The sequence below is a fragment of the Roseivirga sp. genome, assembly GCF_049099775.1.
In the GTDB taxonomy this organism is placed as follows: domain Bacteria; phylum Bacteroidota; class Bacteroidia; order Cytophagales; family Cyclobacteriaceae; genus Roseivirga.
In genome coordinates this window covers 172,451-403,136 of record NZ_JAGDZM010000002.1, presented here as the reverse complement: position 1 = coordinate 403,136, position 230,686 = coordinate 172,451, and the positions used below count along the sequence as shown (strand labels likewise).

177 protein-coding genes and 2 tRNA genes (2 of these 179 cut by a window edge) are annotated in these 230,686 nt (G+C 39.9%); 95 read left to right on the top strand and 84 right to left on the bottom strand.

What is annotated here, in order from left to right; all coding sequences use genetic code 11:
* A protein-coding gene (locus JXQ92_RS03980; protein WP_421985289.1) for an amino acid adenylation domain-containing protein crosses the window boundary here: on the top strand, positions 1–4,046 show its 3' portion. 1,573 nt of this gene lie to the left of the window's left edge; only the last 4,046 of its 5,619 coding nucleotides appear in the window; the start codon falls outside the window, past its left edge; its stop codon occupies positions 4,044–4,046.
* Entirely contained in the window at positions 4,046–4,777 is a 732-nt protein-coding gene (locus tag JXQ92_RS03975) for a 4'-phosphopantetheinyl transferase family protein (RefSeq protein ID WP_421985288.1), read from the top strand. Before JXQ92_RS03980 ends, JXQ92_RS03975 begins: the two co-directional genes overlap by 1 nt.
* A 15-nt stretch (positions 4,778–4,792) precedes the next feature.
* Here the strand turns inward: JXQ92_RS03975 and JXQ92_RS03970 are convergent, their stop codons facing one another.
* Positions 4,793–5,701: a sulfotransferase gene (locus JXQ92_RS03970; RefSeq protein ID WP_421985287.1), complete on the bottom strand. Its 909-nt coding sequence runs from the start codon at positions 5,699–5,701 to the stop codon at positions 4,793–4,795.
* A 24-nt stretch (positions 5,702–5,725) separates the two neighbouring features.
* Positions 5,726–6,811: a hypothetical protein gene (locus tag JXQ92_RS03965; protein ID WP_421985286.1), complete on the bottom strand. Its 1,086-nt coding sequence runs from the start codon at positions 6,809–6,811 to the stop codon at positions 5,726–5,728.
* Positions 6,812–7,082: 271 nt separating this feature from the next.
* Between JXQ92_RS03965 and JXQ92_RS03960 the strand changes: the two genes are divergently transcribed.
* The 3 genes from JXQ92_RS03960 to JXQ92_RS03950 all read left to right on the top strand — a co-directional run bounded on the left by JXQ92_RS03960 (position 7,083) and on the right by JXQ92_RS03950 (position 9,591).
* The gene (locus tag JXQ92_RS03960) at positions 7,083–8,945 is read left to right on the top strand and encodes a carbamoyltransferase (protein WP_421985285.1); all 1,863 of its coding nucleotides are present in this window, start codon (positions 7,083–7,085) and stop codon (positions 8,943–8,945) included.
* A 121-nt stretch (positions 8,946–9,066) separates the two neighbouring features.
* On the top strand, positions 9,067–9,216 hold the full coding sequence (locus JXQ92_RS03955; RefSeq protein WP_421985284.1) for a DUF5989 family protein: 150 nt from the start codon (positions 9,067–9,069) through the stop codon (positions 9,214–9,216).
* Between the two features lie 9 nt (positions 9,217–9,225).
* A complete protein-coding gene (locus JXQ92_RS03950; protein ID WP_421985283.1) occupies positions 9,226–9,591 on the top strand; it encodes a hypothetical protein in 366 nt (121 codons plus the stop codon).
* A gap of 73 nt (positions 9,592–9,664) precedes the next feature.
* Here JXQ92_RS03950 and wecB read toward each other — a convergent pair whose 3' ends face one another.
* Entirely contained in the window at positions 9,665–10,828 is a 1,164-nt protein-coding gene (gene wecB / locus JXQ92_RS03945) for a non-hydrolyzing UDP-N-acetylglucosamine 2-epimerase (RefSeq protein ID WP_421985282.1), read from the bottom strand.
* Between the two features lie 435 nt (positions 10,829–11,263).
* On the opposite strand from wecB, the gene JXQ92_RS03940 reads away from it, so the two are divergent.
* A complete protein-coding gene (locus tag JXQ92_RS03940) occupies positions 11,264–11,770 on the top strand; it encodes a glycosyltransferase (RefSeq protein ID WP_421985281.1) in 507 nt (168 codons plus the stop codon).
* Between the two features lie 304 nt (positions 11,771–12,074).
* Here JXQ92_RS03940 and JXQ92_RS03935 read toward each other — a convergent pair whose 3' ends face one another.
* The 8 genes from JXQ92_RS03935 to mutS form a co-directional block, all read right to left on the bottom strand.
* A complete protein-coding gene (locus JXQ92_RS03935) occupies positions 12,075–12,503 on the bottom strand; it encodes a hypothetical protein (protein ID WP_421985280.1) in 429 nt (142 codons plus the stop codon).
* A gap of 33 nt (positions 12,504–12,536) precedes the next feature.
* On the bottom strand, positions 12,537–25,631 hold the full coding sequence (locus JXQ92_RS03930; RefSeq protein WP_421985279.1) for an Ig-like domain-containing protein: 13,095 nt from the start codon (positions 25,629–25,631) through the stop codon (positions 12,537–12,539).
* Positions 25,632–25,800: 169 nt separating this feature from the next.
* The gene (locus JXQ92_RS03925) at positions 25,801–26,685 is read right to left on the bottom strand and encodes a hypothetical protein (RefSeq protein WP_421985278.1); all 885 of its coding nucleotides are present in this window, start codon (positions 26,683–26,685) and stop codon (positions 25,801–25,803) included.
* A gap of 20 nt (positions 26,686–26,705) precedes the next feature.
* The gene (locus JXQ92_RS03920) at positions 26,706–27,467 is read right to left on the bottom strand and encodes a LytR/AlgR family response regulator transcription factor (RefSeq protein WP_421985277.1); all 762 of its coding nucleotides are present in this window, start codon (positions 27,465–27,467) and stop codon (positions 26,706–26,708) included.
* A gap of 94 nt (positions 27,468–27,561) precedes the next feature.
* Positions 27,562–29,079 carry a 7TM diverse intracellular signaling domain-containing protein gene (locus JXQ92_RS03915; protein WP_421985276.1) on the bottom strand — a complete coding sequence of 506 codons (1,518 nt, stop codon included), beginning with the start codon at positions 29,077–29,079 and terminating at the stop codon, positions 27,562–27,564.
* Positions 29,080–29,344: 265 nt separating this feature from the next.
* Positions 29,345–29,428, bottom strand: a tRNA-Leu gene (locus JXQ92_RS03910).
* A gap of 80 nt (positions 29,429–29,508) precedes the next feature.
* Positions 29,509–29,581: transfer RNA gene (locus tag JXQ92_RS03905), tRNA-Gly, on the bottom strand.
* Positions 29,582–29,705: 124 nt separating this feature from the next.
* On the bottom strand, positions 29,706–32,312 hold the full coding sequence (mutS, locus tag JXQ92_RS03900) for a DNA mismatch repair protein MutS (RefSeq protein WP_421985275.1): 2,607 nt from the start codon (positions 32,310–32,312) through the stop codon (positions 29,706–29,708).
* 227 nt (positions 32,313–32,539) lie between these two features.
* On the opposite strand from mutS, the gene JXQ92_RS03895 reads away from it, so the two are divergent.
* The 6 genes from JXQ92_RS03895 (at position 32,540) to JXQ92_RS03870 (ending at position 37,495) form a co-directional block, all read left to right on the top strand.
* Positions 32,540–33,175: a DNA-binding response regulator gene (locus JXQ92_RS03895; protein ID WP_421985274.1), complete on the top strand. Its 636-nt coding sequence runs from the start codon at positions 32,540–32,542 to the stop codon at positions 33,173–33,175.
* A gap of 291 nt (positions 33,176–33,466) precedes the next feature.
* Positions 33,467–34,390, top strand: a complete 924-nt coding sequence (locus JXQ92_RS03890) for a hypothetical protein (protein WP_421985273.1) — start codon at positions 33,467–33,469, stop codon at positions 34,388–34,390.
* A 130-nt stretch (positions 34,391–34,520) separates the two neighbouring features.
* Positions 34,521–35,054 (top strand): RNA methyltransferase, encoded by a 534-nt coding sequence (locus JXQ92_RS03885; RefSeq protein ID WP_421985272.1) that lies wholly within the window; start codon positions 34,521–34,523, stop codon positions 35,052–35,054.
* A gap of 41 nt (positions 35,055–35,095) precedes the next feature.
* Positions 35,096–35,545: a hypothetical protein gene (locus tag JXQ92_RS03880; RefSeq protein WP_421985271.1), complete on the top strand. Its 450-nt coding sequence runs from the start codon at positions 35,096–35,098 to the stop codon at positions 35,543–35,545.
* A 79-nt stretch (positions 35,546–35,624) separates the two neighbouring features.
* A complete protein-coding gene (locus JXQ92_RS03875) occupies positions 35,625–36,428 on the top strand; it encodes a DUF6503 family protein (RefSeq protein ID WP_421985270.1) in 804 nt (267 codons plus the stop codon).
* Complete coding sequence (locus JXQ92_RS03870) at positions 36,425–37,495, top strand: WD40/YVTN/BNR-like repeat-containing protein (protein ID WP_421985269.1); 1,071 nt, start codon at positions 36,425–36,427, stop codon at positions 37,493–37,495. The genes JXQ92_RS03875 and JXQ92_RS03870 overlap by 4 nt, the downstream gene beginning before the upstream one ends.
* Before the next feature lie 10 nt (positions 37,496–37,505).
* Here JXQ92_RS03870 and acs read toward each other — a convergent pair whose 3' ends face one another.
* Positions 37,506–39,440 (bottom strand): acetate--CoA ligase, encoded by a 1,935-nt coding sequence (gene acs / locus JXQ92_RS03865; protein ID WP_421985268.1) that lies wholly within the window; start codon positions 39,438–39,440, stop codon positions 37,506–37,508.
* 555 nt (positions 39,441–39,995) lie between these two features.
* On the opposite strand from acs, the gene JXQ92_RS03860 reads away from it, so the two are divergent.
* The gene (locus tag JXQ92_RS03860; RefSeq protein ID WP_421985267.1) at positions 39,996–42,200 is read left to right on the top strand and encodes a peptidase domain-containing ABC transporter; all 2,205 of its coding nucleotides are present in this window, start codon (positions 39,996–39,998) and stop codon (positions 42,198–42,200) included.
* A gap of 14 nt (positions 42,201–42,214) precedes the next feature.
* On the opposite strand, the gene JXQ92_RS03855 is transcribed toward JXQ92_RS03860, so the two are convergent.
* The 7 genes from JXQ92_RS03855 to JXQ92_RS03825 form a co-directional block, all read right to left on the bottom strand.
* The gene (locus JXQ92_RS03855) at positions 42,215–44,797 is read right to left on the bottom strand and encodes an ABC transporter permease (protein ID WP_421985266.1); all 2,583 of its coding nucleotides are present in this window, start codon (positions 44,795–44,797) and stop codon (positions 42,215–42,217) included.
* A gap of 69 nt (positions 44,798–44,866) precedes the next feature.
* The gene (locus JXQ92_RS03850) at positions 44,867–47,449 is read right to left on the bottom strand and encodes an ABC transporter permease (protein WP_421985265.1); all 2,583 of its coding nucleotides are present in this window, start codon (positions 47,447–47,449) and stop codon (positions 44,867–44,869) included.
* Complete coding sequence (locus JXQ92_RS03845) at positions 47,443–47,781, bottom strand: PadR family transcriptional regulator (protein WP_421985264.1); 339 nt, start codon at positions 47,779–47,781, stop codon at positions 47,443–47,445. The genes JXQ92_RS03850 and JXQ92_RS03845 overlap by 7 nt, the downstream gene beginning before the upstream one ends.
* Positions 47,782–47,951: 170 nt before the next feature.
* Positions 47,952–48,107 (bottom strand): permease prefix domain 2-containing transporter, encoded by a 156-nt coding sequence (locus tag JXQ92_RS03840; protein ID WP_421985263.1) that lies wholly within the window; start codon positions 48,105–48,107, stop codon positions 47,952–47,954.
* Complete coding sequence (locus JXQ92_RS03835; RefSeq protein WP_421985262.1) at positions 48,107–50,755, bottom strand: FtsX-like permease family protein; 2,649 nt, start codon at positions 50,753–50,755, stop codon at positions 48,107–48,109. The genes JXQ92_RS03840 and JXQ92_RS03835 overlap by 1 nt, the downstream gene beginning before the upstream one ends.
* The gene (locus tag JXQ92_RS03830) at positions 50,745–51,092 is read right to left on the bottom strand and encodes a PadR family transcriptional regulator (RefSeq protein ID WP_421985261.1); all 348 of its coding nucleotides are present in this window, start codon (positions 51,090–51,092) and stop codon (positions 50,745–50,747) included. Before JXQ92_RS03830 ends, JXQ92_RS03835 begins: the two co-directional genes overlap by 11 nt.
* A gap of 138 nt (positions 51,093–51,230) precedes the next feature.
* On the bottom strand, positions 51,231–51,731 hold the full coding sequence (locus JXQ92_RS03825) for a DinB family protein (RefSeq protein WP_421985260.1): 501 nt from the start codon (positions 51,729–51,731) through the stop codon (positions 51,231–51,233).
* Positions 51,732–51,936: 205 nt separating this feature from the next.
* On the opposite strand from JXQ92_RS03825, the gene JXQ92_RS03820 reads away from it, so the two are divergent.
* Positions 51,937–58,164 (top strand): alpha-2-macroglobulin family protein, encoded by a 6,228-nt coding sequence (locus JXQ92_RS03820; RefSeq protein WP_421985259.1) that lies wholly within the window; start codon positions 51,937–51,939, stop codon positions 58,162–58,164.
* Between the two features lie 15 nt (positions 58,165–58,179).
* Here JXQ92_RS03820 and recF read toward each other — a convergent pair whose 3' ends face one another.
* Positions 58,180–59,280, bottom strand: coding sequence for a DNA replication/repair protein RecF (recF, locus tag JXQ92_RS03815; RefSeq protein WP_421985258.1), 1,101 nt, complete (start codon positions 59,278–59,280; stop codon positions 58,180–58,182).
* A gap of 89 nt (positions 59,281–59,369) precedes the next feature.
* Here recF and pdhA point away from each other — a divergent pair, with 89 nt between their 5' ends.
* The 4 genes from pdhA (at position 59,370) to JXQ92_RS03795 (ending at position 63,069) form a co-directional block, all read left to right on the top strand.
* Positions 59,370–60,401 carry a pyruvate dehydrogenase (acetyl-transferring) E1 component subunit alpha gene (gene pdhA / locus JXQ92_RS03810; protein WP_421985257.1) on the top strand — a complete coding sequence of 344 codons (1,032 nt, stop codon included), beginning with the start codon at positions 59,370–59,372 and terminating at the stop codon, positions 60,399–60,401.
* Between the two features lie 57 nt (positions 60,402–60,458).
* Complete coding sequence (locus tag JXQ92_RS03805) at positions 60,459–61,148, top strand: tetratricopeptide repeat protein (protein ID WP_421985256.1); 690 nt, start codon at positions 60,459–60,461, stop codon at positions 61,146–61,148.
* Positions 61,149–61,262: 114 nt separating this feature from the next.
* Positions 61,263–61,739 carry a 6,7-dimethyl-8-ribityllumazine synthase gene (gene ribH / locus JXQ92_RS03800; protein ID WP_421985255.1) on the top strand — a complete coding sequence of 159 codons (477 nt, stop codon included), beginning with the start codon at positions 61,263–61,265 and terminating at the stop codon, positions 61,737–61,739.
* Between the two features lie 10 nt (positions 61,740–61,749).
* On the top strand, positions 61,750–63,069 hold the full coding sequence (locus tag JXQ92_RS03795; protein ID WP_421985254.1) for an aspartate kinase: 1,320 nt from the start codon (positions 61,750–61,752) through the stop codon (positions 63,067–63,069).
* 75 nt (positions 63,070–63,144) lie between these two features.
* Here JXQ92_RS03795 and JXQ92_RS03790 read toward each other — a convergent pair whose 3' ends face one another.
* Positions 63,145–64,047: an MBL fold metallo-hydrolase gene (locus JXQ92_RS03790; RefSeq protein ID WP_421985253.1), complete on the bottom strand. Its 903-nt coding sequence runs from the start codon at positions 64,045–64,047 to the stop codon at positions 63,145–63,147.
* Positions 64,048–64,171: 124 nt separating this feature from the next.
* Between JXQ92_RS03790 and JXQ92_RS03785 the strand changes: the two genes are divergently transcribed.
* Together JXQ92_RS03785 and JXQ92_RS03780 are read left to right on the top strand one after the other, a co-directional pair.
* Positions 64,172–65,800 carry a M14 family metallopeptidase gene (locus JXQ92_RS03785; protein ID WP_421985252.1) on the top strand — a complete coding sequence of 543 codons (1,629 nt, stop codon included), beginning with the start codon at positions 64,172–64,174 and terminating at the stop codon, positions 65,798–65,800.
* Position 65,801: 1 nt separating this feature from the next.
* Entirely contained in the window at positions 65,802–67,292 is a 1,491-nt protein-coding gene (locus tag JXQ92_RS03780; RefSeq protein ID WP_421985251.1) for a M28 family peptidase, read from the top strand.
* Positions 67,293–67,303: 11 nt separating this feature from the next.
* Here JXQ92_RS03780 and JXQ92_RS03775 read toward each other — a convergent pair whose 3' ends face one another.
* Positions 67,304–67,525 (bottom strand): hypothetical protein, encoded by a 222-nt coding sequence (locus JXQ92_RS03775; RefSeq protein ID WP_421985250.1) that lies wholly within the window; start codon positions 67,523–67,525, stop codon positions 67,304–67,306.
* Between the two features lie 2 nt (positions 67,526–67,527).
* Positions 67,528–68,295, bottom strand: coding sequence for a type III pantothenate kinase (locus JXQ92_RS03770; protein WP_421985249.1), 768 nt, complete (start codon positions 68,293–68,295; stop codon positions 67,528–67,530).
* A 127-nt stretch (positions 68,296–68,422) separates the two neighbouring features.
* On the opposite strand from JXQ92_RS03770, the gene JXQ92_RS03765 reads away from it, so the two are divergent.
* Positions 68,423–68,869: a hypothetical protein gene (locus tag JXQ92_RS03765; protein ID WP_421985248.1), complete on the top strand. Its 447-nt coding sequence runs from the start codon at positions 68,423–68,425 to the stop codon at positions 68,867–68,869.
* Between the two features lies 1 nt (position 68,870).
* On the opposite strand, the gene JXQ92_RS03760 is transcribed toward JXQ92_RS03765, so the two are convergent.
* The gene (locus JXQ92_RS03760; protein ID WP_421985247.1) at positions 68,871–70,244 is read right to left on the bottom strand and encodes a DUF5723 family protein; all 1,374 of its coding nucleotides are present in this window, start codon (positions 70,242–70,244) and stop codon (positions 68,871–68,873) included.
* A gap of 647 nt (positions 70,245–70,891) precedes the next feature.
* Between JXQ92_RS03760 and JXQ92_RS03755 the strand changes: the two genes are divergently transcribed.
* The 7 genes from JXQ92_RS03755 to JXQ92_RS03725 all read left to right on the top strand — a co-directional run bounded on the left by JXQ92_RS03755 (position 70,892) and on the right by JXQ92_RS03725 (position 80,942).
* On the top strand, positions 70,892–72,418 hold the full coding sequence (locus JXQ92_RS03755) for a S41 family peptidase (protein ID WP_421985246.1): 1,527 nt from the start codon (positions 70,892–70,894) through the stop codon (positions 72,416–72,418).
* A gap of 45 nt (positions 72,419–72,463) precedes the next feature.
* A complete protein-coding gene (gene polA, locus JXQ92_RS03750) occupies positions 72,464–75,274 on the top strand; it encodes a DNA polymerase I (RefSeq protein WP_421985245.1) in 2,811 nt (936 codons plus the stop codon).
* The gene (locus tag JXQ92_RS03745) at positions 75,274–76,224 is read left to right on the top strand and encodes a pyridoxal-phosphate dependent enzyme (protein ID WP_421985244.1); all 951 of its coding nucleotides are present in this window, start codon (positions 75,274–75,276) and stop codon (positions 76,222–76,224) included. The genes polA and JXQ92_RS03745 overlap by 1 nt, the downstream gene beginning before the upstream one ends.
* 223 nt (positions 76,225–76,447) lie before the next feature.
* Positions 76,448–78,007 carry a hypothetical protein gene (locus tag JXQ92_RS03740; RefSeq protein WP_421985243.1) on the top strand — a complete coding sequence of 520 codons (1,560 nt, stop codon included), beginning with the start codon at positions 76,448–76,450 and terminating at the stop codon, positions 78,005–78,007.
* A 75-nt stretch (positions 78,008–78,082) separates the two neighbouring features.
* On the top strand, positions 78,083–79,111 hold the full coding sequence (locus tag JXQ92_RS03735) for a sensor histidine kinase (RefSeq protein ID WP_421985242.1): 1,029 nt from the start codon (positions 78,083–78,085) through the stop codon (positions 79,109–79,111).
* Positions 79,108–80,166, top strand: coding sequence for a histidine kinase (locus JXQ92_RS03730; RefSeq protein WP_421985241.1), 1,059 nt, complete (start codon positions 79,108–79,110; stop codon positions 80,164–80,166). The genes JXQ92_RS03735 and JXQ92_RS03730 overlap by 4 nt, the downstream gene beginning before the upstream one ends.
* Positions 80,163–80,942 carry a LytR/AlgR family response regulator transcription factor gene (locus JXQ92_RS03725; protein ID WP_421985240.1) on the top strand — a complete coding sequence of 260 codons (780 nt, stop codon included), beginning with the start codon at positions 80,163–80,165 and terminating at the stop codon, positions 80,940–80,942. Before JXQ92_RS03730 ends, JXQ92_RS03725 begins: the two co-directional genes overlap by 4 nt.
* Positions 80,943–80,956: 14 nt before the next feature.
* Here the strand turns inward: JXQ92_RS03725 and JXQ92_RS03720 are convergent, their stop codons facing one another.
* Positions 80,957–81,754 carry an MBL fold metallo-hydrolase gene (locus JXQ92_RS03720; protein ID WP_421985239.1) on the bottom strand — a complete coding sequence of 266 codons (798 nt, stop codon included), beginning with the start codon at positions 81,752–81,754 and terminating at the stop codon, positions 80,957–80,959.
* 164 nt (positions 81,755–81,918) lie between these two features.
* Between JXQ92_RS03720 and JXQ92_RS03715 the strand changes: the two genes are divergently transcribed.
* Complete coding sequence (locus tag JXQ92_RS03715) at positions 81,919–84,042, top strand: DUF5916 domain-containing protein (protein WP_421985238.1); 2,124 nt, start codon at positions 81,919–81,921, stop codon at positions 84,040–84,042.
* A gap of 7 nt (positions 84,043–84,049) precedes the next feature.
* Here the strand turns inward: JXQ92_RS03715 and recG are convergent, their stop codons facing one another.
* The 5 genes from recG to mutY all read right to left on the bottom strand — a co-directional run bounded on the left by recG (position 84,050) and on the right by mutY (position 89,702).
* Positions 84,050–86,143, bottom strand: coding sequence for an ATP-dependent DNA helicase RecG (recG, locus tag JXQ92_RS03710; RefSeq protein WP_421985237.1), 2,094 nt, complete (start codon positions 86,141–86,143; stop codon positions 84,050–84,052).
* 75 nt (positions 86,144–86,218) lie between these two features.
* Entirely contained in the window at positions 86,219–86,812 is a 594-nt protein-coding gene (locus tag JXQ92_RS03705) for a gliding motility lipoprotein GldD (protein WP_421985236.1), read from the bottom strand.
* Position 86,813: 1 nt separating this feature from the next.
* Positions 86,814–88,148, bottom strand: coding sequence for a gliding motility-associated protein GldE (gene gldE, locus JXQ92_RS03700; protein ID WP_421985235.1), 1,335 nt, complete (start codon positions 88,146–88,148; stop codon positions 86,814–86,816).
* A 21-nt stretch (positions 88,149–88,169) separates the two neighbouring features.
* Positions 88,170–88,604 (bottom strand): single-stranded DNA-binding protein, encoded by a 435-nt coding sequence (locus JXQ92_RS03695; protein WP_421985234.1) that lies wholly within the window; start codon positions 88,602–88,604, stop codon positions 88,170–88,172.
* A 39-nt stretch (positions 88,605–88,643) separates the two neighbouring features.
* Positions 88,644–89,702 carry an A/G-specific adenine glycosylase gene (gene mutY / locus JXQ92_RS03690; protein WP_421985233.1) on the bottom strand — a complete coding sequence of 353 codons (1,059 nt, stop codon included), beginning with the start codon at positions 89,700–89,702 and terminating at the stop codon, positions 88,644–88,646.
* Positions 89,703–89,859: 157 nt separating this feature from the next.
* Between mutY and JXQ92_RS03685 the strand changes: the two genes are divergently transcribed.
* The 6 genes from JXQ92_RS03685 to yjjX all read left to right on the top strand — a co-directional run bounded on the left by JXQ92_RS03685 (position 89,860) and on the right by yjjX (position 98,195).
* Entirely contained in the window at positions 89,860–90,162 is a 303-nt protein-coding gene (locus JXQ92_RS03685) for an HU family DNA-binding protein (RefSeq protein ID WP_421985232.1), read from the top strand.
* Between the two features lie 20 nt (positions 90,163–90,182).
* The gene (locus JXQ92_RS03680; protein ID WP_421985231.1) at positions 90,183–90,998 is read left to right on the top strand and encodes a tetratricopeptide repeat protein; all 816 of its coding nucleotides are present in this window, start codon (positions 90,183–90,185) and stop codon (positions 90,996–90,998) included.
* Between the two features lie 174 nt (positions 90,999–91,172).
* On the top strand, positions 91,173–92,729 hold the full coding sequence (locus JXQ92_RS03675; protein WP_421985230.1) for an Rne/Rng family ribonuclease: 1,557 nt from the start codon (positions 91,173–91,175) through the stop codon (positions 92,727–92,729).
* A gap of 203 nt (positions 92,730–92,932) precedes the next feature.
* Positions 92,933–96,241 (top strand): WD40/YVTN/BNR-like repeat-containing protein, encoded by a 3,309-nt coding sequence (locus JXQ92_RS03670; protein ID WP_421985229.1) that lies wholly within the window; start codon positions 92,933–92,935, stop codon positions 96,239–96,241.
* A 261-nt stretch (positions 96,242–96,502) separates the two neighbouring features.
* A complete protein-coding gene (locus JXQ92_RS03665; RefSeq protein ID WP_421985228.1) occupies positions 96,503–97,675 on the top strand; it encodes a tetratricopeptide repeat protein in 1,173 nt (390 codons plus the stop codon).
* Positions 97,644–98,195, top strand: coding sequence for an inosine/xanthosine triphosphatase (gene yjjX / locus JXQ92_RS03660; RefSeq protein ID WP_421985227.1), 552 nt, complete (start codon positions 97,644–97,646; stop codon positions 98,193–98,195). Before JXQ92_RS03665 ends, yjjX begins: the two co-directional genes overlap by 32 nt.
* Before the next feature lie 48 nt (positions 98,196–98,243).
* Here the strand turns inward: yjjX and JXQ92_RS03655 are convergent, their stop codons facing one another.
* Positions 98,244–99,788: a M20/M25/M40 family metallo-hydrolase gene (locus JXQ92_RS03655; RefSeq protein WP_421985226.1), complete on the bottom strand. Its 1,545-nt coding sequence runs from the start codon at positions 99,786–99,788 to the stop codon at positions 98,244–98,246.
* Between the two features lie 82 nt (positions 99,789–99,870).
* Positions 99,871–100,848 carry a hypothetical protein gene (locus JXQ92_RS03650; RefSeq protein ID WP_421985225.1) on the bottom strand — a complete coding sequence of 326 codons (978 nt, stop codon included), beginning with the start codon at positions 100,846–100,848 and terminating at the stop codon, positions 99,871–99,873.
* 163 nt (positions 100,849–101,011) lie between these two features.
* On the opposite strand from JXQ92_RS03650, the gene JXQ92_RS03645 reads away from it, so the two are divergent.
* Genes JXQ92_RS03645 through JXQ92_RS03635 form a run of 3 tightly spaced genes read left to right on the top strand, consistent with a single transcriptional unit; the run spans position 101,012 to position 104,107 of the window.
* Complete coding sequence (locus JXQ92_RS03645) at positions 101,012–101,917, top strand: M28 family peptidase (RefSeq protein ID WP_421985224.1); 906 nt, start codon at positions 101,012–101,014, stop codon at positions 101,915–101,917.
* 4 nt (positions 101,918–101,921) lie between these two features.
* Positions 101,922–103,397, top strand: coding sequence for a DUF5687 family protein (locus JXQ92_RS03640; RefSeq protein WP_421985223.1), 1,476 nt, complete (start codon positions 101,922–101,924; stop codon positions 103,395–103,397).
* An 11-nt stretch (positions 103,398–103,408) separates the two neighbouring features.
* Positions 103,409–104,107 carry an ABC transporter ATP-binding protein gene (locus JXQ92_RS03635; RefSeq protein ID WP_421985222.1) on the top strand — a complete coding sequence of 233 codons (699 nt, stop codon included), beginning with the start codon at positions 103,409–103,411 and terminating at the stop codon, positions 104,105–104,107.
* Here the strand turns inward: JXQ92_RS03635 and JXQ92_RS03630 are convergent.
* Genes JXQ92_RS03630 through JXQ92_RS03615 form a run of 4 tightly spaced genes read right to left on the bottom strand, consistent with a single transcriptional unit; the run spans position 104,104 to position 107,553 of the window.
* On the bottom strand, positions 104,104–105,147 hold the full coding sequence (locus tag JXQ92_RS03630) for a 50S ribosomal protein L11 methyltransferase (RefSeq protein WP_421985221.1): 1,044 nt from the start codon (positions 105,145–105,147) through the stop codon (positions 104,104–104,106). The genes JXQ92_RS03635 and JXQ92_RS03630 overlap by 4 nt on opposite strands.
* Positions 105,148–105,158: 11 nt before the next feature.
* Entirely contained in the window at positions 105,159–105,887 is a 729-nt protein-coding gene (locus JXQ92_RS03625) for a DJ-1/PfpI family protein (RefSeq protein WP_421985220.1), read from the bottom strand.
* Positions 105,884–107,140 carry an amidohydrolase family protein gene (locus JXQ92_RS03620; protein ID WP_421985219.1) on the bottom strand — a complete coding sequence of 419 codons (1,257 nt, stop codon included), beginning with the start codon at positions 107,138–107,140 and terminating at the stop codon, positions 105,884–105,886. The genes JXQ92_RS03625 and JXQ92_RS03620 overlap by 4 nt, the downstream gene beginning before the upstream one ends.
* Positions 107,137–107,553 carry a VOC family protein gene (locus JXQ92_RS03615; protein WP_421985218.1) on the bottom strand — a complete coding sequence of 139 codons (417 nt, stop codon included), beginning with the start codon at positions 107,551–107,553 and terminating at the stop codon, positions 107,137–107,139. Before JXQ92_RS03615 ends, JXQ92_RS03620 begins: the two co-directional genes overlap by 4 nt.
* A 95-nt stretch (positions 107,554–107,648) precedes the next feature.
* Here JXQ92_RS03615 and JXQ92_RS03610 point away from each other — a divergent pair, with 95 nt between their 5' ends.
* From JXQ92_RS03610 to JXQ92_RS03600, 3 genes are all read left to right on the top strand, one after another.
* The gene (locus tag JXQ92_RS03610; protein WP_421985217.1) at positions 107,649–108,080 is read left to right on the top strand and encodes a LytR/AlgR family response regulator transcription factor; all 432 of its coding nucleotides are present in this window, start codon (positions 107,649–107,651) and stop codon (positions 108,078–108,080) included.
* Between the two features lie 87 nt (positions 108,081–108,167).
* On the top strand, positions 108,168–109,583 hold the full coding sequence (locus tag JXQ92_RS03605; protein WP_421985216.1) for a pyridoxal phosphate-dependent decarboxylase family protein: 1,416 nt from the start codon (positions 108,168–108,170) through the stop codon (positions 109,581–109,583).
* A gap of 17 nt (positions 109,584–109,600) precedes the next feature.
* Complete coding sequence (locus JXQ92_RS03600) at positions 109,601–110,152, top strand: hypothetical protein (protein WP_421985215.1); 552 nt, start codon at positions 109,601–109,603, stop codon at positions 110,150–110,152.
* Here the strand turns inward: JXQ92_RS03600 and JXQ92_RS03595 are convergent, their stop codons facing one another.
* Entirely contained in the window at positions 110,153–110,287 is a 135-nt protein-coding gene (locus JXQ92_RS03595; RefSeq protein ID WP_421985214.1) for a hypothetical protein, read from the bottom strand.
* A gap of 190 nt (positions 110,288–110,477) precedes the next feature.
* Between JXQ92_RS03595 and JXQ92_RS03590 the strand changes: the two genes are divergently transcribed.
* Positions 110,478–110,687: a helix-turn-helix transcriptional regulator gene (locus tag JXQ92_RS03590; RefSeq protein ID WP_421985213.1), complete on the top strand. Its 210-nt coding sequence runs from the start codon at positions 110,478–110,480 to the stop codon at positions 110,685–110,687.
* Positions 110,688–110,692: 5 nt separating this feature from the next.
* Here JXQ92_RS03590 and JXQ92_RS03585 read toward each other — a convergent pair whose 3' ends face one another.
* On the bottom strand, positions 110,693–111,115 hold the full coding sequence (locus tag JXQ92_RS03585; RefSeq protein ID WP_421985212.1) for a secondary thiamine-phosphate synthase enzyme YjbQ: 423 nt from the start codon (positions 111,113–111,115) through the stop codon (positions 110,693–110,695).
* Positions 111,116–111,117: 2 nt separating this feature from the next.
* On the bottom strand, positions 111,118–112,185 hold the full coding sequence (prfA, locus tag JXQ92_RS03580; RefSeq protein ID WP_421985211.1) for a peptide chain release factor 1: 1,068 nt from the start codon (positions 112,183–112,185) through the stop codon (positions 111,118–111,120).
* An 81-nt stretch (positions 112,186–112,266) separates the two neighbouring features.
* On the opposite strand from prfA, the gene JXQ92_RS03575 reads away from it, so the two are divergent.
* The gene (locus JXQ92_RS03575) at positions 112,267–112,758 is read left to right on the top strand and encodes a hypothetical protein (RefSeq protein WP_421985210.1); all 492 of its coding nucleotides are present in this window, start codon (positions 112,267–112,269) and stop codon (positions 112,756–112,758) included.
* On the opposite strand, the gene JXQ92_RS03570 is transcribed toward JXQ92_RS03575, so the two are convergent.
* Together JXQ92_RS03570 and JXQ92_RS03565 are read right to left on the bottom strand one after the other, a co-directional pair.
* The gene (locus JXQ92_RS03570; RefSeq protein ID WP_421985209.1) at positions 112,755–113,315 is read right to left on the bottom strand and encodes a DNA-3-methyladenine glycosylase I; all 561 of its coding nucleotides are present in this window, start codon (positions 113,313–113,315) and stop codon (positions 112,755–112,757) included. The genes JXQ92_RS03575 and JXQ92_RS03570 overlap by 4 nt on opposite strands.
* Positions 113,316–113,345: 30 nt before the next feature.
* Positions 113,346–114,104 (bottom strand): SDR family NAD(P)-dependent oxidoreductase, encoded by a 759-nt coding sequence (locus JXQ92_RS03565; protein WP_421985208.1) that lies wholly within the window; start codon positions 114,102–114,104, stop codon positions 113,346–113,348.
* A 95-nt stretch (positions 114,105–114,199) separates the two neighbouring features.
* Here JXQ92_RS03565 and JXQ92_RS03560 point away from each other — a divergent pair, with 95 nt between their 5' ends.
* From JXQ92_RS03560 to JXQ92_RS03530, 7 genes are all read left to right on the top strand, one after another.
* Entirely contained in the window at positions 114,200–115,285 is a 1,086-nt protein-coding gene (locus tag JXQ92_RS03560; RefSeq protein ID WP_421985207.1) for an amidohydrolase family protein, read from the top strand.
* A 129-nt stretch (positions 115,286–115,414) separates the two neighbouring features.
* A complete protein-coding gene (locus tag JXQ92_RS03555; RefSeq protein WP_421985206.1) occupies positions 115,415–116,683 on the top strand; it encodes a hypothetical protein in 1,269 nt (422 codons plus the stop codon).
* Positions 116,684–116,692: 9 nt separating this feature from the next.
* Positions 116,693–117,712, top strand: coding sequence for a sensor histidine kinase (locus JXQ92_RS03550; protein WP_421985205.1), 1,020 nt, complete (start codon positions 116,693–116,695; stop codon positions 117,710–117,712).
* Positions 117,713–117,715: 3 nt separating this feature from the next.
* Positions 117,716–118,477 (top strand): LytR/AlgR family response regulator transcription factor, encoded by a 762-nt coding sequence (locus JXQ92_RS03545; RefSeq protein ID WP_421985204.1) that lies wholly within the window; start codon positions 117,716–117,718, stop codon positions 118,475–118,477.
* Between the two features lie 148 nt (positions 118,478–118,625).
* Positions 118,626–119,849, top strand: a complete 1,224-nt coding sequence (locus JXQ92_RS03540; RefSeq protein WP_421985203.1) for a hypothetical protein — start codon at positions 118,626–118,628, stop codon at positions 119,847–119,849.
* A gap of 174 nt (positions 119,850–120,023) precedes the next feature.
* Positions 120,024–120,698 (top strand): hypothetical protein, encoded by a 675-nt coding sequence (locus JXQ92_RS03535; protein ID WP_421985202.1) that lies wholly within the window; start codon positions 120,024–120,026, stop codon positions 120,696–120,698.
* Between the two features lie 5 nt (positions 120,699–120,703).
* On the top strand, positions 120,704–120,955 hold the full coding sequence (locus JXQ92_RS03530) for a hypothetical protein (RefSeq protein ID WP_421985201.1): 252 nt from the start codon (positions 120,704–120,706) through the stop codon (positions 120,953–120,955).
* Here JXQ92_RS03530 and JXQ92_RS03525 read toward each other — a convergent pair.
* Positions 120,945–121,571 carry a cytochrome c oxidase subunit 3 gene (locus tag JXQ92_RS03525; protein ID WP_421985200.1) on the bottom strand — a complete coding sequence of 209 codons (627 nt, stop codon included), beginning with the start codon at positions 121,569–121,571 and terminating at the stop codon, positions 120,945–120,947. The two genes, JXQ92_RS03530 and JXQ92_RS03525, sit on opposite strands and share 11 nt — an antisense overlap.
* A 132-nt stretch (positions 121,572–121,703) precedes the next feature.
* Between JXQ92_RS03525 and mfd the strand changes: the two genes are divergently transcribed.
* Positions 121,704–125,057, top strand: coding sequence for a transcription-repair coupling factor (gene mfd, locus JXQ92_RS03520; RefSeq protein WP_421985199.1), 3,354 nt, complete (start codon positions 121,704–121,706; stop codon positions 125,055–125,057).
* A 25-nt stretch (positions 125,058–125,082) separates the two neighbouring features.
* On the opposite strand, the gene JXQ92_RS03515 is transcribed toward mfd, so the two are convergent.
* Together JXQ92_RS03515 and JXQ92_RS03510 are read right to left on the bottom strand one after the other, a co-directional pair.
* The gene (locus tag JXQ92_RS03515) at positions 125,083–125,808 is read right to left on the bottom strand and encodes a LytR/AlgR family response regulator transcription factor (protein WP_421985198.1); all 726 of its coding nucleotides are present in this window, start codon (positions 125,806–125,808) and stop codon (positions 125,083–125,085) included.
* Between the two features lie 14 nt (positions 125,809–125,822).
* Positions 125,823–126,974 carry a sensor histidine kinase gene (locus JXQ92_RS03510; RefSeq protein ID WP_421985197.1) on the bottom strand — a complete coding sequence of 384 codons (1,152 nt, stop codon included), beginning with the start codon at positions 126,972–126,974 and terminating at the stop codon, positions 125,823–125,825.
* A gap of 309 nt (positions 126,975–127,283) precedes the next feature.
* Between JXQ92_RS03510 and JXQ92_RS03505 the strand changes: the two genes are divergently transcribed.
* The gene (locus JXQ92_RS03505; protein ID WP_421985196.1) at positions 127,284–128,813 is read left to right on the top strand and encodes an SUMF1/EgtB/PvdO family nonheme iron enzyme; all 1,530 of its coding nucleotides are present in this window, start codon (positions 127,284–127,286) and stop codon (positions 128,811–128,813) included.
* 51 nt (positions 128,814–128,864) lie between these two features.
* Here the strand turns inward: JXQ92_RS03505 and JXQ92_RS03500 are convergent, their stop codons facing one another.
* Positions 128,865–129,329, bottom strand: a complete 465-nt coding sequence (locus JXQ92_RS03500) for a ComF family protein (protein WP_421985195.1) — start codon at positions 129,327–129,329, stop codon at positions 128,865–128,867.
* A 269-nt stretch (positions 129,330–129,598) separates the two neighbouring features.
* Here JXQ92_RS03500 and JXQ92_RS03495 point away from each other — a divergent pair, with 269 nt between their 5' ends.
* The 17 genes from JXQ92_RS03495 (at position 129,599) to JXQ92_RS03415 (ending at position 151,796) form a co-directional block, all read left to right on the top strand.
* Entirely contained in the window at positions 129,599–129,943 is a 345-nt protein-coding gene (locus JXQ92_RS03495; protein ID WP_421985194.1) for a carboxymuconolactone decarboxylase family protein, read from the top strand.
* Positions 129,944–130,309, top strand: coding sequence for a hypothetical protein (locus JXQ92_RS03490; protein WP_421985193.1), 366 nt, complete (start codon positions 129,944–129,946; stop codon positions 130,307–130,309).
* Complete coding sequence (locus JXQ92_RS03485; protein ID WP_421985192.1) at positions 130,306–131,064, top strand: exodeoxyribonuclease III; 759 nt, start codon at positions 130,306–130,308, stop codon at positions 131,062–131,064. Before JXQ92_RS03490 ends, JXQ92_RS03485 begins: the two co-directional genes overlap by 4 nt.
* 91 nt (positions 131,065–131,155) lie before the next feature.
* Positions 131,156–134,536, top strand: coding sequence for a DUF4175 family protein (locus tag JXQ92_RS03480; RefSeq protein ID WP_421985191.1), 3,381 nt, complete (start codon positions 131,156–131,158; stop codon positions 134,534–134,536).
* 9 nt (positions 134,537–134,545) lie between these two features.
* Positions 134,546–134,947 carry an ATP-binding protein gene (locus JXQ92_RS03475; RefSeq protein ID WP_421985190.1) on the top strand — a complete coding sequence of 134 codons (402 nt, stop codon included), beginning with the start codon at positions 134,546–134,548 and terminating at the stop codon, positions 134,945–134,947.
* Positions 134,947–135,375 carry an rRNA maturation RNase YbeY gene (gene ybeY, locus JXQ92_RS03470; protein WP_421985189.1) on the top strand — a complete coding sequence of 143 codons (429 nt, stop codon included), beginning with the start codon at positions 134,947–134,949 and terminating at the stop codon, positions 135,373–135,375. Before JXQ92_RS03475 ends, ybeY begins: the two co-directional genes overlap by 1 nt.
* A 73-nt stretch (positions 135,376–135,448) precedes the next feature.
* A complete protein-coding gene (gene mnmG, locus JXQ92_RS03465; RefSeq protein ID WP_421985188.1) occupies positions 135,449–137,314 on the top strand; it encodes a tRNA uridine-5-carboxymethylaminomethyl(34) synthesis enzyme MnmG in 1,866 nt (621 codons plus the stop codon).
* A gap of 41 nt (positions 137,315–137,355) precedes the next feature.
* Positions 137,356–138,189 (top strand): class I SAM-dependent methyltransferase, encoded by an 834-nt coding sequence (locus JXQ92_RS03460; RefSeq protein WP_421985187.1) that lies wholly within the window; start codon positions 137,356–137,358, stop codon positions 138,187–138,189.
* Entirely contained in the window at positions 138,186–139,811 is a 1,626-nt protein-coding gene (locus JXQ92_RS03455) for an Ig-like domain-containing protein (protein WP_421985186.1), read from the top strand. Before JXQ92_RS03460 ends, JXQ92_RS03455 begins: the two co-directional genes overlap by 4 nt.
* Positions 139,812–140,176: 365 nt before the next feature.
* A complete protein-coding gene (locus JXQ92_RS03450; RefSeq protein ID WP_421985185.1) occupies positions 140,177–142,030 on the top strand; it encodes a tetratricopeptide repeat protein in 1,854 nt (617 codons plus the stop codon).
* Between the two features lie 3 nt (positions 142,031–142,033).
* On the top strand, positions 142,034–142,234 hold the full coding sequence (locus JXQ92_RS03445) for a hypothetical protein (protein ID WP_421985184.1): 201 nt from the start codon (positions 142,034–142,036) through the stop codon (positions 142,232–142,234).
* A 120-nt stretch (positions 142,235–142,354) separates the two neighbouring features.
* Positions 142,355–145,063, top strand: a complete 2,709-nt coding sequence (locus JXQ92_RS03440; RefSeq protein WP_421985183.1) for an SLBB domain-containing protein — start codon at positions 142,355–142,357, stop codon at positions 145,061–145,063.
* 98 nt (positions 145,064–145,161) lie between these two features.
* Positions 145,162–145,596: a MarR family winged helix-turn-helix transcriptional regulator gene (locus JXQ92_RS03435; protein WP_421985182.1), complete on the top strand. Its 435-nt coding sequence runs from the start codon at positions 145,162–145,164 to the stop codon at positions 145,594–145,596.
* Between the two features lie 4 nt (positions 145,597–145,600).
* Entirely contained in the window at positions 145,601–147,985 is a 2,385-nt protein-coding gene (locus JXQ92_RS03430) for a 3-hydroxyacyl-CoA dehydrogenase NAD-binding domain-containing protein (RefSeq protein WP_421985181.1), read from the top strand.
* A gap of 32 nt (positions 147,986–148,017) precedes the next feature.
* A complete protein-coding gene (locus JXQ92_RS03425; protein WP_421985180.1) occupies positions 148,018–149,196 on the top strand; it encodes an acetyl-CoA C-acyltransferase in 1,179 nt (392 codons plus the stop codon).
* A 51-nt stretch (positions 149,197–149,247) separates the two neighbouring features.
* A complete protein-coding gene (locus JXQ92_RS03420) occupies positions 149,248–151,053 on the top strand; it encodes an acyl-CoA dehydrogenase family protein (RefSeq protein WP_421985179.1) in 1,806 nt (601 codons plus the stop codon).
* Positions 151,054–151,586: 533 nt separating this feature from the next.
* Complete coding sequence (locus JXQ92_RS03415; RefSeq protein WP_421985178.1) at positions 151,587–151,796, top strand: helix-turn-helix transcriptional regulator; 210 nt, start codon at positions 151,587–151,589, stop codon at positions 151,794–151,796.
* A 20-nt stretch (positions 151,797–151,816) separates the two neighbouring features.
* Here the strand turns inward: JXQ92_RS03415 and JXQ92_RS03410 are convergent, their stop codons facing one another.
* The 5 genes from JXQ92_RS03410 to JXQ92_RS03390 all read right to left on the bottom strand — a co-directional run bounded on the left by JXQ92_RS03410 (position 151,817) and on the right by JXQ92_RS03390 (position 156,924).
* Positions 151,817–152,182, bottom strand: a complete 366-nt coding sequence (locus JXQ92_RS03410) for a YccF domain-containing protein (RefSeq protein WP_421985177.1) — start codon at positions 152,180–152,182, stop codon at positions 151,817–151,819.
* On the bottom strand, positions 152,179–153,330 hold the full coding sequence (locus JXQ92_RS03405) for a hypothetical protein (RefSeq protein ID WP_421985176.1): 1,152 nt from the start codon (positions 153,328–153,330) through the stop codon (positions 152,179–152,181). The genes JXQ92_RS03410 and JXQ92_RS03405 overlap by 4 nt, the downstream gene beginning before the upstream one ends.
* A 64-nt stretch (positions 153,331–153,394) precedes the next feature.
* Positions 153,395–154,015, bottom strand: coding sequence for a hypothetical protein (locus JXQ92_RS03400; RefSeq protein ID WP_421985175.1), 621 nt, complete (start codon positions 154,013–154,015; stop codon positions 153,395–153,397).
* 48 nt (positions 154,016–154,063) lie between these two features.
* Entirely contained in the window at positions 154,064–155,230 is a 1,167-nt protein-coding gene (locus JXQ92_RS03395) for an aspartyl protease family protein (RefSeq protein WP_421985174.1), read from the bottom strand.
* Positions 155,231–155,319: 89 nt separating this feature from the next.
* On the bottom strand, positions 155,320–156,924 hold the full coding sequence (locus JXQ92_RS03390) for a beta-N-acetylhexosaminidase (protein ID WP_421985173.1): 1,605 nt from the start codon (positions 156,922–156,924) through the stop codon (positions 155,320–155,322).
* 95 nt (positions 156,925–157,019) lie between these two features.
* On the opposite strand from JXQ92_RS03390, the gene JXQ92_RS03385 reads away from it, so the two are divergent.
* Positions 157,020–158,003 (top strand): isoaspartyl peptidase/L-asparaginase family protein, encoded by a 984-nt coding sequence (locus JXQ92_RS03385; RefSeq protein ID WP_421985172.1) that lies wholly within the window; start codon positions 157,020–157,022, stop codon positions 158,001–158,003.
* Here JXQ92_RS03385 and JXQ92_RS03380 read toward each other — a convergent pair.
* Positions 158,000–159,238: a DUF418 domain-containing protein gene (locus tag JXQ92_RS03380; RefSeq protein WP_421985171.1), complete on the bottom strand. Its 1,239-nt coding sequence runs from the start codon at positions 159,236–159,238 to the stop codon at positions 158,000–158,002. The two genes, JXQ92_RS03385 and JXQ92_RS03380, sit on opposite strands and share 4 nt — an antisense overlap.
* Positions 159,239–159,278: 40 nt before the next feature.
* Entirely contained in the window at positions 159,279–159,614 is a 336-nt protein-coding gene (locus tag JXQ92_RS03375) for a Rieske (2Fe-2S) protein (protein ID WP_421985170.1), read from the bottom strand.
* An 82-nt stretch (positions 159,615–159,696) separates the two neighbouring features.
* Here JXQ92_RS03375 and JXQ92_RS03370 point away from each other — a divergent pair, with 82 nt between their 5' ends.
* Positions 159,697–161,955, top strand: a complete 2,259-nt coding sequence (locus JXQ92_RS03370) for a TonB-dependent receptor (protein ID WP_421985169.1) — start codon at positions 159,697–159,699, stop codon at positions 161,953–161,955.
* A 3-nt stretch (positions 161,956–161,958) separates the two neighbouring features.
* The gene (locus JXQ92_RS03365; RefSeq protein WP_421985168.1) at positions 161,959–162,555 is read left to right on the top strand and encodes a nitroreductase family protein; all 597 of its coding nucleotides are present in this window, start codon (positions 161,959–161,961) and stop codon (positions 162,553–162,555) included.
* Here JXQ92_RS03365 and JXQ92_RS03360 read toward each other — a convergent pair.
* Complete coding sequence (locus JXQ92_RS03360) at positions 162,552–163,247, bottom strand: methyltransferase domain-containing protein (protein ID WP_421985167.1); 696 nt, start codon at positions 163,245–163,247, stop codon at positions 162,552–162,554. The two genes, JXQ92_RS03365 and JXQ92_RS03360, sit on opposite strands and share 4 nt — an antisense overlap.
* A 30-nt stretch (positions 163,248–163,277) precedes the next feature.
* Between JXQ92_RS03360 and JXQ92_RS03355 the strand changes: the two genes are divergently transcribed.
* Positions 163,278–163,733 carry a hypothetical protein gene (locus JXQ92_RS03355; protein WP_421985166.1) on the top strand — a complete coding sequence of 152 codons (456 nt, stop codon included), beginning with the start codon at positions 163,278–163,280 and terminating at the stop codon, positions 163,731–163,733.
* Here JXQ92_RS03355 and JXQ92_RS03350 read toward each other — a convergent pair.
* Complete coding sequence (locus JXQ92_RS03350) at positions 163,730–164,833, bottom strand: type III polyketide synthase (protein WP_421985165.1); 1,104 nt, start codon at positions 164,831–164,833, stop codon at positions 163,730–163,732. The two genes, JXQ92_RS03355 and JXQ92_RS03350, sit on opposite strands and share 4 nt — an antisense overlap.
* Positions 164,834–164,883: 50 nt before the next feature.
* On the opposite strand from JXQ92_RS03350, the gene JXQ92_RS03345 reads away from it, so the two are divergent.
* Positions 164,884–165,789, top strand: coding sequence for a UbiA family prenyltransferase (locus JXQ92_RS03345; protein WP_421985164.1), 906 nt, complete (start codon positions 164,884–164,886; stop codon positions 165,787–165,789).
* Here JXQ92_RS03345 and JXQ92_RS03340 read toward each other — a convergent pair.
* Entirely contained in the window at positions 165,786–166,898 is a 1,113-nt protein-coding gene (locus tag JXQ92_RS03340; protein ID WP_421985163.1) for an NAD(P)/FAD-dependent oxidoreductase, read from the bottom strand. The genes JXQ92_RS03345 and JXQ92_RS03340 overlap by 4 nt on opposite strands.
* Positions 166,899–167,012: 114 nt before the next feature.
* Between JXQ92_RS03340 and JXQ92_RS03335 the strand changes: the two genes are divergently transcribed.
* On the top strand, positions 167,013–169,532 hold the full coding sequence (locus tag JXQ92_RS03335; protein ID WP_421985162.1) for a zinc-dependent metalloprotease: 2,520 nt from the start codon (positions 167,013–167,015) through the stop codon (positions 169,530–169,532).
* Between the two features lie 53 nt (positions 169,533–169,585).
* Here JXQ92_RS03335 and JXQ92_RS03330 read toward each other — a convergent pair whose 3' ends face one another.
* Both JXQ92_RS03330 and JXQ92_RS03325 read right to left on the bottom strand, forming a co-directional pair.
* On the bottom strand, positions 169,586–170,824 hold the full coding sequence (locus JXQ92_RS03330; RefSeq protein ID WP_421985161.1) for an aspartyl protease family protein: 1,239 nt from the start codon (positions 170,822–170,824) through the stop codon (positions 169,586–169,588).
* A 74-nt stretch (positions 170,825–170,898) separates the two neighbouring features.
* Positions 170,899–171,333, bottom strand: coding sequence for an SRPBCC family protein (locus JXQ92_RS03325; protein ID WP_421985160.1), 435 nt, complete (start codon positions 171,331–171,333; stop codon positions 170,899–170,901).
* Positions 171,334–171,453: 120 nt separating this feature from the next.
* Between JXQ92_RS03325 and JXQ92_RS03320 the strand changes: the two genes are divergently transcribed.
* Complete coding sequence (locus JXQ92_RS03320) at positions 171,454–174,483, top strand: CHAT domain-containing protein (RefSeq protein ID WP_421985159.1); 3,030 nt, start codon at positions 171,454–171,456, stop codon at positions 174,481–174,483.
* 45 nt (positions 174,484–174,528) lie between these two features.
* Here the strand turns inward: JXQ92_RS03320 and JXQ92_RS03315 are convergent, their stop codons facing one another.
* Together JXQ92_RS03315 and JXQ92_RS03310 are read right to left on the bottom strand one after the other, a co-directional pair.
* Complete coding sequence (locus tag JXQ92_RS03315; RefSeq protein ID WP_421985158.1) at positions 174,529–175,533, bottom strand: hypothetical protein; 1,005 nt, start codon at positions 175,531–175,533, stop codon at positions 174,529–174,531.
* A gap of 12 nt (positions 175,534–175,545) precedes the next feature.
* Positions 175,546–176,085, bottom strand: a complete 540-nt coding sequence (locus tag JXQ92_RS03310) for an RNA polymerase sigma factor (protein WP_421985157.1) — start codon at positions 176,083–176,085, stop codon at positions 175,546–175,548.
* A gap of 231 nt (positions 176,086–176,316) precedes the next feature.
* On the opposite strand from JXQ92_RS03310, the gene JXQ92_RS03305 reads away from it, so the two are divergent.
* The 4 genes from JXQ92_RS03305 (at position 176,317) to rpiB (ending at position 179,453) form a co-directional block, all read left to right on the top strand.
* Positions 176,317–176,817: a response regulator gene (locus tag JXQ92_RS03305; RefSeq protein WP_421985156.1), complete on the top strand. Its 501-nt coding sequence runs from the start codon at positions 176,317–176,319 to the stop codon at positions 176,815–176,817.
* 89 nt (positions 176,818–176,906) lie between these two features.
* On the top strand, positions 176,907–178,181 hold the full coding sequence (gene glyA / locus JXQ92_RS03300; RefSeq protein WP_421985155.1) for a serine hydroxymethyltransferase: 1,275 nt from the start codon (positions 176,907–176,909) through the stop codon (positions 178,179–178,181).
* A gap of 1 nt (position 178,182) precedes the next feature.
* Entirely contained in the window at positions 178,183–179,022 is an 840-nt protein-coding gene (gene tatC, locus JXQ92_RS03295) for a twin-arginine translocase subunit TatC (protein WP_421985154.1), read from the top strand.
* Positions 179,019–179,453 (top strand): ribose 5-phosphate isomerase B, encoded by a 435-nt coding sequence (rpiB, locus tag JXQ92_RS03290; protein ID WP_421985153.1) that lies wholly within the window; start codon positions 179,019–179,021, stop codon positions 179,451–179,453. Before tatC ends, rpiB begins: the two co-directional genes overlap by 4 nt.
* On the opposite strand, the gene JXQ92_RS03285 is transcribed toward rpiB, so the two are convergent.
* Entirely contained in the window at positions 179,447–180,490 is a 1,044-nt protein-coding gene (locus JXQ92_RS03285; RefSeq protein ID WP_421985152.1) for a hypothetical protein, read from the bottom strand. The genes rpiB and JXQ92_RS03285 overlap by 7 nt on opposite strands.
* Positions 180,491–180,570: 80 nt before the next feature.
* Between JXQ92_RS03285 and rbfA the strand changes: the two genes are divergently transcribed.
* The 5 genes from rbfA to JXQ92_RS03260 all read left to right on the top strand — a co-directional run bounded on the left by rbfA (position 180,571) and on the right by JXQ92_RS03260 (position 187,059).
* Entirely contained in the window at positions 180,571–180,948 is a 378-nt protein-coding gene (gene rbfA, locus JXQ92_RS03280; RefSeq protein ID WP_421985151.1) for a 30S ribosome-binding factor RbfA, read from the top strand.
* Positions 180,945–182,171 (top strand): ABC transporter permease, encoded by a 1,227-nt coding sequence (locus JXQ92_RS03275; RefSeq protein ID WP_421985150.1) that lies wholly within the window; start codon positions 180,945–180,947, stop codon positions 182,169–182,171. The genes rbfA and JXQ92_RS03275 overlap by 4 nt, the downstream gene beginning before the upstream one ends.
* A gap of 72 nt (positions 182,172–182,243) precedes the next feature.
* Positions 182,244–185,177, top strand: coding sequence for a DEAD/DEAH box helicase (locus JXQ92_RS03270; protein WP_421985149.1), 2,934 nt, complete (start codon positions 182,244–182,246; stop codon positions 185,175–185,177).
* A 34-nt stretch (positions 185,178–185,211) separates the two neighbouring features.
* Positions 185,212–186,585: a DNA repair protein RadA gene (gene radA / locus JXQ92_RS03265; RefSeq protein WP_421985148.1), complete on the top strand. Its 1,374-nt coding sequence runs from the start codon at positions 185,212–185,214 to the stop codon at positions 186,583–186,585.
* A gap of 69 nt (positions 186,586–186,654) precedes the next feature.
* Positions 186,655–187,059: a DM13 domain-containing protein gene (locus JXQ92_RS03260; RefSeq protein ID WP_421985147.1), complete on the top strand. Its 405-nt coding sequence runs from the start codon at positions 186,655–186,657 to the stop codon at positions 187,057–187,059.
* Here JXQ92_RS03260 and JXQ92_RS03255 read toward each other — a convergent pair whose 3' ends face one another.
* Positions 187,060–187,947, bottom strand: coding sequence for a 1-aminocyclopropane-1-carboxylate deaminase/D-cysteine desulfhydrase (locus JXQ92_RS03255; RefSeq protein ID WP_421985146.1), 888 nt, complete (start codon positions 187,945–187,947; stop codon positions 187,060–187,062).
* Positions 187,948–187,990: 43 nt separating this feature from the next.
* Here JXQ92_RS03255 and JXQ92_RS03250 point away from each other — a divergent pair, with 43 nt between their 5' ends.
* Positions 187,991–189,007 carry an RluA family pseudouridine synthase gene (locus JXQ92_RS03250; protein WP_421985145.1) on the top strand — a complete coding sequence of 339 codons (1,017 nt, stop codon included), beginning with the start codon at positions 187,991–187,993 and terminating at the stop codon, positions 189,005–189,007.
* Here JXQ92_RS03250 and trhA read toward each other — a convergent pair.
* From trhA to JXQ92_RS03220, 6 genes are all read right to left on the bottom strand, one after another.
* The gene (gene trhA / locus JXQ92_RS03245) at positions 188,994–189,647 is read right to left on the bottom strand and encodes a PAQR family membrane homeostasis protein TrhA (protein ID WP_421985144.1); all 654 of its coding nucleotides are present in this window, start codon (positions 189,645–189,647) and stop codon (positions 188,994–188,996) included. The two genes, JXQ92_RS03250 and trhA, sit on opposite strands and share 14 nt — an antisense overlap.
* Positions 189,631–190,449 carry an ion transporter gene (locus JXQ92_RS03240; RefSeq protein WP_421985143.1) on the bottom strand — a complete coding sequence of 273 codons (819 nt, stop codon included), beginning with the start codon at positions 190,447–190,449 and terminating at the stop codon, positions 189,631–189,633. Before JXQ92_RS03240 ends, trhA begins: the two co-directional genes overlap by 17 nt.
* A 47-nt stretch (positions 190,450–190,496) precedes the next feature.
* The gene (locus JXQ92_RS03235; protein WP_421985142.1) at positions 190,497–192,149 is read right to left on the bottom strand and encodes a mechanosensitive ion channel family protein; all 1,653 of its coding nucleotides are present in this window, start codon (positions 192,147–192,149) and stop codon (positions 190,497–190,499) included.
* A 154-nt stretch (positions 192,150–192,303) separates the two neighbouring features.
* A complete protein-coding gene (locus JXQ92_RS03230) occupies positions 192,304–193,026 on the bottom strand; it encodes a LytR/AlgR family response regulator transcription factor (RefSeq protein WP_421985141.1) in 723 nt (240 codons plus the stop codon).
* A 15-nt stretch (positions 193,027–193,041) separates the two neighbouring features.
* Positions 193,042–194,097: a sensor histidine kinase gene (locus JXQ92_RS03225; protein WP_421985140.1), complete on the bottom strand. Its 1,056-nt coding sequence runs from the start codon at positions 194,095–194,097 to the stop codon at positions 193,042–193,044.
* A gap of 80 nt (positions 194,098–194,177) precedes the next feature.
* On the bottom strand, positions 194,178–195,497 hold the full coding sequence (locus tag JXQ92_RS03220; protein WP_421985139.1) for an NAD(P)/FAD-dependent oxidoreductase: 1,320 nt from the start codon (positions 195,495–195,497) through the stop codon (positions 194,178–194,180).
* 200 nt (positions 195,498–195,697) lie between these two features.
* Here JXQ92_RS03220 and JXQ92_RS03215 point away from each other — a divergent pair, with 200 nt between their 5' ends.
* Positions 195,698–195,820: a hypothetical protein gene (locus JXQ92_RS03215; protein ID WP_421985138.1), complete on the top strand. Its 123-nt coding sequence runs from the start codon at positions 195,698–195,700 to the stop codon at positions 195,818–195,820.
* Positions 195,821–195,832: 12 nt separating this feature from the next.
* Here the strand turns inward: JXQ92_RS03215 and uvrA are convergent, their stop codons facing one another.
* The 6 genes from uvrA to JXQ92_RS03185 all read right to left on the bottom strand — a co-directional run bounded on the left by uvrA (position 195,833) and on the right by JXQ92_RS03185 (position 202,787).
* Positions 195,833–198,697: an excinuclease ABC subunit UvrA gene (gene uvrA, locus JXQ92_RS03210; protein WP_421985137.1), complete on the bottom strand. Its 2,865-nt coding sequence runs from the start codon at positions 198,695–198,697 to the stop codon at positions 195,833–195,835.
* 209 nt (positions 198,698–198,906) lie between these two features.
* Complete coding sequence (locus JXQ92_RS03205; protein ID WP_421985136.1) at positions 198,907–199,422, bottom strand: hypothetical protein; 516 nt, start codon at positions 199,420–199,422, stop codon at positions 198,907–198,909.
* Positions 199,419–200,414, bottom strand: a complete 996-nt coding sequence (locus tag JXQ92_RS03200; protein ID WP_421985135.1) for an endonuclease/exonuclease/phosphatase family protein — start codon at positions 200,412–200,414, stop codon at positions 199,419–199,421. The genes JXQ92_RS03205 and JXQ92_RS03200 overlap by 4 nt, the downstream gene beginning before the upstream one ends.
* Complete coding sequence (gene creD, locus JXQ92_RS03195) at positions 200,401–201,810, bottom strand: cell envelope integrity protein CreD (protein ID WP_421985134.1); 1,410 nt, start codon at positions 201,808–201,810, stop codon at positions 200,401–200,403. Before creD ends, JXQ92_RS03200 begins: the two co-directional genes overlap by 14 nt.
* A 54-nt stretch (positions 201,811–201,864) precedes the next feature.
* Positions 201,865–202,173, bottom strand: a complete 309-nt coding sequence (locus tag JXQ92_RS03190; protein ID WP_421985133.1) for a winged helix-turn-helix domain-containing protein — start codon at positions 202,171–202,173, stop codon at positions 201,865–201,867.
* Positions 202,170–202,787 carry a hypothetical protein gene (locus JXQ92_RS03185; RefSeq protein WP_421985132.1) on the bottom strand — a complete coding sequence of 206 codons (618 nt, stop codon included), beginning with the start codon at positions 202,785–202,787 and terminating at the stop codon, positions 202,170–202,172. The genes JXQ92_RS03190 and JXQ92_RS03185 overlap by 4 nt, the downstream gene beginning before the upstream one ends.
* Before the next feature lie 88 nt (positions 202,788–202,875).
* On the opposite strand from JXQ92_RS03185, the gene JXQ92_RS03180 reads away from it, so the two are divergent.
* The 3 genes from JXQ92_RS03180 to JXQ92_RS03170 all read left to right on the top strand — a co-directional run bounded on the left by JXQ92_RS03180 (position 202,876) and on the right by JXQ92_RS03170 (position 205,051).
* Positions 202,876–203,457, top strand: a complete 582-nt coding sequence (locus JXQ92_RS03180; RefSeq protein WP_421985131.1) for an RNA polymerase sigma-70 factor — start codon at positions 202,876–202,878, stop codon at positions 203,455–203,457.
* A 59-nt stretch (positions 203,458–203,516) separates the two neighbouring features.
* Positions 203,517–204,485: a FecR family protein gene (locus JXQ92_RS03175; protein ID WP_421985130.1), complete on the top strand. Its 969-nt coding sequence runs from the start codon at positions 203,517–203,519 to the stop codon at positions 204,483–204,485.
* A 227-nt stretch (positions 204,486–204,712) separates the two neighbouring features.
* On the top strand, positions 204,713–205,051 hold the full coding sequence (locus JXQ92_RS03170; RefSeq protein ID WP_421985129.1) for an STN domain-containing protein: 339 nt from the start codon (positions 204,713–204,715) through the stop codon (positions 205,049–205,051).
* A 2-nt stretch (positions 205,052–205,053) separates the two neighbouring features.
* Here the strand turns inward: JXQ92_RS03170 and JXQ92_RS03165 are convergent, their stop codons facing one another.
* From JXQ92_RS03165 to JXQ92_RS03140, 6 genes are all read right to left on the bottom strand, one after another.
* Positions 205,054–205,707, bottom strand: a complete 654-nt coding sequence (locus JXQ92_RS03165) for an HAD family hydrolase (protein WP_421985128.1) — start codon at positions 205,705–205,707, stop codon at positions 205,054–205,056.
* Complete coding sequence (locus tag JXQ92_RS03160) at positions 205,707–206,411, bottom strand: TIGR00730 family Rossman fold protein (protein ID WP_421985127.1); 705 nt, start codon at positions 206,409–206,411, stop codon at positions 205,707–205,709. Before JXQ92_RS03160 ends, JXQ92_RS03165 begins: the two co-directional genes overlap by 1 nt.
* A gap of 109 nt (positions 206,412–206,520) precedes the next feature.
* Positions 206,521–207,420 carry a TIGR01777 family oxidoreductase gene (locus tag JXQ92_RS03155; protein ID WP_421985126.1) on the bottom strand — a complete coding sequence of 300 codons (900 nt, stop codon included), beginning with the start codon at positions 207,418–207,420 and terminating at the stop codon, positions 206,521–206,523.
* A 120-nt stretch (positions 207,421–207,540) separates the two neighbouring features.
* Positions 207,541–210,387, bottom strand: a complete 2,847-nt coding sequence (locus JXQ92_RS03150) for a TonB-dependent receptor domain-containing protein (RefSeq protein WP_421985125.1) — start codon at positions 210,385–210,387, stop codon at positions 207,541–207,543.
* A 94-nt stretch (positions 210,388–210,481) separates the two neighbouring features.
* Positions 210,482–212,167, bottom strand: a complete 1,686-nt coding sequence (locus tag JXQ92_RS03145; RefSeq protein WP_421985124.1) for a hypothetical protein — start codon at positions 212,165–212,167, stop codon at positions 210,482–210,484.
* 267 nt (positions 212,168–212,434) lie between these two features.
* The gene (locus JXQ92_RS03140) at positions 212,435–213,424 is read right to left on the bottom strand and encodes an AAA family ATPase (protein WP_421985123.1); all 990 of its coding nucleotides are present in this window, start codon (positions 213,422–213,424) and stop codon (positions 212,435–212,437) included.
* Positions 213,425–213,873: 449 nt separating this feature from the next.
* On the opposite strand from JXQ92_RS03140, the gene JXQ92_RS03135 reads away from it, so the two are divergent.
* The 4 genes from JXQ92_RS03135 to JXQ92_RS03120 are packed head-to-tail and all read left to right on the top strand — an operon-like array spanning position 213,874 to position 225,284.
* Positions 213,874–222,081, top strand: a complete 8,208-nt coding sequence (locus JXQ92_RS03135) for a PKD domain-containing protein (protein ID WP_421985122.1) — start codon at positions 213,874–213,876, stop codon at positions 222,079–222,081.
* Position 222,082: 1 nt separating this feature from the next.
* Positions 222,083–223,108, top strand: coding sequence for a type IX secretion system membrane protein PorP/SprF (locus JXQ92_RS03130; protein WP_421985121.1), 1,026 nt, complete (start codon positions 222,083–222,085; stop codon positions 223,106–223,108).
* A gap of 57 nt (positions 223,109–223,165) precedes the next feature.
* Positions 223,166–223,654 (top strand): asparaginase domain-containing protein, encoded by a 489-nt coding sequence (locus JXQ92_RS03125; protein ID WP_421985120.1) that lies wholly within the window; start codon positions 223,166–223,168, stop codon positions 223,652–223,654.
* Between the two features lies 1 nt (position 223,655).
* Positions 223,656–225,284, top strand: coding sequence for a S8 family peptidase (locus JXQ92_RS03120; RefSeq protein WP_421985119.1), 1,629 nt, complete (start codon positions 223,656–223,658; stop codon positions 225,282–225,284).
* 32 nt (positions 225,285–225,316) lie between these two features.
* Here the strand turns inward: JXQ92_RS03120 and JXQ92_RS03115 are convergent, their stop codons facing one another.
* Both JXQ92_RS03115 and JXQ92_RS03110 read right to left on the bottom strand, forming a co-directional pair.
* Complete coding sequence (locus JXQ92_RS03115) at positions 225,317–227,704, bottom strand: ABC transporter permease (protein WP_421985118.1); 2,388 nt, start codon at positions 227,702–227,704, stop codon at positions 225,317–225,319.
* Positions 227,705–228,018: 314 nt separating this feature from the next.
* Positions 228,019–228,516: a hypothetical protein gene (locus JXQ92_RS03110; RefSeq protein WP_421985117.1), complete on the bottom strand. Its 498-nt coding sequence runs from the start codon at positions 228,514–228,516 to the stop codon at positions 228,019–228,021.
* Positions 228,517–228,631: 115 nt separating this feature from the next.
* Here JXQ92_RS03110 and JXQ92_RS03105 point away from each other — a divergent pair, with 115 nt between their 5' ends.
* Positions 228,632–229,000 (top strand): SnoaL-like domain-containing protein, encoded by a 369-nt coding sequence (locus JXQ92_RS03105; protein WP_421985116.1) that lies wholly within the window; start codon positions 228,632–228,634, stop codon positions 228,998–229,000.
* Positions 229,001–229,044: 44 nt separating this feature from the next.
* Here JXQ92_RS03105 and JXQ92_RS03100 read toward each other — a convergent pair whose 3' ends face one another.
* The 3 genes from JXQ92_RS03100 to JXQ92_RS03090 form a co-directional block, all read right to left on the bottom strand.
* Complete coding sequence (locus tag JXQ92_RS03100) at positions 229,045–229,500, bottom strand: hypothetical protein (protein ID WP_421985115.1); 456 nt, start codon at positions 229,498–229,500, stop codon at positions 229,045–229,047.
* A gap of 95 nt (positions 229,501–229,595) precedes the next feature.
* Positions 229,596–230,417, bottom strand: coding sequence for a class D beta-lactamase (blaOXA, locus tag JXQ92_RS03095; protein WP_421985114.1), 822 nt, complete (start codon positions 230,415–230,417; stop codon positions 229,596–229,598).
* Between the two features lie 79 nt (positions 230,418–230,496).
* Positions 230,497–230,686: the 3' portion of a nuclear transport factor 2 family protein gene (locus JXQ92_RS03090; RefSeq protein WP_421985113.1), read on the bottom strand. 227 nt of this gene lie beyond the right edge of the window; only the last 190 of its 417 coding nucleotides appear in the window; the start codon falls outside the window, past its right edge; the stop codon is at positions 230,497–230,499.

Genomic DNA, 230,686 nt, shown 5'->3' with positions numbered 1-230,686 from the left:
GGGCCGACCAAATTGCCTATAAGCTCAAAATAGCTGGTCTAGAGAACAATGAGTTCGTTGGGCTATATACTCCCCGGTCATTAGAAATGGTGGCTGGCATTTTAGGCATCTTAAGAGCTGGGTTTGCATATCTACCCTTAGATCCAGGTTATCCACAACAACGGCTGGATTTTATGCTGCAAGATAGTGCGGCTAGTGTGGTACTCTTCCACCCAAATATCCAGACGGATTTTAGAAGTGGAAACCAAAAACTTATTTCATTAGCCTTTGATCCAAATAATGAACCACAACCTAATATTGAAGTCAGAAACGAACTGGATGATTTTGCTTATATAATCTATACATCGGGCAGTACAGGCAAACCAAAAGGTGTACCTGTTACTCACCAAAATTTGCTCCATTCTACCACTGCCCGCTTCAATTTTTTTGAGGATGAAATGCAACGCTTTCTTCTACTAAGCTCTTTTTCATTCGACAGTTCCATAGTAGGAATTTTTTGGGCGCTTTGTTCAGGAGGAACACTCGTTTTACCTCCAAATAGAATTGAACAAGACATCGAAGGCCTTTGTAAGATCATATTGAGCAATAAAGTAAGCCATACGCTTATGCTACCAAGCCTCTATCAGGTTTTATTAAATTATGCCCAAACTGATGAATTGACTTCCCTTAAAGCGGTAATAGTAGCAGGAGAGGCTTGCCCTACATCTTTAAAGCAAACTCATTTTGAAAAACTACCGGAGACAAAACTTTACAATGAGTATGGCCCAACCGAAGCCAGTGTCTGGTGCATTGCTCATGAAATAACTCCTGAAGACGAAATTATTCCAATAGGAAAGCCTATACAAAATAGTGCGGCTTATATTCTCGATTCACAACTCAACCTAGTACCTGCTGGAATAAATGGAGAGCTGTACATAGGAGGAAGGGGCGTGACTAAAGGGTATCTCAATCGCCCGGAGCTCACTAAAGAACGATTTCTACCTGACCACATTTCAAGAAACGGACAACTCTATAAAACCGGTGACCTAGCACGTTTCGGACAAGACGGAAAGATATACTTTCTAGGCAGGGCCGACAGTCAGGTAAAAATCAGAGGCTTTAGAGTAGAACCTGAGGAAATCCGGAATAAAATTCTCCTTCAACCTTCTGTTTCAGAAGCGATAGTAAAAGTGGTGGAAGATGATTCTAGTCACAAGCAGCTTGTAGCCTGGGTACAAAGTGATGATCCGGAAATCTCTAGTCACCTTTATAAAAAACTTAAAGAATCACTTCCGGCATACATGGTTCCTAGCCAAATAGATGTCGTTGCTACTCTACCGAAACTCCCAAATGGTAAAATAAACATAAATAAGCTAGTCCTCCGGAAAAAGGACCCTTTGAGGCATAATACCATTCTTTCGCCTAACAATAAAAATGAAGCGCTAATGCTGAACATCTGGAAAGATATTCTGAACCTTGAACAGATCAGCACAGAAGACAACTTTTTCGATTTGGGCGGAGACTCCATTCTGAGTATTCAAATTGTTGGTAGGGCCAGAAAGGAGGGATTGAAAATTGGCCCAATAGATATTTTCAAATATCAGACAATAAAAGAACTAGCCAGAATGGTCAAACTTGATGATAAATTTGATCAGGGGGCACACACCTCTGGAAAAGATTATCCGATCAGGTTTTCATTGAGTTACCAACAGAAGGCATTTCTACTACACCACTTGCAAGCCCAGCACGATGAGGGTTTTCTCCAGCTGGAATTTGGAATGAGTGGACCCGTCGATGAACTTTTAATGAAAAAGGCGTGGCAGAAGATAACACAAATACACCATGTGTTAAGGACTTCAATTCATTGGGAAGGAGTTGAGTCGCCTTATCAGGTTATTCATCAAACCTCTGAAATATCTTGGAATTTTCTAGATCTGAATGGCAAAAAAGCTGAGGAACAAAAGCACGAAATCTCAGACTTTAAAGCAAATGATAAAGCCAAGGGTCTTGATTTAACTCAAGTAGGAAGTGGTAGGTTTACTCTTATCAAAGTAGCTGATAAACGTTTTCTGCTTTGTTGGTCTAGTCATCATATACTGATCGATGGGTGGTCTGCCGCTATCGTTTTCAAGGACGCTCTAAAAATCTATCAGGACTTTAAAAACGGGGTGGCACCAACCTTGGCAAGAACACTCGATTATAAAGATTTTCTAGATTGGAAATCTGAATCAGATACTAATGCTCAACGGGAATTTTGGAAAGAACTTTTGCAGGGAAAACCTGCTCCTTTGTTTTCAGATTTTAAAACTGGCCGTAATAATATTTCCCAATCTAAAGATCTTAATAAAAATATATCGCCGAAGGTTGTTGAAGCACTGACCCTCAAAGCTAAAGAGGAAAGGGTTACTATCAGCACATTACTGCAAGGCACCTGGCTGCTAACTCTTAGGAGCTATTTTAATAAGCAAGAAGTGAGTACTGGATTGACAGTAACTGGTAGATCAGTTGAACTATCTGGCATTGACCAGTTAGCCGGATTACTGATGAATGTCTTACCTTTTAAAACCAAGATTTCAGGTATAACTTCTTTATCAGATTGGTTTGGTGAAATCCAGTCCAAGTTGAATGAACTTAAGAATTACGAACATACAAACCCAGACCAGATTCAGGTACAGCGTTCTTCTGAGAATCACCTACTTTTTGACAATTTATTCGTTTTCGGAAATTTCATGGGCCAACGACTGCAAATTGGAGAAGTAGAAATAGATGCCTTTAAAGGAGACTTTTCTGCTACCTATCCACTTACAATACGTGTCAACCCGAGTTCTAATTTTGAAATCAACTGCCGCTACAATCCGGCCATTGTTTCGACCGATACTGCTACATGGCTTATAGAGTCTTATGTAGCACTTAACAAGAGGTTAGCAACACTTGATCTTAGCACCAGTACAGTGCAGTCCATTATTCCTGTGCACCCTTCCCATCTTTTGTCAAAAAGCATCGAGACTACGGAATCAAACAAAGAAATCGATAGTAAATTTTCAGGAACTCAAAATAGTATACAGTTGTCACTTTTGAAGATATGGGAAAATATACTCGATACACAGTTGATTGGTATACACGATAACTATTTTGATTTAGGAGGTGACTCACTAGGAGCAATTCAACTTTTCAGTAAGATAGAAGCGCATCTCGGGAAAAAGCTGTCGCCAACAGTACTCATCAACCACCCGACCATTGCCAAATTAGCTTCATTGCTTGATCAGGAAAGTAGCAAAGAAAAATGGTCATCTATTATTCCTATGAAAACAAGTGGAAATCAACCTCCATTGTTTTGTTTACACTCGGGAGGAGCTCATGTACTCTTTTACCAAGGACTGGCTAAACATATAACTACCGAAAGACCCGTTTACGCTATTCAACCAGCCGGCATAGATGGCCAGGAAGAAAAACACGAAAGCATTGCCGAAATGGCAACTCACTACATAAGTGAAATGAAAAAAGTGCAAGCACAAGGACCATATCACCTAATTGGGACTTGTTTTGGGAATGCAGTTGGTATTGAAATGGCTCATCAACTCAAAGCCATGAATGATGACCTTGCAGTACTTATAGTAGTAGACTCGGCGCCGGCTTATCTGGTTCCCCCCTCTCCCAATGGTGAAAGAAAACCAGTAAGCCGCATGATGGCTATGGTGAAACAAGGCAATTGGCGAGGCATCTACAAAAAATTTAAGAACCGGTACTTGAGATTAAACAAAAAGCTAACAGCAAACACTCGCACCGAGCAAGAAAAAGAACTCGATGAAATTGTTGAATCATTAAATGACGTTTATGTGAATTACAATTGGAAACCTATTGATAGCCCAGTTGTTTTCGTAAGAAGTAGTGAATTTAGTGCCAGAAAAGACAAAAAATTTCACCTTGAAAGATGGAAAACTCTGGCTCAAGGATCATTGAAAGTAAGTAATATTGAAGGGACTCATTTAACTTTATTTGATGAACCAGAGGTAAAAGGTTTGGTGAAGCAAATAGAGAGGCACCTTTCGGAAGATATCCGCGCGTGATGATTAGTTGGCAATCAGTTTCAGAGCCTCCACCGCTCATTAAGAACTATGTGCACCTCTGGAAATTTAAGCAAGATTCCTTCCGAAACACTTTAGCTCCGCTTTCCAGTTTGCTATCTGAAGATGAATTGAAAAGAGCATCAAAATTTAGGTTCGATAAAGACAGACTCACCTATATAGTTGCCCGAGGAAACCTTCGAAAATTATTATCAAAGTACCTCAACATACCAGGCCACGCTATCAATTTCAAATATAATAGTCAATCAAAGCCTTTTATCGACTCTAAAACCAACTTAAAGTTCAATGTGTCACACTCTGGTGGAATCATTCTGGTCGGCTTTGTGCTTGAGCATGACATTGGTGTGGATATAGAATTTGATAAGAAACAGGTTGAGACAGCTCAGGTTGCACAATCATTTTTTTCCAGAAATGAAACAAGTAAACTTCTGTCTTTACCTGAAAAGGAGCAACTTCAAGCATTTTATAACTGCTGGACCAGGAAAGAGGCATTTATTAAGGCCAAGGGAGGTGGCCTTTCCATACCTTTAGACCAATTTGAGGTGAGTTTGCTTCCAGACGAAAGTCCTGAACTAAAAATTATACGTTGGGATCCAGCAGACGTGTCTAACTGGCAACTAAAAAGCTTTAAAATAGATAAGGATTATACTGCTGCCACAATTGTGAGTAATTCGGTTCTCCAATACAAATGCTTCGAGGGAACGGCTTCCTGAAGTGTGATTAAATACCTAAACCGTTTTTGAGTAATAAGCTTTGTAGTCTTTTGTCATTGACTCAATCGTTCTTATTTGTTCTTGACTCAACGTTTCTAGCCACTCTTTCCGTTCTACAATTTTTGAATCGCTTCCAAGCCGCATATTGTAATTGCCCATAATATGTTGAGTTTGCTCACGAAAATCGAGTGAAAAATCCTCGGGATTCAGTTCAAGAAAGTTTAAAAGACGATTCATTTCAACTGTTGGGTCATGACATAAAGCTTCATAGTTCAGTGAGACATAGTTTATCTTAAGCTTTTTCAACCAAAATTGATTTTCCTGCATCTCTATTTTCCAACGTTCAGTAGCATCGGCTACAGACCATTTATTATATTTCAAAGCAGAGTTCACCTGTGCCCTTGGGTCTCTCGTAAGCCATACTACTTTAATGTCAAAGGCTTCTATCATGGATAAAAATATAAGGTGATCAATGACTTTGGAAGAGTCCAAAAAAACATCTGCTCCATCTAGTTTAAGGCTCTCTTCGACCAACACCCGATTGAATTGTGAAAAAGACTTTAGCTTAGACTGAAGAGGGATTCGGAGAAGTGGGGAGTTGTATTTCAATGAGAGCTTAAGTAACTCGAAAAGCCCTTTTCTGATGTATTTATTATCTGATAAACGAAATTCTGTTGGGTTCGTATTAATCGTTTTTATATTAATTCTGTCAGAAACACCTTCTTTAAGAGATTTCCAATGTTCACAATCGGGAAAAAACTGGCCACATGAGCACCTCAGGGTATCGCTACCTTTTTTTTCAAATGAATGGATATAAAACTTTCTTCGCTCACCAATGGTGGCGACATCAGAATGAGTACCCAATAAAAAGCTTAATAAAGTAGAGCCTGAGTACCTTTGGGATAGAATATAGACAAGCTTCACTTTAGTCACCATTAATTAAAAAGCCTATGGCCGATTTCCTTTAATTTCCTGTGTAGATTTAAAATATAACTCTTCCTTTTGTTCTTGGATCACTTCCTGAAACTTAGGGAAGTTTAGCAGGTTATCCGCATATATCTTATGAGCTTTCGCATTTGGGTGATGATCGAGTTTACTGATGACATATGATGATAACTTTTTGGGTGGAATCTCACCAAGTGAATTGGTAATAGGAATATGATATTGATCTGCAATTTCCTGCACAATCTCCATATTTCCATTATCAGGTAGTACCGACAAAACCGAAATCACTACTGGGATATCGTTCACCTGGCTAAACGTCTGAAATTGTCTAAACATATCTTGCATAAATACTTTTTGTTCCGGACCCAACTCAAACATTCTTGATTTGTTCCTAGAACTTGCAAACGTACGTTCTATCATCCCTCCTAAATAAAAAGAGAAAAATGGCTTACGGCCTTTTTTCTTTACTTTCACACTAAAATCACCTTCATAGTGTTGTTGTGCAGGCAAAAAGTAATCGTTAAACGCACAATAACCGATGATGATAAAATCAGGGTTGTAACGCAGCACTTTGTCCTCTAAAAGCCCTAGATAATTCAAGAGGTTGTAACCGCCAACACCCATATTAATGAGCTCGAACTGGACATCTCCATCTGTTTCATTTAGCGATTTTTCCACTACACTATGATAAGCATCTTCAATGTCCACACCACTGGCCATTGTAAAAGAGTCTCCGAGCACTATGCCACGAATCGTTTTTTCTGGTTTTATTAAACTATATTCTTTATCTCGCTGGCCGTGTCTATTTGTCGTAAACTTCTTGAGTTTAAAATAAGCGTCTATGTTAGGCTTAAGTTCATAAAGCACTTTACCATTATTTGCCTTGGTCAGGAAACCAGAAACACCAATTGAGACAAACGAATTTACCTTTGTATAAGATAATGCGTCAATGCCAAAGTAATTAAGTCTAGCCACTAATTCACCTACGAAAAGGGCGAAAAACAAACCGAAACCTAAAGAAAGGAACTTAAAATACTTTAAACGTTTCGGACTTATCTTGGCCGGATTTGAAGAAGTTGATTTTTCCATTTAAACGGGGAATTCAAAGATGGACTTGTTAGAAAAACTTGTACCACCCTATTGAATAAGTTTTGGCTCGTTTTGTTACACACACCAACACTCAATATATAAAATCTCATGTTGAAATAATCAACTTTACATCAAACTTTAGAGTGTGCCTGAATCAACTTTCTACTAAATTGCTAATATTAAATCTCGATAGTCTATCTTCGGTAAGAGAAGCCCAATCAATCTGAATCGCAGGAAATTGGTTGCTAAGTATGTCAGCCAAAATTATCAAATGAGTAAAGTTCTTGGAATATCCGCTTTTTATCACGATTCAGCAGCAGCTCTTGTAATTGATGGAAAAATTATTGCCGCAGTACAAGAAGAACGGTTCACCAGAGAAAAGCATACTGCTGATTTCCCAATCAACTCTATAAAATATTGTCTTGAAGAGGCTGGGCTAGCGGTCGATGAATTAGATGCCATAGTCTTTTATGACAAACCTCTTCTAAAGTTTGAGAGACTGTTAGAAACGTATTATGCTTTTTCTCCTAAAGGCCTTTTTTCATTTGTAAAGGCAATACCTGTTTGGCTCAAAGAAAAAATGTTTCTGAAGAAGCAGATATTTGATGGCTTGAAAGAAGTTGGGCCATATACAAAAAAGCAAGTGAGACTTCTTTTTCAAGAGCATCATTTATCACATGCTGCCAGTGCCTTTTTTGCGTCGCCATTTGAAAAGGCGGCTATCCTCACAATTGATGGTGTAGGTGAGTGGAGTACTGCGTCTATCGGAATTGGAGAAGGAAACAATATCTCTTTCCTTAAGGAAATGCATTTTCCACATTCTGTGGGTCTACTCTATAGTGCATTTACCTATTTTCTTGGTTTTAAAGTAAATTCAGGAGAGTACAAGTTAATGGGACTTGCTCCTTATGGGGTTTCAGGTTCTGAAGAGACAGAGGGTTTTAAGAAAACCATAAAATCAACACTTGTAGACATTAAAGAGGACGGATCAATTTGGCTAGACCAATCTTATTTTAATTATGCTACAGGGCTGAAGATGGCCAAAGATACTAAGTGGGAAAAGTTATTTGGTTTTCCTGTAAGAAGAGATGAGAGTAAATTAGAGCAACATCATTGTAACTTAGCATTAGCTATACAGGAAGTTACTGAGGAAATAGTGCTAAAGCTGGCAAAACACGCTAAGGAAGTTACTAATACTACTAACCTATGTATGGCAGGAGGCGTGGCTCTTAATTGTGTGGCTAATGGCAAATTAATCCGGTCGGATATTTTTGAGAATATTTATATTCAACCTGCTGCCGGTGACGCTGGTGGAGCTTTGGGTGCTGCATTAGGTGCTTATCATATATACTTTGAAAAAGACAGAGCCTTCACAAAGATGGACATCATGGAAGGGGCTTACCTTGGGCCTAATTTCTCTGAAAAAGAAATTTCTACCATGAGTAAAAAGGCAAAGGCAGTTTACACCAAACACGAGTCTTTTGATACACTAGTAAAAGAGGTAGCCAGTAAGATTGCGGACGGACAGGTGGTAGGTTGGTTTCAAGATCGAATGGAGTTTGGGCCGAGAGCATTAGGAAATCGTAGTATTCTAGCAGACGCCCGGGATCCAAAAATGCAAAAGAAACTAAACCTTCAAATTAAATACAGAGAAGGGTTTCGTCCATTTGCCCCTTCAGTTCTGCAAGAAGACAAAAATGAGTTCTTTGACTTGAATATCGACTCTCCTTATATGTTAATGGTGGCTCCAGTTAATAAGAGCAGGCGCAAACCACTTCCTAAGGGTTATGAAACTGGTACACTTTGGGAAAGACTTTACTCGGAACGGAGTGACGTTCAATCTATCACACATTTAGACTTTTCTGCACGCATACAGACTGTGCATAAAAACACCAACTACAAGTATTGGGCGCTAATTAATGCGTTCAAAAAACAAACGGGTTATGGCCTTTTGGTCAATACGAGTTTTAATGTACGAGGAGAACCAATAGTTTGCACTCCTTATGATGCTTATCGATGTTTTATGAGTACAGAAATGGACTACCTAGTGATTAATGATTTTGTTTATTTTAAAAAAGACCAGCCTGATTGGGAAAAGCCAGAGAAATGGAGAGTCAAATTTAAACAAGACTAATAGCCCATTTTTTAAAGGTGGTTTAATGGTATATATTTAAAAGAATTAAAGAAATGAGGTTATTGCTAAATATTTACGTCAAAATATTTGATCTCACCTCAAGTTAGTATAAAATGGATTCATGGATTTTTTAAAAGACCTTTGGCTGTTTATGAAAGAACGCAAAAAGTTCTGGCTTGCTCCTATAATTATTGTTTTACTATTGTTAGGGGTATTAATTGTCTTGGGAGGAGGTAGCACATTTGCGCCCTTTATATACACCCTTTTCTAATGACATGCTATGGCAGTAAGTAAAATTGACCCAATTAAAACAGCGTTAACTATAACCGTAGGCTTTTTAATTATTTTTTTACTCACCGAAAAAGAGTGGGCAATTTATGTGGCTACATTAATAGGCTTGGCAGCACTTTTATCTGACTACCTAAGTATAAAAATCAATTGGCTATGGACGAAATTAACATGGGTTCTAAGCTTGATAGTCCCAAATATTCTGATGAGTATCGTTTTTTATCTCGTACTCTTCCCTATTGCCACACTTTCGAGAATTAGTAAAAAGAATCCGCTGTCACTAAAAAACAAATCGGATAGCCTATTTATTAATACTAAAAAATCATTTACTAAAAAATCATTCGAAAACCCTTGGTGAACCTTTATTGAAAAAGACGTCTTTTTTTTCGGTATAATTTTGGGTTTAGATCACTGCCCAAGAACAGGAGATCCTAGCCGAAAGATGAATCATAGTCTTGAATTGCCTTCAAACACCTTCCTGCCGTTCTTCCGTCCCAATATTGAGGTTTTTGAGGTTGCCTTTCCTTATTTAGAAACTCCTCAAAAGACGTCTCAAGCAAACATATGTTAGTTCCAACAAGCACTGACACGCCTCCGTGTTCTTTTAAAGTAATCGGTCTTTCAGTGGAATCTCTCAAGGTAATACATGGAGTACCTAAATAGGTACATTCTTCCTGAATGCCTCCACTATCAGATATAAATAGTTTAGCTATGGTATTCAACTTTAGTAATTCAAGATATCCTATCGGTTTAAGTAAAATAAGGTTTTCGATAGCATTAAACTTATCCCATAAGTCAAAAGTCTTTAGCTGTTTTTCAGTTCTTGGATGTAAGGGTAACACTATCGGTAATTTTGGACAAATCGTTTGATCCAATGTCTTGATAAAATCGCTTAACACTTCATAGTGATCAACATTAGACGGCCGATGTAAAGTCATTAGACCAAAACTGCCTTCTTCTACCTTAAATGTTCTTTTCTTATCGTTTTTGAATCGATTATTTTCAATTATGTCATTGGTATTAAAAAGCCGAGCCTCTTCCACATTGTTCACCAAAGTGTCGATCATAATATTGCCCACAAACTGTATGTTTTTTTCCGACTTTCCTTCCTTTCTCAAGTTATCTGATGATATGTTATCAGGCGTAAGTAATAAATCAGAAATACTATCAGTCACCATCCGATTAATCTCCTCCGGCATTCTCTTGTCAAAGGAGCGCAACCCCGATTCAATATGACACACTTTAATATGATGTCTTTTGGCAATTACTGAACAGCTTAACGTAGCATTAACATCACCAATAACTACAACCCAGTCCGGATGGACATTCTGCAAAAGGTTGTCAAATTCAATCATTGTGCTGCCCAATTGCTCACCATGGCCTCCAGAACCAATTCCAAGGTTAAAGTCCGGTCTCGGAATTTTTAATCGATCAAAGAAGATATCAGACATCGAAGGATCATAGTGCTGGCCAGTATGAACAAGAATGTGTTCTATTACTTTATCATTTTCGCGGTTATATCGTTGAATTTCGTGGATAAAGGGTGCTACCTTCATAAAGTTAGGCCTTGCACCAACTACTGATAAAATCTTCATGGATTAAGTTTCTTAGGCAATCTTTCAATTAGGTACTCAATTCGTCAAAATTATAAAGTTTCAATGTTTCTAGATGGAGAAGAATTGCCTTCCTCTTCTTTTAAATGAAAAACGAAACTTCAATCACTTTTTTAAGTTGAAACGAATAATCTAAGTTAAAATATTTATTACCAAGAGGTGTGAAACAAGTTAACATTTATGGCAGCAACAAGAAAAATGGGTTTACAGCTTGCACCTTTATTCCAATTATGTATTTCTAGAAATATTGAAACCATAAAATCAGAAGAACACAAGTTCAAGATGAGCCCTCAACAGATCCGATATATTCCGAATCTCATTAGCTTCAAAAGAAGTTTTTGATCACAGCTCTACTACAACAGAGAATTTCATATTGTTCATGTAGCAAATTACGGACGCGCCTAAAATCACATCCTTTTGCTACATGCCTTCGCCGAATTACAAGCAGCGGCATGCGAACTTTGGTTGATTGTAGAAGATACCAACAACCATTTCTTGAAAAACCTTATCTATGAATTAGGCATAAAAGATAAGGTTCGAGTATTTGGTTCGGTAAATAACCCAATTCCTTTCCTGCTCAAAGCCAATTGCTTGGTACTCTGTTCTGATTATGAAGGCTCACCCAATGTTATAGCGGAGGCACTTGCCTGTAAACTCCCTGTAATTGCCACAGATTGTGATTATGGCCCACGAGAGCTTCTTTCTCCTCGAACAACGACTGTACCCCATAAAAGATTAGGAGATATTGAGATTGTAAAACATGGTATTCTGGTGCCCGTCGGTAAAACCTATTCCTTTAGCAAGGCCATGAGGCTCTGCATTGACAGCCCACAACTTTTAGACTCCTTTACAAAGTTGGCTTTAGACAGGGTGCTTCCTCTAGACATAGAAAAAAATATCGAGACGTATGTTGACCTATTTTAAGTTAAAGGAAAAACCATTCTTTCTCTCGAGGAATGAGCAATGAAAGTTATAAAGACATGCCAAAATTGTAGTACACAAGAATTGTAAACCAAAAAAGCCCCTTAAAAAGGGGCTTTTTATGTACCAGAGATGGGACTTGAACCCATACGCTCAGAAGAGCACAAAAACTTAAGACTATTAATTAAATCTTCGTAAGGATTAATTAATAGTACCAATATCAAAGGTAGGCCTGTTTGCAATGGAGCTAACATGACTTCAAGTTAAACCCGTAAACAATTTTCATTGTTAAAAAGATCTTTAAGGATCACTTATTTACTGTTACAGTATAGTTCCCGTTAATCCCTGACCTTGTTGCACCAGATAAGCTAAAACCAAACACAAACTTGTTGTCAGTCAGAGTTTGTATGTTAATTTCCTTACCATCATTCAATCTTAGGGATCTTGCCTGTTCATCGGTCCATTCCCATGTGCCAGTGGCATCAAAGAGATCTGCGCCATTGGTAGTTGCATAAGTACCATCGGAAAAGGATAATGCAAAGCCTGGGTAATTAGCACTCACATCTGTACCATCTACCGCAATACTACCATCAATACCAAAACCCCACTGGCCCGATAACCTTTGGAAGGCTTCTTCCTGACTGATATTCACCATTGGGTCGTCATTACTACATCCCGTGGCAGCTGTCATAACAAACCCAAACAATACGATCATATATATATTTATCTTCTTCATCTTTCTCTTTCTTTATGATTTATCTGCCTCTCATTATCTCCTGATCAGTAATTTCTTCCTGACCACTGATTTACCACTACTAAAGCTTAGAACATATACCCCTTGCTCATAGCTCGACACATTCAAAATCAAGCGCTGTTTCGTATAATCATTTAAGTTGAACATGCGTGTGCCTGAAGCATTAACTACTTCTATATTCAATTTACCAACCCCTGCCTCTGATAAGTCTATCGTCAGTCGATCAGTCGCTGGATTTGGATAAATCCCTATCCTTTCTTCAACTATACTTCCATTGTCAATACTGGTGACAATCACTCCTTCTCCTGTCACTGAGGCTGAAACATCTCTTCCTTCATAATTGAAAGTGATTGTACCTGAGTACTGTCTGGCTTCTTGCGGAGTGAAATTGATGCTGATATTAGTCGTAGCTCCAACTGCCAGGATTACTGAGGCTGGAGTAACACTAAAACCAGCTGGCAAGCTCGTAGCCCTTATTTCTACTGACTTTTCTCCATTGTTCTCTATTGTCCAGATCTTTGTTTCGGTAAAGCCTAGTATCGTTTGATCAAAAGCATTGTCTGTTGCCGTCAGAATAATCGAAGCTTCTAACACATTGCCAATAGTAATTGCTAATACTTGCTCAAAGCTACCTCCATTACTATCTTCTGTTCTTATTCTAATGCTGTAACTATCCCTTGTTTCAAAGTCGAAGGATTCTGCTGCTAGTAATTGATCATTATTGATCGTAAATGCACCATTGTCTGTATCTCCTGTACCGGATACTAATGCGTAAGTATGGGTATCAGCATTATCGGCATCAGTGCTAGTGAGCATACCCACTGCATCACCTACTTCATTGTTTTCGCTAATGCTACTTAAAGAGGTGTTGATTGCTGTCGGGGCAAAATTGGTCGTATACACTGCTCCTGTATTGAAAATTGCTCCCAATGGGTTAGTAGCTCTATCTTCTATACTATCATCATTCTTCACTTTCAGGCCAATCGTTCCTTCTCCTGAGATACCATTAACATTTACATCATAAGTACTACCATCTACTTGAGTTACTGAATTGGCCGCAGCCGTAGCTGTGCCTGTAGTGCTGACTTCAAAGTCTGTGATATCTACACCTTTCACATCTTCTGAGAATACTACCCTGAAGCTGGCCTCAGTTGTTGCCGTATTCAGTCCATCTCCGTCCAGTCTTGTTACACTGCTTACTGTCGGGGCTGTACCATCGAAAGTTCTCGACAATGTATTACTAGCATTGTTACCATTACCTGGAATGTCATTAGCCGTATTGATCGCCAAGCTAACAGATGTAGTCCCATCTGTCGTTGGGGTAATATCTACTGTCCAAACCCTACCTGCTGTAACGCTTTGTAGGTTACTGGCTGTACCATTGATGACAGTTACATCTGATAGTTCGAAGTTCTCAACTCCCTCATCATAAGTGACTGTAGTATTGAAGCTAGTGTTGACAATATCCACTGCGGCCGAGTTTAAGGTAGCTGTTGGATTACTTGTGTCAATGGTAACTGGTAATGCCGACCCTTGACTACTGGTATTCCCTGCAATATCTGTTGTCCTTGCAGTTATTGCTAGTGTGCCGTCATTTAAGCTTGTTCCGGTATGATCAAGACTCCAAGTTCCCGCATTATTTGCCGTAGTAGTACCAATACTACTATTATCGATAAATACTTCCACAGTAGAATTAGCCTCTGCAATACCGTTAATGCCTAAAGTATTATCGCTTGTAACACCATCTGAACTATTGGTTCCAGTATCATCACTAATTGAAACTGTACTAGGCATAGCTGGTGCAGAAGTATCTACTGTAATCATCAGCACAGAACTCGCCTCACTTAAATTCTGTGCAGCATCTGTGGCTGTAGCAGTGATCGATCTATTCCCCTCAGATAGTGATGTAGTCAGTGTTAAACTCCAATTGCCTGAATTGTCAGCTTCTGTTGTCTCTATACTACTTTCATCCACGAACACTTCTACTTTAGCGTTAGCCTCTGCTGTACCTTCTATAGTTGGCGTATCATCACTGGTTACATTATCAGTTTCACTGACTCCAGAATCTGAAGCAGCTGATAAACCAATCGTTGGTGCATTAGGTGGTGTGATATCGAAAGCCAGGTTTAGTGTGTTTGAAACCATGTTTGCATTACCTGCAGCATCCGTTGCCACATTTGTCATAAGACTCACAGTGACAGAAGCACCTACTGAGCCTACTGAGAACGTGTATGTATCTCCATCGACAGCCGTAAAGTCTGAGATCACCCCATCCGATGTGATGTCCTGTGCATCAAAACCTGACACAGGCTCATTAAACTGTGCAGTAATCATAAAAACACCATTCACTGGACTGGTTGTTGCCGATGATAATGTCACCGTAGGTGAAGTTTCATCATTGGTTACACTCAATTGAGTCGCAGCCGTGTTGTTATTGCCTGCGGCATCTTGCGCTTTATCGGCTGCCACATCAATAGTTACCGCACCGTCTGCTACTGGAGTAATAGTTGCCGTATAAACATTTGCACTAGTCGTATTAAAGTTACTGGCAGCTCCATTTCCAACTGAAATATCATCTGATGTAAAGCCAGTTACAACTTCTGAAAAAGTAAAGGTGGCTGTAAATACTCCACTCTGAGGATTACTGGCATCACTGGTCACTGTCACCGTAGGCTTCGTTTCGTCATTGGTCACGCTCAACTGAGTAGCAGCCGTGTTATTATTGCCGGCAGCATCTTGCGCTTTATCGGCTGCCACATCAATAGTTACCGCACCGTCAACCGTTGGGGTAATGGTTGCAGTATAGACACTAGCACTAGTCGTATTAAAGTTACTGGCAGCTCCATTTCCAACTGAAATATCATCTGATGTAAAGCCAGTTACAGCTTCTGAGAATGTGAATGTGGCAGTAAATGCTCCACTCTGAGGGTCATTGGCATCACTGGTAATCGTAACCGTTGGCTTCGTTTCGTCATTGGTCACGCTCAACTGAGTAGCAGCCGTGTTGTTATTGCCGGCAGCATCTTGCGCTTTATCGGCAGCTACATCTACGGTCACATTTCCATCAGCAGTCGGTGTAACGGTAGCCGTATAGACACTAGCACTAGTCGTATTAAAGTTACTGGCAGCTCCATTTCCAACTGAAATATCATCCGATGTGAATCCAGTCACATCCTCTGAGAATGTGAATGTGGCAGTATATGCTCCACTCTGAGGGTCAGTGGCATCACTGGTCACTGTCACCGTAGGTGAGGTTTCATCATTGGTCACACTCAATTGAGTCGCAGCCGTGTTGTTATTGCCTGCGGCATCTTGCGCTTTATCGGCTGCCACATCAATAGTTACCGCACCGTCTGCTACTGGAGTAATAGTTGCCGTATAAACATTTGCACTAGTCGTATTAAAGTTACTGGCAGCTCCATTTCCAACTGAAATATCATCTGATGTAAAGCCAGTCACATCCTCTGAGAGAGTGAAAGTTGCCGTGAAAGCTCCACTCTGAGGGTCATCGGAAGCCGTAATTGTTACAGCCGGCTTAGTCTCATCATTGGTAACACTCAATTGAGTCGCAGCCGTGTTGTTATTGCCGGCAGCATCTTGCGCTTTATCGGCAGCCACATCAATAGTTACCGCACCGTCTGCTACTGGAGTAATAGTTGCCGTATAAACATTTGCACTAGTCGTATTAAAGTTACTGGCAGCTCCATTTCCAACTGAAATATCATCTGATGTAAAGCCAGTTACAGCTTCTGAGAATGTGAATGTGGCAGTAAATGCTCCACTCTGAGGGTCATTGGCATCACTGGTCACTGTCACCGTAGGTGAGGTTTCATCATTGGTCACACTCAATTGAGTCGCAGCCGTGTTGTTATTGCCGGCGGCATCTTGAGCTCTGTCAGCAGCCACATCAATAGTTACCCCACCGTCTGCTACTGGAGTAATAGTTGCCGTATAAACATTTGCACTAGTCGTATTAAAGTTACTGGCTGAGCCATTGCCTACTGAGATATCTCCGATCACAAAGCCAGTTACAGCTTCTGTGAATGTGAATGTGGCAGTAAATGCTCCACTCTGAGGATTACTGGCATCACTGGTAATCGTAACCGTTGGCTTCGTTTCGTCATTGGTCACGCTCAACTGAGTAGCAGCCGTGTTATTATTACCGGCAGCATCTTGCGCTTTATCGGCAGCCACATCGATAGTGACAGCACCGTCTGCTACTGGAGTAATAGTTGCCGTATAAACATTTGCACTAGTCGTATTAAAGTTACTGGCAGCTCCATTTCCAACTGAAATATCATCCGATGTGAATCCAGTCACATCCTCTGAGAGAGTGAAAGTTGCCGTGAAAGCTCCACTCTGAGGGTCATCGGAAGCCGTAATTGTTACAGCCGGCTTAGTCTCATCATTGGTAACACTCAGTTGGGTAGCAACGATATTTTCGTTTCCTGCTGCATCGTTGGCCTTATCAGCTGCTACATCTACGGTCACATTTCCATCAGCAGTCGGTGTAACGGTAGCCGTATAAACTTTAGCACTTGTCCTTTGGAAATTGCTGGCTGTCCCATTGCCGACAACAATGTCTCCTACTTCAAAACCTCTGACATCTTCTGAGAAGGTAAAAGTTCCTGTAAAGGCACCACTCGTTGGATCAGCAGAAGCGGTAATTACAACGGTAGGTGCGGTATTATCATATTCCACCGTGAGCGTTTTGTTCGTTGCAATACCCGTACCTGCCCTGTCAACAGCATCAAAGTTGCTGAATGTGATCGTCATATCTCCCTCATTAATTGGGATCACTGTATAGGTATAAACACTTCCATCATTGTTGACCTGTTCATTGGAAACATTGGCGTTAGTGATAGTTGAGGAACTTCCACCATCATCCAATGAGACAAAGTCTCTCATGGGCTCACTAAAAGTCATGGTCAGTGTAAATGGGGCGTTGGTTGGATCTGCATCACTTGTCATCGTCAAGGTAGGCGCCACCGTATCAAAAGTTCCGGAAACAGAAGCAGCTACATTGCCATTGTTTGCAAAATCGAAGGTCTCGTCTGCCGCTACACTGATACTCCATGGCCCCTGAGCGGTTGGGGTAAAAGTGAAGGTAAAGGTATCATCCCCTGTACTCGATCCCGTCCAATTACTCAATGTGCCGTTGGTCAAACTCACATTCGACTCATCGAAAGGTAAAATATCTTCAGAGAACTGAATCACTACGTCAAATGAAGTGGCGGCCGTAAAGTTATCGGCAAGCATCTCACTGGCATCCGGGGTAATGATCAACGTTGGTTTTGTCTCATCATTATCTCCTGCGAGTTGTACAGCAGCATTATTAAAGTTCCCTGCTATATCAGTGGCTGCCAACACCGGTACGTCAACGGTTACTTCACCATCGACTATAGGTGCAATGGTAGCGGTATATACCTTTGCATTGGTGGTACTAAAATTACTTGCAGCCCCATTACTCAAAGAAATATCGTCTATGGTAAAACCTGTCACGTCTTCATCGAAAGTAAAGGTGGCTGTAAACGGACCATTTATTAGAAAGCTCCCATCTCTGGAAATCGTTACATTCGGTGAGATTACATCATTTTCAATGCTGAACTGTGTGGCTGCAGTATTGCCGTTTCCTGCTGCATCATTGGCTTTATCAGTCTCTACATCCACAGTAACCGTTCCATGGTTTGTTCCTTCAATAGTAGCTATATAAGTAGTTCCCGAGCCAGAGAAAGTACCGGTTTTCACTATTCCATTGGATAACGTGATGTCCCCTTCTACAAAACCGGTTACACTTTCACTAAACGTAATGGTGATAGGAAATTCTCCCAAGGCAAATCCAGTGATATTCGTACTGGTAATAGTTACTATAGGTCTTGTTTCATCATTGGTTATACTTAGTTGCGTTGCCGCAGTATTGGTATTAAGTGCAGCATCTTGTGCTATATCTGCAGCCACGTCTACTGTCACTGCTCCATCTGCAGTAGGTGTAATAGAAGCAGTATATACTTTAGCGCTGGTCGCATTAAAATTACTTGCTGCGCCATTGCCTACTGAGATATCTTCTACTGTAAAACCCGTTACGTCTTCATCAAAAGTAAAGGTGGCGGTAAAGGCTCCACTGGTCGGGTCGGCAGATGCCGTTATTGTCAGCGTTGGTTTGGTTTGATCATTGGTCACACTTAGCTGAGTAGCGGCAGTATTGTTGTTACCGACTAAATCCTGCGCCTTGTCAGCGGCTACATCTATAGTGACTTCATCTGTGGCTGTCGGGGTAATGGTAGCCGTATAGACTTTAGCACTCGTAGTTTGAAAATTGCCTGCGGCTCCATTTACAACTGTAATGTCATCTGCTGCGAAACCCGTAACATCTTCTGAAAAAGTAAAAGTGGCTGTAAAAAAACCATTCTGAGGATTACTAGCATTACTGGTAATGGTTACCGTTGGCTTCACCAGGTCTTCTTCAACAATATAGGCTTCATCGGTTGTTGGTGCCTGATCAAAGAGGTTTTTGACCACCTTGGGATTTTCAAAAATATCGATCATAAAATCGAAGCCTGCATGACCATTGTGAGAGCCGGTAAAGAAAGCTCTGCCTCCCGCCAAGCTACCTGCGGTATGGGCAAAATAGGCCCTATCACCGCTACCTGTGAATAGATCCAACACAAGACTATAAGCCATACCAGAAGTCAACTGTGGTGGATTAGTGATAATGAACGCCTGTCCTGCTGCATCCGTACCGCTGGAAATGTTTACTGTTTCCTCTGTTAGCACGGCATTAGCGTCATTCAACACGGTGGAGTTGGAAGCATCTCCCTCGATAATTCTCAATCGGGCGGTTCCTGAAAAAGTATGTGTTCCAGGTTTAGCAAAAAGCGTAAACCCTGTGAAATAATTATTGCTAGCGGCAGTAAAGGACTGGCCAATTCTGGCTTGATTTAGGAAATCATTTTCTGTGGTCTGCTGATGAGTGGCCGCACCATTCACAAACTCTGATGCACTAACATCATTGGTGCCTGCAGCTCCGTCTATCCCTTTCACTTTCAGTCCTAAGGCGCCATCTACATTGTTCAGACTGTTGACAGTCAGATCATAGGTTTTTCCATCTACTGCATTGAATGAGCTGACAGTACCCCCTGCTGTTGAGTTCAGGACAAAATCATCGACTGTCACATTATCTGCGTCCTCTGAGAAAATGACTCTGAAAACAGGGTCAATGTCTGCGGTGATATTGGCAGTAGTTGGCGTGTGTCTGGCAATGGATTGAATGCTCAGCGGAAGCTGAACTTGCTCGGCAACGCTTTCGGTCGGATCACCTGTTTTGGTTCCATCCGAAGCAGTCACCTCAAAAACGAGGAATTTACCCGCATCAGCCGCTTGTACTGTATAGGTTGTCGTTGTGGCACTGCTAATGGCCGTTTTGCCTGTTCCATTAGCATCATCAGCCATGAACCACCTGAACGTAGTACCACTCTCTGCATTGGATTGAGGGTCGCTATAGCTGTATGAACCAGTTAATTGCTGACCAATCGCGGCAGTGCCCGAAATGGCCACATTATTGGCCATTGGTGGGTTCACAATGGTGTAAGTCTCATCTGTTGTTGGTACAGGAGATCCTAAGTCTTCGATGGCACCGGTGATCGTTTGTGTGATAAAATACCAGTCCAGCGAAGTAGCAGCAGGGAACTGTTCCGACAGACCTCTACCACTACCATAGGAGTTACCAGTCTGTCCAGAGAAACCTGTAGCTCCTGTACCAGTACCAGCTTGCCAAAACCAGGTATATTGAGTCCCTTGAAAGATGCTAGCAGGCAATTCAAAATAATAAGTCTCGTCTCCACTTGATTGGCTTGTGAATATCTGCTGAGAGGCCAATTCAGTTCCTCCTGTCCCCTCTCCGATATACAATTTCAAAGTGGCAGTACCTTCATAAGTATGACTAAACTCAGATTTCCTCAAGGTCACGCTATGGAACAAGCCGGTTTGTTCGGCTACAAATGATTGCCAAAAGAAAGTATCCCCACCAGAGTCCTGCATCAGGTTACCATTATTGGTGGCATCCCGGACTTCGTTTGCTTTGATGATGTTATTGGTTCCTGCAGCATCTGCTCCTTTCAAATCCAGGTTGATGGTACCTTCTGAAATGTCTATGCCTGTTACTTTTACATCATAAGTACTCCCGTTTATCCTGGTAATAGATGATACGGTTCCATCGCCAGCGACTGTTCCACTCAATATAAAGTCATCGGCTGATACCCTAGCTACACCGGCACTAAAGATCACTCTGAAAGTCACTTCATCTGCATTGGTGGTGGCACCACTTGGAGTTTGGCGGGCGATGGAGGTAATGAATACATTGGCTACCAAAGTTCTTGTAGTCTCTACTGGAGTTCCTGCAGTGGTGCCATCATTGGGAGTCACTTCAAAACTGATAAACTTATTGATGTCATCATTGGTCAGTGTGTAGTTTACGGTGGTAGCACCGGTAATTTCAGTTTTACCTGTACCTGCAGCATCATCAGAGCGGTACCATTTAAAGGTCGATCCACTTTCTGGATCATTATCGGCATCGGTAAAAGTATAAGCACCGGTCAGTTGCTGACCTATTTGGAAGATACCGGTAAAGGTCACATTTGTGGCTGTTGGGGCAACATTGTTGGAAATCGTAAAGGTTTCATCGGTAGCTGGAGCAAGCGAAGATAAAGGAATGGCTGTGCCCTGCGTAATAAAGGTTTGGAACCTTAGATCAAGTGGGTCCAAATCTAAATTTATAAAATCACCAAATAAGCGCATAGATCCATTATTATACCCCCCAGCGCCATTAATGTCCAGAAAGATTCTAGGACTGACTCCCGCAAGAAAAAATGTATATGTTTGTCCACTCGTGAGTATAGGCGGATTAGCAATGTCAAAGACATGCTCGCCAGCTGTACCGGTAATATTGACTGTTGTTGTAGATATAACTGAACCTGCGCCCCCGGCACCATTCAAGATTGTAAGTGTTGTTGTGCCTACATAAGTATTGGATGCATGTGTCCAAACACTTAGTCTAGTTAAACCTCCGGATTTACCTGCTATAAATGATTGTCCTATAGCATTATTAGAGCTTTGAGGACCACTCACATTATTCTGACTTTGATCAAGAACAACGGGATCGTTTGTTATGTCGTTGCTGCCACTTGTAGTAGCATTGCCTTTGATATCCAGGTTAACTGTCCCATTTGAGTTTGTTAAACCAGTGACAGTCACATCATAAATGGATCCACTCACGGGAGTTACTGTTGACACGGTGCCATCACCTGCCGCAGTTCCGCTTAATGAAAAATCACTTATATCAACATTCTTAGCGGCTCCATCAAATGTGACCCTAAATACGACTTGATCAGCGTTGGTTATTGCATCGGTTGGCGTTTGTCTCGCGATTGTCGTAATGGCTACCACAGGTATGGGGCCCTGCAACGCGCTTTCTACGGGTGTACCCGCAGTGATACCGTCATTAGGCGTTACTTCAAAACTGATAAAACTACCTAAGTCATCGGCAGTAAGCGTATACGTTTGACTGGTGGCTCCTGTAATCGCTACTTGATTAGTGCCTTGTGCATCATCGGCTCGTAACCAGCGAAAGGTGGTACCGCTTTCTATATCATTCTCTGCATCTGAGTAGTCGTAAGACCCAGTAAGTATTTCATCTGCTACTAAAGTTCCCGAAAAGTTAACATTGGATGCTGTTGGGGGTAAATTAACACTTGTAACAGTATAAGTTTCATCGGTTGTTGGAGCTTGGTCGAAAAGCGCATCACCGTCTACTTCTGTTCCCTCAAAGATGTCAATCATAAAATCAAAAGCAGCATGACTGGTATTATTTGCATTCGTAAAAAAAGCTCTACCACCAGATAAACTTCCAGCGGTATGAGCAAAAAATGCTCGATCTCCTGAACCTGTAAAATTATCGAGAACAATACTATATATGGTTCCTGAAGTCAGTTGAGGCGGTGTGGTTAAGGTAAAAGTTTGACCAGCTGCACTTGTCTCTGTAGTAATATTCACGGTTTCATCAGAAATTACGGCAATCGCATCATTCATAACGGAAGACTGAGAAGCATCACCCTGAAAAATTCTTAGCCTGGCTGTTCCTGAAAAAGTGTGGTTATCAGGTCTTGCAAAAAGTGTAAATGCAGTCAAAAAATTATTACTCGCTGCGGTAAATGACTGACCAATCAATGACTGATTCAAAAAGTCATTCTCGGTAGTTTGTTGGTGCGCAGCTGTGCCATTGTTAAAGCCTGCAACGAAAACAATGTCATTGGTTCCTGTGGCGCCATCAATTCCTTTGATTTGCAGGGCTAAGGTACCATTGGTGTTGGTTAAGTTGTTGATAGCCACATCATAGGTTTTGGCATCTACAGCATTCACATTATTGATGGTGCCACCAACTGTTGAGTTGACTAGAAAATCGTCCGTACTTACATTCCTCGCTTCTCTAGAAAAAGTAACTCGAAATACAGGATTGGTGGTGGATGGTATGCTAGCCGTGGTCGGTGTTTGTCTAACGATGGAATTAACCGTTAATGGACTTACCACTTCTTGTAAACTACTTTCTACAGGAGTGCCAGCCGTGGTACCGTCATTTGGTGTTACCTCAAAACTGATAAACTTATTGATATCATCATTGGTCAGTGTGTAATTTACCGTTGTAGCCCCAGCAATTTCAGTTTTACCAATACCAGCATCGTCATTTGATCGATACCATTTAAAGGTCGATCCACCTTCTGTATCACCATTGTCAGTATCTGCCCAAGTATAGGTACCTGTGAGTTGCTCTCCCGATTTCAAAGTGCCGGTGATATTAACATTTGTGGCCGTAGGTGCTGTATTGGTCACAGGTGCTTCTAAGATAATGTTGTTTAAAATAGTCCCATCCATACCTGGAACTCCTGAGTCATAGTACCCAGTTGTTTTTTGTCGGATGCGAATTTCATCTACATTTTGAAAATCCATCTCAGTTAAAGTTTCAACTGTATTCGTAGAGCTTGGAGTTACGGTAACGCTCTCACTAACCACTTGAACTCCGTCCCTGAAACCCAATACTTCGTATGTGGTAAAAACCCCCGAAATTTCTTGTAAGTCAAAGCCTTTAAGCTTGAATTCACTTCCATTGTCAGTGGCAAAAACAAACCAAAACCCATTTGCTCCATCACCAGCATTTGAGGTGTATCCCAAACCATCATCTGAAGCGATCGTAGAAATAAAACTCGCATGAACTAAACCTCTGTTGAGCGATCCAGCAATCCCTGCAAGTGAGGCAAAGGCGGTACTTGTACCATCATCAGTGGCTTTAAAGGTTACATTGCCGAAATCGGCAGTAGCCATCTTTACTATGCCATCTGTATCATAGCCACCACCAAAATTATCTTCAGGGAAACTGATTGTATTGTCAAGAGGTGTTGTACTCCAATTTGAAAGCCCATTTTCAGTCCCTGTTCCACCATAATAGATCTCGGTAGCGGTGGCATTCACAAACTGCCCAGCTGTCCAAATGCCTTTGGCCACGGCTACATTTTCTCTCCCATTACCACCGGAGCCCCACTGTGTAAAATCTACCATAGCCGCTGATGCGCCAAAGGAAGGGCTTGAGTAGAAACTTAAATCTGATCCTGCATTGTTTAGGGCTTGTGATAAGGTGAGTTCAACTTGTGCACCTGCGGCCAGGTTGGTTGAACCATTTACAACAGTACCATCACTTACCTGGTGATAAGCAAAGCTATGACAGAACCAGTAACCACTGATGTCAAGAGCAGTTCCACCAAAGTTCTTGATGATTACCCGATTATTGGGGACATCAACTTTAGTCAATCTGATTTGTGGGCCAGAAGCTAAGGCATTTCCTTTCACCTTAAAGGTATATTCTGCCTCATCCGAATCATTTGAATTTACGGTAACCGTGGCATTTTTATTACCAATTGAAGAAGGGTCGAACTTCACCACAAAGTCGCTTGATTCACCACTAGCTATGGTAGCAGAAGGTTGTGTTGTGACTGTAAAATCCGCTGCATCCGTACCTGAAATAGAGACATTGGAGACTCCTGTGATATTTAAATCTGTTTTACCGGTATTCGAAATGGTATAGGTCTGTGATGAAGGAGTGCCAACATTAACATCCCCGAAGTTAGTTGTTGTTCCGCCTATCGCTATTTCTGGAAGTGATGCATCCTCTAATATAAAAACACAACTGCCCAAACAATTAACAGAGCCTGCCAAATGTAGGTTTTCACCAACATCCGGAGTAACATTCGTAAAGGCGTCTCCCAATGCAGTGAAGCTACCGGAACTTGGCTTCCGTTCATAAGAAAGCGTTTGATTGGTCGCGTTATAAACAACTCTCAACCTATCCGTCACTATAATACTGCTTGAATAGCTAGAAGTGCTGCCTTCTCCTATTTTGTCTCCATCAACAACCAGACCCCATTCTTTGCTCAAAGTTCCCAAATCATGTGTGCGATCAGCCAGAGGAGCGCTTGCTAGTCCGAATGTAGGCACCTTACGACCTGGAAAAGTATGGAAATTTTCTAAAAAGATTTCAAAAGTATATACGCCTCGCTCGTCTGAAATCTCTGGACCTACGAAAGTGAAAGGATTGAAATCTACAGTTCTCTGGACGGAGGCTACTCCAAAGTCATTAAGCGTTCCATTGTCCCATAGAAACCCAGATTCATAAGCATTAAAAGGTTTTTCCAAATCACCAATACTACCGAACACAAAGCCTGATTTGGTAGCAGTACCTGAAGGGGTAGTCACTGAAACTGAACCCGAGGTAGTGCTGGCTATTGTCGCTTTTATTTCAGAAGCCGAAACCACTTCAAAATAAGTGACATTTACACCACCAAAACTAACAACAGAAGTTGCAGTGAAGTTTTCTCCTTTTATCAACACTTCCATACCTGCTATTGCAGGAGTGGTAAATGAATGGATTACAGGAGCGCTTAAGATTTTAATAGGGTCACCATTCTCAATAGCTACTGCTGAGGCTTGTTGAATTCCGAAACTGACAATTAGTAAACAAATGACAACTGGTTTAAAGAATTGCTTGAGGGAAAAGGGATACACACACATGATTTTAAGAGTTTAAATCATGGTGAAAGTGCTTGTTTAAAGCATATTGAAGAGGGCAATGTGCGTGAACGACAGTTTTTTGGGTGCGAAAGCAGGGCTCAAAGGAATGGCATAAAAAAAGCCGATTCAACGTGCGTTGAACCAGTCTTTAGAAACGTTTCTTTCTTAATTATATCTCTCCGAAATATCCCAAATTAAAAGTGTCGGGAGATTCCAAGAGCTGTCTTGGAGTAACCAACGTGTCAGGAATTGGGATGTCAGGAAAGGCAGAATATCCAGCAATTTTAGACTCCATTTCTTGTATACGGTTTGGCAGGTCTGAAGGCAAGTTGAGTAACAAACTAGAACCTAGATTCCCTCCACTTTCAAAATCGAGAACTTTCAAAGGACAGTCAGCATTCACATAAGCCATACTCACCAAGGTAGAGCACACCACCATTGAATCCTGATGACGAGACATATACTCATTCACCAGATACAAGGCCAGCCCATAAAAGAAGGGTATCCAAGCTGAATCTTTACCTAACTGTTGTTCCAGTAGTTCTCTTAGCGTCCCATCTTTATAGCGAAGGGTGCACAGTATCGCTAATAGATACGCACTATCGTAGGCATAAGGTATATGCTTCCGATTGTTGTAAAACTCTTGAAGCGCATCGTTCAGTTTGAATGGGTCAAATTCAGGCTTATTGCATCTAACCACTCTGATTGATTTGGTCATATGGACCCCAGCCCCTGCATGAATCCCCCCTCCAACGCTGATTCCTGATCGACCAATGCCCACAACGCCAGTGGTTAAGCTATTGTCCTTTTCTCCTCTGATTGTCCCCCAAACAGCCGCATGATAGTAATTTTTATAATTCAAACGATCTTTTCCCGGGTCGAACCAGGCAATCATGTATAGCAGTACATAGAAAGCAGCATTATTGTAGCTTTTATCCAGTTCCTTATTAAAGTCATCAAAATTAAAATCCTGATTTTCATAAATCAGAATATCGCCCGGTTGTAGCTTGGAAATATCTATTGGTTTCCAATCGGAATTTTCTGTATTGCTCATGTTGTTTGTTTTGTTGAGTTTTAAAGCATTTGTAATCTTTTGACTAGTTCATCTTTATGTGCGCGACCTAAGGGTACTTCAGCACCATTAATGCGCACAATGAATAAGCTCATATCTATGTCTTGAATCTCTGAAGCATTTACAATAAATGATCGATGAGTCTGCACAAAGATTGACGGATCTAATTTTTCTGCTAAGTCTTTTAAGGATTGTCGGAGTGTGAATTTCCTATCCTTCGTGTGAAGCATACAATATTTGTCTTCCACCTCTACCCAAAGGATTTCTTCCAATTTGATTTTGATCAGCTTGTTTCTATCCTTCACGAAAAAGCATGACTTGGCTAAGACAACTTCTTCGTTATTTTCAAACACCTGTTCGCCATCGGCATAGGCATGCTGGAGCGCCAATTCAATACTCCTCTGCAGCGTTTCTGGTTCAAAGGGTTTGATTAGGTAAGCATAAGGCCCGGTTTGTTTGGCCTTGCCAAAGGTTTCCTTATCGTCAAAAGAAGTGATAAAAATGATTGGCGTGGCTCTTTGACCTTGAAAAATCCTGGCCAGGTCTATTCCGCTTAATTCACCGTCCAGATTTATATCCATCAATACCAGATCAGGCCCGTGCTCATTGAACAAATCGATGGCCTTCTTACCATTGCTGGCAATACCAACTACCTCATAGCCAAGATTATCAACAAACATCTCAAGCGTGTCTGCATAGTTCACTTCATCTTCAACAATTAAGACTTTCATTTGTCTCTGGTCTTCTTGGTTGGTTTCAGTCATGGTAAGATAGTTTGAATAGAAATTACACTATTGCAGATGGGCGTAAAAAGGCAATGATTGTCCATGAAAGCACAATATTATGGTGTGAATAGCATCAGGCAACATCAATTGATCTTAATATTCCTTTTGCTTCCTTCGGCAGACATATGGTGAAGGTAGTACCACTTCCCTCTAGGCTACTCACTGTAATTGTACCACTGTTCATGTCAACAAACTCCTTACATAACTTCAGCCCCAAGCCAAAACCTCTCTCACCTCTAGCTCCCAGCTTACTTTGCAGGTTCTCGTCAAAGAGTTTGGAAATGGTTTCTTGATTCATGCCTTTACCTTCATCCCGAATTGTCACTTGCCCCAAGGCATCAACTTCATCAGTTGATATGGTGACCTTTCCTCCTTCAGGTGAAAACTTGATAGCATTGCTCAAAATATTTCTGATGATGGTTGAAGTAGTATTGGAGTCAACATAAACATGTAATGACCTCGCTTCATTGATCAACTTGACTTCTTTGGACTCAGCCAAAGATTTATAAAGCTCAATATTCTCTTCAATTAACTCGGTGATATTTATTGAATCAGGGTTATGCGGTACTCCTCCAGTTTGTGATGTGGCCCAATTGAGCAAGTTGTTGAGTAGGTGATTCAATTGATCTAAAGATTGATCAATTTGCCCGCCCATTTCCAGCAATTTTTCTTGTTTATTCTTTTTAATGAAGTACTCCAATTTTTGCCCTACTCCCTGTAACCCTATCATAGGACTCCTTAAATCGTGGGCAATAATTGAAAAGAATTTATCCTTTGTAGCATTAGCTTCAGAGAGTTCTTTCGTACGCTCATCAACTTTCTGCTCCAAAACTACCTTCTGTTCTTCCAGTAGTTTTGTCCTGAACTGCTCTTTTTCCAATTCTTTTTCAGCAATCTCTCTTCGCATGCCACGGATACGGTCCGCCAAAGCAAACGATAGCAAGATAATCTCCAAGGCACCACCAATTTCAATCGAAGTGATTGTAAAGAAGTTGGTTGGTAGCCAACCTGCACCATGTAAGGTCCGGATTACAATACCAAGGATATAAGGTATCCATGCTACTAAATAGAAAAGAGCTGGTTTAAACCCTTTTCTATAGACAATAAAACCGACCAGTATGTAGGATGGGAAAGAGAATAGCACTAGCCAGCGAGCAAACCCAATTATCTCATTGACGGTAAAAAAAAGTGTAAGGAGGGTCATGAACAAACTCAACCCTGCAACCGACCACATGAACCTATCCAGGCGTTTATGCTTCTCTTTCAATTGTAGAAAAACAGCCGCAAAACGGCTAGAAAAGGCCATACTTATACCTGCAAAAGTCACGTAGATATTGGCATCTAACCCAGGTCGGCCAGGCCATAGGTATTCCTCTCCTAAACCATTGGTAGCTAGCGTAGTGAGTATATTGAATACCACTACTCCTACATAGAGTAAATAGGCTTTATCTTTTAAAGAGAAATACAGCAAAAGGTTATAAAGTGCCATAACCAACATCAAACCAAAGAAAAGCCCTAGGAGTAGACTCCGGAGTTCCGTTGGAGGGTTCTCAAAGACGTTTGGTGCCTGATGGAGCAAGAAAAGAATCATTTGCGCTTTGGTGATTACGGGAAGTAACTCGCTTTGAAGATAAAGAAGATAGGAGAAATGAAAAACTATATTCGCACCAGAGAAAAATTAAACCGGAATTGCTCAACAATATTATGTATAAGTTCTGTTGGTAGTTTCTTTAAAATAGCTCTCATGTTCAATGGAAAACTAACCAAAATACCATTTCCAAGGTCAAAATCGATGTACCTAGATTATACCCAGAATCTAGAAACCAAAAAAGCCCCTTAAAAAGGGGCTTTTTATGTACCAGAGATGGGACTTGAACCCATACGCTCAGAAGAGCACAAGATTTTAAGTCTTGCGTGTCTACCAATTCCACCACTCCGGCATCGACTACTAGGTAGTCGTAAAATTGTTAATGACTCTAAATTAAAAAAGCGTGATTAAATCGCGCTTCTCTAATTATTGAGCGGGAGACGGGATTCGAACCCGCGACCCCGACCTTGGCAAGGTCGTGCTCTACCAGCTGAGCTACTCTCGCTTATTTCAATACTCAAATTTCGCACTTGCTGCGAAACGGAATGCAAATTTAGTGAAGGGCTTTTAATATGCAACGACTATGCTAAAAAAAATCCATCAGGCAATAGTATTCCGTTTAGCCCTTGTCAGTCTTTAAGCTTTCCTTTAATCTCGTTGAGCTTTAATAGTGCCTCAACGGGGGAAATCGTATTGATATCCGTCTTTTCTAATAACTCTTTGATCTCGTTGAAAGTAGGATCGGCTTCGAACATACTGAGTTGATAATTATTCTTCGGAATGCTCTTTACCTTATCATCTGACTGATTACGAATTTTATCTTGTTCTAAGTGGCCCATAATCTCGGCGGCACGAATCACGACTGGGTTCGGCATACCAGCCATTTGCGCCACATGGATACCAAAACTATGCTCGCTACCTCCCTCTTTGAGTTTTCTCATGAAGATGACCTTGTTGTCGACTTCTTTTACCGAAACGTTGAAGTTTTTAATCGCAGGAAAATCTTCTTCAAGCTGGTTTAATTCATGATAGTGCGTGGCAAAGAGCGTTTTTGCTTTGAATTTGTTATGATTATGGAGATACTCAACAATAGACCAAGCTATGGAGATACCATCATAAGTACTGGTACCTCGGCCTATTTCGTCCATTAACACTAAACTGCGCTCAGAGAGGTTATTTAATATGCTGGCGGTTTCGGTCATTTCTACCATAAACGTGGATTCTCCTTTGGATAAGTTATCAGAGGCGCCAACTCTGGTAAAAACTTTATCTGTGATACCCAAAGAGGCCCTAGACGCGGGAACATAACTACCCATTTGCGCCATTAATACAATCAATGCCGTTTGACGGAGCAATGCTGATTTACCCGCCATGTTTGGCCCTGTAATAATCAAGATTTGATGCGTATGATCGTCTAGTAACACATCATTCGGCACATAGGATTCTCCAACGGGAAGTTGCTGTTCTATCACAGGATGCCTACCATCTTGAATATCAATCAGCATTTTATCGTCTAATTCTGGTCGACAGTAATTATTAGTTTTCGCAATCACTGAGAAAGAAATCAAGCAGTCTAAAGTAGCAATGACTTTAGCGTTCTTCTGGATTTTAATAGTATAGTCTGCGGCAAAGGCGATAAGTTCTTGAAAGAGCCTTTGCTCGATTACTTTGTAGAGGTCTTCAGCATTTATAATCTTCTCCTCATACGTTTTAAGTTCCTCTGTTATATATCGCTCCGCATTAACCAGTGTTTGCTTTCGAATCCATTCTTCTGGCACTTTGTCTTTATGCGCATTGCTTACTTCTAGGTAGTAGCCGAAAACTTTATTGTAGGCGATTTTTAGAGAGGTAATGCCTGTTGCCTCGCTTTCACGTTGTTGAATTTGAACTAAATAATCTTTTCCGCTAAAAGCGATGCCCCTCAATTCATCTAATTCAGCATCGACACCTTCGGCAATAATTCCGCCTTGATGTACTAGCATAGGTGCATCTGGCTGAAGTTCTTGTTCTATTTTTTCTAGTAGTGGCTCACAGGTATCAAGTTGGGCTGCCAGTGCCTGAAGAGATTTATTCTTAGCGGCTGCCAAAGAAGCTTTCATTGGGCCTATACTCAGTAGTGCTTTTCTGAGTTGGTTTAACTCCCGCGGGTTTATTCGGCCTACGGCTACTTTAGAAATCAACCTTTCCAAATCGCCGATATCCTTCATGGATTCAGCAATTTCTTCACTTAAAGCGCCATTCTCATGGAATGCATCTACTATAGAAAGCCGTTCTTGAATCTTATCAATCTCTTTCAAAGGCAAAACCATCCAGCGCTTCATCATTCTAGCGCCCATCGGGGTTTGCGTTCTATCTAATATTTGAATGAGTGGGATTCCGCCTTCATGTTGCGGATAAACGAGTTCTAGGTTTCTGATCGTGAACTTGTCGAGCCAAACGTACTTATCTTCTTCAATTCGGCTTATTGCAGCAATATGACCGATTTCCTTGTGTTCTGTATGTTCTAAATAGTAAAGAACAGCCCCTGCAGCGGTAATGGCCAGATTCATATCTTCTATTCCAAAGCCTTTTAAAGAACTTGTAGAAAAATGATTGGTTAGTTTCTCATAGCCATAATCGAAGGCATACACCCAATCATCGATTTGGTAGGTATTAAAATCGTCGTTGTAATGGGATTCAAAAGCCTCTCGCTGTGTTCTAGAGTAAATGAATTCTGAAGGGTTCAAGCCCTGAATCAGTTTATCGATATAACTAGGCTTTCCTTGTGCGGTAAGGAATTCTCCGGTCGAAAGGTCTAAAAATGCAGCACCGATCTCATCCTTTCCAAAGCTGAGCGATGCTAAATAGTTATTTCTCTTCTGGTCGAGAACATTATCATTGAAAGAAAGTCCGGGCGTTACTAATTCAGTGACACCCCGCTTTACAATTCCCTTTACACTTTTCGGATCTTCTAGCTGATCACAAATAGCCACTCGATTTCCAGCTCGTACTAGCTTTGGTAAATACGTATCAAGGGAATGATGGGGGAAACCGGCAAGTTCTATATGACTTGCGGCCCCATTGGCACGTTTAGTTAATACAATATTTAGCACTTTGCTGGCAGCAATAGCGTCTTCTCCGAAAGTCTCGTAAAAGTCACCAACTCTAAAAAGTAAAAGTGCACCAGGATGATTGGCCTTGATAGCATTGTACTGCTTCATCAACGGGGTTTCCTTCGCCTCTTTTTTCTTAGCCATACTAAATATTGATAGGTATTAGTTTAATTCTAAAGATCAAAAATAAAGATTATTGGTTCGAAAATATCGTGCTGTTGTAAGTTTTAGAATTCAATGAATCTGCTTCTTGACGTTCCGTAAACCGTCACCCAACATTCTAAGCTTAAAAGCTCTGTCAATTTATTGCTGGCCTTTCAAATAAGAATAGTAATTTTGTCTTAATTTTAATCAGTCTAAATAAGAATAGCTTGAAAAAAGCGGCCATTTATGACCCACAGTTTCTCTCCAGTACCGGAATTAAGATTATTCTGGAAAACTATGGTGAAATAAATGAGGTGGTCGTTTTCAATACCGACAGGAATTTGGCTGATCAAGTTCAAAGGCATCAACCAGAGCTGCTTATTCTTGAATATTTAGGCGATTTTATACTTCAAGATACCGTCACAAGACAAATTAAAGAGAGTTATCCCGATTTAAGAATACTCATCGTTTCTGAAGATGATGATGCTGTTTCAATAAATAAACATTTGAAGGCTGGTGTTGATGGCTTTTTAACCAAAAACTGCTCTGTAGAAGAAATAAATACGGCACTAGATGTAATTCATAAAGGAGGAAGCTTTTTCTGTCAGAAGGTGACTAATTTGGTAAACAATCTAGAGCTAGGGGTTGACAGCGAATTGTCGGAACGCGAAATGCAAATTATCAAATCGATCGGCAGGGGATTACCTTCTTCAGAAATTGCGAACAATCTTGGCATTAGTATTCATACGGTTAATTCTCACCGGAAAAATATCCTCAAAAAGTTAGGCCTCAAATCACCTACTGAGCTGATTATATATGCCGTAGATCGTGGTTGGTTAAAACCTAAAAAAACGGGCTTGTAACCATCGATAATAGACTTGAACCCTCTCTATTTTTAAGTCTTTTGAATGCCTGATATTTTGTCGCTTATACAAGCGAAACTCTTTTCAACTAATTTATTCGTTCATTCACACAATATCAACTAAAGTTCTCGTTATACTAGTGAGAATCATCACAAACCTATTCTCAAGGCCCACCAACCCAACCCCTACAGTGCATCACAGCCAACAGGCTATACGAGTCTGATTTTCTGCTTCTCATGAAGCATTTACACAATTATTTAATCCATCATTTAACAATTAAAACCTAAGAAGATGAAACAAACGATGAAGATCGGCATGGTATTGCTGGGTGCACTTACCATCGCTATGTGGTTAACTGTATCCGCTACCTCCAAAAAAAAAGAAGTCATAGAAAATCGCTACGCGAATCTAGAAAAGGAGATCCTGAAGAAGGAATCGGCTTTTGAAGAAGTCATGTCTTTGATCATAGACGTAGAAGAAGAGATTACAAGTATTGTTGAAAAGGAAAACCTAGTCTACAGTCAAAGCCAAGAACCATTTAATCAGGGCAAAAAAGAGAGCATTATGCGTGAAATTGCCATGATAGACGATCTGATTATTCGCTCAAATGAAAACGTAAAAACACTCTCGGATAAAATAAAGAGTTCGGAAATAAAACAAGGTGTTTTCCAAAAACGACTCAATGCTCTACAGGCCGATTTAAAAGTGAGACAAACCACTATAATCGACCTAAAAACAGCGCTGGTGGCCAAGGAAGAAGCTATTACATTCTTAAACTCTCAAAAAGACTCCTTAAATGTTACTGTTTTAGCACAAGTTGACGCCATAGAGGAAAAAACACTTGAGGTATCTCAGTTAACTGCGCTCAATGACGAATTGAACAAAGGTTATCTCGCTATAGGTACATTTCAGGACTTAAAAGCAAAAGGGGTCGTTGATAAAGAAGGTGGTTTTTTAGGCTTAATTGGTAGAAAAGTAACCCTTCAAGAGGACGCTGATATGGCTCAATTCCTAGAGCTTGATAAAAGAAATATCAATCAGCTAAAAATAGAAGCTGCTTCATTATCGCTTGTAAGCAATCACCCGAGTAGCTCCTATTCCATCTTACCTGGTGAGTCAGAAGGGGTGAAAATTCTCGAGATCACGGACCCTGAGTCTTTTTGGCAAATCTCTAAGTACTTAGTTATTTCTAAAAATAGCAGAGCTGCTCGTTAGACAAAATCTGAGCCTAAACGCAATAAAAGATAGTTTTTGATTGGTGTTGTTAAAGTGCCTGTCCGGATGGGATGGGTACTTTCTTTTTGAGAACCTTGTATAATCCATTTAGGGTTCTAAAATTGCAGCGATGCGAAAACTGAAAAACGAGGAGCTCAACCGGCCAGATATTGAAGCATTTAAGGCTACTGATAAATTACCTGTCGTGGTGGTGATGGACAATGTTCGAAGCATGCATAATGTAGGGTCTGCCTTTAGAACAGCTGATGCTTTTGGTATCACAAGCATTGCTCTTTGTGGTATTACAGCCCAGCCGCCACACCGAGAAATTCATAAAACTGCACTTGGCGCCACAGAATCGGTGAAATGGAAATACTATGAAGATACGCGATCGGCATGTGAGGCTCTAAAGAGTGACGGCTATACAATTATGGCCATTGAACAAGTAGAAGGTTCCATTCCCCTCCAACACTTTCAACCCGATAAAGATCAAAAAGTGGCTATCGTACTAGGAAACGAAGTTTTCGGCGTAGAAGATGAGATTGTTCAATTGGCAGATGGGTGCCTAGAAATCCCCCAATTTGGTACTAAGCACTCCCTAAATGTATCAGTAACTACGGGGATTGTGTTGTGGGACTTAGTCTCTAAAATGAAGCTCGCTTAATTCCTACAAATCCATTAAATTCACCACACAAACCTGGTCAAATGAAAGATATTAACAACAAAGGCAAAGTCAATAGATTTAAGTTCTTACTCTTCTTTTACGGATTATTCATTGTATTCATATTCGTTTACAAATTCATTATCGCACCAGAGTTACCGAGTATAATCTTGTTAGCTGCATTCGCACCGATATTCGGTTTTATGTCTTCTTTCATTAACTGGCCACTTTATATTCATGCTTCAGAAGCAGAAGGCGGCATGGTGATCAATTCGCAAAAGCTATTTTCTAAAAAACAGACTTCTCTATTAGTCACTAAATACAACTTCGACAGTTACTTCGAAACTGATCATTTACATATTGGCTTAAATATTCTAGATGCGGATGATAAAATGCAACAGCATAAAGTCAAAGTGAGTTGGATGAGATTGAAAGACTTGAGAGCGTTGGAAGAAAAGTTAAGGGATATAAACCCTTACGCACCCGTAAAATAGTGGCTTCATTTGCGGCTTTGTGACCAATGGATTGAACCATAAACCGGAACTCGCTAAATTGGAGGAAATTATACCAACTATGAAAGCCAAGCACCTCCTCTTATCACTCACTTTAATCGTTTTAGGTTTTGCCGCATGCAGCCCACAAACCGAAAAGAAAGATGAGCCTTATGGAAACCCTCATTCAGAGGGATTTAATTTAGCAGGTTCTGATGCCAAGGCCATTGCCATAGCTGACGAAGTAATGGAAGCCATGGGCGGCCGCGAAGCATGGGATAACACAAGACATATTTGCTGGAATTTCTTCGGACGAAGAGAGCTTATTTGGGACAAATGGACCGGTGATGTTCGAATTGACATGGGCAACAGCACCTACTTGCTCAACATTAATGATGACACCGGAAGAGTGTTCGAAGATGGTAACGAGCTAGCTTTACAGGGTGACTCTCTTCAAACCATTGTAAACAGGGGCAAAAGTATTTGGATCAATGATTCATATTGGTTGGTAATGCCTTATAAGTTAAAAGACTCTGGTGTAACACTCACGTATGCCGGCGAAGAGGCCACCCAAGACGGAAGAATGGCGGATAAGCTAAACATGACTTTTGAAGGGGTAGGAAGAACGCCTCAAAACATGTACTACGTTTGGGTAGACAAAGAATCTAGCTTAGTAACGCAGTGGGCATATTACCCCACTACTGATACTGAGGAACCTCGCTTCATAAACCCTTGGAAAGACTATAAAAAGCAAGGCGATATTATGCTTTCTGGTGAAAGAGAAATGGCACAACTTTCTAACATTATGGTATTTGAAGAGCTTCCTGAAAGCGTTTATAATTCGCCAGAAAAGCCTTCTTTAAAACCCCTTGCCGATTCAGAATGAGACAATTCTTAAGTCTAGCATTTGCGGTCTTACTATTTGGTTGTGGACCATCAAAAGAAACAGAAACAACCAAAGTAAAGCTTCCCGAACCTATTTGGGTACCTCAAAATACGGGCAGCACAGCCAGTTTACGTGGGGTTTCTGCTGTTTCTGACCAAGTGGCATGGGCAAGTGGTAGCGGTGGCACTGTACTGAAAACAACTGACGGCGGAACAACTTGGGAAGATGTAAGCGTTCCTAACAACGCGAAAATTGACTTTAGAGATGTTGAAGGTTTTGATGCCAATACCGCCATTGTATTAAGTGCCGGTTTGCCTGCCTTAATCTATAAAACTGTAGATGGCGGCAATACTTGGGATAGAAAATATTTTAGCGATGCGGAAGGGACTTTTTACGATGCTATGGACTTTTGGAATGACAAAGAGGGTATAGCATTTGGCGACGCTATCAACGGTAGGTTATTAATTCTTAGAACCTCTGATGGTGGTGAAACTTGGAATGAACTTCCTTTTGAACAAAGACCACAGGCCAAAGATGGCCAAGGTGGTTTTGCAGCTAGTGGTACTTGCCTTCGGGTAAATGGTGATAATCATGTTTATATTGGTCTTGGCGGTGAAGAAGCTAGCCTTTTCTACTCTTCTGATAAAGGAGAAACCTGGAATAAAACCGTCACTCCGCTACAATCAGGTGAGGCTACTCAAGGAATTTTCTCAATCGATTTCAAGAATGATTTAGAGGGCTTAATGGTCGGTGGAGACTACCGTGGTGATTCGTTGACAAGAATAAATGCAGCCTATACCACTGATGGTGGTGCCAGCTGGTTTCCGATGATGGCTGGGATGAACCCAGGCGGCTACCGTTCTGGCGTTGCAGTTTTCAATCAGGATTTAATACTAGCAGTAGGCCGAGAAAGCTGCGATTATTACCGCACTGGTGACGATGCGTATACCCCGATGGAAGGTCAATATTATGCCGTTTCCGTTTCCAAAACTGGAAAATCCGCATGGGCATCGGGTTCTCAAGGTAGAGTTGCCACATTGGCCTTTAAAAAAGAAAGCCCTCAATAATTGAAGGCGCTTATAGTCCCGCGCCCTTAATAATATCATCAACTACTTCTGGATTCAATAAAGTAGATGTGTCTCCTAGGTTAGAGATGTCCTTACTCGCCACTTTTCTAAGAATCCTTCGCATTATTTTTCCAGATCTTGTCTTCGGTAAACCCGGTACGATTTGCACCATATCTGGCTTCGCGATCGGTCCGATAATCTTTCTTACGGTGTCTTTTATTTCAGCTTTGAGACTGTCTTCCGTTCTTCCGGTCATGTCGCAAATTACATAGGCATAAATCCCTTGTCCTTTTACATCATGCGGATAACCAACCACTGCAGATTCTACCACTTTTGGATGTTCGTTGATGGCGTTTTCTACTTCAGCGGTACCCATTCTATGCCCTGAAACATTAATGACATCATCCACGCGCCCTAAGATTCTCAAATATCCATCGTGATCCCTTTTAGCACCATCTCCTGTAAAGTACATGTTCTTATAAGCTGAAAAGTATACGTTTTTGCACTTTTCATGATCGCCATATGTAGTCCTAATCATGGAAGGCCATGGGAACTTGATACAGAGGTTTCCTTGAACATTATTGCCTTCCAACTCTTTACCTTCTGCATCTACAATGACGGGCTGAACACCGGGAAGCGGAAGAGAAGCATGGGCAGGCTTATTGGGTGTGATTCCTGCCAAAGCAGAGATCATGATGCCTCCCGTTTCAGTTTGCCACCAAGTATCCACCAAAGGGCAATTGCCCTTACCGATATGGTCGTGATACCAGTGCCATGCTTCTTCGTTAATGGGTTCTCCTACAGAGCCAATGACTTTGAGCGACGATAAAGTATAGGGTTCTATCGGCTCCAATCCATGCACTTGCAATGCTCGAATAGCTGTTGGTGCGGTATAGAATTGATTAACCTGATACTTGTCAACGATTTCCCAAAATCTACCTGCATGCGGAAAGGTCGGAACGCCTTCAAACATCAAAGTAGTTCCTCCGGCCAGTAGCGGACCATAAACGATATAGGAATGTCCCGTAATCCAGCCAATATCTGCAGTGCACCAGTAAATATCCCCAGGCTTATATTGAAAAACATTAGAAAATGAATATTCAGCATATACCATATAGCCGCCAGTGGTATGAACTACTCCCTTCGGTTTTCCGGTAGATCCTGAGGTATATAGAATAAAAAGTAGGTCTTCGGAATCCATTTCGGTTGCCGTAAAGTTAGTCGACTCATTAGCGATGGCATCGTGCCACCAAACATCTCTTCCTTCCTTCATCGTCACCTCATCACCAGTTCGTTTCAGTACAATTACCTTTTCAATACTTGGTGTGTTTTCAACCGCTTCATCAACTACAGCCTTGACTGGGATTTGTTTTGTTCCACGATAGTTTCCATCAGAAGTAAGCACCATTTTCGCTTCACAATCATTGATTCGATCGGCTAGAGCAGACGACGAAAATCCAGCAAAAACGACAGAATGTACGGCTCCCAAACGTGCACATGCCAGCATGGCTACGGCCGCTTCTGGTACCATCGGCATATAGATTATCACACGGTCGCCCTTTTCAATTCCTTGTGCCATTAATGCATTACAGAACTGATTTGTCATTTCAAAAAGCTCCCGATAAGTAACTATTCTGTTTGCTTCATTCGGGTCGTTGGGTTCCCAAATGATCGCCGGGGTATTGGCCTTTTCCGCTAAATGCCGCTCGAAAATGTTATCGGTCAGGTTCAACTTGCCATTTAGGAACCATTTTACCGCTGGTTTTTCAAAGTCAGACGCTAGAACCTTGTCCCATGGTTTTCGCCAGTCAAAAGCCTTCGCAATATTCTCCCAAAATGCTTCAGGGTTGTCTACGCTTTTTTCATATGCTTTAAAATACTCGGAAAGAGAACTAATCTGATGGCTCATATTTTCTTCTTCAGTCGTGATGAACTTTGAAGTCATAAATTCAGAAAAAAAAACAGTAATTAAAACGTCCGCTCCACCTATCTGATAGTTGGTAGATAATTGTAACGTGAAAAGGAGAATTGACAATTTGAGCAGGAAGAGTCAAAACTCTTAACCGCTTTTCAGTTGTTCATTTCAAAGAAATTGTTGTTCACCCAAAGGCTTCGTAAAAGCAAATTTTATTGATTAGGTTGAGATTCTATTTCACGTATTTACTAAACAAAATTGATCATGACAAAGCTTACAAAAATCGAATCGAGTCAGATAATTGGTGGCGATAGATGCTCAAGACTACACAGAAGAAGAAGGCGTTTGAACCCGCTTTCTAAACGTTATTTTCGCATTTTAGCGAAGTGTAGAAACCTCTGTTAATTTACATTGAAAAGAAGACTGCTAACCTCCGTACAACCATCTATTAAAGCACAACGCCTTCGCTAAAAGTACCTTCGCCCAAGAGGTACCTATTTCATTTTCGACCTATTTCTTAAAAACAAAGTAAGCGGCATTTGACCTACCGCTGTTTTAGCAAAATTGAGCTCTAGCCCAAGGCACTTGAAAAAGATAGGACGACTTAAAAAATCTTTGAAGAAACAACACGATGAGAAAGATTGTGGTGCAGCTTGTCTATTGACTTTAGTCCAATATCTAGGGTATCATACTTCGCTAGAACACCTCAGAATTATTAGCGGAACGACTAAAGAAGGAACCTCTCTTTTAGGCTTACAACATGCCGGCTTAGAACTGGGTTTTGAAGTTGATGCGTTTAAAATGTCCTGCTCCGAATTTGGCTTAATTAAAGAATTTTCAATTCTTCATGTTATTAAAGAAGGGAACCAAAACCACTTTGTGCTGTGCGTAGGAAAAGCAAATAATAGATGGCTGATTGCAGACCCCGCTGAAGGAGTTCTAGAACTCTCCGACCAAGAACTAGCGCGTTTTTGGACCACTGAGACATGTATGACAATTAAGCATTCGAGTGCATTAAAGCTTCCTTCTAAAAAAGACTCTTTCGTTAAAAGTTGGTTGATTCCAGCCCTTCAGGCTCATCGGAAAAGGTTAACTGCGATTGTATTGCTCGGGATTATTCATTCCATATTAATTTTCTGTACTACAATTTTTACCGAAAAACTGGTTGACGAGCTTTTGCCTTCTGGCAATCGACAATTGGTACTTATAAGCCTCGTAATTTGGTCAGTTATACTCATGCTTTCTATTGGTTTGGCCTATATAAGAAACCATAGTATGGCCATTTTTAGCAGAGACTTTAATAATACGTTGACACAGCGATTTATCAGCAAACTTTTACTACAACCCAAGCGGTTTTTCGATAGCAAAAAGATAGGTGATCTACTCACGCGTCTTGAAGACACAGAAGGTATTGAAGAACATACAACCAAATGGATTGAAGATGGCTTAATTAGTGTCTTTACAATAATCGTCGCCTTTGTGCTCTTATTCCTTTATGATGTCAACTTGGGCTTAGTCAATTTATTACTCACGCCCATTGTCTTCTTTTTAGTAGTCCGGCTAAAAAGTGGTGTGTTGAAAGCGCAAAAAGTATCTATGAACCAACATGCTGAAAACAATGCGAACTACGCGGACACTTTTTCTGGAATTGATGAGATAAAACGGGGGCAGCTAGATCAAAAATTTAGCGCATATGCCATGAAATTCTATCATACATTTCGGGCAAAAGTATATTCTGCAGATAAAGCGACCATTCGCTTCGGTCTGGCTATTCAACTTAGCACCGTATTCACCACTATTGTAATTATTACTATATCCTCTCTTAAAGTGACCAGCGGTGTTCTAGAAATAGGTAATATGTTGGCCATTATTTCAATTACAACCATCACTTCGAATTGTATTTCAAATTTGGCACTCACATTTGTCGATTTTCAGGAATCTAAAATTGCTTTCGAACGAATGCATGATCTGCTCAGCCAGGATGAAGAACAAGAAGTTCATAAGTCTTCGATTGAAATGGCCGAAACAAATGTTCTATCAATCCAAAACCTGACCTTTTCATACCCGGGTCAACTCGATTTACTCACTAATATTTCTTTAGTCGTACCTCAGGGAAAATTGACAACACTACTAGGCGAAAGCGGTAGTGGAAAGTCAACTTTTCTTGACATTATAAGCACATTATACACCCCCAACTCTGGAAGAGTTCTTTTTAATAATCATAGTATTTATAAAGACAAATTGGAGTGGCGACGTAGGATTGGAGTGGTTCCTCAAGACATAAAAATTTTCAATGCTAGTCTATGGGAAAACATACATTTAGAGTCAATTGGTTCTTCTGAAAAGGCGGCAAAAACAAAAGTGGAGCAACTTATTCATCAGTATGGCTTAGCCTTAATATTGCAAAACTTACCCCATGGTGTTGATACCATTTTAGGCGAAAATGGGGTAAAGTTGTCCGGCGGACAAAGGAAAATACTTGGTCTATTAAGAGCCCTCATTAATGGTCCTGTAATCCTACTACTGGATGAAATCACGTCATCCTTGGATCAAAAACATGTTCATAAGATCCATGCCATACTGAATGACTTAAAGAAAGAGATGCCCATCCTTCAAATTACACATTTGCCAATTTCCACTACACAGTCTGACCAAGTCTATATGCTCAAGGCAGGTAAAATTACTTCAGGAGGTAGCCCAAATAAGTTTTTGAAAGATGAAAATGATTCTAGACGAAAGACCGTAAAAAAGAACGCGCTTAGGAAACTATCCAAAGAGCGTTCTTATTAATAGCGTTCAGTTAATTACTCGTATTTCAGGCTTTTTGCCGGGTTAGCATGAACTGCCTTCAAAGAATGGTAGCTCACAGTAAGCACGGTAATTACTAGCGAAGCTAATCCTGCCAACAAAAATACCGATGGCCCAATATCTACTCTATATTCGAAAGCATTCAGCCAATTATCCATGAAATAGTAACCAATAGGAGCAGCAATTATAAACCCTACGCCAACTAGAATCATGAACCCTTTTGTCATCAGCACTAAAAGGTTGATAATGCTAGCGCCTAAAACTTTTCTAACGCCAATTTCTTTAATGCGCTGTTCAGCGGCGAAACTAGCTAAACCAAATAAGCCTAGTAGGGAAATGAATATGGCTATAACAGAAAAGTAGTCTGCTAGTATCCCAATTGTAGACTCGCTTTTGTATAGTTGCTCGAAGCTTTCATCCACAAAACGATACTCAAAGGGATAATTCGGATTAATTTCCTTTACCGTCTTTTCTAAATAAGCCAAGTTCTCTTTTACATTTTGCCCTGTCATTTTTACACTAAAGACTTGACTATCCTCTGGCCTTAGGCCTATAATTAAAGGCTCTATACCTTCGTGCAGCGAACTAAAGTGGAAGTCTTTAACAATTCCTACTACACGACCCGTTCTATTCCAAAAAGTAATTGGAACACCCATAGGGTCGTCTACATTCATCATTTTAGCCGTCTGCTCATTGATGATCACATTCATAGTATCTGTGGCCAAAGCTTTGTCAAAAGACCGTCCTTGAATAATATCTAAACCATAAGTTTCTACGAAATCGTGACCGGCACGAATAATGTAAAAGTTGGTCTGATTTTGATCTATTTTTCCCTCCCAAGAAAAGCCACCAGAGGTTGAAGAACCAACACTCAACGGGGAACCATTTGAAAAGGTAGCTTCTACAAAATTTGGATTCTCTAGAATCCTCTGCTTTAGTAATTCGCGCGTATTTAAATCTTCAAGTTCGCCTTCAACGCCAAAATAGACCACGTTGTCTTTATTATAGCCAAGATTCTTATTCTTAATAAAGCTCATCTGATCGTGGATTACGAGGGTAGAAATGATAAGCACTGTAGAAATGATAAACTGAAATACGACAAGCCCTTTTCTAAGCCCATTTGACCATCCAGAAGTTTTAAAGGTTCCTTTAAGTACGCTCAAGGCTTTAAAACCTGAAAGTACAAATGATGGATAAAGGCCAGATAGAAAACCAACCCCTACACCAATGCCTAGCAATAAACCAACTTGGTTAAGTTCAGTAAAAGAAAAAGTCATTGCCTTATCCACGAGTGTATTGAGTGGAGGTAGAATCAACATGATTAAAAAGCCAGCCACTATTGTTGAGAAGGTTGCCAGAATAATTGACTCTGACATAAACTGGAGTAGTAAATAAAACTTTGAGGAACCTACTACCTTCTTAATCCCTACTTCCTTAGCGCGCTTTGTAGAACGTGCTGTGGCCAAATTCATGAAGTTAATTGCCGCAATCATCAGAATAAAAATCGCGACAACCGTAAAGAGCTTAACATAAGCTATCCTTCCGCCAGCGAGCTTTCCGTCATCATAATTATTGTACAAGTAACGATCGCCGAAAGGCTGTAAAAATAATGTTACAACAGATTCTTCTCCGTCTTGTTTGTCATTAACGTAGTTCAGAATTTTCGTATTAAAAGCCTCAACATCAACGCCGGGCTGCAATTTGGCAATTCCTCTTATTCCATTATTCCCCCAGTTATCGAGCCAGCCATTGCGAGCTTTCCACGGGGCATATGGCATCACAAAATCAAAATTAATAGTCGATTCTTTCGGTATATCTTCGAAGACGCCAGCCACTTGGTAGTCGCCCCAACCATCAACTTGTAGGGTTTTAGATAGCGCTGGCTGATCACCAAATATTCGTTCTTTGGTGCTTCTTGATAAATAGAGTTTGGTAGGGTCTGTTAAAGACTCCTCTTTTGATCCTTCAATGAACTTCACATCAAAGATTTGGAAAAAGTCTTCGCTAGCAACGCGTCCTTGCTCCTTAAAACTCTGTCCGTTAATTCTAAAAAGGCGTTCCTCCATCCAGGTAAAAGCAGCCATATATTCCACCTCTGCCATATCCTGCTTAAAATAGTCGCTAAGCGGGCCTGGATTTGACTCATATGTGTAGCTGTAATTAGAGTATGTTTGGTGTTCCATCACCTGATATATATTATCTATATCGGAATGAAACTGGTTGACCGACCTTTCTGACTCAACAAAAAGTAGCAGTAGCATACTGGCCGTAATGCCAATAGTAAGCCCTAAAATGTTAAGTGATGCGTATCCTTTTTCTTTCCAGAATACGCGAAATGCTGTTTTAAATATGTTTCTGACCATGGGTGTATTAATTAATTGTTGACTAAACCATTTGTCTTTGAGGAGAGAGAGCCTAAAAAGCAACAGTGCGTCCAAAAAGAACTTTCTGTTGGCATAGCGCACTCCTTTCGACTTACTATGTGCTTCATAGTATTCTTCTAGATCTCCAATAATATCTTCTTGGAAATCAGGGTGACAGTAAAAGCTTATAAGTTTTTGACCTACTTTTTTTAGCATAAACCGGTTTCAAGTGATTTCTGCTGACTAATTATTGCTGATGACAAATGTTGAATCTCTCTCTGCATACTATTCAGTCCTTAAATTTGTTATTGGATTGGTATAAGCCGCTTTTAATGCATGATAGCTGACCGCTAAAAGCGTAATGAACATTGATATACCGGCGGAAAGTATAAAAACAGTGACTCCAATTTCCGTCCTATATTCGAAGGTCTGCAGCCAATTATTCATAAATCCATACCCTAAAGGAGCGGCCAACACAAAACCTACGCCGACCAAGATTAAAAAGCCTTTGGATACATGAAATGTAAGTTGGGACACTCTTGCTCCTAATATTTTTCTAATACCAATCTCTTTTATACGCTGATCAGCAGAAAAACTGGAAAGACCAAATAGCCCGAGTAGGGAAATAAAAATGGCGATAGCAGAAAAGTAATTGGCCAAAACACCAATGGTGGCTTCGCCTTGATATAGCTGCTCATATGCCACATCCACAAAACTGTAATCAAACGGATAGCTTGGGTTGAGTTCAGCTGTCACATTTTCTAAAAAAGTGATACTTTCAACTACATTTTGGCCTGTCATTTTTATAGTAAGGTCGGTCGGGTAGTTTGGGCGGTAAGGCATCACTAAGGGACCAATTTTTTCGTGTAAAGAGCTATAGTGAAAGTCTTTAACCACTCCTACGATACGTCCAGGACTACCCCAAAGGGATACTGATAATGAAATAGGATTTTCCACATTCATGGCTGCTGCCGCTTGCTCATTTATTATGTAATTCAGGGTATCTGTAGCCAGTTCTGGATCAAAACCTCTTCCTTCTATAATTTCCATCCCGTAGGTCTCGAAGAAGTCAGTATCTGTATTAATAATGCGGAATTTATTGCTCAAATCACCAACCTTACCTTCCCATGAAAAACCGGCATCGGTTGAAGAGAAAAAGCTTAGTGGTGTTCCTCCAGAAAAGCTTACATTTTTGAAATTGCTATTTGAAAGCACTGTGGACTTGAATTGCTCTTGAACTACTTTATCGCGAAGTGCTCCTTCAACAGGAATGGTCACTAAGTGCTCTTTGTCATAACCCAAATTCTTACTCTTGATGAAATCCATCTGATTACGAACTACCAGTGTGGCAATTATCAGAACAGTAGAAATAGTGAATTGAAATACAACAAGTCCTTTCCTGATACCATTAGACCAGCCAGAAGTTTTAAAAGACCCTTTTACCACACTTAGTGGCTTAAAACTTGACAAGACAAGAGCAGGGTATATACCCGCTAAGAGCCCCACACCCAGTCCTATTATTAAAAGCTTTGACCCTTGATCGACTGAGGCAAAAGAAAAAGTCATACTCTTGCCTACCAACATATTCAGCGGTGATACCACACTCATGATAACCACTCCTGCCAAAACGGTGGAAATTAAGGCAAGGAGTATAGACTCAACCATAAATTGAGCCCGAAGCAACCCTCTTGTTGAACCGACTATCTTCTTTACGCCTACCTCCTTGGCCCGTTTAGTAGACCTTGCTGTCGCCAGGTTTACAAAGTTGATGATCGCAATTAATAAGATAAAGTAGGCTACTGCTGTGAGTAGTTTAGCATAAGTAATTCTACCGCCGGCAATAACTCCGTTTTCATAATTGTTGTATAAATATCTGTCCTTGAGGGGCTGAACAAATATGCTCACGTTGTGGTCTTTATCCGGAATTTTTTGATTTATGTATCCAGCTATCTTTTTGTTAAAAGCGCCGACATCCGTACCTGGAGATAGTTTTGCAATACCTCTTACACCACTATTTTCCCATAATTCTACCCAAGTAAATACCTCGCGCCAGCCTTGGTATGGTAAAACAAAGTCGAAATCGATGGTCGTTGCGTTCGGAACATCTTCAAATACACCACCAACTTGGAAATCGCCCCAGCCATCAAAATTTATAGATTTAGTAAGGGCGGGTTCCGACCCAAAAATTCGTTCTTTCACGCGTTTTGAAATATAAACAGTCGATGGTTCTGTGAGAGAACTTTCCTTCTGACCCTCGATGAAATCCACATCAAATATTTGAAAGAAGTCTTCGCTTGCCCACATGCCAGTTTCCTTGTGACCTTCATTGTCTACGCTTAGAAGAATTTTATATGGCCTTGTAAAAGCGGCCATGTAGTCCACCTCAGGCATTTCGTCACGAAAAACGGTGACTAAAGGTCCTGGATTGTCTTCAAATGTACGCACACCACCTGGGTAGGTCTGGTGTTCCATCACTTGATAAATGTTATCGATGTCTTTGTGGAATTGGTTGACTGACTTTTCCGATTCCACATAAAGTAATAGAAGCATACTAGCGGCAATACCAACGGTAAGCCCTAGTATATTCATAAGTGAGTATCCGCTTTCTTTCCAGAACACTCGAAATGCGGTTTTAAAAATATTTCTGACCATGGGTGTATTAATTAATTGTTGACTAAACCACTTGTCTCTTAGGAGAGAGAGCCTAAACAGTAAAAGTGCATCGATAAGGAATTTTCTATCGGCATAGCGCGCTCCTTTATCCTCAAAATGCAATTCATGATATTCCTCTAAGTCCCCGAGAATATCTTCTTGGAAATCGGGATGACAATAGAATTTAATAAGTTTTTGACCGACTTTTTTTAGCATAATTTAAATTGAAAAGCTACATCTGGAATTTGATTCCACAGTTCTAGCCTTGTCTGAATATTATGATCTAGCGCATTTTTACCATGTGCCGTAATTTTGAAATAGCGTTTTCTCTTTCCGCCGCGAGCCTTGGTGGCTTCGCCAAATTCCGATTCCAAGAAACCTTTCTCTTCCATTCTGCGCAACGCAGACTGAAGCGCTCCAACAGAAACTTTTCTGTCATGACGTTTTTCGATTTCCTCCTTGATAGCAACACCATACGCTTCTCCATATAGAACACCTACCGTGAGTAGCACTAGTTCCTCAAACTCTCCTAGCTGATATTTCTTCATACAAATAAGATTTAATTCCTAAATGTAGTTTTTAATAATTGAATGTCAAATTAAAAATTCCTAAATGTAGTTTTTATCTGACTCAGAGGAGACGAATGTTTGGTGAATTCATTACACTGAGGGTGGAAATGTTTAGATAAGCCCCTCTATGTAGAGGGGCTTAGAAGAATTTACTCGCTTCTTAAAACACTTGCAGGATTGCTTCTGGCTGGATAGAACTCATAGAGATCGCCAGCTATTTCCTCCAATAAATCGCCCTTACAAAACCAGGTCAATAGGCAATCAGCGTACTTCGGTGTTTCATATGTCGAGTGGTGCCCCTTCACTATTCAATTCTTAAGGAATCGGCGGGGTTACTCTTCACGGTTTTCAATGAAATGGCACTTATCGTCATAAATATTATAAAGATGGCGCACAGCCCAGTAAGAATGAAAATCATTGGGTTTATCACATTCTGATAAGTAAAGTTTTCCATCCATTTATTCATTGATAAATAGGATACAGGAAGTGCAAGCACCAAGGCTGCTAGTGTGATGATAACGTACCTTCCATTGATTAATACGAGTATTTCCTTTACTGAAGCTCCCAAAATTTTTCTTATTCCGATCTCTTTTACACGCTGTTTAATAGCGATAGAAACAATACCTACTAATCCTGCAATGGCTAAGAATATGGATATACCTGATAGAATGGATGTCAGTAAAAGGGTTCTAGATTCTTCCTGATATAATTCCGCAATCTGCTCATCTAAAAAAGTCAGCCTAAAATCGTCCTCGGGATAAATCTCCTTAAATGCATTTTCCATTTGAGGCACGAGTGACGATAAGTTTTTGGTATCTGCCTGTGCTATTAAGTAATTCAATCGGCGAGGCTGAACCATTAAAATGATTGGCCTGATGGGCACATGCAAGGACTTGTAATGGAAGTCTTTTACAAGGCCTACTATTCTACCTTTGACCAAATTTTCATTGTCTTCCCAAAAAATGGTTTCTCCCACTGGGTTAGTCAAGTTCAGCTGCTTAGCTCCCGTTTCATTAATCAGGAAGGAGGTCCCAGAAGAATCTGACGCGATTGTCTCGTCGAACATTCTACCCGCGATTAACTCAATGCCTAAAACTGAAATGGCATCGTCGTCTATAAAAGCTTCCGCCGCATCCGTTTTAAGCGAAGGATCTTTTTCAGCATAAATGCTATGTTGGTTGAATTGACCGCCCGGAACATTGGAAACTGATGCTACAGATTCAATACCCGAAATTTTACTGAATGCAGATTTAATTAATTCAGACTTGTCCACGTAGTTGCTGAGTTCAACAACCATCATATTATCCCGTTTAAAGCCTAAGTCCTTATTCTTTAGAAATGAAATCTGCCCGCTGATAATTAAGCTTCCTGTTACCATTAGTATAGCTGCAATCAACTGAACGGACAAGAGCGTATTCCTCACGAAAGCGCCACCAATCTTCTTTTTTGTAGTGCCTTTTAAAATTTGACCTGGATTAAGCGCATTCAAATAAAGTGCTGGATAGGCTGCTGCAAGTATTGCCGTAACAATGGTTACGCCCAACATGAAAATGACAGCATTCGTTTGCCAGATATCATTAGCCAAAATCTGCCCATTAACGAGTTGATTAAAGGCGTCTTCTAAAGCATACATTGCAAAAATCCCTAATGCCAAAGCGATGAATGAAGAAAACAATGACTCAAAGATGAATTGAGACAATAGTTGACTCCGATAGGCACCCAAAGTCTTTTTTACACCAACTTCTTTCAATCGCTCTGCTGATCTTGCAGTACTTAGGTTGACAAAATTGATGACCGAAATCAATAAAATAAACAGCCCCGAAACCCCATAAATAATCAGGTAAGAGAAACTAGAATTTGCCTCTAATTCCCATCTAATATTAGAGTGCAAATGGATATCCTCTATAGGTTGAAGTTCAAATTTGTATTCCCCTGCTAAAAGTGAGGCTACGCCTTCATCTGACCAGCCTAAATATTCTTTGACCCATTCTGGAATTTTATTTTCCAGCACTTCTGGGTCGGTACCAGGCTTTAGTTTTACATAGTTAAAGTGACCAAAATCACCCCAAGACATCCAAGGATCATTGAAACTTAATGACTTCAAAGACACATACGAAATAAGAAAGCTATAGTGAAAATGAGAGTTCTTAGGAGCATCCTCTATAACACCAACAACTTCCAACATATCCGTATTAACATCCATGGAAAGTCGGTTGCCTACAGCAGGCTTATCTCCGAAGTAACGCTCGGCAGTAGATTTTGAAAGTAGTACGCCAAAATTACTTTTTAGTGCAGTTTCAGGATTCCCTTCTAAAAATTTAAAATCGAAGACATCGAAAAAAGTACTGTCTACGAAATAGCCGTCGGGTTCGGCAAAACTAATGTTCTCCTTCTCGAGTGTTAGCATCACGGACTGCTTGGTAAGGCCTGCACCATAAATGGGAGAAAGGCTCACCGCCGCTTCCACTTCTGGCAGGTCGTTGACCATGGCCTGCGCTAGAGGGTGTGGTGTTCGTGTTTGCGGGTTGTCGTTCATCCATGCTACCCGATACATGTCTTCTGAGTTCTCATGAAACTTGTCATAAGACAACTCTTGTTGCAAATGGAGGTAAATAAAGCCACAAACCATAAAGGCCAAAACAAGGCCTAATAGGTTGAAACCTGTACTCAATTTTTTACGCCACATGTGACGAAGAGCGAATTTAAAATAGCTTCTATACATAATTATTGTTGATGAGTTTTGACCGATTTTTTTTAGCGCAAAGGGTCTCAGAAAATTGACCATATGAACCCAATAGGCTAAATCCGCACGCCATTTTGGGTGCGTTTCGCGGATGATTTGATAGTGCTCAAATAGGTCACCTTCAATCTCTTCTAACAAGTTGCCTTTGCATACCTGTTTTAAGAACCATTCCGCAGGTTTTGGGGGGATATGTAATTCTTTAAGTGCCACTAAAACTTAATCCTTTTAGTGCGATTTCAGGGATTTGATTATAGAGACCATTGCGCAATTCGTGGTTTCTTTCTAAGGCTCGTTTACCACTTGCTGTAATGGTGAAAAGTCGCTTTCTACGGCCACCTCTTTCATGCGTAGCTTCGGCTAATTCAGATTTTAAAAATCCTTTTTCTTGTAATCTGCTGAGAGAAGAATGTACTGCGCCAATGGCCACCTTTCGTTTGGTTTGCCCAATAATTTCTTCGCGAATGCTAAGACCATAGGCTTCTGGAAAGAGTACACCGACAATTAACAATACGAGTTCTTCAAACTCTCCTAACTGTGTTCCTTTCATATAAATGCTAATCAATTTTCGTAAATGTAGAATAAATATAAACACAAAATCTACATTTATGAAATTTGTATAAAAAAAACGTCACGCAGGTGCCCAAAAGACTCCAACGTGACGTTGCATTTTAGTTAATCGCTATTCCTACTTATAGACCGGCGGCTTGATGCCTTTCATTCTCAAATAAGTAACAACTTGTCCTCTATGATGTGAATTATGATCTAAGTAATAAAGTATTCCTGCAGTAAGCTGGTCATTAGCATCTGAAGCCAAAATAAAGGCATGCATTTCATCAAATTTTGCCTCCGCCCATTTTAGCAGCTCTTCTTTAGATTTAGAGTTCTCATCGCCTGGTTGCCAAGCGGCATTTGGTTGACTAAATGCCTTGTGAAAATATTCTACACTGTACGCGATGTGATAGGCCTGAGCAGCAAACGTTCTTTGATCGTCATTTGGTTTGTAATCATAGTCATCTTCTGGCATGGCTTTCAATACCTCGATGGTGAAAGACTTTGCCGCATCTAACCTGCCCTTCATCCAATCATATCCACCCTTCTCCTCAACAGGTTTCATGGAAGTTAAAAGCACCGTAGTTGTTAAAAGCAAAACAACCGTTAGTGCTGAAAATTTTGTGTTAGTTTTCATGTAAGTAGTTTTTTGTTTGACAGAGTCTCTTACGTCAACAATTTTGATAAGTTGTCCCCTAGCGGTACCGTTAAGCACAATTTATGTTAAAAATTAGTGGACTTATTATTGCTATATTCTATGCAATCTCACAAAAATTTGATCCTCACGACTAGTGGTTAAAGACAAGTTCATGTGTTTAATATATAGAACCTTCGACTAAAATATGATTTCAACTAAACCAATTTATCTTCTAATTCTAGCACTATTTATCCCCTTGAGTAGTTTTGCTCAGGCCGATAAAAGGCAAGCAAATTGGCAAGAGGTCTATCGGTTAGAAAAGGAAGGTTTAACCAAATCTGCTCAAAACAACGTAGAAGAAATTCTAGTGTGGGCCGCGCAAGAATCGAACGCTGAAGAGTTACTCAAAGCGACGATATACCAAAGTAAGTTTTGGCTTTTATTGGAGGAAAATGCTCAGTTAAAAGTAATAGACAACCTCCAGCGCAGAATAGAGAAAGCCAGTTTCCCACATAAAAGTATTTACCAACTGATCGCTGGAAAATCGCTTTTCAGCTACTATCAGAGCTATAGCTACGATATTGACCAAAGAGACGATGCTAAAGTCGATACCGTTGATTTCAACTTCTGGAACAAAGCTCGGTTTCAGTCTGAAATTCATAGTTACTATAACAATGCCCTTCGTGAATTTGAAAAAAACGATACCCTGAGGCTAGATCAGTATAGATCGGTTTTTAGAAGAATCGGAATAGAGGAACCGCAAACAGAATATGTTTCGGATTTCATTGTAGAGCAGGCCTTAAATTTTTACTTCTATGGCCTTCAAATAACAGATTTCAAATCTCGAAAATGGCTTCCTTCCTTAGATACTTATTGGAACCCAAATGCATTTCTAAACTTACAAATTGAACCACAACTTGAAGGATCGTCCTTCGACCTTGGCTTCAGGTTAATTCAAAAAACACTGATGCGTCAAAAAGCCAGTGGAAATACAAAAAGGTATGTTTACTGGGAGTTATTCAGATTAAAACTCCTAAAAAATAGAACAGACAATGAGCTTGATGCCTATTTAAAAGCTTTGGATGAATTAGCTGAATCGCTAGACACAGATAACAAAGTGACTGTACTTTTTGAAAAAGCTCAGACATTGAACACCCTCGGCGCTAGGTTCAATTATAAAAAGAAAGAAGATGCCTTTCGATGGATGCGAAAAGAAGCTTATGAGATTTGCGAAGAGGTTATTCGATTAGCCCCCAACTCATTCGAAGCCAAACAGGCTCAAGTTCTTAAAAGCTCAATTGAACAATACAGCTTAAATATCACTCAAGAAGATTTTATTCAATTATCGCACTATTCAAGGGTATTAGTAGAATACAACAACCTCAAATCCCTAGAATTCACCATTTACAAGGGTAGCATGAACAGGTTGAAACAGATCATTGTACCAAACAAAAAACCCTTTTCGGAAAAATTTAAAGCACTTGACTTAGTTCGTACGTGGGAAGTAGACCTTCCTCAGGCCTCAGACTATCAAAGACATGCTACAGAGGTGTTAATTGACCCTTTGGCGGAGCTGGGACAATACCTTTTAGTAGTAAAAGAAAAGGATACTGAAGAGCCATTACAATTCGGCATTTTCCAAGTGAGTAATCTCACATTTATAAGGTTGCCCACAACTACGTTTAATGAATTTCTCGTTTCCGACCGAAATACTGGTAAACCGATATCCAAAGCCAAAGTTAGGCTATTGTCTAATGGCAATTATGGAAAAGCATTCTACAAGAACCTTAAATCAGACATGAATGGTCGTATTCAGTATAAATCAACGAACTATTACTCCGGTATAAATGCCAAGGTCATGACGGCCACCGATACTGCGTTTTTCGATAATATCCGAATCTCTAGAAACGCCAAGTCAGCATCAAATGACAACATTTTTGTAACCAATACTATTTTCACTGATCGCGCAATCTATAAGCCGGGTCAAATGATGTATTTCAAGGGCATTCTCTTCAAAACGCAAAAAGAAAAACGAGAAGTAGTACCAAATGAGGAAGTCTTAGTGACTGTTTATGATGAAAATGACGATGAGATTTATGAAGAGACCTTGAAATCAAATGAATTTGGTTCGTTTACCGATTCTTTGAAAATCCCTAAATCAGTGCTACCAGGGGAATTCTATATAGAGGTCGACGAAAGCGAGAATGAAAGTAAGTTCTTTGATAAACCTGAGGTTTATTTTAACATGTCGGACAAATACTTCAGGGTCGAAAACTACAAACGACCAAAATTCGAACTAGAGACTGACCCGATCAAAAAAGCGTATGTCCTTGGCGACTCTGTAACGTTCAGCGGAAAAGCCACCGCATTGGCCGGGAGCAAAGTTTCCGATGCCGCTGTAAAATATACCGTCACTAGAACTGGTTATCTCTACGGCGCCAATACAGATTTTTATTCCTATCCGATTAGAGAAGAATTCCTAATCGCTGAAGGGGAAACTGCCACTGACAACGATGGAAAGTTTAAAGTAACATTTATGGCCAGTGGTGATGCTAAAGAGAGCAAAGAAAAACTACCAATTTTCTCCTACGAAATAGAAATAAGTGTCACCGATATTAATGGTGAAACAAGAACTACTGAAAAAACGATTTATGTAGGCTATCACAAAGGTACTTCCAGCATATCTGCACCGGTTGAAGTAGAAATCGGTGAGCCAATCAGCCTTACAGTATCAGAAAGAAACCTTAATAATCAAGCTATCTCCGAAGTGGGAACACTCTCTGTCTATAAACTCGCGAAGCAGCGAAAGTATCTAAAAAAACGGCTATGGACGGCTCCTGATTCACCCATTATAAGTCCAGAGGAATTCGCCAGCGCATTTCCTTACGAGCCATATGGAGAGGTAAATGCGGAGGATGAAAAGGTGCTCATTTTTGAAGCTCTTTTGTCAAGTATTAATGACATTTATATGATTCCTGAGAGCAAGTACTGGGAAAAGGGTGAGTATAAAGTCAGTTTTAAATCTGGCACTACTATCATACAAAAATCATCATTAAACATCAAAATAAAGAATTCAAGTAAGATTAAGGATCATAAGTCATTCATAAATATTGTCAATGATAAAAACACTTATCAACATAAGGATAAGTTAGAGCTTAATATGTATACAAGCATGCCCAGCCTTTCATTAACTCTTCTTCTTGATAAAGCAGGACAGATTAGCAAAGAGTACATTTTTAATCTTTCAAAAGGAGAAAAAACGTTACGACTCCCAATCAAAAGAAAAGATATTGGCGGATATTCTATTCACTATTTGGCCCAGTCTGAAGGAATGGTGGAGACGGGTAAGCTCAATATCAATATTCCGTTTGAAGAGCAAAGGATTGAATTAGAAACTACCTCCTTCCGCAGTAAACTAGAACCGGGCCAAAACGAAACATGGAGTTTTAAAGTAAAAGGAGATCAAAAAGGGAAAGCGGAAGCCGAATTATTGGCCTCAATGTATGATGCCTCGCTTGATCAATTTGTGCGCAATGACTGGTATCTATCTTCTATCAGCAAAAGACCCACTTACAGTAATGGGAATTTCAGTATGAATGGGAGTTTTTCGCAAAAATCTCTTTTCTCATTGACTTCTAATCGCTATAGCTCTTTTCAAATTCCAATAAAATCTTTTTACACACTTGAGCTTTTTGGGTACAGTTTCGTAAACCCAAGACAAGGTCAAAATAACTACGAGAATATTTCATTTAGTCCAGAAAACAAAGTATTAATCAGTATTGCCGATGACGAAGAGTTTGAAACACTGATGGAAGTCCCAATAACTAACCAAGCTTTAGCGGGTAAAGTTGCAGGAGTTCGTGTGCAACCCGGTGCCGCCAGCAATGGGGTTCAAATAAGAGGGGCTTCTTCCTTGTCAGGAGGAAACGGCCCATTAATCATATTAGATGGAAAGATTATGGAGGGCAATCTTTCTGATTTTAATCTTCAAGAAATAGCAAGTTACGAGGTGCTCAAAGGAACCTCTGCGGCTACGCTTTATGGTTCAAGAGCTGCAAATGGCGTAATTATTCTAAGTTCAAAAGGAGGTAGCGCTAGCATTTCAGATCAAAAACAAGAGGCCCTTTTTAGCGAAGTAAAACGGAGAACAAACTTTAAAGAAACGGCTTTCTTTTATCCTCAACTAAGAACAAATAAAGCGGGCGAAATCAACTTCAGTTTTACAACTCCTGAATCCCTTACCAAATGGAAGTTTCAATTGCTTGCTCATACTAAATCCATGCTGACAGACCAGTTGGTTAGCACTGTACAAACACAGAAAAAGCTAATGGTGTTACCAAATTTCCCTCGTTTTGTAAGGGAAAAAGATCAGTTGATTATATCAGTAAAAGTTGCCAGTCTACTTTCTAAAGAAATGAAGGGGAAGGCCAGAATAGAATGGCTTAATCCTGAAAATGACGAACCTATTGATCTTTTAGTCAAGGAAGATAAAAAAGACAAATCTTTCGAGCTAAAGGCAAACGGTAATACAGCGCTGGATTGGAAAATCAGAATTCCTGAAGGGCTGAGCGGGATTAAATATCGCGTTTTGGCCACTGCGAATGGCTTCAGCGATGGCGAAGAGAGTTTTCTTCCTGTTCTTTCAAACAAGGTGATGGTTACAGAAAGCCTTCCGATGTGGGTGAAGGCAAATGAGGAGAAAGAATTTAAATTCGATGCCCTTTCACAGGCCTCCAATACAAAAGAGAATTTCAATCTGAACATCGAATTCACGAATAACCCTTTATGGAATGTGGCACAGTCACTCCCTTACCTTATTGAGTTTCCTTATGAATGCAGTGAGCAGACTTTCTCTCGAATTTTTGCCAACGCACTCGGTATGGATATCGCTAAACAACACCCGAGTATTGCCCAATTGATCACGAAATGGTCGGGAGAAGAAAATCAAGGACCATTGTTCGCTAACGAAAAACTTAAATCAATCGCCCTAAAAGAAACACCATGGCTTTTAGAAGCTAAAAACAATGAAGAAAGACTGAAAAACCTTTCCAAAATACTGAATCCCGATGCTGTTGAAGCAGGACTGAATTCGTCTATTGATAAGCTGAACCAAATGCAAATGGGCAGCGGCGCATTTCCATGGTTTAGTGGCGGTAGTTACGCCAATAGAACCATAACAAGTCACATTGTAAGCGGGTTTGGCCAGTTGAAAAAGCTCGGGATTATCATCAGTAATAACAAGGTAGATAACATAGTAAGTTCGGCTTTTAAGTACCTAGATAACCAAATTATAAGCGACTATAATCGCATTGCCAAAGACACTAGCTCAGGAAGAGAACTTCAAGCAGCTCAAATCCACTATCTATATGCCAGGAGTTTTTACGATAGTCTTTTTACCAATGAAAAAATTGAAACGGCTAGCTCGTTCTTCTTAAAACTTGGTGAAGAACAGTGGCTTAAGCAAGGCCTACAATCTAAGGCCATGCTGGCATTGATTTATCATAGAGCTGGAAAGAAAGTCATGGCGAACAAAATCATGAAGTCTTTGGAAGAAAATGCCACCTTAAACGAAAGGGGAATGTATTGGCTTGAAAATGAATCAAGTTTCAACTGGTACCACATGCCGATAGAAACACATGCCAGAATTATGGAAGCATTTGCTGAAATAATACCTAATGAAGAAAGGCATCAGCAACTGATGCAATGGCTTATTCAAAACAAAAGAGCCAACGCTTGGCCAAGTACTAAAGCCACGACTGATGCCATTTATACGATGCTGAATACAGAAAAAGTTAACCTAAACGAGCAAAACGGATTGACGATTCGAGTTGGTGATGTTGACCTCAGTAATTCCGCGAGCAAAGCATCAGAATTGTTCCTTCGAAAAGATTGGGCGCCCGCTGAAATTAAACCGAGCCTGAGCGAAATCTCAATCAAAAATGAGGGGGCAAATCCATCTTGGGGAGCTATTCACTATCAATATTTTGAAGCACTTGAAAACGTCGTTCAAAGTGGTGGATCACTACAAATAAGAAAAGAAGTCTTTAAGGTTGGCGATAAGAAAGAGCAGACAACTGAAAAGGGTCACGTTTTCAAAATTGGCGATCGTGTAAAAGTCAGGCTGTCTTTATCTACCGACCAAGACATGGAGTTCTTGCACCTAAAAGACCTAAGAGCGGCAGGTTTTGAGCCAAAAGAGGTGCTCTCTGGCTATAAAAGCTTTGGAAATGCTTATGCCTATCAAGCGATTGATGACACCAGCATCCACTTCTTTTTCGACCGATTGAAGAAGGGTAAATATGTAGTAGAATATGAACTTATCGTGAACAATGCAGGAAGCTTTTCAACAGGAATTGCGACTATAGAAAGTATGTATGCACCAGAATTTAATGCTAAGGCAAAATCAATTCCAGTTGAACTGATAAAGAACTAGGTTTTGTGCTTTTAATTAGAGCTCGTCTACCTGACCAGCCTCAATGGAAAACATCTTAACATCTTGGTTCATGCTTTCAAAAATGCCCAATGTCCTTTCAGGACGAGCATCGGTTACGAAAATCTGTCCGAAGGTTTCTGAAGCTACCATTTCCACTAATTTGGTAATTCTGAAATCATCTAACTTATCGAAAATATCGTCCAACAAAAGAAGTGGCTTCACTCCCTTTTGTTGAAAGAGAAAGTCAAAATTGGCCAGTTTCAGAGCAATCAAATAAGACTTCTGCTGACCTTGGGAACCAAACTTTTTAATAGCCTTTCTTTCCATTAAAAATGGAAACTCATCTTTATGAATCCCGACATTGGTCCTTTTCAGAATCAGATCTTTTCGTTCACTTTCCTGGAAAGCCGATCTGATATCACCATCAAAATGAGATTCATATTGTAAATCAACCTCCTCGCTAGCTTCGGAAAGGTTTTTATAATGATCGTTTACTAAGACGCTAAACGTTTTCAGGAATTTTTGTCGCACTTCGAAAATTTGCCCCCCAAGATCGATCAGTTTATCAGTAAAAGCATCCAATAAGTCCCTGTCAAAGAAATCTCTTTCTGCGAATTGCTTTAAAAGACTATTTCGCTGTTTCAGGGTATGGTTATACTGAATTAGATTCTGCAGGTAAACCTGATCTACTTGTGCGATAATAGCGTCGAAGAACTTTCGCCGGTCTTCGCTCGAACCACGAATCACGTCGGTATCATTGGGGGCAATCATTACTATGGGAAACTTCCCAACATGCTCACTCGCTTTTTTGTAGGGCTTATCGTCCAATTTTACCAACTTCTTTTTACCTGCCTGAAGACCACAAAGCACAATTCGTTGCTTTTCTTCTTGCCTAAAAGCCCCTTTTATAGAGAAAAACTGCTCTTCGTGACGAATACACTGACCGTCTAGCGATGGGCCTGCACTTTTAGTAAAAGAGAGGTAGAAAATAGCATCTAACAGATTGGTTTTACCCGATCCATTCTTACCTAAAAGGCAATTGATTTCCTGAGAAAACTCAAGGTTTGCCTCAGGGTAGTTTTTGAAATTGGCTAGTCGGATAGATTCGAGGTGCATTAATTTCAAAGTTGAGGGTTTTTGTCTTATTTTCGCAGTCCTGATTTAATAAATGAATATTAAGGGTTTTCCCTTTCAAATTATAGGCTATGGCTGCAACAAAAACAACGCGCAAAACTAAGGCTACCAAGAAACCTAAATTCAGTAAAGACGACTACATGTTCTGGTTTGAGAATATGTTGTTGCAAAGAAGGTTTGAAGAAAAAGCTGGGCAACTCTATGGTCAGCAAAAAATCAAAGGTTTTTGCCATTTATACATCGGACAAGAAGCTTGTTCAAGCGGTTCGGTAAGTGCTCTGAAAGAAGGTGACAAATGGATCACCGCTTATCGTGATCACGGTCAACCTTTAGCATTGGGTACTGATCCTAATAAAGTAATGGCCGAACTAATGGCTAAAGCAACGGGTGTTTCTAAAGGAAAAGGCGGTTCAATGCACATGTTCGATAAGGAAAAAGGTTTCTTTGGTGGGCACGGTATTGTAGGTGGTCAAGTTCCTTTGGGTGCTGGAATTGCTTTTGCAGAAAAATTTAATAAAACCGACAACCTATGCATTTGTATGATGGGAGACGGTGCCGTAAGACAAGGTGCTTTTCACGAAGCACTCAACATGGCCATGACATGGAAACTCCCGGTAATCTTTGTGATTGAAAACAACGGTTATGCCATGGGTACTTCGGTAGAAAGAACTTCGAACGTAAGAGAGCTCCATACTTTAGCGGAAGCCTTCGATATGCCTTCTGCTCCTGTAGATGCGATGCACCCTGAAAATGTGCATGTTGCGGTAGAAGAGGCTGCTGACAGAGCTAGAAGAGGCGATGGCCCAACACTTTTAGAGTTTAGAACCTACAGGTTTAAAGGACACTCAATGTCTGACCCTGCGAAGTATAGAAGTAAGGAAGAAGTTGCTGAATACAAAGGGAAAGATCCAATTGAGCAGGTAAGAGAGAAAATCTTAAGCAGCAAATGGGCTACAGAAGACGAGTTAAAAGCAATTGATACCCGTTTGAAAAAGGAAGTGGAAGCAACCGTTAAGTTTGCCGAAGAGTCTCCATATCCAGATCCATCAGAGGCTTTCAAAGATGTATACGTTCAAGAAGACTATCCTTATATAACAGAATAGGTTTTAACGCATTGTTTTTCAACATTTTCCTTATATTTGCGACCTAATTTTCAAGAGATGACGAAGAACACTTCTTCAGAGGAAACAAAATCAAGTAATTCTGAACCAAACACTATAGAGCGGTTCAAAAGTGAAGCTGGCCCGGTTGGCTTTATTGGCGCTATCATTGGTGTTTTAATATTGCTAGGTACTAGCTTATATTTTTACCTAGATATTCAGAAACAAAAGAAGAACGCTACTGCTCAAAACGAGATTTTCCAAGCACAGTACTATTATGAGAAAGACAGCATCGACGCTGGCCTTTTAGGTGATGGTCGTAACCTTGGTTTCATTGATATCATTGATATCTACAGTGGAACGGAAGTAGCTAACCTAGCGCACTTTTACGCAGGTGCTTCTTATTTAAAGAAAAGAGAATACCAAAGCGCTATTGATTACTTAAAGAAGTTTAGTACTTCTGAAGAAATTGTAATGGCACGCGCTGAAAAACTCTTAGGCGATGCTTACATGGAACTTGGCAACTTTACAGATGCTTCAAAGAGCTACATGAAAGCCGCTGAAACAGTGGATGATCAGTTCTTCTCACCAACTTATTTAATGAAAGCTGCTTTAGCTTTCGAAAAAGCCTCTGATATGAAGGCTGCCATTAGCGCAATCGATCAGATTTTAAATAAGTACGAAGATGCTGCCGAGTATAACGATGCTCGAAAACATAAAGCAAGGCTAGATGCCCTTGCCGGAAATTAAATTTTGAAAAAATTAATTTTAAAAGGTAAGGCGTTAGTCTTACCTTTTTTTGTTTAAACCGAGTCAGGATTAATTAAACTGGCTTAATTACTATAGAAACCGAATACTAGACATATGGCTTCAAGCATTAAAAACCTAAGTGATTACAGTAGCAAGAATGTAAAAGATATAAAAGATAGCACTTTTGCAATTGTGGTTTCCGAATGGAATGAAGAAGTAACCGAATCACTCTATGAAGGCGCTATGGAGACACTATTGAGCCACGGTGCTGATAAAAAGAACATTGTAAGGAAAAACGTACCGGGCAGTTTTGAGCTTTCTATAGCTGCTCAATGGATGGCGCAAGAAGAAAGTGTCGATGCGGTGATTTGTATTGGGTGTGTAGTACAAGGAGAAACAAAACACTTCGATTTCATCTGTGATGCTGTTGCCCATGGTATTACAAACGTATCCTTAAAATACAATAAGCCAGTTATTTTTGGAGTACTCACACCAAACACTCAAAAGCAAGCACTAGACAGAGCAGGTGGAAAACACGGCAACAAAGGAGACGAAGCTGCTATCACGGCCATCAAAATGTTAGGCTTCTAAGAACAAAACCATGCAAGTATTAAAATTTGGCGGCACTTCGGTTGGGAAACCGGAACGCATGAAAGCTGTTGCAGAAATCATTACTCGAAATGATGAACCTAAAATTGTAGTCCTTTCTGCACTATCAGGAACAACAAATGCCCTTGTTAGCATAGGTCAAGCGCTCGCAAGTGATAAAAAAGAAGAAGCTACGCGTCAAATTGCTGAGTTAAAAGCGCATTATGAGGTATTTATAAAGGCTCTTCTTGCTACTGATGAGAAAAGATCCGAAGCTTTTGAAATCATAAAAGAACATTTCGAATTTTTCAGTATAACGCTAAAAATCTCTTTCAATGAGGCGCTAAATAGAGATATTCTCGCTCAAGGAGAATTGATGTCTACCAAATTGTTTACCCTGTATTTACAAGAAGCAGGAATTAATGCAGCCTTATTACCGGCGTTAGACTTTATGCGCACTAATGAAGAAGGAGAACCTAACCTTGAACGCATATCGGCAGACCTGACCAAAAAACTCAAAGATTTCAAAGGAGCGTCACTACTAATTACGCAAGGCTTTATTTGTAAGAACTATAGAGGCGAAATTGACAATTTACAAAGAGGAGGCAGCGACTATACCGCTTCCCTTATTGGTGCGGCAATCAATGCTTCGGAGATCCAAATCTGGACGGATATTGACGGTATGCACAACAACGATCCTCGCGTAGTTGATAAGACTTTCCCAATTGCAGAACTTTCATTCGATGAAGCTGCTGAGTTAGCCTATTTCGGAGCAAAAATACTACACCCAGCCTCTATCTGGCCTGCGCAGAAATACAGCATTCCTGTAAAACTGCTTAATACCATGCAGCCAGATGCTAAAGGCACGGTAATTAGCAAGTCTACCAATTCTGATGATGTAAAAGCCCTCGCGGCGAAAGATGGCATTACGGCCATTAAAGTAAAATCTTCGCGTATGCTCTTGGCTTATGGTTTCTTAAGAAAGATCTTCGAGATTTTCGAGAAGTATAAAACACCGATCGATATGATTACCACCTCAGAGGTAGCCGTTTCTGTAACAATCGATGAAGATGAACATCTAGAGAAAATTATTGCTGAGTTAAGTCAGTTAGGACAAGTAGAAGTAGACAATGGTCAAACGATTATTTGTGTTGTCGGCAATTTTGTGGCCGAAAGAAAGGGTATTGTGAATAAGATATTTGACGCTTTAGAAGAAGTACCGATCCGAATGATTTCTTATGGCGGAAGTCGGCATAATATCTCTTTACTCACTGATAGGGTAAACAAAGAGAACTCTTTAAAGAAACTAAACGAACACCTTTTCGGTCTTTAGATTAATTTGATAGCATAAAAAAAGGCGTATTGAAAGCATTTACTGCTCAATACGCCTTTTTGTTTTTTAGGCAAGTTACTTCTCGTCGAAAAGCTCAGTCCAAGCAGCGTTAACAGGTCTTGTTTGTCTTCCTTTCCATTCAGGGGCTCCTGGAATTTCAGTAGCATTGGCTAACGCTTCTTTCGTTTTTCCAGCTGCTGCACCTTTTTTCACAAACTCCATCACTTTGGCCAAGTAGTTTTGAAATGCCCTTAGATCCTCACGCGTTCCAGTCACTTCGTATCCGCTGCCTGAATGCCCAAATACAAAGAGCGTGTCTTTATCGAAAGCTTTATAGCCTCTTTCCATTACGCGCTGCCAGTTTTCCATATTTGCCCCAGCTGATTTATCAACAAAAGGTGCTCTTCTGTTAAAAACTAAGTCTCCACAATGAACAATATTGGCGTTTTCGAAGTGCACAAATGAGTCACCATCGGTATGTGCTGCACCAAAATAGTGCATCACCACTTTTTCCTTACCTACCTTCTGGCTGAATTTTCCTTTTTTATAAGTTGTATCAGGAAAAAGCTGTTTATCGACAGAATTCGCTCGTTCTGCGTTGGCTTTTTGGTTTTTTAAGGAGTTCTCATGCGCCATTACTGTACCCACAATGCCTTTAAATGCGATGTTACCCGCACTATGATCGCCATGGTGGTGTGTGTTCACCAATAAATCTATTTTACGATCCGATTTCTTTCTAATTTCTTCCACCATATGCTCCGCTTGAGGCGGAAATTGTGAGTCTACAACGACCAAACCATCGTTAGAAATCATCCACCCAATGGTGCCTCCTCTTTCACTAAAAATACCCACATCGTTTCTTAAGGCCTGCATTTTATAGCCATTCTGAAAAAGTGAGTCATAAAGAAAAGACGACGGTAATAACGAGAGCGCACTTAGTGCGGTGCTTTGTTTAATAAAAGATCTTCGGTTAGTCATGCTGTTAAATTTTAATGAAAGGTAAGTGGCTCTTTAAAAAACTACTAACCATTGATGTAATTGAAAGTTCATTCCACCTCGTTTATATTGGCTTTTTGTAATTTGGTCGACAAAGTTTTACTACATGAAAAGATATAGCTTCTTAGCAGTCTTCTGTTTTCTCTCAGTTCAAATATTCGGTCAGGCAGTAGACCGAGCACTATTGATTACGCCAGAAAAGACTAATTACACGCAAACATCTACCTACCAAGACGTAATTGATTTTACAACGCTAGTGACGAAAAACAGTCCATATGTGACCAAAATCAGTATGGGAACGAGTTTGGAAGGGCGAGACATTCCTGTTTTCGTTTTAGCAAATCCAAAAATTGAAACCGCAGCGGAAGCTAAAGCCAGCGGTAAGCCAATCATTTACGTGCAAGGCAATATTCATTCTGGTGAAGTGGAAGGCAAAGAAGCTGTGCAGATTTTAATGCGCGATATCTTGACTGGTGACAAAAAGCATTTAATCGATAATCAAATCATACTGTTTGTACCGATCTATAATACCGATAGTAATGATAAGATGGATGAAGAAGTAAGAAGATCACAAGAAGGAAGTCCTCTGAAAACCGGTAAAAGATCGAATAGCCAAGGCTGGGATTTGAATCGTGATGGGATGAAAATGGAAACATTGGAGAGCAATGCGCTTATCCAAAACATTATAGTGCCTTGGGACCCAACACTGTTTGTCGATTTACACACAACCAACGGAACATGGCATGGTTACTCGCTTACATGGGCACCGAGTTACCACACCGCTGGTGAAAAAGCTCCTTACGACTTTACTTGGGACAGAATTCTTCCAGAAGTGAGTAAAAATGTGCTTGAAAAAAACAACGTGCATTTAGGCCCCTACGGATACTATTACACAAGACAAGAAGGCTGGCCAATCAAGTCAATTTCAACGTATAATCACCACCCAAGATACCTTGTAAACCAGTTTGGCCTTAGAAATAGAATGGCCATTTTGAGTGAAGCATTTGCACATGAAAGACTCTATCAAAGAATAAACGCTACCCACTCTTTCGTAGCTGAAATCTTAGAGTTTACCAATAAAAATGGTCAGGAAATGCTGAAGATCAATGCTAAAGCGGAAGCCGATGCAATAGCACTAGTTGAAAATGAAGGAGGAAAAGTACAAAAAGGCGTGAGGTTTAAAAAAGTGCCTTTGGATAAGCCTATTGCATCGTATAGGACTTATAACCACATGGAAACGACCAATGAAAGAGGTCAGAAAACATACCTCAGAAAACCTGAAATTGTAGAATTAAAGAATATCGTTAACTATAGCGGTTTTGAAGCTACTAAAACGGCAACGCTACCCAAAGGCTATATTATTCCGAAGGAATTCGCTGATATTGCTCAGCATTTAATGAACCATGGTGTTGAAGTAGTTGAACTTAAAAAGAACACAAGAGCCAAAGGGGAGGTTTTCACAGCCACTAAATTGACTAGAGCTGCACGACCGTTTGAAAAGCACAACATCGCTACCATTGAAGGAACTTATAAAGCGGCCAATAAAAAGTTTGGTAAAGGTGATTTCTGGGTTGATTTAGCCCAGCCATTGGCCAACCTTATCTTTTACCTGCTAGAACCAGAATCTGACGATGGTTTAGTAACTTGGAATTTCTTTGACAAGTACTTCGATGATGCTGGTATTGCCAGCAAAACCGTGGAATATCCTGTTTTTAAATACTTTGAGGTTAAATAAGATGAAAAATCATATCAAAACGCTTTGCATTACCGCACTCGTAATCATTTCAGCATGTTCGGAAAAAACGGACATGGAAAAAATGTTGGATACAGTAAACCAACAAACCATTAAGGACCATATCTACTATATCGCCTCTGATGATTTGAAAGGAAGAGATACCGGTTCTCCAGAAATACTCAAAGCAGCAGATTATATCGCCAATGAACTAAAGACTTATGGGGCAAAACCCGTGAAAGGTGCCGACGGTTATTTTCAATCCGTACCACTACGAAAGAAAACTCCGGCAACTTCCGGAAGCTTCTCTTATGCTGGTAAAAACTTCAATTTGAATGATGATTTTCTCGTTGTTGACGGCAAAAGTGGTACTTATGAGGGTGAGGTTGTCTATTTAGAGTATGGGCAAGCAGAAGATTATGAAGGAGCTGATGTAAAAGGAAAAATCGTTTTCGCAAAAGCTGGAGATGGGAATACTTCCGACCGAAGAGGAATTCTTCAGTTGAGCAGAGCCAAATATGAATTGGCAAGAGAAAATGGAGCTGCTGGTTTAGTGGAGTTCTATAATTCTCCGGCTACACCTTGGGCGCAATTAGGCTTTACTTTCAATAGGGTAAATATTACCCTTGATCCTAATGGCGATGATGAAGAAATTATCCCTCATTTATGGTTGAAAGATCTTAAAAATGAGAATCAGCGCTTTATGATGACTAGAAGCATTAAACGCGCAAGTCTTACCATAGAAGGCATGGTCAACGAAATGACCAAAGACAAAAACATCTTGGCCATGGTAGAAGGGACTGATCCTGAATTGAAAAAGGAAATTATCATGTTTTCAGCCCACTATGACCACATTGGAATTGGCAGACCAAATGCGGAAGGCGATTCTATCTACAATGGTACAAGAGACAATGCCATCGGAACTGTAACCGTTCTATCTGCGGCAGAAAACATTGCCAAGTACCCAATGAAAAGGTCAGCGTTATTTGTGCTTTTTACGGGTGAAGAAAAAGGCCTTTTGGGGAGTAGGTATTTAGCCGACAACCCAATTATTCCGAATAATGAGATCGTTTTTTGCTGGAATAGCGACAATGGCGGATATAATGACACTACTATTTCTACCATTATAGGTCTAGAAAGAACTACAGCGGCTCAATTCATCAAAGATGCCAATATCGCTGTGGGCTTAGAAGCCATTGACGATCCTGCGGGAGAACAAGGACTATTCGATAGATCGGATAATGTGAGTTTTGCCAGAAAAGGAATTCCAGCCCCTACTTACAGTTTAGGTTTCCGTGCTTTCGATGCAGAAATAGGAAAATACTATCATCAAGCGGGCGATAACCCTGAAACAGTCGATTATGACTACTTGGAGAAATTCTTCAAGAGTTATGTGTTGGCCTCTCGTATGATTGGAAATGCACCAGACAGACCATTTTGGCTTGAAGGAGATAAGTATTACGAAACCGGTAAAAAGCTTTATGGGATGGATTAAATCATCCCTTTTTACTCTTTATCAGACTTATTCTTATTCATTCTTTTCGGCAACACTTTAAAGCGGTAATAACCCCAAAGAATACCCGCGGGGAAAGCAAATAGCAATTCTACTAAATGCTTTTCTGGCTCTACTACTTCGCCTTCACTAAAGCGAGGAAAAATCACATATACCATTACCCACATTAATAGACCAAATACTAGTCCCTTGATTAACCATCCGTAGTTCTTCATACTTATTTGATTACTGCTTTATGAATAAATCGTAACCCCTCTAGGGTAAGATGCCGGTTCACTTGATCGAACCTTTTATGCAAAGGGTGCAAGATAGCTGAAAGTCCACCTGTGGCGATCACTTTTATCTCCTTTTTCATTTCTGCTTGAATCCTATCAAGCATACCCTCCACCATGGCTACATAACCCCATAAAACTCCATTTTGGATGGCGGTTGTCGTATTCGTGCCTATCACAGACTCTGGTAGTTCAAGAGGCACATCTGGTAACTGCGCTGTATTCCCCACTAGTGCCTTAATGGCTGTTTTCAATCCTGGAGCAATGTTTACCCCTTTAATATTTCCTTCACTGTCTACCACGGTAAACGTTAGTGCCGTACCAAAATCTACGATCACAATATCTTGCTGATAAAGCGTATAACCAGCCATGGCGTTGGCGATTAGATCAGTACCTATTTCATATGGATTTTGAGTACTTATAGGCAGTTTATCGTAAATTTTGGGCCCTACAAATACAGGCTCTTCGCTAATTAAAGTGAGTGTAAATTGAGACAGAATATCGTTCAATTCGGGCACTACAGAAGAAATAACAACGCGGTTGACCTGTTCGATTTTCAGGTTGTATTCTAGAAAATTCAACCGCAAGAACATTTCATATTCAATTTGATTTTTGACTGGCAACGTATCAAATCGCCATTCGTGAATCCAGGAATTTCCATCATGAATACCAAAAACTATATTGGTATTTCCGGCATCAATGGCTAAAAGCATAGGCTTTAGAGTAAAAATTTTGGGTGTAGTAACTCAAATTCAGTTCAGTTTGAAAATTAAGGTCGATAAGTTTTTCATAGATTTGAAAGTCGAAAAACTTTTCGTCGATCATTTAGTCTTTTAAGTTATGAATTCCCTACAGACACCGCAAACCATATTTCCCAATTGGATACGTGGTTTACTGCTTGCCGCTACGGCCTATAATATTTTATGGGGGATTCTGATCGGTTGGTTCCCTGAAACCTTCTATCAGTGGGTAACTGAAAGCAAAAATGCCGTTCCTTCCATTATAGAATGGCAGGGAAAGGCGGTATTGGCCATGGCTGCAGCGTATTTAGCCTGTGCCATTCACCCAGGTAAATTTTGGTACTTGGCCTTTTTTGGTGCTTTAACAAAACTAGGTGGAGGAATTTGGTTCTATTATATAATCTTAGAACAAGAAGTAGGCAAAAAAGGCATATTTCATTTATTGATGAATGATGCCATTTGGATTCCTTTCTTCGTTTTTATCGGGTTTAGGGCTTTAGCCTATAAAAAAGCTAAACAAGAAGGTATCTTTGACACTGAGCCCTGACTTAGAAAAAGAGGAATTTTTTTCTCTTATATAGTGGCGTTCTCTTCGTTCTAGTAAATCCGCTACCTGTTGTTGACCTGCCAAAACAATATGGTTTTTTCGAGTTTGCCTTGAGCTGGTTTAAGCTAAGGCTAAAGAAAACACTTCCAGATTTCTTTTGCTTAGAAAAAAGCGAACCGAAACTTGCTGAACCAAGGGTAAAAGCACCATATCTTATCGCTAAACCAAGGTCAGTATCGCCAGCGAAGTTGTAAAATAGTGGCATATATAAACCATACTGACCTGTTTCATACCTAGGGTTGAGCGTGATACTATTTGGGTAGCTCACCCGATAATCTGTGGGCATAAAACTGGTTAAGTCAAACCGACCAGAGGCTCCTACAAAAAAGTTATTCCCGAAATTATAATCGTAGCTTATATTCAAAGAAGTTGGCAAACTCACCGTATAGCTCCCGCTTACATCTTCAATCTGCAAAAAGGTATCAAGAGAATCTCGCAAAGCAGGAAAACTATTCAAGTTGTCCAGAATATCTCCCGGGTTAGTAATGCCTGAGTTTACGCCTAGTGTGGCGAAAGCGGCGCTCCCATTTTCAAAGTTCATTATCCCAAAATCGGTGATAGATGCCGCGACTTTAAACTCATAAGTGATATCAGGTTCCAGTGCCGTCTGGTTTTCAGCCCTAGGGTCTCGCCTATAGGCCACCCGTTCATAAACAACTCCAAAATCTAAAGCTGGTTTAAATCCAGTCCCCTTAGGCAACGAATTAAATGCTTCAGTTCCACCAAAATCTTCATATCGATCCAATGTAGATGAATAACCAACTTGACTTTCGAAATCTGTGAAGTTAACCAAACCTACATTATCAACACTATAGCCAATGTTCTCCATATTTACCCAAACACTTGCCATAGGGTTCACAAACTTTAAAGTTCCCCCAACCTTCCACCGATGAAAACCATCATCTTTCTTGACAAATGCGTAAGTAAGGGCAACTTCTTGCCAAGTGGCAAATGTAAAATCACCTGTCTGATTGCTCACGTTACTGTCGATAAACCTTTGATCGCTGAATCGATTGATTTGTGTAATAAAGTCAGACGTTAAATCATTTGTTGAGCCCATCGCTCGAACTTGAAACTGAACTGCTAAACCTTGATTCCGAGGTAATGAAAGAAGTACGGACATTCCGCCTAATCCAATATTAGTTTGAAGAAACCGTGGATCCTGATCTACAAACCGGATCAATTCCGTTCCTTCGGCTCCTTTTCTTGTAAAACCTATATTATTTGTGAGGTAGTAATTCCCGTTCAACACATTGAAATCAAACTTAAAGGGTGAATCTGCAATGGCTGCGGGTTGAACTCTGCTGCTGAGCACACCAGAAAAATCAGAATCAATAAAACCATTGAACTGTTGTCCATAAGAAACAGTACTTATGGTGAATACTAAAATGAAGGTTAAAATGCGATTGTAAATGGCTCGAATCCGTTAATTCTCATTAAAAATACGCCCAGAAATCAATTATATTTCAAATTCACCAATCATTTCCTCTTACTAAAGATTGACGGCTCAAAGCAAGCACGGACCTACCCTTATACAGTACTTTCGAAGGCAAAACCTCCTATTCACAGAATATTATTTTATCTACAGTATTGTGAATCGGGTGTAAGCAGCATAAAATTGTATGTCAAATGACAAATAAATTGTGATCAACGACTTTTTTTTGTATGTTTGTATCACTTTCCCACGAACACCTACAGTTTCTTTTCTATTTATTACTCCGCTCAGGTACTTAAGCCAAACAACCTGTATCGAACTTAACTAATACGTTTTTAACGTACTCGTAATTCCTATGCCCTGATTTCAGGGTGAGATGAAGTGATTTGCCGATCGAACTACGCGAATTACCAATATCCAAAACTAGGTATTGAACCAATTTATGGCCAATTCTTAGGAGGAAATTGCCGCTACTTTTTTTAAACAAGCGGACTGACTCATCACCCTGATTACCAATCAACAGGGTTATGATAACGGAATTAAAAAGTACAATCAATAAGATAGTAATCGTTAGTGTTTTAGCACTAATGGCGACTGTCTCCCTTTTTGCTAGCAACAGCAATCGAACTATTACACGTCAAGAAGCGGTCAATGATCTAGAAGTTTACTTCAAAATCATTGACCAGCAGCATGGCAACCCATACCAGTACATTAGCCGGGAAGCGTTTCAACAATTTGTCAACGACAAAATTGAAGCGCTTCCCGCTGCTATATCTTTAAAGCAATTCGAAGTAGTGCTGTCTGAACTTAATAATCAGTTGCTCTGCGGCCATACAGTGGTCAAAATGGAGTCAAAGCTTTTAAAGTCTACCATTTCACAAACGCAGTTTTTCCCACTTCCAATTAAAATTATAGAAGGCAATATTTTTGTCGACTTCGAACAGTCCGACATACCTCACGGTGCTCAGCTAATGACTATCAATGGTGTAAACACAGATAACCTCATTTCAGAATTAATCAAAATTACGGTGACTGATGGTTTCAGTTCTACAAAACCTCTTAGAGAAATTGAAAGCAAGTTCGGATACTACTTCTTCCTAAAACATGGTGCTTCAGATATGTTCGAGGTTAGTTATCAGGCACCGAACGGAGAACAAAAAGACATTCAAATACAGGCCGTTTCTGGTAACAACATGCTGGCCAACAATTATTACCGACCAATAAATCTATCACACGAAAGATATAACCGTTTTACACATCTTGATGCGATTGACTCTCTTCAGACTCTCATTTTGACTTTGAATACATTCCAGGCAAACCCTGACTGGTTTCATGAAAAAGTAACGTCACGTTATAATGAGGATGACAAAGAGTTCGACTTTGAAAATCTTATTATTGATTTGAGGATCAATGAAGGGGGCGATCGCAGATTATTAAATATTCTCTATCAGTTTTTGACAGGGGATAAACTTAACGACCCATCCGCAACATATACTAGGTCTCAAAACATCCTAATGGAAGAATATGTGTCTTCTATTAATGGACGTTTGAAATCGGATGAGGCTTTTGAACACGCCAACAACTACCTTCAGAAGTATTTCAAAACTGAAAGCGAAGATCATTTTGAAGCACCTGTTCTTAACTGGTACGACGAATTTGAGGGTGGTGAAGCCAAAGACTGGGAGGGTTCTCGTTTCGACGGCAAAATCTATGTCTTAATCTCTGGCAAAACATTTTCAGCAGCAGCAGACTTAGCCAGAATTCTTGGTCAGATGGACAATGTCGTCCTCATTGGAGAAGAAACTGGTGGAGCTCATGTTGGACGTGCCGCAAATATGATTGTAAAGTATAGCTTGCCGAATACGCAAACCATGCTTCAAGTACCTGTTATATATGAAGAGTTCCTGAACGTAACTGAAGGAAATAAAGGAAGAGGTACATTTCCAGATTACCTTATTCAACCAAACCTTACTGATTTATTATCCAAAAAGGACATTGTTCTAAACCATGCCCTCAACTTAATTAGCATTGATAATCCTTACGGTTCTAATTAAATAAATTCCTCTTTCTCAATTTTCCGGAATACTTACCTTTATAGTATGAGCAAACCGGAAAAATCCCTTTTTCTTCTCGACGCAATGGCGCTTATCTACAGAGCCCACTTTGCCTTTAGTAAAAACCCAAGAATAAATTCGAAAGGACTTAATACTGGTGCCCCTTTTGGGTTTACCAATAGCCTTTACGAAATCATTGATAAAAAGAAACCTACGCACATTGCTGTGGCCTTCGATACAAGCGCCCCTACTTTTAGGCATGTGCAGTACGAACCCTATAAGGCCAACCGAGAAGAAACACCGGAGGATATTAAAATAGGTACCCCAATTATAAAAGATATTGTAAGGGCTTTTAACATACCAGTGCTAGAGCTAGATGGCTACGAAGCAGATGATGTTATAGGCACTTTTGCTAAAAAAGCAGCTCGACAGGGTTTCGAAGTATTTATGATGACTCCGGACAAAGACTATGGCCAACTCGTAGAGGAGCACATTTACCTTTATAAGCCAGCATTTATGGGTAATTCTGTCGATGTAATGGGCGTTCCAGAAATTCTAGCCAAATGGGATATTCAAAGAATCGATCAAGTAGTAGACATGCTCGGTTTACAAGGTGATGCTGTTGATAATATTCCAGGTATACCGAGTGTAGGGCCCAAAACAGCAGCCAAACTGCTGAAGCAATACGATACTGTAGAGAACATAGTCGCCCATGCCCATGAATTAAAAGGCAAAATGGGCGAGAAGGTTGCTGAGTTTGGTGCACAAGGCATACTCTCAAAAGAACTTGCGCGCATAGAAATTAATGTCCCGCTAGAATTTGTAGAAGAGGACATGAAATACACGGGCCCAGATGTTGAAAAACTGACGGCCATCTTTGAAGACCTTGAGTTTAGAACTACGCTAAAACGAATATTAGGTCAGCCAACTAGCACGCCAAAAACAACCAAGCCTAAACCAGCCGCTTCCGAACAAATGGGTCTTTTTGGAGAAAACGCCCCAACAATAAATCCCAATGAAGCGGAAGAAGTAGAAGAGAAAAAGACTATCAAGAATACTGAGCATAATTATCACCTCACAGATTCACCTGCGCTCAGAAAAAGACTCATAAAGTTTCTTTTAAGACAAGATGAAATCTGTTTTGATACTGAAACAGATAGTCTTGAGCCGATTGAAGCTAACCTAGTCGGGCTTTCATTTTCCTATCAAAATGGGGAGGCGTATTACGTACCAACCCCTCCGGATGACAAGGCCGAAGCAACCCGCATTGTTGAAGAGTTTAGAGAAGTATTCGAAAGTGAGACCATCACTAAAATTGCTCAGAACGCTAAGTATGATATTCAGATACTGAAGAATTACAACGTAGCGGTCAAAGGACCAATTTTCGATACTATGCTTGCCCATTATCTTATCGACCCCGATACACGGCATAACATGGACGTATTAGCGGAAAATTACTTGAATTACAGTCCCGTTTCAATCACAGAATTGATCGGCAAGAAAGGGAGTAAACAAGGCAACATGCGCGATGTACCGGTTCATCAAGTGGTAGAATATGCCGGCGAAGACGCTGATATCACTTTACAGCTCAAACAAAGTCTATCGCCATTATTAGCAGACGGTGATCTTAAAAAACTCTTCAATGAAGTAGAAATTCCATTAATGCATGTGCTTGCTGATGTTGAGTATAACGGCGTTAAAATAGACACCAGCGTTTTAGCAGCTATGTCGAAAGAACTTGAAGAAGAAAGTCGTATTGCGAGAGATGAGATTTTTGCCATGGCCGGCGAAGAGTTTAATGTTGCTTCGCCAAAGCAACTAGGTGTCATTCTTTTTGATAAGCTTAAGCTGGTAGACAAACCAAAGAAGACGAAAACTGGTCAGTATGCTACAGGAGAAGAAATTCTATCTAAACTCGCCGTTGAACATGATATCGCACGAAGAATATTAGAGTTTAGAGAGTATCAAAAGTTGAAGTCCACTTACGTTGACGCATTGCCAACAATGATCAGCCCGGTGGACGGTTTAGTACATACCGACTACCGCCAAGCTGTTGCTGCCACAGGTAGGTTAAGTTCTAACAACCCCAACTTACAGAACATCCCGATTAGAACGACTAAAGGTAGAGAGATTCGAAAGGCCTTTATTCCTCGTTCCGAAGATCACGTGCTCATGGCGGCAGATTACTCTCAAATAGAGCTCAGAATAGTGGCCGCCTTAGCGGAAGATGAAAGCATGATGGAAGCTTTTAGGTCTGGTAGAGACATTCACTCAACAACCGCATCAAAGGTATTTGGGGTATCCTTAGAAGAAGTGGATAGAGATATGCGTAGAAAAGCTAAAGAGGTAAACTTTGGTTTAATATATGGCATATCAGCATTTGGCTTAGCCCAGAATATCGGTATTTCTAGAACGGAAGCACAGCAAATGATAACCGCTTACTTCAATGAGTTTCCTGGCGTAAAACGCTATATGGACAGCCAAGTAAACAAAGCAAGAGAATTTACTTATGTAGAAACCATTTTAGGAAGGCGACGCTATTTAAGAGATATCCATTCCAAAAACATGACCGTTCGTGGCCACGCCGAAAGAAATGCCATTAACGCCCCTATTCAAGGAAGTGCTGCCGACATGATAAAAGTGGCCATGATCAATATTCATAACTGGATGAATGCTGAAGGCTTAAAATCTAAAATGATCATGCAGGTTCATGATGAACTCGTTTTCGACGTTCATAAAACTGAGCTAGACATCATGAAATCAAAAATTCCTGATTTAATGAGAAACGCCATCCCGATGGATATTCCTATGGATGTAGAAGTAGGTATTGGTGAAAACTGGTTAATCGCACATTAATGATAGAACTACCTATTTCATATCAAGAGATTCAGAAAGCACACGAACTAATATCTCCCTATATTCATAAAACACCCATTCTTACTTCTGAAAGTGTTAATGAAATAGCAGGCTGCGAACTTTACTTTAAATGTGAGAATTTCCAGAAGATAGGTGCGTTTAAAGCCCGCGGTGGCGTAAATGCAGTAATGTCTTTACCCGAAGCACAGCGGCAGAATGGAGTAGTAACGCATAGTTCCGGAAACCATGCACAAGCAATAGCCCTTGCAGCAAAAATGGCCGGAGTACCCGCCTATATAGTTATGCCTAAAACAGCACCTGAAGTAAAAAAGAAAGCTGTCGCTGGTTATGGTGCACAAATAACCTTCTGCGAACCTACGCAGCAATCGAGAGAAGAGAATGCCACCAGAATTCAAGAAGAAACAGGAGCAACATTCATTTCACCTTATAACGATTACTCCGTCATCACGGGGCAAGCTACTTGCGCTAAAGAGCTCTTAGCCGAGCAGCAAGATTTGGATATTGTAATAGCTCCCGTTGGTGGCGGTGGCTTGCTAGCCGGAACGGCCTTAACCTGCCACTATACCCAGCCCAAGATTGAAGTATACGCTGGAGAACCCGAAGGAGCGCAGGACACTTACCTTTCAATGCAGAAGGGAGAAATAACCAAAGTAGAAAAGCCCTCTTCCATTGCCGATGGCTTGCTGGCCAGCATGGGCGATAAAAACTTCGGCATCATAAAACATCTCGTCAAAGACATTCTAGTTGTTACAGATGAGGAAATTGTAGAAGCCATGCGATTGATCTGGGAACGGATGAAGATCATCATAGAACCCTCATGCGCCGTACCAGTAGCAGCCTTATTAAAGTATAAGGCCCCTTTTCAAGGAAAAAAGGTTGGTGTTATCTTAACCGGTGGCAACGTAGACCTAGCAAAATTGCCCTTCTAAAACTTCTATAAAAACAGAAGTTAACACGCTTTCGACAGTTCAGTTCAGAAACCTGACAGTTCATTTCATATTGGTTTTTTGTTGTTTGTAATCTTATGATCATTGTATTGTAGATCTGTCAATAACAACAAGATGGATTTGTCAAAGGTCAAAAACTCAAGTTCTCCTGTAGTGGGTTGGTCGCCCACTAAGCAGGAAAACACTAAACAAAAAAGGTTAAAAGATGAAAGCTCAGAAATTAAAGAACAGAAGTATCGTCATGGGAATTGCCATAGCATTTTTGGCGTTATTCATGATTGCCAAAGACGCGCAAGCCCAACGTACTAGTACAACCGTTTCGGTCAAAAACGGATCTTCTAGATACACCCACAAATCAGGGTCGCAAAGCCTTAATGTAGAGTACGAAGGTGACATTGAATTCACCGAAGACGATAAATCCATTAAGTCAATTTCTAAAAGAGGATACATCTTCTTTAGAAAAACCTCTTTTGGAAAAAGAAAAGAGATTTTAGCTGAGCCAAATTCAGATGGCACCATTTCGTATGAATACCGCGTAGGTCGACGCGTTCAAGAGTGGGGCAAGGAAGCTGAAGAATTTTTAGCCGATGTTTTGATTCAAGTAATCAGAACCACTGCCATTGGTGCCGAGTCTAGAGTAGACCGGTTCTATAAAAAAGGTGGCTTAGATGGCGTTTTAGACGAAGTTAGTGAGATTCGAAACGATCATATCAGTCATGTTTATCTGAAGTTATTGCTCGGAAACTATGATTTAAACGATAAAGAACTTGAAAAAGTAGCCGCTTTCGTGCCTAGAGCGTTGGACAATGATCATTACATCTCAGAGGTTTTCAAAGACCACAGCGAGAAATTCCTAAAGACTGAAAAGTCTACGGAAGCTTTCCTAGCGGCAACTTCCAGAATGAAAAATGATCACTACGTCTCTATGATTCTAAAAGAAGCAATGAGAGAAGATCTTAGCGAAAAGGCTACGATTAGAGTACTACAGGCTGCTGATAAAATGGGCAATGACCATTATAAAGTTAATGTGTACAAAGACCTATTAGACAGAAGAGATTTGAACGATAACTTGATTAACGAAATCGTAAAGTCGGCAGCTGATATTAACAATGATCATTATGCAACTACTGTTTTAAAAGAAGCACTAGATCGTCCCAATTTATCTGACAAAGCTTTTGAAAACTTAATGGGTGCAGTTTCTAACATTGGAAATGATCACTACGTTACTGAAACTTTCCGCTCTATGTTAAATAATAGAGAGGTTTCGGACAAAGTAGTTGAAGCCATTATGGAGAAGCTGAAATACATGAAAAACGATCATTACAAGAATATGATCGTGAAAGACTTGTTCGAAAATCAAGACGTTTCAGAAAAGTATTTCGATTCGATATTAGGTACAGTTGAAGACATGAAGTCTGACAACTATGCAAGCCAAATCTTAACTGAAATATTAAAAGAACAAGAATTAACGGACTCTGATTACGCTAAAGTGCTCGATCGTGTGGCAGACATTGATTCAGATCACTACAAAGTGAACATCCTGAAAAAAGTACTCGATCAAAGAGACTTGAAAAAAGTGCATCTTTTAAATGCGTTAAAAACAACAGCATCGATAGGCTCTGACTACTATAAGTCTGAAGTATTAAAGCGTGCATGTGATGCTGTTTCTGAGGGAGACGCAGAAGTTCAGAAAGAATTCAAAAGAGTCGCTAGACAAATCAAGAATGACACGTACTACGGAAGAGTAGCGCGTTGCATAGACTAGTGTTTTCTATCCAGAAGTGATGCCTTTGTCCAAGAGCATCACTTTTTTATTATCTTCATAAAAACTCACTGATCAATGTCGAAGCTGTTGAGGCTACCACTATTTATAATTGTGGGCCTGCTTTTTCTATTCTATCTGTTTTACGCGGAATTTGAAACGCTTCCCAACGTTATTGAAGACTTCAATCTTTATGCGTTCACTATCATCATATCGATTACTTCAGGTTTCGGTATCTACAAAATCAACCATTGGCTTAATCAAAAGTTGCCATGGCGAAAAAGTATCCTCAGTCGATTTTCTGCCGGATTATTTTTAGACTTTTTCTTCCTTGGTAGTCTGCTCATTTTATTAGGCTGGCTAGCAAACGTAACAAGCATTATAAGCTATGAGATGTTCCCTGAAGATATGTTCATCAGGCAAATAGAGATTAAGCTTATTGTGCTCTCTTTTCTAACCATGTTCGTGCTCACATTGATTGAATTTAACACGTTTAGCTATAATGAATATTCCGTAGGCCAGATTAGAAAACTACGATCTGAAAGAAAACAGCTTGAACTACAATTCGAAGCATTAAAGAGCCAATTAAGCCCTCATTACTTGTTCAATAGTATGAACACCATTTCCTCTTTAGTCTATCGCGATCCTCATGTAGCGGAAAACTTTATAAGGAATCTAGCCGATACGTTTAACTATGTGCTTTACACAAAGGAAACCACTGTCGTAACAATTAGCGATGAAATTGAGGCACTAAAGGATTACGGATACCTACTGAATATTCGCTATGCCACAGCGGTAGAATTGAAAATTGAGATTGCTCAGGAGTACTATGACAAGAGCATTCCGCCGCTTACGCTTCAGTTACTTGTTGAAAACGCTGTTAAACACAATATTGTAAGTAATGACAACCCATTAAAAATCAATATCCGAGCAACGGATGAAGAAATTATTATCCTCAATAATAAAACTGGAACACCATCAAAAACAGCGAGCCATAGAGTAGGCTTAGACAACATAAGAAAGCGTTATTCATTCTTCACACCGCTTGAAGTTCAGCTTCTTGACACTGATTATTTCGAAGTAAAACTCCCAATGATCTCGGCATGAAGAAGAACCTCCTCAACCAACCATTATTTAGGGCTTTAGTACCATCCGTTTACGGACTCATGATGTATTTCCTCATCCTATTGATCAACAATAGTTTGGGCCAACTGAGTGAAACTGTATTAACTGATGAGCTTTTGCTTTGTATTGTACTTGCTTATACCGTCGCAGAGTCTGTACGCTTGCTTATTGTACTTTTTGAAAGGCGCGTACAAGAAGATCTTCGCAAAACGATCAACATTGTATACTTATTTCTAGGCAGTTTAATCATCGGATCAGTTGTTACTTGCCTAATAGTTTATGGATATTATCGCTATATAGAAGAGTCTGAATACTTTTCCACATTCTCTTCCATACTTTACAAAATCACAACAATCTATGGCATCAACGCCATGTTCTATACCCTCTTTTTCCTCAGTATTCATCTGCTTTCAATCAAGAATGAGTCTGAGCTAAAGAAGGAAGATTTAAAGCGTCAGAACTTAGAGCATCAGCTCGAAATTTTTAATAATGAAATCAATCCCGATCTTCTTTTTCAGAGTCTCGAAACGCTGATTTCATTGGTTCATCATAACCTAAACTCAGCAGAAGATTTTGTAGACAGGCTAGCCCTTGTTTACCGATACATTTTAGACAACCGGAAGAAAGAAGTTGTTGTACTTGAAGATGAACTTAGGGCAGCTAAAAACTTGGTTTACCTGTTCAAAGAAAAGTTTCCAGATCAGGTTTCGCTAACCATTAAAAATGACGTTCATCTATCGAGCAAATACTTAGTGCCGAACACCATTCCAATGGTTTTAGACTGTATGATCAATGGAAGCATTATATCACCTTGGCAGCCCATAAATATCATCATAGACTGTGCCGGAGAGGACGATTATTTAGTCATTCAACACAAAGGAAATGACAAACTGAGCAATAATAAGTACATTAAAAATCGCTTTCAGAACCTACATGAAACCTTCGCCTTCTTTACAGATAAACCTGTAATACAAATTAAGGCCTATGGTGATGTATTTATAAAGGTGCCAATACTAGAGATTAACGATAAAATATGAGAGTCTTTATCATAGAAGATGAAATACCTGCCGCAGAGAAAATCGAGCGGTTTTTACATCGTTACGATGAAAGCATTACCATTGTAGGTCGTGCCATGAGCGTAAAAGAAACGGTGCATTGGGTGCAGTCTGACGGCGACGCTGACCTCCTTCTAATGGATATTCAGCTTACAGATGGACTTAGCTTCGACATCTTCAAGGAAGTTTCTCTCGATATTCCTGTAATCTTCACCACCGCTTTTAATGAATATGCTATTGAGGCTTTCAAGGCCAATGGCATTGATTACCTCTTAAAACCAATCACTTTTGAAGCGTTAACCGATAGCTTAGACAAGTTTAAGAACTTAAAGACCAAACTATCTGAGCCTGGTAAATCCGAAGCAAATTCGGTAATCGACTTGCAAAGCGCCTTGCAAATGCTGAGTAAGCGCGAATATAAAACGCGCTTCATGGTGAAAATTGGAGAGCATATTAAATCCGTTACTACCGATCAGATAGAGCTTTTCTATGCCGAGGGCCGTAATGCCTACATCGTTACCAATGAGAAAAGAAGGTTAATCATTGACTATAAACTTGAAACGCTAGAGGAAATGCTAGACCCGAAGAAGTTCTTTCGGGTAAACAGAACCTTCATTATTGAGATTAACGCTATTAAAGACGTACTCGTTTATTCCAATAGCCGCTTGAAAATTATCCTACATCAAGATTTTGATAGGGAGATTATTGTAAGCCGCGAAAAGGTAAACGCCTTTAAGCAGTGGTTTGACGGGGAGTAGAAATTCTGCCAACTTTATTTCATAGAAAAAGACTCCATCGCCTCTTTAAAAACTCTGGCTTTAGGATAGTTCTTCATTATCTCGTCAAGCGCAGTTTTAGATGGTGCTTTAGGATAATGAACCCCAATCAGTTGTTTAGGCTTAATGCTATTATTGATGATATCAATTCCGGCATCGCTTGTCATATACCAATAGGGAACTAACGCGATATCAATTTCATATTTTGCTAAATCTACTTCCCTAAAGCGCTCTGGGTTCATATCAGAGTCTCCTAAGTGCAATATTTTCTTATCACCAACCTCCACTATAAATCCCATATTCTCTATACTTTTGGTTCGTTCACCTCCTGCATGATACATGAAAAAAGAGTAGACTGTCACTCCGTTTATTTCCTCTTTTAAAGTGCTTACTCCCCTAGCATGTGCCTTTACTCTTTTTTCAATGCTCGAGTAATCAACATATTTTGATTGGAGTTCGTCTTTGATCTGATTAGAACTCAATAGCGCAGATTCTTGATGTTCTTTTAGAAAATTACCGGTAATGTTGGCCTCAAAATGGTCTCTATGAAAATGAGTCGTCAGTACCACATCAACCCCATCGAAAGGGTTTTCTGAAGCCATCATTTTGGACAATGCCTCCGCACTTGGACTTAAATATTGTTTATAGAAATCATCGAAAAGAGCATCTATCAACACTTTTTTGTTTTGATTGGCGATCAGCACGCCTTCATTGGCTATATAGGTGATTTTTAAATCTTGCCCTAAAAGATGGAAAGGCATTATAATTATCAAAATGGTCACTAAACGCTTCATTCGGGTAGTAATTTATATAGAAGTTGAAGATAAGGACATTTCTTGGCAAGACGGGCAAGTTTAGCACAAACGAAATGTATAAGTGGTTACCTATTTTCATTTCATAAGCGTAATTTTATACAAATTTTTTAGGGTTGAAGCACTACTCAAGATTTCTCCTTACGGTGTCCTTACTACTTTTTACACTGTCTGGAATTGCGCAAGTCACATCTATAAATACCGAAACGGCTCCCGTTATTGACGGTATACTTGACGATGACATTTGGAAGAAAAGTCCTACTGTAAGCGGTTTTAAGACTTTTGTGCCCGACTTCAGTCAAGACATCCCCTTTAAAACCGTAGCCTACGTGGCTCATGATGAGGAGAACCTCTATTTCGCTATTAAATGCTTTGATGAACCCGATAAAATCAAAACTTCTATCGCGGCACGTGACAGAATAAGAGCGGATGACTGGATCTGTATCAACCTTGATACTTTTAATGGTGGCCAGTCGCTACTTGGCCTTTACGTAAATCCAAGTGGTATTCAAATGGATACGCAGTTCGCCGCTGGTGCGGAAGATATTGGCGTAGACTTAATATGGTATAGCGCTGCCAAAATTGACGATGAAGGATATAGCGTAGAAATTAAGATTCCTTTTAAAAGTATTCGTTATAGCGATGATGAGGGCGATGTTGAGATGGGTGTAATTTTCGAACGCCGTATTTCTAGGCTTTCTACACAGGTTTCTTACCCTGCTTTAGACCCTGAAAAGGGCTTTGCATTCTTAACCCAGATGATGCCCTTAAAATATTCGGGCGTGAGGAAATACACTCTTCTAGAGTTATTACCAGCCATTACTTACAGCAATAGTACGATTCAAGAAGGTGGACGAAGTGTAACAAGCGATAACTTTGAACCTAGCTTAACAGCCAAAGTGGGCATTACTTCAGAGCTGGTGCTAGATGCCACCATAAATCCGGATTTCAGTCAGGTGGAATCTGACGCTCAGCAGGTGGAGGTGAACCAGCGATTTGCGATAAACTACCCTGAAAGACGACCTTTTTTCTTAGAGGGTAGCCAGAACTTCAATTTTGCGGGTACCTCTATGTTTTCGCCGATTCGGCAAGTCGTAAATACGAGAACCATTGTATCGCCAAGAACGGCCACTAAGTTGACGGGGAAAATTGGTGATAAAAATATCATCTCTACAATTTACGCGCTGGATCGGGCCGACCAATCTTTGGCTGATTTCTCAGAAGATGAAACAGCAGATGTGGGTATTCTAAGGTATATGCGTTCTTTTAAACAAGATAGTTATTTAGGCCTAATAGGAACACACAGGGCAAGAAATGGCGGGTTTAATACGGTTCTCGGCCTCGATGGACAATATAGGTTCAATGAAGCGAATGTAATCAGTGGTAACTTTTTAAATTCTGTGACACAGGCCGATAGAAATAGTGCCTCAAACAGTAATAATTCTACCTCACTAAGAGTCTCTCGAAACACCAGAACATTTAATGGCAATTTTACTATCGAAGACATCGCCCAAGATTTTCAGTCTCAAGTAGGTTTTGTTACAAGAACAGGCATTTCTAGGATTTCTGGATCAGTGAGCCCAAAACTTTTCCCAGAGAAGGATAAGTTGGTTCAAAGATGGGATTTTACCCTTTATGGATCGTTGACGAAAGACAAACCCAGTGGGCTAAACGAGAGTGTTCTCTATGGGTCTATCGCAGCAAACTTGCCCAAGAATACCAGGTTTAGCGTTTCAGCCGATCGCTCTACAGAGATTTTTCAGGGCGTAGAATTTAAAGACGGTTCGATCAGCCTTTCTGCTAGCTCTCAACTAAACAAAAGACTAAGAATTAGCACGAATTACGATTGGGACAATGGTATTTTTTATCAATCGGCTGAACAGGGCTATGGCAAACGAATTAGAAATTCTGTGGACTATCAGGCTTCGGATAAATTGAATTTTCAGCTAGCGCATAACTTTGTTTCTCTGTTCAGCGAGGCTACGGATGCCAAATATTACGACCTACACATCGTACGCGGTCGTTTAGTATATCAGGCTAACCAATACCTATTCTTTCGGGCAATTGGTCAGTACAATAGCCTTTCAAAAGTGTGGAGCCCTAACTTTTTAGCATCCTTCACCTACATACCGGGTACCGTGGTGCACTTGGGCTATAGTACGGTTTTAGAAAGAACCGAATGGGATGGGCAATCTTACGTACCGTCAGACAACTATTTACAGACCTTTAGTGGTTTCTTCTTTAAGGCGTCCTATTTATGGCGATTTTAAGGGGGGCTTAAGAAATTCTACCCCAGTTTACGGTAGTTTTACTTAAAGACTGAATATGTCTTTGAATGTTGCTGTTCTCCGGACTTGCCAGTTCAGGGTCTTCTTCTAAAAGATCACTCGCTGCATTTCTAGCTATTTGCAGAATCTTACTATCTGTTGCTATATCCGCAATCAATAAGTCCAAAACGCCACTTTGTTGTGTGCCCGTAATATCGCCCGGGCCCCTTAACTTTAAATCTACATCTGCAATCTCGAAGCCATTATTGGTTTTCACCATGGTTTCTATTCTCGTCTTCGCTTCCTTACTTAGCTTATAATCTGTCATAAGAATGCAATAAGATTGATCCGCTCCTCTACCCACTCTCCCTCTAAGTTGGTGAAGCTGCGCTAGACCAAAGCGTTCGGCATTTTCAATAACCATGACGGATGCATTGGGCACATTTACGCCCACTTCAATAACCGTAGTGGCCACCATAAGCTGCGTTTCATGGTTGACGAAGCGTTGCATTTCAAAGTCTTTGTCTTTGGGTTTCATTTTACCATGAACTATACTGATATGGTTTTCTGGAAAGGCTCTTGCAATACTTTCATAGCCATCCATTAAGTCCTTCAAATCTAGTTTTGAAGATTCTTCAATCAGCGGATATACTACATAAATCTGGCGCCCTTTGGCAATTTCCTTCTTCATAAAACCAAAAACCTCTAGTCTTTTGGCATCATACTGATGTATTGTTTTAATAGGCTTTCTGCCCGCCGGCATTTCATCGATAACCGAAACATCTAAGTCGCCATAAAGGGTCATGGCCAAAGTTCTTGGAATAGGCGTGGCCGTCATTACAAGAATGTGGGGGTAAACGGATTTATTCTTGTTCCAGAGTTTAGCCCGTTGGGCTACGCCAAACCGGTGCTGTTCATCTATTATAGCAAGCCCTAGGTTCTTAAATTGGACAGTATCTTCTATTAGGGCGTGGGTACCTACCAAAATTTTGATTTCACCCGATAATAGACCTTCATGAATCACCCTCCGCTCTTTAGTTTTTGAAGATCCTGTGAGTTTAGCAATGCCTAAGCCTAGTTTGTCAGCATATTCCTTAAGTCCTTCATAATGCTGTGCAGCAAGAATTTCGGTTGGTGCCATCATAGAGGCTTGGCTGCCTGAACTCACCACCAGGAGCATGCATATAAAACCGACAATTGTTTTTCCAGAGCCTACATCACCCTGAAGCAAACGATTCATTTGCTTACCTGATTTCATGTCGAAATAAATCTCTTTAATTACTCGCTTTTGAGCGTTAGTGAGGTCAAATGGTAAGTGGTCATTGTAAAAAGAGGTAAGCAGCGCCGAATCGCGAAATATTTGACCCCGAAACTTATCAATTCTCGAAATTTTAAGCTTAAGCAGCCTCAGCTGGATAAAGAAAAGCTCTTCAAACTTTAGTCTGAATTGTGCTTTTTGAAGCAACTCTGTATTGGAAGGAAAGTGAATATGCCATAGGGCGAATTTCTTTTCTATTAGACTAAACTGTTCTGTAAGCTTTTGAGGCAGCGTTTCCCTGATGTGCTGTTCTGAAAGTACCATTACTTGCCTAATGAGCTTAGACATGGCTCGACTATCCAAAAACTTAGCTTTCATCTTTTCAGATGTATGATAAACCGGCTGAAGGAACGCTGCTTTATCATTTTGGGTTGTTAGCACCTCTATTTCCGGGTGCGCTATGTTTACCTTTCTACCGTAAGCAGCAGGCTTACCATATACCACATAGTCTACCCCAAGCTTGAGCTTCTTACTTACCCATGGAATCCCTTTAAACCAAACAAGTTCTATATGGCCTGTATCGTCTGAAAACCTAGCCACTAAACGTTTTTTTCGTAGCTCCCCGACGGTATCTAATTTAGTAATGCGTCCTTTGACCTGTACAAAAGGCAAGTTTCCTGTAATTTCAGACGCTTTGTAAAACTTAGTCCTGTCCTCATACCTAAAAGGGTAATGTTGTACCAAGTCACCATAAGTGAATAAGGATAGTTCAGCACCAATTAGTGCCGCTTTTTGCGGTCCAACGCCTTTCAGAAACTCAATACTTGTGTTAAAGAATGAGGGCATGCTTAAAACTAATTGAAAAAAGAGAAAATTGGGGTTTTACCGTGTGTTATCTAACCGAAAACAAAACAGCGAGACCTACTCATACCTCCACTCAAAGGAGTTGAGCATATGCAGCACATCTTTTGTAATAAAATCGATAACGGGTTTTAAAGAATCGTTTTTTGTGGCCGTATTAAAGTACAACGCGCCTCTGAAAAAATGTCTGACAGAATCGGAGGTGAAAAATTGTAGCTGTGTCGGGACTTCTCCTTCTAAACGCGTAACACTCGCTATTTGCCCATTCGGTATTGGCACTAGCTTTTCTTCAATGCCATAGGCCCGCCGATCGTGTTTCATCGTTAAAGCAAAAGACTCATTCAAAAGGGTCGAAACACTGTTGTCTCCTTCCGTTAAATCCTTGTATGTGATTTGAACCAAGGCATCGAATTGAGGGTAATATAAATTCGACCAATATCGGTCTGCAAGTTTATTAGAGTCGCCTAATAACTCGGCATATCTAGAGTAATCAAATTGGTAGGGAAATGTATCTGGCAGTGACTGATAGGTATGGTCTGGTAAATCTATCCTATTGTAACCACTGGGTTTAGGTAAGTAAACCTCCTCGCATGAAGAAACTACAATAAGCACTAAAATCAATAATTGCAGAAAGTATGTTCTCCTTTTAGTCAAATCAGTTTGTAGGTTTTATCAGTACCCTAATCCGTTTTATTCGCCTTGGGTCTACGGCTACAATAGTAAATAAGAAGTTTTCAAATGATATTTTTTCACCAGCTCTCGGTAGTTTTTCGTTAATCTCTAACAACAAACCACCTAGGGATTCACTTTCACCTTTTACTTCATCGAAAAAGGTTTGTTCTGCTCCTACTATTTTGCAGAAGTCGTTTAAGGAAGTTTTGCCTTCGAATATATACGTGGAGTTGTCAAGTTTATTATAGGCTACATCTTCATCGTCGAATTCATCGTTGATCTCGCCGACAATTTCCTCAATTATATCCTCCATTGTAATCAGTCCAGAGGTTCCTCCATATTCATCAACCACAATGGCCATATGCACTCTTTGGGCTTGGAAGTCCTTCAGCAAAGAATCCGCTTTCTTGTTTTCTGGCACATATAGCCCAGGCCTTACCAATTCTTGCCAAGCAAAATCTTCATTTTGCTCTATATGAGAAATTAGGTCTTTGATGTACAGGATGCCGTCAATTTTATCTATGGTTTCATTATAAACGGGAATCCGAGAGAAACCACACTTGTTAATTTTATCCATCAACTCATGGAAATCAAGGGTGTTTTCTACCGCGGTTATATCCATTCTCGATTTCATGACTTGTTTTACCGTAAGCGTACTAAAGTTTACAATACCTTTTAGGATTCCTTTCTCTTCTTCCGATGTATTTTCATCGGTAGTCATTTCAAGAGCCTGATTTAAGCCATCCACGGTAATTTCATGCCCTTTCTTTTCCACGTTTTTCTCAATGACATTCGTTACCGCGATCAGAAAAAAGGAGAAGGGTCTTAAAAGTCTTTCTAGTAAAAGGAGGCCTTTAGCTGTTGCCTTAGCGAATTTTACATTATGCTGATTTGCGAAGTTTTTGGGAACAACCTCTCCGAAAAATAGAATGATGAATGTGACAATGATAGATAGGGTAATAATGACCTTGCCTTCAGTTGTTTTGGTACCCACTAAGCTCCAAGTGAAAAATGTCGAGAGTGTTACTATCGCAATATTAATCAGGTTATTCATGATTAATATTGTCGCCAAAAGATGCCTTCTCCTGTTTAATAACTTCATAATGGCATTGCCTGAAGGAGAATCTCCTTTCTCAAAATCCTTTAACTGTTCACGGCTTAAGGAGAAAAATGCCACTTCAGAACCAGATATAAGGGCAGAGGCAAGTATTAGCACTGCAAAAGCAATACTGTTTACTAACCAATATGAAAAAGGTAATTCTACGAATTGAGAAAGGAGCGCTAAACTAGGCTCGGGGTCGTCTGAGGGTAAGTCCAAATTATACGCGTTAGTCCAACATTAGAATGGTAGGTCGTCTGTATCGTCTTCCGGTATTGTTGATACGGGACTTTCAGCTGGAGTGTTTACCGCTCCGGCATTCTGTGGAGCTCCTCCACCACCTTCGGCTCTACCAAGCAAGGTCAGTTCACGACCAACTACTTCAGTAGTATATCTCTTATTTCCTTCTTGATCGTCCCAAGAACGGGTAGTGAGTTTACCTTCTATGTATACTTGACCGCCTTTCTTCAAGAATCTTTCAGCAATTTCAGCTAAAGGTGTCCAAAGCACTACATTATGCCATTCCGTATTTGTAACACGTTCGCCTGCTTTGTTTTTGTATGTTTCACTAGTCGCTAGAGAAAAATTTGCTACTGCTCTACCATTGTCTAAGTGACGTACTTCAGGGTCTTTTCCTAAATTACCCACTAAGATCACTTTATTTACTCCTGCCATATTTTATGCTTAAATGTCGATTCTGTCTACTGAATCTAATTAAAAAAACGCTTGCTTCAAATAGTTTTGAATGAGAATGGGCTTTGGTAATTCCTGCACTTCTTCCATTCTATAAGGTGTCAGATTTTTATCCGCCGCTAAAGACTCAAATTTACCTAAATCATTCACCTGTAGCCTAATGAATTTTGTGAAAATTCGCTGATGGGTCAATATATGTTTTACTTCTTCAGAAAAATCTTGAAGTGAGAAAATAGCTTTATCGGCTGCAGGTAAAAGCACCGCCTCATCATCTTTAGAAACTGGTGATTCTTCTAAATGGAAGTCGTAAAGCCCTTGCCATATGTCTTTGGGCCCGCGTTCCTTCATCAGTATTTGTTCGCCATATTCATATATATAATAGTAGAAATATCGGTTCCTCACTTTTACTTTCTTCGTTTTAACTGGTAAAGTATCTTGTTTACCTTGATTAAAAGCAAAGCAAAAACTACTCATTGGGCAAATCGCACATGAAGGGCTTTTTGGTGTGCATTGAATAGCCCCAAAATCCATAATGGCCTGGTTGAACTCTCCAGGGCTTTGATCAACGATCAACACATTGGCCTTTTTTTCGAAAATTTTCAGCGTTTTCGAATCTGATATATCATCTGATATACCAAAAATGCGACTAAGGACTCGGTATACATTACCGTCAACCACGGCATTTGAGCGATCAAAAGCTATTGATGCTATTGCAGCAGCCGTATATCGGCCTATTCCTTTCAGTTTTAATAGCTCCTCAAAAGTATCCGGAAACTTTCCATCGTATACTGTAGATACCGTTTTAGCACAAGCGTGCAGGTTTCTAGCCCTTGAATAATAGCCCAACCCTTGCCATAAACGCAATACCTCAGCCTCAGAGGCCTCGGCCAAATCATCTACAGTTGGGTATTGCTCCACAAATCGTAGATAATAGGGCATACCTTGATTGACACGTGTCTGCTGAAGAATAATTTCAGAAAGCCAAATCTTATATGGATCCTTAGAATGACGCCATGGTAAATCACGTTTTTGATGACGATACCAGCTAATTAATTGATTTACAAATATTTCGCTTTCCAATGAGTTTTGGTTGAATATTGAAGTTATTGAAAGCCTGCCACTTAACTTTTTTATTGAATACGTTTTTTAATTAGGGCCGAACGCTTAATTTTGCAGGCCAAAATAACTGGGAATTAGTTTTTTACACAATATTATCAACCTAAAAATATAAGATACAGTGACTAAAGCAGATGTTATCAATCAGATAGCCGATAAAACAGGCATTGACAGGTCTGATGTTACTACAACTGTTGAGACTCTTTTTGCAGTAGTGAAAGACTCAATGGCAGAAGGAGAAAACATTTACGTGAGAGGATTTGGAAGCTTCGTTAACAAGAAGAGAGCTAAAAAAATTGCTAGAAACATATCTAAGAACACCGCTATCGTTATCGATGAGCACTATGTTCCTAGCTTTAAACCGTCAAAGGTTTTCATTGAACAAGTAAAAAGCAGCGATAAAGTTAAGTCTGCTAATAGTTAAACTTAAGCCAATAAGGCTTTATGAATAAACCTCAGGTAATACTCACAGTAGTTGCCATTCTCCTAGTGGTTGGGCTTTATAGCCTACCGAAAGTGGTGATTGATGGTGGTACACCAGAGGAAGCAACGTTCATCGACGATAGTGTTCCAGGAGGAGTCATGGATCACAGTACTGAAATTCCGGAAGAATTTCTTCCGAGAATTAACTCATGGAAGAGTCAGTTAATCGTAAATGATCAGATACAGCTAAAACCAGAATCTCTTGATTCTTTAATGGCTGTATTTATAGAAATTAATAAATACGACAGCGCTGCATACTATGCAGAATTATTCGCTGAAAGATTTAATGAAATTGATCACTGGCAGAAGGCTGGTGATGCTTATTACAACGCATTTACTTATGCGCTAGATAAGTCTAAAATCAATATGCTGGTCCAAAAGACACGTCGAGCATACGACAAGGTGTTAGCGCAAGAGCCAAACAACCTCGATGTAAAGCACAATGTTGCGATGACGTATCTTGCTTCAACTAGCCCAATGCAAGGAATAATGATGTTAAGAGAAATTTTGGATATTGATCCGAAAAATCTAAAGACGCTATTCAGTATGGGTATCATGTCAATTGACACCAATCAGTATGCAAATGCTATTGAAAGGTTTGAAACACTAGTTGAACATTACCCTGATCATGTAGAAGGAAATTTCTTTTTGGGAATTTCTTATTACGAAACAGGCCAAATGGTGAAAGCACGGACACAGTTTAACAAAGTAAAAGAATTAGGTGCCAACGAGCAGACCATAACTGCTGCTGACGAGTACCTCGAAAGAATTAGTTAGAACATTAAAAAATTACAATTATGCCTTGCGGTAAAAAAAGAAAAAGACATAAGATCTCTACTCATAAGAGAAAGAAAAGACTAAGAAAAAACAGACATAAGAAGAAGTAATTTCAACTTCTTCTTATGTGCTATACTTATTTTTAGATCTTTTTTCACATAAAATACTATCCCATTGAGTAATGAATTAATTATCAATTCAACTCAAAGTGGATGTCGTATAGCCCTTCTCAAAAACAAGAACTTAGTAGAATTTCATCACGACAATGATGAAAGTAAGTTCAAAGTCGGTGACATATATCTAGGAACGGTTAAAAAAATCGTTCCAGGCTTAAATGCCGCGTTCGTTGATATTGGATACGAAAAAGATGCTTTTCTGCACTATTTAGACTTAGGTCCGCAGATAAAGTCTCTTAACAAGTATACCAAACAGGCCCTTACCAATAAACACAATACAGGTGGCCTGGGTAAGTTCAAGAACGAAAATGACATCAATAAACTTGGCAAAATGAGCCAAGTCTTAACAAAGGGACAAAAAATTCTTGTTCAAGTTGTTAAAGAACCGATTTCAACAAAAGGGCCGCGACTCACTTGTGAGTTATCAATAGCGGGGCGCTACATGGTTTTAGTGCCTTTTTCAAACGCTATTAACGTTTCGAAAAAAATAACGGATGGTGAAGAGCGCAAAAGATTATTGCGTCTTATATCGTCTATTAAGCCAGAGAATTTTGGCGTAATTATCAGAACGGTTGCGAAAACAAAAAACGTAGGCGAACTCGATAAAGACCTCAGAAACCTTCACGATACTTGGTTAGATGGAATGAAAAAACTCCATCAAGTAAACCCAAGAGATAAAGTGATAGGCGAGGTAAGCAGAGCTTCATCCCTCTTAAGGGATATCTTGAATGAATCATTTGATAGTGTTGTTTCTGACGACAAAGAGATTCATGAAGAGATTAAAAGCTTTATCCAGAAAATAGCTCCAGAGAAAGAAAAGATTGCCAAGCTGTACAACGGTAAGGCTAAGGTTTTCGAATCCTTTGGTATAGAAAAACAGATGAAGTCATTATTTGGCAAGTCTGTAAGTTTGCCAAAAGGAGGCTATCTCATCATTGAGCATACTGAGGCTCTTCATGTAATCGACGTCAACAGTGGCAATAAGTCCAATGCTGGTGAAGATCAGGAGGCAACAGCTATGATGGTGAACATGGAGGCTGCCAAAGAAGTAGCGCGTCAACTCAGGTTACGCGATATGGGTGGTATTATCGTGATTGACTTCATAGACATGAGGAAAGCTGAAAATAAAAAGCAGCTTTATCAGTTTATGCGAGAGATCATGTCAGATGATCGTGCTAAAAACACCATTTTACCACTTACTAAGTTTGGGTTAATGCAAATTACACGTCAGCGTGTAAGGCCTGAGTTAAGTATTACTACAAGAGAGGTTTGTCCTACCTGTGGTGGAACTGGTAAAGTGAGTGCTACTATTCTTGTTTCTGATCAAATTGAAAAGAACATGGAATACATTTTAAGCACTCAGAACGAAAAAGGTGTTACGATTGCAGTACATCCTTTCCTTCAAGCATACTTCACTCAAGGTGTCTTCTCTAAAAGATGGCAATGGTATAGAAAATTCCATACTTGGGTAAAAATTGAAAAAGACAGTTCCCTCGGACTATCGGATTATACATTCTATAATAAACAGGGCGAGGAAATAGAACTGAAAGCATAAAGAAAAAGGGCTGTCTCAGCCGTATGTTTCGTAATTGCCGAAAGGTGATTTTAGGTTTATAAAAAAACCTATTCTACTCAACCAATGAGTTGGAGCGATTTTATACAAAAGCGAGATTAGCCCTTTTTTTATGGTCTTTGATGGAAGACGACTACACAATCTGTAGTATTTAATTTATATTCCTTCGTCAAACTTAAAACGCCATGAAAAAACACTATTCCTTACTCCTATCCTTGCTAATCATTTTCACTTTGTCTGGCCACGAAGGCCTCGCCCAGCGAAAGAAAAACAAGAAGCAAGATAAATCAGCTGTTGAAGACCCTCTTAAAGGGATCTCCCTTGGCAGTCTAAAATTTAGGAGCATTGGACCCGCCTTAACTTCGGGTAGAATTGCCGACATAGCCGTTAACCCAAATAACTCAAGTGAATTTTACGTAGCAGCAGCAGCGGGTGGTGTTTGGAAGACAACTAATGCTGGAACAACTTTCTCTCCCATTTTCGAAAATTATGGGAGCTATTCTATTGGTTCTATCACGATGGACCCTAATAACTCCAATGTCATTTGGGTAGGAACGGGTGAAAACAACAACCAAAGATCTGTCTCTTATGGAGATGGCTTATACAAGTCTGTTAATGGTGGCGCCTCTTTCAAAAAGGTAGGGTTAAGTAAATCAGAACACATCGGAATGATTAAAGTAGACCCGAGAAACTCTGATGTAGTATATGTTGCTGCAACTGGGCCGCTCTGGAGTGCCGGAGGCGATCGCGGCCTTTACAAAACTACCGATGGTGGCGAGAATTGGAATAAAGTATTAGAAATTAGTGAGCATACAGGTGTCAATGAGGTTCACATAGACCCAAGAAACCCCGATGTTTTATATGCTACGGCGCACCAAAGAAGAAGAAGACAATGGACTTACCTTGGCGGTGGTCCCGAGTCTGGTGTTTATAAATCGAAAGATGCAGGCGCAACTTGGGAAAAAGCAAATAGCGGACTGCCTGGTGTTGATAAAGGACGTATTGGAATGACAATTTCTCCGGCAAATCCAGAAATTATCTACGCTGTCGTTGAGGCTCAAAATGGACAAGGTGGTTTTTATAAAAGCACCAACCGCGCAGCTTCTTGGAGTAAAATGAGTGGTACATCATCAAGCGGAAATTATTATCAGGAAATAGTAGCTGACCCCGTTGACGAAGACAGGGTTTACCTCCTCAATACATTCACTTCTTTTACTGAAGATGGCGGAAAGACTTTTAACAATCTAGGTGAACAGAGTAAACACTGGGATAACCATGCCATGTGGATTGACCCTAACAACAACCATCACCTATTACAAGGCTGTGATGGCGGCGTTTATGAGTCATTCGATCAAGGTAAAACTTGGAAGTTCTTTACAAACTTGCCGGTAACACAATTCTACAAAGTCTCAGTAGATAACGCCGAGCCTTTCTACAATGTAATGGGCGGAACACAAGATAACTATAGTCTTCACGGACCATCACAAACCGTTAGTCAGCATGGAATAGTCAGCAGCGACTGGATTGTTACGCAAGGTGGAGATGGTTTTGAATCAGTACCAGACCCAGTGGATGACAACATCGTATATGCCCAATATCAAAATGGCGGTCTAACAAGGTTCGATAGAAAAAGTGGAGAAGGCGTAGCGATTATTCCAAGACCAAGAAAAGGCGAAAAAGCCTATAATTTCAACTGGGATGCTCCTTTAATGGTGAGCCCTCATAATCATAAAACATTGTATTACGCTGCCAACAAGCTTTTCAAAAGCACCGATAGGGGTGACTCTTGGGAAGTGATCAGCGGAGAATTAGACCAAGATATTGATAGAAACCTCTTACCAATCATGGGTAAAATTTGGCCGATGGATGCTGTAGCGAAGAACGCTTCCACATCTAGATATGGTGCTGCGGTTTCATTAGACGAGTCAAGGCTTTCCGCCGGTTTGATCTACGTGGGATCTGATGATGGCCAAATCAGCATAACCGAAGACGATGGCAAAAACTGGAAACAAGTCAATAAATTTCCGGGTGTTCCGGCAAACACGTATGTCTACGATTTAATTGCGTCAAAGCATGATGTAAACACTGTTTACGCCGTTTTCAATAACCACAAAAGTGGAGATTTTACCCCTTACGTCTATATAAGCAACGATAAAGGCAATAACTGGAAAAATATTAGCAGCAACCTTCCTACTGGTGCTGTTTATGCGCTTGAGCAGGATCACAAAAACCCAAATATTCTATTTGCAGGGACCGAATATGGTGTCCATGTATCCATCAACAATGGAGATAGCTGGTCTGCCTTAAAATCAGGCATACCTACAATCAATGTCAGAGATTTAGCCATTCAAGAAAGAGAGAATGATCTCGCTGTTGCCACTTTTGGAAGGGGTTTCTACATTTTAGACAACTATAGTGCACTACGTGAACTGGCTGATAAGGTAACCGAGAAAAACGCGCATATTTTTGAAATTAAACCATCCAAAATGTTCAATACTTGGACTCCACTAGGTAGTTTAGGTTCGCCTCAAAAAGGGTTTCAAGGAGAAATGTTTCATACATCTCCTAATCCACAGCGAGGAGCAGTAATTAAGTATTGGTTAAAAGAAGGAACATCTTCTCTAAAGGGAGAAAGACAAAAAAGGGAAAAAGAGGCCTTCAAGAACAATGAAGCTATTCCTTATCCGACAGTAGAAGAATACAAAGCTGAAGGAGATGAGTTGCCGTCCTATTTACTGTTTACCATTAAAGACAAGACTGGCGATATCGTTAGTGAGTTGAGAAAAGGGCTTTCAAAAGGCATGAATCAAGTAGTATGGGACCTTACTTATATGAGCTTCGGCCAGGTAAACCAACGACAAGCTAGCCAAAACCAAAGCCTATCATCTTCAAACATTTTCGTTGTTCCCGGAACATACACCGTTACAATGAGTCAAAATATTAAAGGTGAACTCAGTCAAATACATCCTCCCGTTGAATTCGAAGTTTCCGAACTGGAAAACAGAAGTATTCCAGCAGCTGATTGGGCTGCGATGGCAGCTTTCAAGAAAAAGGCGATCAAACTGGTTAATGCAATTAATGCCACACAAACTGTACTTAGAAATTTGAATACCAAAGTTCAAGAATATAAGGCCGCTACTAAGACTTACCCTGCTGAAACTGCAAACCAACTTTATAAAGAAGTATTGGCCTTAGAGAAAGAGTTAAAAGCTGTACAAATGTCTATTAATGGGGACCCAACTTTAAGTAGATTAGATATTGATGCGGAATACAGTACTGCTCAAAGAGCGCAAAATGCCATATTCGATATTTTTGGTTCTACATCTAACGTACCTGGTACATCAATGAGAAATTACAATATTGCTGCAGATGAATTCGCCCCTATCCTTATAAATGTAAAGTCTATTAGACAATCGTTTGAAGCAATGGATGCGAAATTTGAAGGAAACATGGCACTACAAATGCCTGGAAAGCTCCCAAATTGGAAAAAATAACACTTCTGGCTTAGGCGGCTCAAATGAGCCGCCTAAGATTTATCCACACTCATCAAGTGTCTCTAAATTGACCGAATTGGCAAAAAACGAACACTACATGTACAAACATGCAGTATGATCTACAAGTTTTTTGTGCTGTAATGCAAAAAAATGTATGTAAAAGCTCGTTTTTGTGTGGTATATTTAAGTTAATTCTGTGCTGGACTGTATAAAATAGAATTGCAAAAAGACTACCTTTGCTAATTACTGGCTGCTGGATCATTGAAACACGTACTCACTATATTCATCTATTTCCTTTCCGCGAATAGCTATTCTCAGGATTTGATATCTGTGGCTACAACACATTTGAATGACAAGAATTATGTCGAGGCCAAAACAGCAATAGATCAGGCCTTTGAAGAACCCGGTATCAGCGACAACCCAAGGGCCTGGTTCATGAAGGCTCGTGTTTATCATGAAATCTTCGAATCTAAAGATCCAAAGCTTAAGCCATTCAAAACGAACCTCACGGTCTTAATCAACACTGTTGTTGACTCTTACAACAATACACTTTCGCTAACAACAAGGAAGAGTAACCTGCAAGTCTTGGCTAAAAACCAGATCGAGATATTATGGGCCAATGGCATTAATGAAGGCACTCGACTTTTTCAAGCACAAAAGTTTGACGAAGCAATTGACGCTTTTCTCGTTTCCAAAATCTCAAAACCAACAGAAACAAGAGCTTTCATTTTCACGGCATTATGTGCCGTATATGCCGGTAAGTACCAATTGGCCGTCGAAAATTATATGGCAGCAAAAGATCTTGACGTTCTGAGCAAGCAAGCTTATGACGGCCTAATCATTGCAAAAAGAAATTTACGCGTTAGTGCTGCCGACCTGCTAGACGTGGTTGAAGATGCACGTTTTAATTACCCAGATCACATTCCATATATAATTGAAGAAGTTAGAACCTTAATTAGGTTACAAAAGCTAGAAGAGGCAGAGTCTGTATTGAATACTTCAGTGAATAGAAACCCTGGGAACATGGAGCTTATTCTAAGACAGGCGGATTTATTTGATATTATTTTCAAATCTGCCTACGCGGATGGCATGCCAGAACGATCCGAAAGTTATTTCGAACAAGCTTCGATGAACTATGAGCGCTTTCTAAAAGATTCTCCTGATAACTTCACGGCTAACTATAACTATGCGGTAATGATTAATGAACAGGCCAACAGAATTTACACCCGAATAAACCTTATGAGCAATGAGGAATATGAAATTGTAGGAAAAGAAACGGAAGAAATCGGGCACGATTGGACCCGTAAAGCTTTGCCTTATATGGAAAAAGCTTGGGAAGTAAAGCCTGGTGATAAAAAAGTAATGGAAGCGCTGAGTGTTTTCTATAGCAGACTTAAAATGGATGAAAAACTCACCGCGCTCAACCGAAATTAATGTCATAGTGGGTTCCCGAAACCCTGTCAAAATAAAGTGTACTCAAGACGCTTTTCAAAAAGTATTTCCAAATTCAAAAATTAGTGTTCAGGGTGTATCTGTACCTTCAGGTGTTAGCGATCAGCCGATGACCGATATGGAAACATGGAAAGGGGCTAAAAACAGAAGTACGAATGCTAAAGCAAAATTTCCTGATTGCAATTATTGGGTAGGAATTGAAGGTGGTATTGCTGATAGTAATGAAAAAATGGAAGCTTTTGCATGGGTTTATATCCAATCTAATACCCTTTCTGGCGATGCACGAACCTCTACCTTTCAGCTACCAGCAAAGATTCAAAAACTAGTGCGAGATGGCATTGAACTTGGCGTAGCCGACGATATGGTTTTTAACCGAAGCAACTCAAAACAGTCTAATGGGGCGGTTGGAATCTTGACCAAAGACCTTATCAATAGGGCAGATTATTATCAACCGGCAGTCGTTTTAGCACTTATCCCTTTCATCAACCCTGACCTATATTAAAAAAGGCCGCTATAAATAGCAGCCTTTCTTATAAGCAAGTAGATAGTACTATCTACTTCTATTTAAGCTTTCAAATACTTTAGGTTTTCTTGGCATTTTCTGATCCATATTAGCCGTTTGCATTACCATAGTGGCAATAATTACGGCATTCTTTCTTAAATCAGCAGCCTGAAGCCTTTCAAAAACATCCATGTTAGAATGGTGAGTTCTAGTACCATAGTCAATCGGATCTTGGATAAACTGGAAGCCCGGTAATCCAATACCATCGAATGCTTGGTGATCAGTACCTCCAGTATTTCTTATCGTTACAGTGCTTGCGCCCATGTCATCGAAGGCCTTAAACCATTCTTGAAAAATTGGTCTCACCGCTTCATTACTTTGTAGGTAAATCCCTCTTACTGCACCTGTTCCATTGTCCATGTTGTAGTAAGCAGAAAACTTCTCGTGTTCGCCATTAGGCTGTCCATTTTTCATAAACGTATTCTGAACATAATTTCTAGAACCATATAAGCCTTGTTCTTCTCCACTCCATAAAGCAATTCTTACTGTTCTTTTCAACGGAATTTTAGAATCTTTCAGAATTCTCATTACTTCCATCATTACTGCCGAACCTGCCGCATTATCAGTAGCCCCAGTTCCCGCGAACCAAGAGTCTAGGTGTGCTCCTAGCATTACCACTTCGTCTTTTAGCTTTGAATCTGTACCCTGAATTTCTCCCAATACATTATATCCTTTAAGGTCTTTTCTTTGAAACTCTGTTTTCGTGTCGGCCTCAATTCTAATAGGTTCTCCCTTTACGGCCAGTCGAACAAGTCTATTAAAGTGCTCTGGTGAAATTTCCATTTCAGGCAACGCATTAGGGTCTCTTCTTGCTCCATTTGAAGTAAAAAATGTTCCCTGACCACCTCTATTTGTAGCCAAAACCATTTTAACACCTTCATCTTTAAAAAGTTGGTAAGCCGCGTTGCGAAGTTGAGCCCTTCTTCTAAAATCTGAAACTCGTCGAGCAGAAAAAGACCTATCAACATTACTAACACGTGCGCTAGTCATTCCCTCAAGTTGCTCATCGGTAAACCTTCTAGCATCTGGCTCAAAAGTAGTGGTTGCTGCTGCAGTAGTTGGTAGCATTACCACTTTGCCTGCTAGTTTTCCTCTATATTTAGCCAGATCAGATTCGTTTTGAATATTCACATAGATAACCTCCGCTTCAATTTCACCATTCGTTCCCGGCGTCCATGCTTTTGGTATACCGATCATGGCTTGATAATAAGGCGCAGTCATCGCTAAGTAAGATTTCTTTACGCCCCAACCAGGACCAAATTCTCCCCAAGCTTCAACTTTTACATTGGTTAAACCCCATTCCTTCATTTCGGCTGAGGTCCAATCATATGCTCTTTTAAGCCCTTCAGAACCTGTTAATCTTGGTCCTATTCTATCCGTTAAATTCCAAGCAATGTCCATCACTTGGCTGTTATTCAGGCCTTCATCCTTTATCTTATAAAGTGCATCATAGTCGATGGGTGTAGCTTGAAAGGCAAATGCTGTGGCACTTGTAAAAAGTAGACACGCAAAAAATACAGTAATCTTTTTCATGTTGTTATCATCAGTTTACCTAAATATAGTTAGACGAAAACCCAAGAAGGAATGAAATGGTACGTATGGGAAATAGAAGGGATCAGTTCGCGTTATTTTGGATAACCAGCTGTATTTGCCCTAAAAAATTGTCTAATGCAGTTTGCCAATCGGCCGATGCATCCCACTGCTTACCCACGTAAATATTGTTATTCCGAAGGTCACTCAGATAGAATTTATGAACCGTAGTCGGGCGAGGTTCGCCTCTGTCGGGAAAAGCAATCCATTCATATACTAGCTTTTCAGGCCCTGACACAAACCTTAATTCGTACTGAAACCCATCCCTCCGCAGCTGTTGATTCGTGAGTTTCGCCTCTCGCGAATAAAATACGTTTGTAGAATCCATGCCTAAGGCCTCAAGGGCGAAGGCTCTATCATTTATCTCGGTTTTATACTTCGCATCCTCGTAAAGGTTGTCAAACCTAAAAGCTGCAGGACCAAGTTGTTCATAAAATGGTTTATCAACTCCTGTTATTGCCACTTTAAAATCGGCAATTTTCGGTGGAACACTCTTGGCCACAACTCCAAGGTCCATTTCTGGGTAGAAGAACTCTGCCGTCTCATTCACAAGAAGGTTTCCCTTGTATAGTGTTCCTGCCTTAAAGAAAGTACTTAGTTCGTCTTTAATTCCTTCAAGTTTTACGCCTTCTCTAGCCCAAAAAGTATCTCCTTTATTAAAAAAGGTGTCCTTTCCATTATAAGGCCCCATGGCCAAGAAAACAGGTTCATCTTTGCTTTTTACTGCGAATAAAATAAGGTTGTTAATATCCCTTTTCTTTAGGTAATCGGGAATTGCTAGTAGCAAATTGGGTTGAGAAAATAGCGTTTCTGTTTCGACATAAGCAACAGCATCAATTCCCTCTTCTGCTAAGAATAGTTGAAGTTCATCCACTAATTCCTTCCACTCATTCCTGTCCCCATCCTCTGGCACAGAAATAAGCACAATTGATTTAGTACTTAACATATCTTCAGGAGGGTATAACGCTTGGCTTATTTGCAGTTTGCTCAACAATAAGTCCATGCTGTTTTGGCTTATGCCCGGACTAGCACAGCAAACTAACAAGCATGTTATTAACAACTTATGTATGAATGGTCGCAAGACTTTATTTCGTATTGATTATGTTTATGACAGATAAATTAAGCCAAACTGAAGGGCTCTAAATCCTTCAACAACGATTATAACGATGCAAAGATATTCAAATTTCATTGTCGTATTTATATTCTCCTTTTGTGTGACTATCTCAGCCTCCGCGCAATTAGATCGTTTGGACACAGAACTCATGCTCGATGATTTAAGAAGACTTTCACACGATGCCGCAAAAGGAAGAAAAACCGGAACTCCTGGCGCTGAAGCTGCCCGACGATTTATTATTGGCCAATTCACAGATATGGGGGCCAAGAAATTGAAGAAAGGCTATCGTCACTCATTTACATTCAAAAATAAGGCAGAAGAAGAAATTGAAGGTGTAAATGTTGTTGGATACATCAGGGGAAAAGAAGACAAAGCCTTTGTTATTACTGCACATTATGACCATTTAGGTGTGCGAGACAGTTTGATTTACAACGGTGCCGATGACAACGCCTCTGGGGTTTCTGCCTTACTAGGGCTCATGGAATATTTTAGAGCCAATAAGCCTAGACATACACTAATTTTCGCAGCTTTGGACAGTGAGGAAATGGGCTTAAGAGGGGCTACAGCATTCTTGGAAGACGAGAAGATTCCTCTAGAAGAGATAGTACTCAATATCAATATGGATATGATTAGTATCAATGATAAAAATGAGCTTTACGTTGCTGGAACACATCATTACCCAAAACTGAAACCTATAATCGAAAAAATTGATCCTGCACCACTTCAACTGAAACTAGGACATGATACCCCTGACTTGGGCTATAATGATTGGACAAGCCAATCTGACCATGGCGCTTTCCACAAAAAGGGCATTCCGTTTCTTTATTTTGGAGTAGAAGATCACGCACATTACCATAAACCAACTGACACGTTCGAAAACGTAAATCAGACATTTTACAAGAGAGCCACCCACGCTATTCTTGATTGTATTTTGGCCTTAGATATAAATTTAAACTAGTCGTATGATTCAAGCCCTATTAAGTCACTCTTGGAAAGAGCAATTCAGGTCGGCAGTTTGGGCCAAGAACCTTGTAGCCAATATCTTTCTTGGTTTTGCAGCGTTAATGATTACCATTTATGCGCTGCTGCTCGGAATATTCCTGAATGAGATAGTAGAAGCTATTCTACCCGATAAAGATCCTCTAACAATAATTAACAGTGTAATCATTTATTATGCTGCCTTCGAGTTCTTCATTAGATTCTTTCTTCAGAACGTTCCTGTGCTTTCTATTCAGCCGTATTTGCACCTGCCAATTAAGAAAGCCAAGATGATCAACTTTATGTTGAGAAAGAGTTTACTCAGTCCTTTCAACATATTAAGCGTCCTATTCTTTGCTCCTTTTGCTATTCGAATTATCAATTCGTCAAATGGCACTGCACAAGCAATAGGGTGGTTATTCTTTATTGTTGGCTTAGCCTTTATGCTTCACTATGCTATCATTCTTTTCAAGAAAAAGCTTAGTGATCACCCCAATCTCATATTCTACGCATTTATAGTACTTGCCGGCATTGGTGCATTAGATTATTACGGCATTGTAAGTCTTTCGACGATATCATCTAATATGATGAACATGATTATGGAAACACCCTATTTAGCGGCAATTCCATGGCTTGTATCAGTACTATTTTACTACCTCAATTTCAATTTCTTAGTCAATAATACCTACCCTGAAGAAATTTCAATTAAGAAAAAAGAAACTAGGGTTTCTGGTGATTTTGCCTTCCTAAAACGATTCGGCCATAAAGGTGAATTAATGGCAACAGAGATTAAACTGATTTTAAGGCATAAAAGGCCTCGAAACACGGTAATGTTCAGTGCCATTTTTCTTTTCTACGGCCTGATCTTTTACCCAAATCCGCAATATCAGGATATGGAATTTATTTTCGTGTTCGTTGGTGTATTTATCACAGGAATCTTCTTTATCCAATACGGGCAGTTTCTTCTTAGTTGGGACAGTAGCTTTTTCGACTTTGTATTGATTCGAAAATCCACCTTTAAAGAGTATATCGAAGCGAAATATTATCTGTTCGTACTCATCTCAACCATAGGGTTTGTGTTATCACTAGCCTATGGCTATTTCGGCTGGAAGATCGTGTTGATTAACTTCTGTGCTTATCTTTTTAATATCGGTATTAACGTTTTTGCTGTTATGCGCATTGCCATGTTCAACCCGAAAAAGATCGATTTGAATAAACGTGCAGCGTTTAACTATGAAGGCGTGGGTGCGGCACAGTTTCTCATTGCCATCCCAATTATGATTCTTCCCTACCTGATATACGGTCCGTTGGCTATATTCGGTTTCGCCGATTTGGGCATTATTCTTACCGGCGCAGCAGGCCTAATTGGCTTTATTCTTAGGGAGAAATCGTTGAATATTATTACCAAATACTTTATCCAAAACAAACATAAAATTGCCGCAGGCTTTCGCGCACAATAAATAGTTCGATTATGATTGACGTTAAAGAATTATCTAAAACATATAAGGGAGTTGAAGTTGTCAACATCCCGGAATTATCGATCGGAAAAGGTCAAAGCTTTGGTCTAGTTGGTAACAACGGTGCAGGTAAAACGACATTCTTCCGAATGATCCTCGACCTAATTCGACCGACAACAGGACATGTTACTTCAAAAGAAGTGGATGTTAGAAAAACTGAAGACTGGAAGTACTATACAGGCTCCTTCCTTGATGAGTCATTCTTGATTGACTACCTAACGCCAGATGAATATTTTGATTTTGTTGGATCGCTTCACGACTATTCTCCTGGAGATATGAAGGAGTTTCTCGAGCAATTTGAGCAACTTTTTAATGGCGAAATCATCGGAAAGAAGAAGTACATCCGAGACCTTTCAAAAGGTAATCAGAAAAAGGTGGGTATTGTGGCCGCGTTAATGGGTAATCCGGAAGTAATTCTATTAGATGAGCCTTTTGCCAACCTTGACCCAACGACTCAAATTAGGTTGAAAAACATCTTGAAGGATTGGAAAGAAAACCATCAATTGACCATGTTAATTTCAAGCCACGATTTGAACCATGTAACAGAAGTCTGCGAAAGAATTGTTCTGATGGAGAAAGGAAATGTGAAAATGGATGTAGAAACGAATGAGTCTACCCTAAAAGAACTTGAAAATTATTTTTCTGACTATTAAGCAAGTCGAAAACGAATCAATTCATCACTATAAAGGGTCTCCAAATTAATTTGTTGACCTTTTTTTACATCTATCGGGTTTTCGAAAAAGAAAATCGCCTGATGCCAATGGACTAACTCACCATCAGGACCTGAAGAATAAGAATCCTCGGGGCCCATATGCATGTCAAACCAAAACGCAACACCATGTAACTGACCTTCACCAGTACAGTTAATCTTTAGCGGCTCTATATCTGGAGCATCAAATTCAGTGGGCTTTGGAAGCTTCTTAAAGTCAAAACTACGAAGCGGAAACACGTCGCTTAAGACCTTATGTGGTTCCCTTTTTAGATTGATCAATTTATAAGTATCGCTCACTCTGAATTGCTGAAAAGGAGATAAATCGAATCCAGAAATCTCTCGAATCGGATTCACTGCTTGAAGTTTAGGTGCTTCAATTAAAACTGCCTTTAAGGATATTCCTGAAGGTATGATTGTGGCATTTGACTTGGCCAAATTGTTAATAGCATACCTTAAAGAGGGCAAAACCCCTTCTCCCAAACCACCCGTATCCAAGACCTCTGCAATAATAACATCAAACTTTTCTTCAAAGTCTGCACCCTTTTTTAGCCGATCTGAATGTCTTCCAACAATTCGAATCCGGTCTTGATAACCGTTCGCTGCTACCACTTTTTCAGCTACCTCGGCGATATCGGTATTCACTTCACAGCCCAAAACAGACTTAGCTCCGGCCTTTGCTGCCATCATTGCCAATAGGCCAGAACCTGTGCCAATATCTAAGACATTGGAGTTCTTATTCACATACTCTTCGATTGCTTTTTGGAAAGCCTTGTTTCTGTTTTCATCAGCAAGCATATCAAAATGCCACTGGGGGATACTTAGTGAAACTAGCGTTTCCAACCCATTCTTTGCATGAAAATTATCTGAATCCAGATCCAATACTTCTAGATATAAAGCCTCTGCCTCAATTTTACGGCCTAGGTCTGAGAGTGCTATGGCCTTTTTTAAAAGGAAGCTGATTTCATCATCACTTGATTTCATTATCGCGGGACTTAAGGCTTTATATGCTTCACTTTATCAACGTCCCAATCAATTACTAAGCCTTTACCAACACCAATTGCAGCTTTTTGGCCATAAAGAAACTCAACTAGGTATAAAGCAGGGTCGTAAGACTTAGCACCACCTGCGGAAGTGATGGCTTTACCGTCATGCACAAAGCTGATGTCTTCATAAACATCCAATTCTGGAAATGTCTCTCGAAATTTGCCAATGTCAGAAGGAAAGGTGGTCGCCTTCAATCCATTGAGCAGGCCAGCCTGAGCGAGAATAAAGGCGCCATCGCAAAGGGACATGATATATTCGGCTTTGCCTCCCTTTTCCTTTACAAAGGATATTAATTTTTCATCTTCAAGATCAGTATCCATATTATGCTCAGCACTTGGAACGATCAGCACATCAATATCAGGGACATTATCGAAATCATAATGGGGAGTAACCGTAATTCCTTCGAAAGTTATAATAGGATCCATAGTCGGCGACACAATAAAGGTTTTCATTCCAGGGTCAGTATGGAATATTGTGTGTTGAAAAATATCGTATGGGGCGATCAACTCCGAATTATATACGCCATTAATGGCCAGAAAAGCGACATTCAGAACTTTTGATGGCTTATTTGTCTCTTCATGAAAGCTTTTAGTTGCATAAACAACTTCATTTGCTTTTTCCTCTTGTTTACAAGCTGAAAAAAGTACTATCAACGATAAGATTAATAACTTTTTCATAGATCTTTTCCTTTATAAATCACGCCATCTTTCATTACGAGCTTCACTTGCCTCAATGCCGAAATATCTTCCAATGGATTCCCTTCCACGGCAATTAAGTCTCCCCAAAACCCTGCTTTCACTTCACCCAATTTATTCAAATGAAACATATCTGCATTAGCAGCTGTTGCAGCTATTAACGATGCTTTCTCATCCATTCCATATTCTACCATCATTTCTATTTCTCTAACATTGTCTCCATGCCGAAAAACACCTACATCTCCTCCAAAAACAATTTTCACACCTGCATCAAGTGCCATTTTGAATGACTTACGTTTATTCGTGATTCTTGATGGTTCAGGGTCAACTCCTTTTTTCCAACCACCATATTGGGTAATAGCATCTCCCGCAGCCAAAGTCGGACAAAATCCAATACCTTTTTTCGCCATCAACCTGAAAATCTCAGGTGTTCCTGCATCACCATGTTCTATAGTTTCTACGCCTGCTTCAATGGCTCTCCGCATGCCCTCTTCAGAGGAAGCGTGCGCCACTACATAGCGACCACTACTTTCAGCTATCTCTATAATGGTTTTCAATTCAGCTACCGTAAAAGTAGCTTGAGCAGTCCTATTCGGTCCCCAACGATAGTCAGCATAGACTTTTATAAAATCGGCTCCGTGGCCAATCTGATCCCTCGTTACCCGAATTAAGTCATCAAAACCGTCGGCCGGTTCGGCGCCTAAAGGTACATTCACACCTTCATGAAATCCTTTGGGCCCATAACTTCCCGTTGCGACAATCGCTTTACCGGCCACTAATAGTCGAGGACCCGGCACGACTCCTTTTTCGACCGCCTGTTTGATTCCAACATCCGTGTATCCAGCTCCTTCCGACCCTAAGTCTCTCATGGTTGTCACTCCAGCCATAAGGGATGCCCGCAAATGGTTAACTGCTCTGGCCGACCTTTCGGCATATGACTCTTTTAGTACCTGATCGTTCCAAGAGGTCTCGTTATAGGGATGCAACAAAATATGGGAATGCCCTTCAATTAATCCAGGCATTAAGGTCTGTCCCTTAAGCTTGATCCTCTTCTTTGCCTTAATACTCTTCTTCGGCCCAGCATATGTAATTGTATTCCCTGAAACCGTTACAATCCAATTGCTGTGCATTTCATTCCCATCGAATACTCGATCTGGCTCCAATAAAAAGTCTTCCTGTGCATGTACAAAAACACACAAGCAGCATAATAGAGTAAGGATTAATGGCTTTTTCATTTGGCAAAAATTTGAGATGGGTCACGGAAAGATTTAAACTCAAGCGCATTACCACTCGGGTCGAGAAAAAACATAGTGGCCTGTTCCCCGACCTCTCCCTCAAACCGAATATAAGGTTCGATGATAAACTCGGTCTTTACGCCTTTAAGCTTGTCGGCCAATTTATGCCAACCCTCCCATTCTAAAACTGCTCCAAAATGGCGAACCGGTACTTGCTTACCATCAACTGCGTTTGTACTGGCTTTAGCCAATTCTTCAGGTTTGACATGGGCACTCAATTGGTTCCCAAAAAAGTTAAAGTCGATCCATTTCTCTGTGGATCGACCTATTTCACAACCTAGAACATCACCATAGAAAGTGCGGGTTGTTTTGATATCTTTAATGGGAAAGGCTAAATGAAAAGGGGCGTTCATATTGACTAATTTTCAAACAAATTGGCAATTTAAAAGCAGCAGAACAACCCATTTTTTCATTCCACCACATTCAAAGGACAATTGGTCACATTTAGTTGAAGGAAGCACCTAAGCCAACTAACATTGGGTATGAAAAAGATAACAATTACTTACTCAAGCCCTTCGAATTTGGTAGATTCTTGAAGGCAGTCAACAAATTGGCAGAGCAAACAGAAAAGGCTAGCCAAAATTACCTATTTCTAAAAAGTGGCTACGAATTTATCAGAATAGAAAAGTCCGATTTAAGATATATCAAAGGTGATGGTAATTATGTAGGCTTTCATACATCTGAAAGGAAAGTGCTCTGCCGAATGAAAATGGATGAGGCTGAATCTCTTGTTTCAAGCGATGACTTCATCAAAGTACACCGTTCTTATATCGTTAATAAGACCATAATCCTCAAAGTCGAAAAACACCAATTACATATAAAGGAGTGTACAATTCCGATTAGCCAAACTTACTACGAGAACTTGATCACAAAGCTGTAGCGCCTTTCGAACTTCAGGTCGAAATTTCTTTTAGTTGCTCTACATGCAGGAGTTCTTGACTAACTTGTGCTTCATTAATAGCAAGGCATGAACACGTCAGATTTTAGAAAGCACGCACATGAGCTGGTCGATTGGATGGCCGACTATTTTGAAAACGTTGAGGACCTACCTGTGTTACCTGATATAAAACCAGGCGACATTCTCAAGCAACTTCCTAACAGCGCTCCGGAAAAAGCAGAGTCTTTCGATGCTATCTTTAAAGATTTCAAAGATGTGATTATGCCAGGGATCACACACTGGGAAAGCCCAAATTTTATGGCCTATTTCCCTGCGAATAAGAGCAAAGCCTCTGTTTTAGCGGAAATGTTGATGAGCACACTCGGGTCTCAATGCATGATTTGGCTTACTTCTCCTTCCGCGGCAGAGCTGGAAGAACAGGTGATGATTTGGATAAGAGAGATGCTCGGTCTTTCAGATGAATACACCGGCGTAATCCAAGACACCGCCTCCACCGCTACGCTTAGTGCTTTATTAACAGCGCGGGAAAAAGTAACGAACTTTAGCATTAACAAAGAAGGGTTCAACGAACAAAAATTCACCGTATACGCTTCCTCAGAAATACATTCATCCATAGAAAAAGCGGTGAAAATTGCAGGGTTCGGAGCTTCCCAGTTCCGACAGGTTTCTGTCGATGAAAACTTTGCTATGCGATCAGATATTCTAGCGGAAACCATAGAAAAAGATATCGCTGATGGGTTCACCCCTGTCTGCGTGATCTCGGCAATCGGAACAACAAGCACCACTGCCATAGATCCAATTTCCAAGATTAGCGAGATATGTAAAAAGCATAAAATATGGCATCATGTAGATGCAGCATATGCCGGTACAGCACTTGTGCTTCCTGAATTACGCTGGATGGCTGAAGGTGTTGACGATGCAGACTCATTTGTGTTCAACCCACATAAGTGGATGTTTACGAACTTTGATTGCACCGCGTATTTTGTTAAAGACCCAGTTGCATTAGTCAACACATTTACAATTACGCCTGACTACCTGAAGACTTCTGTAGACGAAGAGGTGAAGAACTATCGCGATTGGGGCATACCACTCGGTAGAAGGTTTAGGGCACTTAAACTCTGGTTTGTAATTCGAGAAATGGGTGTTGAAGGCATTCAAAAGAAGATTCGAGAACACGTAGCCCTTGGTAAATGGCTAGCAAAGCAAGTTATCGACCATCCAGATTTCGAATTAATGGCTCCAGTACCTTTAAATACAGTCTGTTTTAGGTTTACGTCGGCAAAAGAAGATCGTTTAGACGATATCAACGAACAGATTATGAATACAATCAATAAATCTGGTCGCCTGTTCTTTACACAAACCAAGCTGCTAGATCAGTTTACCTTGCGTTTAGCCTTCGGTAATACAAACTTAGAGGCTTACCATGTTGAAAATGCCTGGAATTTGATTCAGGAGGTTAGCAAAATTCATAAACAAGACGCTTAACAGTCGGTTAAAAAGGCATGCGCTTCAGAATACTCATTGCCATTTGTTTTCTATCCCTGCTTTTTGGGTGTAATCCTGATAAAAAGAAACAAGTGGATCAATCGGCTATCACTTTTAAAACAGATGATGCTTCTAACCTTTTCTTTAAAAACGTTCGCCAATTCTATTATGAAGTCGAGGAAATGGAGGCCGCTAAACTTAACATCTTTCGTTTAAAGAAAAGAGAGCTTTCAAACGATCAGCCCGTGATAAACTTAGCGATTGTAAATAATTGGCGATATGATGAAGCGTACTTGTTGCTTGAACCTAATGGTGTGGTCAAAGAAAATGAATCACTAGAAGTAAAATGGAGGAATCCCAATGGCGAATCTGGTGAGATTCAATATGCTAATGGAAACAAAACGGAACAGGTGGCTTTCGCTGATGGTATTTATGCACAAATACAGCAAGGAAGTACTTTTACAATAAAAGTACAGGAGGAATGGAAGCCTTTTCTAGATTTAGAAAAGACGCGAGAAGCTTTTAGAATAACCGTGTTTGACTACTACAAACTGGTTAAGAGGATTTGACTAGTGCTCTTCTTTTTTCTTCTTCCCTTTGAATAGGGCATCATGTTGGCTAATTGCGCCTATAACTCCGATAAGAATTACAACAATCCAAAGAAAAGTATTCGCGCCAGAAGCAATTGGTGGATCAAACAACATAGTTTTTTTCGTTTTAGGAGCACAAAGATAGTTCAAAACTCAATTGTTAAGAAGCGCTTCACATTTTTTTAACAGCTGTGTAACAATAAAGTCTAATTCAGGCATAAAATGTAATATAAAGTTAACTCCACTTGTCTCGTTTGAAAATGCTTTTAGACCTAATATTGAGCATTAAACATTTCCATCAGAAATGAAGAGTATACTCAAAGAAGAACGTAAGAAGAAAAAAATCACCCAAGAACAGCTGGCTACGCTTGTTGGTGTATCTCGTCAGAGCATAAATGCTATTGAACGAGGTAAATACACCCCTTCGACTGTACTTGCATTAAAGATTTCAGAAATTTTCAATACTTCGGTGAATCGACTTTTCGAGTTAGAAGCTGAAGACTACGCTTCTTAAAAGTTTTATACGCCTTGGGCAGTAATCACAAGTGATCGGCTGCCACCATGGTTTCTGTGTTCGCACAGATAAATTCCTTGCCAAGTACCCAAGTTTAACCTCCCCTTAGTAATTGGAATGGTCACTGAAGCGCCCAAAAGTGACGCCTTGATGTGTGACGTCATATCATCCGGTCCTTCAAAAGTATGTTGGTAGTGCGTTGCCTCTTCAGGTACGAGAATATTGAAATGAGATTCAAAATCTTCTCTCACAGTTGGGTCAGCGTTCTCATTTATTGTCAGACTTGCCGAAGTATGCTTAATGTGTACATGTAAAAGACCCGCATTTACCTGACTTATTTCCGGCAATGCTTTTAGAATTTCGCCGGTAATTAAATGGAAGCCTCGTTTTCTTGGCGACAAGCTGGTTTCAGTTTGAAAACACTTCATAATTACTCACCGCTCTTCATCTTATCAGCATTTTCAGCGATACGAAGGTTTTCAATGAAGTCTTCTATTTGTCCGTCCATTACTGTCGGTAGGTTATGGACTGAGTAACTAATTCTGTGATCAGTGACTCTTCCTTGCGGATAATTGTACGTTCTGATTTTGTCCGATCGATCCCCGCTTCCCACAAGTGATTTTCGCTCTCCAGCAATTTCGTCTTGCTGCTTTTTAAGCTCTTGCTCATAGAGTCTAGAACGCAATACTTGTAAGGCTTTCGCATAATTCTTATGCTGCGAACGACCATCCTGACATTCTACTACTGTATTGGTTGGGATGTGCGTCAACCTAACAGCCGACTCTGTTTTATTTACGTGCTGACCACCTGCTCCTGAACTACGGTAGGTATCTTTTCTTACATCTTTCATGTTCAAGTCAAAGTCAACTTCATCCACTTCTGGAAGCACGGCTACAGAAACCGCTGAAGTATGTACTCTGCCTTGTGATTCCGTAACGGGAACTCTTTGAACGCGATGCACACCTGATTCAAATTTTAATGAACCATAAACATCTTCGCCTTCTACCCCAAAAACAATTTCTTTAAACCCACCAGAAGAGGCTTCATTGGTACTGATCAATTCCTTTTTCCATCCTTTAGAGTCGATAAAGCGCTCATAAAGCCTAAACATATCGCCCACAAAAATCCCTGCCTCATCACCGCCAGCACCCGCTCGAATTTCCACGATTACATTCTTTTCATCGTCTGGGTCTTTCGGAATTAACAGAATTTTCAACTCGTCTTCCAGCTCTTCTTGCCTTGGATTCAATTCGTCGAGCTCCATTTTTGCCATTTCACGAAACTCTTCATCCTTTTCCGTTTTCAGTATTTCCTTCGAGTTGGCAATGTTGTCAAGAACACTCTGGTACTCATCATAGAGTTTTACAATCTTTTCTAAGTCCTTATACTCCTTGCTAAGTTTAGAGTAAACTTTCATATCAGACATAGCATCTGGCTGAATAATCAGCTGACCTACTTCTTCAAATCTATCCTTTATGGCAACGAGTTTTTCAATCATTCTTTGAGGTATTAAGTCCCAAAATTAAAAAACAAAAGCAATCCGTTATACATTTGTATACCATTCCATACAAACAAGCGTGTGAAAAACATTACAGTCTTCATAATATTACTTCTTTTGCTGCAGAGTTGTGGCAACCAGAAAATAGATACTGCCGGTGCTAAAGCCGAAATGGATGCGAGAGAAATTAGAGTTATTTCTGATGCTGAAATTCAAGAAGAAGCAATGAAAATGGGTAACGAAATATCATCAGATTTCCGACTTAGTGCATTGCCAGAACCCATTTCAGATACGTATGTACTGAATATTCGGTATGGCAATGACTCGTTATACGTTAAAGATCATTACTTTTTTGATGAGCCAAGAGACCTTTCTGGAAAGGCCAAACAAATATTTGATGCCTATTTATATAACAGCGAAGCGGGGATAGAATCCGAGGCGAATGTTCAGAAAATAGATGACGGAAAAATACTGCTCTACACGACACCGATGATTGCCAACGATACCACTGCGGTGGGCATGTGGACGATTGAACTACCTCGAAAAAAGGTAGTCCTGAATATTAAAAACTAGGCTTTATACTTAAAACAGTCTATAACGTGGTCGTTTACTAAGCCGCAAGCCTGCATGTAGGCGTACATAATAGTGCTCCCAACAAACTTGAATCCTCTCTTTTTTAAATCTTTACTCATAGCATCAGATTCAGCAGTGGTTGCGGGTACCTCACTCATGTCTTTCCATTGGTTTACAATAGGCTTACCGCCTACAAATGACCATATGTATTTGTCGAAAGAGCCAAACTCTTGCTGAACAGCTAAAAATTTCTGGGCATTGATTACTGTACCTTGTACTTTAAGTCTATTTCTAATTATTGAAGGGTCGAGCAGTAACTCCTCCACTAAACTCTGCGGATATTCCGCAACAATTTTAGGGTCGAAGTTGGCAAAAGCTTTCCGATAGCCATCTCTCTTTTTTAGAATCGTAGACCAACTTAAACCAGCTTGAGCACCTTCTAAAATTAGAAATTCAAAATGCACACGATCGTCGTGAACAGGTACTCCCCATTCCTCATCATGATATGTCACATAAGCTTCGAAGCTATTCTCACACCAGGCGCATCTTTTTTTCATAAGCTTAAATTAAGAAACAATAAACTCTAATTAATGAACGTAGCTCGCTGCATTAATATCAATGGTACTGCCCGTAGCATGATCCGCCAGTCCACTAGCCAGTAGCACAATCATCGGCGCTAAATCTTTTGGTTCGGTCAATTCATTCAAAGCGATATCATCGAGCGCAAACCCTTCTCCATATTGATCCATAAATTCCTGTGCCATGTCTGTTCTTACAAAACCTGGTGCAATATTGAATGCTTTGATATTATCTTTTCCGCAATAGCGAGCGATAGACCTTGTCAATGACGGAATTGCGCCTTTAGAAGCCCCATAGGCCAAATAGTCTAAAGTATCTCCTCTGAAGGCCGCACGGGAAGAAATGTTAATAATTCTTCCGCCACCTATTTCTTTGAAGTGAGCAATGGCTTTTTTACATAAAAGTCCCGTAGCCCGAGTATTAATGGCAAATGTTCTGTCCCAGTGATCTAACCAATCCTCGTCATTTTGGCTTAAATCAGAAGAAAAAGCGACACCTGCATTGTTAATCAACACGTCTATTTGACCAAATTCACTTTTTACTTGCTCAAACAACTTAATGACTTCCTTTATGTTTTCAAGGTTTGCCGCAAATGCCTTTGATCCATTCTGGAGTGTAGAAGTTACTGCTTCAGCTTTTTCTTGATTCCGATTGTAGTGAAGGGCAACCTGTGCTCCAGATGCTGCTAGCGCTATACAGAAGCCTTTTCCGATTCCTCGAGAGCCTCCCGTTACTAAAACTACCTTTCCTTTTAAAGAAATTTCCATGTACAAAACGATTTAGTCCGATAAATTACATTGTTAATCGGGCTTATAAAACCTTCATGGTTCAAATCCGATAACGAAACTAAACCTATGTGGCTATGAAAAGACGAAACCTACTGATAGTGCTTTATTTTACCATTACTTATCAAATAAGTTTTGGGCAAGCCGTTACTTTCGAAGAATATGACCCCCCGTCTTCTCTAGTAGTTCCTGAAAACCCCGTTTTCAAATCAAAGTTTCCTTTTATTGATGTACACAGCCATCAGTGGAGAATGGGTGAAAGAGACTTGAATAAGCTCGCTTCCGAAATGGATGAGCTCAATATGGGCTTAATGGTCAATTTATCTGGAGGAAATGGAAAGGCTATTGTCGATGCTATTAAAAACATTAAAGTAAATCAACCAAAACGGTTTATCGTTTTTGCCAACGCCAACTTTAATAATATAGACGATGAATGGGGGCCTCGCGCTGCTGCTCAATTAGAACGAGACTATAACCAAGGCGCACGAGGCTTAAAAATATTCAAAAGCTTAGGATTTTCTGTTAAGGATAAAGCCGGAAACCGTGTAGCCGTAGATGACCCTCGCTTAGATCCTCTGTGGGCTAAATGCGGTGAGCTTGGGATTCCTGTTTTAATTCATACGGGAGATCCAAAACAATTCTGGGAGCCTTTCGATGCTAATAATGAAAGATGGTTAGAATTAAAAACACACCCTAGAAGAAAAAGAGAAGACAATAACCCTGCTCCTTTCAAGCAATTAATTCAAGAACAGCATAACGTTTTTAAAAAACATAAGAACACAACCTTCATAGCTGCTCACATGGGTTGGTATGCCAACGACCTCAATCATTTGGGGGAACTTTTAGATGACATGCCGAATATGGTAGTTGAAATTGGTGCGGTAATAGCAGAACTAGGTAGACAACCTCGTTTTGCCAAAGCCTTCTTAGAGAAATATCAGGATAGAGTCCTTTTTGGAAAAGATTCTTACAAGCCAGAAGAATACCCCACTTACTTCAGGGTTTTAGAATCGAACGATGAATATTTTCCTTACTATAAGCGATACCATGCGTTTTGGCGTATGTATGGTCTTGGGCTTTCAGACAACGTGCTAAAAAAGATCTATTATAAAAACGCGTTACGCATTATTCCAGACATTGACAGGAGTAGGTTTCCTAATTAACTAAAGGTTCAGTCGTTAATTTTCCCGATTCAGAATATGAAAGCACTAGTTTGGCCTAAACAGGTTCAATTTCAACAACCAACACTATACGTTTGTAGTATGCATAGACAGAATCAAATGAGTCGGGAAATGATAAGAAGCATAATACTCATCATTGGCATATTGGTTGGAATGGTTGTAATAACTAACCAATCAAAAGCACAAAAGAATACTGCTATATACGGTAAAGTCACCACAATTAGTGGCGATGTATACACTGGCCCTATTAAATGGGGTGGTAAAGGTGCTCAAAAAGCAGAAGTATTCTGGGTAGAAGTATTCAACGGTACTAAAACATCCAACGACTTGTTACAATACCTGTCTAAATCAGAAATTAAAGCCCTTTCAGAAGAAAATGAAGACGGTGGTTCTTGGTTAAACATTGATTTAGGCGTGCTAAGCATTTGGGATGACAAGTTCTCTGATACGCCACATGAGTTTAAAGCGCGTTTTGGTGACCTAAAGTCAATTGAACCCAAAAGAAGAGATCGCGCTAAGGTTACTTTTAAAAATGGGGCCGCAATGGAAATTAAAGCGGGTAATAGTGAAGACATTGGTGGAAGTATCGGTGTTTATGACTTTGAGCTTGGAGAAGTGATGCTCTCGTGGGGTCGGGTTGAAAAAGTTGAATTCATGGCCGCGCCAAAGAACCAAGAAGAAGGTTTTGGCCTACCAATCTATGGTATAGTAGACGCCGGCAGAAAAGGAACTTACAGAGGACAAATCGAATGGGATTCTGATGAGCGTTTCTTAAATGAAATTTTAGATGGAAAAGATAGAAATGGCGACAAAAAAATTCCATTCCGCAGTGTGCAAAAAATTGTAAAAGGAAGAAATGGAGTAGACCTAACATTAAAATCAGGCAGAACGCTATTTGTTACTGGAAGTAACGATGTTGACAATGGGAATCGTGGCGTAGTGATAAACGACCCTGAAGTAGGACAGGTAAAAATAGCTTGGAGAGACTTTATTGAACTTAATATTTCTGATGACGATGCACTTCGCATGTCGTACAACGACTTTCCAGCATCTCAAGGCCTAAAGGCCAAAGTAATTACTGTTCAAGGAGATGAATATGATGGTTTAATTGCTTTTGATCTTGACGAAGCCTGGGAGTTTGAATTGCTCGACGCAAACGACGATGAGGCTGAGTTTCAAGTTGTTTTTGAAAACATAAAAAGCATTATTCCGAAAAACTATAATTACTCTATGGTAGAGTTGAAAAACGGAGAGCGTTTGCTATTAGGCGACCATAGAGATGTTAGCGAAAACAATGCTGGAGTGTTGATATTCCCTTCAAAAAACGCAGACCCGATCTACGTAAAATGGTCAAAAATTGACGAAATCATTTTTGATTAACTTGTAGCAGTGGCACTGTCAAAGAAATTTAGAAACCAGTTAATCATAAGTGCTGTTTTAACGGCGGCTGTTTTCATTACCCTCTATGCGACGAATTCCGACAGGGAGCTTTACTTAACAGCTAGCTGGGTAGTAATCACGCTTATTTTGGTATGGGTATCGAACTACTTTCTAACCAAAAGGCTCGACAATAAACTACCTTGGCTCGAACATGGCAATAAGCGTTTTTATTGGCAACTAGGGATTGGTATACTGCTCTCTTTAATCATTATTAATGTGAGTTATTTCATTGTTAAGCTCGGCCTTACCACCGACCCACCGAATGAAGCTCAAATTATCACGATGAATGTATTGGGCCTATTGGTGTTATTACCCACTATTTCAATCAATTTTGGAATTCAATTCCTGAGTAACTGGAAAACAGCACAGGTAAACTCAGAGACTTTCCAAAAAGAAACGATTCGTGCAGAGTTAACCACACTAAAAAACCACTTAGACCCTCACTTTCTATTCAATAACCTGAACATTCTATCTTCACTCATCAGTATTGATACAGAGCTCTCTCAAACCTATTTAGAGAAGTTCGCCGATGTATATCGAAACATTCTCAAGAGCAGTAAAGAAGAATTGGTCACGCTGAATGAAGAGCTTCGTTTTATTGCATCTTATCTCTATTTACTCGAAATAAGGTTTGAAGATACCATTCAGACATTTATTGATATAGAAGGTAAATCTCAAAAGTATTATTTGCCTCCACTGACTTTGCAAATGCTGATTGAAAATGCGATCAAACACAACATGATATCAGAAGTAAGGCCGCTTAAAATTCACATCTCTTGCCAAAACGGATACCTAACGATTAAAAACAACCTGAGGGAAAAGCGTGTTGAAACTAGAAACAGTGGTAAAACGGGCCTGGATAACATTAAAAAAAGGTATTCTTACTTTACCGATAAAGAAGTACAGGTGTATAAGAACCCCGATAACTTCATTGTGAAAATTCCTTTAATAGACTTAGAGGCACAGTAAAATATGAAAGTAGTTGTTTTTGAAGATGAAAAATTAGCCTCCGATCGGTTGATCCAGGTTTTAAAATCCTTGAAGCCCGAGGCAGAGGTTTTAGCGGCCATGAAGTCAATCGAAGCGGCCGTGCTTTGGCTTCAAAACAACGAACACCCCGACCTTATCATCAGCGATATCCATTTGCTTGACGGTTCAAGCTTTGAAATATTCGACCAAGTAGAAGTTAAAACACCCGTAATATTTACAACTGCCTACGATGAATACGCTATTAAGGCTTTTGAAGTGAATAGCGTTGATTACATTTTAAAACCAATCCAGAAAGAAAAGTTAGGGATTGCCCTAGACAAATATGACAGCAGACAAACTTCGGAAGGAGGCAGCCAAATAGACATGAATGAAATTAGGGCTGTTATTTCTGGAGCGTCAAAGGAATATAAATCTAGATTTTTAGTAAAGCTAGGTCAGCGCATTCGTGCCATTCCGATTGAAAAAATTGCCTATTTCTACTCTCAAGATAAACTATCTTACTTGGTTACATTCGAAGGGCAAAAGCTACCAATAGATCAAACCCTGGAAGAACTAGAATCCTTGCTCGACCCAAAGCATTTCTACAGAGTTAACCGAAAGTTCTTTGTTCACTTTGATTCAGTAACCGACATCCACCCATATTTTAAAGGCCGTGTAAAACTTGGCCTAAACCCTACTATTGATGATGATATAGTAGTAAGTAGCGAGAAAACACCTCTATTTAAGAAGTGGCTCGACCAATAAACTGAATCAGACCGTCGGATTCGGTATCAGACCTTCCCGTTTCAGTTCGAAAATGCCCCGATAGAACCTCTATTGATTTCATAACCTATCTGTTGTCTCCATATTTGACGTATCAGAAATGAGAAAACAACTAAAACATAAAAAGGTCATGAACTCTAAACTTAAAATCACCTTAATCGCAATTTTCACAATGGTAGGCTCAATGAATGCCGTCGCTCAAGACGAAGCATTGATCTACGGAAAACTGACGACTATAGACGGTGACACATACACTGGTCAAATCCGATGGGGCAAAGAAGAAGCGCTATGGATTGACGTGTTCAACGGAAACAAAGAAGACAACGATAACTATCGCTACCTATCTAGAGAAGAGAAGAGAGAATTAAGAGATAGGGAAAGAAGAAACTGGAGCGGTTTCAGTATTAGCTGGGGCAACAACAGAGACTATGAAACTACTCACGAGTTTCAAGCACAATTCGGATACATTTCTAAAATAGAAATTAACAGAAGGTCAGAAGTAAAAATGACCATGCGTGACGGCGAAACTATCTATGTAGAAGATGGCTCGAACGACTTTAATGCTACTATTCATGTAATGGATGGTGAATTGGGCAAAAGTTCTTTCAAATGGAGCAGAATCGAAACTATTGAGTTTATGGACACGCCTTCTAAACTTGGTGATACAATGGGAGCCCCGCTTTACGGAACAGTTGAAGTATATGGCGCAGAATACACCGGATTTATAGAGTGGGATCACGATGAAAGGTTATCTACAGACATTTTAGACGGTGATACTAGAGATGGCGATGTGAAAATCGAATTCGGAAAACTATCATCAATCGAAAGAGAAAGAAGTGGTAGCAACATTGTTACTAAATCAGGTAGAGAAATGTACTTGAGAGGGTCAAACGATGTGAACGGAGAAAACAGAGGTATAATCGTAAGTACGGACTTCGGTCGAGTAGATATTCCTTGGAGAGAGTTCAAAAAGGTAACATTCAAGGATGCTCCTAAGAGCACCATGAACTACAAAAGCTTCGCCAACCTTAAAAGACTATCGGGAACGGTTACTACCGTAGATGGTGAAACGCTTAGCGGTGACATTACTTACGACTTGGACGAGGCTTACTCTTACGAAATGCTTCAGGGAAAAGATGATGATGTTGAATTCATCATTGCGATGGGAAACATCAAAAGCATTACACCAAAGAACTACGATTACTCTTCAGTAGTGTTAAAGAATGGAACAGAGCTTTTAATCGGAGATGCAAGAGACGTAAACGAAGAAAATGATGGTGTACTTGTATTTACTGGAAGCGGAGACCCGAAATACATTACTTGGGAAGACATTAAGACAATTACCTTCAATTAATAAAACTCAGGGCTGAGCCCAAAAGTCAAAAACAATACTTCATAAGTCAATTGCTTAAGGTCGCGTTTGGTCACGCGGCCTTTTTTTAGTTTGATTGATAATATTTTATAATTCGGGGAGAATATATTCTGCCTATATTTATGTTTATTGTCCTTATCAATAGAAAAGACCATTATGAAGTTTCTTCTAAGTAGGCTCTTGACGTGGGTCTTATTCATATCAATCTGCACGACCTCAATCAAGGGCCAAGGCTGGAGTAGTATGGTTTACGGATTTAAAGATGCTCACTTACATGAACACACATTCATGGTTGATGATTATACTGACTTGAGACTATCATTAGTTTTTAGGAAAACAGACAATGGCACCATAAAGCTTGACACCATAGTGAGTACATTAACAGGCCTGCTCATCGGAATTGAAGTATTCCACCAAGGTCTTCAGTTAACGCAGAACTCGGAAGAAAACACCGTTTATTGGTCTCTACCCGTTTCTTTAAGAATAAGCGGGTTAAGCATTGTTGAAAGTTTACTAATCAAAGGTGAGCTTAATGCATTTTTTACGGATGGTTCAAACCAACCAGAGGTTGAAAGCTATATTTATAATAAGCCCGAAATTGGTGGTTCATTTATTTTCGTGAGAAAACTATACGTCTATCAGTTCTTTCTTATGATAGTTTCATTTTTCTTAATGTCCTTTCATCGGAACATCAACAGGATTTGGCTGTTCATTGTGCTTTTCATTACCCCTGTTATTGGGCCCGCGATTTATATTTTGAATCGGATTACAAAAGCTTTACTGATTATTAGAAACAGAATAAAAACTTCGAATGCTGTAAATATTCGATAAAAGACATGAGTAAACTCCATTACCCCACCGATCATTCATTGATAGAATTTTTCCAAAATAATGACATTTCCCAAACAGTAGAGGTCAACGTGGTAGAACCGCAATTTAATAACATGATTATTGCCATGATAGTCATTCTCTTTATGGTTTGGCTGGCCATACTCAATATAGGTCTTCAGAAAATCGATGTTTCGATACCTAAAGTTGTGGGCAAATTCTTTAAAGATGTAAAGCGACTTATTGCTCCTAAAAAATAAAAAGGAAATAAAAGAAAAGCACAATCCATACAGCATCAACAAAGTGCCAAAAATCAGTGAGAATTCTAAGTTTTACCTTTTGATAAGGGTTGGTCGCATACATTAAATGCTTTACCGAATCTTGAGATGTTTTATGACATTCCATTAAGAGTACAAAGGCAAAAATCATAACACCAGCCATGTGCAAAACATGCAGTCCTGATATAACATACAAGTATGCACCTGATCTATTTCCGGTAAAAAGAATATTGTACGATTGAAGCTCTTTCCACCCTGTGAGTTGAGAAACTGAAAAAGCAAAGCCGAGCAAAAGCGTTAACCCTAGCCATTTCTTTACCTCATCCAAATCGTCTTTTTCAAAAGCCGGCAATATTTTAGAGACTGTAAAGCTTGAAAGCAATAAAACAAAAGTGCTTACCACAAAAGATTTTGGAAAGTTAGTGCTAAGAAAATCAGCTTCAGGAGGCCTTGAAACCGTAAAAGCCACTACGGTGAATAGGAATATGATAGCGCTGCCGATCATGCTTACATAAAGCAAAACCAAATGCGGATGCATTCCTTCTATGCGCTTGAAAGCCTCTTTTCTTATGTCGATCCTCTGTTTTTCCTTTTTCATGACCGGTATCTAACAACTAGATAAACGAAAGGGTTTTGTTAAGCAACATTTATTTCTTCGAAAGGCAAACCAGGGCCTAATGGGCTTAAGGTCAAAATATACTACATTTGCTGCCCACTTTAGCAAAATCCATTGAAGGTTAGAGATTTCATAAAGGTTTACAAAGAAGACGCGCTGATTCAGACTATTGCAGAAAGAATCAAGCCTAATCAACCATGTCGGTTAAGGTTAAAAGGCATGGTTGGAAGCCTCGATGCTGTGGTAGCAGCAGCTACTTATCAGATCAATAAGCAGACGAACATATTCGTTTTACATGACAAAGAGGAGGCCGCCTATTTTCACAACGACCTTCAAAACCTAATGGGGGATAAAGAGGTCCTTTTATTCCCAACTTCTTACAAAAGGCCTTATCAGTTCGACGAAACCGAAAACGCCAACATTTTAATGCGAGCAGAAATTCTGAATCGTATTAATCATAAAGCATCTACAGGAGAACTGGTAGTCACTTATCCTGAAGCACTCACTGAAAAAGTAATTAATAAAAAGGCACTTTCTAATAATACATTCTCTGCGAAAGTTGGCGAACAACTAGATGTGGCATTTCTTTCCGAGCTGCTATTGACCTATGATTTTGAGAAAAACGACTTCGTTTACGAAGCAGGTCAATTTTCTGTAAGAGGAGGAATTCTAGATGTTTATTCATATGCACATGATTTGCCTTATAGAATAGAGTTGTTCGGAAACGAAATAGAAAGCATTAGAACCTTCGATCCTGTTACACAGTTGAGCCAAGACAACATTAAGGAAATCAATATTATTCCAAATGTTCAAACGCGCTTGCTAGAAGAAACTAGACAGTCTTTTCCGAGTTTTGTTCCGAATAACACGAAAATTTGGTTCAAAGATTATCAGCAAACCCTCGATACAATTGACAAGTATTTCGCTAAAGCAACGGACAACTTTGATGAAGTGCTTTCTGTTACCGATACACAGGTAGTATTAAGTCCAAGTTCACTTTTCGAGACATCCAGTTCTTTTATTGAAGATATTCATGCTTACGCTCAAATTGAGTTTGGCAGCAGAAGCTATATGCAGCCCGACCATAGTTTCGACTTTGACGTAGAAACTCAACAGTCGTTTAATAAAAACTTTGACAGAATAGTTGAGAACCTCGGGAAATGGCAACTCCAAAATACAGCACTCTGCGTAGCTGCAGACTCTTTAAATCAGCTCAACCGGTTAGAAACGATCTTCATTGAACTTGACCCTACCTTAAAAGTTCAACCCCTCAATATTGGTTTAAGGCAGGGTTTTATTGACAAGACTCGTCAAATTCTTTGCTATACAGACCATCAACTTTTCGATCGATTTCATAAGTACAAAACCAAAGCGAAACACTCAAAATCGAAGGCACTTACTCTTAAAGAACTTCGTTCGCTTCAACCTGGCGACTATGTTACTCATATTGATCATGGTGTTGGAAGGTTTGTAGGCATGGAAACCAAAGAGGTAAATGGTAAAAACCAAGAGTCCATTCGTCTCGTTTATCGTGACGATGACTTACTCTATGTAAGTTTGCATTCACTCCATAAGATTTCGAAATATACCGGCAAAGAAGGTATGGCACCCACTATGAGTAAGTTGGGTAGCCAAGAATGGGAAAACAAAAAGAAAAAGGTAAAGGGTAAAGTTAAAGACATTGCCAAGGACCTGATCAACCTTTACTCCAAACGAAAAAACGCCCCGGGTTTTGCCTTTTCTGAAGACGGTTTTATGCAAGCCGAACTCGAGTCGTCTTTCATTTATGAAGATACACCGGATCAAGCTACGGCTACAGAACATGTAAAGCATGATATGGAGCTTTCACACCCAATGGATCGGTTGGTTTGTGGAGATGTTGGTTTTGGGAAAACCGAAATCGCCATAAGGGCTGCATTTAAGGCGGCAGTAAATGGGAAACAAGTGGCGGTACTTGTGCCAACAACTATCTTGGCCATGCAACACTACCGTACCTTTGCAGAGCGTTTAAGCAATTTCCCGCTGAAGGTAGAATACATAAATCGTTTTAAGACGGCAAAAGAAATAAAAGAGACCTTAGAGCGCGTAAAAGAGGGAAAAACGGAAATTCTCATCGGTACACACCGTATTGTGAACAAAGATGTAGAGTTCAAAGACCTTGGCTTACTTGTAATTGATGAAGAGCAAAAGTTTGGTGTAAAAGTTAAGGATAGACTTAAAGAATTTAGGGTTAACGTGGACGTACTTACGTTAACGGCAACACCTATACCTAGAACCTTGCATTTCTCCCTTATGGGGGCGCGAGATCTGAGCGTTATTGCCACTCCTCCACCAAATAGACAGCCTGTAACTACCGAAATTCATTCGTTCAATGAAGTGGTCATGCGCGATGCTATTAGTTTCGAGCTAAGGCGTGGTGGACAAGTTTTCGTAGTACATAACCGGATCAATGACATTGAACAAATAGGTAACATCATTCTGAAACTTGTTCCTGATGCCAGAATAGGCATTGCCCACGGCCAAATGGAAGGAAGCATCCTTGAAAAACGAATGGTGAAATTTATTGAAGGGGAATACGATGTACTCGTTTCAACTAATATTATTGAATCTGGCCTAGATATTCCGAATGCCAACACCATTATCATTAACCATGCGCACATGTTCGGCCTTTCTGACCTTCATCAAATGAGAGGGCGTGTTGGTCGATCTAACCGTAAGGCATTCTGTTATTTACTAACACCTCCAACAATTGGTTTAACCAGCGATGCCCGAAAAAGGCTTAGCGCATTAGAAGAGTTTTCTGATTTGGGAGATGGATTTAAGGTGGCCATGCGCGATTTAGATATTCGAGGTGCGGGTAATTTACTGGGCGCAGAACAAAGTGGATTTATTTCCGACTTGGGCTTCGACATGTATCATAAAATTCTCGATGAAGCCGTTCAAGAATTAAAGGAAAATGAGTTTAAAGACCTTTTTTCGAATGATTTAGTAAAAGAAGCTGCCCAAATTGTCGCTAAAGATTGTACCATAGAAACAGACTTAGAAATTCTTATTCCTGAGTCTTATGTGGCCAATATATCGGAGCGACTGAGCCTATATTCCAAGCTTGATAGCATTAAAAACGAAGAAAAGCTTCAGGAGTTTATCACCAACATTCAAGATCGGTTTGGCGCAATGCCAGAATCGGTTAATGACTTAATTGATACGGTAAGGCTCCGTTGGCTTGCTGAACAGCTCGGGTTCGAAAAGGTTATGCTGAAAAATGAAAACATGAAGTGTTATTTCCTTCCTTCAGATAACGAAGCTTATTTTCAATCGCCTATTTTCGGAAAAATCATTGGTTTTGTACAAAAACGGCCCAAAACCAGTAAAATGAAAGAATATAAAACTAGACTGATCTTAACCTTCAGCGAGATTGGTTCTGTAGATGAAGGCAAAGCACTACTTAGCCTGATGCTAGAACAATAAGGATTTATCCACCAGATGATCGGTTTTAGAAACTCATCAGTTCCTTAAACTTCAATGTCTGTCTTCTTGAAACGTCAATTTCCTCTCCACCTTTCAGGTAAATACGCAAGCTTCCACTAAACCATGGTTCAATTCGCTCAATCCACTTTAAGTTGATGATTTGCTGTCGGTTAGCCCTAAAGAATGTTTTATCGTCTAAACGAGATTCTAAGTAGTTCAGCGTTCTTGTAATCATTGGCTTAGACTTATCGAAATAAACCGTGGTATAGTTGCCACTTACTTCAAACAGCCTAATTTCTGATAGCTGAACGAACCAGCACCTTTCGCCATCTTTGACAAACACCTGATCATGAATCGTCAACAGGTTGTCGTTGCCTTCTGATTGTTCTGCTTCTTTCTTTTTTATTTTATCAAAAACCTTAGAAACAGACCCTGCCAAGCGCTGTTTTTGTACAGGTTTTACTAAATAATCTAGTGCATTATATTCAAATGCTTTTAAGGCGTGCTCATCATAAGCCGTAGAAAAAATCACCTCCGGAAGCACCTCAAGCTCTTCTAACAATTGAAACCCATTTTTACCCGGCATCTGAATATCGAGAAATATTAAGTCTGGTTTCAACTCACCAATCTTCTCTTTTGCCTCGTCGGCACTAGCAGCTTCCCCTATTATTTGAACATTGTCAAATTCCTTCAACAATCGCTTCAATTCATTCCTTGCCAATCGCGAATCGTCTATAATTAGTGTCTTCATGCCTTAATTTTATTTTACTTAAATGGAATTTTTACCGTAGCACAAACCATTTGTTCGTTCATGTTTTCAACGGCTAACCTAGCTTCTTGACCATATAAAAGCCTAAGCCGTTCTCGAGAATTACTAATACCTATCCCCTTATGTTTTTTCTTGCCCTCAACAGATGCCTTAATGCTCAATTGTCCGGTATTCTTTACATAAATACTTAAGCTTTCTTCGTCGATTCGTGTAGAAATGATAATCTCCCCACCATTCGGAAGGTTGTTAATGCTATGTTTTATGGCATTTTCTACTAATGTCTGTATAATCATCGGTGGAATTAATACCTCTTTTGCGTTTTCATCAATAATGAAATTGTACTTGAGCCTTTCTTCTAACTGAATCGCCTCAAGGTTCAAATAATCTTCTACTACCTCAAGCTCTTTTTCTAAGGACACCTTTTCGTACTGATCGAATTGAATAGAAAAACGGAGCAGGTCTGACAAATGAGTAATTGAATCACGCGCTCGTTCAGCATCTTCCACCACCAAAGACCTGATATTATTTAAGCTATTGAAAATAAAGTGTGGGTTGATTTGTGCTTTTAATGTACTCAGTTCCGCGTCTTTAACAGAAGCAGATAACTTCCATTTTTCAATTTCCATTTCACGAGCCTTTTGAATAAACTGATAGGCAAAATAAATAGCGGACCAACTAATGAAGTAAATGGTATTACTAATCACAAAGCTTATGGCAAACACAACCATTCGGCTACCTGAATAAGAACTTAGGGTAGCGTCTCGAATAACCTCTTGAGTAGATTCATCTAAACCTTCTATTTGTGGAACACTTAAAAGCGAATCAAGTAAAGTTGGATCAGAAACCGCAAGTAGAACAAGTACTCCGAATACTAAAATGATGATTAAAACTGACAGCGCTATGCCCTGAACCACACTTGCAATCAAAACTTTAGGAACCAGATCAGGCACCTTTAAGTCTTTCCAGTTCCTCTTTTTAACATAAACACGGTAGCGGTGACTTACAAAAACAGCTAAAAAGATAATAACCGTATTAATCACTAAAGCTGGTAAAGTAGGGAGCAGCAATACCATTACTAGGAAACTGGTAAGCATAAGCCCGCCCCAGCCTCCAAACTGCAGAAGCCAATACAGTTTGCTTTTATTCATAGCTCAAATAAAGTATAATACTCTTCTTCATCTTTTCTCACTTGACTGAAAGGTCATATGTTATGACCAAGTGCGATATAATACGGTTAGGCCTTTCTAACTAATAACGCTTCCAACTTTATTTTCAAACCAACACAATTTTACTCACTAACAAATAGTTAAACAGATACAATTTCCTGCATTCAATGAAAATATACGTCGAATAATTGCGTTTTGAACATTGAAACCGGTTTTTGGTTTTGTGACATACCGAGTATAACTGTATATTAGCACGTTCAACTTTCACCTGAGAAGACTAAATATTAAAAAATGAAAAATCTAGTGGGTTTCATAAAAGTAGGTTCTCTGGGACTTCTGATTATGTTTTCAGTAAGTGCCTGCTCTATTTTTGGCAAGAAGCAAAAGGTAAGCAGTACTACTGGTGCGGCTTATGGAACCAGAAAGAGTAACCTTGGATTTAAGCCTTATGATGATAGAAGGCTACCAAACCCTCCAGGAATGGTATTTGTACAAGGCGGTAGAACCGTTCTAGGTTCTTTTGAAGAAGACTTATACGGATCAAGAGATAATATTGAAAGAACAGTTACTGTCAATTCATTTTGGATGGACGAAACAGAGATTACGAACTCTCAATGGAGAGAATATGTATTCTACCAATACAACCCTCAGGTTCTTGACTTACCGAAAAATATAGAAATTGAAAACCCGAACGGAAAAAATGCTGATGACTTGGCCGAACCGCCTGAGCCGTTTCTTCCTGACTACACTGGCCCAACACACAGTATTAGCAGCCCTAAAATGATGGAAGACATTGTTCCAGATGATAATGTTTGGACTTCAAGTTTCTCTTTCAACGATGTTTATGCTGAAAACTACTACAGCAACCCTGGATATAATGACTACCCTGTAGTTGGAGTTTCTTGGAGACAAGTAGTTGATTTTTCTAAATGGCGTACTGACAATGTAAACTTGAATCTCATTTTTGAAATGGACTTCGAAGATTTGCCTTTAGCTTTTCAAGAAGAGTTTATTGTAATCAATGAAACGACTGAAGATCCTGAATTAGCAATTGGGGGTCAGGTTATTGGTGACAACAACGGAGACAAACAAGTAATTTCTGTAGAAGACTTTGATGACTTTCAGCAAGAAGTAGTTGAGTTTATCAACGATCCTTTAAACAAGCGAGAGTTTATTGAAAGAGGTATTTATCTGCCTCAATTCCGTTTACCAAACGAAGCGGAATGGGAGTATGCCGCTAAAGCAACCATCGGTACAGTATACTTAGACGAAAATGAAGAGTATGGAAGAATTTACCCTTGGGATGGAAGAAATACTAGAAACCCATTCGGCAAAAAGAGAGGGGAGCAATTGGCTAACTTTAAAAGAGGCCGAGGTGATTATGCCGGTATAGCTGGTAACACTAATAATGACGGTGCTTCAATTCCTGAAAAAGTTGGTAAACGCGAACCAAATGATTTTAACCTATTTAATATGGCCGGAAACGTGAGCGAATGGGTATTTGATACTTATAGGCCCCTATCGTTTGGCGATTTTGATGACTTAAACCCGGTAAGGAAAGATGGTACTGGTGATTCTGAAGAAAACTACGGTTGGCAATCGAGCCAAGCGGCAGACAGTATCTCCTACAACCCACAATTAGAATATCGTTCATTAGTAAATGACCGTTCAAAGGTTTACAAAGGTGGTTCTTGGAAAGATGTTGCCTATTGGATGGCACCGGGAACAAGAAGGTTCACAGATATGGACGGAGCAAGCAGCACTATAGGTTTCCGCTGCGCCATGATCTCTATTGGGGAAGCCATTAAAAAGAAAAGATAATTCGTAACGGAAAATTTAGGAAAGCACTAGCCCAATCGGTTAGTGCTTTTTTTATTTCAACCCGGCTATAGTAGCAACACTGACTGATAACGGCTGAGACTTCAACAGCTCTTCTGTACAAACCATGAGCGTAGAGCCTGTTGTCAGAACATCATCTACCAAAAGTACACGTTTACCCCTAAAAGCCTCTTTCTCTACTACTTTAAAAACCTGATCAACATTAACAATACGATCTACTTTCGACTGGCTGGTGAGGGAATCAATATGCTTACATTTTATAAAACCCTCAGTATTCACTTTAGCACCTATTGTTTTAGAAAGGCCTCTTGCAAAGTACTCGCTTTGATTATAACCCCTGTCTTGCAACCTTTTCTTATGAATTGGCACCGGAACAATAATATCGAAGTAATTTTTAAAGCCGGCAGAAACTAAATCATTTCCGTATCTAAGACCTAAGACTTCACCTATTTCAGGCTGATCGCCATACTTTAAAGCCCTTAATAACCTTTGTACCAAGCCATGTTTATTGAAGTAGCAGTAGACCAAAACATGTTGAAGCGGAACAATTCCTGAAAATTTATTTTGAAACTGTGGAACTTCAATACGGTGAGTATTGGTTTTCGGTAAATTGTACAGACATTTCGGACAAATAAACTTGTTGGTTGAGGGAAGCAGGTCTTCACAGCCCACACAAATGTTTGGGTAGATCAAGGACAGAAAGTCCGTGAAGTAAGATGTCAAAGTGCTTTTCAAAGTAAAAAATCAGAATAGAAAGTAATCAAATCATGAGTATAGTTCAAGAATTCAACGATTATAGGGTCAAAATGAACCAAAAAATCCTTGAGGAGGACAACAAAGTTCTCAAAAGGCTGTTCAACTTAGACACTAACGCCTTCGCAGAAGGTGCGCTGGATGTAAAAACAAAAGAAGTCGTCGGCTTATCCACTTCTATGGTATTAAGATGTGATGACTGCATTAAATATCACCTTGGGAAATGTTATGAAGTAGGTATCACGACTGCTCAAGTATTTGAAGTATTTTCAATAGCCAATTTAATTGGCGGTACCATTGTGATACCGCATTTAAGAAGAGCAGTAGAGTATTGGGAACAACTTCAAGAAGGAAAATAAGTGTATAAAAAGGATTTAGAGCTTCAAAGAAAGTGGGTTAAGCTAATGAAAACATTAGGCGATACCATCGGTAAAAGGCCTAAAGACCTTAACAGCACCTTATTCCTTATTGGCGTACAAGAACTCGGAAGAGGAAAACAGAACTTTTCAAAAGAGGAGAAACAAGATTTAATGCACATTGCGATTTGCAAGGTGCTGAGTTACTCTGGGTATTATGAGCTAGAAGGTTTAGACAAAGAAGGGTGGCCACATTGGAGCCCTTTGAAAAAGCTGCCAAGGTTTGATTTGCTTGATCAAGAAAAGCTCCTTAAAATGCATGTGATCGAATATTTTGAAAAGGAATACGACCTAATTATATCACTATGAAAATCATATCATACAATGTAAATGGAATTCGTGCTGCCTTAAAAAAGGGCTTTGTGGATTGGCTTAAAGAAGAAGACCCTGATGTAGTCTGTATTCAGGAGCTAAAAGCACACCCAGAACAAATTGAACCATTCTATGAGGCACTAGGGTATACTATGTATACTGAGACGGCCGAGAAGAAGGGGTATAGTGGAGTAGCAATTCTCACAAAAGTAACCCCTAAACATATAGAATACGGGTGCGGAAATAACACCTATGATAGTGAAGGCAGGGTGATAAGGGCAGATTTTGATGACTTTTCTGTTATGTCAGTATACATGCCAAGCGGCACAAGTGGCGATGTTCGACAGGACTTTAAATACGAATGGTTAGACTTCTTCTTCAACTATGCATTAGAATTGAAGAAGTCGCACCCCAACCTTATTCTTTGTGGTGACTACAACATAGCACATACTAAAATCGATATCCATAACCCCGTTTCGAATAAGAACTCTTCCGGTTTTTTACCCGAAGAAAGAACCTGGCTCTCAAAATTCATTGACGCTGGTTTTGTTGATAGCTTCAGGTTTTTCAACGATCAGCCTCACCACTATTCCTGGTGGAGCTATAGAGCAAATGCAAGAGCAAATAATAAAGGCTGGAGAATCGATTATAACATGGTTTCCAAAGAAATGACAACTAGACTTTCTAAAGCATATATACTTCCAGAGGTAAAACACTCCGATCACTGCCCAATTGTAGTAGAAATAGACTGATTAAGTCAGATATTTTCCTGTTTATCAATTGTTTCACAATCCTTTGACGGTAATTTGCGTAATTAGAGAGTAGATAAATTCTTATTTCTGTATGGGTTCGAATGAAGCACTTAAAAATCAACTGAATGCCTATAAAGCGAAGTTTTATAGGAATAAGGCGATTAAGGGTGCAATCATATTTTCAGCCCTTCTTTTGCTCTCATTTCTTGCCATTAACACCATAGAATATTCAGGTCGATTGGGAAACACAGGGAGAGCAGCGCTACTCTATGGCTTCATACTCGTAAATGGCATCGTTTTTTATAAACAAGTACTCAGGCAGTTATTGCTCTTAAAGAATAGCAGCAATGAATTAAGTAACGAAGAAGCTGCTCAACAAATAGGCAAACATTTTCCAGAAGTTTCCGATAAGCTTCTGAATATCATACAATTAGAGTCACTATCCACTCAAGAAAACGAATTAATTCAGGCAAGTATCAGGCAGAAAAGCGCTGAAATACAAAACATTCCCTTTGTAAAAGCAATTGACTTACATGCCAACAAGAAATACCTAAGGTATATTTATGCCCCTGGTTCCATAGTGGTCATACTTCTCTTGTTCCTACCTCAATTCATCACCGAAAGTTCTACTAGGATTATTAATTATAGTGAAGACTTCAAACCTGAAGCACCGTTTAACTTTAACATTCTCGACACAGAATTACAAGGCTTTCAAGACGAACCATTTGTTATTCAGGTTTCTACAGAAGGGAAATCAAACCCTGAAAATGTTTTTATAGTCATTAATGAGCGGAAGATAAAAGCTGAAAAACTGTCCGCTAGCAGTTTTAGGTATAAGATTAACCGACTTAGGCCAAATACCTCTTTTAGGCTCGAATCTCAAGGAATTATTTCACCAGATTACGTTATTAAAGCATTCGAAAGGCCTAGTATATCCATTTTTAATATCGATTTAGACTTCCCTAATTATACTGGCGTAAAAGACGAGCGAATACAGAACTCTGGAAACCTAACCGTACCAGAAGGCACTAAAATAAAGTGGGCTTTTGATACCAAAGCTACGGAGTCCTTGTACATCAATTTTGATACTGATAGTCTACAGCTCGACGCCTCAAAACCTAGTGCCAACACCTATGAAGTCAACAAAACACTAAGTAAATCAAGTGCCTATTCGGTTCAACTCAAAAATGAGTTTAGTAGAAATAAAGATTCACTAAGGTTTCAGATAGAAGTAATTAAAGATAGGTTCCCTGAAATCGTTCTCGATCAATTCCAAGATACAGTGCTATACAAAAACGTAGTACTTGGTGGAAAAATTAAAGATGACTATGGTTTTAATAAGCTCAGTTTTCATTTTAGTTACGACGATAACAGTTTCGACTACATCGAAATACCATTCAACAAAGCCCTAACCGATCAAAGTTATTATCATGTGTTTACGCTCGATTCTAGTAAAATACAAGCGGGAAGTGAGCTAAAATATTACATGCAAGTAACTGATAACGATGCGGTTAACGGCTCTAAAGCAAATAGAAGTGCCACTTATAGCTTTAAGATCCCATCTCAAGACGAAATAGAAGACGAGATAGAAAAGAGCAGTCAACAAATTCAGAAGAAGGTTGATGAAACACTAAAGCAAGCCGAAGAATTAAACAAAAAGATCGAAGAAGCAGATGAGCGGCTGAAAACTAAAAAAGAGATGGATTGGCAGGACGAGAAGCTCATGCAAGAAATTCTTGATCAAAAGGAACAGCTTTCTCAACGCATGGAAGAGCTCAAAAAAGAGAATCAGCTCAATGATTCCAAGCAAAACCAATTTCAACCGCAGAGTGAAGAGTTAAAGCAAAAAATGAAACAGCTTCAGGAGATCATGAACAATGTACTCGATGATGAACTGAAAAAGATGTATGACGAACTTCGAGAGCTACTAGAAGAGAATGCAGATATCGAAGAGTTTCGAGAACAAATGGAGGACCTCCGCAATAACAGCCAAAACCTTGAAGAGGACCTAGAAAGAACGCTTGAACTATTTAAAAAGCTAGAGTTTGATAAAAAACTCGAGAACAACATCGAAGACCTTGAAGAAGAGATCAAAGATCAAGAAGAGCTAACTAAAGAAACAGAAAAGGGAGATAAGAGCAACGAAGAACTGGCCAAAGAGCAAGAAAAAGAGCGCGATGACCTAGAAAAGTTACAGGAAGAGCTCGAGAAGCTACAAGAGCTAAATCAAGACAGAAAGAACCCCGACCCACTTCCTGATGACCTTGAGGAACAGGCAGAGGATATTAAAGAAGAGCAGGAAAAAGCTCAGGAATCCTTAGAAAATGAGGAGGAAGAAAAAAGTGAAGAGCAAGAAAACGAAGAAGGGGAATCGGAGAATAGTGAATCAAAGCAGAACCAAAGCAAAAACGCTGAAAGCAGACAGAAAGCAGCTAAATCACAGAAAAGAGCCTCAGGTAAAATGCAAGAGCTAAAGCAAAGCCTTGAAAACATGCAGAGCGCGGCTCAAATGGAGCAACAGCAAGAGAACCTAGAGCACTTAAAAGACCTTGTCGATAATCTCGTAACTCTATCCTTCAGTCAGGAAGGTTTAATGAATGAATTCAAAGAAATAAGACAAAGCGACCCGAGGTACGTTAAGTTATCACAAGACCAATTGAAACTACAAGATGACTCAAAAATTATCCAAGACAGTTTAGTATCCTTATCTCAACGTGTTTTCCAAATCTCTTCCTTTGTGATGAAAGAGCTTTCTGCGATGAACTATCAAATGGAAGGCGCTGTAGAAACTCTTAAAGAAAAAAGGATTAGCCAAGCCGTTGGTAAGCAGCAATTTGCAATGACCGCCATAAACAACCTAGCACTACTATTAGACGACGTTGTTCAACAAATGCAGCAACAAATGGCCAGTCAAATGGGATCAAACAAAAGCGGTAAGCAAGGCCAAGGAAAAAACAAACCTCAAATGGGTGGACTAAGCGATTTACAAAAACAGCTTAGTCAACAAATCGAAGAACTAAAGCAGAGTGGTAAGACTGGTAGGCAGCTTTCCGAAGAACTCGCTCAGTTGGCCTCACAACAAGAAAGGCTTAGAAATGCATTAGAAAATTTTGAAACTGGACTAGATGGAAATAAATTGGGTGAAAAAATCGATAAGCTGGTCGAACAGATGGAAGAAAATGAATGGGACCTGATCAACAAAAACATTACAGATGAAACCATACAAAGACAGCAGCAAATGCTTACACGGCTTCTAGATGCAGAAAATTCGATTCAAGAACGCGGAGAAGACGACGAAAGAAAAGCCAGAACAGCAGTTGATTACGAACTGTCGATACCAGCGTCTCTCAATGAATACCTAAAGGCAAAAGAAAAAGAAATAGAGTTATTACGTACAATACCAGCGAAACTCAACCCTTACTACAAAAAAGAGACTAATAAATACTTTAAGAAGATCAAGGAAAAGAATTGAGCCCTTTCAATGAAGAACATTAGTATACAAATACCATCATTAGTCGAAAATATCCGAATCGTAGAAAGTTTCGTTGATAACGCTAAAGAAGTTTACAGCCTCACCGACGATCTCTATGGCAATATAATGATTGCCGTTATAGAATCTGTGAATAATGCAATAATTCACGGAAACAAACTAGATAAAGACAAACTAGTATTTCTTAGCGCCAATTTAGGTGAAGAACAAATCGTATTCAACATTACCGATCAAGGCTCAGGCTTTGATCATCAGACATTACCCGACCCAACTGCACCAGAAAATATAGAAAACATTGGTGGACGAGGAATATTTCTCATAAAGCATTTAGCAGACGAAGTCAACTTTCAAGAAGACGGTAAATCACTTCAGCTCACATTCTATTTAAGTTAATGCCTGCCATTAATTTCTTTAACGAAGACATTTCGTTCACACTTCGTAACAAACGCAAACTTAGAGCCTGGCTACATCAAATCTCTTTAGCTCAAGGCAAGGAAATAATAGATCTCAATTATATCTATTGTTCAGACAACTATCTTCTTCAGATAAATAAAGAGTACCTCAACCATGACTACTTTACAGACATTATCACATTCGATAACAATGATGGAATAGAAGAAACCATCATTGCTGACCTTTACATATCTATCGATAGAGTTAGAGATAATGCCAAAACGCTTGATACATATTTTGACAATGAGCTTCATCGTGTTATGGTTCACGGTCTTCTACATTTATTAGGTCAAAACGACAAGACAGAAGCAGAGCAAAAAGAGATGACAAAAAGAGAAGAAGCTTCTTTATCTTTGCTTCAAATTTGACAAACAATCACATGTTCCACGTGAAACATTAAACACAGATCTTATGTTTCACGTGGAACACATGTTTTAAATCATGCACTCAAATTACGACATCATAGTTGTTGGCGCAGGGCACGCAGGTTGTGAGGCAGCTTATGCCAGTGCCAAAATGGGCTCAAAAGTTCTACTCATTACAATGAACATGAACACTATAGCCCAAATGTCATGCAACCCAGCAATGGGAGGTGTAGCCAAAGGACAGATTATTCGAGAAATAGACGCACTCGGTGGTATGTCTGGAATTATATCAGACAAATCAATGATACAGTTCCGGATGCTTAACAAATCCAAAGGGCCCGCCATGTGGAGCCCAAGGACTCAAAACGATAGAATGCGGTTTGCTGAAGAATGGCGCCTTGCGTTAGAAAGTAATCTCAATGTTGATTTCTGGCAGGAAATGGTTACCAACATTATTGTAGAAGACAAAAAAGTCGTCGGTGTTCGTACAAGCATGGGCCTTGAATTTAAGTCGAAAGCCGTTATACTTACTTCAGGCACATTTCTTAATGGTATCATTCACATAGGAGAAAAGAAGTTTGGTGGAGGAAGAACTGGAGAAAAAGCCTCTACAGGTATAACCGAACAGCTTGTTAGCCTAGGGTTCGAAGCCGGTAGAATGAAAACTGGAACTCCACCAAGGGTAGACGGAAGATCATTAGACTACAGTAAAATGGAAGAGCAAGCAGGTGATGAACAGCCTGAAAAGTTCTCTTTCTCCAATGAAACTTCTTCACTCACAGAACAGCGCAGTTGCTTTATTACTTACACCAATCCAGATGTACATGCAGAACTAGAAAAAGGTTTTGATCAATCTCCAATGTTCAATGGACGAATTCAAGGCTTAGGCCCAAGGTATTGTCCATCCATAGAAGATAAAATCAACAGGTTCTCTGAGAGAAACCGACATCAGATCTTCGTTGAGCCCGAAGGTTGGAATACTGTAGAAATATATGTCAACGGCTTTTCCACCTCACTTCCAGAAGATATACAGTATAAAGCGATTCGAAAAATAGCAGGTTTTGAAAACGTTCGAATGTTCCGTCCTGGCTACGCCATTGAATACGATTACTTTCCTCCGACTCAATTAAGTAGTTCTTTAGAAACACACTTAGTTGAAAATCTATATTTCGCAGGACAAATTAATGGCACTACGGGCTACGAAGAAGCAGCCTGCCAAGGACTAATGGCAGGAATTAATGCACACGAAAAAATTAACGAAAAGCCTGAATTTCTACTGAATCGAGCAGAAGCATACATTGGGGTTCTTATAGATGACCTTATCAACAAAGGCACTGACGAACCTTATAGAATGTTTACATCACGAGCTGAACACAGGATACTATTGCGTCAGGATAATGCTGATCTACGGCTTACAGAAAAGGGTCACAATATAAATCTAGCAACAGAAGAAAGGCTTAATGAAATGAAGGGCCGATCAAGTAGTCTTAACAAACTACTCAATGATATAGATCAGAAAAAAGTCATACCTGAAGAAGTAAACCAATTGCTTGAAGACAGTAACACTGCTATAATCAAACAAAAAACTTCCATCAGAAAACTGATAAAGCGTCCTCAAATCCACATTCAAGATCTAAAGAAGTTAGGCTCAAAATTTGATGAATATTTATCAAAATATGACAGAGATGTATTAGAAGGAGCAGATATACACGTGAAGTATGAAGATTACATTGACAAGGAGACTAAGCTTGCCGAAAAAGTCGTTCAATTAGAAGAGCTAATAATCAAAGACACCCTTGACTTTCAAAACATTCCCGCCTTATCATCAGAAGCAAAAGAAAAGTTGGCTAAGGTCAAACCAAAAACAATAGGTCAGGCATCCCGAATCAGTGGTGTTTCACCTGCAGATATTTCAGTATTAATGGTTTATATGGGCCGATGAGTACAGAATCCATAAACAAATGCTACCTATGTTTTAGTCCTTTGGAAAAGCACATATATGTTAAAGATCATTTTGGAACCAAAGAGGATTTTTTAATTAGTAAATGTAAAACCTGTAACACCCTTTATACAGACCCTCGGCCAAAGGAAGAAACAATTGTAACTTATTATAAATCAGGTAGTTATGTATCACATGGCGATAAAGTTAACCCTCTTTTCAATAGTGCATATTCATTAGTCCAACGCTTAAACTTTAAGTTTAAAAAGAAGATTCTCAATAAATATACCTTATCACAAAGGCATTTAGATTATGGGGCCGGTAATGGGGCGTTCCTTAGCCATTTAAAAGCGTCAGGTTGGGCTGTTGATGGTATAGAGCCCGATGAAGATGCAAGAGCTAGCGCGCTCAAAAAACACGGTATAACTTTAAATCATAAATTAGCAGATCTCGCAAGCAATACTAAATACACATCTATCAGTTTGTTCCACGTGCTAGAACATGTCCATCAATTAGAGCAAACAATGGAGGGCCTGATATCTCGATTGGATAACAACGGAGTAATCCTTCTTGCTCTTCCCAACTTCAAATCTCACGACGCAGAATATTATGGTAATAACTGGGCCGGTTATGATGTACCAAGACACCTATACCATTTTTCGCAAAAAAGCATTCACCAACTCTCCAAGCGATTTGGTCTGAATATTGTAGCAACGCACCCTATGAAATTCGATAGTTACTACGTAAGCCTTCTTTCCGAAGAGTATAAAACAGGACGTAAAAAGTATCTATCTTCAATATTAAAAGGTTATCAATCTAACCGCAAGGCAAAACGCACAGGAGAATACAGTAGTCTCATATACATACTGAGCAAATGAAATTATCACTTAAGCTTTTCTGTTCATTCACACTATTGAGTTTAGCCATTTTCTCATGTGCAAGAATTATATCTCCCACAGGAGGACCAGAGGATGAAGAAGGACCAGACCTAATCAGCTCGACTCCAGCACCAGGAGAAACAAACTTCAAAGGACAAACGCTTAAATTTTCGTTTAGTGAAAGAGTACAAGCCCGGTCACTTGAAACAGATATTGTAATTACCCCTAAACCAGAAGGGTCATTTAAATCCAGAATTAATAAGAATGTGGTAGAGCTTACATTCTTCGAACCCTTCAAAGACAGTACAACATATAGTATCAACTTTGCTAGCAGCGTTCAGGATGTAACTAATAATAATCCAGCGGACGGAGTAGGTCTCAGTTTTTCAACTGGTCCGTATATCGATTCTTTATCAATATCTGGCAACATCGTTAACCTTTACAACCAAGAACCAGTAGAAAACGCGCTCGTCTCTTTGTATCAATTACAAGATTCACTCAATATAATAGACGGAGCAGCATCATACTATAGTAAAACGGATTCTGTGGGTAACTACAGCTTTAACAACCTTCCCTCCGGTGAATTCAGAGTATATGCCGTTAGAGATAAAAACAGCAATGGCATAGCTGATACTGAAAAAGAGAAATATGGTTTTTATGCCGATACTTTAATGCTCAATACATCATTGAGCAATATTGATATGACACTCCAAAACCTTAACACGGAAAAGCTCAAAACCACATCGGCACGTCCGTTCGGTACTTACTACGATATTTCATTCAATAAGAGTATCACAGGCTTCGAAGTGATGAATCTTGAGGATTTAGACTTTCATTTCTTCAGCGATGAAAAAATAAGATTCTATAATACATCTGAAGTATTTGGTGACACTACAGATCTTATCTTTTCAGCAATAGACTCCTTGAATCAGGCCTTACTAGATACCGCTAAATTTTATTTTTCTGAATCCAAATTATCAAAAACAAGTCTTTCCCTTCAATTTGAACCTAGAACAGAAGGCATTTTAGAAGAGGATACGATTAAACTTATCTTCAACAAACCCATTGCGAAAGTCAATTTTGATAGTCTCTCCTTTATAAAAGATAGTCTCAATGTCATACCAATAGATACTTCTCTTTTAAAATGGAACATATACCAGACTGAGCTCTCCATACCACTTTCTGCCGATAAACTTTTAGGCAACGGCTCTCAATCAGCAGCACTCAATATAAAAGCAGCAGCATTCATATCAGTGGATCAAGATAGTTCAAAGAGCCAACAAAGGTCCATAACGAGACTAAAAGCAGAAGATACCGCCATGATCAGCGGGACTGTTTCAACTAATGTTGACAAGGTTATTGTCCAACTATTAGACAGTAGATCTCGCAAAATAATTAGAGAGTCTCGCCTAAAAAACTTCGTATTCGAGTTTCTTCCAGCAGGCAGGTATGAGGTCAGGGTGATTAAAGACTTAAACGCTAATGGCAAATGGGATATAGGAAACATCCTAACCAATCAACCCTCCGAACCCGCAAAATTCTACTTTGATGATTTCTATAATACCAAAGTAATAGAGGTAAGGAAAAATTGGGAACAAACCGACGTCAATATTAATTTCTAACAAAAGTCAACTGTACAACTTGTGGATATCTTGGTAATTTCAGTCAATCCGTCCACAAAAAGCAGAGTCATCCAAATCCAATCAAATACCATTATGAATAACTATGCATATATCAACAGATCTCCACAGTTTAAATAACAGTTAGTAAATCGGTATTAGTTATAAACACATTACACTAAGTTTCCAACAAGAAAAATTAAAGTACTGCTAAACAGAAAGATATAGGTTAGTAAATTGTGTACAAAACTGTATTATTGAACATTACGTAAACAAGAAGTCAATATAAATGTTGATTAAAAAGTTTTCCACGTATCCACAGGACTAATAGAAACAACTTAATTTTATCTAATTAAAAATAATATATAATGAGGCCTGTGAAAGTGTTGATAAAGTATTCTTTCTGTATTCTATCTTGCTTACTGATCGCATCACAAACCGTAAAAGCTCAGTCCAATGATCCTGTCCAAATTGCAAGAGAATATTTCACCATTGGTGAATTCGATAAAGCCAGAGTTGAATTTGAAAAACTAGCCAAAAACAAAAGGAACATCCCTAGAATTCATGATACATATTTGAATTTACTGCTCACTCAAGAAGATTACAGTTCTGCGGAAAAGTATGTTAAGAAAGTGATAAAGGACAATCCAGATAATTTCGAATATGAAATCGATTTAGCCACAGTTTATAGAGCAAAAAAAGAAGAAGGAAAGATTGATGCTATTCTTGATAGGATTATTGATAGGGAAAAGAAAATTGCTGCTGAGGATAAAAAACCTACGCGGATAAGAATTCTAGCTAATAAATTTTTTGAAAAGAATTTTAGAGAAAAAGCACTTGAAGCCTACACAGAAGGAAGAAAAGCGATCGGTAAATCAGATATCTTTGCTTTAGACTTGGCTAACCTCTATAGGGTAATGAACATGAAAGGGAAGATGGTTTCTGAATACTTAAACTTCTCGAAAAATCAACCACAGAACCTTAGCTACGTAAAGAATTCCCTTCAAAATTTTTTAAGAGAACCCACCGATCTGGATACCCTTGAAATCATTCTTTATGATTTTATTCAAAAGGAACCAGGAAAACCAGCTTTTAATGATTTGTTGGTATGGACACATCTTCAACAAAAGAATTTTCCAGCAGCTCTTCGCCAAGCAAGAGCTTTAGACAGAAGGCTGGAGAATAATGGTGATAACATCATGAATGTAGGAATGATTGCCTATCGAAACTCTGATTATAAGAGTTCTCAAAAAGCCTTCAATTACATACTTAATGATTTTGTAGAGAGCCCAAATAGACGTCTTGCATCAAGATATACATTGTTGTCAGAAGAGGAAGTGTTAAAATCGAGTTATCCAATTGATACCCTTGCAATCGAAAACCTAATTATAAAATATGGTCAATTTATAGAACAGTCGAGAGATGTTTTTTCTGTTATTGAAGCACAACGCAGAGTGGCACTTCTTCAAGCCTTTCAATTGAATAAAGTGCCTACAGCAATTGAAACTTTAACCAAAGTATTGGAGCAACCAGTCGGTAGAAGTAAAGTAGTGGCAGAGGCAAAAATGGATCTTGCTGATATATACTTATTGAATAAAGAGCCATGGGAATCAATCTTACTTTATGGACAAGTTGAAAGAATGTTCAAAGATGAGCCTTTGGGTTATATGGCAAAGCTCAAAAGTGCTAAACTTTCTTATTTCAAAGGTGATTTTGAACTAGCACAAAGTAATTTGGATATACTGAAATTGGCAACCTCCAGAGAAATTGCTAACGATGCATTAGACCTGAGTATTTTAATTAAAAATAATACTGTATTTGATTCAACGGATGTGGTGATGCAGGATTTTGCAAACATAGAGCTTATGTTATTTCAAAATCAAAAAGAAGAAAGCATTGTTAAAATGGACAGTATGTTGATTAAATATAATAGTCATTCCATTGTGGATGAACTCCTATTTTTGAAGGCGAATACCCTTAGAGAACTTGGAGATTTTACTGGAGCATTAGAGTCACTGAAAACCATTAATGATGCTCATTATTTCGAAATTCTCGGCGATGATTCGCTTTTCTTATCAGCTAAGATTAATGAGGAAGACTTAAAAAACTATGAAGTATCAATGGCCCTCTATAATGATCTACTCAAGAAGTTTCCGGGAAGTATTTTTGTTGCCGAGGCAAGAACTAGGTTTCGTGAGTTAAGAGGAGATTTTAATAATTGATTTATGTCTCAGTCATTCAATAATCTCAGAGTGGGAAAGCGATTTAAGTTGGTTAATTTCGGTGAAGTTTTTGAGTTTGAAGTTGTTGAAATTTTTGATGATGGCGACTGTAAACTCAGGGATTTTAGTACGCTAGATCAATATTCTCTCTACGATTTAATCGGCCTAGGAAAAGGCTCAGATTTTCATATTAGTGAATTTTAGAAAGGTTATTATTTTGTTAAACTAGTTGAATTGATAACTATTTTGTGACGAGTATCTAAAAAATTGCTACTTTTAGGCACTGACGCTACTCGCAAGAGTGCGTTTTTTTTGCTTCAATACATGAAAGATACTAGAACCAAAAGCCCTTTCTGGCTGTTTGCACCAATATTTTTTCTCTTAGTGCTTTGCATTGGAAACTCTTTGAAAGCCCAATCCGAGGCTCAAGTAAAGGCTGAACTTGATAAGCGAGGTATTGATACCAAAGAGGAAGTCCTTTCTGAATTGCGAAAAAGAGGAATGACAGAAGACGACGCCAGGCGTCAAGCTAAAGTGTATGGTTTAGACTATGATGAGTATTTGAGAAAATATATTTCGGGTTCTTCAGGAAAGAGAGCAGCACCTAAAACCGTTGAAGAAGTATCTAATGCAAATGTTGAATTTACTTCTGAAAATGCACTTATACAAAAAGCAGCAAGTGTTTCCAATGATACTGTACCTCAAGAACCACAGTCTACCGTAAGTAAGTATTTCGGCTATGATATTTTTAACAATAACCCTTATTCAAATCAAGGTGCGTTAGTGGGTAATATTGACCCAGGCTATTTAATAGGACCAGGTGATGAATTACGAGTTTATTTATGGGGAGAAGCTGAATTTCAATTTGAAGGAGAAGTAGATATTAATGGTAACCTCTTCATTCCAAATGTCGGGCAAGTTTTTGTATCTGGAACAACATACGAGAATTTGAACGTAAGGATGAAAGAATATCTTTCAAAATTTTATTCTGGACTCAAGAAAAACCCTCCTAAAATCTTTTTGGATGTTTCACTGACCAAGCTTAGGCCAATAAGAATAATGGTTATGGGAGAATCTAATAAACCAGGGTCCCATTTAATCAATGCATTCGCAACAACTATGAATTCCCTCTATGTTTCAGGGGGTATAAAAACGACTGGATCTTTAAGGGAAATAAAGGTATTTAGGAATAATAGATACATCTCTACAATGGATTTATATGATTATCTAATCAAAGGGACCGCAAGAGAAGATGTTCGATTAATTAGTAATGATGTCGTTTTTATACCTAGCAGAAAAAACAGCATAACGCTGAATGGAGAGGTTAACAAGCAGGCTATTTTTGAACTTAAGGATAATGAAGGTTTAATAGATCTCATAGGCTTTGCGGGTGGATTGAAACCAACAGCATTTACGGAGTCAGTTACAATCAAAAGAATAAAATCTATCATTGATCGAGACGGTGAATCTAACTTTGATCGAGAAATTATCAATATCAACTATAAGGACTTACTTGAACAAGGGGTAAATTATAAGTTACAGGATGGTGATGTTATCACTTTCGGTAAGGTTTTAGATGATTTAGACAATGTTGTGAATATTGAAGGTTCTGTATTTCGCCCAGGTGAATATGAGTTAGAAGAATCGATGAACCTCAAAGCCTTAATTAGTATGGCTGGCGGTATTAGGCCCAATACTTATTTGGATAAAGTTGACCTTTTCAGAGTAGATGAAAATGGTGATTTAAAGTTTAGAACATTTTCTCTTGCTTCCATCTTAAACTCAACAAATGGAATTGACAGCATAATGCTTCAAAGAAAAGATAGATTAAAAATCTATAATGAAAACGAAGTAGAGTCTTTAGAGTCTGTTTCGATTTCTGGGTTTACATCTGATCCTATTACTATGCCATGGAGAGAAAACCTGTCTCTTTATGACCTCATATTTATGTCTGCGAATGTTGAAGATATGGATTTTCAAAATAGAATATTGACAAGCAGGGCCGATTTACTTCGGTATCAGGAAGGAAAAATTGAATATCAAGTCGTGTCTTTTGACTTGGACAGCGTGTTGAATAAAACTTTTGATGTAATACTAAGGCCTAAAGATCAAGTCGTACTTTATAGCAGAGATATTACAGAGGTTTTAGACAAATACGTTACTGTTCAAGGGGCTATAAAAAATGGCGGACGTTTTAGCCTTACGGAAGAAATGAACGTAGAGGATTTATTAATTCAAGCAGGTGGTTTTCTTGAAAAGTCATTTCAGGATTCAGTTACTATAACTCGTGAATATTTCGATTTTAGTGGTAACGAAATTGCAACTAATACTCGTGTTAAGATAGATAAGGATTATTTGCTTGGACTTAAAGCTGAGTCGAATAATAATGATTTTCAATTGAAGCATAATGATAGAATTAAGGTGGATTTAATACCCGGTTCAGCTGAAGGTCGGTCTGTAACCGTAGAAGGAGAAGTTAGGTTTCCTGGAACGTACTATTTGGAATCTAAAAGCGAAACACTGTCAAGTATTGTTGAAAGGGCTGGAGGCTTATCGCCAAACGTTTATCTCGCTGGAGCAAAATTCTTTAGGAATGGTCAACAGCTAGCGTTTTCATTTGAAGACCTTTTTGAAGAGAAGAATCCAAAATTTGATATAATAGTAAATAATAATGATAGGGTAGTGTTTCCGGAATCTGTATTTACAGTACAGGTAGGAGGTCAAGTGGTAAACCCATCTTTGCAAAAGTACTTATCGGGAAAAGGTGTTAGGTCTTATGTGAGAAACGCAGGAGGTAAAACAAAAGAAGGGCGTAAAATCTATATTACCGAACCTACAGGCTTTACTAAAAAAGTAAAGTGGTTTTCAAGCCCTAGGGTTTTAGATGGCTCGATAATCACTGTTTCGGCAAAACCACCAAAACCTGAGCGTCAAAACTCAGGAAAATTCCTAGAAACTTTTGGTACAATTGCCGCGATTGTTAGCTCGTCTTTGACCGCTGTCTTCTTAGCTCGGAACATTGCTAATAACTAAATGCTTAATGAGCCTGCTTATGCCTAGGCTCTTTTTTTAATAAAAATAGTATGCATGCATAACAAATTTTTTCTAAATTCGTAAGACCTCAAAGCCTTATGAAGAGAGAAGAGACCGTAGACCATCAAATAAAAATGTGCTGGCATGCTATTTACAGGATGTATAATCAGCAAGCAGTTCAGCATGAAAGTACAACTTCAATGGCTTTTGTTGTGCTCAACATCGATCCGGTGGAAGGAACTCCCGCAACTAAGATTGCCCCACTTATGGGCTTAGAGTCGAGGAGTTTGACGCGTATGTTGAAAAACATGGAAGAGAAAGGGTTTATCTACCGTGAAAAAGATCCTAATGACGGTAGGTCGGTAAGAATTTTTCTTACCGAAACAGGCCAAGAAAAAAGAAGAGTTTCAAGAGAAACAGTAATCTGTTTTAATGAAGCGATCAGGAAATCGATTGCACAAGACAAACTCGATACATTTTTTGAGGTAATAACTAAGATTAATCAATTGATAGATTCTAAATCAATATTCTAAACACATGAGTCGAAGTATTAAAAAAGTAGCAGTATTAGGTTCTGGGGTAATGGGTTCCAGAATAGCCTGTCATTTTGCGAATATCGGAGTTGAAGTCTTGCTTATGGATATTGTCCCTAGAGACTTAGCTGATGATAACAAGTCAAACCCAGCAGCTAGAAATAAAATTGTAAATGATGCACTGACATTCGCATTGAAATCAAAGCCGTCACCAGTATACGACAAGTCTGTAGCAAAGCTCATTCAAACGGGAAACTTTGAAGACGATATGCCAAAAATTTCTGGCGTCGATTGGATCATTGAAGTGGTTGTGGAGCGACTTGATATAAAGAAAATCATTTTCGATCAGGTTGAAAAGTTCAGAAAGCCAGGTACATTGATCACATCAAATACGTCAGGTATTCCAATGAATTTGATGTCGGAAGGTAGAAGTGAAGACTTTCAAAAACACTTCTGCGGAACGCACTTTTTTAATCCTCCAAGATATTTAAGGCTTTTGGAAATTATACCGGGCCCTAAAACGGATCCAGAGATTATTGATTACTTAATGCATTATGGCGATTTGTATTTAGGTAAAGAGACCGTTTTATGTAAGGATACCCCAGCTTTTATTGCAAATAGAATTGGTATCTATGCGATTATGTCAGCCATGCATACCATTGAAGAAATGGGCCTAACTGTAGGTGAAGTTGACAGGATGACTGGACCAATTATCGGTAGAGCTAAATCTGCAACATTCAGAACAATGGATGTGGTGGGATTAGATACTACCGTGAATGTTGCTAATAATTTATATGCTGGTTTGCCAAACGATGAGTCTAAGGAAGCTTTCGTTTTACCAAAAATTGTAAAAGAAGTTCACAAAAGAGGCTGGTTTGGCGATAAGTCAGGCCAAGGTTACTTCAAGAAATCTAAAGATGCGAATGGCAAAAGAGTAATTCAAGAATTAGACTTACAGACTTTTGAATATGGAGATAGAACAAGAGCTGGGTTTAAGGCACTTGCCGCCGTTAAAGATGAAGAGAGCCTTAAGGCGAGAATTAAAACGCTCGTCAACTTTGATGATAAAGCTGGTGAGTTCTATAGAAAGACCTTCTACGACACATTCAAATACGTAACATATCGAATTCCTGAGATTTCAGATGAACTATTCAGAATAGACCAAGCCGTTTGTGCTGGGTTTGCGTGGCAAATGGGGCCATTCGATACTTGGGATCTATTGGGGGTTCGTTCTGTAGTTGAACAAATGGAAAAAATGGACCTTAAACCCGCGCCATGGGTTCATGAAATGTTAGATGCCGGTCACGAATCTTTCTATAAAATAGAATCGGGAATTAAGAAATATTATGACGTTCCTTCTAAGTCCTATAAAACTATTCCAGGAACAGAAGATCTAGTAATTCTAGAGAATATTAGAGAAACAAATAAAGTGTGGGGTAATCCAGGCGCATCGATTTTCGATATAGGAGATGGCGTGCTTTGCTTGGAGTTTCACACCAAAATGAATGCCATAGGGCAAGAAGTAATTGAGGGTATCGAAACAGCGATTTCTATGGCGGAAAAAGACTACAAAGGTCTTGTCATAGGAAATGAAGGAGAGAATTTCTCTGCAGGTGCCAACTTGGCTATGCTATTCATGTTTGCAGGTGACCAAGAGTTCGATGAGGTGAACCTAATGGTAGCGCAATTCCAGAACACGATGAAACGCGCGAAGTTTTCTTCCATTCCAGTAGTGTCAGCACCCGCTGGTTTAGCACTCGGAGGAGGTTGCGAGCTTTCGCTTCACTGTGATGCTATCCAAGCTCACGCCGAAACATATATCGGTTTGGTAGAAGTTGGAGTAGGTTTGATTCCAGGTGGTGGAGGTACGAAAGAACTGACCATGAGAGTTGCCGATTCGATAGAAGGTGGTGACCCTGAATTGAATCGTCTCCAAGAAGCATTTATGAACATTGCAACGGCAAAAGTGGCCACTTCTGCAGAAGAAGCAAGGGCTATGCATATTCTTAGACCTCAAGACGGTATTACGCTTAACAGAAAAAGATTACTAACAGATGCCAAAGCAAAAGTGCTTGAACTACATGAAGCGGGTTATACACAGCCAGTCGAAAGAAAAAACATCAAAGTTCAAGGCAGAACAGGCTTAGCATTATTTGAAGCAGGTATCAATGGCATGTTATTAGGAAACTACATTTCTGAACATGATGCAAAGATTGCCCGCAAGTTAGGATGGATAATGTGTGGTGGAGATTTGACTTTCCCACAAGAAGTATCGGAACAGTATTTACTGGATTTGGAACGACAAATGTTTGTCGAATTGACGGCTGAACCTAAAACATTGGAGAGAATTCATAGCATTCTTTTCAAAGGTAAACCACTTCGTAATTAATCATTCTTCATTCAAAAATTAACAATCCAAAAATGGACGCATATATAGTAGCAGGATATAGAACAGCAGTAGGCCGAGGTAAAAGAAGTGTTTTGAAAACAGTTCGCCCCGATGATATGGCTGCTGACGTAATTAAGCACTTAGTAAATCAAGTGCCGAGTTTCGATGCAAAAAGAGTAGACGACCTCATAGTAGGTAATGCTGTGCCAGAGGCAGAACAAGGAATGCAAATGGCCAGAATGATATCACTTTTATCCTTACCGATAGAAGTACCCGGAGTTACAGTAAACCGGTACTGTGGGTCAGGTTTGGAGGCTATTGCACTAGCTTCCGCTAGAGTGCACGCTGGAACGGCTGATTGCATTATTGCGGGAGGTACAGAGTCAATGTCGATGGTGCCAGTAATGGGTTATAAAACGGCGTTGAATTATAAGTTGGCCACCGAATATAGTGACTACTATTTAAGCATGGGCCTAACGGCTGAGCAAGTCGCTAAAGAATACGAAGTAAACAGAGATGAGGCTGATCAGTTTGCGCTTGATTCTCATTTGAAAGCCGTTGCAGCACAAGCAGCAGGTAAATTCAAAGATGAAATAGTTCCGATAAAAGTTACAGATAAGTTAGTTGGCCCTGACGGAAAAATAGTGGAGAAATCTTACACTGTAGATACTGACGAAGGTCCTCGTGGAGATACATCTTTAGATGTTCTAGGTAAACTTAGGCCAGTTTTTGCCCAAGGAGGTCAGGTGACTGCCGGTAACTCATCACCAGTTTCAGATGGAGCTTCATTTGTCATGGTAATGTCTGAGAAAATGGTGAAAGAATTGAACCTAGAACCTATTGCTAGAATGGTGACTTATGCCGCGGTTGGTGTACACCCAAGAATTATGGGAATTGGTCCGGTAGAAGCTGTGCCAAAGGCACTGAAGCAAGCAGGTTTGAAACAGTCTGACCTTGACTTGATCGAATTGAACGAAGCATTTGCTGCACAGTCATTAGCAGTGATTAAAGAACTAGACCTAGATCGATCTATTCTTAACGTAAATGGCGGTGCTATAGCACTAGGTCATCCATTAGGGTGTTCAGGCTCAAAGCTTTCAGTTCAGCTTTTCAACGAAATGCGAAGACGCGAAAACGCGAAATACGGTATGGTTACAGCCTGTGTAGGCGGTGGCCAAGGCGTAGCAGGAATTTATGAATTCCTTAAATAGACAATGAGTAATTAACACAATACTCATTACTCATCACAAAATATAGAACACATGTCCGTAGATACTAAACATTCAATTAAAGGAGGCGAATTTCTCGTCAGAGAAACGAACGCCCAAGAAGTCTTCATTCCAGAAGAATTCAGCGAAGAGCAAAAAATGATGGCACAAGCGTGTCAAGATTTTATCGATACAGAAATTCATCCAAATGCGGATCGAATTGATTCCATGCAAGACCCTGATTTAGTGCCGAGCATATTCAAAAAAGCGGGAGAACTAGGGCTTTTGGGTATTTCAGTACCAGAAAACTACGGTGGCTTAGGTATGAGCTTCAACACAAGTATGTTGATTGCTGATATTATTGGTGCTGCAGGTTCGTTTTCTACAACTTATGGTGCACATACAGGTATTGGTACACTTCCTATCCTTTATTATGGAAATGAAGAGCAAAAGCAAAAGTACCTTCCAAAACTAGCCATGGGCGAATGGGCAGCATGTTACTGCCTAACTGAACCAGATGCAGGATCAGACGCTAATTCAGGAAAAACTAAAGCAGTGTTATCAGAAGACGGATCGCATTATAAGATCACCGGTCAGAAGATGTGGATTTCGAATGCTGGCTTTGCAGACTTGTTTATCGTATTTGCCAAAATTGAGGACGACAAAAACCTAACAGCCTTCATTGTGGAGAAAAGCTTCAATGGTATCACCATGAACGATGAAGAGAAAAAGCTGGGAATTAAAGGATCTTCTACTCGTCAAGTATTCTTTAATGAAACTGAAGTTCCTGTTGAAAACATGCTATCGGAAAGACAAAACGGTTTTAAGATAGCTGTGAACATCTTAAACATAGGTAGAATAAAACTAGGTGCAGGTGTACTGGGAGGTTGTAGAACCGTCATATCACAAGCCACTCAATATGCCAATGAACGTAAGCAATTCGAGGTTTCTATTTCTAGCTTTGGTGCGATTAAGCATAAATTAGCTGAAATGGCCACTCAAGTCTACGTAACGGAATCATTAGACTACCGAGCAGGTCAGAATATTGAAGATAAAATGAACGACTTAGTCGCTTCAGGAATGGATGATGCGCAGGCTAAGCTAAAAGGTGTTGAGCAGTTCGCTATAGAATGCGCTATTGGTAAAATTCATAGTTCTGAAGTATTAGACTATGTAGTTGACCAGGGCCTTCAAGTTTATGGTGGAATGGGCTATTCTGCAGATGCACCAATGGAGCGTGCATATAGAGATGCCCGTATCGCGCGAATTTATGAAGGTACCAACGAGATTAACCGCATGTTGATGATCGGTATGATCTTGAAAAGAGCCATGAAAGGAGAGCTCGCTATGTTTGAGCCAGCCATGGCGGTTTCTAAAGAACTAACAGCTGTTCCAACATTCTCTACAATCGACAAATCTGTACTATTCAATGCTGAAAAAGAGGTACTGAAGAATATAAAGAAGGTATTCCTTATGGTAGGTGGTAAAGCGGCAATGGCTTTACAAGACAGAATTGAAGATGAGCAAGAAGTAATGATGAACCTCGCAGACATCTTAATTGAGATATATGCAGTGGAATCAGCCATGTTGAGAACAGAAAAGCTAATTAGCCTTAGAGGAGAAGAAGCATGTTCAGATTATATCGCAATGACTCAAATCTATATGACGAAGGCGGTAGATAAGATAAACGCAGCGGCTAAGGAAGCGATTGCTTCATTCACCAAAGGTGATGAGCAGAAAGTTATGCTAATGGGCTTAAAGCGATTTACGAAAATGGACTTGGTGAATACCAAAGAGCTAAGAAGACAAGTAGCAGACACTATGATAAAAGAAGGTAAGTTTCCTTACTTCTTTGCCTAGTACTGTACTAGAAACACAATAGCTGTTAAAATCAGCTCTCTAAACAAAAAGCGAAGCCTGACAAGGCTTCGCTTTTTTTATGTTCAACAAAGAGCCATAAAGGGCGCATAATTTCCCGGTGGGTGACAAGAAAATCACACGATCCCAATTTGGCCACACACAAAACACATCAACCATTTGGGTCCGGCCAAATGTGAATACCAAACCAAACTTATCTAAGACCCAAGTGTGGAAACACAATTCATCGTCTATGAATGGGTACAAGCTCTATTTAGATGAAGCTTAAGCCTTGGTATATCATCAGTTGATGATCCATTTAATTTTATTCCCTGACAAGAATAAAAAATTTAGCAGTCGATAATATGGTATAAGTATAGTTGCGTTAAACATCTTTAATGTTGTTTCAATGTATTTGAAAAAATAGTTAAAAGCAAACATAATATTTTTAAAGGGAAGAAAAGTAGCTTTTAAAGCAGATACTTTAGTGTATAAAGGCGCTTAGAATTTGATTATTTTGTGATAAACAAGCTCTAATGTCACGTAAAAAACTCAACAGGATTAAGGCCGTTCTGGCTGAAACAGAACGCACCAACCTTTGGTTGGCTGAAAAATTGGATGTGAATAAAACCACTGTTTCTAAGTGGTGTACCAACGAAATGCAACCGCGTATAGAAATGCTCTCAGATATCGCCGAGGCACTAGATGTAGATATTCGCGAGTTGTTAGTAAGTACGAAAGCCTAATTGACGAACCGGGTCGGTGCCTATATTCCTCGTCCAAAAGGAGCGAAAGCCAAGCCAGCGAGTTTAAAGTGTTGGGCACCAAAAGGAATACCAATAATGGTTATGCAAAAAAGTAGCCCCCAAATGAGGTGAGTTACAAACACCCAAAAACCTCCAAAGATCAACCAGATAATGTTTAATGGCAGGGAAAGGCAGCCACTTAAACTTCTACCTGGTTCTATTTGCTGGCCGAAAGGTGCAAAGCCCAGTATAGCCAGTTTAAAACATTGAATACCAAAAGGAATTCCCACGATGGTCATGCACAAGGCAATGCCGCCAATGATATATTCAAGGGCAATCATCCAGCCCCCAAACACGATCCAAATAATATTACCAAGTAGCTTCATTGTGCTTTTCTTAACTCGTAGATATAGAATTTATTGTAATCCAGCTCCTCATCTTCTCCTGTTACATAAGGCGTAATAAACCTGTTTTCATCCAACCTCACCAACTGTTTAAAACGCTTTTCAACAGTAAGCACCACTTTTTCATCCTTTACAAAAGTAGTGATGTACTTATTCAGGCGTACATAATCGGGGTTGGCCTGTCTTGCTGTATTATAGTTCGACTTTTTTAAACCAGTCTGGTGCTCTATAATGATTGTATTTCCCTCTGCATGGATATCTAAAATGGCACTGTTAGTCATCCTAAGTATCGTATTCCTTCTATTAGTCCGGCCCGTGTACTGACCTGGGTTTTTAAGTTGATCACCGAATGGAATACCTTCAGGTTCTTTAAAACGTTCGAGCTTAATTGGAAATTCATTCACTAGGTTGAATTCCTTTTTCGGGTTATAAGTGTAGATCGTTTTTTCTAATGGTAAAGCAACATAAAACAGTCCATTGGATTTGTTGATTGATAACCTAGGGAGGTGGCTATCATAATAGGTTTCTTCATCCTGATAAACAGTGTTTTTAGGGTAATCAAGGTGCCTCTCTGCTTTCTCGGATTCTCCATTAAAGGCTTCTATCATTTTAGCAGACGAAAAGTGGCCTTTCTTTAGTTCCATGGATCCAAAGTAATTTTGATTGATATACCTTAAAACGGTTGGCTTTCCATTAAGCATAAGGCCAGTCAGGTCATAGGGTAAACCAACAAGTGGAATCATACTAGAACCAGGCGTAAATTTGTTTTGATAGTTCCAGTCTTTGTCGAAAAAGATATAAGAAGCAGCACCCTCTATTACTTTATTATCTCCGATATAACCTAAGGCACTCATACCTCTTCCAAAGTGGCCAGGTCCCTCACCTGATAGGTCTACCTCGCTCAGAATGTTTCCTTGAAAATCTATTTCTAAGCACTTCTTTGACGTGGTGCCATATACTAAAAAGTTGTTGGTTTTAGGGTTGTAATCTGCAACCTGAAGAATTTCTAGTTTGTTAATAATAATGGAGTCGCTGATAACGAGCTCATATTCAGGGTTGGCCTGAAAGGAATGTAGGCTGTTGGATATGACTACAAGTGCCAAAACGATTTTCAGCGTGATTTTCAGCATGTTTATGGGTTTAGCACATCAATATAACTAATATGTAAGAGAGGAGGAACCCTAGCGGACTACCCTAGATTTCTTTAAAAGAACTGACTTCTAGCGTCTCCTTATTCAATTCGAAAATGCCTTTATGGCTTCGCGACTTTAAGCGAAAACTATGAAGGTAAAACACACTTTTTCCATCCGTTAAATTGATATTATAAATGGAAAGTCCATATGCTTCTAGAGATTTGTTAATAGTATTCAATGCCTTTTGCTCCTTTCTATTAGCGATAGATAAAGTCTCGGGAAGGTTTTGAAAATGATCGCTTAACGCCTTATCCATTTTCGCCTTTTCTAACTGAAATTCATCCACATTATCTATCGAAAAGTCATGTGCTCTTTGTGTGAGATCATCAATTAACTGGTTGCTGGCATTTTCCAAACGAGCGTAGAAGCGAAGCTTAGTTCTTGTGGTGTCTTGAAGTGTAACTAATGAGGACTGTATCTCTTTGTTAGACATGAGAAAGTCAACATCTATTTTCTGAAAATCAATGGCTTCATAGCTCTTGAAATCATCGGCCTGAATCATGATAAAATAGCGTATCTCTGCCATCCATTTCTCCTCGTCGCTCCTTTGGTCGCAACTAAGGCAAACCACTGCCATAATGGAGAAAAGCATGATTATGTTTCTAGTTAACTTCTTGAGCATAAGGACTAATTTCGGGTTTCAACACGACTAATATCTGAAAAAAGATACTTAGTCAATCATTGAAAATGGATTTATGCTTACGGTTTTAGTATTACCACCTCGCTCTAAGACCAGAGAGATACTAGATTTCCTTTCGTTAGTATAAGCCTTGAATTCATCGAACGTCATTTGTTTTTTCCCGTCAATAGAAACAATTTTATCACCTTCTTGAATGTCAACTTTGGCTGCTGCCGACCCAGTTATGATAGACTCTACTTCTAGATAGTCACCCTTTTTTTTGAGCTTTAGGCCCGTCGTATTATTTCTAAAAGGCAGATTGGATAACGAGTTCTTTTTTACGTACATGACTTGACGGCTGTAGTCGAATATCATGTTGAAACGCTTTAGAATTTCAAGCCCTAAAATGCCGTCAACAGTATCCCAGCTACTGACGCCCGATGTTACGGTGGCCATCCGGATTGGAATATCAGTAAACCTTTCACCCAAAACAGAATAAGCATTTAGCCTTCCGATATAGTCGTCTGCAGAATTCTTTAAAGCTTGGCTTGTATAAACATAATTCGGCGTAATACTTTCGATAAGCTTATTTCTCTTTACTAATGGCGTGTTCATTCTTAAAGCCAGTGCAGCACCAGTGTCTACCAAGTAAGAGCCATTCAATGTTTTAGATTCAGCATAATTAAAATCTGCCGTAATGATCGGTATGCCATAAGGAACTAGTGAAATCTTTTGTTTTGTGTATGTTTCAGGTTCTTTGAATCCGCTGCTATTATAGAGGTTCATTATACCATCATCAAAATTTAGTTCCACTACATATTGCCGAAGAACATTAGCGCCGATCAGTGCATCTAAGGGATAATCGGAGTCTCCCAAATGATCTAGGTTCATCACTAAAAAAGTCTGGTTTTCCATTTCCAAATCACCCCCGAGTACAAGCTCATTGCCTTGAGAAGAGTCGATAGATACTGGGCCCGAAGCACCACTAATCAATTGGGATCCACTGATTTTTAAATTCAATTCCTCAGCTACTTCCTTACTGGCTAAGTTGGCTCCTGCACCTGTATCAAATACTACGTTGATGATTCGCCCATCGTTAATTTTGGCTTTGATGTAAATGTGACCGAGGTGGATTTTAAATGGAAAACTGGCTATGGGTTCATTGCCAAAAGCAATACTGCCACAAAAAAGTAGCACGATTAAAAGTGAGTTTCGCATAATTAAGACCTTAAAATAGTATTAAACCAAAACCATCAGTGGAGGTTGCCTTTTTGGCCAAAGGTTAACACACGTTAAGAAACCACCTATTAATTAGCCGATGTTTCGGTCGTATCCGTAGCCGCATTGAAATAATTTACACCTCTAGCGTCTAAGAGCTTGTACTGATGCTCCATTTTTTCTTGAAATTTAGCCCAATCTTTTTGTTCAGGGTTTGTCCAAACCGTTTCTGCAAGTGCTACCACTCTTGGGTAAGCCATATACTCCACGTAGTCGGAAGTTTTCATATACTCCGTCCATACATTGGCTTGTGCGCCAAGTACATGTTTGTGGTGTTTATTATCCAGATCTTTAGGGATAGGTTCATAGTGATAAACACTCTCTAATGTGGTAAAACCGCCGATCGCTAAAGGCTGTGTTTCTGGGTTGGCTTGGTAATGGTCGAAATACATATCGGCATTTGGCGACATCACCACATCATGACCGTTTTCGGCAGCTTCAATCCCTCCTTTTTCACCACGCCATGACATCACGGTTGCCTCTGGGGCTAATCCACCTTCTAAAATTTCATCCCAACCGATCAACTTTTTGCCTTTCCCAACTAAAAACTTTTCGATGCGCTTGATGAAATAACTTTGCAACTCAAACTCGTCTTTTAAGCCTTCTCGTTTGATCACCTGTTGTGCCAATTCACTCTTTTTCCAAACCGCTTTCGGAGCCTCGTCTCCACCAATGTGAATGTAGTCTCCAGGAAACAAATCGATTACCTCAGTAAGTACATCTTGTAAAAACGCAAAGGTCTTTTCGCTAGGGCAATAAATATCTTCGTAAACGCCCCACCTCGTACCCACTTCATATGGGCCAGGGCCGCAACCTAATTCTGGGTAAGCAGCTAAGGCACCTAAACTATGCCCAGGCATTTCTATTTCCGGTACCACTGTTACATGTCTTTCGGCCGCATAGGCTACAATTTCCTTAACCTCTTCCTGCGTATAAAAACCGCCATAAGGTTTTCCATCACCCACAAACGGGTTGAAGTTTTTCTCCACAATAGTTTCTTTCCTTTGGCTACCCACAGTTGTTAGTTTCGGGTACTTTTTAATCTCAATTCTCCAACCCTGATCCTCGGTGAGGTGCCAGTGGAAAGTGTTTAGCTTATAAAAAGCCATCAGGTCGATATACTTCTTAATAAAGTCAACCGAGTAAAAATGTCTTCCCACATCCAGGTGTAAACCTCTCCAGCTAAACCTGGGCTTATCGAGCATGGTCATATATGGTAAAACGGCAATCTGCTTATTGGTTGGCAACATCTGAATGAGCGTTTGAACACCGTAGAAAAACCCTTTGTCGGTGTTTGCCCTAATGGTAACTCCTTCGTGGTCTACTTTAAGCGCATATGCCTCGCCTTGTAGTTCGTCATTATGTTTGAAATGAATTTGAGCATTGCCAGACTCGTGTAATTCAGAAGACCACCCTGCAGACTTAAGGTAATCATGTAAAAATAGCATCGACGTTTTCGCGCTTTCTGTTTCAGCCAATAAAATAGGTCTGCTGTTTAAAGTAAAGTGCTTATTCAGGTTGTAGTTGATGTTTACCGGCTGAGGTACAACTTGAGGAGTGATTACTTCCGGCGATTCTGCCTGACAGCCCATGAGGGCAACTGAGATGATGAGTCCCAAAAAAATGTTTTTCATCTTTGAAGATATTGAGTTTGAGTCAAAAATGAAACGCATTGATAAACGGTTCATAACTTAACGTCGATTTCAATATCTTAGAGCAAACGACAACGATGGCAAACAGACGAAAATTCTTAAAATCTTCAATTTTTAGCGGATTAGCAGTAACAACGGCAGGCTTAAGTACAATGGCTTGTGAACCTGAACCAGAGAAAAAAGCGGTAAAAAAGCCCATAGTTATCTCTACTTGGAACCACGGTTTAGAGGCGAATAAATCTGCTTGGGAAGTGCTTTCTAAAAAAGGAAGAGCTGTCGATGCAGTAGAACAAGGTGTTCGTGTGACAGAGGCAGACCCGAATAATGCCACGGTTGGAATAGGTGGTTTCCCCGATCGTGATGGCGTGGTAACTTTGGATGCCTGTATTATGGATGAATTCGAAAATTGTGGTTCAGTTGCCTTTTTGCAGAACATAATGCACCCGATATCAGTCGCGAGAAAAGTAATGGACGACACGCCTCATGTTATGTTGGTGGGTGAAGGAGCACGTCAGTTTGCGGTTGAAAAAGGGTTTAAAGAAGAAAATTTACTCACAGAAAAATCAGAAAAGGCCTGGAAGAATTGGCTGAAGAATCAAGATTATAAACCAAAGATTAATGTAGAGAACCACGACACCATCGGTATGGTGGCACTAGATGATATGGGCAACCTTTCCGGTGCTTGTACTACCAGTGGTGCTGCATGGAAAATGCACGGCAGAGTGGGCGACTCTCCTATTATTGGCGCGGGACTATATGTTGACAATGAAATTGGTGCTGTAACGGCAACAGGTTTAGGCGAATTTGTTATAAAGATTTGTGGTGCTCACATGATCGTAGAACTTATGCGCCAAGGGCTTGCACCTCGTGAAGCATGTAAACAAGCAGTAGAACGGATCGTACGCAAGTACCCCGACAACTACAAAGACCTTCAAGTTGGCTTTTTGGCCTTAAGTAAAAATGGTGAATATGGTGCTTATGCAATTCACAAAGGCTTCAATTTTGCAGTAAAGTCCGGTGATGAGGAAGAACTAATCGATGCGGAATTCTATAACGGCTAGAACGATTTAAATATAGGCTGCGCCTTGCCATAAGAGAGCGAGCGCCAGAGCCACTCGAAAGGGCCATACCTAAAATATGATAGCCAGACATTTGAAAAGACAATATTGAAGACCCAAATGCAGAGCACAAGAACTGCTTGAGCTGATCGGTCGAGGTCACCAAAAAGAGCCAACCCATAGCCATAAAATATAAAGGAACAGATGATGGACTGCATTAAATAAGTGCTAAGTGCAGTGCGTCCCACGGCCGCTAACTTTTTCGCTAAGAAGCTTTTTGTGGAGTCTTTGGTGAAAAGCATTACGATACCTACGTAGGCTAGTGCCATTAGAATGCTACCCCAATAATTGAGCTGTGAAAGGAAGAAAAACCCCATTCTAAAATCCCAATCAAATTGAAAGTTAAGAATGGTGCCTATTACTACCATAGGTAGCCCTAAACCCAAACCGTACCAAACCATTTTTGTATAGTATCTGGTACTTTGTTTTCCTTTGAAAATTCTCCGTTTATAAAGGGCCATACCAATGAGCATAAGCCCCGACACCCTCCAAAAAGTTTCGTAAAAGAAGATGGTGGTTTGCATTTGAAATGCTTGTTGCGCTCTATACAGAATTTGCATTTCCCAAGGCCCTGTTGCCACATCAATTTCATCAGATATGGTATCAGGAGTTGGCTGCCAAATTTCAGTTTTCGTGGCTTCCAATTCCCCTTGCTCCCAAAAAGGTGTACTATAGCCAATTACCAAACTGATAATAGACCCAACTGCAATTAAGGCGATGCCTGCCCTGATCTGAACTTTTGTTTTCTTATTCCTAAAGGAAAACATGAAAAATCCGCAGACAGCATAAGCAAATAAGATATCGCCATACCAAAGTAAATAAGCATGTGCTAGCCCCATCAAAGCCAAGAATATAAACCGCCTGTTTTGCAGTTCGGTCGACCTTAAATTTTCCTTCCTAGCTTTTTGAGATAACATCATAATACTGGCACCAAAAAGCATTGAAAAAATGCTCATAAACTTCTGGTCAGTAAAAACATGGCTACCTACCCATACCCAAAGATCATTTCCCGTAAGTTTTTCAAAAGCAGTAGGGTTAGTATAAGCTGCCGAAGGCATAGCAAAGCTTTGAATATTCATCGCTAATATGCCCAATACGGCTACACCGCGAAGTATATCCATAGAAACAACACGCTCGGGAGCGCCTGTAGGTTTGAGAAGGTTCGATTTTACGGCCACGGTGCCGGAAATTTATCGAATCTAGGGGAATATAAAAACATCAATATAGTTTCACGAAAATGCCGTCATCAGAATATTCTAATGGAAAGATGGCTAAATCGTTGCATAGCCTAGAAGCTTCCTGGCCTGTTTTCAGATTAAACCTGTAGAAATGGAGCGGGCAGATAATTTCGCCAAAATGGTTCATGGTGGCAGAAACCAATGGTTGTTTTTGGTGAGGGCAAAGCGCTTCAAAAGCAAAATATTCACTACCCTGATGAGCAATACAAAACTTCTTATCTCCTAGTCTCACTTGGCGAATGGATTTGGTTTTAAAAGCAAGTTTTAAATCAGCCCTATTTTTAAAGACTTTAAAACGATTTTGTTCTGAGGTCATTCGCATTAATATAAGGCTTCAACATTGTTTCCTGATGGAAAAAACGATATTAGTGTGCAAAATAAAACATTCGACCAGGTCAATGCTTAAGTCTAAAATTTGCCTCACCTTATTCCTCTCGTTAATTGCGGGTCAACTTTTTTCCCAAGATCTTATCATAAAAGATGACCTATTAGAACCTCTTTCCGGTGCCACAATACTTCTTTTACCCGATTCTACGGTGCTAACTAGTGACCAAAATGGGCGAGTTTCCATAAGTAAAACAGAAACCAATCAGGTGACCATTTCATTTGTTGGTTTTACAACTAAGCGTGTTTATCTCACCAAAAGAGCTCAACAAGTGGTGGTTTTGGAACGCTCAGAGCAAAACTTAAATGATGTCGTTGTTGAGGGTTTTTTAGGTAATGTTCCACTTGAAAAACAAGCAGGGTCAATTGCTCGCATTTCATCTAGTGGCCTGAGGCGGTTCGATGAACAGTCACTAGTTAATGCGGTAAATACAATACCGGGTGTAAGATTTGAACAACGCGCTGCAGCCAGTTATCGCGTATCGATCAGGGGAAGCTCCATCCGCTCGCCTTTTGGCGTAAGAAATGTAAAAGTCTATTGGAATGGAATCCCGTTTACAGAACCAGGCGGTAATACTTTTCTTAACCTGCTAGATTTGACCAATGCCTCGAGTTTAGAAATAATTAAAGGGCCTGCTGCAAGTATTTATGGCGCAGGAAATGGTGGCGTCATAAAAATTCAAAGCACAAACCTTTCTGAGCTCGCCAATGCCTCTACTTTTAACGCCACAGTTGGTTCATATGGCATGGTGAAACTGAACGGGGCAAGCAATTTTTTAAATGAAAATAGTAGCCTAACGTTTAAGTGGTCCAGTCAAAAAAGCGACGGCTATCGTGAGCATAACGCTATGGATAGAAACACCTTAGAATTGGACGGGCTGTTCTTTCCAAACGAAAAAAGAACAATATCGACGTCGCTCTTGTATTCGGATTTGTTTTATGAGATACCAGGCGGTTTAAACCCTGATCAGCGGGATGAAAACCCAAGGCAATCACGACCAAATAGTATAGAAAGAAACGCTTCTGTAGCCAATGAGCTCTTTTTATTTAGAGTAGGTCAAGAATATGTAATGGAAAATGGATGGAAAAACACGACGGACATAAGTTTAAGCGCAAGTAAATTTGAAAACCCGTTTATACTTGATTTTAAGAAGGATAATCAACAAGTTTTTTCCGGAAGAACGCTATTTGAAAAGGAATTAACAATAAGTGGAAAACCAGCTAACTGGTCAAGCGGAATGGAATATCAACGCTCTTTTTTCGATGGGAAGAATTTTGGCAATGTGAATGGCGAAGCAGATACTATTCGGTTTGCGGATCAAATTGATTCTAAGCAAAGCATTCTCTTTACGAATTTAAGTTATGATGTAAATGAAGGGCTCAATATTACGGCTGGCCTAAGTAGAAACTCCTTGTCATATGACATTGACAGAACAATAGATAAGATCAATAACAACCCTCAGGGCTTGCTGAAAGAATTCGATGCCGTCTGGTCGCCCAGGCTCGCCATTTCGAAGCGTTTAGGAACTGATTTTTCAGTACATTTTAGCGTTATGAGCGGTTTTTCTCCGCCAACAACGACTGAGGTTAGAACTAATGAAGGAAGTTTAAATAGTGCTTTGCAAGCAGAAAAGGGATTGAATTATGAATTTAATTTCCGTGGTGCTGCACTTAATAACAAACTCTCTTTCGACTTGGCCTTGTTTTATTTCCAGCTCCAAGATGCCATTACAACGTTCACGGATATGAATGGTGTAGTACTTTTTAGAAATGCAGGAGAAACACAGCAAAGGGGAGCGGAGCTTTCCGCCAAAATGAACTGGATAAAGGATGGAGGTTCGGCAATTGCTAACCTGAGCTCAACAATCGCCTATACCTATCATAATTTTGAGTTTGAAGATTACATAGATGATGGTGACGATTTTTCTGGAAACGCATTGCCAGGAACGGCACCCCATGTTGTCAACATTCAAACAGACATAAGCTTCAGAAATGGACTGTATGCTAACCTTACCTATCACTATTCTGACCCTATTCCCTTAAATGATAGCAATACCTTCTTTTCAAATGCGTATAACCTTATGAATCTGCGAATTGGTTATCAAGGAGCCTTTAAAGATGGGTCTCAATTTGAAGTTTTTGCAGGAATAGATAACCTTTTGGACGTTTCATATAGTCTAGGAAACGACCTGAACGCTTTCGGTAGAAGGTATTTTCAGCCAGCAGCTGAACAAAACTACTATTTTGGTATAAAACTGAAACTCAACAATTAACCAATGACATCACCAAGCCCAGAACAAGTTTCTGATTTAATAAGAAATAGAAGATCGCGCTACCCGGCACAGTTTACGGGAGAGCCAGTCGCGGACCATATCATTGAGGACTTGTTAGAAAATGCTAATTGGGCACCAACACATAGGCTAACAGAGCCTTGGCGTTTTGTAGTGTTTTCAGGGGTAGGCCTTAAAACGCTCGCCAAATTTCAGTCAGAGCTTTATAGGCAAGTCGCTTTGGCCAATGGTACTTTCGATGAGGGAAAATTCCAGAAACTAGCTACAAAACCACTGCTGGCTTCTCATATAATCGCGATTGGAATGGTAAGAGATGTGAAAGAATCTGTTCCAGAGGTTGAAGAAATCGCTTCAGTGGCTATGGCGGTACAAAACATGTATTTAACGGCAAGTGCTCACGACATTGGCTGCTACTGGGGTTCAGGAGGAGTGACTTATTATGAAGAGGCTAAACCCTTTTTCGGCCTAAAACCTGCCGATAAATTGTTGGGCTTCCTATACATTGGCAATGTGAATAATGAAAAGAAACCGGTTGGTCGAAGAAAGCCAATTACAGATAAGGTCTCTTGGGTAAAGGGCTAAAAGATCAGCTGCCACCTAAAAGCCCACATCCATTTTAGTGAAAACTGGCTAATCTCAGCCTTTTCCATGATGTTCTTTATGTCATTTCTTCTAAACGATCGCCTAACCGAAAGCGGTGCGTCGTACTTCACCATAGGTGATTTAGAAAATACTTGTGTAAGCAACTTAATTGAATAATAAGCTAACCAATGCCTATGCAGATCATTGATAACCACGCCCTTTTTGGCTTGCACCTTAAACTGATGAAAGATTTTTATGAGTTGGTCATCCTTAAAATGATGGGTAAATAGCGTGCAAAGCACGATATCATATTTATTCTCTTGAAATGATTCACCAAAAATATCCTCTACATGAAAATGGATTTCGGCATATTCGGAACAGTTTTCTTGAGCATACTTTATAATGTTTGGGTTGGCATCGTAACCATGCAACTCGACATTAATCTTGCTTTTTCGAGCCCAATTTGCGACGAGTTTTAAAATGTCACCACCGCCGCAACCGAGATCGGCTATAATCAAAGTCTCCTTTGGGTCATGTCTTTTCAAAAGTTGCAAAATGCCATTAATGGTAACGTAGTTTCCGCCAAGCCACCTGTTAATTGTCTCAAGTTCTCGAAGCGTTTGGTCAATTACCTCTCCACCCGAGTCAAGGTCGTCCATTAATTCATCTTCGTATGCCCTCTGCTTAAACATATTCTAAACTTAATGATTAAATTAAGTCATATGAGGTTATATAGGTTTATATCGATAGCGACAGTAGCCATGTTTGTAAGTTGTTTGAGTCAAGGACAGACAAAGTCACCCAACGAGAAGGCGGAAGAGTTTATTCTAAAAGTTATGCGTGAGTACAAAAACCCAATGGCCTATTATCCTTTGAACAAAGATATCTTTTTACCTACTGAGGAGGAGATCATGAAATCTGAATTAAAATATAGTTATCCCGATAGAGCGGTTGTAATGGGTAGTTTTATCTTCTTGAAAAAGGGCTCAGACTATAAAAGAGAGCTTTTTGTTGATGCTAAAGGCAATAGATTATTCGATAATTATTTATACCCTAATCGGCGCGGCATATCACTGAAAGCAAATTCGGATTTTTTCAAAAAGAAGCAGCAAATGCTCAATGGAAACCCTAACGTCGGTAAGTTTTTACTATTTAATGAGGCCTTTAAAAAGGACTAAACTACTTCTAGTAACATTGATTCTACAGTTAAACCAGGTCCAAAGGCAAGAGAGAGGATTTTCTCTCCCTTATTTTCAGCGTTTAAGCTATTCAAGAGTGTTTTAAGCACAAAAAGCACCGTAGGTGAAGACATGTTGCCATAATTTTTCAAAACGTTTCTACCAGCCCACCCTTTCTCTTTAGTTAAATTGAGCTCTTGTTCAATAACCTCAAGGATTCTTTTGCCACCCGGGTGAAATGCATATTGTTCAATGCTTCCTACAGACGCCTTTACTTTCAGCTTACCTACTAATTCTTTAATCCCCTTTTCGATTAAGTTCGGTACATATGCACTCAACTTCATTTCATAGCCAAAGTTGCCGATCTCCCAAGCCATTTCACCTGCGCCTTCAGTAAATAACTCACTGTGAAAAGCAACAGGTTTTAAGCGGCTTCCTTTCACGTTTTCACCAGAATTTCCTATCAATAAGGCAGCCGATCCATCACCGAAAATGGCGTTTGCAATTAAAGTTTCTTCGTCAGGTTCATTCTGAAAATGGAGTGTACAAAGTTCGGTCGCTACTACGAGCACTTTAGCCGATTCGTTGGCAGCACAAAAGGCCATGGCCGATTTTATACCGACAAAGGCAGCGTAGCAGCCCATAAAATTGATACAGGTTCGCTGAACATCTTTTGCAAGGCCAAGCTGGTTCACCAAGTCGATATCTAAACCAGGCGCATACATTCCTGTGCAACTAATGGTTATTAGGTGAGTAACTTCTTTAACCTCTACATTAGTTTCGTCAAGGCAATTTGAAGCACTTTCCAATGAAAGCTTGATCGCCTCTTTTCTGTAGAAGTCTGACCGCTCTTTGGTGGTAGGAAAAGGGTTAAGTTGATCGTCTTCACTATAAAAAGTCCTCTTTTTAGGGTCTTTTATGGCATAGTCACCAATGGCTGAATACCTCTTTTCAATGCCAGTAGCCCTATAAAGAGCCTTTAAACGGGTAAGGTCTTTGCCAGACAAACCATGAGCCTTTGCCATAAAATCACAAACGTCTGGTTGAGGAATTTCATGTGTTGGAACAGCGGTGCCGATGGCAATTATGGAAGAACTCACATCCTATATTAGTGGTTTTTAAACTAAATTGTTTGCCGAAAGCAGGTATAATGTTCAAAACGTCTAATTGGCTACATCTTAGGGTCCATTTCTCTTATTTTTTACTTCCAATTTATCTATTCGCCTTGTCGATTAGCCCGAACTTAAGTGAAGGTGGATTGTTGTGGATGTTGATTATTCTTCACTTGTTTATTTATCCGGCGAGTAATGCTTTTAATAGCTACTTCGATAAAGATGAAAAGAGTATAGGTGGATTAAAGAACCCTCCCCCTGTCGATAAAAACTTATTCTATTTATCACAACTCTTCGATATACTAGGTTTGAGTCTTAGCCTGGTTTTCTTTCCGGGAAATTATACGCTTTTCTTTATGCTGATCGTTTACATCCTTGCGTCGAGAGCCTATAGTCACCCAATGGTAAGGCTCAAAAAGTATGCGATTATTAGTTGGCTCATTGCGGGCTTTTTTCAAGGAGCTTGGGTTGTTTGGATTGTATTTATTGGTCTAGATGACTTTAGCTTCAATCAAATATTTAAGCCACATGTTATAATCCCAGGACTTTTAGCTTCTGCCATACTTTGGGGTTCTTACCCAATGACACAGATTTACCAACACGAAGAAGATGCTAAAAGAGGAGATATAACATTATCCATCAAGTTAGGAACCAAAGGCACTTTTATCTTTACAGGGGTATTCTTTGCTTTAGCTAGCCTTGGCTACTTCTTCTATTTCCGAGAATACTTCGATGTCAAATATGGGTTCATATTCCTTGGAGCTATGGCTCCGGTAGTACTTTACTTTTCGTGGTGGTTTATGAAAGTTTTAAAAGAGGCATCGCTTGCCAACTATACCAATACTATGCGACTGAATTGGATCTCGGCTACATGTCTTGGTGGTTTTTTCCTTTATCTGTTCCTAGATTCATCGCATGTACTTTCTGTTGTCGGTGTCTATTAGAAAGGATCTCCGTGCGTATTTTTCATAATGCGATAAGCAAATGCTTTTGAATTTTTCATTAACCACACAGCTATCTCAGATGTGATGGCAGAACCGAATAATTTTTGAGTATTTCTGCCAACTCTGAGACGCTTGCTAAAAGTAGTTTTCCACTCACTTGAATATTCTCTTTCTAGCTTATCTCTTTGAAGCCTATTGCCTTTAAAATTTCTATCAATACAATCAGATAGAATCTTTGCAGAGTGTATGGCCATAGCCATTCCGTTGCCACAAAGTGGGGTAATAAGCCCTGCCGTATCTCCACTCATAAGAACATGTTGTTCTACACTTTTTTTAGGGGCGAATGAAAAAGCATTGATCACTTCAGGGCGTTCAAAAAGAAATTCAGAGTTATCATAAATATCCTTCAGGTAAGGGTTTTTCCTAACAACATTGGCTTCCATAGCTTCAATTGATCCGTATTTACGAAGCATTTCTCTACTGCCTAAGTAGCATAAATTGAATTTATTTTCTTCTATAGCGCTTATGCCGCAGTAGCCACTTTCAAAATTATGTAGTGCGATTTTGTCTTTCGGAAAGTCAGTTTTAATGTGGTATTTCACCCCAATGAAAGGAGCATTTTTATGTGTAAACCCTCGGTTGAGTTTTTTGTCTAGCCCCCCCGTTTTTCCATAAGCACCAATTACTAATTGGCTTTCGAAAGAGGATGTATTTGTGCTTAGATGAAATCTATCCCCATCAAAGTTAATATTGCTCACACTGGTCTTGGTGTGTACGTTAACACCAGATTCAAGAGCTTTTTGATATAAAAAGAGGTCGAGGTTATACCGGCTTATTCCAAACCCGCCTAGATCTAGCGGTAGCTCGAAACTTTTGCCCTTTAGAGAGGTGAATTGGAAGCTTTTCAATTGAGAAGGCTCAAATCTGTCAGGAAAAAGACCATGTGCTTCTAGGAAAGGCTTTACTTCGTTGGAAATATACTCACCGCACACTTTATGATAGGGATAATCCCTTTTTTCATAAAGCGTAACGTTAAACCCTTTTCTACTTAACAAAATAGAACTAACTAAGCCCGCTAAGCCACCACCAATGATTGTAATTTGTTCCAATTCAGACGTTTATAAGGCTACTCTGACCATTTAAATAAAAGGTAAAATGGTCAATAAAAATTGAATTAAGTTTATAAGTCGATAACAACACATATTTTCCAAAAATCTAAGCAAATGAAAATTAGAAATTTAAGATCAACAGCATTCTTTGTCTGTTTATTTTCTGCTTTCATGCTTTTTGCTGTAAACCCAGCAGATGCGCAGAGTAGAAGAAAGAAAAAAGAGGCTGCCGCTAAAGCAGCAGAAGCGGCAAAGGCTGCTCAAACTGCCAAGAAAAAGCCAGCACCTAAAAAAGGAGCTATTCAGCCTTTTGATAAGGTAATTACAAAAGAGGCTAAAACGGATGAAGGGTTATTCAATGTTCATACACTAGACAAGAAGTATTTCTTCGAGATTCCAAATGACATGCTCGGTAGAGAAATGTTAATGGTTACTCGTATCGCTAAAACGGCCTCAGGCATAGGTTTTGGCGGAGGTAAAACCAACACTCAAATGTTAAGGTGGGAAAGAGTTCAAGATAAAATCTTGCTTAGAGTAATCTCAACTACAGTTACTGCCGATGATGATCTTCCGATTAGCGAAGCGGTAAACAATTCAAATTTACAGCCGATTCTTGCAGCCTATGATATTAAAGCACTATCAAAGGATTCTTCAGGAGTTGTTATTGATGTTTCTTCACTTTTAACAAGTGACGTTAAGCCTTTAGGTTTACCACAAAGAAACAGAACTCAGTATAGAGTAACTAGGCTGGACAACTCTAGGTCTTATGTTGTAAGAGCTAGCAGTTACCCTGAAAACATTGAGTTAAGACACGTAAAAACTTATTTTGCTTCTAACTCACCTTCTAGTAGGGCTGATGGCTCTATCACAGTGGAAATGAGTAACTCTATGGTTCTTCTTCCAGAAGAGCCTATGCAAAGAAGACTTTTCGACGAACGCGTTGGATGGTTTGCAAGAGGAACTACGGATTATGGTATGGATGTACAACAATCCAAAACAATCAGATACCTAGACAGGTGGAGACTTGAAGTAAAGGACGAGGATTTGGCGAAATTCCGTAGAGGAGAGCTCGTTGTACCTAAGAAACAAATTGTATACTACATTGACAGAGCGACACCTAAAAAATGGGTACAAGCGATTAAAGATGGTATAGAAGATTGGCAAGTTGCTTTTGAAGCTGCAGGTTTCAAAGATGCAATTATTGCAAAAGAAGCACCAAGCAAAGAAGAAGATCCAGATTGGAGCCCTGAAGATGTAAGATATTCTACAGTAAGATACTTAGCCTCTCCGATTCCTAACGCAAACGGACCTCACGTAAGTGATCCACGTTCTGGAGAAATTTTAGAAAGTGATATTAACTGGTATCACAATGTAATGACACTACTCAGAAGATGGTTTTTTGTTCAAACCGCAGCAATTAACCCTGATGCTCAAAGACCAGAATTTGATGATGACGTAATGTCTCGATTAATTCGTTTCGTATCATCTCATGAAGTAGGCCACACATTAGGTTTACCACATAACTTTGCTTCAAGTAATGCTTACCCAGTAGATTCATTACGATCTGCGGAATTCACTAAAAGAATGGGTACGGCACCGTCAATCATGGACTATGCTCGATTTAACTATATCGCGCAGCCAGAAGACAAAGGCGTTGCCTTAATGCCAAACGTTGGTATTTACGATAAGTATGCTATCGAATGGGGTTACAGACCAATTTTGGATGCTGATTCTCCAGAAGATGAAGTTCCTACTTTAAGAAAGTGGATCGAAGACAAAAATGGAGACCCACTATATAGGTTCAACCAAGGAGATTATACTGCTCAAACGGAAGACCTTGGAGATGATGCCATGAAAGCAAGTGCCTATGGTATAGCTAACCTTAAGCGTATTATGACCAACCTTCGCGATTGGACTTACACACCAGGTTCTGATTACAGTGAGCTTCGTGAAATGTATGGTGAAGTTGGTTCTCAGTTCAACCGCTACATGGGCCATGTAGGAAGCTACTTAGGTGGAGTTAAGAAAGAAACAAAGACTGCTGATCAAGAGGGTGTAATTTATACGCATGCTCCTAAAGCCAAGCAAAAGGAAGCAGTAATGTTTATTGCCGATAACTTATGGAACACGCCTAAATGGATGTTGGATAAGGAAATTCTTGGTAGACTTCAAGAGTCTGGTGCTGTTGAATCTATGCGTGGCCGTCAGGTGCGCGCCTTAAATTCAATGCTTGAGTGGAGAAAGCTAGGTAAGCTTATTGAAAATGAAGCTTTAAATGGTAATGATGCTTACAAGATGACTGAGCTTTTCACCGATGTGAGAAATTCAATCTGGTCAGAACTTAGAAGAGGAAATACCATTGATAACTATAGAAGAAGTTTACAGAGAGCTCATATTGAGCGCCTAGAGTTGCTGATGACTGGCGAAATGCCTCCAGTACCTGCTCAGTTCAGACAATTCTTCGGTCCTGGTGTTGACGCAAGTCAATCGGACATCAGACCGGTAGTGAGAGCTGAATTAAAGACACTTCAGTCAAGAGTTAGAGCGGCTATACCGAGAACTTCTGACAGAATGTCGAAGCTTCACTTACAAGATGCTTTAGAGAGAATTAATAACATACTTGACCCTAAATAAGCGGTCAGTACAAGTCATAAAAAAGCCCTTATCGATTTCGATAAAGGCTTTTTTTATATCAGCTTCTTAAGGACTAAATCTTTTTTGTAGAGCTCCCCTTTCCGTTTGATAACAATGGAAAGTTTCGACCCTGCTTCTCCTCTTAAAAACCCGTTGATATCAGGGAAAGAATAAAAGAAAATAGGCCTTCCTTCTATAGATATGATTTCATCTTCTGGAAGAATGCCAGCGTTATCGGCAGGAGAATTAGGTATAATTCTAGAGACATAGAATTGTTTTGATTCTTCACCTTCAGAAATAAAAGTAAACCCTGCAGTATTAAATTTAAAAGGGTCTCTGTATTCGCGGAGCTTCTTCATATACACCACCGAATTGTGATAATCGAATATCACACTGAACCTTGAAAGAACATCGGAACCTATTGTTCCAGAACGTGTAATCTCACGGCCTTTCATACCTACTTCACGCTTTACCTGCCAGTTGTCGGGATAAGAAGTTACTACTCTTTTAAAAACAAAGTTTTTACCGAATTTCAACCTTTTAATACGGCCAACCTTGCCTTCCATAATACCAGATAAGCTACTGCCAAGCGCATGTTCTACTGTTTTATCCGGTAGGTTGATCTTTTCATTTCTTTGTTCGTCAAGAAAAAGCGCACTGCTCGCACCAGTATCGATCAGTAGGTTTAAGTCTAATTTCTTTTCGCCCTTTTGTTTTATGTTGGCTTGAATGTACGGTCTGAAGTCTTTGACTACAATATCTAGTTTTTTGTATCCCTTAGGTGCTTTGAATTTAGCTGGTTCGTAAAGTCTGAGTTTTTCATTTTTATAATCGATTTCCACGACGAAGCGATTGAACAGTTCAGAACCGAGTACACCATGCGCTTGTACTCCAAGTATATTCTCAATGTTGATACTGTTCTCTTCTAAAACTAACATAGACTGCTGCTCAGCATTTATCCCCTTCATTTGGATATCGATATTGTTAGCTACTAAAAGGTCTGTGATCTTATTACCATCTTGGGCATAAACAGGAACAGTTCGAGCATTCACAAGGTTGTTTTCTGCAATTACAAATCTATCGAAGATCATTCCCGATTCAGAACCTGTATCGAGTATGAAATTGAATGGCCCTTCTCCATTGACTAGAATTGGTATAACAATGAGGTTACTCTCATCTTTAAAGCTCATTTCTACATACTGTTTCCCATCATCGAATGAGAAGCCAAGGGGGTTTTGAGCAAATATTTGTAAGGAGAGAAATAACGCAGGCAGTACCAGTAAATACCTCATAGACTATGATTTGGTTGATAAAGAGCTAGCGCTCACATACATATAACACTAACGAGCCATAAGTCCCCTTAGTTTTACTGAAATATTCTTCGATATACAGGTTTACGATACAAGAACTGTAAAACTAAAAGTGGGTACAATAGAACTGTCATTAATTTATTGCCCGCTTGGTATTCTATGTCATCTATAATTTCACACCCTTTTCCTTTCGAGACAAGTTTATGGTGATGTTTCCAGCTAGAAAATGGAAAAGGAAGCATAACGCCTTCATCAATAAACTCAAAACTTTGTTCAGTTTCTTTGTCGAATGTGATTTCACTGATCCACTTTTGTTTGGCGATCAAAAAATTCAATTCTAGCGCTACAAAATCACCTTTAAGGCTTCCGTCGAACCGGAGGAGTTTGACCCTGGGAAATGGTGGGTTTAACTTTAAGAATAAATCTTCAGTGAACCCTGCTTTTACCGCTGATACAGGTTTTGCTACTTCTGTGGCTACTCTAATTCGCATAGAGTGATAACTTCAAATTCAATTTATTGTTGGCTACAATGTCTTGTTTGTATGTTGAACGAATGTTCGTAAATTCATTTGAATTCACCTCTTCAATTAACTGTGCATACGCTAAAACCTTTGACCAGGCTGCTGGTCGTTATATTTCTATTCATATCCCTTCCGGGTAGAAATGTTCAAGCACAAGAAAGAACAATCAAGACTAAATACGAATTTGGCACCCCTGAATTATCAGCGGCTCAACAACTTTATAGAGAACAGCGCTATAATGAAGCACTTGATGCTTATCAATCAATTTTGGATAATGCACTTAGAGCCACCAATTGGGAAGAGGCAATTTTTACCATGGAAAAAAAGGCTTTAACCTTAAGAAGATTGAGTATGGACAATGAAGTTATTGCTGTCTTGGATGAAGCGATAGGTTTAGCATTAGAGCACTTGCCCAAGGGACATTTTCTAGTAGCTCGGCTTTATTATACTAGGGGTACCACGGACCACAATAAAAGGAACTTTTATAATGCTAGGTCTTATATCGATACTGCGCTTAATTATTATAATGCAGCCACAACATATGATTCAAGTACCCATTATAGAATTATAGAATACAGGTACTATTCGAATCAATATTCAGAGGCGGATTCAGATACTTTAATGAGTTATTTAACTGATTTAGTAGAGCTTGAAGAGTTAAGGCAGAAGGTAAGGACTAACCCCAATAGGATGCTTCAGTTGTTGGAAGGGTATTCTACTATCTATGTTCAAAAAGGTGATTTCGAGCAAGCTTTAGCCTACGCCATTAAGTCTTATAAATATGCTATCGAGAACAGGGCTCAAGTATCTAATCAATATTATGTTGAAGCTTTGTACGCCTTGACTCAAGTCCTTTATAGAAAAAAAGAGTACCAGAAAGCCTTAGAAATTGGTCTTAAGGCTTTGCCAATAGCCGAGAACACACCTCGATCAGAAATGCCTGAATACTATTCTTTGAATAACCTAATGGGTTTACTCTTGAATGCTATGGGTGAGTACGATAGTGCCTTGCCTTATTTCAAAAAATCGGAGGATATTCCCTTTGAAAAAGGAGAGGCTTTTCAGAGACGTAATAAAAAGGCTTTCTATGCTCAGGTACTAATGAACATAGGTATTTGTTATCAAAATTTAGGACTGACTGAATTGGCAAAAGACAACTTTGAAGAATCATTAAATACTCGAAAACAAATTGTATCATTTCCGAGTCCGGACTTTCAGAATAATTATGAGTTCTTAGGCGATTTTTATTTTAATCTTTCTGAGTTTGATCAGGCGCTGTTATCATATGACTCTGCTTTAAGAAATGGTCTATTCAATTACACAGGGGATCTGTTTTCATTCCCGGAAAGTGACGAAATGGCTTTTTCATATCAAGATTTGAGAACAGTGGAAAGAAAGACAGCAAGTATGAAAGAGGTGGCACTAACCAACCCAAACCCAACCAATTCATTGTCTAGTACAAAAGAGTATGTAGAACGCTTACATGGCCTCTTAATTCAGAACCGCAAGGACTTGTTAGCTACAGAAGGTAAACTATTCTTAAGTCAGAATTTTAAGTCATTGTATGAAACGGGGATTGCAGTATGTTTTGAGCTTTTCAAAATTACTAAAGATGAAAGTTATATTACTCAAGGATGGAAGTTTGCAAAACAAAGCAAGGCCGTTCTGTTTTTAGAACAATCGTCTGAATTTGAATGGGTAAAAAATGATGCTTTACCAATAGAAATTAAAGAGCTCTTTTTTAGTTCTAAAACAAGAGTAGAGGATTTACAAAATGAATTTTATCAGCTAATAGATAATTCAGTTACAAGTGACTCTATACTTCTTATCAATGATAAACTTCTTGAGGCTCGCATTGAAAACCAAGAGCTTAAAGACAGTATTGAGTTAGTTGCCAATTCAATAGCCCCAGATGACTTAGTGTTTCAAGAGTTTTTACGGAATAATAATGAGGTGGATATTTCTCCTGACCAGGCGTTGATAGAATACTTTTATGGCGAAGATTTCATTTATGTCTTCGGTAAAGGCAAAAGCTCAATATCATTTCAAAAAGTCCCAATTAATAGACGGGTAGAAGAGTCGCTGGAATCCGTAATTAGAATAACTTCTAAACCACCAACTGCTGATCAAATGGAGGAGCAGTTCAATTCGTTCAAAGTGAACTCTAACTATATATTTAAATCATTGGTTGAACCTACTTTAAAGGCATTGGAAAAAGGGATAAACCATTTGATTGTTGTCCCTGATGAGTTTCTTTCACGAATTCCATTTGGGTCTCTTTTAATAAATAGCGGACAAGAAAGTTATGGGTTTAATGACTTAGAATATCTTTTAAGGTCTTATAGTATTCAATACCTCTTATCTTCTGAATTGTACCATGGAGAGTTTTTGAAGCGTAAAGCGGAGAATGAGATTTTAGGAGTTGGATATACCTCCAATCAAAACTCAAATGGTAGTTATGGTTATCTCTCAGGTACGGTTAAGGAGATTAATTATTTAGAATCTTCATTCGAAGGTAAATATCTTCTAGGAGATGAAGGGACAAAAAAAGAGTTCTTGAAATCAGCTTCTAATTACGATATTCTTCACTTAGCTATTCATGGAAAAGCAGATAGTGCTAATAGATATGAGTCAAGCTTAATCTTTAATGGTGAGATATCGCAAAACACTTTAAATACTAATGATTTATACTTGGCAGGTATGCAGGCAAGGCTTGCTGTTTTAAGTGCATGTGAAAGCGGCCTAGGGGTTATAAATAAAGGAGAAGGCACTTTTAGTATTGCACGCGGCTTTGCTTTAGTAGGAATCCCGTCAGTGGTTATGAGCCTTTGGCAAGTAAACGATAAAGCGACTTCTGTGCTTATGGTGGATATGTATGAAGGCTTTATTAATGAAGGTAATTCTATCAATGAGTCATTAAGAAATGCTAAGCTCAAGTACCTTTCAGAAGTAGACCCATATCAATCTCATCCGTATTATTGGTCAGGGTTTTTACAATTAGGAGAAGATTTAAAATACGATGGTAAAAATGAGGTGAGTGATAAGCTCTGGGTTGCGCTTGTGGCGTTTATCATTCTTTTAGCTCTTTACCTTAAATTTAATAAAAAGAAAAAGGGCTAAATAGCCCTTCCTCTCGCGTGTATATGTGTGTAATAAAAATTCGTATTATATTACTTTATCTAGGATAAAGGCCCAGCCTTTACCTTTCTTCCCTTTTGCTCTTTTCAGTATCCAAAACTCTACTAGATCGCCTTCTTTCAGGCCATCGATAGGTTCTTCATTGTGGAATCGATAAAGTGAATTTGTTTTGAAGTCAACGACGACTCCGTATTGAACTTGTCTTTTGCCGAGCATAGAACCATCAGGTGCGTCCACATCATCAGGATCTAAATTTACTGTTTGGGTACCTCCATTTTCTGCAGTCTCAGAAAGGTCGAAACCTAAAGATTCTAATGCCTGTTTACTTTTTGACTTGTAAAAACCTTTTTTCGAGGCCAAAGAAACAAGTGTTGAAAGAGCTTCTTCTTCTTTTTCAATATTCAAAAGAGTTAAGCTGATAAACCACTTTGATTGATCCTTGTATGTAGAAAAATTATTCAACGTGGTATTCAAATTTTTAAGAGCAGCATCATAATTGCCTATTTCTATATTGGCGATTCCGTTATAGAAATAGCTTTCAGCTGTTTTTTCAACTTCGAGTAAAGACTCAAATTTTTCAACGGCCAAAGCAAAGTTGCCGGTTTCGTATGCATTGTAAGCTTGGGCCGATAAACTTGAGTTATCCATCGCCTCGCCCCTTGTTTGTCCATTTAGCGCGTTGTACGTTGTATAATACTCTGTAAAAACATCTTGCGGGTTCGGTTGTCCGTTCCCAATTAAAAGGTAGCTGGCTGATATCAGTAGTATCAAGCTAGCCGCCACGGTAAGCACTCTTTTCATAGCAGTCTGGTTATTAGTCGGTAATTCTTCGGTTAAGGAATCCTCTATGTCAGTAAATAGGGATTTTAATTCTTTTCGTGCTTCAATTTTCACTGCATATTTGATCTCTTTGATCTCTTGAAATTCTTGATTGAACTCAGGGTCATTAGCCAAACGATCGTTAAATTCTTTCAACTCGTTTTTGTCAAGTTCATTTGAAAAATATCTGTCAATAAGATCGAAATTGCTCATGAAAATTTTACGCTATAATTGATTCTTAATTCTTTGAAGACACTTGTACTTCAAATTTTTTACCGTGTTTCCGTTTTTGTACTTCATTACTTCTGCAATCTCTTCGTTCGTTAGATTATTGAAGTAAAAAAGCTTTAATATTTCGCTGCAGGGAAACCCTAATTCTGAGACTAACTTTTTGATTTTCTCAACTCTAATTTCTTTCTCGTGATTTTCTTCTTCTAGTTCATCGAAAATCTCTTTTTGTTCTTCAAGTTCTTCTTGATATGAAACTTTAGATTTTTTTCGACTGTCTGCTAGAAGCTTATTCTTTCCGATAGAATAGAGGTAGGTTTTGATTCCTGCATCATTCATTTTTTCAAATGATTCTTCTAGGACGTTTTCGTAGAAGGACAAAATTGAGTATTGGTAAATATCTACTGCTTCGTCTTCTGTGCACTTGTGCGTATAAGTAATCCACTTAATAAAGCTTACTCTATACTGCTTATAAATATCTTCAAGCGCATTGCGATCACCATTTCTGAGCCGCAAGACCAGCGAGTTCACACTCATTCTGTCAATCTTTAGTGATTAGGGAGATAAAAGGTCACCCAAAAGAGTAAGTTTTTTTTAAAAAAAATTCATCGTTCCAGTCAAATCTGCCAATGTATTACCTAAAAGGCAAAAAAATCATGGAATATGGACATTAGAAAAAAAATAATTGCGACGAAGGAAAAAATTTTGTCAAGAAGGGTGACATTGTGTTCCTTCAATCACTAATTACTTACAGAAGACTATAAAGTCATGGGTGCAAAGTCGTATTTCTTGGTAGATAACAAGATCCAACCGATGGACGAAGAGTTCAACGAAGAGGTATCTAAAGTTGAAACCGTAGCCAATCAAGTGTTGGAAGGAATTTCGATTTTAATCATCGACGACAACCCTATCAATCTTATTGTTGCGGAGAAAACCCTTAGAAAATTTGGTGCTAAATCTATTAAGGCTTTATCAGCGAAAGAGGGTATTCAAAAATATAATGCATCTCAGCCTAGCTTGATTCTAATGGATTTGCATATGCCAGGAATAGATGGTTTCCAAGGCACAGCCCTTGTTCGTGAAACAGAGAAGTTTCAAAAGAACAGTATTCCTATACTTGCTTATACTACTTATGCCTACGATGAGGTGAAAGCCAAAATTGAAGAGCACAATCTTGATGGTTATATCGGAAAGCCTTTTACTCAAGGTCAAGTTTTTGAAACTATCATGTCGGTGTTAAGCATTAAGTCTGATTCAAAACAGGCTTAATTCACCAATTCCGAAATCAAATTCATCTTCCCCTTCCTAGTCATTGTTAATTAATAGGCCAAAGCGTATTTTTGGCAAAACGTTATCTAATGAATCAGGACAAAGTCATCTTCGACCTCATCTCTAAAGAAGAAAAAAGACAAACCGAAGGTATTGAGCTAATCGCTTCAGAAAACTATGCTTCGTCAGAAGTAATTAGTGCCATGGGATCGGTTTTAACCAATAAATATGCTGAAGGGCTCCCGGGCAAGCGATATTATGGTGGTTGTGAAGTGGTGGATGAAATCGAAAACATTGCGATTGACCGCGTTAAGGAGCTTTTTGGAGCTACTTGGGCAAACGTTCAGCCACATTCAGGAGCTCAAGCTAATGCGGCTGTTATGTTGGCCTGCCTTAATCCCGGAGATAAAATTCTAGGCTTTGATTTGTCGCATGGTGGTCACTTGACCCATGGTTCAACTGTAAACTTTTCTGGAAAACTTTATCAACCCTTCTTTTATGGTGTTGAGAAAGACACAGGGCTGATTGATTGGAATAAAGTGGGTGAAATAGCCCGTAAGGAAAAGCCGCAGATGATTATTTGTGGAGCATCTGCCTATAGCCGAGACTGGGATTATGCAGCGTTAAAAGATATTGCAGAAGAAGTGGGAGCTATTCTGTTGGCTGACATCTCACACCCTTCAGGCTTAATTGCAAGAGGCCTGCTCAATGATCCTCTGGCACATTGTGATATTGTAACTACAACTACACATAAGACATTGAGAGGCCCAAGGGGCGGGCTTATCATGATGGGCGAAGATTTTGAAAACCCTTGGGGTCACAAGACCATGAAAGGTCAAGTGAAAATGATGTCTCAGTTATTAGATGGAGGCGTATTTCCAGGAACACAAGGAGGGCCACTCGAACATGTTATTGCTGCAAAGGCAGTCGCGTTTGGCGAAGCCCTTAGCGATAACTATATGGAATACGTTTTGCAAGTGAAAAAGAACGCTTCCGTTATGGCTGACGCATTCGTGAATAGAGGCTACGACTTAATTTCTGGCGGAACAGATAACCACCTTATGCTAATTGACTTGAGGTCTAAAGGTTTGACAGGTAAGATTGCTGAGAAAGCATTGGGCTTAGCGGATATTACCATCAATAAGAACATGGTTCCTTTCGATGACAAATCTCCCTTTGTTACTTCAGGAATGAGAGTTGGAACGGCAGCTATTACCACAAGGGGTATGGTAGAATCGGATATGGAGAGAATTGTGGACTTTATCGATAGCGTTTTATCAAATGCTGAAAACGCTTCACATATTCAAAAGGTTAAACAAGAGATTAACCAATGGATGAACCAATACCCTTTGTTCAAATCTTAAAGTGGCATTAGATCAAATATCAGACTCGCCAGAAGAGGAAATGGGATTCCTCGACCACCTAGAAGAACTTAGGTGGCACCTTGTACGTGCGGTAGCGTCTGTACTTGTGTTTTCAGTCATAGCCTTTTTCTTCAAAGACTTCATTTTCGATGTCCTCATCTTGGGTCCTACGGAAAGTAATTTTTGGACGTATAGAATGCTTTGTGAACTTTCGACTGTTCTGGATACCCCAGCTTTATGCTTAGAACCCTTCGAAATGGATATTCAAAATAGAAATATCACGGGTCAGTTCGTTTGGCATATTAAGTCTTCACTTGTGGTTGGTTTATTAATAGCGTTCCCTTATGCTTTTTGGGAAATATGGCGATTTGTTAAGCCGGGTTTAAGAAGCAATGAGAAAAAAGCATCACGAGGTATCGTATTTGTAGTAACTGTCCTCTTTTTATCAGGAGTAGTTTTCGGATATTTTATTGTTACACCGCTGAGCTTTAACTTTTTACAAAATTACATGCTCAGCCCTAAAATTGATAACAACTATGACCTGTCCAATATCATAGGCATGGTGGCAACACTCTCATTGGCGTGTGGATTAATGTTTCAATTACCGGTAGTCACCTACATTCTATCTAAAGCAGGAATTGTCACGCCGAAATTGATGCGAAGCTATAGACGTCACTCATTTGTAGTAATTCTGGTAATATCAGCCATCATTACGCCTCCAGATGTAATGAGCCAAGTGTTAATTGCATTACCACTTACTTTCCTCTATGAAGTAAGTATACTCGTTTCAAAGAGGATCGAGCGTAAAAGAATAATAAGAGAACAAGAAGAAGCCTTATGAAAAAAGTTGGAATAGGTGGCGACCATGCCGGTTTTGAATACAAAGAAAAAGTGATCGCTTTTTTGAAAGATCAAGGTTTTGAAGTGACAGATTTTGGCCCTAGTACTACCGACTCAGTTGACTATCCTGATTATATCCATCCTATGGCTGATGCTATTGAGAAAGGTGAATTGGATGGTGGCATTGCAATTTGTGGTAGTGGAAATGGTGTCTGCATGACAGCTAATAAACATCAAGACATTAGAGCCGCCTTAGTTTGGAATACTGAACTCGCAGCACTAGCACGTCAGCATAATAATGCCAATGTAGTATGTATTCCCGCTCGTTTCGTTGATTATGATCTTGCTGAAAATATGGTGAACACCTTCATTACTACTGCATTTGAAGGAGGAAGACACGAAAGACGCGTGAATAAAATCAGCTGTCAGTAAATCACTAAAAGTGTAGCGACGGCACTTCCCATAAGAGCAATAAAAAGTAACTCCGACAATAGATTCTTCTTGATTGAAGTCAACATTTTAGTGGTGAAATAAGCCATTGGAAGCGTTAGAATAGTCAAGCCACTTAAGTTAGCATCTCCAAAAATTGCAAATAGAGCAATCCCAAAAAATCCAAGCCAACTCATCGCCTTCTGAACCATTATTTGGTGGTTAGTCATACCTAGGCCAGAAAAACCTTGAATGGTGGCAATTATTGAAAGCCCCAAGCCGAGCCCAAAAACAGTCAATCCATTATTGAGCCCTTCGCCTAAGACCTGAGCATATACGATTTGCTGAAACAAGTCATTTGTAAACTCAGCCCCTTTATCTAGAAAAAGAAACACCACCCAAGAGATTAAGAAAGGTAATACAAAGCCCCAAGTCATTAAAAAGTACCGTCGAGTGATGGTGCTAGAATAGAATAAGTAGATAATGACGATTAAGAGGTAAAACCAGAAATACGGATAGAAGAACAAGCCGGCCAGACCAACTGTAAAACCTGTAGTAATAATATTCTCTTCAGACCCTTTATACTTGATATGAAAGAATAAATGGTTTAAGCTAAAAATAATGAAACTGCTGCCAATAAGAGCAGGGCTCAAAAAATAGAACTTTGGCGAAGCACTCATCAAAATAATGAGTACGGCCGCCGGTAAAAAGGAAGACTCTTCAAAAGAGGAATTTCGTATGAATATTGAATTGAGAAGGATGCTATTGAACAGAATGAGTAAAGCGGCTAATATGATACTGAAAATTGGCGAACCTAGTGATTCAATACCAATAAATGTTAGGTCGGAAAGTGGTCCGGAATGCGTGAAGAAAGGATTTAGAAGATCGTTAGCGCCAGAACGTAAAGAGGTATAATTCGCGTCTTTCAGCAAGGATTGACCTAAACTTGAGAAAAGAAAAAACCCAATACGAGTGACGAGTAGAATAAGTACTAGCCCAATAATGCGGAAAGGATCGTTCTTCTTAAAATAACTTAACAATGTGCCTCGTTTAACTGGCTACAAATAAGCTAAAAATTGCGCTGGAAGGAAAATCAATAATTATATCAGATATTTGCAGCATGGCAGGTAGCAAAAGGCAGCAACAGTTTTCTAAACTCATTCAAAAAGAAGTGAGTCACATCTTTACACAAGAGTTTTCTGCGGAGTTTTTAGGAAAACTAGTGACAGTAACTGACGTATCGATGAGTCCAGACTTAGGACTAGCCCGTTTGTACATCAGTGTGTTCCCGATTAATGCTGCTGAAAGTGTGATTGATTTCCTGAACAGTGTGAAACCAAGAGTAAGAGGGAAGCTCGGAAGATCTATTGGAAAAGATGTTAGAGTAATTCCAGAGTTGGCGTTTTTCTTGGATACAACGGCCGAAACAGGCTCAAGAATGGACTCTATCATCAACTCACTTGAAATTCCTGACGATAAAGAATCAGAGGAAGATTGAACGTTTCTACATTCATAGCGAAACGGTACTTTTCATCAAAAAAGTCTAAGAACTTTATTCAAATCCTGTCATGGGTATCTATGGTTGGCGTGGCCATCGGTACGATGGCCCTTATCATTGTGCTTTCAGTTTTCAATGGTCTTGAAGATGTACTTCGATCAGTTTATCAAACTTTCGACCCTGATTTAAAAATCGAATCAGTGAAAGGAAAGTCGTTTGAAGTCAATGCTGATCTATTTGCGCAGCTAGAAAGTCTAGAGGGTGTGAGTTCTTCCGCAGGTGTAATTGAAGATAATGCCCTTGTAACCTATCGCGATCAGCAAGTCGTGGTAAGGATTAAAGGAATCGAAGATTCATACTTAAAAGCGAATAAACTCGACACATTTATGCTAGAAGGAGAGCTTAAACTCGAAGAGGGCACTGAGAATTTCGCTATTCTAGGGGCAGGTGTAGCTTATGAATTGGGGGTTTTACTGGGAAGCGATATGTATGATATCCAAATCGTATATCCAAAAAAACTGAGACCAGGTACCGCTCCAGGGCTTAACGCTGTGAGAAAAGTGCGCCTTAAACCAGCGGGTGCTTTTAGCGTTGAAGCAGCTTATGATGAGACATTAGTTTTTGTGCCCTTGAGAGCCGCTCAACGTGCAATGGATTATAAAAACAGAAGAACGTCCATAGAGCTTTATTTGAATGAAGGTGCCAGCCTAAGAAAGGTAAAAGCCACGGTAAAAGAATTCCTAGGGGCCGATTTCAATGTGCTCGATAGCGACGAACAACATGCTGAGCTTCTGAGAGCCGTTAAAATCGAGAAGCTTTTTGTTTACATAGGACTTACTTTTATTACGCTGATCGCCTCTTTCAATATCTTCTTTTCTCTTTCCATGCTGGCTATTGAAAAACGAAGAGATATTTCCATTCTTTTTGCCGTAGGCGGAACCAAGCAAATGGTGAAAGGAATCTTTCTTAAGCAAGGCATTATCATTGCCTTTGTAGGTTGTATTATTGGTCTTTTCTTGGGCTTAACCTTTTGTATTCTGCAGCAAGAATTCGGCTTAATCGGATTGGGCATGTCCTCTTCAGTTGTAAATGCCTATCCGGTGAAAATTGTCTGGTTAGACTTCCTATTGGTCGGTTTTAGTATTTTCATCATTACCATTCTTACCGCTTATCGCCCTGCGGTTTTAGCCTCGAGAGTAAATCCTATCGCACATTTAGATTAATTGAAATTTACTTCGAGATAAGTGTTCTCACTTTAGAAGAAATCTTTAATTTGCGAATCGCCCAAGATTCAAATGAAGGTCTCAACAGCTCAACCGTTCCAATTAATTTACTCGCTTTTTCAGCATGAGTACCTTGGCTATTTGTTCGAGTCATTTGTTATTCAGTTAGACGAGAAAGGAAGGCTCACGCTTCAGCATCAAAACATCTCATCAAAGAATGCCAACGAGTTTGGCAAAGACCTCGATGAAAGAGACTATGAGTTAATAAAGCTAATGGACGAAATGCAGCAAGAGGCCATCGTTCTGAAGTTTTACAAACAAAAAGTTAAGCCTGCCGAATTTTTCTTTAAGGTATATGACAAAGAAAAGGGAGACAAAGCCCTGCAAGAAACCATACACCAATACTTAGAACATAGAAGAGCCAAGATTCTTGACTTGCTTGACGGTAAAATGATCTTTGAAATGGGTAGGGATGGCGAACCTACATGGAAACAAATACAGTGGGAAAAAGAAAAGGCTACTGTCCTCTTCCATTTCAGAAGAAACGAAGAAAACACCCACTATTTTCCTACCATGAAGCACCAAGGCGAAAAGGTAGAGTGGCAATACAACGGATCGTACCTCATTTGTCATGAACCTGCTTGGCTGATTGTAGGAAACAAATTGCTTCGCTTTGCTAAAAACGTCGATGGCAAAAAACTTAAGCCCTTCTTGAACAAGAAGTTCATTGTAGTGCCAAGGAAAGTTGAAGAGACTTATTACGAGAAATTCGTCACCCAATTGGTAGCCTCTTTTGATGTTTATGCCAAAGGCTTTGATATAAATACAGAGCGATTTCCAGTAAAACCTGTCATTTCCTTTTCGGAACTTGTGCAAGCAACTAATGGAGAACTTTTCGATAGCAGATCTAAAGCAAATGACCCAAATGCTGATGAAAGCAAGATCCTTTTTAAGATAGGTTTTGACTATGGCCCCTATGAATTTGGATATGAAGCAGCTCCTAATTCTTCTGTTAAACTGGAGAAAAAGGATGACAACTACGTATTTCATAAAGTTAGGCGCGATGGTGATCATGAGATAGACCTTGTAAAAAAGCTTCAAGAATCAGGGTTGAAGTTTCAGAATGGAAGAGTGTCAATGGCTAGAGGGAAAGCGTTCACATGGCTTAGCGAAAATGCAGACCTCTTAGAAGCAAACGATATTAGCGTTCGCCAAACAGACGATGAGCGTAAGAAGTATTTTATAGGAGAATCTTCTTTAGAAATTAAGGTAAATGAGAGTATTGACTGGTTCGATATTCATGCCATAGTAAGGTTCGGTGATTACGAAATACCTTTCAAAGAACTTCGTAAGCTCATCAACAAGAAAACCAAGGAAATTACACTGCCAAATGGGCAAATTGCTGTAATTCCAGATGCTTGGTTGACAGACTATGCAGAGCTTTTCGCCTTTATGGAGGAAGATGATAATGGTCAGAACCTCAGGCTTAAAAAGCACCATCTCTCTTTAATTCAAGACTTAACGAATGGGAAACTGGCCCAAGTCACCATGGATAGAAAGCTTCAAAAGCTACATGGCTTTGAAGAAATTGAAGACTATAAATTACCTGATGAGTTTAAAGGAGAATTAAGGCCGTATCAGAAGGCAGGATATAACTGGATGCGTTTCTTAGCCGACTATAGCTTTGGCGGGTGTCTTGCCGACGACATGGGTCTGGGTAAAACCGTGCAGACTTTGGCACTTCTACAATCACAGAAGAAGGATGGTGTAATTTCCCCTTCTCTTTTGGTTATGCCCACCTCCTTAATATACAATTGGCAAATTGAAGCCTCTAAATTTACACCAAACCTGAAAACGCTTGTTTACACGGGAGTTCAGCGCAACAAAAATCCAGAAACTTTTGCAGATTACGATTTGGTGATCACTTCCTATGGCATCACAAGAATCGACATTGACATACTTAGCACATTCTATTTCAATTATATCATTCTAGATGAATCGCAGGCCATTAAAAACCCTGATTCACGTATAGCAAAATCAGTAGGAAAATTAAAATCGAGACATAGACTAATTCTTACGGGTACACCTTTAGAGAATAGTACCATGGATTTGTGGTCTCAGTTGAGCTTTATTAACCCGGGTTTACTTGGGGATGAGAAGTACTTTAAAAACGAGTTTCAATTACCGATCGAGAAAAAACATGATATCGAGAAAACGCGCAAACTCAATGTCATAATTAAGCCCTTTATACTTCGGCGTCAAAAATCTCAAGTAGCCAAAGACCTTCCTGAGAAAATTGAGAACATTAAGTATAGCGAAATGTCTGATGAACAGGCAGAAAAGTACGAAGAGGTTAAATCTTATTATCGTAATAAAATTCTTGAAACTATTGAACAAAGTGGTATCAAGAAATCGCAGCTTCTTTTGCTTCAAGGGTTAACAAAACTGAGACAAATTGCCAACCACCCACAAATGGTTGAACCCGGGTATGAGGGCGAATCAGGGAAGCTTGAAGACATTCAATACATGATTGAATCAGCCTTGAGCGAAGGACATAAAATCTTAATATTCAGTCAGTTCGTTAAGCATTTGAGTATCGTTAAATCGTATTTTGACAAAGAAGGGCTAGCGTATGCTTACTTAGATGGTACCACAAAAGATAGGCAAGGGCAGGTAGATAACTTCCAAAATAATAAAGACATAAAGCTCTTCTTAATTTCCCTGAGAGCAGGTGGTTTAGGCCTAAACTTGACAGAGGCAGACTATGTATTTTTACTCGATCCTTGGTGGAACCCTGCCATAGAAGAGCAAGCCGTAGACCGTGCCCATAGAATCGGCCAAAAGAATACCGTTTTCACCTATAAATTTATCGCTCGAAATACTGTCGAGGAGAAGATTTTGGCTTTACAAAAGAACAAGTTGAAATTAGCTTCTGACTTAATTACCACAGAAGAAAGCTTTATTAAGAAACTTACATCATCAGATATTTCGGAGTTATTAGCATAGCCTGCAAACTCAATATCAGTTATATTCATGTGAAATGGCCAAAGTAAAAAGTACATATATCTGCCAAAATTGTGGCGCAAATTCGGCCAAATGGATAGGCAAGTGTCCTTCGTGCAATGAATGGAACACTTATGTAGAAGAAGTCATTGAAAAAACTGATCCTGCTAAAACTTCTTGGCGGAATGATGATAAACCCACAACTCGACAAAAACCAATCAACGTAAAAGCTATTGAGAAAGGCTCTGAAAAGAGGTTGGTAACCAAAGATGCAGAGCTCAACCGCGTTTTAGGCGGAGGAATTGTAGCAGGCTCTTTGGTGCTTATCGGTGGTGAGCCAGGCATAGGCAAATCAACACTTATGCTACAAGTAGCATTGAGCGCATCCAACACCAAAGTACTCTATGTATCAGGAGAAGAAAGCCAGCAGCAGATCAAAATGCGTGCTGAACGAATCGGCGTTGGAACGGATAACTGCTTCATTCTTTCCGAAACGAGTACTCAAAATATATTCAGCCAAGTAAAGGAAATGTCACCTCAGGTGCTGGTGATCGATTCTATTCAAACACTTCATACAAACCGTATAGAATCAGCTGCAGGTTCAGTTTCTCAAGTAAGAGAATGTACCGGTGAGCTCATGAAGTTTGCGAAAGAAACCAATACGCCAGTTTTCCTAGTAGGTCACATTACAAAAGACGGCAGTATCGCCGGACCAAAAATCTTGGAGCACATGGTTGATACTGTGCTGCAGTTCGAAGGAGATAGACATTTGACCTATAGGATTCTTAGAACCGTAAAAAACAGGTTTGGCTCTACGTCGGAACTTGGGATTTACGAAATGCAAGAAACAGGTTTAAGACAAGTATCAAATCCGTCGGAAATTTTAATCTCACAGCGCGCTGAAGATTTGCCCGGTGTCGCTATTGGGGCAACAATTGAAGGGAACAGGCCTCTTATGATCGAAATACAATCTTTAGTCAGTACGGCAGCTTATGGTACGCCTCAGCGAAGCACTACAGGTTTTGATGGGAAAAGGCTGAACATGCTTTTGGCAGTTTTAGAAAAGCGAGGAGGCCTTAGGTTCAATGCTCAAGACGTTTTTTTGAATGTTGCGGGAGGAATTAGGATAGAAGAACCTGCATTAGACCTAGCGGTTTGTGCCTCACTAGTTAGCTCATATCACGATATATCCATTTCTGAGAAAGTCGCATTTGCCGCAGAAGTTGGTTTGGGAGGAGAGATTCGAGCAGTGAATAGAATTGAAAGCAGAATCTCCGAAGCCGAAAAACTTGGTTTTGAAACGATCTATATCTCGAGATACAACACAAAAGGACTCGACCTCAAAAACTTCAATATTACCATTAAGCCCTTCGGTAAACTCAAAGATGTTTTTGAAGACCTTTTAGGCTAAAGCGCTTTAATATTTAATAAGAGGGAACGATCTGACGGCTACAGAGCGTTATGGTTGAAATTTTAAGTCATGAAGATCATCTCGTCATTCATATTATTGATATCCCTTTCTTTTCTTAATGCCCAAGAAGTCGCATATCAAGGCGAATGGGATAACTATAGTCGATGGACAACATTTGAGGGAAGCTGGAAGATTGTAAAATCGGAAAATGGCCATAAGCTTTTGCTTGGTGATGATTTTGAGGCTAAGAAGGCGCCCGATCTTAAAATATTCTTATCCAAAGCCAAGTTGGACGATATAGGTAGCAAAAACGCATTGAAGATTGGCGAGCCAGTTTTAGTAGCGAAACTTACCAATTACAAAGGAAAAGCAGCTTATGATATTCCCTCATCAATAGATGTCTCGAAATATCAGACAATAATGGTACACTGTGAAGAATACAATAAATTTTGGGGAGGTTCTGACCTAAAATAATTAAAGACCAAAGCCTGCACGTCCTTGAAGGCCACCCGTATGAATGAATAAAACCTTACTGTTTCTTTTGAAATAGCCCTTGTGGATAAGGTCATAAATACCAAACAGCGATTTACCAGTATAAACAGGGTCAAGTAAGATGTTATGGCGGTCTTCAAAACCCTTTATAAAGCTTAGTAACGCCGGTTTTACTTTTGCATAGCCCCCGAAGTGATAATCATTATGGATTTCCCAGTTGCTAACATGTTTTGAAGTGTAGTCACTAAGTAGTTTTTCTATCTCTTTGGTTAAGAAACTGCCTTTTAAGGAAGAAAATCCAATGATTTTCCCTTTTCCATTTAAAGATGAAATAAGCCCAGAAATAGTGCCTCCAGTACCAACACTAACAGTATAAAAGTCATAATTATCCTCAAGGTCAGATACAATTTCTTCGCAACCCTTAATAGCCAATGAATTGGTACCGCCTTCAGGTATGCGGTAGAAATTTCCATAATCGGAAAGTAAATTATGCTTTACTTGAAGGGTTTCTTTCAACCGATAAGCAGGCCTATCCATATATTCCAATTTCATCCCGCACGCCTTGGCGTAAGTCAAGGTGCTATTGAGAGGCAAAGTCTCTTCTCCTCTAATAATTCCTATCGTTTTATAACCATATGCCAGACCGGCACCAGCCACTGCATGGATGTGATTGGAGTAAGCACCACCAAAGGTTAAGAGCGTATCGTGACCTTGTTTTTTAGCTTCTAAAAGGTTGTATTTAAGCTTTCGCCATTTGTTCCCTGAAACAACGGGATGGATTAAGTCCTCCCTTTTTATAAAGACTTTTACGCCCTTTTCTTCAAAAACAGGTTCATGTATTTGCTGTACTGGAGCCTGACTTATTTCCATGCCATGAAGTTAGTGATATCTTTGTTGGAGAAATAGATTCATTATGAGCGACGCGTTCGAAGACGAAGAATTATTTGAGCACCACAGGATTATCTGCGATGCTGGCCAAGAACCATATCGGGTAGATAAGTTTCTAATGGATCGTTTACCCAACGTTACCCGAAATAAAGTCCAACAGGGCATTAAAGATGGCTTTGTTAAGGTTAATGGCAATGAGGTGAAGCCAAACTATAAAGTACACCCGAACGATGAAATTGTAGTCGCGCTGCCTGAACCCCCTCGCGAAACAGAACTTCTTCCAGAAGATATTCCACTGAATATTATGTACGAAGATGAGGATGTACTCATTGTCAATAAAGCGCCTGGAATGGTTGTGCATCCGGCTTATAATAATTGGTCTGGTACTTTGGTCAATGCCTTAGTGCACCATTTTCAGCAATTGCCGACAATGAAGGATAATGAAGGTAGGCCAGGTTTAGTACATCGAATTGATAAAGATACTTCAGGCCTACTCGTAATTGCGAAAACGGAAACCGCCATGAGCTCCTTGGCAAAACAGTTTTTCGACCATAGTATAGAAAGAACTTATTATGCGTTGGTTTGGGGCGTACCGAAAGAACAAGAAGGTACAATTAATGTTAACCTCGGAAGAAGTGAAAAAGACCGAAGAGTAACAGTGGCGATTGAAGATGGATCGCGAGGAAGAACAGCAATTACTCATTATAAAGTGCTTAAAGACTTAAGATATGTATCCTTGATCAAATGTAATTTGGAGACAGGAAGGACGCATCAAATACGGGCTCATTTGAAATATTTAGGGCACCCATTGTTCAATGATGCTACTTATGGAGGCAATGTGCTGTTGAAAGGGACACAATTCTCAAAGTATAAGTCTTTTGTCGATAATGCATTCAAACTTATACCTAGGCAGGCGCTTCATGCGAAGTCTTTGGGCTTCGTTCATCCGAAAACAGGAAAAGAAGTGCAGTTTGAATCAGAACTTCCAGAAGATTTTGTGAATGTTTTAGAGAAATGGGAACACTACGTTAAATACGAATAACGTATTTTAAAACGCCCCAAACATGAAACCCCGTTCCAGCCAAAACAAATAAGTGCCAAATGGCGTGATGGTATTTTAGCCTCCGCATCAGGTAAAATATAATACCCGATGTATAGAATACTCCACCATAAAGCATAAGGTCTACAACGTCGCGACCAAGGTATTTCGTAATATCATCGAACATTAAGAAGCCGAGCCAGCCCATCCCTACATAGGAGATCAGAGAAATGGCTTCAAATTTACCGGTATAGAACACTTTGAAGAGAATTCCCGCTAGAGCAATAAGCCAAACGGCAATGATCATATTTTGCCCTGAAGCGTCATTTCCAAGTATTCCCCAGGCAAAAGGCGTAAAGGTTCCTGCAATTAAAATATAAATACCAATATGATCTAATTGCTTAAACAAGTACTTTTTCTTTTGCCCACTAATGCTATGATATATTGTAGAGGCCGTGTAAAGGAAAATGATACTTAAGAAGAAAATTACGCCACTCCAAGTGACATTTGAAGGGTTTAAAGCACTGTTTTGTAGTGTAAGAACTAAACCAATTATACCACCGATTATACCCACTCCGTGGGTTATGGCATTGGCGAGTTCCTCTTCAGGCGAGTAGAGGTCTAACTTAATCTTCTTTGTCATGGAGAAGTTTTACTCCGCAAAACTTGCAGTGGATAGCATCTTCAGCGTGGCCAGTTTCTTGGCAATTATCACAGGCGAGTAATGCTTGCTTGTCCTTTTCCTTGCCTAAGGCAACAGTCACAATACCTGTAGGAACTGCTATAATGGCATAGCCAAGAATCATTACAAAAGAGGCAATACTTTGACCTAATACAGTCTGAGGGGCTATATCTCCATACCCCACTGTAGTTAAGGTAACAATGGCCCAGTAGATACTTTTTGGAATACTTGTAAAACCATTTTCCCCGCCTTCAACTAAATACATAACCGTACCCATAATGACCACCAAAGTCACCACTGTACCCATAAAAACGGTGATTTTATGTCGGCTAGAACGAAGCGCCCGCATCAATTGCTCGCCTTCGCCAACGTAACGCCCAAGTTTTAATATTCTAAATACGCGAAGCAATCGAAGTGCTCGGATAATGAGCAAATACTGTGTTCCGGTGAAAATGAGGCTTAAATAGGTTGGGAGTAAGGAGAGCAAGTCAATCAGCCCATAAAAACTAAAGATGTATTGACTCTTACGGTCGGTAACATATACTCTTGTTACATATTCAAGGGTAAATGCAATTGTCAAAACCCATTCTACTATTCTAAATATATGCCCATAATTCTCCTCTAAGGATTGGACACTTTCTAGCATTACGGCAAAAATGCTTATTAATATGGCGATTAATAAAGCAATATCGAAAGCTCTACCAGCCGGGGTATCCGTGCCGAAGATGATTACAAAAAGTCTTCTTTTAAGCGTACTGGCCATTGCTTAAAAGTAAGCATATTTCCTTGAGAGTTGGGCAGAAAACCATGTCAGAAATCCTTTTTAAGCCTAAACCAAGGGGCCTGATAATTTTCTGGTAAGTGTTCTTGCGGAATTGTACTATGGTTTCCGTCGCGTTGAGCACCGTAATGAGGGGAAAGAATTTCTATCCCGGCTTCGTTGCATTTGTCTTGAATATTCTGATGAAGCTTGGAATAGATAAGTGCCATTTTGTGGATTTCTCGTGTTCTAGCGTTAAGTTGATAGCTCACATAAAAGTCGTCTAGACTCGTTTGAAGCACATATGGCTTTGGTAGTTTTTTTATGTGCTCTGTATTAAGCGCCGCTTCGATGAGCACCTCATGAACAGTGCGCCACGGAACATCATAACCAAGCGTAATGGTTGTATGGAGTATTAGACCCTCTTCGTCATTGGCTGTAGTATAGTTAATGGTGTGACTATTGAGCATATGAGAATTAGGAATAGTAATTATTTCGTTTTTGATGGTTTTTATTCTTGTGTTGAGCAGAGATTTTTCTTTCACATCTCCCATTACTTCTCCAATTTTTACCCTGTCTCCTATTTTAAAAGAACGCATATAGGTGATTACCAAACCGGCAATAACGTTGGATATAGCACCGGCACCGCCCAAGGCAACTAATAACCCAATAAAAGTGGAAACGCCTTTGAAAATTTCTGAGTCTGACATGGGCAGAGATGGCCAGATGGCAATAAAGCTTAGCGCGATGATAAGCGTTTTGATAATATTATAAGTAGGCTTAGCCCATTCCTTATAAAAGCCCGGAAACTCCAACTTTCCTTTGGCCACTTCATCTTTAAAGAAGGTCAATACTCTTAATATGTACTTTGTTACTACTAAGATTACACCAATGGTGAGTAAATCTGGAATATATGCCACAAACTTATTTCCCATGTTTTTAAGCGGGTCTAGAATATACCCGAAGAGCGTAGTTGCAATGCCTTGAGTCCAGGGGAATAGTGAGAATAAAACGGGGAGCAGTAAATAAATGATAAAAATGAGGACACCAATTCGGACTCCTTTGGCAATATATGTGACAGCAAGAATTTGTTTGTCTTCGGTCAGTACTTCGTAGGTTTTAAGTTTAAAACCTTTTAGCATTTTGCCTTTTTGTGCACGAATTTTTAAGTACAACAACCTAAAGAGTCTGTTATAATACTTTAAACCGACTATAAATAGTATGACGATGACCAGCGCTATTCCGATATTGATTAACAATGATTGGAGTTTTACTACTGGTTTGTCTTTGGTGTTTCTAATTTCCTGAATAAGATCCAGATAATATTCAGCGGCATCATTTCTACTGAGCCCAAGTGCATTGGCATCAACATCGTAGATGGTCATGATTAAACCATTACCACAGAAGATTTCATTGCTGCTATCTGTGTTTTCTATTCTTAATGGCTCACTACCAAAAAAACCTGATTTGAGCTCTGAAACCCTTCCTTTTATCTTTTCCCCACGTTGAGCAATTGAATAAGGACCAATGCCTGCATAGATGTACATAATTGAGTCTCCATCAATCACATATTTGCTGGTTTGCGCCTTAATTATTTCCGTTTTGATTGTAATGGAATCAGTGGCAGAAATAGAATCTTGAGCTTGCGGCGTTACGTCTTGAAAAAATAGAAAGACGGAGAGTATTACATATTTTATAACCATTGATTAGTAGTCTACTGAGGGTAGGAACTGATGGTAATCGGCATGATTGAGGGTCCTATATTAGGTATTGTTTCCATGAAATCAAAAAAGCCCATTTTCTACTTGAGTGAGCAGTCAAGCGGAAAATGGGCTTTCAATGAATTTGTAAATCAGCCTACAGGCTCATCATTTCTTTAAACCTAGCAGCTTGTCTACGGCTTACTTCTACTTTATCACCACCACGGAGCACCACCATCAAACCACCGTTAAACCAAGATTCGATGCTTTCAACCCATGTTAGGTTAATGATATGCTTTCTGCTTGCGCGGAAAAAGGATCTGTCGTCCAACTTCTCATCAAGTGCATTCAATGACTTATGAATCATTGGCTTGAAGTTGTCGAAGTAGATTTTGATATAGTTACCATCAGATTCGAAAAGTCTGATGTTTTCTAACTTTACAAACCAGCATTTATCACCATCTTTCACAAAAACACGATCCTGAGGACCTAATTTCTGGTCCGCTTGAGGAGCAACAGCTTCCTCTTTCTTCGGTCTGTTTATAAGTTTAGTGATGGTTTCTTTTAACCTGTCTGGCTCGATTGGCTTCAGTAAGTAATCAAGTGCGTTGAAGTCGAAAGCTTGAAGCGCATACTCGTCGTAAGCCGTAGTAAAGACTACGTCAGGAACAGTATCTAAGGTCTCTAAAAGTTCAAAGCCAGTTTTACCAGGCATTTGAATATCTAGAAAGAGTAATTCAGGCTGCAGAGACTTAATTTTTTCCTCAGCATCTTCAGCATTTACCGCTTCGCCAACAATCTCTATTTCAGGATATTCTTGTAGCAGATTGGTCAATTCTTTTCTTGCCAATCGTTCGTCATCAATAATTAGTGCTCTCATTTATTCAAGTTTTGCTTACATACGCTGAGGTATCTTCACTTCTGTTACTACAAACTTATCGTTTTCATTGTAAATTCTAAATGAAGCGGCTTCTCCATATATCAATTTAAGCCTTTCTTTAGTATTTATTAGCCCAACGCCCTTTCTGCTACCTCGTTTTTTAGGACTATGAGAAAGTTGACCGCTATTTCTAATTTTAAGAATTAGAATGGAGTGTTCAACTTTCGATTCTATGTCGATAATGCCACCCGCTATCAAGTTTGAAACACCGTGTTTAATGGCATTCTCAACCAGAGTCTGAACCATCATCGGTGGAATTTCAAAGCCATCTGATTTAGGGTCAATCCGATAGTGAACATTCAGTCTTTCTTCAAAGCGGATGCCTTCCAAGGCTAAATAATCTCTTACTGTACTCAATTCATTTCTAAAACTGATTACTCGTTTTTTATCTGTGATCAGTGAGTTTCTAAGAATATTAGAAAGCTGTGTAATGGCCGTTTTGGCCTTGCTTGGCTCTTCATCCACCAAAGCTCGCATACTGTTTAGTGCATTGAATATGAAATGTGGATTAAGTTGCGATTTGAGTTGATTCAAATGCATTTCATTCATAGCCGCCTCATATTTTAAGGAGGTATTATTACTTTCTAAAAAGTGATAGAGTAAATAAATAGTAGACCATATAATGAACATGATCAGGAAATTGAGGGTAGCGAATAAGATGTCACTCAAAAGGATATTTAAATCAGTTAAGGCGACAGTTCCGACTGCCCAATAAAGCATATATGAAATAACGAGTACGGAAAGTGCTGAAATAGTAATGAGCCCCAATATTCTTGGAATAACGCGGATAATATTGATTTGAAGCCAATTTCGTTGGATAATGACTTTTCGAATTACGTAATGAGAAAAGAGCAGCATAATTGGGGTATGCAGAAGGATCTCGATTCTAGAAATTCGAATGATTTCTGGCCCTAGGTCTTGCGGATTAATGCTCAACGTGAAAATGTTGAGTAGAAAGTACACTCCCCACCCAAAAATTTGGAACGCCCAGTATAGTCTCTTCTTTCTCATGCGCTTCGTAAAATAAGGAAAGTTTTATCAGACTTGTCCAAGCTTTAAGATGAGAGGTAAAGACAAGGTGTTTACGGAGGTTATAGACTATCTCCCGGTTTGTACTGTTTATTCCTTAAGAATGTTCTTATGATTAATCTTGTGCCTCGGTCATAGGTCATGTAATTCCAGATCCAGTTGCTCAGGATTACGAGTCGGTTACGGAAACCAACGATCGACATCAGGTGAACGAACATCCAGACCATCCAGGCGAACAAACCTCTAAAATGGAACCTTGGCATATCTACCACCGCTTTATTTCTGCCGACAGTTGCCATTGAACCCTTGTCTTTATATTTAAATGGGAGCCGCTCTTTTTGCTTTAATTGACGCTTTAAGTTCTTACCAAGGTTTAAAGCTTGCTGCATGGCCACAGGAGCTACCATAGGGTAACCGCGTGGGTTTTCTTTAGAGCACATTGCGGCAATATCGCCTACGGCATATACATCAGGATAACCTTCGACTTGATTGAATTGATCGACTAGAATCCTACCCTTATCTACAACGGTTTCAGGTAAGCCATCGATGACATTTCCGGTAACACCAGCTGCCCAAATTACCGTCTTGGCAGGAATTATTGTACCATCGGTGAGCGTTACATTGTTACCATCATAATCGACAAGTCGAGTGTCCAATCTAACGTCTACACCGAAGTCTTCAAGATACTTTAAAGCCCTAGAGCCAGCTTTTTCCGACATTCCGGATAACAACCTGTCTCCTGCATCTACTAAGTGCAGTTTCATGATATCGAAGTCAATGTCAGGATAGTCTTTTGGCAAGACATGATTCTTTAATTCTCCAAGCGCACCGGCAACTTCCACGCCTGTAGGGCCGCCGCCAACAACCACGAAATTAGTCAGCCGATCTTGCTCCTCTATGTCCGGCGACATAACAGTTTGCTCAAAGTTTTGAAGCATATGGCTTCTCAAGTTTAAAGCTTGAGGGATTTGTTTCATCGGAAATGTACGCTCATACATTTCTTGATTCCCAAAATAGTTGGTTTTGGATCCGTTGGCGATCACTAGCATATCATAACTAAGCTCGCCAACAAGGGTTGAAATCTTTTTTGAGTCAAGGTCAATACCAGTAACTCTTGCCATCCTGAAATAGAAGTCTTTATGCTTTTCGAAAAGGTGGCGAAGTGCACCGGCAATGGAATCAGGTTCTAGGCCAGCTGTGGCAACTTGGTAAAGCAATGGCTGAAAGGTGTGGTAATTATGCCGATCTAATAGAACGATCTGATAGGGAGACTTTCGAAGTGATTTGATGAGTTGAATTCCGGCAAAACCTCCGCCGATAATTACGATTCTTTTCTTTTCACACTTGGGAATTTCTAGGTGAAGGTGATGCAGATCTGACATATCATTTGGGCTTACCTATGTAACGATTTCTGATGGGTAAAGTTGATATAAATGCCCGTATTATTGAGCACCTGAAGTAAAATCTTAATTAATGTTAAAAAGACAGAGATTTTGCCCTAAACTATAATACGAACTTGTGCCTTCCGTTCAAGAAGTGAGTTTTAAATATGTATTAGAAAAGAAATTAAAACCGTGGATTGATGTCTGTTAAGGTGAAATGGACAGACTCAGTGAAGATCGGTGTGTTGAGCGGTTTTAATGTTTTGGTTGAAGACGGTGCTGTTCGCGTAAGCGGCAGCATCATTTTTTTTGCTCTATTTTAGGCAGTTTTAAACCTAAAGGCCCAGTTCTTCTTTCAAGAATTTTCCAGTATAGCCTTTTTTACTTTTTGCCACTTTTTCAGGCGTTCCTTCGGCTACAATTGTTCCTCCTCCGTCGCCGCCTTCTGGCCCTAAGTCAATAATGTGGTCCGACACTTTTATCACATCTAGATTATGCTCAATAATCAGGACAGAGTTTCCTTTTTCTACTAGCCTATTGAGTACATCGAGTAAATGCTGAATGTCTTTAAAGTGAAGGCCAGTAGTAGGTTCGTCTAATATGTAAAGCGTTTTACCTGTATCCTTTTTAGAAAGTTCAGTAGCAAGTTTTACCCTTTGGGCTTCACCACCAGACAGCGTAGTGGCGTGTTGACCTAAGGATATATAACCTAGTCCTACATCGTTTAGGGTTTTAATCTTTCGTAGAATTTTAGGTTGATGCTCAAAGAATTCAACGGCTTGTTCGACCGTCATATCGAGTACATCGGAGATAGATTTTCCTTTAAAACGTACTTCAAGCGTTTCTCGGTTATACCTTTTGCCTTTACAAGTTTCGCAAGGCACATGAACGTTCGGTAAAAAGTCCATTTCGATCAACTTCATACCAGCTCCTTCGCAAGTTTCGCAACGCCCTCCTTTTACATTGAAAGAGAACCTACCGGCTTTATAACCCCTAATTTTTGCTTCGGGCAATTCAGTAAAGAGTGTTCTGATATCGGAAAAGACACCAGTATATGTGGCAGGGTTGGATCTTGGTGTTCTACCAATCGGAGATTGATCTACTTCAATCACTTTATCGATATGCTTTAAGCCATCGATGGATTTGTGGGCTAAAGGGTTCTTTCTAGCTCTAAAGAAATACTGATTCAGAATTGGGAAGAGCGTGTCGTGAATTAAAGTAGATTTTCCACTTCCTGAGACTCCAGTAACACAAACCATTTTACCTAAAGGTAATTTAAGCGTTACATTCTGAAGGTTGTTGCCTTCGGCTCCTTTTAGAACAAGGCTGTTGCCGTTTCCTTCGCGACGTTTCTTAGGCACCTCAATGTTGACTTCACCTTTTAGATAATTGGCTGTAATTCCTCCTTCTTTTAAAAATTTAGAAGGATCGCCAGCGGCTACAATCTGTCCGCCATGTCTACCTGCGCCAGGTCCAATATCTATGATGTAATCCGAGGCGAGCATCATGTCTTTATCGTGCTCCACCACAATGATGGTGTTGCCAATATCGCGCAAGTTTTTGAGCGCATTAATCAACTTAACATTATCTCTTTGGTGAAGCCCAATACTAGGTTCATCCATAATGTAGAGCACACCTACTAGTTGAGTACCAATCTGTGTAGCCAATCGAATTCTTTGTGCTTCACCGCCTGAAAGCGTTCTCAGCGGACGATTGAGGGTCAAATAATCTAATCCTACATCGAGCAAGAAACCAATTCGCTTTCTTATTTCTTTTAGAATTTCAGGCGCAATGAGTTGCTGCTTTTCCGTCATTCTATCTTCCACGCCCACAAACCAGTTGGCCAATTGATTAATATCCATTCTAGCCAACTGAGAGATATTAGTGTCGGCAATTTTGAAGTGGAGCGACTCCATTTTAAGGCGGGCTCCGTTACAACTTGGGCAAGTCTTTATATGCATAAAGTCCTCAATCCAACGTTTAGTCTTTTCTGTTCCTTCTTGCTTTTGTTTTTCCAAGAACTTAATAATGCCCTCAAACTTAGTGTTCCATTCAGTGCCCGGATACTTTTTTGAACCTACCGCAACTGGAACATCATCGCCGTAGAGAATTACCTCCATTACTTCCTTAGGAATGTCTTTGATCGGAGTAGAAAGGTTGACTTTGTAACGCTTTAGAATAGCGTCGATTTTCTTGAAGATCCAGATATCCCGATAATCTCCTAATGGTGCAATACCACCTCGGCTTATGCTTAAAGTGTCGTCTGGAATAACACTCGCTTCACTAATTTCTTCAATTTGGCCTAAGCCATTACATGAAGGACAAGCACCATAAGGGGAGTTGAAAGAGAAGTTGTTTGGTGCAGGTTCATCATAAGAAAGACCAGTTTCAGGGTCCATTAAGTATTTTGAGAAATGATGGATATTGGTTTCTTCATCGCGAACCATCATTACCCCCTTTCCATGAGATAAGGCTGTTTTTACACTCTGAGCGATTCTGTATCGGTCGTCGGCATCGGCAATAATCCGATCAATAACGATTTCAATATCGTGAGTTTTGTACCGATCTACTTGCATTTTCGGTACCATATCCATTACCACACCATCTACTCGTACTTTCGTGAAACCCATTTTTCGGATTTGAACGAACAGCTCTCGATAGTGACCTTTTCGACCCTTCACGACAGGGGCCATTAAGATCAATTTCTTCTTCTCGAAGTTTTGAAGGAGGTGTTCTACAATCTGATCTTCGGATTGTCGAATCATGGCTTTTCCCGTTAGGTAGGAATAGGCGACGCCTGTTCTTGCGAATAGAAGTCTTAAAAAGTCATAGATTTCTGTAAGGGTGCCAACGGTAGATCGCGGGTTACGAGAAGTAGTTTTTTGTTCTATGGAAATAACTGGGCTTAGGCCATTGATTTTGTCAACATCGGGGCGTTCCATATCGCCGATAAAAGATCGGGCATAAGCGGAAAAACTTTCCATGTACCGGCGCTGGCCTTCTGCATAAATAGTATCGAAAGCCAAAGAAGATTTTCCCGAACCTGAAATACCAGTAATCACTACCAACTTGTTTCTTGGTATGACTGTATCTATGTTTTTGAGGTTGTGCTCCCTTGCCCCGAAAATTTCAATATTTTCATGACCTGTGAGGTCTATAGGGGCTTTATCGATGGTCGCGTTTTCTTTGAGTTTTTCCATGAATTGGCCTGCAAAATGCAGAATTCACAAAGGTCTTGATTTACAGGTGGAATTGCAACAAGCAATTAAAAGAAAGCCAAGTCCCCAATCCGAGACGCATCAATTGCCGGAAGCAATTTTGGGTAAATCAGTGCGTAGGCTATCAAAGCAACGATAACGAAGTCGAAAAAACGACATACGTAGATGGTGATTTTAGATTTGATCATATATCAATTTTTAAGTCCTTTTTTTAAGTCTATCCATTGATAAGGATTGAGTTCTGTGGTGTCAGTTCTTAATGTTAACTGAAAAAACTTGTTAAGTGTTTTCAAATGGTATGTTTCGCCTTCGCTCCGGTTTCCATCCCAGTAAGAAGATCGATAAACAATACGCTGCTTTTTATCAAAGCGATTCTCAAATAAAACTCGCTCGCTTCCACGACTCATATCAATAGATTGAGCCATCAGTATGATGATGATAAAAGAGATGATAGAAAGCGGTATTCCGAGAATGAAGTTGAGTGTGAAAATTCTCTTTTCCTGATTTTTAAGATAGTCTAAAATCACTAACAGAAAAACAATTAGAGGAGTGGCGAGCATAAGGATTAACTCATATTCAGATTTTAAATCCACATCCCTGAACTCGATCGGGTTGATACGAGCAACGAGAATATTGATCAGGATAAAGAGCAACAAACCGTAGCTTATTTTGGTCAACCATTTGAGTGTTTTTTCCCACCTGTTCATCGGCCGGTAATTAAGAATGTTCCTAAAATCGCTTTATGATCAGACGTAATCTCTACGGCATCCAGCGCATTGCAACCGAGCCCTTCAGAATAAAAGATGTAGTCGATAGGAATTTGACCCAGAAAGGGATTCCAAGTTGGGTACGTTGGGGTTAGTTTTTTGCGACTGTCTTTGAGTCGGGTATTCGCTTTAAAACTGGTCAAACTATTGTCCCAAGGTACCGTATTGAAGTCTCCAAGAACCAAAAACTCCCCACCTTTTGTGGCAATGTGTTCTTTGGCTTCCTTTATGTGAATATTCCTTTCTTGCCACCTAATTTTTGAGGTGGGCGAAAGCGTATGAAGCGCCAAAAAATTGATTTTATCTTCTCCAACCATTATTTCTCCCGCTATGTTGGCGGTACCATGCCAAAGAATGCGTTCGGTATTCCGTAATGGATATTTACTAAACACGGCAATCCCCTGACTTTCCATAGGATGAGCCATAATGGTAAAGTGTGGATAATCTTCTTTCAACCCATTTTCAAGAGATTTTGCCCAACTTGGCCCCACTTCTTGAAAAGAAATAAAGTCTGGTTTTAATTGGATAACCCGATCTATAGTCTCTTCAAAAGTCCTATTTATAGCATGCACATTAAACTGCATTACCTTCAGCGATTCACTACCCTGATTCACGCTGGAACCAACATCCATTGGGGTATTTATTTTGAACAGCAACAGCAAATAAATGGTGAAATTGATACTGGCTAATCGATAGTGATGCTTTACGATCCACCAAATACTCAGTATGCCATACACGAGCATGGCTTGAAACAAAAAAGACTGTAACAATGTGAGCTCGAAAGTATAACTAGGTATCAGCAGTACGATGGCAGGTACGAGTAGCATTGCCGCAATCAATCGCTCTTTATTTTTCCTTTGCCTAAGAAGACAATATACCCTGAGGAGGAACAAGCCCCCTCGGAGTAAAAGTTTGATTTTAAACCGTTGCATTCTCGAGTTTTTGTTTGTTGGAAATATTATACCAATCCACTTTTCTAGAGAGATACATACAAATGCCTAGCACAAAGAGAAGCCCGAAACTACCTACTAAAAGAGAGAAGTCTTCCATTCTAAGGATGATGAAAATAAAGGCGTAAATGAGCGTAAAAAAGAGCAGCATAAACCCAGCAAGCTTTTTACTCTTTAGCAGTGAAAGAGAATAAAGGGTAAGCATGGTAATGATTATTCCTGCCGCTATCCAGTAGGCTGAACTAAAGCCAACAAGCTCGGATAATGACAATAGAAGGGTGTAGAATATTGTGAGTGTTAGGCCAACCAGTATATACTGAATCGGGTGGATTTTTTTCTTATTCAGAATTTCAATAAAGAAAAATGAAATGAAGGTTAAGAATAGAATGAGCACCGCATATTTGGCCGACCTCGTGTTTTGTTGATAATTGTCCACAGGCTGATATAAGTTAACACCGAAATCGGCAGAGCTGATCTTATGTGCCCGACCGACCCATTGTTGAGGGTAGTTTCTGTTCAAATCGAAGACAGACCATTCGGCGGTAAATCCGTTATCAGTAATCTGATGATCGTCAGGTAGAAACTGTCCAGTGAAACTCGGGTGAGGCCATGAGGAGGTAATTTTTACGTTGGTCGATTTGCCAACTGGATTAAACATCAAGGTCTTAGTTCCTCTGATTTTCAGGTCAACTTTAAAGTCCATTTCCTTACTTTTCGGGTTTAATTTCAAGCGCGAATTGACACCCGTTTGACTTTGGTTTTCTCGGTTCGCAGTGTAATCAAGTCTTAGATCAGATTGGGCAAGATTCAGGTCGAGGTACGCAGGAATACCGGGTTCCATACGATGCGTTTCTTGACCTAGTTTAAATTTAATGTCTGATTGAATTCCTCGCATATCTGGAATGCCAATGCTTAACACGGCTTCGTCCCAATGGATATTTTCAGGCTGGTTGGTAAACTGTGAAAAATCTAGTTTGCTGAAACTTCCATTTAGCTTCAAATCAGTCGTGTAAACAATGACTTCGTAAATACCCCGTTTTCGAGATTCAGGGTTTAGTGCCCCGTCAATGTTAAGCTCATCTGGCAGAAAGTGCGCATATTTCTTAGTCCGTATTTTTTTGTCTTTAAAAACCTCTACTATTTCGAAAGGAACCGAAAGAATGGGGCCTGTAAGTTCTAGGGGTGCCGCCCAGCTTTCAGATACTTGGTTTACTGCCATGAACTGATTGCTTTCCCTGTCGTGAATCAATGATTTTATCATAGATTGGGGAATAAGCAGAATGGCAATAAGGAAGCCAATGCTAAGTAACTTTACACTCACCGAGTTTTTGATCGCGTTGTTGATTTTTTCAAATGCTGTTTCTTGTTTCTGATCCATAGTTTTTGTTTTAAAAGTACTTTGTAATTCAAAGTGAAAGGATAAAAAAATATATTATCCTCTTCCAGTCTGTTCTTTTATTAAGGCTTCAAGTGCATCTATATGTGCGGAAAAAGCCTTTTTACCTGCCTTTGTGGCAAGATATTTTGTGTTGGGTTTTCGGCCAACAAACGATTTTTGTACGTCTATAAAAACCTCTTTTTCGAGCGCTTTTAAATGGCTGGCCAAGTTACCATCCGTTACATCCAATAGCTCTTTGAGTCTATTGAATTCCATGGCCTCTCCAGCAATTAATGCGGACATAATGCCAAGCCTTACGCGGTTCTCGAAGGCTTTATTAAGCTTATGTATATCTACTTTCAACGTTCGTATTTAAAATACATTAATGCACCGTAAATAATGTGCAAAACACCGAACCCAATGGCCCAAATTAATAAGCCATATCCTATAACGGCACTTGCAATAAGCCCCAATATTACTTCTGATATTCCCAAAAACCGAATGTCTCGATAGGTATAATGGCTTGCGTTGATCAGTCCCATCCCGTAGAAGATAAGTGTTACAGGTGCGATCATCCCGATTTGGCCTTGCTGATAGAAGATGATCACTAAAATGCCTCCGGCGATTAAAGGAATAAGCAGGTTAATTAAGAGCCTTTCAGTAGTCTTATCCCAGCTTTTAACGCCGTCTTTTTGAGCTTTTTTCTTAGTTAAATAAATTCCAGTGCTAATGGTTAGCACCAAGATTGCTAGGGCAATCAATATCAAGTTGAGTAGATTTCCTCGCACGTCCCTGACAACAAGCTGGCTATATACCACTGTTTCGCTAGTATAGACTAGGCTATGAGCGACTGCCGCACCGGCTAGCGCATAAATCCCAGCCATTATTCCCGATAATCCACTCAACGAGATAAATCGAGATGATTTTTCCATAATGGATCTTATCTCGGAGATGTCTTGTAAATAATCTTTTTCCATTTTAAAAGTACTTTGAGTTACAAAGTAAAGGAATGAAAATAAATTTGCAATCCATTCCGCAAGAAATTTTGAATTAGATTTGAGGCCAGTGCTCAATCAAGACGAAATACAACTGCAACAAGAACTGTCACGGGGAAGTGAAAAGGCATTTGAAAATGTCTTTTTAACCTATTTCAAGGTGCTGGCGGTATTCGCTAAAAAATTCGTGGGCGATATGCAAACTGCGGAAGATTTGGTGCAGGAGGTATTGGTAAAACTTTATGAAAACCGTAACTCCGTTCAATTTCACACTTCCTTAAAGGCATTTCTTTTCCAGTCGGTTCGGAACAAATGTATTGATCACCTGAGGTCAGTCAAGTCTAAGTCGGAACATCACGAAAATATTAAACAGGTGAATTTTGACGATCAGTTTGATTTTAATGATACCATGATTGAAGCTGAATTGGAAGAACGGATTTTCCATGCAATTAGCGTTTTGCCTTCGCAATGCCAGCAAGTTTTTAAAATGAGCAGGCTAGAAGGGAAAAGAAATCAGGAAATAGCGGATTTACTGAATATTTCAAAAAGGACGGTAGAAACTCAAGTAAGTAATGCACTCAAACGATTAAGAAAAGATGTTTTCGAATACCTTAAAATGTTGATAATCATATCGTTAAATATGTTCTTTTAAAAAAAGCAGACTCTATTTACGTGTAAAGCCTTTCCGGCCCGTCATATTGATGTAAACCCATGAAAAACGATTCTATCATATCTGATCACCAGCTGCTTAACTATCTAAAGGATGCCGCCACCCCAGAAGAGAAAGCTCAAATTGATGCTTGGCTATTTGAGGGTGAAGAGAATAGGTTGGAATTAGAAAACATTCGAAAAGTTTGGGAGCGTTCGCAGTCTTTAGAAGATTTTGAATCGATCGATCTAGATAGGAATTGGTCTCAACTTCAAGCTAAAATTGGAAATCCGGCCAATGAAAAGTCAAGTAAGCAATACATATGGAGGTATGCGGCTGCCGTTGTTTTGCTTGCTGCGGCAACATTTCTACTCTTGAAACCAGGTACAGTTGAGATGCAAGAAATGGTAGCATCCAATGGCAAAGCAGAGGTGCACTTGGCCGATGGAACAACAGTTTGGTTAAATGAAGGGGCAAAACTCGACTATCCTGATGCTTTTAAAGGTGACTATCGCGAAGTTACTTTAGAAGGGGAAGCTTTTTTTGATGTTGCTCACAATCCTGACAAACCATTTGTGGTAAATGCAGGGGGTACAAAAACCGAAGTTTTAGGCACCACTTTTAATATAAATAAAGGAGAAGGCGAATCATTTGAACTGAACCTGATTACAGGTAAGGTCAGATTTACCAAGGGAAGGCAACAAGCGCTGCTTGATCCGGGCCAAAAAATTACCGTTGATGCTAAAGGTTCGGTTAAGAAAACGGTTAATAGGGAAGTCAACTTTATGTCTTGGCGAACGAACAAACTGGTATTCGAAAATACCCCAATGGAAGAGGTGGTCAGCGACATTTCTGCACACTATGGTGTAGTACTGGAAATTATGCACAAGGGGTTTTTGGGCTGCCCAGTCACTACAACATTTGAAAACGAAACAATTGATGAGGTTTTGGAAACACTCGCCGATCTATTCGATATAACTATAAAAAGAGAAGGTCAACTCTATCAACTAGTAGGAAAGGGGTGTAAATGAGGTGTTTAAACGCGAATGATATTCGCCTCTAGAAATATTTGGCAGATACTCCTTTCGGATAACTTCGATTTTCGAGACCGAGCAAAGTGAGTTTCATCATTTAAAATGCTACCAGCCGATCGGATATTGTGGCAGAGCGATTTTCTAGGTCAGCAGGAGCTATAGTGCCGTCTTCGTACGCCGGAGAAATCATTCTTGAGCTTCGTTTTTAACTGATTTTTTAAGTATTGAGAAGAAAGTTTATCATACTGATCATGATTGTATCGTCTTATTCCTGTTTTGAACAGGATAAGGCACCTTTTTTGGTTCAAGAAGTAACGATTACTTTTTCCAACATACCGCTCAAAGAAGCCCTTAGAAAGTTGGAGCAAGAACTAGACGGTTTAGTGTTTATGTATTCCCCAAGCTCTTTTGATTCCGAACGAAAGATCAATTTATCGTTTGAAAAAACAACCCTTGAAGCGCTACTTGAAAGACTTTTTAAGGAAGATGATATTAGCTTTCTTGAAAGGAAAAATAAGATTCTACTTAAACCAAAGAATGTAGGCAATGAAGAAGGCTTATAGCCTTAAACTTGAGCGAGTAATTGAGCAAGTTCTTTATGATCTTTCGCAAAGTGTTTAGCACCAGCTTGTCGTAAATTGTCCTCAAGGCCTTCTCTTACGTGGCTGCCTCCAAGAAAACCAATGACTTCCAGGCCTGCTTCTGAAGCAGCCTCAACACCGGCTCTACTGTCTTCAATCACAATTACTTCTTCGGATTTAAGGCCTAAAGTCTTAAGCGCTAACAAATACACATCTGGACTTGGTTTGCCTTTTTCAACCATATCAGCTGAGAAGATTCGACCTTGAAAATGTTCGGTGATGGATAGCTTTTCGAGGGCCAATTCAACATAATCCTTCGCACTATTAGACACTACCGAACGCGGTATATTGAGTGAATTTAACATCTGCCAAACGCCATCAATTGGACGCTGATTATCTCTAATCTTAATGTCTAATTCAGGAACAATTGCCGTGACTTCTAAACTTTGGCTTATTTCTCCTTCAGCCTGCAATGATTTAATAATATCCGTGAAGGTTTTACCCGTGTATTTAAGAATATAGGTTTCAAGGTCTATGGCCACACCGATCGACTGTAACCAGCTTGAAACAACTTCAGCAGCTACAATTTCTGTATCAATCAATACACCATCGCAGTCGAAAAGCAGGTGTTGAGCCATTAGAAGTTTGGTGTTAGTAAATATTTAGAATAGAAATCGTCAATCACGTTTACCGCCTCAGTTGGTGTTTCTACAAGATTGATTAAATCGAGATCTTTTTCGCTGATATTGCCAAAACTCAGCATGGTATTCTTTACCCAGTCCATTAAACCACCCCAATAGTCCTTACCTACTAAAACGATTGGGAAGCGACCGATTTTATTGGTTTGTATCAATGTAATTGCTTCAAAAAGTTCATCAAGTGTTCCAAATCCACCCGGCATTACGATAAATCCTTGAGAGTACTTCACAAACATTACTTTTCTCACGAAGAAATAATCGAAGGAGATCAGTTTGTCTGGGTCTATATAGATGTTGTTGCCTTGTTCAAAAGGAAGTTCAATGCCTAAGCCTACTGACTTACCGTTTTCACTATTGGCACCTTTATTTCCTGCTTCCATAATTCCTGGGCCACCACCTGTGACGACACCATAACCATGTCTTACTAATTTGGCAGCTATTTCTTCAGCCATTTGGTAGTAAGGCTGGTCTGGTTTGGTTCGGGCAGAACCAAAAATAGATACGCATGGCCCTATTTTGGCAAGCTTTTCAAAACCCTCTACCATTTCGGCCATCACTTTAAAAATCACCCATGAATCGTGGGTTTTGATCTCGTTCCAATCTCTGTCCTTAAAGGCCTGTTTGATTTTATCTTCGTTACTCATATTAAATGCTTTCTCTTTTTAATTTCTCCGTCTTCTACAATTTAGAAAACCGGCTCTCCCTTAACGTTGGGTTTTGTAAAAAGTTGAGTTAATGAATTGTGATTAATGTTTAAGCTCCTAAATCATCTAAGGCTTTGTCGAGTTTAGGAAACCTAAATTCGAAACCCTCTCTTTGAATTTTGGCGCTGCTAACTCTACTTCCACCAAGCACAATGGTCGACATTTCGCCAAGCATAAGTTTCATCACTAATGAAGGAACGGGTATAGGTAGAAAGGTTTTTTTGAATGCCTTGGCAGCTTTTCTAGTAAAGTTTTTATTCGTTTCTGGGCTAGGTGCCACGGCATTGTAAGCACCTTCCATTTCGGGATTTTCTGTTGCTGCTATAAACATTCTGGATAGGTCACCAATGTGAATCCAACTCATATATTGTTCACCTTTTCCCAATGGAGCAGCCACCGGTGGTTTTAAGAGCTCTACTAAAGCCCCCCCTTTTTTGCTCAATACTATACCTACACGCAATTGAACGAGTCGGATATTCAAACTCTTGACTTTATTAGTCGCCGTTTCCCAGGCATCGGTTACATGGGCTAAAAAATCAGTACCAACTTCAGACGTTTCGCTTACAATGCTATTTCCTTTTTCGTTTCCGTAAATGCCAATGGCGGAAGCAGCAATGAAGCTTTTTACTTGGTGGTTTCCTTTTTCTAGGGTTTTAAAAAGTAGAATGGAGGTTTTAGTTCTGCTATTATAAATTTCATCTTTCCTATCAACAGTCCATTTTTCATCGGCTACACCAGCACCTGCTAAATGGATGATGGTATCTACCCCTTCAAGTGCACCTTCCTCAATATATTCCTTTTTATAATTCCATTCAAAGACCTCATAATCGGCGTTTCTGCTCTTTTTTCTACTGAGCACCACTATCTTATGGCCTTGCTTTTTTAGCATTGGAATTAGTGCGCTTCCAACAAGACCTGTGCCTCCTGTAATTAGTATTTTCTGCCCCATGTATATAAAAGCCTTTTCGATGGCCTAATGTTCTGTGAATATAGGTTTTTAGGCATCAAGCATAAAAAAAGCCTCAGCAAAATTGCCGAGGCTCTGATTGTTGTGTGTTTATTGGAGTCTTTATCTTAAGAAGTTGTAGCTGTATTTTAATCTGAATGATGTTCCAGGGTCTCTTCTAGTTTCAATTTGGTTAGCACTTCCGAAAGACTCAAACTCTCTCTCTTGCAAATCACCAAGAATGTTGTTGACTCTTAAACCGAATGTATGCTCACCATCTACGCCAAAACTCTTCTGAATGTTAACGTTAAGGCTATTGAAAGGAACATTGTAGGTATCAGGTGTACGGTTAACACCTACAACGGCAAGTGTTCTTCCTTGAACATTATAACTAACACTAGCTTCCCAGAAGTTCTCAAAATCAGTATAAGCAAATGAGGCATTTACGATATACGGTGGCTGACCTACGAAATCACGTGTTAATGAAAATTCTTCTCCAGTTCTTAACCCATTAATTCTACCTATTTGCTCAAGCGGCGTAAGGTTTACAGTTGCATCTGTAACTGTAATGTTAGAAATGAAGGAAAGGTTTTCTAAAGCCGGTGTAATGAAGGCTAAGTTCTTTCTTACTTCGAGTTCTACTCCAGTAATTTCAGCATTTCCTACGTTCTGAGGACTAAAATCGTTGGCGGCTCTATCAGACCTTACTAACTCGATTGGGTTAGTGAAATCCTTATAGAAAGCACCAATTGAAATAGTCTCTCCTCTACCGAAGAAGTATTCCCATCTGATATCGAAGTTTTCAATGTTCGTTTCTACAAGGTCAATGTTACCGATGAAAGTTCTACCTGTTAACACATCTTGAATCTCGGCAGTTGACTTTTCTTTGAATGAAGGTCTTGCAATTGTTTTTGCATAAGAAGCTCTCAAGTTTGAGTTTTCAAACACATTGTAGATGAAGTTAACCGATGGGAAGAATTCGAATGAACTCAACACCTTGTCATCGTTAAATACTTTTCCTGTCGGATCATTAGGGTTAGCCCCTGCTTGGTTTACACCAGTGTACCATTGGTCGTACTGCTCAACCCTTAAACCTAGAATCGTCTTTAGTTTGCTGGTAAGTGCTAGTTCACTCATGGCATAAGCACCTGTGATGTTAATTCTACCTTCGTATGCGTTTGAAAGGTTGAAGTTGTCTTGCACATAAACACCAGTGCCTCTATCTGCTGTCCAAATGTTTTCTTCTGCAAAAATTCTATCCGGATCGCTGTCTAAATTCAGAAGATCTTGGTTACCTCTAATTTGAGTTACGTAGTTCTGAATCTCGTAGTCTCTAGTTTTGTATATGTTGCTTGCACCCACTTTGAATTTAGAGTCCCTTCCTCGGAAAGCGAAGTTCTGCGTGTAATCCACTTTGGCTACATAGTTTTGCTCCGTTAAAAGTCTCCAAATTCTGTTTGGCTCTCCACCTTCCTGTGGGTTAATGGCCACAACGCCATCATCAATTGTAAATGGAGTAATTCGGATGTCTTTATCATTGATTGTAGAGAAAGTAGGAGATACTTTCCACTCTAGCTGAGATTCATTACCATTGAAATAATGCTCACCAGCTAGCAAGAAGTTAGTTAAGAAACGCTCTGTATATTCTAAGTTATCTACTCTTGCCGTGTTAAAGTTGTTGTTTGAACGTACACGTGTTCTTTGCGCTGCTCTTTCAGTACCATTCTGAATATGCATGGCTTGGAAACGGTACTTGTTTTTATCGCTTTTTAAAGAAAGACCCGCCAAACCACTCAGTTGAGCATCTCTGATTCCTAATGCTCCTTGGAACCTCGTATCTGAGATTAAAGCAAAGTCATCGTCTTCAGTGGGCTTAACACTTGCACCATCTACAGCTTGCTCGTAGAAAGTAGAAGTATTGTTATAGTTTATAGCACCTATATAACCGAGCTTTTTACCTTTCCAATCGATTTGGTCGCCGATAGAAAAACCAAGGCTTATGTTCGCAAAGTTAGACTCTTGCTGAGTCGCCATTGTTGGGTCGAATGACCTTGTAATGCTTTCTGTTACTGGGTCGCGAAGAATTGGTGAAGGGATATCACCCGTTCTACCGTCGAAAGGCAAGCCTCTTGTTCCATCATCGAAACCTAGGAAATCAGTTCCTCCACCTTCATAACCACGGAAGTCATTTCTTATGTGCATTGAAGGGTTATATTCTAGGCTAAAAGACAGGTTCATTGTCTTTTCATCTGGAAAGTCCTTGGTTTCAATATTTACTGTACCCCCTACAAAGTCTGCACTTAAATCTGGGGTGAAGTTTTTGTAAACGATGATGTTATCGATCAGAGAAGTAGGGAAAATATCTATTTGAATGGCGTTTCTATCTGGGTCTAAACCAGGAACTTCTGTGCCATTTAGAATCGTTTTCGTATAGCGATCACCAAGACCTCTAACAAAAACGTACTGACCTCCTTGTATTGATACACCAGGAACTCTTTTAATTGCGCCGGCTACATCGCTGTCGCCAGATCTTTTGATTTGTTGAGACGAAATACCGTCGATTAGATTTGTTGATTTACGTTTCGCAGTAAGCAAAGCGATATCAGTTGTTTTGATAGCTTCAGCAGTTACTACGATGTCTTCAAGCTCAGAAACAGCAGGTTCCATCCAGATAGCATCAAGCACGGTTACCTCACCTGCTTTTACTACAACATTTTCTATGTTGACAGAAACTGTTCCTACAAATTTCGCTTGCACGGTGTAAGTACCTGGGGCGATGGTCAATTCAAATTTTCCATCAAAATCAGCGGCGGCACCTACTTGTGTACCAACTACAAAAACTTGAACCCCCCACATGGCTTCGCCATTAGAACGGTCAAATGTGGTACCTCTAATCTTACCCGTTTGTGCAAAACTTAGCTGCGTAAAAGCGAGCAATGAAGCGATTAAAACTAATCTTACGTTTTTCATTTTTTATCAGTGTTACTATTTCTTATCAAATAAAATTGCTCGTGAGCGAAATAAACTCACGAGCAAAGTGTTCTATGTTACTTTTATTTAGTCATTAAAAATTAGCCAAAAGGCCAAGTTCTGCGGTGTATGACCAGCTTAGTACTGATACATCTGCACCTACAGTTTTTGTACTTACAATGCTGTTGTCAGCAGGGAATTTTACGTCTTCGTTATTGTCTACTTGAGATGTTCTATCAGGATTCGTTAAGCTTCCGTCAAGTTTGTCGTTCAAGATTTTAGCAATGTCTGTGAATGATGTAGCACCGTCTCTGTCAACTCCGCTAAACTGAAGGCCAGTGAATGTTACATTTCCTCCTGCATAGTTGTCAGAAATCAATGGGTTATCAGAAAGCTTTTTAGTTGCATCGTTCGGGTCAGTCGTGCCATCAGCATCAAGCTCTAAGTCCACACCTGCCGCAAATCCGAAGAAGTAACTATCAGTAATGCTATAAGTAGCACCATCTCTTAGGTCGGCAAAGTCAGTTGCGCTTCTACCCCAAGCCGTAGCGTTAGTAAATGTTCCGATAGCAGCTGTTCCTCCAGTATCTCCTTCTGGGCCATCAAGCTCAAATGGGTGATCAGAACCGAAACCTGCGTTAGTTGCAGCACCAATGTATACCAAGTTATCAGCAGTACCTGTCCAACCTTGGTCAGCATCGAATCCGTCATCATCAGGGTTCAGTACAATAAAGTTTGAGATGTTAACAGTTCCTCCGAAGATCTCGATACCGTCATCGGCAGAATTGATAGACTCTACATGGCTGATTACCGTTCCGTTACCTACGCCACCAAGCGTTAAACCTTGAAGCTCATTTCCAGGGCCTAATTGCTGTCCTGTGTATCTGATTGAGCAGTAAGTGAAAGATCCTGAGTTATCAGCAGGGTCGCTTCCACCGTAGATGCCTTCTGTTACTGAAGAAGGAATTCCTTCAATTTGTACTTCCGAAGCTTCAGCAACGATTGGCGCGTTTCCAAGAATCAAAACACCACCCCAAAGTCCAAGGTCATTGTCTATGTCTAAAGTTGAAGTGAATTCTCCAACGTTAATATTGTCAAGTACAGAAGTAAATACGATTGGGTCGTTTGCCGTTCCGTTGGCAATAATATCACCACCCCTTGCGACTAGTAATACAGAAGCAGCTGCACCTTGTTCGCCTTGTCCTTTTACAATAGTACCAGCTTCAATAGTTAATGTAGCGCCAGCGCCGACAATTACTCTACCTGAAAGTACCCAGGCTACGTCGTTTGTGAAGGTAAAGTCTCTGTTGATGACACCTGAAATTCTTGTTTGCTTGAACTCTACATCGTTACCACCAACAGACCTTGTTTCAGTCAGGTCAGCAGTCTGGAATGTATCAGGAATATCCCCAATTTCCATTACGACAGTGGCAGAACCAGTATTTCCAGCGGCATCAGTAATGGTAAGCGTTAGTGCTCCAGCACCATCATCACCTGCAGCATAATCAATTACAACAGATCCGCTTACCGCAGCAACGGCTGGCTGTGTAGTAATTGTGGCAGTACCACCTGTAGCATCTACATTTGCTGAGGCAAAACCGCCTGCAACTGTAAGATTAAAAGTGACCGTAGTTGTTTCGTTTTCAGTAACTGCTACCTCGGCAGGTCCAGATACGATAGGAGCCGCAATTTGCGGATCGTCCTCACCACAGGCAGAAACAATCAGTGCGATTGCTGCTACAAATAGTAGGCTTAAAAGTTGATTAATTGAACGTTTCATGTTTTCGATTAGGTTTTAATTTCTAATGCCAAAACAACAAGAATGATATCACAAAGCTTTTACCCATTTGTTAAGAATAGTTGTCATGCCGTTTATCAATATGTTAATGATGTTACGGAAATGTTATGGCGCTTCAAACGCCCCTATTAGGTATAAATAGGCTGGAGAATTGTCTGAATTGAGGTGTGAAATACCCTTATAGATAGGGCATAAAAAAACAGGAAGACTATTCAGTCTTCCTGTTTTTTATTACGGAGTTATTATCGATTAATGATTGATTGGAATCTTATTCAATAACTTCTCAATGATATGCTCTGTTGTTATGCCATCAGCTTCTGCTTCATAGTTCAGAATAACCCTGTGGTTTAAAACATCAGCAGCAATTTCTTTAATATCTTCTGGCAATACATAATCCCTCTGGTTGAAGAAGGCGATTGCTTTGGCCGCAAGGTTCAGGTTGATACTTGCTCTTGGCGAAGCTCCGAACTGCATATAATAGGCTTCTTCTGACAAACCATAGTCTTTTGGATTTCTGGTAGCAAAAACTAGCTCAATTATGTATTTCTCTAAAGACTCAGAGATACTGACCTGATTCACTTCATCGCGAATGGCGAAAATATCTTCTTTAGAGAGTAAAGTTTCGATTTTCGGTTTGAAGTCCATGTTGGCCATTCTTCTCATCACCTCCAGCTCGTCTTCCTTAGTAGGGTAACCCACTTTTACTTTTAGCATGAATCGGTCAATCTGCGCTTCAGGTAAGCTGTAAGTTCCTTCTTGATCGATTGGGTTTTGAGTAGCCAGTACAATGAAAGGTCGGTCAAGCTTATAACTTGTTTCGCCTATTGTTACCGTTTTTTCTTGCATCGCCTCAAGGAGTGCAGACTGAACCTTTGCTGGTGCACGGTTTACTTCATCTGCTAAGATCACGTTACCGAAGATTGGGCCTTTTTTCACTTCAAATTCGGCCTTCTTCTGATTATAAATCATCGTACCTACTAAATCGGCAGGTAGTAAGTCTGGCGTAAATTGAATTCTTTGAAAATCGAGATGGAGCACCTCAGCCAGTGTGTTAACGGTTAGTGTTTTGGCAATACCCGGAACACCTTCTAAAAGAATGTGTCCATTCGTGAATAAACCAATCAAAAGGCGGTTGACCATATATTCTTGGCCTACTACAATCTTGCTTACTTCAGAAGCTACGCGATTGATTTTTTCCTGATGTTCTTTTTTTAAGTCGTTTGATACAACGTCTTCCATGATTTCTGTCCTTAAAGCGCGCTAAAATAATCAAATAGATGATATGCTAACCATAATACTTACATGAGCGCAAAAGGTTGACCCATGAGCAGTAAAATGTAAATATGTGGGATAGCAAAACTTTCTCACAATATGCCCTCTCCATTTAACAAGAATTAACAGCAAAAAAAGTTTAAGAAAATTTCTAAAACAAAACACAAAAGAATCTAACAGCCTCCTCAATTTCTTCTATTCGACTGAAATACATGGAATTGTTTTTCACATTTTTAATTATGATGAAGACTTACTGAATATTAGAATAACACAATAAATGTTGATTCGTTCATCTATCATTTTTGTACAATTCTAAGTGTCTACAATTTGTCTCGCGAGTTGATTTATTAATATAAAGGCTTGATATTCAGAATGTGGTATCCCTAAAAGACGCTGCAACCTAAACAACCATTAAAATGCTACTCACACCTAGCAAAGGGCGTTACCTTAGAATAATTCTATTGTTTACATCCTTTTTTTTGATAGTGAATTCCGGCTTTTCTCTAATTTCTGATGAAGAGGCCGGCCCGGTCATCTCGTCCGTAAGTATCAACAGTTGTGTAGGTTCTATTACCATCAGTGTTACTTCGGGAGCCTTGCCATATTCTTATGAATGGAAAGATAATATGGGCACAATTTTACCATTCTCTTCTTTTATTGCCAGTGGATTAACGGCAGGTAACTATACCGTAGAAGTAACCGATAATAATGGTGATTCTACGGGCCCGGCAACCTACACTGTTACCAACCCACCAGATTTAGTAGGAACAGTCGTCGTCAATGACGTCTCTTGTCGGGGTGATTCCGATGCGCAAGTGGTGGTAACCATGGGTAATGGTAACCCAGGATATGACTGGGAGCTGTTCAATGGTTCTGGAGGATCAATTGGTACTGGTTCAATTGCCTTTCCAAATCAAGTAATTACACTTACCGGTTTGGGAATCGGAAATTATACGCTTTCTACAGAAGATCAGGATGGCTGTACTGGTGACATTACCTTTACCATTACAGAACCCGCTAACTTTTTAGGTTATTCGATTGGTTCATCGACGGATGCCACTTGTTTTAATTCAACCGATGGATCTATTTCCGCTACCGGTACTGGTGGATGGGGAAACTATACCTACCGATGGATTCGTGTTTCCGATGGGGCTGTGATTGGTTCAGCAGCTACCATTACTGGATTAGCTCCCGGCGATTATCAGTTAGATATTATAGATCGCAGTGGAACAGGTTGTACAATTACCACTCCCATTTTAACTATTGATTCTCCTGATGAAATTATACCTTCTGCCTCAATATCAGATGCGCTTTGTAATGGTGATACTAATGGATCGATAGATCTTAGCGTAATTGGTGGAACTGCTCCCTATACCTATTCTTGGTCGAATGGAGCAATTACACAAGACATTTCTGGGCTTGCTGCTGGGGCTTATACAGTAACCATAACAGATAATGCTGGATGTACTGATGTAGAGACTTTTACCGTAAGTGAACCGGGTGTGTTAACGATCAACCCTGTAATCACGGATGTTGACTGTTTTGGAGATAATACGGGAAGAATAAGAAGTAATGTATCAGGAGGTACTGGCCCTTATTCCTATTCCTGGTCAACAGGAAATACTGGAAGAAACCTAAATAATCGTACGGCTGGGACATACTCACTCACCGTAACCGATGCGAATGGCTGCATGACAACAGCAAGTGGACTAACGATCACTCAGCCGACTATGGCCTTATCAAAATTGTCAGAATTATTGACTGATCCTGCCTGTTTTGGAAATAGTGATGGTTCGATCAACCTAACAATGCAAGGCGGAACAGCCCCTTATTCATATGCCTGGTCGAATGGAGATAATACCGCTACCGCTAGTGCTTTGCCTGCCGGAATCCACAGTGTTACTGTCACTGATGCTGCTGGTTGTTCCATTACCGAAAATTTTACACTCAACAATCCGATCAGAATTGCAGTTGCTCCTTCTTTGACCTTACCTACCTGTAATGGCGGTGCTGACGGATCGATTTCGGTGGTCGCCTCTAATGGAACTGGCCCGTACGCTTACAATTGGAATACTGGTGATTCCGGCCCTACTATTAATGGCCTTGTGGCCGGAACTTATACCGTTACAGTTTCAGATGCTGGTGGCTGCTCAGTCGTAGAAAGTATAGTGTTAGGCGAACCCGCTGTGATTACCGGAAATGCAGTAATCAATAATATTTCATGTAATGGGTCGAATGATGGTAGTATTTTTCTTTCCGTTTCAGGAGGCACTGGTGCTTATACTTACGCTTGGAGCACAGGAGGTTCTAGTAGTAGTGTTTCTGGTTTAACAGCAGGAGGATATTCAGTTACCATTACCGATGCTAGCGGTTGTAGTATAGTTGAAAACTTTACCATAATCGACCCAGCCCCAATTGGTTTAACATTTACTAAAGACGACGTAGTCTGCAAAGGGGCATCCACAGGAAACATTGATATCACCCCTTCTGGAGGAACCGCACCCTATTCCTATTTATGGTCCAATGGAAGCACCACGCAAGACTTGGCCAATGTAACCGCAGGAACCTACACGGTAACTGTAAAAGACGCATCGAACTGTGCCGTTAACCTAAACGTCACCATCGACGAACCAGCCTTAGTACTCAATTTATCAGGAACACACGCCGATGTTACCTGCAATGGATCAATTAGCGGATCGATCGATTTGACAGTAACCGGTGGTATGGGGCCTTATTCTTATGCCTGGAATAACGGAGCTACCACGGAAGACGTAACAGGCTTAGCTCCTGGCAACTATTCAGTTGCCGTAACCGATGCGAACGGTTGTATCAAAGCCATAGGATTTACGATAGCTGAGCCCGCCCCGCTATTGGCTTCAGCTGCCGCTACTGATATTAGTTGTTTTGGAGCTGGCGATGGAGCAATAGCCCTAACCGTTTCAGGAGGAACAGGACCGTATACCTATAGTTGGGCAGATGACGGGACTGTTCTTACAAAAGATAGAAGTGGTTTGACATCCGGTAATTACACCGTTACAGTAACCGATGCTAATGGATGTCAAGCCGTAGAAAGTGTAGCCATTATAGAACCACTACAATTAGCGACGACGGATGTCTTATCCAACGTTAATTGTTTTGGTGAAAGTACGGGGTCTATCAACATCACTGTTTCAGGCGGTGTGGCCCCGTACTCATATTTATGGTCAAATGGTGCCCTAACAGAAGATTTGAATGGTATTTCGGCGGGTAACTATAGTGTGGTAATCACCGACGCGAATGGTTGTACTTTAAACGATTCGTTCACCATAACTCAACCGTCAACTCCACTAGCAAAAACGGAGTCAGTACAACAAATTACTTGTAATGGAGCCGCTGATGGTATTATCAACTTGACGGTAACGGGTGGCTCGGCTCCTTATTCCTATAATTGGTCGAATGGAAGTACGACAGAGGACTTAAGTGGGTTAACTGCTGGTAATTATACCGTAGTAATCACAGATAATAATGGTTGTACCATTACCGATACTTATGCCATTACCGATCCACCAGTTTTATCGATCACGAGTACGTCGACTGATATTACTTGTTTTGGGGCAGATGATGGGAGCATCGACATCAGCCCCGTTGGAGGAGAGGGTCCTTATACCTTTGCCTGGTCGAATGGTGAAACCACTGAAGATGTTTCAGGTTTGTCGCCAGGTAACTATACGGTGAACATCACCGATAACCGCGGCTGTTCCACAAATCAAAATTTTGTCATTTCAGAACCCACTCAGCTCAGTCTTATTTATTCGGTCAACAACGTTTCGTGCTTCGGGTCGGCAGATGGAGATATTGATATTACAGTCAGTGGAGGAACTGCCCCTTATTCATTTTCATGGTCAAATGGCAGTTCTGGGGAAGATATAAATAGCTTAATAGCCACTGATTACACCGTTACCGCTACCGATGCTAATGGCTGCGCAATTAATGAAACCATCACCATTACAGAACCAAGTGCCCCCTTAAGCAATACGGCAACAGTCGTTGATATAAGCTGTTTTGGGGGAAGCGATGGGTCGATAGTTTTGAACCCTACTGGCGGAACTGCCCCTTATAGTTACAGTTGGAATACAGGGTCAACAAACAAAGACATCTTCGGGCTGAGCGACGGAAGTTATCAAGTCACCATTACCGATGCTAATGGTTGCCAGGTCATCGAAAATTATACGATCAACATGCCAACAGCGCTTCTTGTGAGTGGAAGCCAAACCAACGTGCTTTGTAATGGTAGCCCGACGGGCGCAATTGACTTATTAGTTTCAGGAGGAACTGGGCCTTATTCCTATTCCTGGTCAAATGGTGAAACCACCGAAGACCTTGCATCTATTACAGCCGGAACGTATAATGTTACAGTCTCAGATGCCCGAGGCTGTGCAATCAACCGATCATTCACCATTACCGAACCATTAGCCTTAAATGTCACTGATAATATTGTCGATGTGGCCTGTTTTGGAGATGCCGATGGCAGTATTGATGTATCCGTTTCAGGTGGTATAGGTCCCTATTCATATGCCTGGTCAAATGGTGAAACCACGCAAGACCTATTCAATATTTCGGGAGGTACTTATGTGCTAATCATCACTGATGGAAACGCCTGTCAGCAAACTTTTACCTATACAGTAGATGAACCAAGTGCAGCAATGGGTGTCTCAGGAGTTGTTGTAGATGAATCCTGTTTCGGTGATAACCAAGGAGCTGTTCAACTAACTGTCACAGGCGGAACAGCCCCATATACTTATCTGTGGAACCAAGGAACCACCACTAAAGACGTAAGCGGATTAGGCCAAGGAGTCTATCAAGTCACAGTTACTGATAATAACGGATGTACCATTCAGGGGAACTTCACTATAGCTGGGCCAACGGCCATATCTGTAGTTGAGGCCATTTCAGACGTATCTTGCAACGGTCAGGCAGATGGTGCTATAGACATACAAACCACAGGAGGAACTGGTTCATATACTTACCTGTGGTCCGATGGCGTAACAACCGAAGACCGTACTAATCTATTGCCAGGAAACTATTCCGTCACGATCACCGATGGAAATGCTTGTGCCTATACTAGAAGCTATACCATAACTGAACCAGCAGCCTTAGCCATTGGCTATTCAGCTACCGATGTTACCTGCTTTGGCGAAGGAAATGGTGGAGTTATGGTAACTGTGACTGGCGGAGTATTACCCTACAGCTATGCTTGGAGTTCAGGAGAAACGACAAAAGACTTGAATAACCTTTCGGGGGGTTCATATGTACTGACCGTAACCGATAATAACGGCTGTTTGATCACAGAAACCATCCAAATTCAAGAGCCCGTTGCATTAAGCGTCACACCGACAATTACAAACGAAACTTGTTTCGGCGATAACCAAGGATCAATAGTCTTAGGCGTAAGTGGTGGAACAGGACCATATACCTATTCTTGGAATCAAGGTTCCACGTCGAAAGACATTTTTGGACTTGCCCAAGGAACCTATCAAGTCATGATTACTGATGCACAAGGCTGTAGTATTCAATCAGATTATACAGTTTCAGGCCCAACCGCACTGACACTGGCTAGCAATATTTCTTCGGTTAGCTGCTTTGGGGCCGATAATGGCGAAATAGACTTGACAATTTCTGGTGGCACAGGGCCTTACAGCTTTGCGTGGAGCAATGGAGAATCTACCGAAGACCTCATGGGGCTATCACCATCCACCTATTCAGTAGTAGTAACCGATGCAAACGGCTGTACCACGGCAGACAATTTTACCATTACCGAACCTTTGCCACTTACTATAAACTATCAGGCCAATAATGTGAGTTGTTTTGGCGCTGATGACGGTAGCATTGAACTAACCGTAACAGGAGGAACCCTTCCCTATACTTATTCTTGGGGTGGAGGAGAATCAACAAAAGACTTATCAAACCTTGCAGGAGGAGAATACGAAATCACGGTTCGTGATGCTAGGGGCTGCTTGTTGAGCACCAATATTACCATTGGTGCTCCAACAGCAGCATTGTCTGCAACAGCAGCCATTACAAATGCCCTTTGTTACGATCAACCTGATGGCAGAATCGAGCTGAGTGTAACTGGAGGAACGGCCCCATTCAACTATCTATGGAGCAATGGATCAAACCAAAAAGACCTCATTAATGCCTTTGCTGGCACCTATGGGCTTACCATAACCGATGCCAGTGGTTGCGTTTTTACCGAGACCTATGAAATACAGGAACCGGCAGCTTTAACCATAGATTTTGAGTCAACCAGTACCTCATGTTTTGGTGATTCAGATGGCTCAATTATCGCTACACCAAGTGGAGGAACAGGCCCATATGCCTATGTATGGTCAAACGGGAGCACCAGTAAAGACTTAGTCAATATCAGTGGAGGTACTTACAACCTCACGATCATTGATGCCAGCAATTGCAGCATCACAAGGTCAGTGGAAGTAGGAGATTCACGCGACTTGACAGTAGATATTCAAAAGCGCGATGTGTTGTGTAGAGGAGAGTCTAGCGGCTTTATATCCCTAGACGTCACGGGGGGTAGTGGTACTTACACCTATACTTGGAACACCGGAGATGCCGAGCGTCAAATAAACGATTTGGTTGCCGGTGTGTATGAAGTGGTAATTTCAGACGAAGGAGGGTGTTCGACCACTGCCTCAGTGGTGATTTCAGAACCAGCAGAAGCATTAACAGTACACCTGGCCGACTTTGAGGATTTACGATGTTTTGGAGATGAATCGGCATTAATTCGCGCCATTCCTACTGGAGGAATTGCACCATATACTTACCTCTGGAGCAATGGCGAACGCACTAACCAAATTACTGGCCTAGGTGCAGGTGATTATTCCGTAGTAGTAACCGATGCGAATGGTTGTGCAGTGCAGTCCAACGTAACCTTGGCTCAACCTGTTGCCCCTATTACGATCAGTACCAGCGGAAAGCTCAATCTTTCCTGTCAGTCTGATAACGATGGTCAAATAAGCATTGATCTGTCAGGTGGAACAGGTCCTTATGAGGTTTTATGGAGTACCGGTTCCAATGAACGCACCATTACGAACCTCCGAACTGGAGACTATACCGTTCGGGTAAGAGATGCGATGGATTGTGTGGTGGAAAGAGTTTTTACCATTACTGAACCTGAATTACTCAGTTTAGAAGACGCAATTGTCAATGAAAGCCAGTGCTATGACGATCGGAATGGAGCCATAGAACTTAACCTAAAAGGCGGAACAGGCCCTTTTACCTATCAGTGGAATACCGGTGCTACAACAAAGAACTTAATTGGCATCAGCTCGGGCGACTATTCAGTTTTAGTGACAGATGCCAATGGATGTCAAGTTCAGGGTAATTATGCTCTGGCCGAACCGGCATTATATCGTTTGAGTTCCGAAGTATCACCAATAAGCTGTATCGGCTCAAACGATGCATCCATTTCATTGAATATTGAAGGAGGCGTTGGTCGGTCTACCATTCTTTGGAATACAGGAGCCTCTACCGAAACACTCACCAACCTAGGGCCCGGCACTTACAACGTTTTGGTGGAGGACAAAAACGGCTGTACCATCCAGAGAACCTTCAATATTTTCGATCCGCTACCTTTAACTCTGGATGCCTATATAGAAGATGCTACCCGTTGCAATGACCCAAGAAGCGGTCGTGTCAATGTGATTGTATCTGGAGGAAACGAGCCTTATCAATACCGTTGGAGTAATGGAACGACAGCGTCTACTTTAATTGATGTTTTACCCGGAACCTATGTTGTTGAAGTCACCGATCGCTTTAACTGCACTGTGCAAGGAACCTATACCGTATTGCAGCCAGAACCATTACAAGTAGGCTTTAGCACCGAGCCCTATATCGACTGCAATAATCGAGTGGCGGGAGTTTTGGTAAAGGCCAATGTAAAAGGAGGCGTAGGCAAGTACCAATACAATTGGTCGAGAGGAAATAGCGTCAACTCAGAATTGCTCGTGACAGAGCCGGGGCGATTGACCATTGAGGTTTTAGATGACAGAAGCTGTTTTCAACAAAAATCAATCGATATAGATGTGCCTGAACTTGGTTTGGCCGATTTTGAATACAACGCCGAGTCTATTGACCTAACCGGGGAATTAGCATCCAATGACCCAGTGAGCTTTTTCGACTTATCGATCGGCGAGGTGGTGGATTGGAAATGGGAGTTTGGCGACGGTTTCGATTCTAATGAAGTAGACCCAATTCATACCTACGACTCCCCTGGAACCTATATCGTAACCCTTACAATTACTGATAGAACGGGTTGTGAAACCATCAAGACTACCACACTTGAAATCACAGAAGGCTATCGGATCATGTTGCCTAATGCTTTTACGCCAAATGGCGATGGGAACAATGATTTCTACCGACCAAGAATGCTCGGGCTAACCACCATAAGATTCATCGTCTATAATACTTGGGGAGAAGTGATTTTCAGTACCGACGACCTTGAAAGCAAGGGCTGGGATGGTATGATAAAGGGCAAGAGAGCAGAAAACGGGAACTATATCTACAAGTTGATAGGCCTGAGTTTTAACGGGTTGAAAGTTGAACGCGAAGGCATTTTCGCTCTAATGAAATAGCATGAAGAGATTTTTACCACTAATCATATTCTTAAGTTTTGGAATTCACTCAGAATTGAAGGCCCAAGACCCCCAATTTTCACAGTTTTATGCCTCTCCGCTTTACCTGAATCCCGCATTAACAGGTTCTACCGATCGCGGACGTGTGGGTGTAAATTATCGAAATCAATGGCCATCACTCACCCATTCTTTCACCACAACCTCAGCCTATCTCGATGTCTTTTCTAAGGCTTTAGAAAGTGGAATAGGTGTGATAGTGACAGAGCACAAAGAGAGCTTTTTAGATTTTAAATCCAGTGAAATAGGCCTGCTCTATTCTTATAAGCTGCAAATTTCGAATGACCTGATTATGAGAACAGGCATGCAGTTCTCCTATTTTAACAAGAATTTAAACTTTGAAGACCTAGTTTTTGGCAATCAGATTGACATAGATAATGGCCAGGTGATAGGGCCGAGCGGAGAGGCCTTTGACCGAGGGGCTAATGTCGATTTTTTCAGTGCTTCGGCGGGAACGCTTATTTATACCAGCGATACATGGATAGGTTTCTCCGTTCACCATGTCAATAGACCAAACCAGAGTTTTGTAGGTCAAGAAAGTCGTTTGGCCAGAAAATATTCAATTCATGCAGGCCATAAACTTATGTTTGCCAAAGGCCGGCGCCTCAGAACCGTGTCTTATCAGTTTCAAGAAAGGTCAGCTACTTTTGCCGTCAATTATAAATCGCAGGGCGGCTTCAATCAACTAGATGTTGGTGCCCAGCTATACTTTCAGCCTTTACTAATTGGGGCTTGGTATCGTGGAATTCCCATTCAAAGTGTCAACACCGTTTCCAAAAACGAATCGATCATCGCACTTTTCGGTTTAGAACTCAATCAAGATTTAGCCTTCGGTTATAGTTACGATTTCACCGTTTCTCAGCTTGCAGGCGCTACGGGAGGCGCTCATGAGTTCTCCCTTACACTGTCTTTCGGTAAAATTGTTAAGCGTACCAAAAGAGACACGATCCTACCGTGTTTTAAATACTAAAAGCCTAATGTAGAATTATTCAAGTACCTCTAAGCATTCTTTTTTTAACTTGGAGGTATGAAAATTCTCTTCATTCAAACTGGGGGTACTATCGATAAAGACTACCCTAAAACTAACGCAGGGTATGCCTTTGAAATTGATGAACCCGCGGTTTCGCGAGTTCTCGAAAAGTCATTTATTGGATTTGAATTTGAAGTAATTAGCCTTTTTCGAAAAGACAGTTTAGATATAACGGCATCAGATAGAGCGGAATTAAAATCGTTTATAGAGACCACTTCTTACAAGAAAATCATCATTACCCATGGTTCTGATACAATGCCTGAAACAGCACGAACGATTGGCTCCATTGACGGCAAAACCATCATTTTCACAGGAGCTTATTTACCCGAAAGATTCAAAGAATCAGATGCAGCGTTTAATATTGGAAATGCAATCGGAAGTGTCAACGTTTTATCAGAAGGCACGTTTATTGCGATGAATGGTAAACTAATGTCACCAGAAACCTGTTATAAAAACCCTGAAAGTGGCTTATTTGAGACAAAATAGTATGAGAAAAAGAAAGTTTATATATCCAATTGTAATCCTATTCATTACCCTTGGCCTACGTGCCCAAGAGGAGTCAAAACCACCCAAGAATTGGTTTAACTTAGATCCTGTTGAAAACAAAATAAATGGCGTAAGCACCAATAAAGCATATGAATACCTAGGCGATAAAACTTCGAAAACGGTTATAGTGGCCGTTATTGATTCAGGAATTGACATCCTGCATGAAGACCTGAAAGAAGTGATTTGGATCAACGAAGATGAGATTCCCGACAATGGTATTGATGATGATAAAAACGGTTATATCGATGATGTATATGGCTGGAATTTTATTGGAGGAAAAGATGGAACCAATGTAAATAAAGATTCTTATGAGTTAACAAGAGAGTATAAGCGGCTTTCTGAAAAATATGCCGGTAAAACTGCTGATGATTATAAGAAAAAAGAAAGAGGGGGGTTCGATTACTGGCAATCCGTAAAAGAACAATTTGAAAAACTTAGAGAAGAAACAATTGGCCAGTTACCACTATTTAAAAACATCGATATACAGCTGAAAAGGTACAATCAGTTGTTTACCGCTTATTTCGAATCAGATCGAGTGGATTATAATATGATCAACAACTTAAGCTCTACTGACCAAGTAATTCTTCAAGGACAAGGCGTATTAAGAAGTATTTATAGTGTTACTGATAAAGAATTGGGTCTCGATAGTCTAATCTATTACCTCGGGCAAGATTTAAAGCAAATGCAAGAGAAGGCTGAATTTGATTATAATTTAGACTTTGACCCAAGAACGATCGTAGGTGATGACCCGAATAGACTTGATGATATTGGCTATGGTAATAACGACGTGATTGGGATAGATACTGACAACTTCCACGGTACTCACGTAGCAGGTATTATTGCTGCGAAAAGAGGTAACGGTATCGGAATTGACGGTGTAGCTAATAATGTGAAAATAATGGCTTTGCGTGCTGTACCAGACGGAGATGAACGTGATAAAGACGTGGCTAATGCTATTCGTTATGCCGTTGATAATGGTGCTCAAGTGGTAAACATGAGTTTCGGAAAAGGACATTCTCCCAACCTTCAATATGTATATGACGCTATTGCCTATGCAGAATCTAAAGGCGTACTATTAGTGCACGCCGCAGGGAATAGTGCTTCAAACAACGATGAAGGCGAAAATTACCCGAACGATTACTTTGGCAGAAAAAAGAATTTATCGAACTGGATAGAAGTAGGCGCCTCTTCTTGGGGCGGTACAGAAGACAACTATATCGGATCGTTTTCAAACTACGGTAAGAAAAACGTAGATGTTTTTGCCCCTGGTGTAGCGATCAACTCATCGGCACCTGGGAATGAGTATCAAGACGCCAATGGAACAAGCATGGCTTCACCTGTTACTGCAGGCGTGGCAGCGATTCTCCTTTCCTATTTCCCAGATCTAGAACCAAGTCAACTCAAAGACATTCTTATGAAGTCAGTCAGGTCGCCAAATGGCATTAGAGTGTACCAACCTGGCACAGGAGAAGAAGTTAAGTTTTCTAGTTTATCAGCTTCAGGTGGAATTATTAATGCGGCTGAAGCGGTTAAACTGGCCGAATCTATGACACTAAAGAAAAAGAAATAAGCACCTGATAAGCTTAAAAGTTCTAAACCCTATCACTCGTATCGTAGCGAGTCGATAGGGTTTTTTCTTGCCGTTTTCATCACTAGGCCACCCACTAAAAGAAACGTTAAGAGCACTGCCGAAAAAATGCCGAATACCATAAGACCAGCATCTAGCGCTGTTTGATACTCAAAGTTTTGTAGCCATTGACTTATAATGTAATAGGACAATGGTGTGGCAATTATAGAGGCAATAACAATGAGCTTGAGCGTACTCGAGAAGATCAGTGTAACGATTTTGAAACTCATAGCACCAAGTACTTTTCTTATACCAATCTCTTTTTTACGCTGGCTGATGTTGAATGAAGTCAAACCCGTTAAGCCAATCAATGAAATAGCGATACACAAAATGGTCATAGAACCAATAAGCTTGCTTTGCGTTCTGTCTGCTTCGTAAAGAATGTTCATTCTATCGTTTAGAAAGCTGTATTCTAGCGGATAGTTTGGTAAAACCTGATCCCAATTTTCTGTTACCGCAGCTAGGGCCTCATCCACGCGGTTTTGATTGAAACGAACGATCAAATGACGGCCCGGTTGAGGGTTAAATACAAATACTAGTGGCTCGATTGGGTTGTGCAAAGAGAAATGATTGAAGTCTTTCATTACGCCGATCACCTGCCCAGGAACCTCTTGGTGAAAGAAGCCTAATTTTTTGCCAATAGGATCGTCCCAGCCTAATTGCTCCGCGGCTTTTTCGTTAATCACGAAATATTGATTGCCCCTTGCCTCTTGCCCGTTGTAAGATCGACCCGCGGCTAAGGGAATTTCGAAAGTAGAAAGGTAATCCTCGTCTCCATGAATAAATTTAAACTCCTGTTGCACTTGCTGCCCATCGCGTTCCACAGTAAATACGATCTGGCCAATATCCGTGCCCGCAACAAAGTTAGAGGAGGTTACTTTTTCAATAGCAGTATTTGATTCTAGTGCATCCTTTAACACCTGATATTTCGACTGAGCAATTGAGTCTGAGGTGTTAATGAGTAAGATCTGATCTTTCGAAAAACCCATGTCCTTGGTCTGCAGAAAATCAATTTGATCTTTCATGAGCATAGTGCTCAACAAAACGCCAATGGAAATAACGAATTGAAACAGCACCAGACCTTGTCTGAAAAAATTGCTGCTTTTATTGGCTGTCCAGCTGCCCTTTAAAGCGCCTACTGCATTGATTTTGGAAAGATAAAACGCCGGATATAATCCAGAGATGAATCCGGTGAGGGTTACTATAACCAGTGAAGTTATTAGTAACTGCGGGTTTTCGAAAAGCGTAAAATCAAACGAAACCCCTAACCAGGATTGCAGCGGCGTTTGTGCGATCATACCCCAAACCACAACAACAGAAAGCATATAGGCTAAGAAGACTTGTACGATAGACTCTGAAAGAATAGTAAGCTTAAGCTTATTCACATTAGTCCCAAGCACCTTTCTGATAGCAATTTCTTTGGCGCGAGAACCGGCTCTTGCTGTCGACAGGTTGATATAGTTAATACAAGCCAGAAGGAGTATAGCAAATCCTACTATTGAAAAAATGACAAGGTTTGTAGGGTTCCCTTTTGCAAAGTCGTCGTTGATTGCCTCTTTATCGTAGTGAATGCTTTGTAATTGTTGGAGCCTAAGGGTGTGCGAACCTTCAATTTTATTGCCAAAGGGCATAAAATACTTTTCGTTAAAGGGGGCAAACTTCGCCTTGAAGTTTTCAATATCTGTGCCTTCGTTGAACAGTAAGTAACTGGCGCAATCGGCATTCCAGAGAACTTCAGAATCGAAAACGCCATCTTGGGTGGCCCATTCTCTACCGCTTGCTCCTGAAATTAATACCTCAAAAGTAAAGTGTGTGTTTTTTGGTAAATCTTCAAATACACCGGTGACAATCATATCTACCCCGTCAATTTTTACGGTTTTGTCCAAAGCGTTTTCTTGACCAAAGAGCTTTTCTGAAACAGTTTTAGAGATAATTGCATTTCGGCTATTGGATAGTGCAGACTCACTATTTCCGATCAGTAGATTTACATTGAAAATATCAAAAACGGCAGGCTCAGTGTAAAACATACCCGGTTGCTGTAGCAATTGGTTGTTGTACATGATTTCCGACACTTGTAAGGGTTGAAACCTAGCAAAAGCCTCTATCTCGGGAAATTCCTCTTGCATCATTGGGCTTAGTTCGGAAGCAGAATATGCCGTGTTGAACTCTACACCAGGGGCAGAAAAAATATGACTTACTCTATATACCCTTTCGTGGTTAGGGTGATGCTGATCGAAAGTCAACTCATTCTGTAAGAACATAACAAGCCAAATACTTGCAGAAAGACCAAATGTTAGGCCGATAATATTGAGTAAGCTGAAGAATTTATTTTTCCATAAAACTCGAAGCGTATACTTGATCATCTCGGTGTGGTTAATTTATAACTAAAGACTTCGTTAAAGATAGAACAACTTCTCAGCTATTCAAATGAGCCAATTCTTTTTAACAGTTTTATATGTTAAGTAAGCTTAACGGTTAATTAAGGTTAAAATAACCTATTGAGTGAAACAATTCTGCCAGTTTTGCATTGTATATAATGAGAATGAAAACATGCAGTTGGTATGATTATTGAAAGTGCAATCACACATAATTATCAGAATTACAGTTAGTAATTCTCTTCATATAGTTAGTAGTTTATTTGTTTAGTAACCCGAGGAGTAGTTAACCTCGGGTTTTTTTATGCCAAGTCCACTTTATGATGAATTATTCCTTCATAGAATTGATGAATTTCTAGCATCTGTTCATTTCCCATTTTTCTACCAGTTCTAGATACAAGGTAAAGCAAAAGGGCTATTAAAGCCATAATGGGAATGGACCATAGAATTTGAGAAGGTTTGTTCAGCATTGATAGGGACATGCCATAGATTGCTGCAAATAGTGTTAAAAGTCCAAGTGCGGCATAAGACATAAAGAAGATCGCCCATACGCTGGGCTTCGGTCCATAAAGGCCTCTAATTTCAAGTAAGTCATCAGCCTTTTCTTCTATACTTAAGGTTAATTGTGGCGACCAAAAATGCCTTCTTTCTTGGCTAATCTTAATGACGCAATATCGCTGAGAAACCAAGCCACTAAATTCAGTAGTAGTGTCAATTGTATTTTGAATGAGCACCTTGTAAGCTTCAGCACTCGATTTGAGTTCTTCTTTGAATCTTGGTCGGATGCTGAGGTTTGACATGGTATGAATTTAACCATAGCCTTAGCAATTCCATAACCGATAAAGTAAATCTAAATGGTGTCCCTTTTTGTAACTTATAATCGTTAATCATTAAACAACCACTTAAATCAACAAGATGAGTTTACTCGCACAAGAACAAGAATTACAATCAATGATGGGCCAAGGTCAAATGTTAGAAGCTTTTGATAAATTTTACGCCGACGATGTAGTGATGGTAGAGGCTACAGGAGAGGTTAGAGAGGGTAAAGCCTACAACCGAACTTTTGAAGAAAAATGGCTAGAGTCAGTACAAGAAATGCACGATGGTGGCGTAGGTGCTATGGCTGCCAATGATGAAGCCGGACAGACAATGACGGAGTCATGGGCAGATGTTACTTTTCAAGGAGGAATGAGAATGAAACTTGAACAAGTATCGGTGAAGAAATGGGAAAACGGTAAAGTAGTACACGAACGTTTCTATTACAACGCGGCCGGAATGGGCTAAGAAAGACCTAAGGGTCGAACCGAAGTGAATTCGATTTGGCCCTTTTAAATTGCTAATACTGTACCCGCCTCTTGTGCTTTTTTCTCTTTTTGCATTCCAATGGCTACACCTATTGGCATTCCCATGGGTAGACCAAGGCCAAAGAAAGCAAAATTGTCAAGACTAAAGCCAAAAATCATTCCTAGTGGTATTCCAAAAAGACTCATTCCTAAAACCAACCAGAGGTTTTGATGATACCCTTTGGTCGTCAAACCGTGTTCTTTCATCAACGTCTGAGTTAGCCCATTTTTAATTCTAGAAATTTCACCAAATTTCAATTCTTCTGATTGAATGGCACTATGAATTTCGGAAGTATGTTGACTGAATAATTCGATGTCTAATCCGCGCTCATCCAATTGGCGAAATATCTTGGCAAGTGTGTCTAATACTTTTTGAGTAGAACTTTTATCCTGTGCCATGCTTGCCGTTTCTAATTCCTGAATTAAGGTTTCATAGTTCATGCTGCTAAAGTATAAAAGCAAGGCCATAAACCTATCTCGTAAGGCACTATTTATAGCTTAGAATGGCTTTTGGAAATTGTACTAGAGGGTTTGAATCAATCGATAATTTCCAATTGTCTTAACGCATTCATCGTAATTGTCTTTCTAATGCTTGCGAATTGATTCATGTCGAAATCTGCAAGAGGCTCTACATTTGTGGCGAAAAAGTATGGTTTATCTCCTGATTCGATATAGCCCACAAACCACCCGTTATTGTTACCCTGATCAATAGACCACCCAGTTTTTCCACTTAGCCTATAATCGTCATTTTCATCAATCACCATCATTCTTTTGATGAGCATTTCTGTTCGTTCGGAAATAGAAAGATCACCATTATAGAGTCTTGAAATAAAGTCTATTTGCGCTAGCGGGCTTATCCTTGAATTGCCTACCAGCCAAAAATTATCTATCGTGGAAGAATCAAAAACAATATTACCATATACAAGCTGATCTAGATAATTACGCATTCTTTTAGTACCAATTTTACGTGCTATTTCTTGGTAGCAAGGCACACAAGACAGCTGGAAAGCCTTAGCAAAAAGAAGGTCTTGTTCCCAAGCTTCCATTGCACGGGGTGTACCGTCCCACTTGATTAAGGTACTGTCGCTTTCAATGACACCTAACTCAAGGGCAATAATCGAATTCGCAATTTTAAAAGTAGATGCAGGCAACTGACCCTTTTTGGAAATCAATCGACTACTCGTGTAATACTGTTCCATAGATTGATCATAAATCAATATGACGCCTTTCAGTTTTGCCGAATCAATGCTTTCTTGTAAAGCTGGAATTTCCTTCCACTGGTTAACTTTTGATTCGGATTTTTCATTGGAACACGAAACAAAAAGGACTAGAACGCTGAGTAGAAATTGTATTCTCATTTTCTGTTTAACGTAAAAGGTCAACGCCAATTTTATATAACGCTGACCTTATTTTAGTCTTGAATTTAAAAAGCTTTTACTAGTTATTGGCTTCTCTTGTATAAGACTTATTGATGATTTTCCATCCGTCTTTAAGTTTTAGCAAAAGCATATAATCGGTAAACTTCGTATTGCCTGAAATTATCTCCACTTTGGCGTGTGCCGCATCGTTTACTATGTCGACGGAGATGATCTTGCCTTTTCTATCTCTAGATTGTCCTTCTTTGAAA

Excerpts from the sequence above, each read along its gene's own strand:
- JXQ92_RS03145 (WP_421985124.1), bottom strand. The coding sequence starts at position 212,167 with ATGAAACGTTCAATTAATCAACTTTTAAGCCTACTATTTGTAGCAGCA.
- JXQ92_RS03215 (WP_421985138.1), top strand. The coding sequence starts at position 195,698 with ATGTCTGTTAAGGTGAAATGGACAGACTCAGTGAAGATCGGTGTGTTG.
- JXQ92_RS03855 (WP_421985266.1), bottom strand. The coding sequence starts at position 44,797 with ATGCTAAAAAAAGTAGGTCAAAAACTTATAAGCTTTTACTGTCACCCT.
- mutS (WP_421985275.1), bottom strand. The coding sequence starts at position 32,312 with ATGGCTAAGAAAAAAGAGGCGAAGGAAACCCCGTTGATGAAGCAGTAC.
- JXQ92_RS03360 (WP_421985167.1), bottom strand. The coding sequence starts at position 163,247 with ATGTTTAAGCAGAGGGCATACGAAGATGAATTAATGGACGACCTTGAC.
- JXQ92_RS03510 (WP_421985197.1), bottom strand. The coding sequence starts at position 126,974 with ATGAATAAAAGCAAACTGTATTGGCTTCTGCAGTTTGGAGGCTGGGGC.
- JXQ92_RS03530 (WP_421985201.1), top strand. The coding sequence starts at position 120,704 with ATGAGTAAACTCCATTACCCCACCGATCATTCATTGATAGAATTTTTC.
- JXQ92_RS03615 (WP_421985218.1), bottom strand. The coding sequence starts at position 107,553 with ATGAACGCCCCTTTTCATTTAGCCTTTCCCATTAAAGATATCAAAACA.
- JXQ92_RS03965 (WP_421985286.1), bottom strand. The coding sequence starts at position 6,811 with ATGGAAAAATCAACTTCTTCAAATCCGGCCAAGATAAGTCCGAAACGT.
- JXQ92_RS03875 (WP_421985270.1), top strand. The coding sequence starts at position 35,625 with ATGAAAGCCAAGCACCTCCTCTTATCACTCACTTTAATCGTTTTAGGT.
- JXQ92_RS03430 (WP_421985181.1), top strand. The coding sequence starts at position 145,601 with ATGAGTCGAAGTATTAAAAAAGTAGCAGTATTAGGTTCTGGGGTAATG.
- JXQ92_RS03165 (WP_421985128.1), bottom strand. The coding sequence starts at position 205,707 with ATGGCTCAACACCTGCTTTTCGACTGCGATGGTGTATTGATTGATACA.
- JXQ92_RS03955 (WP_421985284.1), top strand. The coding sequence starts at position 9,067 with ATGGATTTTTTAAAAGACCTTTGGCTGTTTATGAAAGAACGCAAAAAG.
- JXQ92_RS03435 (WP_421985182.1), top strand. The coding sequence starts at position 145,162 with ATGAAGAGAGAAGAGACCGTAGACCATCAAATAAAAATGTGCTGGCAT.
- JXQ92_RS03595 (WP_421985214.1), bottom strand. The coding sequence starts at position 110,287 with ATGTTGTTTGATCCACCAATTGCTTCTGGCGCGAATACTTTTCTTTGG.
- ribH (WP_421985255.1), top strand. The coding sequence starts at position 61,263 with ATGGCTTCAAGCATTAAAAACCTAAGTGATTACAGTAGCAAGAATGTA.
- JXQ92_RS03485 (WP_421985192.1), top strand. The coding sequence starts at position 130,306 with ATGAAAATCATATCATACAATGTAAATGGAATTCGTGCTGCCTTAAAA.
- JXQ92_RS03375 (WP_421985170.1), bottom strand. The coding sequence starts at position 159,614 with ATGACCTCAGAACAAAATCGTTTTAAAGTCTTTAAAAATAGGGCTGAT.
- JXQ92_RS03130 (WP_421985121.1), top strand. The coding sequence starts at position 222,083 with ATGAAGAGATTTTTACCACTAATCATATTCTTAAGTTTTGGAATTCAC.
- JXQ92_RS03890 (WP_421985273.1), top strand. The coding sequence starts at position 33,467 with ATGAAACAAACGATGAAGATCGGCATGGTATTGCTGGGTGCACTTACC.
- radA (WP_421985148.1), top strand. The coding sequence starts at position 185,212 with ATGGCCAAAGTAAAAAGTACATATATCTGCCAAAATTGTGGCGCAAAT.
- JXQ92_RS03365 (WP_421985168.1), top strand. The coding sequence starts at position 161,959 with ATGACATCACCAAGCCCAGAACAAGTTTCTGATTTAATAAGAAATAGA.
- JXQ92_RS03915 (WP_421985276.1), bottom strand. The coding sequence starts at position 29,079 with ATGATTCTTTTCTTGCTCCATCAGGCACCAAACGTCTTTGAGAACCCT.
- JXQ92_RS03120 (WP_421985119.1), top strand. The coding sequence starts at position 223,656 with ATGAGAAAAAGAAAGTTTATATATCCAATTGTAATCCTATTCATTACC.
- JXQ92_RS03250 (WP_421985145.1), top strand. The coding sequence starts at position 187,991 with ATGAGCGACGCGTTCGAAGACGAAGAATTATTTGAGCACCACAGGATT.
- JXQ92_RS03255 (WP_421985146.1), bottom strand. The coding sequence starts at position 187,947 with ATGGAAATAAGTCAGGCTCCAGTACAGCAAATACATGAACCTGTTTTT.
- JXQ92_RS03845 (WP_421985264.1), bottom strand. The coding sequence starts at position 47,781 with ATGAAGAAATATCAGCTAGGAGAGTTTGAGGAACTAGTGCTACTCACG.
- acs (WP_421985268.1), bottom strand. The coding sequence starts at position 39,440 with ATGACTTCAAAGTTCATCACGACTGAAGAAGAAAATATGAGCCATCAG.
- JXQ92_RS03355 (WP_421985166.1), top strand. The coding sequence starts at position 163,278 with ATGAGGTTATATAGGTTTATATCGATAGCGACAGTAGCCATGTTTGTA.
- JXQ92_RS03655 (WP_421985226.1), bottom strand. The coding sequence starts at position 99,788 with ATGAAAAAGATTACTGTATTTTTTGCGTGTCTACTTTTTACAAGTGCC.
- JXQ92_RS03885 (WP_421985272.1), top strand. The coding sequence starts at position 34,521 with ATGCGAAAACTGAAAAACGAGGAGCTCAACCGGCCAGATATTGAAGCA.
- JXQ92_RS03545 (WP_421985204.1), top strand. The coding sequence starts at position 117,716 with ATGAAAGTAGTTGTTTTTGAAGATGAAAAATTAGCCTCCGATCGGTTG.
- JXQ92_RS03790 (WP_421985253.1), bottom strand. The coding sequence starts at position 64,047 with ATGACTAACCGAAGATCTTTTATTAAACAAAGCACCGCACTAAGTGCG.
- JXQ92_RS03880 (WP_421985271.1), top strand. The coding sequence starts at position 35,096 with ATGAAAGATATTAACAACAAAGGCAAAGTCAATAGATTTAAGTTCTTA.
- JXQ92_RS03925 (WP_421985278.1), bottom strand. The coding sequence starts at position 26,685 with ATGAGCAATACAGAAAATTCCGATTGGAAACCAATAGATATTTCCAAG.
- JXQ92_RS03155 (WP_421985126.1), bottom strand. The coding sequence starts at position 207,420 with ATGGGGCAGAAAATACTAATTACAGGAGGCACAGGTCTTGTTGGAAGC.
- JXQ92_RS03825 (WP_421985260.1), bottom strand. The coding sequence starts at position 51,731 with ATGAAAACTAACACAAAATTTTCAGCACTAACGGTTGTTTTGCTTTTA.
- JXQ92_RS03920 (WP_421985277.1), bottom strand. The coding sequence starts at position 27,467 with ATGACTGAAACCAACCAAGAAGACCAGAGACAAATGAAAGTCTTAATT.
- JXQ92_RS03975 (WP_421985288.1), top strand. The coding sequence starts at position 4,046 with ATGATTAGTTGGCAATCAGTTTCAGAGCCTCCACCGCTCATTAAGAAC.
- JXQ92_RS03140 (WP_421985123.1), bottom strand. The coding sequence starts at position 213,424 with ATGGAAGACGTTGTATCAAACGACTTAAAAAAAGAACATCAGGAAAAA.
- JXQ92_RS03425 (WP_421985180.1), top strand. The coding sequence starts at position 148,018 with ATGGACGCATATATAGTAGCAGGATATAGAACAGCAGTAGGCCGAGGT.
- JXQ92_RS03785 (WP_421985252.1), top strand. The coding sequence starts at position 64,172 with ATGAAAAGATATAGCTTCTTAGCAGTCTTCTGTTTTCTCTCAGTTCAA.
- JXQ92_RS03390 (WP_421985173.1), bottom strand. The coding sequence starts at position 156,924 with ATGAAAAACATTTTTTTGGGACTCATCATCTCAGTTGCCCTCATGGGC.
- JXQ92_RS03260 (WP_421985147.1), top strand. The coding sequence starts at position 186,655 with ATGAAGATCATCTCGTCATTCATATTATTGATATCCCTTTCTTTTCTT.
- JXQ92_RS03315 (WP_421985158.1), bottom strand. The coding sequence starts at position 175,533 with ATGAGCAATTTCGATCTTATTGACAGATATTTTTCAAATGAACTTGAC.
- JXQ92_RS03630 (WP_421985221.1), bottom strand. The coding sequence starts at position 105,147 with ATGAAATCAAGTGATGATGAAATCAGCTTCCTTTTAAAAAAGGCCATA.
- JXQ92_RS03420 (WP_421985179.1), top strand. The coding sequence starts at position 149,248 with ATGTCCGTAGATACTAAACATTCAATTAAAGGAGGCGAATTTCTCGTC.
- JXQ92_RS03240 (WP_421985143.1), bottom strand. The coding sequence starts at position 190,449 with ATGGCCAGTACGCTTAAAAGAAGACTTTTTGTAATCATCTTCGGCACG.
- JXQ92_RS03680 (WP_421985231.1), top strand. The coding sequence starts at position 90,183 with ATGAATAAACCTCAGGTAATACTCACAGTAGTTGCCATTCTCCTAGTG.
- JXQ92_RS03185 (WP_421985132.1), bottom strand. The coding sequence starts at position 202,787 with ATGGAAAAAGATTATTTACAAGACATCTCCGAGATAAGATCCATTATG.
- JXQ92_RS03795 (WP_421985254.1), top strand. The coding sequence starts at position 61,750 with ATGCAAGTATTAAAATTTGGCGGCACTTCGGTTGGGAAACCGGAACGC.
- JXQ92_RS03205 (WP_421985136.1), bottom strand. The coding sequence starts at position 199,422 with ATGAACAGGTGGGAAAAAACACTCAAATGGTTGACCAAAATAAGCTAC.
- blaOXA (WP_421985114.1), bottom strand. The coding sequence starts at position 230,417 with ATGAGAATACAATTTCTACTCAGCGTTCTAGTCCTTTTTGTTTCGTGT.
- JXQ92_RS03950 (WP_421985283.1), top strand. The coding sequence starts at position 9,226 with ATGGCAGTAAGTAAAATTGACCCAATTAAAACAGCGTTAACTATAACC.
- JXQ92_RS03770 (WP_421985249.1), bottom strand. The coding sequence starts at position 68,295 with ATGCTTTTAGCCATTGATGCCGGAAATACCAATATAGTTTTTGGTATT.
- JXQ92_RS03125 (WP_421985120.1), top strand. The coding sequence starts at position 223,166 with ATGAAAATTCTCTTCATTCAAACTGGGGGTACTATCGATAAAGACTAC.
- JXQ92_RS03930 (WP_421985279.1), bottom strand. The coding sequence starts at position 25,631 with ATGTGTGTGTATCCCTTTTCCCTCAAGCAATTCTTTAAACCAGTTGTC.
- JXQ92_RS03415 (WP_421985178.1), top strand. The coding sequence starts at position 151,587 with ATGTCACGTAAAAAACTCAACAGGATTAAGGCCGTTCTGGCTGAAACA.
- JXQ92_RS03720 (WP_421985239.1), bottom strand. The coding sequence starts at position 81,754 with ATGAAGCGTTTAGTGACCATTTTGATAATTATAATGCCTTTCCATCTT.
- JXQ92_RS03225 (WP_421985140.1), bottom strand. The coding sequence starts at position 194,097 with ATGAGAAAGAAGAGACTATACTGGGCGTTCCAAATTTTTGGGTGGGGA.
- JXQ92_RS03395 (WP_421985174.1), bottom strand. The coding sequence starts at position 155,230 with ATGCGAAACTCACTTTTAATCGTGCTACTTTTTTGTGGCAGTATTGCT.
- JXQ92_RS03745 (WP_421985244.1), top strand. The coding sequence starts at position 75,274 with ATGATAGAACTACCTATTTCATATCAAGAGATTCAGAAAGCACACGAA.
- JXQ92_RS03735 (WP_421985242.1), top strand. The coding sequence starts at position 78,083 with ATGTCGAAGCTGTTGAGGCTACCACTATTTATAATTGTGGGCCTGCTT.
- JXQ92_RS03455 (WP_421985186.1), top strand. The coding sequence starts at position 138,186 with ATGAAATTATCACTTAAGCTTTTCTGTTCATTCACACTATTGAGTTTA.
- JXQ92_RS03600 (WP_421985215.1), top strand. The coding sequence starts at position 109,601 with ATGCGCTTCAGAATACTCATTGCCATTTGTTTTCTATCCCTGCTTTTT.
- JXQ92_RS03850 (WP_421985265.1), bottom strand. The coding sequence starts at position 47,449 with ATGCTAAAAAAAGTCGGTCAAAAACTTATTAAATTCTATTGTCATCCC.
- recF (WP_421985258.1), bottom strand. The coding sequence starts at position 59,280 with ATGCACCTCGAATCTATCCGACTAGCCAATTTCAAAAACTACCCTGAG.
- rbfA (WP_421985151.1), top strand. The coding sequence starts at position 180,571 with ATGGCAGGTAGCAAAAGGCAGCAACAGTTTTCTAAACTCATTCAAAAA.
- JXQ92_RS03220 (WP_421985139.1), bottom strand. The coding sequence starts at position 195,497 with ATGTCAGATCTGCATCACCTTCACCTAGAAATTCCCAAGTGTGAAAAG.
- uvrA (WP_421985137.1), bottom strand. The coding sequence starts at position 198,697 with ATGGAAAAACTCAAAGAAAACGCGACCATCGATAAAGCCCCTATAGAC.
- JXQ92_RS03150 (WP_421985125.1), bottom strand. The coding sequence starts at position 210,387 with ATGAAAAACGTAAGATTAGTTTTAATCGCTTCATTGCTCGCTTTTACG.
- JXQ92_RS03780 (WP_421985251.1), top strand. The coding sequence starts at position 65,802 with ATGAAAAATCATATCAAAACGCTTTGCATTACCGCACTCGTAATCATT.
- JXQ92_RS03200 (WP_421985135.1), bottom strand. The coding sequence starts at position 200,414 with ATGCAACGGTTTAAAATCAAACTTTTACTCCGAGGGGGCTTGTTCCTC.
- JXQ92_RS03135 (WP_421985122.1), top strand. The coding sequence starts at position 213,874 with ATGCTACTCACACCTAGCAAAGGGCGTTACCTTAGAATAATTCTATTG.
- pdhA (WP_421985257.1), top strand. The coding sequence starts at position 59,370 with ATGGCTGCAACAAAAACAACGCGCAAAACTAAGGCTACCAAGAAACCT.
- JXQ92_RS03645 (WP_421985224.1), top strand. The coding sequence starts at position 101,012 with ATGCAAAGATATTCAAATTTCATTGTCGTATTTATATTCTCCTTTTGT.
- JXQ92_RS03650 (WP_421985225.1), bottom strand. The coding sequence starts at position 100,848 with ATGGACTTATTGTTGAGCAAACTGCAAATAAGCCAAGCGTTATACCCT.
- JXQ92_RS03555 (WP_421985206.1), top strand. The coding sequence starts at position 115,415 with ATGATAAGAAGCATAATACTCATCATTGGCATATTGGTTGGAATGGTT.
- JXQ92_RS03640 (WP_421985223.1), top strand. The coding sequence starts at position 101,922 with ATGATTCAAGCCCTATTAAGTCACTCTTGGAAAGAGCAATTCAGGTCG.
- JXQ92_RS03560 (WP_421985207.1), top strand. The coding sequence starts at position 114,200 with ATGAAAAGACGAAACCTACTGATAGTGCTTTATTTTACCATTACTTAT.
- JXQ92_RS03505 (WP_421985196.1), top strand. The coding sequence starts at position 127,284 with ATGAAAAATCTAGTGGGTTTCATAAAAGTAGGTTCTCTGGGACTTCTG.
- polA (WP_421985245.1), top strand. The coding sequence starts at position 72,464 with ATGAGCAAACCGGAAAAATCCCTTTTTCTTCTCGACGCAATGGCGCTT.
- JXQ92_RS03495 (WP_421985194.1), top strand. The coding sequence starts at position 129,599 with ATGAGTATAGTTCAAGAATTCAACGATTATAGGGTCAAAATGAACCAA.
- JXQ92_RS03370 (WP_421985169.1), top strand. The coding sequence starts at position 159,697 with ATGCTTAAGTCTAAAATTTGCCTCACCTTATTCCTCTCGTTAATTGCG.
- JXQ92_RS03535 (WP_421985202.1), top strand. The coding sequence starts at position 120,024 with ATGAAGTTTCTTCTAAGTAGGCTCTTGACGTGGGTCTTATTCATATCA.
- JXQ92_RS03565 (WP_421985208.1), bottom strand. The coding sequence starts at position 114,104 with ATGGAAATTTCTTTAAAAGGAAAGGTAGTTTTAGTAACGGGAGGCTCT.
- JXQ92_RS03445 (WP_421985184.1), top strand. The coding sequence starts at position 142,034 with ATGTCTCAGTCATTCAATAATCTCAGAGTGGGAAAGCGATTTAAGTTG.
- JXQ92_RS03570 (WP_421985209.1), bottom strand. The coding sequence starts at position 113,315 with ATGAAAAAAAGATGCGCCTGGTGTGAGAATAGCTTCGAAGCTTATGTG.
- JXQ92_RS03525 (WP_421985200.1), bottom strand. The coding sequence starts at position 121,571 with ATGAAAAAGGAAAAACAGAGGATCGACATAAGAAAAGAGGCTTTCAAG.
- JXQ92_RS03935 (WP_421985280.1), bottom strand. The coding sequence starts at position 12,503 with ATGAAGAAGATAAATATATATATGATCGTATTGTTTGGGTTTGTTATG.
- prfA (WP_421985211.1), bottom strand. The coding sequence starts at position 112,185 with ATGATTGAAAAACTCGTTGCCATAAAGGATAGATTTGAAGAAGTAGGT.
- creD (WP_421985134.1), bottom strand. The coding sequence starts at position 201,810 with ATGGATCAGAAACAAGAAACAGCATTTGAAAAAATCAACAACGCGATC.
- JXQ92_RS03670 (WP_421985229.1), top strand. The coding sequence starts at position 92,933 with ATGAAAAAACACTATTCCTTACTCCTATCCTTGCTAATCATTTTCACT.
- JXQ92_RS03830 (WP_421985261.1), bottom strand. The coding sequence starts at position 51,092 with ATGAAAGGAACACAGTTAGGAGAGTTTGAAGAACTCGTATTGTTAATT.
- JXQ92_RS03540 (WP_421985203.1), top strand. The coding sequence starts at position 118,626 with ATGAACTCTAAACTTAAAATCACCTTAATCGCAATTTTCACAATGGTA.
- JXQ92_RS03775 (WP_421985250.1), bottom strand. The coding sequence starts at position 67,525 with ATGAAGAACTACGGATGGTTAATCAAGGGACTAGTATTTGGTCTATTA.
- JXQ92_RS03385 (WP_421985172.1), top strand. The coding sequence starts at position 157,020 with ATGGCAAACAGACGAAAATTCTTAAAATCTTCAATTTTTAGCGGATTA.
- JXQ92_RS03230 (WP_421985141.1), bottom strand. The coding sequence starts at position 193,026 with ATGAGAGCACTAATTATTGATGACGAACGATTGGCAAGAAAAGAATTG.
- JXQ92_RS03310 (WP_421985157.1), bottom strand. The coding sequence starts at position 176,085 with ATGAGTGTGAACTCGCTGGTCTTGCGGCTCAGAAATGGTGATCGCAAT.
- JXQ92_RS03765 (WP_421985248.1), top strand. The coding sequence starts at position 68,423 with ATGAATTCCCTACAGACACCGCAAACCATATTTCCCAATTGGATACGT.
- JXQ92_RS03620 (WP_421985219.1), bottom strand. The coding sequence starts at position 107,140 with ATGAAAAAGCCATTAATCCTTACTCTATTATGCTGCTTGTGTGTTTTT.
- mnmG (WP_421985188.1), top strand. The coding sequence starts at position 135,449 with ATGCACTCAAATTACGACATCATAGTTGTTGGCGCAGGGCACGCAGGT.
- JXQ92_RS03305 (WP_421985156.1), top strand. The coding sequence starts at position 176,317 with ATGGGTGCAAAGTCGTATTTCTTGGTAGATAACAAGATCCAACCGATG.
- yjjX (WP_421985227.1), top strand. The coding sequence starts at position 97,644 with ATGAAAAACTCACCGCGCTCAACCGAAATTAATGTCATAGTGGGTTCC.
- JXQ92_RS03410 (WP_421985177.1), bottom strand. The coding sequence starts at position 152,182 with ATGAAGCTACTTGGTAATATTATTTGGATCGTGTTTGGGGGCTGGATG.
- JXQ92_RS03450 (WP_421985185.1), top strand. The coding sequence starts at position 140,177 with ATGAGGCCTGTGAAAGTGTTGATAAAGTATTCTTTCTGTATTCTATCT.
- JXQ92_RS03515 (WP_421985198.1), bottom strand. The coding sequence starts at position 125,808 with ATGAAGACACTAATTATAGACGATTCGCGATTGGCAAGGAATGAATTG.
- JXQ92_RS03440 (WP_421985183.1), top strand. The coding sequence starts at position 142,355 with ATGAAAGATACTAGAACCAAAAGCCCTTTCTGGCTGTTTGCACCAATA.
- JXQ92_RS03335 (WP_421985162.1), top strand. The coding sequence starts at position 167,013 with ATGAAAATTAGAAATTTAAGATCAACAGCATTCTTTGTCTGTTTATTT.
- JXQ92_RS03115 (WP_421985118.1), bottom strand. The coding sequence starts at position 227,704 with ATGATCAAGTATACGCTTCGAGTTTTATGGAAAAATAAATTCTTCAGC.
- JXQ92_RS03585 (WP_421985212.1), bottom strand. The coding sequence starts at position 111,115 with ATGAAGTGTTTTCAAACTGAAACCAGCTTGTCGCCAAGAAAACGAGGC.
- JXQ92_RS03960 (WP_421985285.1), top strand. The coding sequence starts at position 7,083 with ATGAGTAAAGTTCTTGGAATATCCGCTTTTTATCACGATTCAGCAGCA.
- JXQ92_RS03805 (WP_421985256.1), top strand. The coding sequence starts at position 60,459 with ATGACGAAGAACACTTCTTCAGAGGAAACAAAATCAAGTAATTCTGAA.
- JXQ92_RS03100 (WP_421985115.1), bottom strand. The coding sequence starts at position 229,500 with ATGAACTATGAAACCTTAATTCAGGAATTAGAAACGGCAAGCATGGCA.
- rpiB (WP_421985153.1), top strand. The coding sequence starts at position 179,019 with ATGAAAAAAGTTGGAATAGGTGGCGACCATGCCGGTTTTGAATACAAA.
- JXQ92_RS03325 (WP_421985160.1), bottom strand. The coding sequence starts at position 171,333 with ATGCGAATTAGAGTAGCCACAGAAGTAGCAAAACCTGTATCAGCGGTA.
- JXQ92_RS03475 (WP_421985190.1), top strand. The coding sequence starts at position 134,546 with ATGAAGAACATTAGTATACAAATACCATCATTAGTCGAAAATATCCGA.
- JXQ92_RS03105 (WP_421985116.1), top strand. The coding sequence starts at position 228,632 with ATGAGTTTACTCGCACAAGAACAAGAATTACAATCAATGATGGGCCAA.
- JXQ92_RS03270 (WP_421985149.1), top strand. The coding sequence starts at position 182,244 with ATGAAGGTCTCAACAGCTCAACCGTTCCAATTAATTTACTCGCTTTTT.
- JXQ92_RS03755 (WP_421985246.1), top strand. The coding sequence starts at position 70,892 with ATGATAACGGAATTAAAAAGTACAATCAATAAGATAGTAATCGTTAGT.
- JXQ92_RS03405 (WP_421985176.1), bottom strand. The coding sequence starts at position 153,330 with ATGCTGAAAATCACGCTGAAAATCGTTTTGGCACTTGTAGTCATATCC.
- ybeY (WP_421985189.1), top strand. The coding sequence starts at position 134,947 with ATGCCTGCCATTAATTTCTTTAACGAAGACATTTCGTTCACACTTCGT.
- JXQ92_RS03820 (WP_421985259.1), top strand. The coding sequence starts at position 51,937 with ATGATTTCAACTAAACCAATTTATCTTCTAATTCTAGCACTATTTATC.
- JXQ92_RS03740 (WP_421985243.1), top strand. The coding sequence starts at position 76,448 with ATGAAAGCTCAGAAATTAAAGAACAGAAGTATCGTCATGGGAATTGCC.
- JXQ92_RS03870 (WP_421985269.1), top strand. The coding sequence starts at position 36,425 with ATGAGACAATTCTTAAGTCTAGCATTTGCGGTCTTACTATTTGGTTGT.
- JXQ92_RS03590 (WP_421985213.1), top strand. The coding sequence starts at position 110,478 with ATGAAGAGTATACTCAAAGAAGAACGTAAGAAGAAAAAAATCACCCAA.
- JXQ92_RS03345 (WP_421985164.1), top strand. The coding sequence starts at position 164,884 with ATGTTCAAAACGTCTAATTGGCTACATCTTAGGGTCCATTTCTCTTAT.
- wecB (WP_421985282.1), bottom strand. The coding sequence starts at position 10,828 with ATGAAGATTTTATCAGTAGTTGGTGCAAGGCCTAACTTTATGAAGGTA.
- JXQ92_RS03160 (WP_421985127.1), bottom strand. The coding sequence starts at position 206,411 with ATGAGTAACGAAGATAAAATCAAACAGGCCTTTAAGGACAGAGATTGG.
- JXQ92_RS03635 (WP_421985222.1), top strand. The coding sequence starts at position 103,409 with ATGATTGACGTTAAAGAATTATCTAAAACATATAAGGGAGTTGAAGTT.
- glyA (WP_421985155.1), top strand. The coding sequence starts at position 176,907 with ATGAATCAGGACAAAGTCATCTTCGACCTCATCTCTAAAGAAGAAAAA.
- JXQ92_RS03625 (WP_421985220.1), bottom strand. The coding sequence starts at position 105,887 with ATGAAAAAGTTATTAATCTTATCGTTGATAGTACTTTTTTCAGCTTGT.
- JXQ92_RS03605 (WP_421985216.1), top strand. The coding sequence starts at position 108,168 with ATGAACACGTCAGATTTTAGAAAGCACGCACATGAGCTGGTCGATTGG.
- JXQ92_RS03330 (WP_421985161.1), bottom strand. The coding sequence starts at position 170,824 with ATGAGGTATTTACTGGTACTGCCTGCGTTATTTCTCTCCTTACAAATA.
- JXQ92_RS03110 (WP_421985117.1), bottom strand. The coding sequence starts at position 228,516 with ATGTCAAACCTCAGCATCCGACCAAGATTCAAAGAAGAACTCAAATCG.
- JXQ92_RS03400 (WP_421985175.1), bottom strand. The coding sequence starts at position 154,015 with ATGCTCAAGAAGTTAACTAGAAACATAATCATGCTTTTCTCCATTATG.
- JXQ92_RS03695 (WP_421985234.1), bottom strand. The coding sequence starts at position 88,604 with ATGGCAGGAGTAAATAAAGTGATCTTAGTGGGTAATTTAGGAAAAGAC.
- JXQ92_RS03730 (WP_421985241.1), top strand. The coding sequence starts at position 79,108 with ATGAAGAAGAACCTCCTCAACCAACCATTATTTAGGGCTTTAGTACCA.
- JXQ92_RS03235 (WP_421985142.1), bottom strand. The coding sequence starts at position 192,149 with ATGGTTATAAAATATGTAATACTCTCCGTCTTTCTATTTTTTCAAGAC.
- JXQ92_RS03175 (WP_421985130.1), top strand. The coding sequence starts at position 203,517 with ATGAAAAACGATTCTATCATATCTGATCACCAGCTGCTTAACTATCTA.
- trhA (WP_421985144.1), bottom strand. The coding sequence starts at position 189,647 with ATGACAAAGAAGATTAAGTTAGACCTCTACTCGCCTGAAGAGGAACTC.
- JXQ92_RS03480 (WP_421985191.1), top strand. The coding sequence starts at position 131,156 with ATGGGTTCGAATGAAGCACTTAAAAATCAACTGAATGCCTATAAAGCG.
- JXQ92_RS03725 (WP_421985240.1), top strand. The coding sequence starts at position 80,163 with ATGAGAGTCTTTATCATAGAAGATGAAATACCTGCCGCAGAGAAAATC.
- recG (WP_421985237.1), bottom strand. The coding sequence starts at position 86,143 with ATGCCCTCATTCTTTAACACAAGTATTGAGTTTCTGAAAGGCGTTGGA.